At 69.7% G+C, this 218436-nt stretch carries 225 protein-coding genes, 2 tRNA genes and 1 riboswitch (1 of these 228 only partly in view); of the genes, 118 read left to right on the top strand and 109 right to left on the bottom strand.

All coding sequences use genetic code 11. The annotated features are described in order from the left end of the window. The 8 genes from AC1ROY_RS12990 to AC1ROY_RS12955 form a co-directional block, all read left to right on the top strand. On the top strand, positions 1-1372 hold the 3' portion of the coding sequence (locus AC1ROY_RS12990; RefSeq protein WP_493149247.1) for a trypsin-like serine protease. The gene continues 188 nt to the left of window position 1, outside the view; only the last 1372 of its 1560 coding nucleotides appear in the window; its start codon lies off the left edge, out of view; it ends in the stop codon at positions 1370-1372. After that, on the top strand, positions 1369-2280 hold the full coding sequence (locus AC1ROY_RS12985) for an OmpA family protein (protein ID WP_493149246.1): 912 nt from the start codon (positions 1369-1371) through the stop codon (positions 2278-2280). The genes AC1ROY_RS12990 and AC1ROY_RS12985 overlap by 4 nt, the downstream gene beginning before the upstream one ends. Next, entirely contained in the window at positions 2277-3860 is a 1584-nt protein-coding gene (locus AC1ROY_RS12980) for a caspase family protein (protein WP_493149245.1), read from the top strand. The genes AC1ROY_RS12985 and AC1ROY_RS12980 overlap by 4 nt, the downstream gene beginning before the upstream one ends. A gap of 106 nt (positions 3861-3966) precedes the next feature. Beyond that, a complete protein-coding gene (locus AC1ROY_RS12975) occupies positions 3967-4293 on the top strand; it encodes a hypothetical protein (RefSeq protein WP_493149244.1) in 327 nt (108 codons plus the stop codon). Between the two features lie 64 nt (positions 4294-4357). Continuing rightward, entirely contained in the window at positions 4358-4696 is a 339-nt protein-coding gene (locus AC1ROY_RS12970) for a hypothetical protein (protein WP_493149243.1), read from the top strand. Further along, positions 4693-6300: a CsgG/HfaB family protein gene (locus AC1ROY_RS12965; protein WP_493149242.1), complete on the top strand. Its 1608-nt coding sequence runs from the start codon at positions 4693-4695 to the stop codon at positions 6298-6300. Before AC1ROY_RS12970 ends, AC1ROY_RS12965 begins: the two co-directional genes overlap by 4 nt. 10 nt (positions 6301-6310) lie before the next feature. After that, positions 6311-6925 (top strand): OmpA family protein, encoded by a 615-nt coding sequence (locus AC1ROY_RS12960; RefSeq protein WP_493149241.1) that lies wholly within the window; start codon positions 6311-6313, stop codon positions 6923-6925. A gap of 866 nt (positions 6926-7791) precedes the next feature. After that, positions 7792-8088 (top strand): hypothetical protein, encoded by a 297-nt coding sequence (locus tag AC1ROY_RS12955; protein WP_493149240.1) that lies wholly within the window; start codon positions 7792-7794, stop codon positions 8086-8088. Between the two features lie 187 nt (positions 8089-8275). On the opposite strand, the gene AC1ROY_RS12950 is transcribed toward AC1ROY_RS12955, so the two are convergent. Further along, positions 8276-8467, bottom strand: coding sequence for a hypothetical protein (locus tag AC1ROY_RS12950; protein ID WP_493149239.1), 192 nt, complete (start codon positions 8465-8467; stop codon positions 8276-8278). A 628-nt stretch (positions 8468-9095) separates the two neighbouring features. On the opposite strand from AC1ROY_RS12950, the gene AC1ROY_RS12945 reads away from it, so the two are divergent. Then, complete coding sequence (locus tag AC1ROY_RS12945; protein ID WP_493149238.1) at positions 9096-10136, top strand: DNA cytosine methyltransferase; 1041 nt, start codon at positions 9096-9098, stop codon at positions 10134-10136. Here AC1ROY_RS12945 and AC1ROY_RS12940 read toward each other — a convergent pair. The 5 genes from AC1ROY_RS12940 to AC1ROY_RS12920 form a co-directional block, all read right to left on the bottom strand. Beyond that, positions 10133-10783, bottom strand: a complete 651-nt coding sequence (locus AC1ROY_RS12940; protein WP_493149237.1) for an MAE_28990/MAE_18760 family HEPN-like nuclease — start codon at positions 10781-10783, stop codon at positions 10133-10135. The two genes, AC1ROY_RS12945 and AC1ROY_RS12940, sit on opposite strands and share 4 nt — an antisense overlap. Then, positions 10780-11892, bottom strand: coding sequence for a GmrSD restriction endonuclease domain-containing protein (locus AC1ROY_RS12935; RefSeq protein WP_493149236.1), 1113 nt, complete (start codon positions 11890-11892; stop codon positions 10780-10782). The genes AC1ROY_RS12940 and AC1ROY_RS12935 overlap by 4 nt, the downstream gene beginning before the upstream one ends. A 123-nt stretch (positions 11893-12015) precedes the next feature. After that, positions 12016-12423: a very short patch repair endonuclease gene (locus AC1ROY_RS12930; protein WP_493149235.1), complete on the bottom strand. Its 408-nt coding sequence runs from the start codon at positions 12421-12423 to the stop codon at positions 12016-12018. 1413 nt (positions 12424-13836) lie between these two features. Then, positions 13837-14964 (bottom strand): HNH endonuclease, encoded by a 1128-nt coding sequence (locus AC1ROY_RS12925; protein WP_493149234.1) that lies wholly within the window; start codon positions 14962-14964, stop codon positions 13837-13839. Between the two features lie 75 nt (positions 14965-15039). Further along, positions 15040-15183: a thermonuclease family protein gene (locus tag AC1ROY_RS12920; RefSeq protein ID WP_493149463.1), complete on the bottom strand. Its 144-nt coding sequence runs from the start codon at positions 15181-15183 to the stop codon at positions 15040-15042. 224 nt (positions 15184-15407) lie between these two features. Between AC1ROY_RS12920 and AC1ROY_RS12915 the strand changes: the two genes are divergently transcribed. Then, positions 15408-16331, top strand: coding sequence for a hypothetical protein (locus tag AC1ROY_RS12915; protein ID WP_493149233.1), 924 nt, complete (start codon positions 15408-15410; stop codon positions 16329-16331). Between the two features lie 159 nt (positions 16332-16490). On the opposite strand, the gene AC1ROY_RS12910 is transcribed toward AC1ROY_RS12915, so the two are convergent. Continuing rightward, entirely contained in the window at positions 16491-17342 is an 852-nt protein-coding gene (locus AC1ROY_RS12910) for a hypothetical protein (RefSeq protein ID WP_493149232.1), read from the bottom strand. 1598 nt (positions 17343-18940) lie between these two features. On the opposite strand from AC1ROY_RS12910, the gene AC1ROY_RS12905 reads away from it, so the two are divergent. After that, complete coding sequence (locus AC1ROY_RS12905; protein ID WP_493149231.1) at positions 18941-19576, top strand: HD domain-containing protein; 636 nt, start codon at positions 18941-18943, stop codon at positions 19574-19576. Positions 19577-19737: 161 nt separating this feature from the next. After that, positions 19738-20304 (top strand): recombinase family protein, encoded by a 567-nt coding sequence (locus AC1ROY_RS12900; protein WP_493149230.1) that lies wholly within the window; start codon positions 19738-19740, stop codon positions 20302-20304. A gap of 1018 nt (positions 20305-21322) precedes the next feature. Here AC1ROY_RS12900 and AC1ROY_RS12895 read toward each other — a convergent pair. The 4 genes from AC1ROY_RS12895 to AC1ROY_RS12880 form a co-directional block, all read right to left on the bottom strand. Then, positions 21323-21973 (bottom strand): hypothetical protein, encoded by a 651-nt coding sequence (locus AC1ROY_RS12895; protein WP_493149229.1) that lies wholly within the window; start codon positions 21971-21973, stop codon positions 21323-21325. A gap of 68 nt (positions 21974-22041) precedes the next feature. Next, on the bottom strand, positions 22042-22620 hold the full coding sequence (locus tag AC1ROY_RS12890; protein ID WP_493149228.1) for a ribonuclease H family protein: 579 nt from the start codon (positions 22618-22620) through the stop codon (positions 22042-22044). Between the two features lie 280 nt (positions 22621-22900). Next, positions 22901-24658: a hypothetical protein gene (locus AC1ROY_RS12885; RefSeq protein WP_493149227.1), complete on the bottom strand. Its 1758-nt coding sequence runs from the start codon at positions 24656-24658 to the stop codon at positions 22901-22903. A gap of 165 nt (positions 24659-24823) precedes the next feature. Further along, positions 24824-25621 (bottom strand): virion core protein, T7 gp14 family, encoded by a 798-nt coding sequence (locus AC1ROY_RS12880; RefSeq protein ID WP_493149226.1) that lies wholly within the window; start codon positions 25619-25621, stop codon positions 24824-24826. Between the two features lie 1194 nt (positions 25622-26815). Between AC1ROY_RS12880 and AC1ROY_RS12875 the strand changes: the two genes are divergently transcribed. Continuing rightward, positions 26816-27082, top strand: coding sequence for a hypothetical protein (locus AC1ROY_RS12875; RefSeq protein ID WP_493149225.1), 267 nt, complete (start codon positions 26816-26818; stop codon positions 27080-27082). Between the two features lie 68 nt (positions 27083-27150). Here AC1ROY_RS12875 and AC1ROY_RS12870 read toward each other — a convergent pair whose 3' ends face one another. After that, entirely contained in the window at positions 27151-28656 is a 1506-nt protein-coding gene (locus AC1ROY_RS12870; RefSeq protein WP_493149224.1) for a DUF6538 domain-containing protein, read from the bottom strand. Positions 28657-28748: 92 nt separating this feature from the next. After that, a tRNA-Thr gene (locus tag AC1ROY_RS12865) sits at positions 28749-28823 on the bottom strand. Between the two features lie 120 nt (positions 28824-28943). Here AC1ROY_RS12865 and efp point away from each other — a divergent pair. The 8 genes from efp to AC1ROY_RS12825 all read left to right on the top strand — a co-directional run bounded on the left by efp (position 28944) and on the right by AC1ROY_RS12825 (position 34268). Continuing rightward, entirely contained in the window at positions 28944-29513 is a 570-nt protein-coding gene (efp, locus tag AC1ROY_RS12860; protein ID WP_493149223.1) for an elongation factor P, read from the top strand. Between the two features lie 4 nt (positions 29514-29517). Next, positions 29518-30369: an inositol monophosphatase family protein gene (locus tag AC1ROY_RS12855; protein ID WP_493149222.1), complete on the top strand. Its 852-nt coding sequence runs from the start codon at positions 29518-29520 to the stop codon at positions 30367-30369. Next, the gene (locus AC1ROY_RS12850; protein WP_493149221.1) at positions 30369-30830 is read left to right on the top strand and encodes an OmpA family protein; all 462 of its coding nucleotides are present in this window, start codon (positions 30369-30371) and stop codon (positions 30828-30830) included. Before AC1ROY_RS12855 ends, AC1ROY_RS12850 begins: the two co-directional genes overlap by 1 nt. A gap of 60 nt (positions 30831-30890) precedes the next feature. Further along, complete coding sequence (locus tag AC1ROY_RS12845) at positions 30891-31343, top strand: host attachment protein (protein WP_493149219.1); 453 nt, start codon at positions 30891-30893, stop codon at positions 31341-31343. A 56-nt stretch (positions 31344-31399) separates the two neighbouring features. After that, positions 31400-31750 carry a hypothetical protein gene (locus AC1ROY_RS12840; RefSeq protein WP_493149217.1) on the top strand — a complete coding sequence of 117 codons (351 nt, stop codon included), beginning with the start codon at positions 31400-31402 and terminating at the stop codon, positions 31748-31750. A gap of 67 nt (positions 31751-31817) precedes the next feature. Further along, a complete protein-coding gene (locus AC1ROY_RS12835; RefSeq protein ID WP_493149216.1) occupies positions 31818-32312 on the top strand; it encodes a GlcG/HbpS family heme-binding protein in 495 nt (164 codons plus the stop codon). Further along, positions 32309-33286, top strand: a complete 978-nt coding sequence (locus tag AC1ROY_RS12830) for a Bug family tripartite tricarboxylate transporter substrate binding protein (RefSeq protein WP_493149215.1) — start codon at positions 32309-32311, stop codon at positions 33284-33286. Before AC1ROY_RS12835 ends, AC1ROY_RS12830 begins: the two co-directional genes overlap by 4 nt. A gap of 16 nt (positions 33287-33302) precedes the next feature. Next, complete coding sequence (locus tag AC1ROY_RS12825) at positions 33303-34268, top strand: tripartite tricarboxylate transporter substrate binding protein (RefSeq protein WP_493149214.1); 966 nt, start codon at positions 33303-33305, stop codon at positions 34266-34268. Between the two features lie 14 nt (positions 34269-34282). On the opposite strand, the gene AC1ROY_RS12820 is transcribed toward AC1ROY_RS12825, so the two are convergent. The 3 genes from AC1ROY_RS12820 to AC1ROY_RS12810 form a co-directional block, all read right to left on the bottom strand. Continuing rightward, positions 34283-35125: a hypothetical protein gene (locus tag AC1ROY_RS12820; protein WP_493149213.1), complete on the bottom strand. Its 843-nt coding sequence runs from the start codon at positions 35123-35125 to the stop codon at positions 34283-34285. Between the two features lie 65 nt (positions 35126-35190). Then, positions 35191-35859 carry an alpha/beta fold hydrolase gene (locus AC1ROY_RS12815; RefSeq protein WP_493149212.1) on the bottom strand — a complete coding sequence of 223 codons (669 nt, stop codon included), beginning with the start codon at positions 35857-35859 and terminating at the stop codon, positions 35191-35193. Beyond that, positions 35769-35978, bottom strand: a complete 210-nt coding sequence (locus tag AC1ROY_RS12810) for a hypothetical protein (RefSeq protein WP_493149211.1) — start codon at positions 35976-35978, stop codon at positions 35769-35771. The genes AC1ROY_RS12815 and AC1ROY_RS12810 overlap by 91 nt, the downstream gene beginning before the upstream one ends. Positions 35979-36117: 139 nt before the next feature. Here AC1ROY_RS12810 and AC1ROY_RS12805 point away from each other — a divergent pair, with 139 nt between their 5' ends. From AC1ROY_RS12805 to AC1ROY_RS12795, 3 genes are all read left to right on the top strand, one after another. Next, positions 36118-37062 carry a LysR family transcriptional regulator gene (locus tag AC1ROY_RS12805; RefSeq protein ID WP_493149210.1) on the top strand — a complete coding sequence of 315 codons (945 nt, stop codon included), beginning with the start codon at positions 36118-36120 and terminating at the stop codon, positions 37060-37062. A 93-nt stretch (positions 37063-37155) separates the two neighbouring features. Next, positions 37156-38325 carry an acyl-CoA dehydrogenase family protein gene (locus AC1ROY_RS12800; protein WP_493149209.1) on the top strand — a complete coding sequence of 390 codons (1170 nt, stop codon included), beginning with the start codon at positions 37156-37158 and terminating at the stop codon, positions 38323-38325. Between the two features lie 104 nt (positions 38326-38429). Next, a complete protein-coding gene (locus tag AC1ROY_RS12795) occupies positions 38430-39302 on the top strand; it encodes a DUF305 domain-containing protein (RefSeq protein WP_493149208.1) in 873 nt (290 codons plus the stop codon). 6 nt (positions 39303-39308) lie between these two features. Here AC1ROY_RS12795 and AC1ROY_RS12790 read toward each other — a convergent pair whose 3' ends face one another. Further along, entirely contained in the window at positions 39309-39650 is a 342-nt protein-coding gene (locus tag AC1ROY_RS12790) for a Rid family hydrolase (protein WP_493149207.1), read from the bottom strand. A 95-nt stretch (positions 39651-39745) separates the two neighbouring features. Here AC1ROY_RS12790 and AC1ROY_RS12785 point away from each other — a divergent pair, with 95 nt between their 5' ends. The 5 genes from AC1ROY_RS12785 to AC1ROY_RS12765 all read left to right on the top strand — a co-directional run bounded on the left by AC1ROY_RS12785 (position 39746) and on the right by AC1ROY_RS12765 (position 44764). Then, a complete protein-coding gene (locus AC1ROY_RS12785) occupies positions 39746-40723 on the top strand; it encodes a Bug family tripartite tricarboxylate transporter substrate binding protein (protein ID WP_493149206.1) in 978 nt (325 codons plus the stop codon). Further along, positions 40723-41130: a hypothetical protein gene (locus AC1ROY_RS12780; RefSeq protein WP_493149205.1), complete on the top strand. Its 408-nt coding sequence runs from the start codon at positions 40723-40725 to the stop codon at positions 41128-41130. Before AC1ROY_RS12785 ends, AC1ROY_RS12780 begins: the two co-directional genes overlap by 1 nt. A 63-nt stretch (positions 41131-41193) precedes the next feature. Beyond that, the gene (locus AC1ROY_RS12775; RefSeq protein ID WP_493149204.1) at positions 41194-42333 is read left to right on the top strand and encodes a CaiB/BaiF CoA transferase family protein; all 1140 of its coding nucleotides are present in this window, start codon (positions 41194-41196) and stop codon (positions 42331-42333) included. A gap of 80 nt (positions 42334-42413) precedes the next feature. Next, entirely contained in the window at positions 42414-43394 is a 981-nt protein-coding gene (locus AC1ROY_RS12770) for a Bug family tripartite tricarboxylate transporter substrate binding protein (RefSeq protein ID WP_493149203.1), read from the top strand. Further along, on the top strand, positions 43391-44764 hold the full coding sequence (locus tag AC1ROY_RS12765; RefSeq protein ID WP_493149202.1) for an MmgE/PrpD family protein: 1374 nt from the start codon (positions 43391-43393) through the stop codon (positions 44762-44764). Before AC1ROY_RS12770 ends, AC1ROY_RS12765 begins: the two co-directional genes overlap by 4 nt. A 2-nt stretch (positions 44765-44766) precedes the next feature. Here AC1ROY_RS12765 and AC1ROY_RS12760 read toward each other — a convergent pair whose 3' ends face one another. Genes AC1ROY_RS12760 through AC1ROY_RS12750 form a run of 3 tightly spaced genes read right to left on the bottom strand, consistent with a single transcriptional unit; the run spans position 44767 to position 47246 of the window. Beyond that, complete coding sequence (locus AC1ROY_RS12760) at positions 44767-45432, bottom strand: extensin-like domain-containing protein (RefSeq protein WP_493149201.1); 666 nt, start codon at positions 45430-45432, stop codon at positions 44767-44769. 1 nt (position 45433) lies between these two features. Next, a complete protein-coding gene (locus AC1ROY_RS12755; RefSeq protein ID WP_493149200.1) occupies positions 45434-46279 on the bottom strand; it encodes a GGDEF domain-containing protein in 846 nt (281 codons plus the stop codon). 7 nt (positions 46280-46286) lie between these two features. After that, positions 46287-47246, bottom strand: a complete 960-nt coding sequence (locus AC1ROY_RS12750; RefSeq protein ID WP_493149199.1) for a Bug family tripartite tricarboxylate transporter substrate binding protein — start codon at positions 47244-47246, stop codon at positions 46287-46289. A 24-nt stretch (positions 47247-47270) separates the two neighbouring features. On the opposite strand from AC1ROY_RS12750, the gene pdxY reads away from it, so the two are divergent. From pdxY to AC1ROY_RS12725, 5 genes are all read left to right on the top strand, one after another. Next, positions 47271-48182, top strand: coding sequence for a pyridoxal kinase PdxY (gene pdxY / locus AC1ROY_RS12745; protein WP_493149198.1), 912 nt, complete (start codon positions 47271-47273; stop codon positions 48180-48182). Between the two features lie 175 nt (positions 48183-48357). Next, positions 48358-49626, top strand: coding sequence for a glucosaminidase domain-containing protein (locus AC1ROY_RS12740; protein ID WP_493149197.1), 1269 nt, complete (start codon positions 48358-48360; stop codon positions 49624-49626). 117 nt (positions 49627-49743) lie between these two features. After that, complete coding sequence (locus AC1ROY_RS12735; protein WP_493149196.1) at positions 49744-50154, top strand: MarR family winged helix-turn-helix transcriptional regulator; 411 nt, start codon at positions 49744-49746, stop codon at positions 50152-50154. After that, a complete protein-coding gene (locus tag AC1ROY_RS12730) occupies positions 50151-51329 on the top strand; it encodes a multidrug effflux MFS transporter (RefSeq protein WP_493149195.1) in 1179 nt (392 codons plus the stop codon). Before AC1ROY_RS12735 ends, AC1ROY_RS12730 begins: the two co-directional genes overlap by 4 nt. A gap of 48 nt (positions 51330-51377) precedes the next feature. Beyond that, positions 51378-52076, top strand: a complete 699-nt coding sequence (locus AC1ROY_RS12725) for a methyltransferase (protein ID WP_493149194.1) — start codon at positions 51378-51380, stop codon at positions 52074-52076. Between the two features lie 13 nt (positions 52077-52089). Here AC1ROY_RS12725 and AC1ROY_RS12720 read toward each other — a convergent pair whose 3' ends face one another. Further along, positions 52090-52962, bottom strand: a complete 873-nt coding sequence (locus tag AC1ROY_RS12720; protein WP_493149193.1) for an NAD-dependent epimerase/dehydratase family protein — start codon at positions 52960-52962, stop codon at positions 52090-52092. Positions 52963-53057: 95 nt separating this feature from the next. Here AC1ROY_RS12720 and AC1ROY_RS12715 point away from each other — a divergent pair, with 95 nt between their 5' ends. Beyond that, on the top strand, positions 53058-53969 hold the full coding sequence (locus AC1ROY_RS12715) for a LysR family transcriptional regulator (RefSeq protein ID WP_493149192.1): 912 nt from the start codon (positions 53058-53060) through the stop codon (positions 53967-53969). A 4-nt stretch (positions 53970-53973) separates the two neighbouring features. On the opposite strand, the gene AC1ROY_RS12710 is transcribed toward AC1ROY_RS12715, so the two are convergent. Genes AC1ROY_RS12710 through AC1ROY_RS12700 form a run of 3 tightly spaced genes read right to left on the bottom strand, consistent with a single transcriptional unit; the run spans position 53974 to position 56116 of the window. After that, complete coding sequence (locus AC1ROY_RS12710) at positions 53974-54666, bottom strand: sulfite exporter TauE/SafE family protein (protein ID WP_493149462.1); 693 nt, start codon at positions 54664-54666, stop codon at positions 53974-53976. Positions 54667-54692: 26 nt separating this feature from the next. Then, entirely contained in the window at positions 54693-55088 is a 396-nt protein-coding gene (locus AC1ROY_RS12705) for a DUF6855 family protein (protein ID WP_493149191.1), read from the bottom strand. Positions 55089-55090: 2 nt separating this feature from the next. Then, positions 55091-56116, bottom strand: coding sequence for a YeiH family protein (locus tag AC1ROY_RS12700; RefSeq protein ID WP_493149190.1), 1026 nt, complete (start codon positions 56114-56116; stop codon positions 55091-55093). 129 nt (positions 56117-56245) lie between these two features. Between AC1ROY_RS12700 and AC1ROY_RS12695 the strand changes: the two genes are divergently transcribed. Both AC1ROY_RS12695 and AC1ROY_RS12690 read left to right on the top strand, forming a co-directional pair. After that, positions 56246-57229, top strand: coding sequence for a TAXI family TRAP transporter solute-binding subunit (locus tag AC1ROY_RS12695; RefSeq protein ID WP_493149189.1), 984 nt, complete (start codon positions 56246-56248; stop codon positions 57227-57229). Continuing rightward, positions 57226-59139 (top strand): TRAP transporter permease, encoded by a 1914-nt coding sequence (locus tag AC1ROY_RS12690; protein WP_493149188.1) that lies wholly within the window; start codon positions 57226-57228, stop codon positions 59137-59139. Before AC1ROY_RS12695 ends, AC1ROY_RS12690 begins: the two co-directional genes overlap by 4 nt. Here the strand turns inward: AC1ROY_RS12690 and AC1ROY_RS12685 are convergent. From AC1ROY_RS12685 to AC1ROY_RS12635, 11 genes are all read right to left on the bottom strand, one after another. After that, positions 59136-60002, bottom strand: coding sequence for a hypothetical protein (locus tag AC1ROY_RS12685; RefSeq protein ID WP_493149187.1), 867 nt, complete (start codon positions 60000-60002; stop codon positions 59136-59138). The two genes, AC1ROY_RS12690 and AC1ROY_RS12685, sit on opposite strands and share 4 nt — an antisense overlap. Beyond that, positions 59993-61018: an LLM class flavin-dependent oxidoreductase gene (locus AC1ROY_RS12680; RefSeq protein WP_493149186.1), complete on the bottom strand. Its 1026-nt coding sequence runs from the start codon at positions 61016-61018 to the stop codon at positions 59993-59995. The genes AC1ROY_RS12685 and AC1ROY_RS12680 overlap by 10 nt, the downstream gene beginning before the upstream one ends. Positions 61019-61146: 128 nt before the next feature. Beyond that, a complete protein-coding gene (locus AC1ROY_RS12675; protein ID WP_493149185.1) occupies positions 61147-61878 on the bottom strand; it encodes a hypothetical protein in 732 nt (243 codons plus the stop codon). A 55-nt stretch (positions 61879-61933) separates the two neighbouring features. Beyond that, positions 61934-62443 carry a GNAT family N-acetyltransferase gene (locus tag AC1ROY_RS12670; RefSeq protein ID WP_493149184.1) on the bottom strand — a complete coding sequence of 170 codons (510 nt, stop codon included), beginning with the start codon at positions 62441-62443 and terminating at the stop codon, positions 61934-61936. Further along, entirely contained in the window at positions 62440-63072 is a 633-nt protein-coding gene (gene upp, locus AC1ROY_RS12665) for a uracil phosphoribosyltransferase (RefSeq protein ID WP_493149183.1), read from the bottom strand. Before upp ends, AC1ROY_RS12670 begins: the two co-directional genes overlap by 4 nt. Further along, on the bottom strand, positions 63069-65174 hold the full coding sequence (locus tag AC1ROY_RS12660) for a peptidoglycan -binding protein (RefSeq protein ID WP_493149182.1): 2106 nt from the start codon (positions 65172-65174) through the stop codon (positions 63069-63071). The genes upp and AC1ROY_RS12660 overlap by 4 nt, the downstream gene beginning before the upstream one ends. Then, positions 65167-66333 carry a flagellar motor protein MotA gene (locus AC1ROY_RS12655; RefSeq protein ID WP_493149181.1) on the bottom strand — a complete coding sequence of 389 codons (1167 nt, stop codon included), beginning with the start codon at positions 66331-66333 and terminating at the stop codon, positions 65167-65169. The genes AC1ROY_RS12660 and AC1ROY_RS12655 overlap by 8 nt, the downstream gene beginning before the upstream one ends. A 117-nt stretch (positions 66334-66450) precedes the next feature. After that, positions 66451-68040 carry an ABC transporter substrate-binding protein gene (locus tag AC1ROY_RS12650; protein WP_493149180.1) on the bottom strand — a complete coding sequence of 530 codons (1590 nt, stop codon included), beginning with the start codon at positions 68038-68040 and terminating at the stop codon, positions 66451-66453. 38 nt (positions 68041-68078) lie between these two features. Continuing rightward, complete coding sequence (locus tag AC1ROY_RS12645) at positions 68079-69659, bottom strand: ABC transporter substrate-binding protein (RefSeq protein WP_493149179.1); 1581 nt, start codon at positions 69657-69659, stop codon at positions 68079-68081. 108 nt (positions 69660-69767) lie between these two features. Next, positions 69768-70010, bottom strand: a complete 243-nt coding sequence (locus AC1ROY_RS12640; RefSeq protein WP_493149178.1) for a hypothetical protein — start codon at positions 70008-70010, stop codon at positions 69768-69770. A gap of 24 nt (positions 70011-70034) precedes the next feature. Further along, positions 70035-70499: an Hsp20 family protein gene (locus AC1ROY_RS12635; protein WP_493149177.1), complete on the bottom strand. Its 465-nt coding sequence runs from the start codon at positions 70497-70499 to the stop codon at positions 70035-70037. 126 nt (positions 70500-70625) lie between these two features. On the opposite strand from AC1ROY_RS12635, the gene def reads away from it, so the two are divergent. From def to truA, 3 genes are all read left to right on the top strand, one after another. Next, complete coding sequence (gene def / locus AC1ROY_RS12630) at positions 70626-71156, top strand: peptide deformylase (protein WP_493149176.1); 531 nt, start codon at positions 70626-70628, stop codon at positions 71154-71156. A 69-nt stretch (positions 71157-71225) separates the two neighbouring features. After that, positions 71226-72134, top strand: a complete 909-nt coding sequence (fmt, locus tag AC1ROY_RS12625; protein ID WP_493149461.1) for a methionyl-tRNA formyltransferase — start codon at positions 71226-71228, stop codon at positions 72132-72134. Then, positions 72134-72898 (top strand): tRNA pseudouridine(38-40) synthase TruA, encoded by a 765-nt coding sequence (truA, locus tag AC1ROY_RS12620; protein ID WP_493149175.1) that lies wholly within the window; start codon positions 72134-72136, stop codon positions 72896-72898. Before fmt ends, truA begins: the two co-directional genes overlap by 1 nt. 71 nt (positions 72899-72969) lie before the next feature. Here the strand turns inward: truA and AC1ROY_RS12615 are convergent, their stop codons facing one another. The 4 genes from AC1ROY_RS12615 to AC1ROY_RS12600 form a co-directional block, all read right to left on the bottom strand. After that, entirely contained in the window at positions 72970-73548 is a 579-nt protein-coding gene (locus AC1ROY_RS12615) for a hypothetical protein (RefSeq protein WP_493149174.1), read from the bottom strand. Continuing rightward, on the bottom strand, positions 73536-74684 hold the full coding sequence (dapE, locus tag AC1ROY_RS12610; protein ID WP_493149173.1) for a succinyl-diaminopimelate desuccinylase: 1149 nt from the start codon (positions 74682-74684) through the stop codon (positions 73536-73538). Before dapE ends, AC1ROY_RS12615 begins: the two co-directional genes overlap by 13 nt. Positions 74685-74686: 2 nt before the next feature. Then, a complete protein-coding gene (gene dapD, locus AC1ROY_RS12605) occupies positions 74687-75514 on the bottom strand; it encodes a 2,3,4,5-tetrahydropyridine-2,6-dicarboxylate N-succinyltransferase (RefSeq protein ID WP_493149172.1) in 828 nt (275 codons plus the stop codon). An 84-nt stretch (positions 75515-75598) separates the two neighbouring features. Then, positions 75599-76378: an SH3 domain-containing protein gene (locus tag AC1ROY_RS12600; protein WP_493149171.1), complete on the bottom strand. Its 780-nt coding sequence runs from the start codon at positions 76376-76378 to the stop codon at positions 75599-75601. A gap of 294 nt (positions 76379-76672) precedes the next feature. Between AC1ROY_RS12600 and AC1ROY_RS12595 the strand changes: the two genes are divergently transcribed. Then, positions 76673-77422 carry an FkbM family methyltransferase gene (locus AC1ROY_RS12595; protein WP_493149170.1) on the top strand — a complete coding sequence of 250 codons (750 nt, stop codon included), beginning with the start codon at positions 76673-76675 and terminating at the stop codon, positions 77420-77422. Between the two features lie 13 nt (positions 77423-77435). Here AC1ROY_RS12595 and AC1ROY_RS12590 read toward each other — a convergent pair whose 3' ends face one another. After that, positions 77436-79133, bottom strand: a complete 1698-nt coding sequence (locus AC1ROY_RS12590) for a thiamine pyrophosphate-dependent enzyme (RefSeq protein ID WP_493149169.1) — start codon at positions 79131-79133, stop codon at positions 77436-77438. 139 nt (positions 79134-79272) lie between these two features. Here AC1ROY_RS12590 and AC1ROY_RS12585 point away from each other — a divergent pair, with 139 nt between their 5' ends. The 5 genes from AC1ROY_RS12585 to AC1ROY_RS12565 all read left to right on the top strand — a co-directional run bounded on the left by AC1ROY_RS12585 (position 79273) and on the right by AC1ROY_RS12565 (position 83736). After that, the gene (locus tag AC1ROY_RS12585) at positions 79273-79923 is read left to right on the top strand and encodes a PepSY-associated TM helix domain-containing protein (RefSeq protein WP_493149168.1); all 651 of its coding nucleotides are present in this window, start codon (positions 79273-79275) and stop codon (positions 79921-79923) included. Between the two features lie 8 nt (positions 79924-79931). After that, the gene (locus AC1ROY_RS12580) at positions 79932-80447 is read left to right on the top strand and encodes a DUF2271 domain-containing protein (RefSeq protein ID WP_493149167.1); all 516 of its coding nucleotides are present in this window, start codon (positions 79932-79934) and stop codon (positions 80445-80447) included. An 11-nt stretch (positions 80448-80458) separates the two neighbouring features. Next, positions 80459-81271, top strand: coding sequence for a DUF4198 domain-containing protein (locus AC1ROY_RS12575; RefSeq protein WP_493149166.1), 813 nt, complete (start codon positions 80459-80461; stop codon positions 81269-81271). 80 nt (positions 81272-81351) lie between these two features. After that, complete coding sequence (locus AC1ROY_RS12570; RefSeq protein WP_493149165.1) at positions 81352-82254, top strand: FAD:protein FMN transferase; 903 nt, start codon at positions 81352-81354, stop codon at positions 82252-82254. 3 nt (positions 82255-82257) lie between these two features. Next, complete coding sequence (locus tag AC1ROY_RS12565; protein WP_493149164.1) at positions 82258-83736, top strand: sulfite reductase subunit alpha; 1479 nt, start codon at positions 82258-82260, stop codon at positions 83734-83736. Here the strand turns inward: AC1ROY_RS12565 and AC1ROY_RS12560 are convergent. Further along, the gene (locus AC1ROY_RS12560; protein ID WP_493149163.1) at positions 83715-84053 is read right to left on the bottom strand and encodes an MFS transporter; all 339 of its coding nucleotides are present in this window, start codon (positions 84051-84053) and stop codon (positions 83715-83717) included. The genes AC1ROY_RS12565 and AC1ROY_RS12560 overlap by 22 nt on opposite strands. 397 nt (positions 84054-84450) lie before the next feature. After that, on the bottom strand, positions 84451-84873 hold the full coding sequence (locus AC1ROY_RS12555) for a YciI family protein (RefSeq protein ID WP_493149162.1): 423 nt from the start codon (positions 84871-84873) through the stop codon (positions 84451-84453). A 252-nt stretch (positions 84874-85125) separates the two neighbouring features. Here AC1ROY_RS12555 and AC1ROY_RS12550 point away from each other — a divergent pair, with 252 nt between their 5' ends. Continuing rightward, the gene (locus AC1ROY_RS12550) at positions 85126-86172 is read left to right on the top strand and encodes a lipid A deacylase LpxR family protein (RefSeq protein ID WP_493149161.1); all 1047 of its coding nucleotides are present in this window, start codon (positions 85126-85128) and stop codon (positions 86170-86172) included. Positions 86173-86227: 55 nt separating this feature from the next. On the opposite strand, the gene AC1ROY_RS12545 is transcribed toward AC1ROY_RS12550, so the two are convergent. The 5 genes from AC1ROY_RS12545 to AC1ROY_RS12525 form a co-directional block, all read right to left on the bottom strand. Further along, positions 86228-87592, bottom strand: coding sequence for a P-loop ATPase, Sll1717 family (locus AC1ROY_RS12545; protein WP_493149460.1), 1365 nt, complete (start codon positions 87590-87592; stop codon positions 86228-86230). Positions 87593-87977: 385 nt separating this feature from the next. Then, positions 87978-88967 carry an ABC transporter ATP-binding protein gene (locus tag AC1ROY_RS12540; RefSeq protein ID WP_493149160.1) on the bottom strand — a complete coding sequence of 330 codons (990 nt, stop codon included), beginning with the start codon at positions 88965-88967 and terminating at the stop codon, positions 87978-87980. Then, a complete protein-coding gene (locus tag AC1ROY_RS12535; RefSeq protein WP_493149159.1) occupies positions 88964-90037 on the bottom strand; it encodes an ABC transporter ATP-binding protein in 1074 nt (357 codons plus the stop codon). Before AC1ROY_RS12535 ends, AC1ROY_RS12540 begins: the two co-directional genes overlap by 4 nt. Before the next feature lie 103 nt (positions 90038-90140). Beyond that, positions 90141-91814 (bottom strand): Na/Pi cotransporter family protein, encoded by a 1674-nt coding sequence (locus AC1ROY_RS12530; RefSeq protein ID WP_493149158.1) that lies wholly within the window; start codon positions 91812-91814, stop codon positions 90141-90143. 106 nt (positions 91815-91920) lie between these two features. Next, positions 91921-92121: a hypothetical protein gene (locus AC1ROY_RS12525; protein WP_493149157.1), complete on the bottom strand. Its 201-nt coding sequence runs from the start codon at positions 92119-92121 to the stop codon at positions 91921-91923. Positions 92122-92295: 174 nt separating this feature from the next. Here AC1ROY_RS12525 and AC1ROY_RS12520 point away from each other — a divergent pair, with 174 nt between their 5' ends. From AC1ROY_RS12520 to AC1ROY_RS12510, 3 genes are all read left to right on the top strand, one after another. Further along, entirely contained in the window at positions 92296-92550 is a 255-nt protein-coding gene (locus AC1ROY_RS12520; RefSeq protein ID WP_493149156.1) for an Lrp/AsnC ligand binding domain-containing protein, read from the top strand. A gap of 181 nt (positions 92551-92731) precedes the next feature. Continuing rightward, entirely contained in the window at positions 92732-92974 is a 243-nt protein-coding gene (locus AC1ROY_RS12515) for a hypothetical protein (protein WP_493149155.1), read from the top strand. 262 nt (positions 92975-93236) lie between these two features. After that, positions 93237-93515 carry a hypothetical protein gene (locus tag AC1ROY_RS12510; RefSeq protein WP_493149154.1) on the top strand — a complete coding sequence of 93 codons (279 nt, stop codon included), beginning with the start codon at positions 93237-93239 and terminating at the stop codon, positions 93513-93515. Here AC1ROY_RS12510 and AC1ROY_RS12505 read toward each other — a convergent pair whose 3' ends face one another. From AC1ROY_RS12505 to AC1ROY_RS12495, 3 genes are all read right to left on the bottom strand, one after another. Then, positions 93516-95033 (bottom strand): amidase, encoded by a 1518-nt coding sequence (locus AC1ROY_RS12505; protein ID WP_493149153.1) that lies wholly within the window; start codon positions 95031-95033, stop codon positions 93516-93518. It abuts the gene before it with no gap. A gap of 76 nt (positions 95034-95109) precedes the next feature. Then, positions 95110-95529, bottom strand: coding sequence for an EF-hand domain-containing protein (locus AC1ROY_RS12500; protein WP_493149152.1), 420 nt, complete (start codon positions 95527-95529; stop codon positions 95110-95112). Positions 95530-95702: 173 nt separating this feature from the next. Continuing rightward, a complete protein-coding gene (locus tag AC1ROY_RS12495; RefSeq protein ID WP_493149151.1) occupies positions 95703-97355 on the bottom strand; it encodes a gamma-glutamyltransferase family protein in 1653 nt (550 codons plus the stop codon). Positions 97356-97475: 120 nt separating this feature from the next. Here AC1ROY_RS12495 and AC1ROY_RS12490 point away from each other — a divergent pair, with 120 nt between their 5' ends. The 3 genes from AC1ROY_RS12490 (at position 97476) to AC1ROY_RS12480 (ending at position 98843) form a co-directional block, all read left to right on the top strand. After that, positions 97476-97817, top strand: coding sequence for a tRNA-binding protein (locus AC1ROY_RS12490; protein WP_493149150.1), 342 nt, complete (start codon positions 97476-97478; stop codon positions 97815-97817). Then, complete coding sequence (gene gpt, locus AC1ROY_RS12485; protein WP_493149149.1) at positions 97817-98323, top strand: xanthine phosphoribosyltransferase; 507 nt, start codon at positions 97817-97819, stop codon at positions 98321-98323. The genes AC1ROY_RS12490 and gpt overlap by 1 nt, the downstream gene beginning before the upstream one ends. Positions 98324-98411: 88 nt before the next feature. Beyond that, complete coding sequence (locus tag AC1ROY_RS12480) at positions 98412-98843, top strand: DoxX family protein (RefSeq protein WP_493149148.1); 432 nt, start codon at positions 98412-98414, stop codon at positions 98841-98843. 181 nt (positions 98844-99024) lie between these two features. Here the strand turns inward: AC1ROY_RS12480 and AC1ROY_RS12475 are convergent, their stop codons facing one another. Further along, positions 99025-100341: a hemolysin family protein gene (locus AC1ROY_RS12475; protein ID WP_493149147.1), complete on the bottom strand. Its 1317-nt coding sequence runs from the start codon at positions 100339-100341 to the stop codon at positions 99025-99027. A gap of 196 nt (positions 100342-100537) precedes the next feature. Here AC1ROY_RS12475 and AC1ROY_RS12470 point away from each other — a divergent pair, with 196 nt between their 5' ends. Together AC1ROY_RS12470 and AC1ROY_RS12465 are read left to right on the top strand one after the other, a co-directional pair. Next, positions 100538-100810 (top strand): hypothetical protein, encoded by a 273-nt coding sequence (locus AC1ROY_RS12470; RefSeq protein WP_493149146.1) that lies wholly within the window; start codon positions 100538-100540, stop codon positions 100808-100810. Positions 100811-100834: 24 nt separating this feature from the next. Next, the gene (locus AC1ROY_RS12465; RefSeq protein WP_493149145.1) at positions 100835-101572 is read left to right on the top strand and encodes an SOS response-associated peptidase; all 738 of its coding nucleotides are present in this window, start codon (positions 100835-100837) and stop codon (positions 101570-101572) included. A 3-nt stretch (positions 101573-101575) separates the two neighbouring features. On the opposite strand, the gene dksA is transcribed toward AC1ROY_RS12465, so the two are convergent. Then, the gene (gene dksA / locus AC1ROY_RS12460) at positions 101576-101992 is read right to left on the bottom strand and encodes an RNA polymerase-binding protein DksA (protein WP_493149144.1); all 417 of its coding nucleotides are present in this window, start codon (positions 101990-101992) and stop codon (positions 101576-101578) included. A gap of 209 nt (positions 101993-102201) precedes the next feature. Then, entirely contained in the window at positions 102202-102609 is a 408-nt protein-coding gene (locus AC1ROY_RS12455; protein WP_493149143.1) for a flagellar assembly protein FliX, read from the bottom strand. Between the two features lie 176 nt (positions 102610-102785). On the opposite strand from AC1ROY_RS12455, the gene AC1ROY_RS12450 reads away from it, so the two are divergent. The 3 genes from AC1ROY_RS12450 (at position 102786) to AC1ROY_RS12440 (ending at position 104755) form a co-directional block, all read left to right on the top strand. Beyond that, complete coding sequence (locus AC1ROY_RS12450; RefSeq protein WP_493149142.1) at positions 102786-103901, top strand: flagellar basal body P-ring protein FlgI; 1116 nt, start codon at positions 102786-102788, stop codon at positions 103899-103901. 159 nt (positions 103902-104060) lie between these two features. After that, on the top strand, positions 104061-104357 hold the full coding sequence (locus tag AC1ROY_RS12445) for a rod-binding protein (protein ID WP_493149141.1): 297 nt from the start codon (positions 104061-104063) through the stop codon (positions 104355-104357). After that, a complete protein-coding gene (locus AC1ROY_RS12440; protein ID WP_493149140.1) occupies positions 104354-104755 on the top strand; it encodes a hypothetical protein in 402 nt (133 codons plus the stop codon). Before AC1ROY_RS12445 ends, AC1ROY_RS12440 begins: the two co-directional genes overlap by 4 nt. A gap of 36 nt (positions 104756-104791) precedes the next feature. Here the strand turns inward: AC1ROY_RS12440 and AC1ROY_RS12435 are convergent, their stop codons facing one another. Continuing rightward, the gene (locus AC1ROY_RS12435; RefSeq protein WP_493149139.1) at positions 104792-105382 is read right to left on the bottom strand and encodes a hypothetical protein; all 591 of its coding nucleotides are present in this window, start codon (positions 105380-105382) and stop codon (positions 104792-104794) included. Between the two features lie 160 nt (positions 105383-105542). Between AC1ROY_RS12435 and AC1ROY_RS12430 the strand changes: the two genes are divergently transcribed. From AC1ROY_RS12430 to AC1ROY_RS12410, 5 genes are all read left to right on the top strand, one after another. Next, entirely contained in the window at positions 105543-106292 is a 750-nt protein-coding gene (locus AC1ROY_RS12430) for a RibD family protein (RefSeq protein WP_493149138.1), read from the top strand. Further along, complete coding sequence (locus AC1ROY_RS12425) at positions 106289-107284, top strand: zinc-dependent alcohol dehydrogenase (protein ID WP_493149137.1); 996 nt, start codon at positions 106289-106291, stop codon at positions 107282-107284. Before AC1ROY_RS12430 ends, AC1ROY_RS12425 begins: the two co-directional genes overlap by 4 nt. A gap of 75 nt (positions 107285-107359) precedes the next feature. Then, positions 107360-107761, top strand: a complete 402-nt coding sequence (locus AC1ROY_RS12420; protein WP_493149136.1) for a 6-pyruvoyl trahydropterin synthase family protein — start codon at positions 107360-107362, stop codon at positions 107759-107761. Then, positions 107758-108792 carry a glycosyltransferase family 4 protein gene (locus AC1ROY_RS12415; protein ID WP_493149135.1) on the top strand — a complete coding sequence of 345 codons (1035 nt, stop codon included), beginning with the start codon at positions 107758-107760 and terminating at the stop codon, positions 108790-108792. The genes AC1ROY_RS12420 and AC1ROY_RS12415 overlap by 4 nt, the downstream gene beginning before the upstream one ends. Further along, the gene (locus tag AC1ROY_RS12410; protein ID WP_493149134.1) at positions 108785-109663 is read left to right on the top strand and encodes a class I SAM-dependent methyltransferase; all 879 of its coding nucleotides are present in this window, start codon (positions 108785-108787) and stop codon (positions 109661-109663) included. The genes AC1ROY_RS12415 and AC1ROY_RS12410 overlap by 8 nt, the downstream gene beginning before the upstream one ends. A gap of 25 nt (positions 109664-109688) precedes the next feature. On the opposite strand, the gene AC1ROY_RS12405 is transcribed toward AC1ROY_RS12410, so the two are convergent. Beyond that, the gene (locus tag AC1ROY_RS12405; protein WP_493149133.1) at positions 109689-110681 is read right to left on the bottom strand and encodes an MBL fold metallo-hydrolase; all 993 of its coding nucleotides are present in this window, start codon (positions 110679-110681) and stop codon (positions 109689-109691) included. A 186-nt stretch (positions 110682-110867) separates the two neighbouring features. Between AC1ROY_RS12405 and AC1ROY_RS12400 the strand changes: the two genes are divergently transcribed. From AC1ROY_RS12400 to AC1ROY_RS12385, 4 genes are all read left to right on the top strand, one after another. Then, positions 110868-111842 (top strand): Bug family tripartite tricarboxylate transporter substrate binding protein, encoded by a 975-nt coding sequence (locus AC1ROY_RS12400; RefSeq protein WP_493149132.1) that lies wholly within the window; start codon positions 110868-110870, stop codon positions 111840-111842. 32 nt (positions 111843-111874) lie between these two features. Next, complete coding sequence (locus tag AC1ROY_RS12395) at positions 111875-112207, top strand: isoaspartyl peptidase/L-asparaginase (protein ID WP_493149131.1); 333 nt, start codon at positions 111875-111877, stop codon at positions 112205-112207. Further along, the gene (locus AC1ROY_RS12390; RefSeq protein ID WP_493149130.1) at positions 112134-112790 is read left to right on the top strand and encodes an isoaspartyl peptidase/L-asparaginase family protein; all 657 of its coding nucleotides are present in this window, start codon (positions 112134-112136) and stop codon (positions 112788-112790) included. Before AC1ROY_RS12395 ends, AC1ROY_RS12390 begins: the two co-directional genes overlap by 74 nt. Before the next feature lie 222 nt (positions 112791-113012). Then, a complete protein-coding gene (locus tag AC1ROY_RS12385; RefSeq protein WP_493149129.1) occupies positions 113013-113735 on the top strand; it encodes a hypothetical protein in 723 nt (240 codons plus the stop codon). Between the two features lie 159 nt (positions 113736-113894). Here AC1ROY_RS12385 and AC1ROY_RS12380 read toward each other — a convergent pair whose 3' ends face one another. From AC1ROY_RS12380 to AC1ROY_RS12365, 4 genes are all read right to left on the bottom strand, one after another. Next, complete coding sequence (locus AC1ROY_RS12380) at positions 113895-114089, bottom strand: hypothetical protein (protein ID WP_493149128.1); 195 nt, start codon at positions 114087-114089, stop codon at positions 113895-113897. 209 nt (positions 114090-114298) lie between these two features. Next, the gene (locus AC1ROY_RS12375) at positions 114299-114577 is read right to left on the bottom strand and encodes a hypothetical protein (protein ID WP_493149127.1); all 279 of its coding nucleotides are present in this window, start codon (positions 114575-114577) and stop codon (positions 114299-114301) included. Positions 114578-114806: 229 nt separating this feature from the next. Beyond that, positions 114807-115073, bottom strand: coding sequence for a hypothetical protein (locus tag AC1ROY_RS12370; RefSeq protein ID WP_493149126.1), 267 nt, complete (start codon positions 115071-115073; stop codon positions 114807-114809). A 479-nt stretch (positions 115074-115552) separates the two neighbouring features. Then, positions 115553-115993, bottom strand: coding sequence for a nucleoside deaminase (locus AC1ROY_RS12365; RefSeq protein WP_493149125.1), 441 nt, complete (start codon positions 115991-115993; stop codon positions 115553-115555). 79 nt (positions 115994-116072) lie between these two features. Here AC1ROY_RS12365 and AC1ROY_RS12360 point away from each other — a divergent pair, with 79 nt between their 5' ends. The 5 genes from AC1ROY_RS12360 to AC1ROY_RS12340 all read left to right on the top strand — a co-directional run bounded on the left by AC1ROY_RS12360 (position 116073) and on the right by AC1ROY_RS12340 (position 119946). Continuing rightward, positions 116073-116783: a gamma-glutamyl-gamma-aminobutyrate hydrolase family protein gene (locus tag AC1ROY_RS12360; protein ID WP_493149124.1), complete on the top strand. Its 711-nt coding sequence runs from the start codon at positions 116073-116075 to the stop codon at positions 116781-116783. Next, positions 116780-117598, top strand: a complete 819-nt coding sequence (locus AC1ROY_RS12355; protein WP_493149123.1) for a pseudouridine synthase — start codon at positions 116780-116782, stop codon at positions 117596-117598. Before AC1ROY_RS12360 ends, AC1ROY_RS12355 begins: the two co-directional genes overlap by 4 nt. A gap of 142 nt (positions 117599-117740) precedes the next feature. Then, positions 117741-118286, top strand: coding sequence for a 16S rRNA (guanine(966)-N(2))-methyltransferase RsmD (rsmD, locus tag AC1ROY_RS12350; protein ID WP_493149122.1), 546 nt, complete (start codon positions 117741-117743; stop codon positions 118284-118286). Next, positions 118283-119353, top strand: a complete 1071-nt coding sequence (locus AC1ROY_RS12345) for a glycosyltransferase (RefSeq protein WP_493149121.1) — start codon at positions 118283-118285, stop codon at positions 119351-119353. Before rsmD ends, AC1ROY_RS12345 begins: the two co-directional genes overlap by 4 nt. After that, positions 119350-119946: a hypothetical protein gene (locus AC1ROY_RS12340; RefSeq protein ID WP_493149120.1), complete on the top strand. Its 597-nt coding sequence runs from the start codon at positions 119350-119352 to the stop codon at positions 119944-119946. The genes AC1ROY_RS12345 and AC1ROY_RS12340 overlap by 4 nt, the downstream gene beginning before the upstream one ends. Here AC1ROY_RS12340 and mutL read toward each other — a convergent pair. Continuing rightward, complete coding sequence (mutL, locus tag AC1ROY_RS12335; protein ID WP_493149459.1) at positions 119910-121640, bottom strand: DNA mismatch repair endonuclease MutL; 1731 nt, start codon at positions 121638-121640, stop codon at positions 119910-119912. The two genes, AC1ROY_RS12340 and mutL, sit on opposite strands and share 37 nt — an antisense overlap. Before the next feature lie 114 nt (positions 121641-121754). Between mutL and AC1ROY_RS12330 the strand changes: the two genes are divergently transcribed. Then, positions 121755-122285 carry a DUF2239 family protein gene (locus AC1ROY_RS12330; RefSeq protein WP_493149119.1) on the top strand — a complete coding sequence of 177 codons (531 nt, stop codon included), beginning with the start codon at positions 121755-121757 and terminating at the stop codon, positions 122283-122285. Here AC1ROY_RS12330 and AC1ROY_RS12325 read toward each other — a convergent pair. The 8 genes from AC1ROY_RS12325 to ileS all read right to left on the bottom strand — a co-directional run bounded on the left by AC1ROY_RS12325 (position 122263) and on the right by ileS (position 132513). Then, entirely contained in the window at positions 122263-122802 is a 540-nt protein-coding gene (locus AC1ROY_RS12325; protein WP_493149458.1) for a sugar O-acetyltransferase, read from the bottom strand. The two genes, AC1ROY_RS12330 and AC1ROY_RS12325, sit on opposite strands and share 23 nt — an antisense overlap. A 14-nt stretch (positions 122803-122816) precedes the next feature. Continuing rightward, positions 122817-124445 carry a glucose-6-phosphate isomerase gene (pgi, locus tag AC1ROY_RS12320; RefSeq protein ID WP_493149118.1) on the bottom strand — a complete coding sequence of 543 codons (1629 nt, stop codon included), beginning with the start codon at positions 124443-124445 and terminating at the stop codon, positions 122817-122819. A gap of 129 nt (positions 124446-124574) precedes the next feature. Beyond that, positions 124575-125855 carry a M16 family metallopeptidase gene (locus tag AC1ROY_RS12315; protein WP_493149117.1) on the bottom strand — a complete coding sequence of 427 codons (1281 nt, stop codon included), beginning with the start codon at positions 125853-125855 and terminating at the stop codon, positions 124575-124577. Between the two features lie 135 nt (positions 125856-125990). After that, positions 125991-127370 carry a M16 family metallopeptidase gene (locus AC1ROY_RS12310; protein WP_493149116.1) on the bottom strand — a complete coding sequence of 460 codons (1380 nt, stop codon included), beginning with the start codon at positions 127368-127370 and terminating at the stop codon, positions 125991-125993. A 135-nt stretch (positions 127371-127505) separates the two neighbouring features. Beyond that, the gene (locus AC1ROY_RS12305; protein ID WP_493149115.1) at positions 127506-128474 is read right to left on the bottom strand and encodes a 2-hydroxyacid dehydrogenase; all 969 of its coding nucleotides are present in this window, start codon (positions 128472-128474) and stop codon (positions 127506-127508) included. A gap of 132 nt (positions 128475-128606) precedes the next feature. Beyond that, positions 128607-129158, bottom strand: a complete 552-nt coding sequence (locus AC1ROY_RS12300) for a DUF3035 domain-containing protein (RefSeq protein WP_493149114.1) — start codon at positions 129156-129158, stop codon at positions 128607-128609. Between the two features lie 32 nt (positions 129159-129190). Continuing rightward, positions 129191-129694: a signal peptidase II gene (lspA, locus tag AC1ROY_RS12295; protein ID WP_493149113.1), complete on the bottom strand. Its 504-nt coding sequence runs from the start codon at positions 129692-129694 to the stop codon at positions 129191-129193. After that, complete coding sequence (ileS, locus tag AC1ROY_RS12290) at positions 129691-132513, bottom strand: isoleucine--tRNA ligase (RefSeq protein WP_493149112.1); 2823 nt, start codon at positions 132511-132513, stop codon at positions 129691-129693. The genes lspA and ileS overlap by 4 nt, the downstream gene beginning before the upstream one ends. A 198-nt stretch (positions 132514-132711) precedes the next feature. Here ileS and AC1ROY_RS12285 point away from each other — a divergent pair, with 198 nt between their 5' ends. Beyond that, positions 132712-132915, top strand: coding sequence for a hypothetical protein (locus AC1ROY_RS12285; RefSeq protein WP_493149111.1), 204 nt, complete (start codon positions 132712-132714; stop codon positions 132913-132915). Between the two features lies 1 nt (position 132916). Here the strand turns inward: AC1ROY_RS12285 and AC1ROY_RS12280 are convergent, their stop codons facing one another. Then, complete coding sequence (locus AC1ROY_RS12280) at positions 132917-133165, bottom strand: hypothetical protein (protein ID WP_493149110.1); 249 nt, start codon at positions 133163-133165, stop codon at positions 132917-132919. A 140-nt stretch (positions 133166-133305) separates the two neighbouring features. On the opposite strand from AC1ROY_RS12280, the gene AC1ROY_RS12275 reads away from it, so the two are divergent. The 11 genes from AC1ROY_RS12275 to AC1ROY_RS12225 all read left to right on the top strand — a co-directional run bounded on the left by AC1ROY_RS12275 (position 133306) and on the right by AC1ROY_RS12225 (position 139882). Continuing rightward, positions 133306-133809, top strand: coding sequence for a YaiI/YqxD family protein (locus tag AC1ROY_RS12275; protein WP_493149109.1), 504 nt, complete (start codon positions 133306-133308; stop codon positions 133807-133809). A 200-nt stretch (positions 133810-134009) separates the two neighbouring features. Continuing rightward, positions 134010-134402, top strand: coding sequence for a hypothetical protein (locus AC1ROY_RS12270; protein WP_493149108.1), 393 nt, complete (start codon positions 134010-134012; stop codon positions 134400-134402). Positions 134403-134471: 69 nt separating this feature from the next. After that, positions 134472-134750 carry a hypothetical protein gene (locus AC1ROY_RS12265; RefSeq protein WP_493149107.1) on the top strand — a complete coding sequence of 93 codons (279 nt, stop codon included), beginning with the start codon at positions 134472-134474 and terminating at the stop codon, positions 134748-134750. Positions 134751-134837: 87 nt separating this feature from the next. Beyond that, positions 134838-135566 carry an NRDE family protein gene (locus AC1ROY_RS12260; protein ID WP_493149106.1) on the top strand — a complete coding sequence of 243 codons (729 nt, stop codon included), beginning with the start codon at positions 134838-134840 and terminating at the stop codon, positions 135564-135566. 63 nt (positions 135567-135629) lie between these two features. Then, the gene (purC, locus tag AC1ROY_RS12255) at positions 135630-136394 is read left to right on the top strand and encodes a phosphoribosylaminoimidazolesuccinocarboxamide synthase (RefSeq protein ID WP_493149105.1); all 765 of its coding nucleotides are present in this window, start codon (positions 135630-135632) and stop codon (positions 136392-136394) included. Positions 136395-136532: 138 nt separating this feature from the next. Beyond that, entirely contained in the window at positions 136533-136772 is a 240-nt protein-coding gene (purS, locus tag AC1ROY_RS12250) for a phosphoribosylformylglycinamidine synthase subunit PurS (protein WP_493149104.1), read from the top strand. Beyond that, a complete protein-coding gene (locus AC1ROY_RS12245) occupies positions 136769-137008 on the top strand; it encodes a hypothetical protein (protein WP_493149103.1) in 240 nt (79 codons plus the stop codon). The genes purS and AC1ROY_RS12245 overlap by 4 nt, the downstream gene beginning before the upstream one ends. Next, positions 137002-137229 carry a hypothetical protein gene (locus tag AC1ROY_RS12240; RefSeq protein WP_493149102.1) on the top strand — a complete coding sequence of 76 codons (228 nt, stop codon included), beginning with the start codon at positions 137002-137004 and terminating at the stop codon, positions 137227-137229. Before AC1ROY_RS12245 ends, AC1ROY_RS12240 begins: the two co-directional genes overlap by 7 nt. A gap of 6 nt (positions 137230-137235) precedes the next feature. Beyond that, a complete protein-coding gene (locus AC1ROY_RS12235; RefSeq protein WP_493149101.1) occupies positions 137236-137583 on the top strand; it encodes a hypothetical protein in 348 nt (115 codons plus the stop codon). Then, positions 137580-138254: a phosphoribosylformylglycinamidine synthase subunit PurQ gene (gene purQ / locus AC1ROY_RS12230; protein WP_493149100.1), complete on the top strand. Its 675-nt coding sequence runs from the start codon at positions 137580-137582 to the stop codon at positions 138252-138254. The genes AC1ROY_RS12235 and purQ overlap by 4 nt, the downstream gene beginning before the upstream one ends. Before the next feature lie 125 nt (positions 138255-138379). Next, the gene (locus AC1ROY_RS12225; protein WP_493149099.1) at positions 138380-139882 is read left to right on the top strand and encodes a pyruvate kinase; all 1503 of its coding nucleotides are present in this window, start codon (positions 138380-138382) and stop codon (positions 139880-139882) included. A gap of 76 nt (positions 139883-139958) precedes the next feature. Here AC1ROY_RS12225 and AC1ROY_RS12220 read toward each other — a convergent pair whose 3' ends face one another. The 9 genes from AC1ROY_RS12220 to ubiA form a co-directional block, all read right to left on the bottom strand. Then, the gene (locus tag AC1ROY_RS12220) at positions 139959-141974 is read right to left on the bottom strand and encodes an LCCL domain-containing protein (protein WP_493149098.1); all 2016 of its coding nucleotides are present in this window, start codon (positions 141972-141974) and stop codon (positions 139959-139961) included. A gap of 351 nt (positions 141975-142325) precedes the next feature. After that, positions 142326-143252 carry a riboflavin biosynthesis protein RibF gene (gene ribF / locus AC1ROY_RS12215; protein WP_493149097.1) on the bottom strand — a complete coding sequence of 309 codons (927 nt, stop codon included), beginning with the start codon at positions 143250-143252 and terminating at the stop codon, positions 142326-142328. Beyond that, positions 143249-143830: an LOG family protein gene (locus AC1ROY_RS12210; protein WP_493149096.1), complete on the bottom strand. Its 582-nt coding sequence runs from the start codon at positions 143828-143830 to the stop codon at positions 143249-143251. Before AC1ROY_RS12210 ends, ribF begins: the two co-directional genes overlap by 4 nt. Next, positions 143827-144249 (bottom strand): MaoC family dehydratase, encoded by a 423-nt coding sequence (locus AC1ROY_RS12205; RefSeq protein ID WP_493149095.1) that lies wholly within the window; start codon positions 144247-144249, stop codon positions 143827-143829. Before AC1ROY_RS12205 ends, AC1ROY_RS12210 begins: the two co-directional genes overlap by 4 nt. Positions 144250-144373: 124 nt before the next feature. Then, a complete protein-coding gene (locus AC1ROY_RS12200; protein ID WP_493149094.1) occupies positions 144374-145435 on the bottom strand; it encodes a hypothetical protein in 1062 nt (353 codons plus the stop codon). Between the two features lie 240 nt (positions 145436-145675). Next, on the bottom strand, positions 145676-145909 hold the full coding sequence (locus AC1ROY_RS12195; RefSeq protein ID WP_493149093.1) for an RHS repeat domain-containing protein: 234 nt from the start codon (positions 145907-145909) through the stop codon (positions 145676-145678). A 2-nt stretch (positions 145910-145911) separates the two neighbouring features. After that, entirely contained in the window at positions 145912-146127 is a 216-nt protein-coding gene (locus tag AC1ROY_RS12190; RefSeq protein WP_493149092.1) for a hypothetical protein, read from the bottom strand. Between the two features lie 8 nt (positions 146128-146135). Then, positions 146136-146789: a class I SAM-dependent methyltransferase gene (locus AC1ROY_RS12185; protein WP_493149091.1), complete on the bottom strand. Its 654-nt coding sequence runs from the start codon at positions 146787-146789 to the stop codon at positions 146136-146138. Between the two features lie 87 nt (positions 146790-146876). Further along, positions 146877-147824, bottom strand: a complete 948-nt coding sequence (gene ubiA, locus AC1ROY_RS12180) for a 4-hydroxybenzoate octaprenyltransferase (protein WP_493149457.1) — start codon at positions 147822-147824, stop codon at positions 146877-146879. Between ubiA and AC1ROY_RS12175 the strand changes: the two genes are divergently transcribed. Both AC1ROY_RS12175 and AC1ROY_RS12170 read left to right on the top strand, forming a co-directional pair. Beyond that, positions 147823-148542: an RsmE family RNA methyltransferase gene (locus tag AC1ROY_RS12175; protein WP_493149090.1), complete on the top strand. Its 720-nt coding sequence runs from the start codon at positions 147823-147825 to the stop codon at positions 148540-148542. The genes ubiA and AC1ROY_RS12175 overlap by 2 nt on opposite strands. A 25-nt stretch (positions 148543-148567) precedes the next feature. Further along, complete coding sequence (locus tag AC1ROY_RS12170; RefSeq protein WP_493149089.1) at positions 148568-149911, top strand: glutamate--cysteine ligase; 1344 nt, start codon at positions 148568-148570, stop codon at positions 149909-149911. Positions 149912-149917: 6 nt separating this feature from the next. Here the strand turns inward: AC1ROY_RS12170 and AC1ROY_RS12165 are convergent, their stop codons facing one another. Together AC1ROY_RS12165 and AC1ROY_RS12160 are read right to left on the bottom strand one after the other, a co-directional pair. Further along, positions 149918-152362 carry a PAS domain-containing protein gene (locus AC1ROY_RS12165; protein WP_493149088.1) on the bottom strand — a complete coding sequence of 815 codons (2445 nt, stop codon included), beginning with the start codon at positions 152360-152362 and terminating at the stop codon, positions 149918-149920. A gap of 217 nt (positions 152363-152579) precedes the next feature. Then, entirely contained in the window at positions 152580-154169 is a 1590-nt protein-coding gene (locus AC1ROY_RS12160) for an ABC transporter substrate-binding protein (RefSeq protein WP_493149087.1), read from the bottom strand. A 179-nt stretch (positions 154170-154348) separates the two neighbouring features. Between AC1ROY_RS12160 and AC1ROY_RS12155 the strand changes: the two genes are divergently transcribed. The 4 genes from AC1ROY_RS12155 to AC1ROY_RS12140 all read left to right on the top strand — a co-directional run bounded on the left by AC1ROY_RS12155 (position 154349) and on the right by AC1ROY_RS12140 (position 158733). Continuing rightward, positions 154349-154945 (top strand): TetR/AcrR family transcriptional regulator, encoded by a 597-nt coding sequence (locus tag AC1ROY_RS12155; protein WP_493149086.1) that lies wholly within the window; start codon positions 154349-154351, stop codon positions 154943-154945. 398 nt (positions 154946-155343) lie between these two features. Further along, a complete protein-coding gene (locus AC1ROY_RS12150; RefSeq protein WP_493149085.1) occupies positions 155344-156006 on the top strand; it encodes a DUF3313 domain-containing protein in 663 nt (220 codons plus the stop codon). Positions 156007-156100: 94 nt separating this feature from the next. Then, positions 156101-157657: a tannase/feruloyl esterase family alpha/beta hydrolase gene (locus AC1ROY_RS12145; protein WP_493149084.1), complete on the top strand. Its 1557-nt coding sequence runs from the start codon at positions 156101-156103 to the stop codon at positions 157655-157657. Positions 157658-157728: 71 nt separating this feature from the next. Beyond that, on the top strand, positions 157729-158733 hold the full coding sequence (locus AC1ROY_RS12140) for a TauD/TfdA dioxygenase family protein (RefSeq protein WP_493149083.1): 1005 nt from the start codon (positions 157729-157731) through the stop codon (positions 158731-158733). Between the two features lie 6 nt (positions 158734-158739). Here the strand turns inward: AC1ROY_RS12140 and crcB are convergent, their stop codons facing one another. From crcB to AC1ROY_RS12075, 13 genes are all read right to left on the bottom strand, one after another. Further along, positions 158740-159171, bottom strand: a complete 432-nt coding sequence (gene crcB / locus AC1ROY_RS12135; protein WP_493149082.1) for a fluoride efflux transporter CrcB — start codon at positions 159169-159171, stop codon at positions 158740-158742. 138 nt (positions 159172-159309) lie between these two features. Beyond that, positions 159310-159371: riboswitch (Fluoride riboswitch) on the bottom strand. Between the two features lie 38 nt (positions 159372-159409). Further along, the gene (locus AC1ROY_RS12130) at positions 159410-159922 is read right to left on the bottom strand and encodes a F0F1 ATP synthase subunit B (protein WP_493149081.1); all 513 of its coding nucleotides are present in this window, start codon (positions 159920-159922) and stop codon (positions 159410-159412) included. Further along, positions 159922-160419 (bottom strand): F0F1 ATP synthase subunit B, encoded by a 498-nt coding sequence (locus AC1ROY_RS12125; protein WP_493149080.1) that lies wholly within the window; start codon positions 160417-160419, stop codon positions 159922-159924. Before AC1ROY_RS12125 ends, AC1ROY_RS12130 begins: the two co-directional genes overlap by 1 nt. Positions 160420-160481: 62 nt before the next feature. Next, on the bottom strand, positions 160482-160706 hold the full coding sequence (locus tag AC1ROY_RS12120; protein WP_131546781.1) for an ATP synthase subunit C family protein: 225 nt from the start codon (positions 160704-160706) through the stop codon (positions 160482-160484). Positions 160707-160755: 49 nt separating this feature from the next. Beyond that, entirely contained in the window at positions 160756-161511 is a 756-nt protein-coding gene (locus AC1ROY_RS12115; RefSeq protein WP_493149079.1) for a F0F1 ATP synthase subunit A, read from the bottom strand. A 17-nt stretch (positions 161512-161528) separates the two neighbouring features. Then, positions 161529-161822, bottom strand: coding sequence for an AtpZ/AtpI family protein (locus AC1ROY_RS12110; protein WP_493149078.1), 294 nt, complete (start codon positions 161820-161822; stop codon positions 161529-161531). Positions 161823-162000: 178 nt separating this feature from the next. Further along, a complete protein-coding gene (locus AC1ROY_RS12105; RefSeq protein ID WP_493149077.1) occupies positions 162001-165990 on the bottom strand; it encodes a chromosome segregation SMC family protein in 3990 nt (1329 codons plus the stop codon). Positions 165991-166022: 32 nt separating this feature from the next. Then, entirely contained in the window at positions 166023-166625 is a 603-nt protein-coding gene (locus tag AC1ROY_RS12100; protein ID WP_493149076.1) for a thioredoxin domain-containing protein, read from the bottom strand. 191 nt (positions 166626-166816) lie between these two features. Further along, positions 166817-167851, bottom strand: a complete 1035-nt coding sequence (locus tag AC1ROY_RS12095; protein WP_493149075.1) for an AI-2E family transporter — start codon at positions 167849-167851, stop codon at positions 166817-166819. A 171-nt stretch (positions 167852-168022) separates the two neighbouring features. Next, positions 168023-169858 (bottom strand): adenylyl-sulfate kinase, encoded by a 1836-nt coding sequence (cysC, locus tag AC1ROY_RS12090; protein ID WP_493149074.1) that lies wholly within the window; start codon positions 169856-169858, stop codon positions 168023-168025. Beyond that, a complete protein-coding gene (gene cysD, locus AC1ROY_RS12085) occupies positions 169858-170781 on the bottom strand; it encodes a sulfate adenylyltransferase subunit CysD (RefSeq protein ID WP_493149073.1) in 924 nt (307 codons plus the stop codon). The genes cysC and cysD overlap by 1 nt, the downstream gene beginning before the upstream one ends. Positions 170782-170892: 111 nt before the next feature. Beyond that, positions 170893-172995 (bottom strand): multicopper oxidase domain-containing protein, encoded by a 2103-nt coding sequence (locus AC1ROY_RS12080; RefSeq protein WP_493149072.1) that lies wholly within the window; start codon positions 172993-172995, stop codon positions 170893-170895. After that, positions 172992-173459 (bottom strand): DUF721 domain-containing protein, encoded by a 468-nt coding sequence (locus AC1ROY_RS12075; RefSeq protein WP_493149071.1) that lies wholly within the window; start codon positions 173457-173459, stop codon positions 172992-172994. Before AC1ROY_RS12075 ends, AC1ROY_RS12080 begins: the two co-directional genes overlap by 4 nt. On the opposite strand from AC1ROY_RS12075, the gene AC1ROY_RS12070 reads away from it, so the two are divergent. From AC1ROY_RS12070 to AC1ROY_RS12050, 5 genes are all read left to right on the top strand, one after another. Further along, positions 173459-174481 carry an A/G-specific adenine glycosylase gene (locus AC1ROY_RS12070; RefSeq protein WP_493149070.1) on the top strand — a complete coding sequence of 341 codons (1023 nt, stop codon included), beginning with the start codon at positions 173459-173461 and terminating at the stop codon, positions 174479-174481. The two genes, AC1ROY_RS12075 and AC1ROY_RS12070, sit on opposite strands and share 1 nt — an antisense overlap. A gap of 24 nt (positions 174482-174505) precedes the next feature. Then, the gene (locus AC1ROY_RS12065; RefSeq protein ID WP_493149069.1) at positions 174506-175600 is read left to right on the top strand and encodes an NADH:flavin oxidoreductase; all 1095 of its coding nucleotides are present in this window, start codon (positions 174506-174508) and stop codon (positions 175598-175600) included. 28 nt (positions 175601-175628) lie between these two features. Next, the gene (locus AC1ROY_RS12060; protein WP_493149068.1) at positions 175629-175979 is read left to right on the top strand and encodes a DUF1330 domain-containing protein; all 351 of its coding nucleotides are present in this window, start codon (positions 175629-175631) and stop codon (positions 175977-175979) included. 117 nt (positions 175980-176096) lie between these two features. After that, a complete protein-coding gene (locus AC1ROY_RS12055) occupies positions 176097-177341 on the top strand; it encodes an MFS transporter (protein ID WP_493149067.1) in 1245 nt (414 codons plus the stop codon). A 174-nt stretch (positions 177342-177515) separates the two neighbouring features. Then, on the top strand, positions 177516-177860 hold the full coding sequence (locus tag AC1ROY_RS12050; protein ID WP_493149066.1) for a hypothetical protein: 345 nt from the start codon (positions 177516-177518) through the stop codon (positions 177858-177860). Positions 177861-177930: 70 nt separating this feature from the next. On the opposite strand, the gene AC1ROY_RS12045 is transcribed toward AC1ROY_RS12050, so the two are convergent. Together AC1ROY_RS12045 and AC1ROY_RS12040 are read right to left on the bottom strand one after the other, a co-directional pair. After that, positions 177931-178644 carry an LrgB family protein gene (locus AC1ROY_RS12045; protein WP_493149065.1) on the bottom strand — a complete coding sequence of 238 codons (714 nt, stop codon included), beginning with the start codon at positions 178642-178644 and terminating at the stop codon, positions 177931-177933. Further along, positions 178616-179026: a CidA/LrgA family protein gene (locus AC1ROY_RS12040; RefSeq protein WP_493149064.1), complete on the bottom strand. Its 411-nt coding sequence runs from the start codon at positions 179024-179026 to the stop codon at positions 178616-178618. Before AC1ROY_RS12040 ends, AC1ROY_RS12045 begins: the two co-directional genes overlap by 29 nt. 92 nt (positions 179027-179118) lie before the next feature. Here AC1ROY_RS12040 and AC1ROY_RS12035 point away from each other — a divergent pair, with 92 nt between their 5' ends. Then, complete coding sequence (locus AC1ROY_RS12035) at positions 179119-179994, top strand: LysR family transcriptional regulator (RefSeq protein WP_493149063.1); 876 nt, start codon at positions 179119-179121, stop codon at positions 179992-179994. A gap of 104 nt (positions 179995-180098) precedes the next feature. On the opposite strand, the gene AC1ROY_RS12030 is transcribed toward AC1ROY_RS12035, so the two are convergent. Then, positions 180099-181697: an ABC transporter substrate-binding protein gene (locus AC1ROY_RS12030; protein ID WP_493149062.1), complete on the bottom strand. Its 1599-nt coding sequence runs from the start codon at positions 181695-181697 to the stop codon at positions 180099-180101. 282 nt (positions 181698-181979) lie between these two features. On the opposite strand from AC1ROY_RS12030, the gene AC1ROY_RS12025 reads away from it, so the two are divergent. Next, positions 181980-183809, top strand: coding sequence for an ATP-binding protein (locus tag AC1ROY_RS12025; protein ID WP_493149061.1), 1830 nt, complete (start codon positions 181980-181982; stop codon positions 183807-183809). 9 nt (positions 183810-183818) lie between these two features. Here the strand turns inward: AC1ROY_RS12025 and uvrA are convergent, their stop codons facing one another. Further along, on the bottom strand, positions 183819-186716 hold the full coding sequence (gene uvrA, locus AC1ROY_RS12020; protein WP_493149060.1) for an excinuclease ABC subunit UvrA: 2898 nt from the start codon (positions 186714-186716) through the stop codon (positions 183819-183821). Positions 186717-186885: 169 nt separating this feature from the next. Here uvrA and ssb point away from each other — a divergent pair, with 169 nt between their 5' ends. The 6 genes from ssb to AC1ROY_RS11990 all read left to right on the top strand — a co-directional run bounded on the left by ssb (position 186886) and on the right by AC1ROY_RS11990 (position 192259). Next, positions 186886-187398 (top strand): single-stranded DNA-binding protein, encoded by a 513-nt coding sequence (gene ssb, locus AC1ROY_RS12015; protein WP_493149059.1) that lies wholly within the window; start codon positions 186886-186888, stop codon positions 187396-187398. Between the two features lie 157 nt (positions 187399-187555). Then, a complete protein-coding gene (gene gyrA / locus AC1ROY_RS12010; protein WP_493149058.1) occupies positions 187556-190354 on the top strand; it encodes a DNA gyrase subunit A in 2799 nt (932 codons plus the stop codon). Further along, positions 190347-190859, top strand: coding sequence for a pantetheine-phosphate adenylyltransferase (gene coaD / locus AC1ROY_RS12005; RefSeq protein ID WP_493149057.1), 513 nt, complete (start codon positions 190347-190349; stop codon positions 190857-190859). The genes gyrA and coaD overlap by 8 nt, the downstream gene beginning before the upstream one ends. Before the next feature lie 42 nt (positions 190860-190901). Beyond that, on the top strand, positions 190902-191477 hold the full coding sequence (locus AC1ROY_RS12000; protein ID WP_493149056.1) for a peptidylprolyl isomerase: 576 nt from the start codon (positions 190902-190904) through the stop codon (positions 191475-191477). A 130-nt stretch (positions 191478-191607) separates the two neighbouring features. Then, positions 191608-192129 (top strand): peptidylprolyl isomerase, encoded by a 522-nt coding sequence (locus AC1ROY_RS11995; protein ID WP_493149055.1) that lies wholly within the window; start codon positions 191608-191610, stop codon positions 192127-192129. A 54-nt stretch (positions 192130-192183) separates the two neighbouring features. Continuing rightward, positions 192184-192259, top strand: a tRNA-Lys gene (locus tag AC1ROY_RS11990). 229 nt (positions 192260-192488) lie between these two features. Here AC1ROY_RS11990 and AC1ROY_RS11985 read toward each other — a convergent pair. The 5 genes from AC1ROY_RS11985 to AC1ROY_RS11965 all read right to left on the bottom strand — a co-directional run bounded on the left by AC1ROY_RS11985 (position 192489) and on the right by AC1ROY_RS11965 (position 197716). Continuing rightward, positions 192489-193463 carry a Bug family tripartite tricarboxylate transporter substrate binding protein gene (locus tag AC1ROY_RS11985; RefSeq protein ID WP_493149054.1) on the bottom strand — a complete coding sequence of 325 codons (975 nt, stop codon included), beginning with the start codon at positions 193461-193463 and terminating at the stop codon, positions 192489-192491. A gap of 149 nt (positions 193464-193612) precedes the next feature. Further along, positions 193613-194965: an MFS transporter gene (locus AC1ROY_RS11980; protein ID WP_493149053.1), complete on the bottom strand. Its 1353-nt coding sequence runs from the start codon at positions 194963-194965 to the stop codon at positions 193613-193615. A gap of 224 nt (positions 194966-195189) precedes the next feature. Next, positions 195190-195366, bottom strand: coding sequence for a hypothetical protein (locus AC1ROY_RS11975; RefSeq protein ID WP_493149052.1), 177 nt, complete (start codon positions 195364-195366; stop codon positions 195190-195192). A gap of 86 nt (positions 195367-195452) precedes the next feature. Beyond that, complete coding sequence (locus tag AC1ROY_RS11970; RefSeq protein ID WP_493149051.1) at positions 195453-196427, bottom strand: tripartite tricarboxylate transporter substrate-binding protein; 975 nt, start codon at positions 196425-196427, stop codon at positions 195453-195455. 506 nt (positions 196428-196933) lie between these two features. After that, positions 196934-197716, bottom strand: a complete 783-nt coding sequence (locus tag AC1ROY_RS11965) for an EAL domain-containing protein (RefSeq protein ID WP_493149050.1) — start codon at positions 197714-197716, stop codon at positions 196934-196936. Positions 197717-198767: 1051 nt separating this feature from the next. On the opposite strand from AC1ROY_RS11965, the gene AC1ROY_RS11960 reads away from it, so the two are divergent. The 4 genes from AC1ROY_RS11960 to AC1ROY_RS11945 all read left to right on the top strand — a co-directional run bounded on the left by AC1ROY_RS11960 (position 198768) and on the right by AC1ROY_RS11945 (position 202398). Next, a complete protein-coding gene (locus tag AC1ROY_RS11960) occupies positions 198768-199754 on the top strand; it encodes a Bug family tripartite tricarboxylate transporter substrate binding protein (protein WP_493149049.1) in 987 nt (328 codons plus the stop codon). Continuing rightward, complete coding sequence (locus AC1ROY_RS11955) at positions 199754-200485, top strand: GntR family transcriptional regulator (protein ID WP_493149048.1); 732 nt, start codon at positions 199754-199756, stop codon at positions 200483-200485. The genes AC1ROY_RS11960 and AC1ROY_RS11955 overlap by 1 nt, the downstream gene beginning before the upstream one ends. Before the next feature lie 22 nt (positions 200486-200507). Beyond that, positions 200508-201332 (top strand): TauD/TfdA dioxygenase family protein, encoded by an 825-nt coding sequence (locus tag AC1ROY_RS11950; protein ID WP_493149047.1) that lies wholly within the window; start codon positions 200508-200510, stop codon positions 201330-201332. Positions 201333-201399: 67 nt separating this feature from the next. Beyond that, entirely contained in the window at positions 201400-202398 is a 999-nt protein-coding gene (locus tag AC1ROY_RS11945) for a Bug family tripartite tricarboxylate transporter substrate binding protein (protein ID WP_493149046.1), read from the top strand. A 138-nt stretch (positions 202399-202536) separates the two neighbouring features. Here the strand turns inward: AC1ROY_RS11945 and AC1ROY_RS11940 are convergent, their stop codons facing one another. Further along, positions 202537-203220, bottom strand: a complete 684-nt coding sequence (locus AC1ROY_RS11940) for a FadR/GntR family transcriptional regulator (protein WP_493149045.1) — start codon at positions 203218-203220, stop codon at positions 202537-202539. 115 nt (positions 203221-203335) lie between these two features. Here AC1ROY_RS11940 and AC1ROY_RS11935 point away from each other — a divergent pair, with 115 nt between their 5' ends. From AC1ROY_RS11935 to AC1ROY_RS11910, 6 genes are read left to right on the top strand one after another with little or no spacing between them, the layout of a single operon-like run. Next, entirely contained in the window at positions 203336-204307 is a 972-nt protein-coding gene (locus tag AC1ROY_RS11935) for a Bug family tripartite tricarboxylate transporter substrate binding protein (protein WP_493149044.1), read from the top strand. Between the two features lie 12 nt (positions 204308-204319). Next, entirely contained in the window at positions 204320-205522 is a 1203-nt protein-coding gene (locus tag AC1ROY_RS11930; RefSeq protein WP_493149043.1) for a mandelate racemase/muconate lactonizing enzyme family protein, read from the top strand. A gap of 7 nt (positions 205523-205529) precedes the next feature. Continuing rightward, entirely contained in the window at positions 205530-206483 is a 954-nt protein-coding gene (locus AC1ROY_RS11925; protein WP_493149042.1) for a 2-hydroxyacid dehydrogenase, read from the top strand. A gap of 26 nt (positions 206484-206509) precedes the next feature. After that, positions 206510-207469: a Bug family tripartite tricarboxylate transporter substrate binding protein gene (locus AC1ROY_RS11920; protein ID WP_493149041.1), complete on the top strand. Its 960-nt coding sequence runs from the start codon at positions 206510-206512 to the stop codon at positions 207467-207469. A 12-nt stretch (positions 207470-207481) separates the two neighbouring features. Further along, positions 207482-208405 carry a dihydrodipicolinate synthase family protein gene (locus tag AC1ROY_RS11915; protein ID WP_493149040.1) on the top strand — a complete coding sequence of 308 codons (924 nt, stop codon included), beginning with the start codon at positions 207482-207484 and terminating at the stop codon, positions 208403-208405. A gap of 35 nt (positions 208406-208440) precedes the next feature. After that, positions 208441-209412, top strand: coding sequence for a Bug family tripartite tricarboxylate transporter substrate binding protein (locus tag AC1ROY_RS11910; RefSeq protein ID WP_493149039.1), 972 nt, complete (start codon positions 208441-208443; stop codon positions 209410-209412). A gap of 18 nt (positions 209413-209430) precedes the next feature. Here the strand turns inward: AC1ROY_RS11910 and dinB are convergent, their stop codons facing one another. The 5 genes from dinB to AC1ROY_RS11885 form a co-directional block, all read right to left on the bottom strand. Next, positions 209431-210558 carry a DNA polymerase IV gene (gene dinB / locus AC1ROY_RS11905; protein WP_493149038.1) on the bottom strand — a complete coding sequence of 376 codons (1128 nt, stop codon included), beginning with the start codon at positions 210556-210558 and terminating at the stop codon, positions 209431-209433. Between the two features lie 95 nt (positions 210559-210653). Continuing rightward, complete coding sequence (locus AC1ROY_RS11900) at positions 210654-210797, bottom strand: hypothetical protein (protein WP_493149037.1); 144 nt, start codon at positions 210795-210797, stop codon at positions 210654-210656. Then, positions 210784-211587 (bottom strand): ABC transporter ATP-binding protein, encoded by an 804-nt coding sequence (locus AC1ROY_RS11895; RefSeq protein WP_493149036.1) that lies wholly within the window; start codon positions 211585-211587, stop codon positions 210784-210786. The genes AC1ROY_RS11900 and AC1ROY_RS11895 overlap by 14 nt, the downstream gene beginning before the upstream one ends. Next, on the bottom strand, positions 211581-212585 hold the full coding sequence (locus AC1ROY_RS11890) for an ABC transporter permease (protein ID WP_493149035.1): 1005 nt from the start codon (positions 212583-212585) through the stop codon (positions 211581-211583). The genes AC1ROY_RS11895 and AC1ROY_RS11890 overlap by 7 nt, the downstream gene beginning before the upstream one ends. A 2-nt stretch (positions 212586-212587) precedes the next feature. Then, entirely contained in the window at positions 212588-213640 is a 1053-nt protein-coding gene (locus AC1ROY_RS11885; RefSeq protein WP_493149034.1) for an ABC transporter substrate-binding protein, read from the bottom strand. A 791-nt stretch (positions 213641-214431) separates the two neighbouring features. Here AC1ROY_RS11885 and AC1ROY_RS11880 point away from each other — a divergent pair. From AC1ROY_RS11880 to AC1ROY_RS11865, 4 genes are read left to right on the top strand one after another with little or no spacing between them, the layout of a single operon-like run. Further along, complete coding sequence (locus AC1ROY_RS11880) at positions 214432-215262, top strand: TauD/TfdA dioxygenase family protein (protein WP_493149033.1); 831 nt, start codon at positions 214432-214434, stop codon at positions 215260-215262. Further along, positions 215259-216266 (top strand): ABC transporter substrate-binding protein, encoded by a 1008-nt coding sequence (locus AC1ROY_RS11875; RefSeq protein WP_493149032.1) that lies wholly within the window; start codon positions 215259-215261, stop codon positions 216264-216266. Before AC1ROY_RS11880 ends, AC1ROY_RS11875 begins: the two co-directional genes overlap by 4 nt. A 2-nt stretch (positions 216267-216268) precedes the next feature. Continuing rightward, the gene (locus AC1ROY_RS11870; RefSeq protein ID WP_493149031.1) at positions 216269-217021 is read left to right on the top strand and encodes an ABC transporter ATP-binding protein; all 753 of its coding nucleotides are present in this window, start codon (positions 216269-216271) and stop codon (positions 217019-217021) included. Next, positions 217014-217835, top strand: coding sequence for an ABC transporter permease (locus tag AC1ROY_RS11865; protein ID WP_493149030.1), 822 nt, complete (start codon positions 217014-217016; stop codon positions 217833-217835). Before AC1ROY_RS11870 ends, AC1ROY_RS11865 begins: the two co-directional genes overlap by 8 nt. 45 nt (positions 217836-217880) lie before the next feature. Here the strand turns inward: AC1ROY_RS11865 and AC1ROY_RS11860 are convergent, their stop codons facing one another. Continuing rightward, positions 217881-218216 (bottom strand): DUF6525 family protein, encoded by a 336-nt coding sequence (locus AC1ROY_RS11860; protein WP_493149029.1) that lies wholly within the window; start codon positions 218214-218216, stop codon positions 217881-217883. Positions 218217-218436 lie beyond the last annotated feature (220 nt).

Here is a 218436-nt window from a genome sequence, read left to right as displayed (position 1 = left end):
CGGCCCGCGGCTGGGCTCGCGCGAAGGCCATCATTGCGGCGGCACCGTCATCGCCGCCAGCTGGGTGCTGACGGCGGCCCATTGCGTGGTGCTCACCGAGGGCGGACGCAGCCTGCGCGTGCCGCCGGCCGCGCTGGTGGTGGCGGAGGGCCGCGAGGACCACCGCGTGCTGCGCCCGGACGCGCTGCGGCTCATCGACGTCGAGGCCATCTTCGTCCACGACGATTATCGGGAGATCCTGAAGCGGCTGCCGAACGGCCAGACCGCCCTCGTCGGGCTGCCGAACGATGTCGCGCTGCTGCGCCTGCGCGAGCCGAGCAACAGGCCGCCTCAGCTCCTGGCGGGCGGCCCGGACCGGGCCGCCCTGGAAATGCCGGGACGGGGCGCGACCGTGATCGGCTTCGGCCAGACGATCCACCAGGGACCGAGTTCGGAAAACCTGCTGCGCGGATCCTTCCCGATCGTCCAGATCGAGAACTGCTTCGCGCGCCTGCGTCCGCTCCCTGCCGAAGTGGAGCGCGCGATCGTCGCCTCGCATTTCTGCGCCGGCAACCGCGGCGGCAACACCGACGCCTGCCAGGGCGATTCCGGCGGACCGATCTTCGTGCTGGGTCGGGGGCAGCGCGTCGTGCAGATCGGAATCGTCAGCCTGGGTCCGCCCTGCCGCGTGCCGGTGGTCGGCTATGGCGGCTACGCATCGGTCGCGGCGGCCAATGGCTTCATCCGCCGGCATGTGCAGGACGTGGAGTTCACGTCGAACGAGGGCGCTGCCGGCGGCGGCGGCCCGGACGTGGAACGGGAACGGCCCGCCCCTGTCCCTGCCCCCACCCCTGGGCCGCGCCCCGTCGAGGAATTCAACGGCTCGGCGGACACGCCGCGGCCGGTCCCGCCGGGCGTCGTCGGCCAGGTGAGCATCGACATCCGGGAGGGGCTGCGGCTGCGGGTGGGCAGCCTGGCGAGCTTCCGGATCAGCAGCAGCGTGCCGGGCGTCCTGATGGTGCTCGCGCGCAATCCTCGAGGCGAGGTCGTGCAACTCTTCCCCAACAACCGGATGGCGGGCTTCCAGGACGGTCAGGCGCGACCGGTCATCGAGGCCGGGCAGACGATATTGCTGCCCGGACCCGCGGACGGCTTCCGCGCCATGGTCCAGCCACCGCTGGGCGATGCCGTGGCCATCGCCGTGGTGCTGCCCCAGAACGCGGCGAGCCGGGCCCTGGCGAACCGCCATACCGGGCTGCGGCCCATTTCGGACCCCCAGCTCTTCCTCGCGGAGATCGAGGCCCAGATCTCCGCGGCGCGCAGCATGACGCCGGAGGCGCTGCCGACGAATATGGCCGTGGGCTTCCGCCGCTTCACGGTCGTGGCGCCATGATCGCCCGGCTCGCCGCGGCCCTGCTGGCCCTCGCCCTCTCCGCCACCGCCGCGGCGGCCTGCCCCCTGGGTAGCATCCAGGCAGCGCGCGACCTGCCCACCGTCCGGACGGCCTTCGCCGAGGTGCTGGCGGCCGGGGCCGGCTGCACCGCGGCCCAGCGCGACTGGGCGGGCCGCATCGTCGCCCTGCATCACCATCTGGCCGCCGAGGCGGCGCTGCGCAGCGGCGACGCGCTGGGGGCCCTGCTCCTGCTGGACCAGGGGCTGGGCACGGCCGTCCTCTGGCAGTCCCTCGCCTTGCGCGGCGATCTGCGGCAGCGCCTGCCGGGCCCCTCCGGCGAGCCGGATTTCGCCCGGGCCAGCCTCGACTATCAGGCCGCGCTCAATGCCATCGAGGCCGGCGACCCCCGGAGCGACCCGGTCGACGAGGCCACGATCGCCAGCCTCTGGCGGCGCGCCGAGCAGACCCGGATGCTCGCCGGCCGTCCCGTGCCGTCGCCACCCACGCGCAGCGGCCAGGCCGGCGGGCTCGGCCTGCGCGGCGTGCGCAGCTTCGCCCCGGTCGCGGTGGCGATGCCCATCCAGTTCGTGTTCGCGCGCTGCGAGTTCACGGCGGGGGGGCAGATCGCCGCGGACGACCTGTGGTCGCTGCTGGACGGCGAGGGCCGCCCCGCCATCCGGCTCGTCGGGCATACCGACCCGGTGGGCGGCGACGAGTTCAATATGCGCCTGTCCCTGTGCCGCGCCGTGACGGTGCGGAATTTCCTGGTCCAGAGGGGCTATCCGGCGAGGATGATCGAGGTGGACGGGCGCGGCGAGCGGAGCCCGCTGCTCATCGAGCAGCGGGACGGCTATTCCGAGGCGCAGATCCACCAGATCCTGCGGCGCGTCGAGCTGGTGCGGCGATGATCGGGCGGCGCGCGGCGCTCGGCCTGATGGCGGCCGGGGCGGCTTCCCCAGCCCTGGCCCAGGAGGGGCGCGCGATCCATGCACTGGTCGTGGGGATCAACGCCTACCGCAGCGACCAGCTGAACGGCTGCGTGAACGATGCGCGGCTGGTGCTGGACGCGTTGCGCCCTTTCGCCGCCACGGTCACGCCGCTGATCGATGCCCAGGCCTCGCGCGCCGGCTTCGACGCGGCATGGGACACGGTGACCGGGCGCTGCCGGCGCGGCGATCTCCTGTGGCTCCATTTCTCCGGCCATGGCAGCCGGATGCCGGAGCGCACGCCCGGTTCGGAACGGGACGGGATGGACGACTTCCTGGTCTTCGCGCCGTTCCATCACCGCGAGGCTCCGCAGGAGATGCTGCTGGACAACGAGCTGGAGCAGCGCCTCGCCGCGCTCGGCCGCACGGGCGTGTCCGTCATGTTCGCCGCCGACTGCTGCCACGCCGGCACGCTCACCCGCAGCGTCCATCCGGCCGCGCGGCGGTTGCGCAACACCCGGACCATGACCGGCACCTATCCCGTGTCGGCGCTGCTCAGCGCGCTTTCCGCCGCGCCGCCCCCGCCACCGTCGCCGCCGCCTTCCGCACTGACCCATGTGCATCTCTTCGCCGCCGGGCAGGAGACGGAGGAGGTGCCCGAGATCCTGTTCCGCGGCCGCCCGCATGGCGCCATGAGCGTGGCCATCGCGACGGGGCTGGACGGCGCGGCGGATCTGGATGGCGACGGGGCCATCACGGTCCAGGAGCTGAGCACTCATGTGCTGCGCACCGTGCGCGCCCTGGCCGAGGCGCGGCAGACGCCCGAGGTCGAGATCGGACCGGCGGCGCCGGCGCTGATCCGCCAGTTGCGGCGAAGCGAGGCGCCGGCGGTGGCCGGCAACGAGTCGGTGGTGCGGCTGGCAGTGGATGGCGTGGCGCCGGCCGCTCCGGCGGGTGCCCTGCTCGTCCCGCTCGGCAGCACCGCCGAGCTCCTGTGGAGACCCGCCACGAAGGAGCTGCTGAACCCGCTGGGCGATGTCATCGCCACCGAGATCGGCCCCGACGACCTGCCCGCCGCCCTGGAACGGCAGCGCGCCCTGAGGCGCGTGCAGGAATGGGTGGCGCGCCACCCGCTGGAGCTGCGCGTGGAGCTGCGGGCCGCGGCGGGAACACGCTCCGTTCCACCGCGCGCACACAATGCCGCGCACCGCCGCGGAACGGAATTGCGGATCGTGGCGGAAGGCCTGCGATACCCCGGCTTCCTGCTGTTCAACCTGGCCGGCAACGCGACGGTGCAGCTCCTGCATCCCGATGGCGCCGACCGTGCGGTCTCGCCGCCCGGCGGCCGCATCGTGTTCGACGATATCGTGGTGAAGCCGCCCTTCGGCGCCGATCACGTCGTGGCGATGGCCTCGGCGCGGCCCCTCGATGCCGCCGCGGCCGCCCTGGCGCGGCTGGACGGCACCCGCTCACCCCTCGCGGCCGTGGACGCCATGATGCGCGACCAGGGGCCGGAGGGCTGGCAGGTCGGGCTGACGGGCCTCTTCACACGCGATGGGTGATCCGAAGCAGAAAAAGTCGCACCATGCGGCACCCCCTCCCCCCTGGCGTGGCGCATACCGGGGTTGCCGGTGCGCAGCCCGGACAACCCAGGACGGAGATACTGAAATGACCCACCTGTTTTCCCTCTTCGCCATCGTCGCCGCCGTCGCGATGAGCGCCGCTTCGCCCGCTGCCGCCCAGAGCAGCATCGGCAACAACAACCGCATCACCCAGACCGGCACCGTCTATGGCGGGCAGGTCGCGACGGCGACCGGCCTGCTGGCCACCGCGCAGAACAGCGTGGCCTCCATCACCAGCGGCCGCCAGTTCACCATCGGCAACAACAACGTGATCTCGCAGACCGGCACGCTCTATGGCGGGCAGGTCGCGACGGCGACGGGCCTGCTGGCGACGGCGCAGAACTCCATCGCCTCCATCACCACGGGGCGCTGACCAGTCGCGGGGTGCCGCCCGGAGGGCGGCACCCTTTCTTCGCCATCACCCAAAGGAGGGTCCCATGCTTCGCCTGAGCCTGCTCGTCCTTCTCGCCCTTCCGCTGGCCCTGCCGTCCTCGGCCTTCGCCTTCGGCCCGGCCGGCCCCTGGGATTCCGTCGCCTTCGACAGCGCGCTGCGCCCGACGGCCAGCATCGGCGCCGCGATCGCCGCCGCCTCCGCGCTGGCCAACAGCCGGGCCAGCCGGGAGCAGGACCGGCGCCCGGCCTCATCGGGCCCCACGGTGAGCAATTCCTGCTCGCTCGACATCGCTTCGCTCTCGTCCCAGGGGCGGGGACCGAACGCCAGCACTATCGTGCTGCAGGCCGATATCCGCGCGCCGATCATCCAGGTCTGCCGGTGACGCGCGCCCCGCGCAGCGTCCTCGGAACGGCGGCGGTGCTCCTTTGCGCCGCCGCGCTGGCCGGCTGCGGGCGGGTGGATGCCAGGACGGGGCTTGCCGCCTCGCAGCCGCAGGCCCCGCCGGTGCGCGCCAGCACCCCCTACACCGACGCGCTCACCTGCCTCGACCAGATGATGGCGCAGCAGCCGCGCGGGCCGAACGTGCAGCGGTTCATCGCGGCGGGCACCATCCCCGACGCGACCGGCCGGCTTTCCCCGGGGCTCCGCGACATGGTCACGTCAGCCTTCGTGCGCGCCAACCGGATGAGCCGCGCCTTCGTGCCCGTGGAGGCGCTCACGCTGTCCCAGGTGCCCATCCCTTCCTCGGGAGCGGCCACGACCACGTCGGGCACCGTCATTTCCCAGGGCGTCGCGCCGACCGGACAAGGCATGCTCCAGGTCCACGGCTCCCTGTCCCAGGCCGACCGCGCGGTCCAGGCCCAGACGGCCCAGGCGGGCATCGGCTCGAGCGAGAACCAGTTCGGCATCAGCGCGAATTCCGACATCGCCAATGTCGCGGTGGACCTGCACCTGACCCAGGCCGACACGCGGCAGATCCTGTTCTCGGTGTCCAACGCCATGACCGTGCGCAACCGCTCGCGCGGAGCGAATGCCGATTTCAGCATCCGCGGCGTCGGCATCAACTTCGAGATCGCCTTCGATGAAAGGGAGGGCCTCCACCAAGCCGTGCGCACGCTGGTCGAGCTCAGCGTGCTGGAACTGATCGGCCAGGCGGCACAGGTACCCTACTGGCATTGCCTGCAGACGAACCGGAACAATCCGGCCGTGCAGCGCCAGATCATCGCGTGGTTCCAGGGGATGAGCGCGGCGCAGGTGGACGATCACGTGCGCCGCAGGCTCCGCGCGCTCGGCTATTCCGTGCCCGAGCCGCCGGCCAGCGCCGCCGGGCCCATCGGCGAGTTCCAGCGCCAGGCGGGCCTCGTCGCGAATGGCCAGCCGGGCTTCGAGACCTTCGCCGCCCTGGCCGATGCGCAGCTGAGCACAGCGCCCGTGCGCCCTTCGGTGGTGGACGCGCAGCTGGACACCTCGGCCTCGCTCGTCACCGTGCCGACCAGCCGTCCGACCCCGATCCCCTCGGCCGATCCGACGGGCGCGCCCTCCATCCGGGTGGACGTGAACGAGATCACGCTGCCGCAGCCGGTGCTGCAGCTCCGCATCGAGCTGGACCGCGGCGCCCATCTGGTCTGCTTCTATCGCGACGAGACGGGCGGCGTGTGGCGCGTCTATCCGAACCGCCACAACACGGAGGCCCGGCCGAGGGGGAACCGGCCTTTCCTCGTGCCGGCCAATACCGGCCACCGACCGGTGATCCAGCCGAGCCGGATGACGCCCGACGTCGGCTTCCTCTGCGCGGCCTCGGCGCGGGATTGGGCCACCAGCCTGCCCTCGCGCTTCTGGGGCGCCGATCTGACGCGGCTGGGGGGCGTGGATTTCCCGGGCCTTTCGGCCGTGTTGCGCGAAGCCGGCGGCGCGGAGGTCGGCATCACGGAGACCACGAGTGGCCGGCCAAGCGGGCAGTGGATGAAGCTGGACCCGCAATTCTAGGAGGATCGCGATGCGCCGCGTCACATGTTTCATCCTGGCCCTGTCGATGGGCTGCGCGATCGGCGGGGCCCAGGCCCAGGTCGTGGAGTTCCTGGCCGTGCCCTCCACGGCCGAGATCTTCGAATTGCTGACCGGCCGGGATGCGCCGCCGGAGGTGGCCCAGCTTCGCCGGGCCAACACCCCCCGGGTGATCCGGGACGAGGTGGTGATGCCGCAGCCGTCGGGCGGCAACCCGCCGCAGGCGGCATCGGCGCCCCGCCCGCCTCAATCGCCGCCGGCCAGACGTCCCGCAGCGATCACCATGCCCGATGTCTTCGCCACCGGCTCGGCGGCGCTGCCTCCCCGCACCGCGTCGATGCTCGATAACCACGCCGAGGCCTTGCGGCTGGCGCCGGAGGTCATCGTGCTCATCAGCGGCCATACCGACGCCAGCGGGTCTGCCGGCGTGAACAATGCCCTCTCGATGCGGCGGGCCGAGACGGCCCGCCGCTACCTGGTCGAGACGCGAGGGATTGCCGCGACGCGGATCGCGATCATCGGCGCCGGCGGGGCGGAACCGATGCCGGGCCTGGCGCCCCATGCCGCGCAGAATCGCAGGATCCAGGTCCGGCGCATCGGGCCGTAATTCGGCGGCGAGGCGCGCAGCCACCCCCCAGCGGGCGGGCATTGGGCCACCTCCATGTCGCAGTCCCGGAACGCTCCGGGCATGGATGCCCTGCGCATCGGGCTCCTCGCGCACTCCGTTGACACGCACTTCAGGCGAAAACTTGTTCGTCGCCTGGCCGTGATCGCTCCATCTTCTCAAGAGTTGGAGCCTCCGACAAATCCGGAGCGGCTCACGTCTGGGCGACACGCTCGCCGGAAGGGGAAGTTAACTCCCCTTCGTCGAAAGCCTTCAGGGAAGGCCGCACCCAATTATGGAAAGAAGGAAGGGGCTCCCGCCGCCGGATTGCCTTTCCGTGCCTACTCCCCGGCGTAGCGGACGGCAAGGGGTGCTGTCAGGACGGCATCTGAAAATCCCCAAATTTCCTTGTTCAATGATATAAGAGTAACAGAAGATATATTTTTTCATTATTCAAGAAAATGTAAATATATGTCAAAATATAACTCTCCATACTGCCAGACATTGTATATTTCGACAGGATTTAGAAAATAAATCAACATACATACCTGATGCCAACAGTCCGCGCTCATGTGCGCCGCGTCGTGCCCACCAAGGGCCGCGATGTGTCGATGATCGCCGCCCTTTCGATCATCGGGGGTTGAGTCAGGCGAGGTGGGAGCGATACCGAGACTGCCCATCGTGATGTTTTATCCATGGCAAAACTTGAAAATATATCTACGTTTTCAATGTATTATTTGCAATAATTTTCCAGAAAAGATAAAGAAAATTATATTCGTTTCAATGAATAATTGATTGAAAATATAAATATAATCTCCATAATATTCGAGGCCGACACATCAATCTGTCCCGGCCGAGGGAATCATGACATGAATGAAATGAAAAACAGCTCCGTTGAAGGGCGCCGAATTGCGTCGGACGAGGGCATTCTTCATCGAACATTCCACACGATGAAGACCAACCCGATGATCTGGACGGCCGGTCTGGCGATTGCCGGGGCGGTGAGCTTCGCGGCGAAGAGCCATCATCTTGGGACCATCATTATCGCCTCGATCGGCGTTTTGTGGATGTGGCATGACATGATCGATGAAGCCGCGACGGCGGCCCATGACGTTGGTCTCACGCTGCCGCCGGACACTGCGCCGCTGCTCGCCCTGCACAGGTGACGCCGGGCCTCACAGAAGGCGCCTTAAGCTTCGACCCAGGCCCCGCCAGAGGCTTCCGGAGGGCTCCCCTACCATAGCCGGGACGGTCAAAAAGCCGCTGATGGGCCTCCTCAGACCGCACCGTGGGGTCTCGGGATAGCCAAGCCCCTTCAGCGGCCTCACCCCGACAGGCGCATTGCGAGCGCCTTCAGGGCCTCGCCACGGATGCCGTGAACGCGCCCTGTCGCGGCTCGAGGCAAGGTGCGAAGCTTTTGAGCATCACGCCTTCCCGGATGAGCTGCCGGGCCTGTTCGAGGTCGCGCGGTGAAAGCCGTAGCCGGCTCTCCAGGTCATGTTCATCGCCAGCGTGCTCAACCTGATCCGCCACGAGTTCCATCATCTCCCAGCCGGCGGGATCGCTCCCAAATCGCAAAGCCCCAATACCATTCGCCCACGACTTCCATGATTCCCGGAGCGCAAGGGCGCGTGGAGGTTGGGCGGCGGCGGCCCGGGCGACAGCATGCTTCGCTTCGATCTGCGCGAGGGCCCGCGCGGACTTCCTACACGCCTATCGAGGCTCATAAGCCACTCTCGCGAATGCCAGCAGTCTCCCGCAACGCAGCGGACACGCGCGACGGACTCGGGAGATGCCAGTCTTCGGTTGCTGGTCGGCCGGGTCGCGACAAGGGCCACATCGTATCACCCCTTTGTAGCACCGGGGCGACCTAAGACCTTGTTTTGCCAATTTATCCTGCCGGATCAAGCCGGTAGGATGGTGCTGTTGGAGAGGATTGAACTCCAGTCAGCGATGGCAAAAGTGAGGTAAAAGGCCGGTTTCCGGGCGGTTGCGGCGGAGACTTTGTATCACTCGGTTGTAGCTGCGGGCAAGCGATGTCGACATCTGGAGACGGGCGAGTTGTCGCGCGGGCAGTGCACCTTCCCCCATGGGGCGGATCACGAGAATCGATCGATAATGCTAATCGGGCGGGATGAGGTCGTTCACTGACGCGTCCAAGGCAGCCCTTCCCGTGATCAAGGTCGTAGACATGTTCTGCGGCGCTGGCGGTTTGGCCTATGGCTTGAAAACGGCTGGTCTTACCATCGCTGCTGGCGTTGATCTCGATCCCGCATGTCGATACCCGTTCGAAGCGAACTGCGGCGGGCGCTTCGAGGAATTAAGCGTAGTCGATTTAGCGCCGAAGCAGTTGGAAAGTTGGTTCAGCGGCGCTGAGATACGCGTCCTCGCGGGATGCGCGCCATGCCAACCCTTTTCAACATACACTCAAAATCGGAAAACCCCTGATGAGCGATGGGATCTTCTCAAGTATTTCCTGCAACTCGCCCTGACGATTAAGCCTGAAATCGTGACTATGGAAAATGTTCGCGGCCTATCTTCAAAGCCAATCTGGCACGATTTTGTCTCTCGTTTAAGGCGTGGTGGATATAATGTCGCTTGGGGCGAAGTTTTATGCTCAGACTTTGGCATACCCCAATCACGGCGGCGACTCGTGTTGATCGCCTCACGGCTGGGCCCAATAGGTTTGCCAGTACCACCGGCCATCAAACAGGTCCCGACAGTACGACGTGCTATCGCTGGACAGCCTCCGCTTTCGGCAGGAGAGGCTGATCAGAGAGACGCACTACACATAGCATGTCGATTAAGCGAGGTTAATCTCAAGCGCATTAGAGCTTCACAACCCGGCGGCACATGGAGGGACTGGCCCGATGAGCTGCGGGCAGCCTGCCATGCGAAGTTGACCGGAGAGACCTACCCGTCTGTCTACGGTAGAATGGAATGGGATGAACCCGCTCCCACAATGACAACGCAGTGTTTCGGCTACGGCAATGGCCGCTTCGGCCACCCAGATCAGGACCGAGCCATTACACTTCGGGAGGCGGCGATAATTCAATCATTCCCTGCCAAATATTCGTTTTTGCCGCCCGGACAGAGAGTCAATTTCGCGAAGATTGGAACGTTGATTGGAAATGCGGTGCCCCCAAAACTAGGGGAGGCAATTGGAAAAACCATTGTCGCGCATTCCATAAAATACAAAGCAAAAGAATATTAAAGATAAGCCTTTTTATCCAGATAATCGTTTATTTGAAGAAGAATAGCTTCCAGATAATTCATGACTCTTGACCCGATTCTAAAAAGGGATAGCGCGGTATAACTCCGACCTACCTCTCCAAAAGATTTTAACCCATGAGCTAAATCATTTCTACTGTCCTTGATGGACAAAAGGTCAGAACCATGAAAAGTTAAACGATATTCGCTGTCAACCGAGAAGCCATAGATAGCGGCTTTTTCTCGAATCATTCTAGCATCAACGTTACCGCTAAAAAGCTTTTCTACATTAAAGGCGGCCCGCACTAGATCAACTGCGATGTCGCTAAGCGTATCTGCCTTATCTTGCGCGAAATTTGCCTTGAAATCCCGAATAATTCGCTTCCGAATTGATGGTCTTAAATTATTAAATGTTGTGCCCGTAGACGCCATTTCGTCATAAATCGCCTCGATTCCAGCTCTAGCAGAAGCCTCAATCGCGTTATAAAGTACAAGCATTCCACTAGCTCGAAACATTCTAAGCTCACGTTCTCGGCCTGCCGGACTTGCGCCAGAATTGACTTGGCGCTCTGCTACAACCAGCGCGGCAAGGTAGCGGGAAACGTCAGCTCGCCTCTCCGCGAAATCTTCCAAGAATAAGCGCTTATTCATGGCAGTTCCAACAAGTGGTTTTTGACGAATTCAATCCTGGCTTTGACTCTCGGGCGCGAATTAGCCCCATCCGATGCCACTAGCTTTTGGAACTCAGGGCCGTACGCCCAGACGCTGATTTTGCCTGGATCGGGAACAAGCGCTGGATTCTGCCGAAGTGCCAATGCAGTCCCGACGGCAATGGCCTCGAAGCGAACCCGTGGGGTTTTCGTATTTGTGGTACTCTTCGCAAAACCATGAAGAAATCCCACCTCCACGAAACTCAATACCCGCTCCCACTCGTCACGCATAACTTGATAGTCAGGCTTAGCTTCAGGTTCCTGTAGAGAAATGATATAATCATCTATGAATTCAATAACACTACGATCAAAATCTGTGTATCCACTGACATATGCAAAGAATCTCGCAACTAGCTCATCGTAGTCATGGCGCTTAATAGCGGCCTCTCCAAGTGGCGCGAGTTCCCGCAATCTGGGATCTTCCGATAATGACCGAAAGAATTCTATGGCGGGGCCTCTAAGTACACCCCGTCGAGTTTCCATAGGGTTAAGACGCATTCCACCCGAATTGATTCGATCAAACATGTCGCGACGCGTCTCTTCGTCGGCGTGCTCAGTCAACTCAATCAACCTTATCGTGATTCTACGAAACCTACGCTGACGAGAAGGCAACAAATCACTAAGGATCAATCCATTAAGGGCAGGAAGCTTCTTTAAACCTAATAGTCTTAGCTCATCCTTCTCGAAGGCAGCAAGCGTACGCAATCTTTGGGTGCCGTCAACGACCTCCAAACGCCCGGATAATTCTTCATTTTCCGAGCCAATGTCTGCCACAAAAAGATATGGTATGGGTAAGCCGATTAGAACAGATTCTATAAATCTTGATTGATGCTTCTCCGGCCAAACAAATCCACGCTGATAATCTGGAATAAATATCTCATTGGTGTCTTCAGCCTCACCGGTCAGATATTTTTCCACCAGAACTTCGATTGGATACTCCCGTATTTTATAATCGACAATTTTTGCATTCTTGCGAATTTGCTCTTCAACAAGCTGCTGACGAGATTCACCCGACTCTTCGAGGCTAAATTCTGGTTGATCGTCGGACACGGTGCACTCCCTATTTTAGTACTGTTGACCACTCCGCACTAGAATCGAAGCTACGCAAAAATACGTAGTCCTTCTGCTCGATTGGGGCCGAATCCGCCACGGGCGCTTCAGGCAATCTTCGAATCACCGCGCCAAGAAACGGCGCAATCTTATCTCCAGTGCCTGGGGATCTCGGGTCTGACACTCCCAAATCGTCGCGACTGACCATCCCAATCGCCGGAGCGCCCTTGATTTGCGCTTATCACGCGCTTGATTAGCCGCAATTTTAGGCCCCCAGTACTCGATGCGGGTACTTGATGGGCGTCCCTGCCGGCAGTTAGAATGGCCGTGCCAAAAGCAACCATGTACAAATACGGCCTTTTGATATTTCGGGAGAATAATATCGGGTGTACCTGGAAGCCCTTTGCGGTGCAATCGAAATCTAAAGCCCATGGCATGAAGTAGGCGGCGAACTATTATTTCAGGCACAGTATTCTGTGACCGGACCGACGACATTAACTGACTTCTTGCCTGGGGACTTAGAGTATCCATCGTTTAATCACGGCGATAACTCGATGAGAAGCGACTGACGCAATTCCTCAAAGCATCTAAGTGCGGTATCCCAGGATACCTCAGGGCTACCGAGAGTCCTAACCAGGATAATCTCAGGCTTTCGCTCTCGAACATAGTAATCACCCCTCAAAATCGCGAGCCAGCCAGCCTTGCCTTCGGCTATTACTGCAGTTTCGACCTTAGATACCGCCTGGGGCGACGGATCGCGGCCGCGACCAATCGTGACATGTCTTCCATCAACGCCGAGGACAATCCATCGAGTTTCCAGGGCAGAGCGCTCCAACAGGTAAATCCCCGATCAGCGCCAGACCTAGCGCTCGTGGAACATGGACGCCTCTACCTCTCGCTTCAATCGGTTCCTCTGCGGCGCTGTCAGGAACCTGTTAACGGTCAATGGTCCTAAGAGCGCGGGTTGGCCGTGAAGTGCATATGCGGGGCTCGGGGCAGCATCGCGCCGAGCCCGTATGGGAGAAGTAAGGCGCCCATGATCGGCAGATGCGAGCCGCGCTGCCGTGCGGGGAATGCGGGTGCGGGGGAAGGCGAGTCTTTATCCGGTCGGGAGGTAGCGTCAGCCGCTAACGGACGCCACACACGAACCTTGTTACCTCGTCGGAAATTGAACCATCAACCAGCGCGGCCATCGGGCCAGGATTTCTACGAACCATGGCCGCCTCCCTGGTATCTCCCTCTCCGAGATAGCGAAACCGCCGAGGGGGTCCGCAATCCACCTCTCGCAACGCATAGCTTGTACCGCTCGGGCCTGTTCGGCGGGTGAGTGCATGCAGCATCCTATTGGCCTGTCTCGTAACCGAAAGCAGCTCATAAGAAGCTCGGGGATCAGAAGGGACCGGGATCGACTGCGCCTTTGCTTTCCCAACAGACGCCTCCAGGACTAGCAGCGCCAGCACTATCCCGATGTAGGGGCCGCTTTTCATGATCTTCCCATTCGGCACCGGATTGCAGCAGCCAGCTTGCCACAGACTTAGCCTGCCGAGTTGACCATTTTCTTGGTCGAGGCCGAAATCGGGACCAAGAATAACAAATGGAATTTCCCGAAGCCTGGGCGTGACAGAGATCTCGCATTGGATTGGGCATGCACGTGCGCTTGCTAGGCGGTTCCGGTGCATCCTGCTCGCCGGAGCCTGGGCCACGATACCGACGCTGGCCTTGGCGCAGAGCGATGCCCAAGTTCGAGAGATGATCGTCCGCGAAAGCGTGGCCTCCTACTTAGCCTCGGGACGGCCCTGCGCATGTCCATACAACGCGATGCGCAATGGCGCCTCATGCGGTGGCAGAAGTGCCTACAGCAGGCCGGGCGGGGCAACGCCGATCTGCTACCCCCCCGACGTTTCTGCGGAGATGATCGCCGCCTATCGACGCTCGCGGCGGTAGCTACCACGCGCAGATGGAACGGTGCTTCCGCAGAGCGAATGGGCTCGGCTTTGCTGCCTCCTCGGCCGCCGCCTTAAGAGGCTTGCCGTGCAGCGCCCGATAGTCGGCGTCCAGAATTGACGGGGAGACAAGAACCGTTTGGGTCGTGGGATCGACGGAAATCATCATCATATCGAACAACGTGTGGAGGTCAGCACGAAGCAGCAGGCCGTTCGTGACGTGGTTCGTTTGGGGACCGAGATACGGTGTGATGTGGGCAGCCTCCAGGACACCGACCACGGCGCATCCGGAAATCGCGCAGCATCGGCCGTAAGCCTTCAGCAAGGCGTCGCGGAATTGGGCCTGGCCACGACGAGCTTTGATCGCACGGACGATCTTCTTACGAGCGTCGGTGACATTCGCGGGATCGAACGGTTCATCGTCTGCCTCCCCCGCCCCAATCGGTGGCGGAGATGGCGCGGGAACGACCGGACCGGATAGGGCTTCGATCAGATATCCGTGCCCACGCCCTATTTGCCGAAGCGCCCCCTCGATAGCGTTGCTCTGTGCATTCGCCGCCGGCAGATATCCCTGAAGCCAGGGGAGGCCGCGCTTGGCGAGCACATCGCTTATGTTTCGCATCTTCCACTCGACGGAGCTTTTCGAGCGGCCGGTCTGTTGTTGAACTCTGCGGTTGAAGGCCGCTTTCACGTACACGCCGCCAAGGCTCTCCAAATCGAGCATGTCTATGTAGGCCGCGACGCAAGACGCCACCTGCTCGGGTGTCCAGTCATCCCCCCGCCCACCTTCGGACGCCTCGTCTCCCGCCCGATTGTGAGAGGGCTGGCCAATGGTCTCTGTCTCATCCTCAATGACATCGAAACCGAGGCTCTTCAGCTTGCGCTTGACCGTAGCGTCACCTCCGCCGAAGTCTGGGGATAGCAGCGGCGTTCCGACGCCTTCTTGATACTTCAGCGCCACACCTGCGATGGCCTTAGAATCATAGGATCGGCCTGCGTGAACGAGGCGGTAGGAACGTGCCTTTCGGTATCCGTAGCGGCGCAGAAATTCCTCTCGGCCCAGCTCATCAAATTCCGCAATGGCTTTGAGAACGGCATTCGGGTCGGTGAGTGAGCTTAGGGTGGTCATTCGCCGCGGTCCGGTATCATCCCCGCGGATAATGCCTGCCCGCATCGTAGCCCGCCAGCACGGCTAAACTGCGGGCTAACCGCACCACCCCTGCCGCCGCTCCCCACCATTGGGCCTAGCGAGCCCTTCACGGATCATCACGGCCGCCACGTCGCGCCCTCGACTGTCCTCCACGACCGCGAGAAGGCGCCTGTAGCGGTCCCGTCCATGGGGTCGCAGCGTGACACCGCCAGAGACCCATCGCGGCCATGCGATAGGGCGGGCGCGAGAGCTACAACCGCCCGCCGTCGGCTAATCCTTCATCGCATTCGCCACGGTCCGGTCCGTGGTTATATTAAAGCGAGTTCGAAATTGAGGGCCCTATGACCATCTGTCCCTTCTGCGATCAGTCGGTTAGCAGCGAAGCGACAGCCTGTCTGCATTGCTCGAAACCATTTCCATGGATGGACGAAATCGCGACCCTAAGAGATGAAATTAAATCTCGCGAGACAAGTCGTGCTCGCGCCTATTTGACATTGATAACGGACCTTTATGAAGCCGGCCGCAATGGAAAGCCCATTCCATGGGCATCGGTGAAAGGCGCGATTAATGCATACTTATATCCAAGAACCGTGATAATTTTTGGATCGTTATTAGCAGTGGGCGCCGCCATTCTCCAAATATGGATATTATTAAATCAAACTCAGATCATGAGAATACAAACCAGAGCAGCGCAGGTTGAACAGTCGATCACACTCCGATCTAGAATCGCGAATAATGCCCCCGTTTTTTCAACTATTCAATATATTAAATATCAGCTAAATCGAAATCTAAGCCAATGTTCAGAAGAGGAACAATGCCAACAGGGAACTGATGAACAGATTATCGACTCGATTGCAAGTAGCACGCCAATCGATGCACCTTCAAGTGTTATTATTTCTCTTCAGATAATTAAGAATATTTCCACAGGTATCCAGGCTTCCATTGGCTCTTCGTCGGAAGATTTTCGAGAAGTTGCGCGTATTGTATCGGTAGCTTCGCAGGAATGCGGCATGCCGATCCAAGATCGTCAATATCTCGATGTACTTCTTTTGCGGTGGATAACCCTGTTTACAAATGTATCGGATTTCGCTCAGTGGCTTGGCGCTCCGCAAGAGGGTCCCGCATTCGTTCATAGTCGTGCCGCGGCGCGGATGGGCGCCGCCTCGTTTTCTGGGCCCGCAAGTATTTTGGCCGCCGATCATGGAGGGATGAATTTTCGGACGCTACTTGTAGGCCTTGAGACATCCCGAGCCCAACTATCGGAGCTTTTTGAGCGCCTCTCTCGGCTATGTTCAGATCGGATGCGTCGCGATGAGGCGGATTTGCAAGCTATGGAGGCACGGTAGGGCATCGTGCCTTGGCCTAGCCTGCCCTCAACGGCCCCCTTACCGCCGCTGCCAGCTCGTTCACGCGCCTGAACAGCGAATTGACGCGCAAGTTGGTAGAATTGCGAGGGTCGGAAGGTGCAGCGGACTACACCTTCACGGGGTCCTTAGCGGGCGCGATCAGGCTGCCAGCGGAAGCGGCGCATCTGCCCCGATTTCTGCCCTGACAAGGACCGGATCTAGGCCGCGAAACCGTAGATACTCAGGCAACTCCATGCCAATCTGCTGGGCTCGAAGCTCCATGAAGCGCCGAGCCTGTTCTCTTTCGGAGACTGTCTCTCCATTTACCGCCGCGTCATGCGCCTCCCGCAGCCGCACCTTCCGCTGTGCTCTTTCATCCTCAGCCGCAATTGCAGCATATCGGCCGGCGTCAAGTTTGCGGTGCTCCAGAAGCTCGATAACGGACAGCCGGGAGCGCGTTGCCTGTTCATGGAGCGCATGGCGAGCTTCGTCCCGCGAAAACACAAAGCGGCTCTCCACGGCCGCCATGTAGACCGGGGCCACCTTCCGCCGAGAAGCTATCCCTCGGGGATGGCGGCTTCGCCGCATAAGGGCTGCATATCTTCTCAACCCCGCTTCGTAGGCGAGGCCCGCATCCCCTAGAGCCTCCTCGTAGCGCTGAGGATCAAGTCCCGCCCGCACCAAAAGTCCCCTAACAGACCGACCGGCAGTACAGGCAATGTTACGTAACAAGTGCAGGCAGGCATCTCGGAAGTCTCCATTGCCGTTCATCACTCCCCAGTACAGATGCTCCACTCGACCTATCCGGCGGCGACGGCATAAGTCTACCTCCTTTCTTCTACTATTTTCTGCCTCGGCAAAGACTTGCGGCCCCACGAACGCCTCAAGCGGCGCCGGGTCCAATCCGGCCCGCACCAGCACACCCCGGATGGAGCGGCGCTGGGTAATGGCGACTTCCCGCAGCGACGACATGCCGTAGGCGAGAGAACTCCATGAAGCCTCCATAGCCATGGAGTATAATTCCCGCACACCCGCTCTTGCTTTCTGAGCATTCTCTAATTGATTCATTTTTCAGCCCTCATATCTGGCGATAAGGCTCCGATATTTTCGACAAATAAGCAACTTACATTTAAGTTAATTACAATCTATATTCAAATATACTTCTGATAACTGGAGTAAATGAACGCTTGTTTGTTGAACCTTCGAAAGTGCAGTCCACTGCACCTTCTCAGCGGTAGCGAGGTAAATTCCAGGGCATGCGACAGTGGTGCCATCACCCGCCGCGCCGCGTGATTAGGCCGCGTCCGGATATCGCCTCGCGCGGATGATCTTCCCCACTTCGCCCATGAACCAATCCAGGAACGCGCCCGAGCACCGGAACTCCAATGCCTCTACCAGCCGGGCCACGTCACGGCGCTGGATCACGGGCAGCGACTTCGCCTCTTCATCACCCCATCGGGCCGTGAGAGCCCTCCCCACCCGCGATACCGGGAGGACCCGGCAGGGCACGGAGTAGGCACCACTCGGGAGCCGTGACAGGCACCCAACGGGGATGAAGGCGCGGTCACACGCCCTCGCCAGCTCGTTCGCAGAGGCCATAGGCCGGAGAAGCTCGGTCAGGGCGGCGAGGTCAAACCACACGGTCTGCCCATCGTCCCCGATCCAAAGCCGGACGGGCCGTGGCGGGCCTGGATAGGTGACTTCAAGGAGCCCCGGAATGATCCGGGAAGAAGTATGTGCCTGCATATCTTGCCTTTCCGCATGGTCCGAAGAAGCATTTGCAGATGAACAGGCGTAATGTGAACCCTGAAAATTGCCATCAGAAGAGCACGCTGGATTATACTTCCATCGTTATTCTAACTTAATGCTGGGGATGGCGCCCTCGCCAGCTTTCACGCGTCACAAGGCACTGTCACGAGAGCGCCTAATATCCAGATTGTCGTGGCAGATTTACAACACCGGCGGTGCGGCGGGGACGGCCTCCGGGAGTCTTTCAAACCACACGTGGAAGCGGCCCATGTTGACTTCCAGGTGATCCTCATCGTCCCGATACAGATACCAGGACTTCCCTATGAGCCACGGGTCGGGCTTCTTCCAAAAGATAAAGACCTCACGCCTTCCAAATCGGAAGACGTGCCCAGAGAGTTTGTTGTCATAGTAAAACACGCTGCCAATAGAAAACTTTACTTCCAATGAAATCATCTTGTCTTCCTTCTTCGCCTTAACGCACTAAGTCTACGACTTGAATTGGGGTGAATCTACAGGTATGGCAGTTTCGGGCCGCTAAAATTAGTCCCGATATCGGGACATTATTTTCCACCTTAAGTTATTGATCCGACTCCCAAGAGGGCCAATCACGTCCCGGTATCGGGACTATCTAGATTCCCTCGAATGATTAATTTTCGGAAATGGACAAGCGCGGGGTCTAAATCAGGAATGTGAGCATTATTAACATTGTAAGGGGCCCCGGAAGGTGCAGTGGAGCTACACTCAGGGAGCCGTTACGGGACCAGAAAAGGGATAAGCCCCATCGCTAATTAGTGGACTTATCGTATCGTAATTCCCTATGGCCCTGCCCGACCCCGCCCCCGCCTGCTCTAATCGGGCCCATGACGAGCACCGAACGCGAGGCTGACAAGGCCGCCTATCGAGACCTCCTAGCGTCCCTCCCGCCCAACGCCGGAACGGAGGTGGACCAAGCAATGCGAGAGCCGCACCGCCGCTATCACGCGCCCTGGCATCTGGGCCGCATGTGGCGCCTGCATCGCCTCCACAAGGGCGACGCTTGGACCCGAGAGATAAGCTGGGCTATCGCCTATCACGACATCGTTTACGAGGCCGTGAACGCGCCCCGCTGCAACGAGTACGAGTCCGCCGCTCGCTTCCTCAGGGCCGCATGCGCGGCTGGTGTTAGCCTGGAGGCGTCGGCGCGGATCACGAGCTGGATACTCGCGACGGCGGACCACCTCGGCGCGGGCGAGTTCTTCTTCCCTGCCCTCGATCCCGCCGGAGCTTGGTTCCTCGACCTGGACCTGGAGCCGCTGGCCTCAGAAGCCTTCAGCGAGAGTACGGCGATGATCCGGGAGGAGTACGGGCACGTTTCGGATGAAGCGTTCCGGCGGGGCCGCAGGGCCTTCCTCGAAGGCGTGTTCAAGGCCCCGGCGATCTACCGGACGGCTGATGCGGGGCGCCTTGGATGGGAGGCCGCAGCACGCAAGAACATCGCCCGCGAGCTGGAGCGGTAGGGCCCATTCGTCGCCTTTCGTCTCACTAGACCTTGCCCGTGTGAGTCGTCTCAGGGGCGCCCGAAAGAGTCCCATAAACATCCCCTTGACTTTGAGACATGGCCGGGAGTCTAAAGTCCAAGAGCCGTGCGAGACGGCAGGGCATTGGACGGGAGAACGGGATGATCGTCGGGTATGCGCGGACCTCCACCACGGAACAGGAGGCCGGGATTGAGGCGCAGGACCGTGACCTTGCCGCGCTGGGGTGCGAGCGCATCTTCCAAGAGCGCGTGTCCTCCGTCGCGAAGCGCGCGCAGCTAGAGGCCGCCCTGGAGTTCGTGCGGCAAGGCGACACGCTGGCGGTAACGAAGCTGGATCGCCTGGCCCGCTCCGTCGCAGACCTCCTCGCCATCGTCGCTCGCCTGGAGAGGAAGGGAGTTGCGCTCCGGGTCCTGTCCATGGGTGGGCAGTCGGTCGATACGGGCACCGCAACGGGCAAGCTCATGCTGACGATGCTGGGCGCCGTCGCGGAGTTTGAGCGGGCCTTGATGCTGGAACGGCAGCGCGAGGGAATCGCAAAGGCCAAGGCCGAGGGGAAATATCGTGGACGTGTCCCCACGGCGCAGCGGCAGGCGGAGGCCGTGCGGAAGCTGAAGGCCGATGGCGTGAAGCCTACCGCCATCGCCAAGCAACTCGGGATCGGCCGGGCCAGCGTCTATCGCATCCTCGGTGGGGAGGCCGCGCAATGAGCCGCGCCCGCTGCATGCCCCAGCCGGCCCGCAACGTCCCCGTCACCACCCCTTCCCGGCCCTTCATCCACCCCCGCTCCGGGCCCTTCACGTGGCCTATCGGGCTCGCGTTCTGGGCCTTTTGGGCATGGGCCGTTTGGGCGTTCTTTCAGCCGTCCTAACGAGGACGATGGAGGCCTACCCAGAGTGCAGCGGACTGCACCTTCACGCGCACGAGCTGGCGCCCTTGGCCCCCCGATCCGGGGCCCAAAACGGCCCTGTAGGGCAGCGCGAGGGGCCACGGGGGGAATACGGCTCGGCCGGTGCCCGGGGTAGGCATTCAGATTTTTGCGATGAAATTGCCGGGGGTCTGTTCCGGGTCCCGTAAAGGGCCTGCGGCAAGGTCGCGGAGAGCCGCTCGGGGCCACCAAAGTATCGCTGCACGTTATAGAGGGACCTGGGGTTCCTCGTTACGGGGGATGAGAAAGGGGGGCTGGGTGGTGGTGTCCGCCGAAAGGTCCCGTAACTCCCCCTTTCCGGGTCATGATCGGGCCCCGAACAAGGATCACGTCCACCCTCCGCCCATCCATCCCATCATTCATCCTGCATGGGGATGACCCAGGGATGGGGAGGCGGAAGGTGCAGTGGACTACACCTTCAGGGGACTGTCAGGGGAGCGGCTGAACGGGAGGATAAAGGGACATCGAAAGGGGCCCTATAAGGGTCCTGATCAATATACCTCGTTCATCCTCCTCTTTGACTCTCCTCGTTCATTCTTCTCGGTAACGACCCCCTATAGTCCCCCTATCCATGTCTCGGGGGATAGGAGCGGGCAAATCTCCGGGGGAAGGTGGTGAGCAAATTATGGAAAGAACGAAGGGGTTCCACCACCGGGTCCTCCCTCTTTGTGGCCCCAGGCGCGAAGCGCCCCTATCGTCCCCTGAACGAGGAACCCGGAGCCGTGTGGCCCCGAGGCGCAGCCGAGCTTAGGCCCCGGGAAGGGCTTCTATAACGTGCGACCGTACTTTCAGGGCGGTGGCTATCGCGTTCGAGCCTTCTCAACGCCGCTGAGTGAGCACCCCGCGAACTCCGCAATCGCCTTGTTCGGGAGATATCCGTGGTGGTCGAGAAGCCAGCGAAGCCGGGCCCGCTTCTTCGGGATCGCCGCCGCAGCATCGCGGATGCCGGGCAAGTCCAGCACCCAGAGAATGCGCTCTACGTGCTCCGGATAGAACACCGGAAAGGGCGTTGCGCGGGCGAAGCCTTCAAGGTGCGCGACATGCGTGTTGCCGCCGTGCGGGTTGTGCCCGAGGCCGGCTTCCTCCGCCGCCTCCGTCACCATGCGGCGCCTGTTCGGGCCGTCGAACGGGACCAGCTCCACGAAGCCATGATGCTCCAAAACGCACGCGACGGTCTCGCGGTCGAAGCCGGCGAGGCCCGCCATTTCCTTGATTGTCAGGCCCCGCTTCGGACGCGTTAAAAGGGGGCGCCGCAGTTCCCGCATGCGCTCGGCTAGGAGTCCGTGACGGCCGCCTTCGCTGCCCTCTTCAAAACGCTGAAGGGCGCGACGTTGGACCGTCGCCGCGTAGAGGGCGGATACCGTGTCCGGGTCCTCGCGCCAAAGGGCACTTACAGTCGCCGCCAGCGGCTTGCGGTCCACCACGCAATCGGCAATGGCGGCGCGGAGCATGATCGGTGGAAGGCGTAACTCCGCAGGTTGCGGCTGGGGGGCTGTTACACCCCCCGCTGCGGTGCTCACTACGGCGCGTTCTCGGGCGATGAAGGGGCCGGTAGCGGGGCCGAAGGGACGCAATGGACCCAAGCTCCCCCCGGCTCATCGCACTGCCGTTCCCGCGCCCGTGTCGCCAATACGTCCGCGCGGTTGTTCATCGTGTTCTGACCGTGCGAGCCGACCCAGCACCATTCCACGATATGCCGGCTCATGGCGGCGTCCAGCCTCTCCCACAATGCGCGGTTCATCACGGGCTGACGCTTCTTCGTTTTCCAGCCTGCCGCCTTCCACTCCGCGAGCCGGATGGTCGCGCCGAGCTGGAGGTATTCGCTGTCGGTGTTCATCAACACGCGGCGGGGGCCAGGGAGTTTTTCGAGCGCGACGATGGCACCCATGAGTTCGGCTTGGTTGTTCGTGGCGATGCCGAGCCAGCCGGTAATCTCCAGTTCCGCGCCAGCTTCATTTCGCAGGATGGCTGCGTACCCTCCGCCTCCAGGGTTCGGGCGGCAGCTCCCGTCCGTCCAAACCTCGACGGTCGGAAGTCGAATGGGAGTCGGATCGGCGGCGGCACGCGCCGTGGTGGAAGCGCTATCGAGAGTCATCATAAGATTTCCATAGGGGCGCGCGACGGCACACTTCCCGGGGACGGAAAGCGGCACCGAAGCGAACCTGAAGGGGTTGTTGGGGGATGGTAGCGGGCAACCGATTGGCAGCCCGGAGAGGTGTGGACCCGAGCCCGACAGCGGGCGTTCGTTAGGCACGTGCTGGGGCAGTCAGCGGAGAGGGCGAAAAGCCGCTGGCGGGGTGCGGTCCACAGACACGACTAGCCGGGGCAGCGGACGAGCGAAGGTGCAGTGAGACTGCACGCTCCGTCCCCGCGCGGAGCTACCGCGAGGGCTGCCGCTCAAGGCGCTGAAGAAGGTCGCGCTGGCGGCGGTAGAAGGTGGCCGGATCAACCTGCCCCTCCGCGATCCATCGGAAGATCGGATTGGCCGGATCGGGCATTCCCGCACCATTACTCTGCACGAAGGCGGAATACCCCTGCCACGCCTGCTCCAATGCGGTGCGTGATGGGAACGCGGGCTGGGTCCTCCAATCGGCTCCCCGAGCGGGCGCGATCACGGGCCGCCCACCGACACTCGGCGGGGCCGGAGGGTTCCGCGATCCGCGCTCTAGCAGGTTCTCCACACGGTTCCCCGTGAGGTTCGCTTGCGGGTTGAAGACGCCCACGATGCGGTCCCGCACGCCCATGAGGTGGTCCAGCGTGGCGACGACATCGTTCCGGGCGGCGGGGTTCGTCCGCCAAAAGCTAGCCGTCTGCTCGAAGATATACCGCTCGATATTCGCGGCGGCGGGGCTGTCGCGCAGCTCGCCCGATGCCTCCAGCCCGAGGGCGGCGGTCATCGTGTTCCGGACGAAGGATTGGAAGGCCGGGGCCGAGAGCACGGCGGAGTTCTCACGGGCACTTTCAGCGGCCCTGATCAGGCGTTGAAGCGTGCTCGGATTGGTCCACCCGTTCGGGCCCCGGCTACCGAGGAGCTGCTCCGGGGAAAGCTGGCCGCGCATCGCCTGGAGTTCCAGTAGGCCCACGCGCGAGGGGTCCTCGGCGTGGGTCACTTGGTTCTGAAGCGTCCCCTGAAGGGCGAGGAGGCCGGGCACGCTGTCCGGTGCGGCCGAGCCGATCTGCCGAATGAGGGCCGGCGTCAGGCTGGGGGTCTCCCCCGCCTCCATCTGCCGCGTGAACAGCTCGATCACCTGACTGCTGATCTGCCGCCCCTGCGCCGCCCTCGCCCGCTGCTCTTGCGTATAGGCCATGTTCTGGCGCGTCATGGCCCTGTTCAGGATCGTTTGGCGGGCCTGCTCGATCACGTTGCGGCCCTCCAGCGTGGTCCCGAAGCCGGGGGTGCCGTCTGGCCGCTGCCGGTTCCCCAGCTCCAGTAGGTCTTCCCGACCGTGCCGGATGGCCGCAGCGGCGATGGCGCGGGACATGATCGTGTTGAGCCTCGGCCCCGACACGCCCTGCGCGCGTGCCTCCGCTTCGACCTGCTGAAGGGACGTGCCGAGCCCGCCGGGGTCCTGACCGTTGCGGAAGGACACGGTGGCCCCTGCCCCTCCACGGGTCGCGAAGCCGTCCACCAGCGAGTTGACGCGGCTCTCGATGCTGTCCTCGTTCTGGGCCACGAGGTTCCCTGCCGCCCGCTGCTGGTGCATGCGGGTGAGCGTCTGGGCCTGCTGACGAAGCTCCTCGGCCGCGCCACCGGCCGCCGCAGGGCTGTTCCGGTATCGCTCCATGAGCCCGCCAAGGCGCTCGGAAAGGAAGCCCTGGATCGCGGTCGGATCGGCGCTGCCGGAGATATCGCTGCTGAAGTATTCCGCGAAGACGGCGTTGGCCTGCCGGGCGACGCTGGACCGCGCAAGGCGCTCCTCGAATATCTGCCGGTAGTAGGGCGAGCGGTCCGCGAGGGAGGGATCGGCGGCCACCGCCTGCGCCCAATCGCTCACGTCCTGGTTGCGCAGCGCGAGCGCCGTGGCGTCCGCTTCCGCGCTGCCTCGCTCGTTCTTCCGCTGCTCTTCCGCGTATCCCGCTGCGGCCGTGATCAGGTTCCTGTTGAGGCCCTGAAGGGACGTGACGAGCTGGTCCACGTTCGTCAGCCCGCGAGGGCGAAGTCCGGGGGCCGCCATCGGGGCAACGGGATCGGGGCGGCGGACGGGAGCCGCGCGGGATTGGAAGCGTTCCAGGGCCGCGACCTGACCATCGCCCGTGGCGCGGGGGCGGAACTCGGGAATTTCGATCTGTATCGGCATGGCCTAAATCCCGAAGGTGCTGCGAAGCCAGCCCGTCGCTTGGCCGAAGGTGACGGACGGCTTCTGATCCGAGAGCGAGTTGTAGGTGTTGAACGCCCCGAATGCGGCATTGCCGATGCCCGCTATGGCCGCGAGAGGGGACGGCTGGGCCACCGGAGCGGGGGTGTTGATGGACCCCATCGGGCCCATGGTGCGGAGCGGAGTGGAGGGCGCGTAGGTCTGCGCCGCCTGCCCCATCATCTGCTGCGTTCCGGAGGTCCGGGCCTCGATCACCTGCCGCGTCAGGGCCCGCGACGTGGCCGAACGGTTCATCTCCAGGACAGAGATGGCCTCGCCTTCCTGCCGCGTCACGTCCTGGATGATCGCGTCCACGGAGTTGCCCTCGACGCCGCGTGCGGAGGCCGTGACCTGCGCCTGACCGCGCCCTGCACCCGCCTGACGGCCGATGCCCAGCTCTTGCAGCGTGGACGCCATGTCCTCTTCAAGCTGCCGCATGAGGATGCCGCCGATGGACCAGTCGGTGTTCTTCTGGATGCTCTCGCGGTTGCGGTCGAGGACCCGCTCTTGGCGGCTGAACTCGCTGCGCTGATAGTCGAGGTTCTCGTAGGCGAACGAGAGGTCTTGCGCGAAGACTTCTACCGCGTAGTCAATCGCCCGGTTGCGGTCGATGATCTGGTTGCGGACGGCCCTGTCCTGGGCCTCTTGCTGCGCCCGCGCGTTGTCCGCTGCGGCCGAGCTTCCGAAGATGCTGGTTGCCGTGCCGAGCGCGAGACTGGCGCCAGCGAATAGCAGGTCGAACATGGCTATGCGGCCCCCTGAAGGTGCAGTTTGACTTCACCTTGGCGGGAGGCGCTGAAGGCGCCGCAAAGGTACGTGTCGGCGGCGCTGGGCGTCCGGGTGGTGAGAAATCCGAGTGTGTGCAAGTGGTCCTTCACGTGCAGCTTCACGCCCTCGCGACGGGCGCGGCTGGGAAGATTGAGGTTGTGGAACGAGAACCGCTACGGGGCGCGCAAGGCCGCGAAGCTTGTTCTTCAATAGTAGCGGGCAAGTTTGGCGAACTGCGTATCCCATAGGAAGCCCATGAGTTCGGGGTCGTCCGGGGATAGTGCAGGCATGCGCGGTAGCCGGCCGCCGAGTGTGGACCCGACGCGCCAGAACCTTCCTCACGGCCCCGCGTATGTCCCCAGCCTGGCGCCGCTTCAGCCGGAAAGCGAAGCTAACTCCACCTTCAGGAACGCTTTCCGAAATTCGTCATGGGGAAGGGGTAGACCAAGCGATGAAAAGCGCCCGGGGGAAGGTGGACACCAAGCCGGTGTCCCGGCCGAAAGGCGTGCGAGGGATAGGCGGGGCATCACGCAAAAGCCCTCAGGGGATAGGTGCCCCCAAAAGTTACTGTTTCGCCTGCGGATGGAAGATGCCGGCGCCACCTTCGGAACCCCTGAAAACTTGCTCAGGGGATACGGGCGGGCAAAATGTTACTGCTTCGCCTGCGGGTGGAAGATGCCGGCGAGCATCTCCACGCCCTTGTAGATGGACGCCAACACGGCACCGTCCCCCGGCCGATGCAGCTGCTCGGTGCCCGGTCATTCGGCAGTCCACGAAAACCGTAATGGGATAGGGAGGGGCAACGGACTAAACATCCAACGTCACCCCGCATGGCTCCCTGCTCATGCCGCCGGCCGCATCCCGCCGGCCCCGTAACGCGTATCCGAACGGGCCTGAGAAGCGTGGACCAGGGGCCGCCAGAGGCTTCCGGAGCGGCGCCCGCTACTACCCCAGCCGGGAAGCCTGAAGAGTCCTGTGCGGACCGCCAATCGGCCGCGCCACGGGGCTTCCGAATGATCAACCCCTCTGGCGGCTTCACCCGAGCGAGGCGCGTTGCGAGCGCCTTCAGGGCCTCGCCACGGATGCCGTAAACCCGCCCCTTTGTCGCCGCATCGTTCGTGGAAGAGAAGCGCCGTGCTTAAGTTGGCGTCCCCTGACGGAGTGCGGCCCATGCCTGATCGGTTCCAGGTCGTCTTCAACGCGGATGGCATCGTCGAGATGATGCTGAAGGAGGGGGAAGTTCGGACGCTGACGTTCGACTCTGCTGGTTCCCCTTTCAACACTCGGGCCTTGAACGATCCCGAGGTGAAAGCTGCGCTCCGGCAGTGGATGGTGGACTCCAATGTCGAAGGCTGGATTGGCTGGCAGGAGCTTGCGGCGACGCTCCAGGGCATGGGCATCGACATGGCGGCCGTCGCGGCGAAGTATCCCGGCTAGGGCGCCTCCATTCGCATCCCGAGCTAGAAGGCGGGCAATTCACCTTTTCGACACGAAGAGCAGATGCACTACAAGGGCGAAGGCACCTTCTCCAGGTCCTTCAGCACCTCTGCCGGCATGCCTCGGAAGCCTTTCCCGTAGCCCGCTCCGGCGTTCCTCGGGTTGTGCCGTCCGGTGATCGCGTCTTGCACCTCCGGCAACGCCCGCACCTTCCGCAGCTCGTCCTCCATGCGGTGTCGCCACGAATGCGCAGGAGCCTTGCGCGGGTCCGTGATCTTCACCGTCCCGCGCATCCATCGGGCCAGCATCGACGTGCCGCGGATCACGCGGGAGCCGTGCGGGTCAGGAGTGAGGTCCGGAAAAAGGGGCTTCGCGGGGTCTTTCGGGAGCCCCGCAAGGTAGTCCAGGAACCCTTCCGCGATGATGGCCGGATGCAGTGGGATCATGCGCTGGAAAGTCGCGTTCTTCCCCTCACGCTGCTCCGTGGGGATCATATCGAAAATCCACACGCCGCCATCCTGCCGGACGTGGCCTCGCCGCATCTCTGCGAACTCACTCACTCGGGCACCCGTGAACGCGAGAAGCCAAGGTGCCCAATAGAGCCATCCGGTCTCCTCCCGAGCGGCGGTCAGGATGCGCTTCGCTTCCTCGTCCGTATAAGGATCACGCGGAGCTAATCCGCGCCGTACTGTCTTCGGGGCGAGGCGCGCGAAGGGGTTTGTCGGCAACATGCGGTTGTCCACCGCCCATGTGCAAACGGCGCCACACGCCAGTACGTCATCCGCGACTGTCCCCTGCCCTATCCCGGCAGCAAGCCGCGCCTGCTTGAACGTCACAACGTCGTCAGCCGTGATGCGCCGCACGTCATCGAAGCCGAGGATGCGAGCAGCATGCGCGAACGCCCGGCGATACTTCGTCAGCGTGGCCGTCGAGGGGTTACGCTCCGCAGCCCACACCTTCAACAGGTCTTCGGCGGGCAGCGTCTTCGCGCCCTTCCGCTGCTTCGGCTCCGGCAACGTCGAGAGGTTCGGGTCCGGCGAATAATCCCCTTCGGCGCGGGATCGCAGAATGCGCGCCGCCCGCTGACTGAGGCTCCAGACGACCTCGGCCAACTTCCGGACGCTACCCTCGTCGGCCGCTATGCCACGCTCTCGCAGAAGCTGCCGGGCCTGATCAAGATCGCGAGGTGCGAGCCGCAACTGCACTTCAGGGTCCTGTTCATCGCCCGTGTGCTCCACCTGTTCGGCCGCCAGCTCGGCCATCATCTCCCATCCGCCGGGATCGCCGGGATCATCCTCCCATTCGCTGACAAAGCCCCTGTACCACTCGCCAGCGACCTCCATGATTTCCCGAAGCGTGAGCGTGCGCGCAGGCTGTGCAGCGGCCCGAGCGGCAGCGTGCTTAGCCTCAATCTCCGCGAGGGCCTGAGCGGCCTTCCTACGGGCTTCTAGCGGGTCCTTCGTGCCGAGGCTGACGATCCACTCGCGAGCGCCCGCAGCTTCCCGCAAAGGGTGCGGAACGGCCTTCCGGACTCGGTAGATGCCTGTCTTCGGGTGCTTGGTCGGTCGGGTCATGACAAGGGCCACTTTGTATCACCCCTTTGTAGCACCGGGGCGACCTAAGACCTTGTTTTGCCGATTTATCCTTCCGGATCAAGCCGGTAGGATGGTGCTGTTGGAGAGGATTGAACTCTCGACCTCTCCCTTACCAAGGGAGTGCTCTACCACTGAGCTACAACAGCGTGCGGGCCGTGCTCTAGCCACAACGCAGCCCGCTTACAACCCCCCGGTTGCCCACAACCGCCCCGGAGTGTAAGCCCCTCCGCCTCAGCTCAACCCACGGAAATACAGGGGCCACGCCCATGGCGAAGATGCAGGCCAACCAGATGCGCGCCGGCATGGTCATCGAATTCGAAGGCCAGCGCTACACGATCATCCGCCAGAACATCATGATTCCCGGCAAGGGCAATGCGATCATCCAGGTCGACATGCGCAACATCAAGACGGGCTCGAAGAAAGACCAGCGCTGGCGCACTGCCGATGTCGTCGAGCGCCTGACCACCGAGGACAAGGAGTTCACCTACTCCTACGCCGACGGCGACAACCTCGTCCTCATGGATCCCGAGACCTACGAGCAGACCCAGGTCCCCGCCGCCATTCTCGGCGACCGCCTGCCCTTCCTGCAGGAGAACATGACGGTGAACGTCCGCCTCATCGAGGGCGATCCCGTCGCGATGGACCTGCCCGAGCTCGTCACCCTCGAGATCGCCGAGGCCGACCCGGTCGTGAAGGGGCAGACCGCCTCCTCCTCCTACAAGCCGGCCGTGCTGGTGAACGGCATCAAGACCATGGTGCCGCCCTTCATCACCACCGGCGAGCGCATCGTGGTCCGCACCGAGGACGCCTCCTACGTGGAGCGCGCCAAGGGCTGACGCCATGTCCGGCTCCTCCCCCCGCCTCTCGCCCGCGCTGAACGTGGTGGTCTCCGCCGTCCGCAAGGTCGGCCGGCGCCTGCTGCGCGACTTCGCGGAGGTCGAGCAGCTCCAGGTCTCCATGAAGGGCCCCGGCGACTTCGTCAGCCAGGCTGACCTGCGCGCCGAGCAGACGCTGCGCGAGGACCTCGGCAAGGCGCGCCCCGGCTTCGCCTTCCTCATGGAGGAAAGCGGCTCCTCCGGCGAGGCGGACTGGGAATGGCGCTGGGTGGTGGACCCGCTCGACGGCACCACCAACTTCCTGCACGGCATCCCGCACTGGTGCATCAGCGTCGGCATCGAGAAGCGCATCTCGGACGAAAAGTCCGAGATCGTGGCCGGCGTCGTCTACAACCCCGCCTCGGACGAGCTCTTCTGGGCCGAGAAGGGCATGGGCGCCTTCCTCAACGACAAGCGCCTGCGCGTCTCCGGCCGCCGCGAGATGCGCGAATCGCTCTTCGCCACCGGCATCCCCTTCGCGGCCACGCCGAAGAAGCCGGAATTCGCCCATGCGCTGGTGCGGCTGATGCCGCAGGTCTCGGGGATCCGCCGCTTCGGCGCGGCCGCGCTCGACCTCGCCTGGGTCGCGGCCGGCCGCTACGACGGCTACTGGGAGCTGGTGCTGAACAAGTGGGACATCGCGGCCGGGATCATCCTGGTGCGCGAGGCCGGCGGCATCGTCACCTCGCCCGACGGCGGCGACCCCTATGCCGAGTGCAATGTCGTCGCCGGCAACCAGCACATGCAGGGCAAGCTCCGGGAGGTGGTGCAGGAAAGCATCGCCGCGGCCGCCAAGGGCCGCGCCGAGGCCGGCTGATGCACCGGCGCGCGCTGCTGGCGGCGTCCCTCCTGGCCCTCGCGCCAGGCCTTGCCCAGGCGCAGATGCCGGGAACCGGCGCGGCCCCTCCGCCGCCCCTGCCGCCGCTGCCGAACGTCCCGCTGACCCGCGGCATCGCGGCGCTGGAGCCGGGCGCCTGGCGGGTCGAGTTCCCGCCGGGCGGCGAGGTGCTCGAGGCGCCGCAGCGCATCGTGCTGGGCCGCATCGGCGCCGTTCTGAACACCGGCACGGTGGGCCGGATCACGCTGATCGCCGAGGTGGGCCAGGGCGACGACCTCTCCACCACGCGGCGCCTCTCGCTGGCGCGGGCGCGGGTGGTGAAGGCGGCGCTGATGGCCGGCGGCCTCGCCGAAACTCGGATCGACGTCCGCGCCATGGGCCGCACCGCCGCGGACCGCGACGCCGTGGACGTCCTGGCGCCGACGGTGGCCAGGCCCTGATCGCGGGCAACCCTCCGCCGCGCGGGGGATTAACCTCCGGAGAGTAACGGAGGAACGCCCATGAAGCCCCATCCCCTGCCCGGCCAGATCTGGGTGCTGGTCTGCGACGGCGCCAAGGCGCTGATGCTGCACAACGAGGGCGACGCGCTGCAGCCCCGGCTCGCTACGGTCGCCGTCTTCGACGAGCCGCAGCCGCCGAGCCGCGACCTCGGCACCGACCGGCCCGGCCGCACCCATTCCTCCAACGGCGTCTCGCGCAGCGCGACTGAGGAAACCGACCTGCACGAGCAGGCCGAGGCCGATTTCCTCACGCGCATCGCCGGCGCGCTGGACCAGGTGGTGCGCGAGCAAGAGGTGAAGAACCTGCTGCTGGTGGCGCCGCCCAAGGCGCTCGGGCTGCTGCGCGGCAAGCTGAGCGCGGCCGCGAAGGGCGTGGTCTCGGGCGAGGTCGGCAAGGATCTCACCGGCATGCCCGTGGACCAGATCGGGAGACACCTGATGGCAGCGGCATAGCGCATCCGTCCGGCGGAGCGGCGCGTAAGGCTTCCGTCAGCGAAACGGGACCCTGCATGATGCGAAGCCTGATTCTCCTCCTCGCGCTCGCGGCAGCGCCGGCTGCCGCGCAGATGAGCTACGAAAGCTGGGAACCGCTGCAGCGGCGCTTCGAGAGCACGGGCGGCGGCGGCGTCATGATCGACGAATACGACCCGATCGTGATCGACGACCGCTGCGTCACGCCCTTCACGGCGACGCTGCCGGACGGCACCGTGTACCGCAACATCGCGCTGTTCCGCGCCGTGCCGGTGCAGGGCGGCATCCTCTGCACGGAGGCGCGGTGGTCGGCGATGGACCGCAGCGGCCAGGGCACCTCGCCCCTCCAGGTCTTCATCAGGGACGGCGTCTCGCGCCGCTCTCCCTGAGATCGGGTCATGTTCGGTCAACCTGACATAGTCTAGCGTCGCCTCCGGGTCGGAGGCGGAAGCGAGAATGTCGGAAGGTTATTTCCTGGTGCCGGTGGCGTCGTCGCTGCGCATGGCCGAGGCAGAGGCGATCCTGAATGCCACGCTGCAGGCGGCGCGCGAGGCGGAGCTTCTGCCGCTCGCCGTCGCAGTGCTCGATTCCGGCGCGCAGCTCGTGGCCTTCCGGCGCGAGGACGGCTGCGGCGTGGTGCGCTTCGAGATCGCGCGCGGCAAGGCGCAGGGCGCGCTCGGCATGGGCATCGGCAGCCGCGAGATCCGCAACCGGCTCAAGGAGCGCCCGGCCTTCCAGTCGGCCATCGCCGCGGCCTCGGACGGACGCTTCATCCCAGTGCCGGGCGGCGTGCTGATCCTGAACGACCGGGGCGAGGCGATCGGCGCAGTGGGCGTCTCGGGCGACGCCTCGGACCGCGACGAATACGCGGGAATCGCCGGCATCCACGCGGCGGGCTTCGCCTCGCATCCGGCCGAGCCCGCGCCGGGCTGGCAGGAGGCCGGGCTGTGAAGCGCCGCGCCCTCCTCGCCGCGCCGCTGCTGGCGCCTGCGCTCGCTGCCGCGCAGGCCTGGCCGGACCGATCGCTGCGGATGATCGTCCCCTTCCCGCCCGCCGGCCCGACCGACGCCTTCGCGCGCCGCCTGGCGAGCCGCCTCTCCGCGCAGCTCGGGCAGACCGTGGTGATCGAGAACCGCGCCGGCGCCGGCGGCGCCATTGGCACGCTGGAGGCGGTGCGCGCCCGTCCCGACGGCTACAGCTTCCTCTTCGCCACGGCGTCCACGCTCGCCCTCTACCCGCTGCTCGCCGAGCGCCCGCAATTCGACCCGCTACGCGACCTGCTGCCCGTCGCCATCCCGGGGGCCGCCACCGTCGCCTTCGCCGCGCGGCCGGAGGTCGCGGAGACGCTGCCCGCGCTGGTGGCCGCGGCCCGCGCACGGCCGGGCGCGCTGCACTACGGCTCGCCGGGCACCGGCACCTACCTCCATCTGGCCTTCGAGCTCTTCAAGCGGGAGGCGGCGAAGGGCGGCGCGCCGGTGGACATCGTCCATGTCCCCTATCGCGGCGCCGGCCCCTCCATGGCCGACCTGCTGGGCGGGCACCTCCAGGGGGTGACGGATTCGCTGGCGACCTCGCTGGAGCACCACCGCTCCGGCCGGATCCGCATGCTGGCGGTCTGCTCCGCGCGGCGAAGCCCGCTGGTGCCGGAGGTGCCGACCGTCGCCGAGGCGCTGGGCCTGCCGAGCTTCGAGGCGGCGCTGTGGCTCGGCGTCGCCTTGCCCGTCGGCACGCCCGAGCCGATCCGCACGAGGCTCGGCGAGGCGGTGGGTGCCGCAATGGCCGACGCCGCCTTCCGCGCCGAGCTGGAGACCAGCGGATTCGAGGTCGGCGGCGCGCTCTCGCCGACGCAAAGTCACGACTACATGGAAGCGGAGGTGGCCAAATGGCGCCCGATCGTGGCAGCTACGGGGGCCAAGCTCGAATGAACTGAGGAAACCAAGAATGACCGTCTCACGCCGCGCGGTGCTGGCCGCGTCGTTGGCTGCACCTGCTGTTGCCAAGGCCCAGACCTGGCCCTCCGGGCCCATCCGCATCATCGTCCCCTTCGCCGCCGGCGGCAGCACCGACGCGGTGGCGCGCATCGCGACACCCGGCCTGACCCAGCGGTTCGGCGTGCCTGTCGTGGTGGAGAACCGCAGCGGCGCGGCGGGCTCGCTCGGCACGGGCGCGGTGGCCTCGGCCCGGCCGGACGGCAACACCTGGCTCCTCACCTTCGACAGCCACGCGACGCTGCCGGCGCTGCTGCCCAACCTGCCCTTCAACCTGACGGGCGACCTCGATCCCGTGCTGCTGATCGGCGGCGCGCCCTATGTGATCGCCGTGCGGCCGGACAAGCCCTACCGGACCCTGGCCGACATCGTCGACGCGGCGCGCGCACGGCCGGATGCGGTGAACTACGGCAGCACCGGCAACGGCACGCTCGGGCACCTGACGATGGTGCTGCTCACGGCCCGGACGAACACGCGCATGGCGCACCTGCCCTATCGCGGCGGCGGGCTCGCGGTGAACGACACGGTGGCCGGGCATGTCGAGATGATGATCGGCAGCGCGGCCCTGGTCGCGCCGCAGATCGCGGCGGGCAATCTGCGTCCCGTGGTGCAGTTCGGCCCGGAGCGGCTGCCCGCGTTGCGCGACGTGCCGACGGCGATCGAGAGCGGCTTTCCCGGCCTGGAGGCCGAGGCCTGGTGGGGCGTCTTCGCGCCGCACGGCACGCCAGCCGCCCTGCAGGAGCGCATGGGCCAGGCGCTAAAGGAGAGCTTTTCCGACGAGCGCGTGCACCGGACCATGACCGAGACGCAGCAGGCCCGCGTGGTGCTGGGCGGGCCGGAGGTGCTGCGCGCCTTCCTGGACCGCCAGATCGCCACCTGGGGCGCGGTGGTCACGGAGAACCGCGTCCAGGCCGATTGAACCGGCCGCCGGGCTCAATCCGCGCCCATCATCCGGCGGAACAGGCCAGCGGCGATGAAGCGGCCGCTCGGCGCCGACTTTGCATAGCTGACGGCGAACTTTCGTGGGGATGTCAGCGGAATCTTCGTTCTGAGGGCACTCGGCCGGGCTCCCATGAAGCGAATGGGGCAGTCGGGCTGGTCCAGCGCGGTCAGGAGCGAAGCCAGCGTCATGAAGGCGTCGCCGTAGCCTCGATGCGGCGTCCGCCGGGCCCGCAGGCAGTTTTCCCGGCTCAAGGCGTGATGGAGGATCCCGAGCCAGTATTTGGCGCCGGCCACTCCCGAATAGGACGCGGCAACCTCCCGCCAGGTGACGACGCGATATCCCTGGCCTTCCCCGATGCGCTCGAGCCGGGCCTTGTCCTCATCGGGGACCAGAGCGACCTGCAAATGGTCCATATCGGCGATGATGCGCTTGAGCGGCGATATGACGTATTTGAGCTGGCGCTTAAGTTGCCGATGAATGGCATCGGCCCCCTCCCCGCTGAACAATTTGGCCTCGATGGAAATCAACCGCGGCCTCTCCCCCTCGACGAGGATCACCAGATCAGGCGTATCTCCCGATAGATCTCCCGTCACGAATGTCTTGCGATGGGGCGACTCCCAGTCGCCCACGATTGCATCCCTCAGATCGTATTCCGTGAAGATCTGCGTGTTCGGGCTGTCCCCCTGGAGGTCGACCTCTAGATTGAGGTCAAGCCGCTTGAGAAAGCCCTTCATCCCGTCGGAGCATATGATCCCCGGCAGGACGGTGGCTGTGTAGAAGCGCTCCTTGCGATTGATGGGCAGGCGATCCGCACATAGCCGTCCGAAGGTCAAAGCTTCGTTCTCCTCTGATACGGCCGAGCGTAGCTGGGCGTATCGGAGAAGGAACAGCGCCTCATCTAAGCGATGGCTCCGAGCATCCGCGTCAGCTCCACCGGAGCCGTCGCCATCGCGTCGTGTCCCGTCGCGATCTCCCGCCAGTTCCACCCCTGCTGGCGCCGCACCCATTGCCGCGAGGCTTCCAGCGCGCCGTAGACCCGCGCCGTGCAGGCGATGCAGGTCCGCGGCCGGCCGTTGCCGACCGGATTGCGCAGGGTCAGCGGGCTTTCAGAGGTGCCTACCGGATGCGGCGTCAGCCGGCGCTGCACCCAGGCGGAGCCCGCATGGCCCTCGGGTATGCCGAAGGCGCTGGGCGGCGGGGCCGGGATGAAGATTCCCTCGCCCTGCTCGCGCACCAGGCGGCGGCGGGCCTCGACGACCTCAGGCGGCAGCATGCCGAAGGGGCTCTGGCCGCCCTCCAGCATGAGGCTGTCGAGGTAGACGAGGTGGCGGATGCGCTCCGGCGCGCGGTCGGCGGTGCCTGAGATGCCGCTGCCGCCGAAGCTGTGGCCGACGAGGATGACGTCCTGCAGCTCCTCCGCCTCCAGCACGTTCACGACGTCGGTCACGAAGGTGTCGAGCGTGATGTCGCGCGACATCAGGTGCTTCCGCTCGCCGAGGCCGGCTGGGTCGGGGTGAAGACGCGGTGGCCCTGGGCACGGAGGCCGGCGGCGACGTCGCGCCAGCACCAGCCTCCATGCCAGGCGCCGTGGAGGAGGACGTAAGTCTTGGCATTCGCCTGGGCCGCGGCCGGCAGGACCGCGAGCGCCGGGGCGGCGAGGGCGGCCATGATGGTTCGACGGTTCATCGGGATCTCCTCCTGTTGTCTTGTTGCGCGGAGCCTGCCCCTCCGCCGAGCCGGCCTGTCCAGCGACGCCGCCGTGTCGGACGACCCTTGCCGGAATCGGAATATTGATCGATTGCCCATGCCGGAATTATATCAATCCATGGATCTCCGGCAGCTCAACACCTTCCTCCAGGTCGCGGAGCTCGGCAGCCTCAGCAAGGCGTCGGACCGGCTGCGCATCGCCCAGCCGGCGCTGAGCCGGCAGATCCGCCTGCTGGAGGAGGAGCTGAAGCTGCCCCTCTTCGATCGGCACGGGCGCGGCATGGCGCTGACGGCGGCGGGCGAGCTGCTGCGCACTCGGGCGGGAAACATCCTGCGCCAGCTCGAGGAAACGCGGGCCGACCTGAGCCAGGAGGCCGCGGCGGTGCGCGGGCGCGTCGTCTTCGGCATGCCGCCCACGGTCGGCGACATCCTGGCGACCCGCCTCATCGAGCGCTTCCTGGCGCAATATCCCGAGGTCACGCTGCGCGCGGTCCCGGCCTTCAGCGGCTACCTGCTGGACTGGCTGCATTCGGGCGAGGTGGACATCGCCGTGGTCTATGGCACCGAGGCGCAGGCCAGCCTGCGCCTCTCGCCGCTGCTGGTGGAGAATCTCTGCTTCGTGACGCCGCCCGGCGCCTCGCCGGCGCCGAACCACGCCATCCCCTTCGCCGAGGTGGCACAGCAAAAGCTGGTCCTACCGGGACCGCAGCACGGGCTGCGCCGGCTCATCGAGCGGGAGGCCCGCGCGCATGGCATCGCGCTGCGGATCGCGGTGGAGGCCGATGCGCTGCAGGTGCTGAAGGGCCTCGTGCAGCGCGGGGTCGGCGCCACCATCCTGCCGCTTGCGCCGGTGCATGACGAGGTCACAGCCGGGTTGCTGGGCGCGGCACCGATCATCGAGCCGCATCTGTCGCGCAAGCTCGTCGTGGCGCAGCCGCTGGGCCGGCAGCCCTCCAATGCCGTGCGGCACTTCGAGCAGGCGCTGCGCCAGGAGGTCGCCGCCATGGTGCGCGAGGGCGTGTGGGACGGGCAATTGCTCGGCACTGATACAATTCTGGCATAGGTGTCTGGCCCGGATTGTATTTTGCGGGAAGGTTGGCCGGGAGCAGTGTCCCGCGCGACAATCGCCACGCCAGTGTCACGCAGAAGGTTCCCCATGGACGCCGTCACCAACCCGCTCCCGCATGCCGAGATCCGCGAGGAGGTGCGCAAGCTCTGCGCCCGCTTCCCCGGCGAGTACTGGCGCGAGCTCGATGCGCGGCGCGGCTATCCGACCGAGTTCGTGACGGCGCTGACCGAGGCGGGCTATCTTGGCGCGCTCATCCCCGAGGAGTTCGGCGGCGCGGGGCTCGGGCTCTCGGCGGCCTCGGCGATCCTGGAGACCATCCACGCGGAGGGCTGCAACGGCGCCGCCTGCCACGCGCAGATGTACATCATGGGCACGATCCTGAAGCACGGCTCGCCCGAGCAGAAGCAGCGCTACCTGCCGGGCATCGCCGAGGGCACGCTGCGCCTGCAGGCCTTCGGCGTGACGGAGCCCACCAGCGGCACGGACACCACCAGCCTGCGGACGACGGCGGTGAAGCAGGGCAACGACAAGTACATCGTGAACGGCCAGAAGATCTGGACCAGCCGCGCCGAGCACTCCGACCTCATGCTGCTGCTGGCCCGCACCACGCCGAAGGACCAGGTGGCGAAGAAGACCGAGGGCCTCTCGACCTTCATCGTGGACATGCGCACGGCGCTGGGGAACGGCCTCACCATCCGCCCGATCCGCACGATGATGAATCACAATTCCTGCGAGGTCTTCTTCGACAACATGGAGGTTCCCGCGGAGAACCTCGTGGGCGTCGAGGGCAAGGGCTTCCGCTACATCCTGGACGGCATGAACGCCGAGCGCCTGCTCATCGCCTCTGAGAGCATCGGCGACGCCAAGTGGTTCACCCACAAATCGGTGGCCTATGCGAAGGAGCGCGTGCTCTTCGGCCGGCCGATCGGCCAGAACCAGGGCGTGCAGTTCCCCATCGCCAAGGCCTATGCGCAGATGCGCGCCGCCGAGGCGCTGCTGCACAAGGGGCTCGAGAAGTTCGAGGCTGGTCTGCCCTGCGGCGAGGAGGCGAACACCTCCAAGATGCTCGCGGCCGACGCGGCCTGGGCGGCGGCCGAGGCCTGCGTGCAGACCCATGGCGGCTTCGGCTTCGCCGAGGAGTACGACGTGGAGCGCAAGTTCCGTGAGGCGCGGCTCTACCAGGTGGCGCCGATCAGCACGAACCTGATCCTCAGCTACCTCGGCGAGCACGTGCTGGGCATGCCGCGGAGCTACTGAAGAAGGTCCTTGACCTTCCCACAGGGTCAAGCCCCATCTCCATGAGCGGGAGCGCGACGGCGGCCAGCGCCGCGCGTTCCCGTCATGGGATGAGGATTGTCGCTATGCGCAGGAACAACCTTCTGGCGGTCACGCTGGCCGTCGCCATCGGCGCCACGCCCGCCTTCGCCGCCGTCGAGGAGGCCTACCAGCCCGGTGAGGCGGCCATCACCACCACCTGGTTCGCGCTCCGCTCCGATGCGGCACAGAAGGCGGACCGCGACTACGTCGCCGGCATGCTGCCGCACCATGTGGGCGCGCTCAGCATGAGCCGCGACTACCTCGCCGATCCCGGCCGCAGCAGCCCGCTGCTGCAGGCGCTGGCGCGCGCCATCGTCACCAACCAGAGCTTCGAGATCGGCGTGCTCGATGCGGTGGCGAAGAACCTCGACGCGGCGCCGATGCGGCTGCCCTTCGGCCTCACCCTGCAGCCCGTGGCAACGGAAGGACTCACGCAGTCGCAGCGGTTCTTCCGCGCGCCGGTCCCCTCGCCGGCCGGCTACGCACTCGGCCCCGTCAGCATCAGCGACGTGCTCTTCGCCAAGGCCATGGCGATCCACCACGAGGCGGCGGTGCAGATGGCGCAGGCCTATCACGCCAATCCCGAAGTGCGGAACGGCTTCCTCGGCCTGATGAACGTGGACATCGTGACGGACCAGACGCAGGAGATCGCGCTGATGAAGATGGTTGTCGACGCCTATCCGGGCGACGCCGGCGCCATCGTGCCGGATCCGTCGATGATCCACGGGATGGAGGGGATGAACCACGGCGCCCATGGCGGACGGGCCATGCCCGTCGCGGCACCTGCGGCCGAGCCGCCGCCCATCGCGCCGGCGCCCCTCCGTGCGCGGCCGCGCCGTCCGGCTCCGCCCGCCGCAAGCGCCCCGATGCCGATGCCGGCGGGCGACCCGGGCGGGCACGCCCACCACCATCACTGACGGAAGTCAGACGGAAGCGGTGCAGACGATCTCGATGAGGTCCTTGCCCTCGAGCGTCGCACCGATCACCGCGCGCATCGGGATGTTCGCCATGTCCACCCACTCGTCCCAGGCCTTGTTGAGCGCGGGCTTGGCGGACATGTCGGCGCAGTAGCAGATCGCCGTCAGGATCTTCGCCTTGGAGGTCCCGGCATCGACGAGGTTCCTGTCGATCGCGGCCAACGCGCCCTTGGCCTGGACGTACATGTCGCTCGCCTTGTCCGGCGAGGTCGCCACGGTGGTGACGATGCCGTTGTGGACGACGCCACGGCTGCGCGTGGCGATGGCGCCGGGGATGCGGGTGATCATGAAGAGCTTCCTCCTGGAAATGGCGGCGCAATCCTCCGCTTAACGTGGACGGCCAGCAATGCCATGATCACGAAAATCACCAAGAGGAACGCCCAATGTCCCGCATCGCAAGACGTGCCCTTCTCGCCACCGGAGCCGCGGGCCTCGCCGCGCCCGCAGTCGCGCAATCCTGGACGCCGAGCCGGAGCATCACGCTGCTCATCCCCTTCGCCGCCGGCGGCACGACCGACGCGATGGGCCGGCTCCTGGCGGGGCCGCTGGGCGCGCGGCTCGGGCAGTCCGTGGTGGTCGAGAACATGCCCGGCGGCTCCGGCCAGGTGGCCGCCGCCCGCGTCGCGCGCAGCGCGCCCGACGGGCATTTTCTCCTGGTCGGCCATATCGGCGTCTTCGCGCTGAACCCGAACCTCTTCAACCGGCTGACCTATGATCCCGTCGCGGATTTCCTGCCCGTCGGCCTCATCGGCACCAACCCGATGGTGCTGCTGGTCAGCCGGCAGTCGGGCATCACCAGCATCGCCGAGCTGCGTGACCGCGCCCGCAACGGCCGGCTCACCATCGGCAGCTCCGGCGTGGGCACCACGCTGCACATGGCGGGCGTGATGATGGTGCAGGCGCTGGGCGGCAAGGGCGACCTCATCCCCTATCGCGGCGGCGGTCCCGCCATCAACGACCTGCATGCCGGCGTGCTCGACGTGGTGGTGGACCAGGCGCTCACCTCCATCCCGGCCATGCAGGGCGGGGCCCGCGCGCTCGCCGTCACGGGCCCGCGCCGGCTGGCCGAGATCCCCAACGTGCCGACCACGGCCGAGGCGGGGATGCCGGGCCTCGACCTCTCGGTCTGGAACCTGCTGGCCGCGCCGAAGGGCACGCCGGCGCCGATCATCAACGCGCTCGCCGCAGCGCTGGACGGCGCGCTGGAGGACCCGCTGCTGCGCCAGCGCTTCGCCACCTATTCCGCCGTCGCGCCGCAGGGCGCCGAACGCGGTCCGGAAGCGGCGGCGAATCTCATCAGCACCGAGATCGAGCGCTGGGGGCTTCTCATCCGCGCGGCCGGCATCGAGCGCGAGGGCTGATGGCGGGGCTCCGCGCGAACCTCGCCGGCATCCACACGGTCCACGACTATCTCGCGCAGCACTGGCAGGGCGGCTTCACCCTTGGCTATGCCGTCTGGGTGAATGCCGGGCTGCTGGGCCTTCTCGCCGACCTGCTGTTCGCCGGTGTCGACCAGGGGGTGGAAGCGCTGAGCCTGTCCGGACATCGCGCGGCCGCCGCGGGCCTGCTCCTGCTGGGGCTGGCCGCCGATCTGCCGATCCTCGTCTGGCAGTTCGTCGGCGTGGCCCGGAGCGCCGCGGCGCATGAGGCGCGCGGCGGCAGGCGCATCTGGGCCTTCCTCACGCGCTGCCTGCTGGTGGTGCTCCTGATCGGCGTGCCCTTCCTGATCGCCGACGAGGTCTCGACGCTGCGCGGCCTGCTCCGTTGAAACCGCGCGCGGAACTGGTCCTGACATCTGGCCGCCGCCGCGGTTCCATCGGATAATCCCTGCATGAACAAGCCCCTCGCCAACAAGCCTTTGGCCGGCCTCCTCGTCGTCGCGATGGAGCAGGCCGTCGCCGCCCCCCTCTGCTCCATGAAGCTCGCCGATGCCGGCGCCCGCGTGATCAAGATCGAGCGCGCCGAGGGCGATTTCGCCCGCGGCTACGACGCCGCCTGCAAGGGCCTCTCGACCTATTTCGTCTGGCTGAACCGCGGCAAGGAAAGCCTTTGCCTCGACATCAAGTCCCCGGCGGACAAGGCGCTGCTGGCGAGCCTGCTGGCGAAGGCCGACGTCTTCATCCAGAACCTCGCGCCGGGCGCCATGGCGCGCGCCGGCTTCGGTGCGGCCGAGCTCCGGCAGAAGAATCCGCGCCTCATCACCGTCGACATCAGCGGCTATGGCGAGGACGGCGAATATGCCGGCATGAAGGCCTACGACCTGCTGGTCCAGGCCGAGAGCGGGCTGGCCTCGGTGACGGGCCGTCCGGAAGGCCCGGGCCGCGTCGGCGTCTCGGCCTGCGACATCGCCTGCGGCATGAACGCGCATGCCGCCGTGCTGGAGGCGCTGATCGAGCGCGGCATCACCGGCCGCGGTAAGGGCATCGGCGTCAGCCTCTTCGACGGCATGGCGGACTGGATGAACGTGCCGCTGCTCTACTTCGAGGGCACGGGCAAGGAGCCGCAGCGCATCGGCCTCGCGCATCCCTCGCTCTGCCCCTATGGCGCCTTCGAGACGAAGGACGGCGCGCTGATCCTCATCTCCATCCAGAACGAGCGCGAATGGGCGCTCTTCGCCGAGCATTTCCTGGACGACAAGGAGCTCATCACGCGCGAGGGATTCCGGCTCAACGTGCAGCGGGTCGCGAACCGGCCGATGGTGGACGCGCATATCGCCGGCGTCTTCGGCTCGCTCAGCCGCGAGGACTGCGTGGCGCGGCTCGGCCGGGCGAACACGGCCTACGGCTTCGTGAACGACGTGCACGGGCTGTCGAAGCACAAGGCGCTGCGGCGGATGGAGGTGCAGACGGAAAAGGGCCCGGTGTCCCTGGTCTGCCCGGCGCCGCGCTTCAGCGACGGTATCAGGGAATATGGGGCGGTGCCGGCGCTCGGTGCGCATACCGATGCGATCCGGGAGGAATTCGCGGCCTGAGGCCGCCGGCACGTCAACATTGTTGACAAGCTTCTCCTGCTAGCTTTCTCCTGTTGCCATCCATTGGCCGGAGACTGCGCTTGCAAGCTGCCCGCCTGCCCCGCCGCGCCGCCCTCCTCGCCGGGCTCGGCGCCCTGCCCGCCGCGGCGCAGACGTCCGGAGGCTGGCCGGACCGGCCCATCCGTCTCGTCGTTCCCTATACCGCGGGCGGGCAGACCGACGTCGCCGCGCGGATCGTGGCCGACGGGCTGGGCCAGCGGCTGCGCCAGCCCGTGGTGATCGAGAACCGGCCCGGCGCCAGCGGGCTCATCGCCTCCCAGGCGGTCGCGCGGGCGGTGCCGGACGGCTACACCTTCCTCGTCTGCACCGCCGGCACGCATGGCGGGCTCAATGCCGGCCTCTTCCCCGATCTCGGCTATGATCCGGAGCGCGACTTCACGCCCGTCGCCTATATCTGCGGCGCGCCGAGCATCTTCGTCATCCACGCCTCCGTCCCGGCGCGCACCCTGCCGGATTTCATCGCCTGGGCGCGCGCCCACCCGCAGGAGGCCGTCTTCGGGGCCGCCGGCACGGGCACCTCGGCCTATATGTCCATCATCCTGCTGCAGCAGCGCGCGGGCTTCGAAATGGAGTTCGTGCCCTACAACGGCAGCGGCCAGGTGACGACCGACCTCATCGCGGGCCGCATCGCGCTGCGCGCCGTGGGCCTGACCGAGGCGGCGCCGCTGCGCGACGTGCCGCAGCTGCGCCCCATCGCCATCACCGGCGCGCAGCGCAACGAGCGCTGGCCGGACCTGCCGGCCGTGGCCGAGACCCTGCCGGGCTTCGACGTCTCCAGCATGTCGGGCATCGTGGCGCCGGCGGGCGTGCCGGCGACGGTGATCGCGCGGTTCAACCGCGAGATCAACGCAGCCATCGCCACGCCCTCCGTTCAGCGCCCCTTCGCCGATCTCGGCGTGGAGCCCGCCCGGACCAGCCCCGAGGAGTTCCACACGCTCCTGCGGGCCGAACGAGCGAAATGGGCCGGCGTCTTCGCGGCCATGCGAAAGGACAGGCCATGAACGCGGCCGAGCTGATCGGAAGCTTCGTCCAGGAGTTTCCCACGGATGGGCTGGACGAGGCGGAGCACCGCCTCGTCGGCCGCACGCTCATCGACACGCTGGCGGGCGCCCTGGCCGCCGCGAAGGAGCCCGTCACGCGCCGCGCCGTCGAATACGCGGCGGGCCGCGCCGGCGGCCGCCTCGCCACCGTCTGGACCGGCACCGGGCTCCGCGTGCAGGAGGAGGACGCGGCCTGGGCCAACGGCGTGATCGGCCATGTGCTCGACTTCGACGACGTGACGCCGCCCATGCGCGGCCATCCCAGCGTCGCGATCTGGCCCGCGCTGCTCGCCTGCGCCGAGGCCGAGGGGCTGCCGCTCGCGCGGACCTACGCCGCCTATGCCGTCGGGCTGGAGGTCATCTGCCGCATCGGCCGCGCGGCGACGACCTCCATGTACGGCAAGGGCTGGCACACCACCTCGACGATGGGCGCCATCGGCGCCACCGCCGCCTGCTGCCACCTGCTCGGCCTCGATGCCTCGGCCACGGCGGGCGCGCTCGGGCTGGCCGTCGCGCAGCTCGGCGGCACACGGGAGAATTTCGGTACGCAGGCGAAGTCCTTCCAGGCCGGGCATGGGGCGCAGGTGGGGCTGCGCTCGGCGCGGCTTGCGGCGCTGGGCTTCACCGGCTCGTCGACGGCGCTCGACGGGCGCGAGGGCTGGACCGCGCAGCACGGCGCGGGCGAGGCGCTGGTGCCGCATCTGCAGGGCCTGGGCGAGCGGCCGCTGGAGCTGCTGCGCTCCGGCCTCGACGTGAAGAAGTACCCGATGTGCTATGCGGCCCATCGTTCGGTAGACCTCGTGCTCGGCCTGCGTGCAGCGCATGGGCTGACGCTGGCGGATGTGGACCGCGTCACCGTGCGCGTCAGCGGCGGCGGGCTGCAGCCCTTGATCCACCACGCGCCGAAGACCGGCCTGGATGGGAAATTCTCGCTGGAATACGCGATGGCGGCCGCGCTGCTCGACGGCGGCGCCGGCTTCGGCAGCTTCACCGACGCGGCGGTGATGCGGCCCGAGGCCCAGGCCTTCCTCTCGCGCGTGACGCCGGAGGAGGAAGGGCCGCTGCTCCCGCGCTGGTCCGAAGTGATCCTGCACCTGAAGGACGGGCGCGTGCTGCGCGACCGTACGGAGGTCCTGCGCGGCAGCGCCATGACGCCCCTCGCGGACGACGAGCTGCTCGGGAAATTCGCGGATTGCTGCGCCCAGGGCGGGCTGCGCGCGGAGGCTGCCGCGCTTCCGGCCCTCTTCCTGCAGCGCAACGCCCTCCCGGCGGCCGAGGCGCTGCGCCGTGCGATCGGCCTCTCCGCGGACGAGATGCGCCCCGCCGCCTGAATTCAGCGGCAGATCCGCGCGCGGCCCATGTCCAGATGGAAGTGGTCGCTGTGCGCCGCATTATACTCGGGCCCGAGCACCGCGCCGAACCAGCGGCAGGCGCCGTCGCGCCATCCGCGCAGCAGCGCGTTCTCGCTCTCCCAGTGCCGGGCCAGCCGCAGCTCCCGCCCGTCGCGCATCCGGAAGCCCGCGACGTCGAGCGCATTGGCCGTGGCGTGCTCGCTGAGGCGGCCGTGGCGCGCGCGGTTCACGTTGCGGCAGGACTGCGAGCCCAGATGCGTGACGCCCGCGACGCCCGCGGGCTGCAGCGTGTTCCGCTCGTACAGGACCCAGGCCGCGGCGAGCCGGCAGGTCACCACCGGCGTGGCGGGCGACATCCGCAATTCGCTCGGCAGCCGCATGGCGTTCTCGAGCCCGCAGCCGACCTCGGAGGGGCGGTCCGGCACGCGCGTCACGGCGATGGCAGAGGCCTCGAAGGCCGCGAAGCATGCCTCCGGACTCATCCGCACCCAGCGCAGCTTCAGCCCCGTCATGGCATTGGGCGCCGCCCTCAGGTCGAGCGGCGCGCGCGGATCCCATTCGGGCGGCAGCCAGCGCAGGCCGAGCCAGGCCAGGGCCGCGACCCCGAGCAGGATCCCGAGCCCCAGCACAGGCGCGGGCACGCGCATGTCAGGGCGCCGCGGCCAGGGATTCCGCGATGAGGGCGCGGTTCCGGCCGGCCGCCTTGGCCGCATAGAGCGCGCCGTCGGCCCGCTGCGTCGCGGCCTCGAGCGCGGCCATATCGCTTCCCTCGACCTGCGCGAGGCCGGCCGAGATGGTCAGGCTCCGCTCCGGCGCCCCCGGATGCGGGACGCCCCGGCGGATGGCCTCGCGCAGCCGCTCCACGAGCGGCAGCGCCGCCCCGGGGTCCACGCCCGGCAGGACCATGGCGAACTCCTCGCCGCCGACCCGCCCCAGCACGTCCTGCGACCGCATCGCCGGGCGGGTGGCCCGGGCCACGCCACGCAGCACCTCGTCGCCCGCCGCATGGCCCCAGCCGTCGTTGACCGACTTGAAATGGTCGATGTCGAGCAGCGCCACGACCGCTGGCCGGCCCGCGGCCCGGCTGGCCGCAAGCGAGGCCAGGGCCATCGCCCCGAAGCCCGCGCGGTTCGGCAGGCCGGTCAGCGGGTCGTGCTCGGCCGCGGCGGCGAGCTGGCGCTCCAGCTCGTCGCGCAGGCGGAAGATCCGGACCAGCATCAGGAAGAACACGGGGAGCAGGAGGTCCGCCCCCAGCCAGAACCAGTCGAGCGGGCGGACCGGCTGGCCCTGATGAAACACGGCCTCGACGAAGCCGGCGACGATCTCCATGACGCCGAGCCCCGCCATCAGCAGGGCGCCCAGGGCGGCGCGCCGCCGGCGCTCCGGCCTGTCGTGGTAGCTCCGCGACTGGAGCCAGGAGAGCCGCGCGGCATGGAGGCACAGCAACCCGATGACGAGACTGACCAGCAGGAAAACGTAGTCTTGGAGGAGCATGCAGGGATTATTCCACGCGGATGTTCCCGGCGCGAATCACCTGGCCCCAGCTCGCGATCTCCGCCTGCAGGAACTCGCGGAACTGCGCGGGGGCGAGGTCCATCGGCACGCCGCCCTGGTCGAGGATGCGCGCGCGCTCGCGGTTGCCGGTGGCGAAGCGGCGCCCCTCCGCGCTCAGCCGCGCGACGATGGCGGCCGGCGTGCCGGCCGGCGCCACGAGGCCCGACCAAGTCTGCGTCACGTAGCCGTTCACGCCCTGCTCCGCGATGGTCGGCACCTCGGGCCAGGAGGGCAGTCGCTCGCGCGTCGAGATGCCGAGCGCCTTCAGCCGCCCCTCGCGCACATGCGGGCCGGCGGAGGCGGCGTTGTCGAAGAGCAGGTCGCAATGGCCGGCGATGGTGTCGATCAGCGCGGGGCCCGAGCCGCGATGCGGGATATGCGTCATCTCGACGTTCATCGCGCGCGCGAACATCTCCGCCGAGAGATGCGAGGGCGAGGCGACGCCGATCGAGCAGTAGTTGAGCTGACCCGGCCGGGTCCGCGCCCAGGCCACGAATTCCGCGACATTGGAGGGCGGCCGGCTGGTCGGCATCACCATCAGCAGCGGCGTGATGAAGGGCAGCAGGATGTGCTCGAAGCTGCGGATCGGGTCGTAGGGCGCCTGCAGCATCTGCGGCAGGATGGTGAGCGGTCCGCTGCCCAGCATGCCCAGCGTGTAGCCGTCGGGCGGCGCGCGCGAGACGAGCTCGGTGCCCAGCATGCCGGAAGCGCCGGAGCGGCTCTCCACCACGAAGGCGCCGCCGAAGACCTCCTGGTAATGCGCCGAGAGCAGGCGGGCGATCACCTCGGTGCCGCCGCCCGGCGGGAAGGGCACGATCATGCGCACGGGACGGTCGGGCCAGGTCTGCGCGGCGGCAAGTCCGGGCGCGAGCAGCAGCAGGGCAGCCGCCAGCATTCTGCGGAACATCGTTATAACCTCCTGGACGTTCCGGTGAGCGTGACACCGCGCGGCGGGGTGGCGCAAGGCGCCATCGGCGCCCATTCTGGACCCGCGATGAACATCCTCTCGATTCAGTCCTGGGTCGCCTACGGGCATGTCGGCAACGCCTCGGCGATGTTTCCGCTCCAGCGGCTCGGCGCCGAGGTCTGGGCGATCAACACCGTGCAGTTCAGCAACCACACGGGCTACGGCGCCTGGCGCGGCCAGGTCTTCGGCGCGCAGCTCGTGCGCGACTGCGTCCAGGGCATCGCCGAGCGCGGCGTGCTGCCGCGCTGCGACGCGGTGCTCACGGGCTACATGGGCGACGCGGAGATCGGCGAGGCGATCCTCGACGCGGTGTCGCAGGTGAAGGCGGCGAACCCGAAGGCGCTCTGGTGCTGCGACCCGGTGCTGGGCGACGACGACCGCGGCATCTACGTGCGCCCCGGCATCCCGGAATTCTTCCGCGACCGCGCGCTGCCGCTCGCCGACATCGCGACGCCCAACCGCTTCGAGCTGGAGTTCCTGACGGGAATCAAGGTCGCGACGCTGGAGGATGCGAAGGCGGCGGTGACGGCGCTGCAGGCGCTCGGCCCCCGCTGCGTGCTGTTGACGAGCCTCGCCTTGCCCGACATGCCCGCCGGCAGCATCGGCATGCTGGCCGCCGAGGGCGGGAAGTTCTTCCGCGTGACGACGCCGGAGCTGCCCATCTCCATCAACGGCGCGGGCGACGCCATCGCGGCGCTGTTCCTCTTCCACCGGCTGCAATCCGGTGACGCGGCGACCGCCCTCTCGAAGGCCTGCTCCTCCATCTTCGGGCTGCTGCGGCGGACCGCCGAGGCGAAGTCGCGGGAGATCCTCACCGTCCAGGCGCAGGACGAGTTCGTGACGCCGTCAAGATTCTTCGAGGCCAAGAACTGCTGACCTCCAGGCGCCGCATTCCCCGTTCCTTCAAGAGCATAAGGGCGTTTCCGATTTTCACCCTTCCTGCCAAAGTGCCTCTTTTTGAATTAAAACTGAATTTATTCTGAATTCATTTGGAAGTGGATTTCCCATATCATTTGATCCATGAATATGGATGAAATGTAGGGAGGCCATAATGAGCAAGTGGGATGAACTCGTCAGGGCAGCCAAGAGCGCGATCATTCCCGCTCCCGGCTTGAGGGCAGTGACGCTGGCACAATGGACCCTGGAATCCGGCCGGGGCACTTCGCCGCTGTCCGCCATCCATAACAACTTCGCCGGCCTGCGATGGCGGGAGGAGATGAACGGCTTCGCCACCCGGATCATCTACGACGCCCATGACGGAACCGGGGAGTACTGCGCCTTCTCCTCGCCCGAGGCCTTCATCACCGGCTACTGGCACTTCATCGGCCGGTCCGTCTATTCGGGATGGCAGGCCTTCTCCAACGATCCGCCCGGCTACATCGCCTTCCTCAAGTCGCGCGGCTACGCCACAGATGAAGGCTATGTGGGCAAGGTCCTCAGGCTGCTTCCCGAGGCCGAGGCCGTGATCGGCGCGCCCGCGGCCCCTTCCGGGGAGCCCGACCGCCCGTCGCGCAACGAGCTGGGACCCACCATCGACGACCTGCTCGATCCGGCGGACCAGCCGGACTTCATCGTGCTCCCGCAAATCCGGCATGAGTGGGAGGGCCGCCGCCCCAATGGGCTGGAGGGCGCGATCGTCCATTACGATGCGGGACGCCGCCGCCCGGCGAAGGGGCCGGACGATCCGGAATGGGGGGCCAGGAACACCCTGCTGTCCGGCCAGGCGAACGGCTTCGCCTATGTGACGGTCAGCCGGACCGGGAAGATTTACATCCCCGGCAACATGGACTGGCTGTCCTGGGGCTCCCATGCCGGGTCGAGCAAATGCCCCGTGACGAAGCGGAGCGGCGTGAGCCAGTTCTATGTGGGCTTCGAGGTGAACTGCCCCGGCTTCGTCTTCCCGATCGAGGAGGACGACGACGTCTTCGCCCCGTGGTTCGAGACCGTGCGGGACGGCAACGGCAACACCATCCTGAGGAACGGTCGTGCCCGGCTGGTGAAGCCGGGCGGCGAGCTCTATCGCCGCGACGAGCTCCGGCACGTGCCGACGGTGACGGGCAATATCCGGCCCGGAACCTACGTGCCCTACACGAAGGCGCAATTCGAGGCGCTCCTGGCGGCGCTGCTGTGGCTCAAGCGCTCCCACAGGGCCAGCTTCCGGCTGGATCTCGTCTTCGGCCACGACGAGGTCTCGCCCCTGCGCAAGATCGACCCGGGCGGCTCGCTGGGCACGGGTGATGCCGGCAGCAGCGCCATGACGATGGGCGAGTTCCGCGCGGCCCTGACACGGAGATGGGCGGACCAGCAGGAGCTCGTGTAGAGCGCGCCGCCCCGCCGGGATCCGGGGACTTGCCCTCCGGACCCGGCGGCGCCTTGCATCTCCGGGCAAATTGATCGCATGCTAACTATACGCATGCCATTGACCGACCGGATCCGCGTGACAGCCTCCCTCCTGCAGGCCGGCCGCCAATGGCGGCGCCTCGCGCAGGAGGTGCTGGCTGCGCACGACATCTCCGACGCCCAGGCCAGCCCCCTCATCCATCTCGGCCGCCTCGGCAACGGCGTGCGCCAGGTGACGCTCGCCGCCCATGTCGGCATCGAGGGCCCCTCCCTCGTCCGCCTCCTCGACCAGCTCGAGGCCGCCGGCCTGCTGGAGCGCCGCGACGACCCCGACGACCGCCGCGCCAAGACGCTCTGGCTCACCCCCGAGGGCCGGCGCCTCGTCCAGCGCATCGAGCGCGTGCTGAAGCAGCTGCGCGACAAGGTCCTGCGCGAGGTGACCGACGACGAGATCGCGGCCGCGCTGCGCGTCTTCCAGGCCATCGAGTCCGCGGGCCGCGACGCTTGACGAAGGTCCCGCTCTGGCTCCTCGCGCTCTTCACCTTCAGCGGCACGCTGGCCATGCACATCTTCGTGCCGGCCCTGCCGCGCGCGGCCGAGGATCTCGGCGCCAGCATCGGCACGATGCAGATGACGATCAGCCTCTACATCTACGGCCTCGCCTTCGGGCAGCTGATCTACGGCCCTGCCTCCGACCGCTTCGGCCGCCGCCCCGTGCTGATGGTGGGCCTGGTGATCTACGCCGTCTCCGGCCTCGCGGCGGCCTTCGCGCCGGGGGCGGCCTCGCTGGTCGCCGCGCGGCTCTTCCAGGCGCTGGGCGGATGCGCGGGGCTGGTGCTCGGGCGGACCATCGTGCGCGACACCTCGCCGCCCGAGGGGACCGCGAAGCGGCTCGCCATGATGAACCTGATGATCACGGTCGGCCCTGCGGTCGCGCCGCTCATCGGCACGGCGATGACGGAGATGACGGGCTGGCGCTCGATCCTCCTGGCGATGAGCGCCTTCGGCCTCGTGAACCTCCTGCTGGCCTGGAGGCTGCTGCCCGAGACCCGCCCGCCCGATGCCGGCGACGGCAGTGCCTTCCTGCGCCACTGCCTCCATCTGGTCCGCTCGCCGGCCTTCCTCGGCTATGCGGTCGGCGGAGGCTGCGCCACCACTGCGGTCTTCGCCTTCATCGCCGCCGCGCCCTTCATCTTCACGCAGCAGTTGCATCGCCCGCCGCACGAGACCGGCATCTACCTGGCGCTGCTGGTCTTCGGCATGTGGCTCGGCAGCGCCTGGGTGAGCCGGATGCTGGGGCGCGTCTCCATGGTCAAGCTGATGGTCCGCGGCAACCTCGCCAGCGCGGTCTCGATGCTGATCCTGCTCGCCGCGACGCTGACGGGGAATCTCAGCGTGGCGCTGGTGATGACCTGCATGTTCGCCTTCGCCATCGGCCTGGGCTTCGCCTCGCCGACTGCGATGGCCCAGGCGCTGAGCGTGAACCCGCAGGTGATCGGCTCCGCCTCCGGGCTCTACGGCGCGATCCAGATGGGCGTGGGCGCAACCTGCGCGGCGCTGGCCGGGCTTGGCTCCGACCCGATGCTCTCGGCCGCGCTGGTGCTGGCCATGGCGGGCGTGGTCGCGCAGGCCTGCTTCTGGATGGCGCTGCGCTGGCAGCGACTGGCGCGGCACCAGCCATGAGCCCGGCGCGGGTCGTCGCAGGCCCGGCGCCGGCACAGGATGGCGGCCATGACCGAGACATCAGCCAAGTTCGACGCCCGCGCGCATGAGTACCAGGTGCAGAGCCGCATCGCCCTCGCGGGCTACGACGCCTGCCACGAGCTTTCGGCCTGCATGCTCGCGGCCGCGCTCGGCAGCGGCGCTTCGGCGCATGTGCTCGTCGCCGGCGCGGGAGGCGGGGCGCGCGAGGTCCTGACGGCCGGCGCGCTGGAGCCGGGCTGGCGCTTCACCGCCGTCGATCCCTCCGAGGCCATGATGCAGATCGCGGTCGCGGCGATCGGAGCGGCCGGGCTGCGCGAGCGCACCGCGATCCGGCTCGGCACCGTGGACGACCTGCCTGCGGAGCCCGCCTTCGACGCGGCGACGCTCATCGGCGTGCTGCACCACGTCCCCGGCGAGGCCGGAAAGCTCGCGCTGCTGCGGTCGCTGGCCGCGCGCATGAAGCCCGGCGCGCCGCTGATCCTCGCCGGCAATCGCATGGCCTATGCGAGCCAGCCGCTGCTGCTGAAGGCCTGGGGCGAACGCTGGCGGATGAACGGCGCCTCGCCTGACGAGGTCGAGGCAAAACTGGGAAAGATCCTGCAGGGCGCCGACCCGCCCGGCTCCGAGGCGGAGGTTGCGCGGCTGCTGGCCGAGGCGGGCTTCGGCGCCCCCGGCTGGTTCTTCTCCAGCCTCTTCTGGGGGGCCTGCCTGGCCCGCCGCGGCTGAGCTCAGGCCGAGCTCACATCTCTTCCTGGATCCATTGCGTGATCGAGTGCCGCTTCGGCTGCCAGCCCAGTTCCGCCGGGAGCCGGCCGCGCACGCGGCTGTTGGAGCCGAGCGCGAAGACCGCCATCTCGCGCCCCCATTCGGCGATGGCCTCCTCCGCCGACCAGGGCTGCGCCTCGCCCAAGCCGAGGCGGACGGCGATGGCGCGGGCGACGTTGCCCAGCTCCTCCTCGCCGCTTTCGACGAACATGAAGCTGCCGCGCGGCGCCCTCTCCAGCGCGATCGCGTAGAGATCCGCGACGTCGGCGATGTGCGTGTTGGACCAGCGGTTCAGCCCGCGCCCGATATAGCGCGCGACGCCCGACTTCCGGGCCTGCCGCGCGAGCCGCGGTACCTGCACGCTCTCCGCCGGCGCGCCCAGGGCATGGCCGTAGATCATGGTGTTGCACAGCACGACACCGCCCGCATCCTGGATCAGCCGGTCGATGGCAACGCGTGCGCGCTTGTCCGGCTCGGGCGTGATGGGCGTGTCCTCGTGGAAGATGCGGTCGGACGGCTCGCCCATGGCCTCGTCGCCGACGATGCTGCTGCCGCTGGTGTGCAGGAACGGCTTTCCCGAGCTCTCCAGCCCCGCGAGGATCGCCTCGACCGCGCCGCGATGGTCGCTGCTGGCGGCATTGATCACGGCCTCGGCCGCTGCGGCCTCGGCGCGCAGCAGGGCCGTGTCGTCGAGCGTGCCGAGGACCGGCTCGACGCCATGCGCCGCCACCGCCTCGCCCTTGGCCGCGTCGCGCACGAGGCCGCGCACCGAATGGCCCCCGGCGACGAGGCGGGACGCGATGGCGCCGCCGATGAAGCCGCTCGCGCCCGTGAGGAAGATCCGCATGTTCCGTCTCCTGGAATGATGGAGAGCAGGTAGGTGCTGCGGCGGCCCGTTGCCATTTCCCGGAAACTATCATCACTTGTGAAGCAGGATCATCAATGCCGCGCATCCTCATGGAACGCTCGGGCGAGATGGAGGTCTTCCTGCGCGTCGTGCGCGAGGGCGGCTTCTCCGCCGCGGCCCGCAGCCTCGACCTCACGCCCTCGGCGGTCAGCAAGCTGATCGCGCGGCTGGAGGCGCGGCTCGGCGCCCGCCTGCTGCTGCGCACGACCCGCGCCCTCACCCTCACCGACGAGGGCGAGGCCTATCACCGCGCCGCCCGGCGCATCCTCGAGGAGCTCGACGCGGCCGACCAGGAGGCCGCCGGCGGCGCCGTGCGCGGGCGGCTGCGGGTCAACGCCTCGGTGCCCTTCGGCCACATGTTCCTGGCTCCCCTGATCCCCGCCTTCCTCGAGTGCCATCCCGACGTGATTGTCGACCTCAGCCTCACCGACGACGTGGTGGACCTGCTGGCGCAGCGCGCCGACCTCGCCATCCGCATGGGCGATCTGCCGGACAGCGGGCTGGTCGCGCGCAAGCTCGGCCAGAGCCGGAGGGTGGTCTGCGCCTCGCCCGCCTATCTAGCGCGGCATGGCACGCCCGCCACGCCCGAGGATCTGGCCGGCCACAATGGCCTCGGCTTCAACTTCCGGCGCTGGCGCGACGGCTGGCCCTTCCGCCGCGACGGGCGGGAATTCGAGCAGCCGGTCTCCGGCAACCTGCTGGCCAACAACGGCGAGACGGTGCGGCAGATGGCGCTGGCCGGCGCCGGCATCGCGCGGCTGGGGCGGTTCCACGTCGCGGCCGACATCGAGGCCGGCGCGCTGGTGCCGGTGCTGGAGGCCTTCAATCCGGGCGACCTGGAGATGGTGCACGCCGTCCATGTCGGCGGCGGGCAGGTCCCGAGGCGCGTGCGGGCCTTCATCGACCATGTGGCGGAGAACCTGCCGAAGCGCCTCTCCGGCGGCTGACGGCTCAGCCGAGCGCGGCCCAGAGCAGCGCGAGGCCGGAGACCAGCAGCACCGCATCCAGCAGCAGCCGGAAGGTGCCGAGGCTCATGCGCTGCACAAGCCGCTTCCCCAGGAAGGCCCCCGCCATCACGGAGGCGCCGATGATCAGCCCCTGCAGGATGGCCGGCCCCGGCAGCGCGCCGAGTTGCCGGAAGGTTACGGCCTTGCTCACCATCAGCGCCAGGGAGCTCACCGCCTCGGTCGAGAGGAAGGCCCCCTTGGCCAGTCCGAAGGCGGAGAAGGCCGGCACGCTGAGCGGGCCGGTGGAGAGCACGATGCCGGTCAGGAAGCCGATCACCGCGCCGGCCAGCGCGAGCTCCCACAGCCCGATCGACCGCTCGCGCAGCCGCAGCCGGCGCTGCATGGGGATCATCGCCAGGAAGAAGGCGCCGAGCGCCAGATCCACCAGCCGGGGCGGCAGCACCAGCAGCGTGCGCGCGCCCAGCGCCGCGGCCGGCACGCCCGGGAGGGAATAGGCGGCGAAGGCGCGCCAGTTCACCTCCCGCCACCAGGACAGAACCTTGGCGAGATTGGCCATCACCGAAGCGATGGCCATGATCGGCACGGCCTGCTGCGGGCCGTATTCGAAGACGAGGATCGGCAGCAGCAGGATCGAGGCGCCGGTGCCGATGATGCCGCTCAGCATTCCCGCGGCCAGCCCGGCGACGAGGACGAAGAGGTGGCTCAGCGCGCCCGCATCCGGTTGTTGCGCGGCATGTGCTCCACCTCGGCGAGGCCGAGGACCTCCATCACCGGCGGGACGTAGTTGGCGAAGCGCCCGCGCAGGCCCTTCTTCAGCCCGTACCAGCCGCCGACGGGGTTGGAGGGCGAGCGCGCCCAGGCCTCGACCGTGCCCTCGGCGGCCGGCTTCTGCTCGTCGGCGCTGCCGAGGGGCATCCAGTCGCCCTGGGCCGTCAGCATGGCGTGCAGGTCGTCCAGGCAGCGGAGCGCGTAGCGCAGCTCCGTCTTGCCGACCGTCACCACCAGCGCGCCCGCCGCCTCGTCGCGCCAGGCCTGGTAGTCCGAGCCGCCGCTCGGCGTCGTCAGGGTCCAGGGGGCTTCGCGGGTCCCCTGGCCCATCGTCAGACCACCGCGACGCCGGCCAGCGCCAGCAGCGCGATGAAGAGCGTGCTCGCGACGCCCAGCAGCAGCGGCGCTGCGCCGCGCTTGTGCAGCGCCCGCAGGTCGGTCTGCAGGCCCAGCGCGGCCACCGAGGCCGCCAGCATCACCGGCACCAGGAAGCGCGAGGCGTCCACCGCCTCCTTTGGCACGAGGCCGGTGCTGCCGATCACCACCAACGCCAGGAAGCCGAAGGCGAACCAGGGCACCGGCGCCTTGGCATGGCCGGCCTCGCCATGGTGCCGCTTCGCCACCCACCAGCCCAGGGTCACCACCGCCGGCGCCAGCAGGAAGACGCGGGCGAGCTTCATCACCGTGCCGCTCTGCGAGGCATCGGGCCCGCCGGCCGCCGCCGCGCCTACCGCCTGCACCACCTCGTGGATCGAGGCGCCGGCCCAGAGCCCGTAGGTCCGCCCCGTCATGCCCATGAGGTCGCCGAGATAGGGGAAGAGGATCAGCGAGGCGGTGCCGCAGAGCGTGATGACGGCCAGCGAATAGGTCACGTCCTCGTCCTCGCCGCGCACCACCTGGTTGGCGGCGACGATGGCGGAGGCCCCGCAGATCGAGGTGCCGGTGCCGATCAGCACCGACAGCTTCTCGTCCACGCCCAGCAGCTTCCCGAGCCAGATGGTGAAGGGCAGCGTCAGCCCCACCACCAGCACCGCCAGGATCAGCGCGCCGATGCCGAGCTGCGCCAGCATGCCCAGCGTCACCTGGAGCCCGAGCAGCACGATCGCGAAGCGCAGCAGCGGCCGCACGGCGAAGGCGATGCCCGGCCTCACCACCGCCGGACGGCCGATCACGGCGCCGATCCCCACCCCCACCACCAGCGCCACCACCACCGGGTTGAGCGCGGCGAGGCCGGTCATGTTGCGGATGACGATCGCGATCGCCGCGATGGCCAGGCTGAGCGCAAGGCCGGGAGCCAGGCTGCGCGCGCGGTCGGGAAAGGATTGCGCCGCGGCGGAGGCGCTGCTGGGTGCTGCCATCGGAGTCGGAAACTGCCTCGTTTGTTGGCAGGACCGTCCTCCCGCAGGGCCGAAGCGTCAAGCCGCGGTGGTTGCATCCGTTGCACTCCCGGCGTCACACTTCCAGCGGAGATTCCCGGGAGAACCCCCATGTCGATCCTGTTGCCGCGCCGCGGGCTGCTTGCCGCCACGCTCGCTTTGCCTGCCATCCGCACCGCCTCCGCGCAGACCACCCTCGAATGGGTTGCCGGCTCGCTCGGCGGCGGCTGGTACACCATGGCCGCCGGCCTCGCCTCGCTGATCCGCGAGGAGAATCCGGAGCTCCAGGTCCGTGTGGTGCCGGGCGGCGGCCTCGCCAACCCGACGCGCATCCAGAACGGCCAGAGCCAGATGGGCTGGGGCATCGACGCCTTCACCGCCGCCGCCTTCAAGGGCGAGGAGCCCTACACCTTCGCGCATCCGAAGCTGCGCAGCCTCGGCACCGGCTACTCGCCGACCGACAACTACCTGCTCGGCCGCGCCGACGGGCCGACCGACATGCGCGAGATCCTGACCACGCGCGGCATCAAGCTCGGCACGCCGCAGCGCTCCTCGACGGACGAGATGACCGTCCAGCGCATCCTGCGCTTCCTCGGCAGCTCGCCCGACCAGATCCGCTCGGGCGGCGGGCGCTACCTGAACGGCAGCTACAACGACATCGCCGCCGCCTTCAACGACGGCCAGGTGGACTATGTCTACGCCGCCCTCGCCCGGCCGGCCGCGATGCTGACCGAGATCGCTCAGGGCCGCCGCTCGGCCAAGCTCATCGCCTTCCCGGACGATATCCGCGCGCACATGAAGAGCACCTACGCCTATACCGAGTTCGACGTGCCGCCGACCGCCTATCCCACGCTGATGACGGCGCCGATCAAGGTGACGGGCATGGACAGCGTGGTCCTTGTCGCCGACACGACGCCCGATGCGGTGGCCTATGCCATCACCAAGACCTTCATCAAGAACAAGGGCCAGCGGCTGTCCACGATCCACGCCTCCATGGACGCCTACGACCCCAGGACCTCCTGGCAGTACACGGGCTGCCCGCTGCACCCGGGCGCGGCCCGCGCCTACCGTGAAGCCGGCGCGATGCCCGCTTGAGGACGCTGCGCGGCTGGCTCGGCGTCGCCGTCACGGCCTGGATGGCCCTGGCGGCGGCGGCGCATCTCTACTGGGGCGGCTTCGGCTTCCCCGAGCCGATCTGGATGCGGGGCTTCCACCTCGCCGTCTTCGTGCCGCCGCTCTTCCTCCTCTACCCGGCGCGGAAATCCTCGCCGCCGGACCGGCCGACCTTCGTCGACTGGCTCTGGGCGCTGGCCGCCGCGGCGCCGCATGCCTGGGTGATGTGGCAGGCCGCCGCCGTCGCCGATCGCATGGAATATGTGGACCCCTTCACGCCCCTGCTCATGACGCTGGCCGTCGTCGCCATCGTCACGCTGCTCGAGGCCACGCGCCGCGCGGTCGAGCCCGGGCTCGCCTGGATGGTCATCATCTCGCTGGCCTACATGCAGCTCGGCCACCTGCTGCCGGGCGTGCTGAACACGCGCGTCTTCACGCCGGCGGAGATCCTGGAATCCGCCTGGCTCGTTCCCACTGCGGCCGGCGTCTACGGGCCGCTGACCGGGATCGTCGCGACCACCATCGCGGTCTTCATCATCTTCGGCAGCTTCATGCAGGCGAGCGGCACCGGGCGGCTCTTCTCCAACTTCGGCGCGGCCGTCGCGGGCCGCTTCTCGGGCGGGCCGGCGAAGGTCGCCGTCATCACCTCCGGCCTCTTCGGCACGATGAGCGGCAGCTCCGTCTCCAACGTCATCACCACGGGCGCCATGACCATCCCGCTGATGAAGCGCGTGGGCTACCGCGCGAGCGTGGCGGGCGGCATCGAGGCGGCGGCGAGCGTCGGCGGCGCGCTCATGCCGCCGGTGATGGGGGCCGCGGCCTTCGTCATGGCCGAGATGACCAATATTCCCTACGCCGAGATCATCAAGGCCGCGGCCCTGGGCGCGGTGCTCTACTATTTCGCCATCCTCGCCGCCGTGCATTTCGAGGCCAAGCGCGCGGGCATGCGGCCCATGGCCGTCATCGACATGCCCAGCTGGCGCGAGGTGGCGCGCGACGCGCATCTGGTCATCCCGATCTTCGTGCTCGTCTATCTCATGACCGAGCGCTGGAGCGGCAATTTCGCCGCCTTCATCGCCACCCTGGCCATGGTCGCCATCGCCTTCCTGCGGCGGAACACGCGCATGGGCTGGCGCGACATCGTGGAGGCCCTGGCCAATGCGGGCCACACCATGGCGCCGCTCGCCGTCTCAATCGCGGGCTCGGGCATCGTGGTGGCCGCGCTGACCTCGACGGGCATGGTCGTGGCCTTCGGCGGCATCATCAAGGAGCTGGCGGGCGGCTCGCTGCCCTGGCTGCTGGTGCTGCTCTGCATCACCGTGCTGATCCTGGGCATGGGGATCCCGACCACGCCCTCCTACATCATCGCCGCCGCCATCGGCGTGCCGCAGATCATCGAGGTCGGCACGCGCGTGCTGGGCTATTCGGCAGCCGACCTGCTGCTGCCGGCGCATCTCTTCCTCTTCTACTTCGCGGTGATCGCCGACGCGACGCCGCCCGTCGCCGCAGCCGCCTTCGCGGCGGCGGCCATCGCGGGGGCCGGCCCGACCATCACCTCGGTCCATGCCACGCGCTTCGGCATCGCGGGCTTCACCGTGGGCTTCGCCTTCATCTACGCCCCCGGGATCATGCTGCGCGGCTCGCTGGTCGAGATCGTGACGGTGACCGCGATCCAGGTCGCGGCGCTGGCGGCGGTGACCTCGGCCTATGCGGGCTACCTGGTGGCGCCGATGGGCCCGGCGGTGCGCGTGGCACTGGGCGTCGTCGGGCTGATCGGCGCCTTCGGCTACTTCCTCAGCGACGAGGCGCGGCTGGCCGTGGTGGTGATCGGGCTGGCCGTCCCGGCGGCCTGGCAGCTCATGGCCGCACGACGGGCAGCGCCAGTCGCCTAAGGCGCGCCCATCATTCGCTGGTTCCGGCGTTCCAGCGCATCGAGCCCACCGAGGTAGCGCGACTGCGCAGGGTCCCAGCGCAGCCTGGCGTAATGCACCAGCGAGTTCAGCGTCCGCGGACGGCCGCGCTGGGTGCAGATCCGTGCCTCGCGCACGGTCATCGAGAGCTCGGCATAGCCGTCGCGCCGCGCCTCCCGCAGCGTGATCGGCAGCATCCGCTGCTCCAGCCGGCGCGGCTCGCAGCCGCGCTCCCAGCTCTGGACGGAGTAGAGGACCGGGCTCTGGAACACCTGCTGCAGCCGCCCCTCGATCGGGGTCGCGATGAGGTACTGGGAAAAGCTCTCCTGGCTGTTGTGGTGGCTGTTGAGCACCACGGCGGCGGGACGCGCCTCGCCCAGCAGCAGCATCTGAGCGATCGAGGGCGCGCCGCCCGGATCGGTCTGCACCAGCAGCGCGTCGGTCGGGCGGAATTCCGGCGCGACCTCGGCCATCACGAGCACGCCGGCGACCAGCATGGCCACATGGTCACGCTCGCCCTCGGAGATCACGGAGAAGCTGGCGGTCTCGCCGCCCGCGAGGTCGATCTCGGCCGGTCCCGCCGGGCTGTCCTCGCCCGCGACCGCGTCGGGCACGGCGCGCGCGCCGGCGAAGCGGGCGGCACGGCCGGCGGCGTCGAGATCCGGATAGACGGAGCGAAGCACGTCACCGAACGTCACCGCCGAGCGCTCGGTCGGCTTGCCGTCGAGCGGCCGCGTCGAGCCGTCGCGCGAGGAGATGACGACCGGCACCGCCTGCGCCCCCGCCGGGCCCAGCCCCACGGTCAGCAGCAGCGCGGCCGCGGCGATCCGGCGAGTCAGGCGCATGGGGCAAGCGCTCCGGTGAGCCCGAAGGCCTCGGCGATGAGCGTCACGCTGCGCCGCCGCGCCGCCGGATCGTGGCAGGGGGTGAGAATCGCGACCTCCTGCACGCCGAGCTCCTCCGCCAGCGCGGAGATGCGCGCCCGCACCTGCTCCGGCGTGCCGATCATGGCGCGCGAGCGCATGCGCGCGATCTTCACCTGATCGGCCTCGGTGTAGGGGTAGGCAGCGGCCTCCTCGGCGCTGGGCAGCGGCGGGTAGATGCCGCGGTCGCGATGCAGGCGCCACAGCGCGCGGGAGGCGAAGAGGCGTTCCGCCTCGGCCTCGGTGTCGGCGGCGAGCGCGTAGATGCCGATGGCGGAATGCGCCTTCTGCCCGCGCATCTCACGGAAGGTTTCCCGATAGGTGTTCAGCGCCTCGGCGCAGCCCTGCCCGTCGGTGATGAAATGCGCGAAGCAGTAGGGCAGCCCAAAGAAGGCCGCGACCTGCGCGCCGTAGTCGCTGCTGCCGAGAATCCAGACCTCGGGGACGGTCGGCACCTCCGGACTCGCGCGGACCTCGCGGAAAGGGTGCTGCTCCGGCAGCCCGTCGCCGAGCCAGCCGAGCAGGTCGCGCACGGCCGTCGGAAAATTGTCGGCTGATGTGGCGGCGTTGGGGTTCAGCGCATAGGCGGTGCGGCCGTCGCTGCCGGGCGCGCGGCCGAGGCCGAGGTCGATGCGGCCGGGCGCCACCGCCTCCAGCGCCCGGAACTGCTCCGCGACCTTCAGCGCGGAGTAGTGCGGCAGCATGATCCCCGCACTGCCCACGCGGATGCGGCGCGTGGTGGCGCCGATGGCGGATATCACGATCTCGGGCGCCGAGCCTGCATGACTCGCGCTGTTGTGGTGCTCGGCGAGCCAGTAGCGGGCGTAGCCGAGGCGGTCGGCCAGCCGCGCGACCTCCATCGTTTCCTGGATGGCCTGGGCGGCATCGCGGCCCGAGACGATGGTGGACTGGTCCAGGATGGAGAGCGCGAGGGGCATGGGCGAAGCTTACGGCCCGATCCGCCGCATCGCCATGGGCCCGGAACCCATCCGGAAAGGCTGGCGGGTCGGTCCCGGCGGTCTTTTCCGGGCCCGGCCCTCAGCCGCCGGCCTTTCCGGATGGGTTCTCAGATCACCATGGCCTTGGTCACGACGCGCTGCGAGGTGTCATAGGCCTGCAGGTAGAAGCGCCAGGTGGCGTTGGTGCGGACGCCGACGATGGCCGCGTAGACGTCGTACTGGTTCAGCTTGGCGGCGGTGCTGGTCAGATTGGCGAAGCCGGCTCCGAGGTTGTTCGCGAGATCCGCCGCGCGGTTGGCCACGGGCAAAGCGAGGTTGGGCTGCACATGGCTCACGAGCACCGCGCCGCCGGGATTGGAGCCGACGCCGAAGGAGCAGCCGGAGAGCTGCGAGGTGATCATGACGTCCGGGCCGCCGGCCGTGGGGAGGCTGTAGTGGCTCGTGTTGGCGGCGACATCGGAGGTCTGCACCATCGGCACGTAGAAGGCATTGAACTCATCCGCCGCCGGAACCGCGACGGCCGGCCCGGGCAGCCGGGCGACCTGCGCGATCGGCCGGTCCTTCTGACGGCCCAGCAGCCCGCTGAGACCGGTGGTGAAGCCCTTCGCCGTCCGGGCGACGAAGGCGCCATTGCTCATGTAGCCCTTCATCTCAACGTTGAAGGTGGCGATGACCGCCTGGCCATTGGCCGGCGGCGCCGGCGCGTTCGGCAGGGTCGGCGACCGCGTGGCCCCGCCGGCGATGACCAGATTGACCCTCCGCATGAGCTTTTCGGGCGACTGCAGGAGCTGGATGACATCGGCGGGTGTCACGGCGGCGGCCTTCGCATGCTGGGGCACGAAAGTTGATCCAGGACGACCGGCAATGCAATCGGAGGTTGCAAGGATGGGAGGGTCAGGCGGGCGGGTAGCGCCAGAACTCGGCCTCCACGCCCAGCAGGTGGATCATGCCGTCCTGGGTCGCCCCAAGCCGCCGTGCCAGCCGGCGCGAAGCCTCGTTCGCGGGGTGGATGAAGCTCGCCACCGGCTCCGGCATGCTGTCCCGCGCCCAACCCAGCACGGCCGACGCCGCCTCGAAGGCGAGGCCCCTGCCCCATTCGGCCGGCGCGATGCCATAGGCCAGTTCCGGCATGGGCCAGCCCTCCGGGTTCAGGATGCCGGCGCGGCCGATGAAGCGGCCCTCGTGCTCGATCGCCCAGAAGCCGCAGCCGCGCAGCGCCCATTGGCCGAGCTGCGCGGCCATGCCCGTCCAGGTCTCGATGCGCGTGCGCGGCTTTCCCGCCCCCTCGCCGACACCGAGATGGCGCATGAACACCGGATCGGCCTGCAGCGCCGCGAAAGCGTCGAGGTCGGCCTCGGCGAAGGCGCGCAGGACCAGCCGCTGCGTGCGCAGGACGGGAATCATTCCGTCCCGAAGCAGCGGTCGCCGGCGTCACCCAGGCCCGGCACGATATAGCCCTTCTCGTTGAGCTTCTCGTCCAGCGCGGCGGCGGTGATGGGCACGTCCGGATGCGCGGCGCGGAAGGCGGCAACGCCCTCGGGCGCGGCCACGACGCAGGCGAAGCGCACCGAGGTCGCGCCGCTCTGCTTCACCCGATGGATCGCCTGGATGGCCGATCCGCCGGTCGCGAGCATGGGGTCCAGCACCAGCGCGCCACGATGGGCGAGGTCGCGCGGCAGCCGCACCACGTATTCCGTCGGCTGCAGCGTGTGCTCGTCCCTGACGAGGCCGAGATGGCCGACCGGCGCCTCCGGCAGCACCATCCGCGCGCCCTCCAGCAGCCCGAGGCCCGCGCGCAGGATCGCCACGAGGCAGGGCTCCGGCGTGGCCAGGACGGGCGCGCGCATGGGGCCGACGGGCGTCTCGATGCCCGCCTCCGCCTCGTCGAGGTCACGCAGGGCCTCGCTGGTCAGGATAGCGCCGATCTCCGCCAGGATACGGCGGAAGGTGGCGCTGTCGGTCTCCTTCCGGCGGATACGGGTGAGCTTGGCGCGCAGCAGCGCGTGGTCGGGGATGTGGAAGGGCGTGCTCATCGGTCGGTCAGCCTGAGCTCGATGCGTCGGTTGCGGGCATAGGCCTCGGGCGTGTCGGCCGGGTCGATCGGCTGGTGCTCGCCGAAGGCGGCGGCAGCGACGCGGTTGGCCGGCAGCCCCGCCTCCATCAGCAGGTTCGCGACGGCGATCGCGCGCGCGGCGGAGAGCTCCCAGTTGGTCGCATAGCGGCTGCTGCGGATGGGGTTGCGGTCGGCATGCCCATCCACGCGCAGCAGCCAGGGGATCTCGGGCGGGATGCGCGAGGCGATGTCCAGCAGCACGCGCGAGAGCTGGCGGATCTGCTGCTGCCCGGCCGGCGAGAGCTCGGCCGAGGCCGGCGGAAAGAGCACCTCGGACTGGAAGATGAAGCGGTCGCCCACGATGCGCAGCTCGGGCCGGTCGCCCAGCACCTCGCGCAGGCGGCCGAAGAACTCGCTGCGGTAGCGCTGCAGCTCCTCGACGCGGCTCGCCAGCGCGGCGTTCAGCTGCGAGCGCAGGTTCACCACCTGCGCCTCGTTCTCGCGGTCCTTGGCCTCCGACGCGTCGAGCGCATTGGCGAGGCGGTTGAGCTGGCCGCGCAGCTCCGCGAGCTGCTGCGTCAGCAGCGCGACCTGGGCGCGCGCGGCCTCGGAGAGGCGCTGGTTCTCGGCCGCCTGGCCCTCGGCGCCCTGGCGGCGCTGGGTCTCGGCGGCGGCCTGCGCCTGGGCGGCAGCCTGTGCCTGGGCGGCGGCCTGGGCGGCGCGCTCGGCCTGCTCGCGCAGCGCGTTGAGGCGGGCGATGTCCTGCTGCATCCGCGCGAGGTCCGCGAGCCGCGCCTCGATGGTCGCGCGGTCGGTCGTGACGGTGCGGTTCAGCTCTTCCGCCTGGGCCTGGAGCGCGGCGATGCGGCGCTCCAGATCGGCGACATGGGCGGCGGCCTCGGTGGCCTGCCGGCGCAGCGTGGCCAGCTCCTGCCGCGCCGTCTCCAGGGCGCCGGTCGTCTCGCGCATCTGCCGCTCAACATTGCCGCGGGCCGTCTGCTCGGTCGCGAGACGCTGCTCGGCCGCGGTGCGGGCCGTGCGCTCGGCGGTGAGGTTGCGCGTGGCCTCGGTCAGGTTGCGCGACGCCTCGGCCAGCCGCTGCTCGGCCCCGCCGCGCGCGGTGCGCTCGGTGGCAAGGTTGCGGTTCGCCTCGGCGCGCGCCGCCTGCTCGGCGGTGAGCGTGCGCTGCGCCTCGGCCAGGCTGCGCTCCGCCGTGGCGCGGGCGGCCTGCTCGGCGGCAAGGGCGCGCTGCACCTCGGCCAGCCGCTGCTCCACGCCCGCTCGCGTGGCGCGCTCGGCCGCGAGCGCCTGGTTCGCCTCGGCAAGGCTGCGCTCGCTCGCCGTGCGGGCCGCCTGGGTCGCGGCCAGGTTGCGGTTGGCCTCGGCCAGCCGCTGCTCGACACCCACTCGCGTGGCCCGCTCGGCCGTGAGCGCCTGGTTCGCCTCGGCAAGGCCGCGCTCGCCCGCCGCACGGGCGGCCTGGGTCGCGGCGAGGTTGCGATTGGCCTCGGCCAGGAGCTGCGCGTTCGCCGCGCGCTCCGTGCCCGCGGTGCGGGCCTGCTCATTCAGCCGCTGCACCGTGCGCGCCGCGTCGCCGGTCGCAGATTCGGCGCGGCCCAGGGCCTCGGCGAGCTGCGCCTCGGCGCGGGTGAGCTGCTGCACGGCGGCACCGCGCGCGGCCTCCAGATCGGCGATGCGGGCCGTCAGCCGGTCGCGCTCGCCGCGCAGGCTGGCGGCGTCGCCGGCCAGGGCGTCGCGCTCGGCCTGGAGCACGCGCAGCTGCTCGGTCAGGCTGTCGCGCGAGCCGGTGGCGCCGCGCAGGTCGTCCGCCGCGCGCGTGAGCAGCGTGCGGAGCTCGGCGGTCTGCCCGCGCTCCAGCGAGAGCAGCTCGGACAGCTCCGCCACCTGGGCGTTCAGCCGATCGAGTGCGCGGTCCCGGTTGGAGAGGGCGGTGGACAGGAATCCCTGCGCCAGCACGAAGACCAGCAGCACGAAGATGATGACCATGAGCAGCGTGGACAGCGCGTCCACATAGCCCGGCCAGGGATCGAACCCCGCGGGACGCGCGCGGCGCCTAGCCACCGGGGTTGCCGCCCGGGATCTGCTGCGGCCCGCCCGAGATGGCCATGATGGTGCGCGTCAGCACGCGGATCTCGCTGCGCAGCTCCTGGGTGGACTGCGCGCGGCCCGAGGCCACCTCCTCCAGCAGGCGCGCCAGCAGCAGCTCGGTGTTGCGCAGGTGGCCGCGGGCCGCGTCATCGATGGCGCTCTGGCCCTGATAGGCGGCGAGCTGCGTCAGCACCGGCGTGAGCTGCGCCTGCTGCTCGGCCATGCGGGCGATCATCTGCTGGGTCGCCCGCATCTGGTCGCCGAGGAGGGAGAGCTGCTCGGCGAGCTGGCCGACGGCGGTGGCGGTGGTGCCCCGCGCCTCCTCGCCGCGGGCCATGATGGCCTGGAGCTGCTCGAGGTTCTCCGCCGTCTGCTCCAGCAGGGCGTGGACGAAGACCGGCATGGAGCCGCCCTCGGATTCGCCGCCGAGCGCGCCGGAGGAGAGCCGCGTCTGCCCGGCCAGCCAGTCCTCCAGCTCGGTGTAGAAGCGGTTCTGGGCCTGGCCCGCCGTGAGGTCCAGGAAGCCCAGCACCAGCGCGCCGGCGAGGCCCAGCATCGAGGACGAGAAGGCCACGCCCATGCCGCGCAGCGGCTCCGCCAGCCCGGCCTTGAGCTGGTTGAACAGCGCGTTCACGTCGCCCGAGCCGACCGACATGCCGCCGATCACCTCGGCCACCGCGCCGATGGTCAGCAGCAGGCCCCAGAAGGTGCCGAGCAGGCCGAGGAAGATCAGCAGCCCCGTCATGTAGCGCGAAAGCTCGCGCGTCTCGTCGAGCCGCGAGGAGATGCCGTCCAGCAGCGAGCGCATGGCCGCGGTGGAGAGGGTGAAGCGGTCGGTGCGCCGCGCCGCCAGCATGCTCGCCATGGGCCCGAGCAGCTTGGGCGTGGGGCGTGCCGGATCGCCCTGGCGCGGGTTGCGGAAGGCCTCCAGCCAGTCGACCTCGGGGCGCAGCACCAGCACCTGGCGGATGTTCCAGAGGACGCCGATCGCCAGCACGAAGAGGATGAAGCCGTTGAGGACCGGATTGGCCTCGAAGGCGTGGTGCAGCGAGGGGTAGAGCAGCGCGACGACGACCCCGACCAAGGCGAGGAAGGCCAGCATGCGGGAGAGGAAGGCAGTCGGCTTCGTCATGCGCGGAGACTACCGAGGCGCGCGGGGCGGCGCCAGTTGCGCTCTGGAGAAGTCGCGGTTTTCACAACAATCTTCATGCGATCGGAGGCAGTCTCGCTCCCGCCCTGCCGCAGCGGCCTAACGCTCCGGCCGCACGCCCATGGCCACCGTCCGCTCGTCCATCCGCGGCTCGTGCCGCAGCCCGCGCCGCAGGGCCCAGGTATTGGTGAGCTGCACGAGCTGGATCAGCGGCATCTCCTCGGCATAGCGCGCCGTGATCCGCTGCCACAGCTCCTCGCGCGCCGTGTCGTCCATGGTGGCGGAGGCGCGCGCGGTCAGCTCGTCGAACTCGGCGCTGGAGAAGCGGGCGTTGTTGTTCGCGCCGGTCAGGCGCTGCCGGTCATGCGTCGAGATGGTGTTGACCAGGTAGTTCGAGGCCTCGCCGGTCGAGCTGCCCCAGGCGCCCATCTGCATGGCGTATTCCACCCGGGCCCGGCGCGGGACGAAGGCGGTCCAGGGCAGCGCCTCGACCTGCACGCGCACGCCGACCCGCGTCCACATCTGCGCCACGGCCTGGGTGAGGCGGGCGTCGTTGGGCCAGCGGTCGTTGGGCGTGTGGACGGTGAGGCGGAAGCCCTCGGGATAGCCGGCCTCGGCCAGCAGGCGGCGGGCGCCCTCGGGATCGAAGCCCTGCGGCCGGACATCCGGGTTGTAGCCGAAGGCGCCCTCGGGCAGCCATTGCGCGGTGGCGACCGAGGCGCCCTCCATCACCCGCTCCACCAACGCATCGCGGTTGATCGCCATGGAAAGCGCGCGCCGCACGCGCGCATCCTTGAAGGGATTCACCGGCAGCGGCGTTCCGGCATTGTCGGTGATAAGAGGCGTCCCGCCGTCGCGCGAATAGTCGGGCGCCATGTAGACCGTGCGCAGGCTGGCGATCTCGGTGACCAGCAGCCGCGGCTCGCGGCGCAGGCGCGCGAGATCGCTGGTCGGGATCTGCTCGATCAGGTCCACGTCGCCGGCCAGCAGCGCCGCGGTGCGGCCGGCGTCGTTCAGGATCATGCGGTAGTTCACCCGCGCCCAGGGCTCGCGCTCGCCCCAGAAGGCGTCGTTGCGCTGCAGCTCCACGCGGTCGCCGGAGCGGTAGGAGACGAGGCGGTAGGGGCCCGTTCCGATCGCGGCACGGCCGGTGTTGTAGTCCTCGGTGGCCATGCCTTCGCCGGCATGGCGGGAGATGATCGCGACCGAAGCGAGGTCGAGCGGCAGCAGCGGATGCGGCTGGCGGGTGTGGATGCGCAGCGTGAGCGGGTCCTTCACCTCGACGCGGGAGATGGCGCGGAGAAAGCCGCCGAAGCCGCCCGGGCTGTTCGGCACGTTGGGCACGCGGGAGAAGGTGAAGACCACGTCGTCGGCGGTGAAGGGCCGGCCGTCATGCCAGGTGACGCCCCCGCGCAGCTTGAACTCCCACTCGGTGTCCGAGACCGGGCGCCAGCTGGTGGCCAGGCTCGGATGGGGACGCGCATGGCCGTCGCGCTCCACCAGCCGGTCGAAGATGTGCATGACCAGCGCGTTGTTCGGGCCGACATTGTGGAAATGCGGATCGATGGTGGTGACCGGCGCGCCAGCGCCGATGGTCAGGGTGCGGTCCTGCCCGGCAGGCTGCCCCTGGGCCTTCGCGGCGACCGGCGGCACGAGCGCCGCCAGCGCGAGAGCGCGTCTCTTGATCATGTCCATCCCCGGCCTTGTTGCCGGGGAGGCTAGCAGAACTACGGCGCGGGCCGCACCCCCATCGCGACGGTCCGCTCGTCCATGCGCGGCTCGTGCGCGAGGCCGCGACGCAGCGCCCAGGCGTTGTTGAGCTGGAAGAGCTGGATGGTCGGCAAGTCGTCGGCGACCATCGCCACGGCCTCGCGCCACATCGCCTCGCGCGTGCTGTCGTCCATGACCACCGAGGCCCGCGCCGTCAGCGCGTCCATGTCCGGGTTGGAGTAGCGGCCGGCATTGTTGGAGCCGGTCAGCTTCTGCCGGTCATAGGTCGAGATGATGTTGAGCATGAAGTTCGAGGCCTCGCCGGTCGAGCTGCCCCAGGCGCCCAGCTGCATGGCGAATTCCTGCCGCGCCCGGCGCGGCACGAAGGCCGAGAAGGGCAGCGCCTCCACCTGCACGCGCAGGCCGATGCGCGTCCACATCTGCGCCACGGCCTGGGTGATCCGGGCGTCGTTGGGCCAGCGGTCGTTGGGCGTGTGGACCGTCATGCGGAAGCCGTCGGGGAAGCCGGCCTCAGCCAGCAGGCGCTTCGCGCCGTCGGGATCGAAGCGCTGCGGCCGGACGTCGGGGTTGTAGCCGAAGGAGCCCGGCGGCAGCCATTGCGCGGTCGCGACGGCGCCGCCCTCCATCACGCGCTCGACCAGCGCGTCCCGGTTGATTGCCATGGACAGGGCGCGGCGCACGCGGATGTCGCGGAAGGGGTTCTGCGGGAGCGGCACGCCGGCATTGTCGGTGACCAGCGGCGTCGGACCCTCGCGCGAATAGGTGGGCGACATGAAGACGGTGCGCAGGCTCGGCGCCTCCGTCACCTGCAGGCGCGGATCGCGGCGCAGGCGAGGGATGTCGCTGGAGGGGATCTGCTCGATGAGGTCCACGTCGCCGGCCAGCAGCGCCGCGGTCCGGGCGGCGTCGTTCAGGATCATGCGGTAGTTCACCCGCGCCCAGGGCTGCGGGCCGGCCCACCAGGCGTCGTTGCGCACCAGCTCGACCCGGTCGCCGGAGCGATAGGCGACGAGGCGATAGGGCCCCGTGCCGATGGCGGCGCGGCCGGAATTGTAGTCCTCGGTGCCCATGCCCTCGCCGGCATGGCGGGAGACGATGATCACCGAGGCGAGGTCGAGTGGCATCTGAGGGTTGGGCTGGCGGGTGTGGATGCGCAGCGTCCCCGGGTCCGGCACCTCCACGCGCTCGATGAGGCGGAGGAAGCCCCCGAAGCCGCCGGGGCTGTTGGGCACGTCGGGAATGCGGGCGAAGGAGAAGAGGACGTCCTCGGCCGTGAAGGGCCTTCCGTCATGCCAGGTGACGCCCTGGCGCAGCTTGAACTCCCACTCGGTGTCCGAGATCGCGCGCCAGCTCGTGGCCAGCGCCGGATGCATGCGGGACTGCCCGTCGCGCTCCACCAGCTTGTCGAAGAGATGCATGGCCAGGGCGTTGTTGGGGCCCATGTTGTGGAAATGCGGGTCGATGGTGGTGACCGGCGCGGCGGCGCCGATGGTCAGCGTCTGGCTTTGCGCCGTTTGGGCCTGCGTCGCGATGGGAAGGGCGAAGACCGCGAGGGCGGTCGCGAGCTTGCGGAGCATGGGAGATCCTTTTCGCAACTGCGAAAAGACTAACCGGAATGTCACGCCATGCGCCATGCCCCGAAAGATTTCGGCCGAAGCTTTTGCAGAATCCTGGCGGCGGCGGCCTCAGCCCCTGCCCTTCTGCCGCATCCACATCTTGGCCGCGACCATCAGCACGATCCCGAGGGCGACCAGCCCGATCGTGCTGGGCGAATCCTCGATCGCGTCGAGGATGGCGGCCGGCCCCCAGCTCAGCCAGTCCAGGACCGTCCGGGGGAACCAGAGCAGGGCGTCCCAGCCGAACCAATGCGCCCCGATGCCGAGGACCACGAGGCAGAGGCCGAGCGTCCAGAGACTCGAGGGCTTCACACCGACCTCACCGGCCTGGGCAAGCTAAACCTCCTCGTCGCGCACGCGCTGGCGCACGACGGGCCGCGCTCCGACCGCGCCCTGCCGGCCGATCGGGATGGAGCGCACCTTCACCTCGGGCATGGGCCGCTGGAGGTCGATGTGCAGCAGCCCGTTGTCGAGGAAAGCGCCCTCCACGTCGATGCCCTCGGCCAGCACGAAGGCGCGCTGGAACTGCCGGGCCGCGATGCCGCGGTGGATGAAGACGCGCCCCTCCGTGTCGTCGCGCTGGCGGCCGCGGATGACGAGCTGGTTGTCCTCCTGCGTGATCGCCAGGTCGTCCATGGAGAAGCCGGCCACGGCCAGGGTGATACGCAGCCGCGCCTCGCCGGTCTGCTCGATGTTGTAGGGCGGATAGCCGTCGGCGTTCTTCTGCACACGGTCGAGCATCTGCTCGAGATGGTCGAAGCCGAGAAACAGCGGTGAACCGAACACCGAGGAACGGGACATTGAGCCTCCTGCCAGGAGCGAGTGCGGCCCGCGCCCCTGGAATAGGCGGCATGCGGACCTGCAACAGTTGGCCCACCGGCCGCGCCGTTGCAAGCCTGGGGTCGCGGCGCTACCTCCGCAGGCATCATGAACGACGAGAAACTTCCCATCCTGCTGGTCCCGGACCCGCATCTGCGCCGGAAGGCGCGGCTGATCGTGCCCGGCGACGAGGATGCGGTCCGCGAGCTGGCGCCCCGCATGCTGGCGACGATGTATGCCGCGCCGGGAATCGGGCTGGCGGCGCCGCAGGTCGGCTCGGACCTCCGGCTGATCGTGGTGGACGTGGCCGGCAAGGAGGAGCCGCCGGCGCCGATGATCCTGGTGAACCCGGAGATCACGGCGGCGACCAAGGAGCTGGCGGTCCGCGAGGAGGGCTGCCTCTCGCTGCCCGGCCAGTACGCCGACGTGGAGCGGCCGGCGCGGGTGAAGATCCGCTGGCAGGAGCTGGACGGGTCGAAGCGCGAGATGGAGGCGGAGGGGCTGCTCGGCGTCTGCCTGCAGCACGAGATCGACCACCTGAACGGGGTGCTCTTCGTCGATCACCTCTCGGCGCTGAAGCGGAACATGCTGCTGCGGAAGCTGGCCAAGGAGCTCAAGGCCAAGGCGCGGGATGAGTAGGCCCGCCGCGGCCGCGGAGCCCCGCAGCCGCGGCGCGGCGAGGAGCGAAGCGTGAATCGCGGCGCCAGACTGCGCATCGCCTTCATGGGCAGCCCGGACTTCTCGGTCCCTGCCCTGCACGCGCTGCACGCGGCCGGGCACGATATCCGCGCCGTCTACACCCAGCCGCCCAAGCCCGCTGGTCGCGGCCAGCAGGAGACCCCCTGCCCCGTGCACCGCGCGGCCCTGGCGCTCGGACTGCCGGTGCGCACCCCCGCGCGGGTGCGGCGCGACACCGCGGAGCACGAGGCCTTCGCGGCGCTGGACCTCGATGTCGCTGTTGTCGCGGCCTATGGGCTGATCCTGCCGAAGCCCATGCTGGACGCGCCGCGGCGGGGGTGCCTGAACATCCACGCCTCGCTGCTGCCGCGCTGGCGCGGGGCGGCGCCGATCCATGCGGCCATCCTGCACGGCGATGCCGAGAGCGGCGTCACCATCATGCGGATGGAGGAAGGACTCGACACGGGCCCGATGCTGCTGAAGGGCGTGGTGCCGCTCGGCCCGCGCAGCACCACTCCGGAGCTGCACGACGCGCTTTCGGCGATGGGCGCGGAGCTGATCCTGCGCGCGCTGGACGAGGACCCGCCCGCCGTCCCGCAGCCCGAGGAGGGCGCGAGTTATGCACCCAAGCTCACCAAGGCGGACGGGCTGCTCGACTGGACGCAGCCGGCCACGGCGCTGGATGCGCGTGTCAGGGCGATGAACCCCTGGCCGGGCGCCTATTTCCCGCATCGCGGAGAGGTGCTGCGCGTGCTTGCGGCCGAGCCTATTGCGGGCTCCGGCGCTCCGGGCGAGGTGCTGGCGGGGCAAGCCCTGACCATTGCCTGCGGCGAGGGCGCGCTGCGCCTCACCCGTCTGCAGCGCCCGGGCCGCGGCGCGATGGACGCCGATGCCTTCCTGCGCGGCTATTCCCTGCCCGCCGGCATGATGCTCGGCTGATGCCGAGCTACGCCTTCCTCGTCGAATACGACGGCGCCGAATTCTTCGGCTGGCAGCGGCAGGCTTCGGGGCCATCCGTCCAGCAGGTCATCGAGGAAGCCGCCGCCAAGCTGAACGGCGGCGAGGTGCCGCTCGCCACCGCCTCCGGCCGCACGGATTCCGGCGTGCATGCGGAAGGCCAGGTCGTGCAGATCGGGCTCTCGGCCGACCTTCCGCCGGAGCGCATGCGCGCGGCGCTCGACTTCCACGTCCGGCCGCACCGCATCGCCATCCGCGCGGCGGCGTCAGCGCCGGAGGGCTGGTCGCCGCGCTTCTCCGCGGTGCAGCGGCACTACCGCTACCGGATCCTCGCCCGGCGCGCGAAGCCGGCGCTGGAGGAAGGGCGCGTCTGGCACATCCCGCTGCCGCTCGACCACGAGGCGATGCATGCGGCAGCGCAGGGGCTGCTGGGACGGCACGACTTCTCGGCCTATCGCGCGGCCTCCTGCCAGGCGGATTCGCCGCTGCGCACGCTGGAGCGGCTGGAGGTCATCCGCACCGGCGAGGAGATCCACATCCTCGCCAGCGCGCGGAGCTTTCTGCACCATCAGGTGCGGAACCTCGTGGGCACGCTCTACGAGGTGGGGCTGGGGCGGCGGCCGGTCACATGGCCACGCGAGGTACTGGACGGCAGGGACCGCCGCCTCGCCGGCCAGACCGCGCCGCCGCAGGGCCTGTGCTTCCTCAGCGTTGAGTTTCCGCAGGCGCTCGATTGGCGGGCGTAGCGGGGGGCTTCTGGTCCTGGACTCCAAAACCGACCGGAGATGCAAGAATGTGAGGGCAGCGTCCCTCGATCTCAGCCGCCCGAGATCCGCGCCGTCACCCCGCCGATGAACAGCCCCAGCGCCAGGTCCAGGATCACGAACATCGCCGCCGTCAGCCCGGGGATGTTCAGCGCCACCCTAGTCACGAACCACTCCAGCCAGATCGCATAGCCCACCGCGGCCAGGCCCAGCGCATTGCCGATCCAGCCCGGCAGGCCGAACAGGCTGGGCAGCAGCAGCACGACCAGCAGCGCGTATTGCACGAGGTTCGACCAGTTCCAGGCCGCGATGAAGCGCGGCCAGTCGCCGCCGCGGCCCGCCTGCTGCGCCAGCAGGCGCGAGGCCAGCGCGAAACCCACCCAGCCCAGCGTGTAGCCGACCAGCTCGGCCACCAGCGACACGACCACGCCGTTGGGCGGCGCGCCCTGCGTCGCCCAGCCGAGGATGCGGAGCGCCAGCAGCACCGGCAGGCAGATGGCAGCCGCGAGGAAGGAATGCCGCGCGCCCTCCATGCCCGGCGCGATGAGCGCCAGCCCCACAGCGCGGCCCCGCGCGAAGAGCAAGGCGGCGGCGATGCCGTTGGCGACGCTGGGCGGGTTCAGCGCAGGCACTCCTCAATCACGAGGCGATAGAGTCCCGCCAGCGCCCGCAGCTCCGCCACCGGCGCGGATTCGTCGCGCTGATGCAGCGTGGCGCCGACCGCGCCGAGCTCGGCCACCGGGCAGTAATGCGTGATGAAGCGCGCATCCGAGGTGCCGCCGCCGGTGTCGAGCTTCGCCTCCAGCCCCGTGCCGCGACGGATGGCGCGCTGCAGCGCCTCCACGAAGGGGCCGGGCTCGGTGAGGAAACTCTCGCCGGAGACGGCGACGCGCAGCTCGTGCTCCGGCGCGTGCTCGGCGAGCATGGTGCGGATGCGCTCGGTCAGGGCGCTGGAATGATGGTGGTCGTTGAAGCGGATGTTGAGGAAGGCCCTCGCTTCGGCCGGGATCACGTTGGTCGCGGTGTTGTCCACCTGGATGCCGGTGACCTGCAGCGTCGAGGCCTCGAAGAACTTCGAGCCGGAATCCAGCGGCTCGGAGGTCAGCGCGTTCAGCACGCGGATCAGCCGGTGCACGGGGTTGTCGGCGAGCTGCGGATAGGCGCTGTGGCCCTGCCGGCCCTTCACCGTGATCCAGGCGTTCATGCTGCCGCGCCGGCCGACCTTGATGGTGTCGCCGAGCTGCGCCTTGGAGGTGGGCTCGCCGACGACGCACATGTCGGGCGTGTGGCCGTTCTCGGCCATCCATTCGAGGACGCGGCGCGTGCCGTCCACGCTCGGCCCCTCCTCGTCGCCCGTGATGAGCAGCGAGATGGAGCCGGGATGGTCGGGATTGGCCACGAGGAAGTCGGACAGCCCCGCGACGAAGGCCGCGATGCCGCCCTTCATGTCGCAGGCGCCGCGGCCATAGAGCACGCCGCCCTTGATGACCGCCGCGAAGGGATTGTCGGCCCAGGCAGCCTCGTCGCCGGGCGGCACCACGTCGGTGTGGCCGGCGTAGCAGAGATGCGGACCTTCCGTGCCGCGGCGGGCGAAGAGGTTGTCCACCTCTCCGTACTTCAGCCGCGTGCAGGTGAACCCCAGCGGCACGAGCGCCGCCTCCATCGTCGCGAGCGCGCCGCCATCCGCCGGTGTCACGCTGCGGCAGCGAATCAGCGCCTGCGCCAGCGGGATCGGGTCGGTCGGCTCCTCGGGGAGATTTCCGCGCACGCTCAGTCGCGCAGCAGGTCGTTGATCGAGGTCTTGGCGCGGGTCTGCGCGTCCACGCGCTTCACGATCACGGCGCAGTAGAGGCTCGGGCCGGGCGTGCCGTCCGGCAGCGGCTTGCCCGGAAGATTGCCAGGGACCACCACCGAATAGGACGGCACGCGGCCGATGAAGATCTCGCCGGTGTTGCGGTCGATGATCTTGGTCGTCGCCGAGAGGAAGACGCCCATGGAGAGCACCGAGCCCTTCTCCACGATCACGCCCTCGACCACCTCGGAGCGCGCGCCGATGAAGCAGTCGTCCTCGATGATCACGGGGTTCGCCTGCAGCGGCTCCAGCACGCCGCCGATGCCCACGCCGCCGGACAGATGCACGTTCTTGCCGATCTGCGCGCAGGAACCCACGGTCGCCCAGGTGTCGACCATCGTGCTGCCGCCGACATAGGCGCCGAGGTTCACGAAGCTCGGCATCAGCACCACGTTCGGCGCGATATAGGCGGAGCGGCGGGCGATCGCGCCCGGCACGGCGCGGAAGCCGGCTTCCTTCCAGCGGTTCGGGCCCCAGCCCTCCCACTTCAGGGGAACCTTGTCATAGGCGCCGGCGGAGGTGTCCATCGGCGCGGAATCGCTGAGCCGGAAGGAGAGCAGCACGGCCTGCTTCAGCCATTGGTTGACGTGCCACTCGCCGTCCTTCGGCTCGGCGACGCGGGCCTTGCCGCTGTCCAGCATCTCCAGCGCCGCCTCGACGGCCTCGCGCGGCTCGCCCTGGGTCGTGGCGGAGAGGGTGTCGCGCTTCTCCCAGAGGGACTCGATGGTGGATTGCAGGCTGGACATGACGGCTCCTCGATTGGCGCCCAGAGGCTTCGCAGCGGGGGCCGGGGGAGTCAATCAGGCGCGGCCCGATCTCCGCATCCGGAGTCAGCGCGCGGGCGGCTCCAGCACCGTGGCATGCAGCCATCCGATGGCGGTGCCGCCGCGGCCCACCTGGTACCAGCCGCCCGGCGCCTCGGCGATGACGTCCAGCGTGCTCGAGGGCGGGACGACGCCGATCACTTCGCCGCCGACCGGGCCGCTGCGGAGATTGGCGCCGGTGCGGGCCCAGGTGACGACCGTCTGCCGGGTGGCGGGGAGGCTTCCGGGCTGCACGGGCGCCGAGGCCAGCGGGGCGGCCGGCGCAGGCCCAGGGGTAGATCCGGTGGTAGACCCGGGGGCCGCCGGCGGGCTGGCCGCCGGCGGCGTGGGGGTGGCGGGATCGCCCGCGCCCGTGATCGGCAGGGGCGGATAGCTGCGCGCCATGGGCCGATTGGTCAGCGGGCCGCCGCCATCGAAGCACCGGTCCACCATCTCCAGGAAGACGCGGGTGGCCTCGGGCCCGGTGGCGCCGAGCGTGAAGCCCGTCACGCGCGCCGCCTCCCCCTGGAAGGTGATAACCGCGACATAGGGGATGTAGGGATCGCCCGCCCCGGCGCTCGACCGGCCGCAGACGGCGACCGTGTCGGACAGCGCCTGGGAGAAGACCTGCACGCCCCGCAGCTGCGTCTCCTGCCCGCGCAGCCTCTCCCGCAGCGCGGCCGTGGCCGCGTCGCGCGCCGCCTGCTGGCGTGGGGCGGGGGCGGGCGCCGGGGCGGAGGCGTCCTTCTCCTCGCGGCAGGCCGCGAGGGCGAGGAGAGCGATCAGGAGGTGGAGATGGATCCGCACGGGGCGAGGATACCCCGCCCTGCCCGGCTACGCATATCCAGGAATGCACCAGCCTTGGCCGCGAGACTTCGCCGGTCAAACACCTTGCGTGAGAAATCAGACCTCCTGATTCGGCAGCGGCCGCCGATCAATTCCGGGCCGCTCCGATCGGCGGGAAGATTCCATGGCGCATCCGACCAAGGCCGTTCAGATCGGCGGCATCAGCCATCTGATCGCCGGGCTGGCCGTGGACGATCCCTACTTCCTCGCGATGCGGACGGCTACGGCAGCGGTTTCGACGCATTCTGTGCCGCCGTGCTCCGTCCCGACGATATCTGCCTCGATGTCGGGGCCAATATCGGCCTCACCAGCCTGATCATCGCCGCCCGCGCTCCTGAAGGCCGGGTCCTCTCCATCGAGGCAGGCCCCACCGTCTTCCGCCTGCTGCAGGACAACATCGCGCGCAGCGGGCTCGGCCATGTCACGCCCGTCCACGCCGCGGCGGGCGAGGTCGATGGCACGGCCCGCTTCACCGAGAATTCCGCCTCTGGCCACATCTCCCGGGACGGGGCGGAGGTGCCGCAGCGCACGCTGGCGTCCCTGGCCGGGGAGCATGCGCTGCCGCGCGTCGATTTCCTAAAGATCGACGTGGAGGGCCACGAGTTCCCGATCCTGCGCGCCGCGCTCGATCTTCTGCGGCGGGACGATCCCATGGTCTTCCTCGAATTCAACGCCTGGTGCCAGATCGCGCATGCGGAAGTGAACCCGCTGGAATTCGCCCAGTGGCTGCTCCGCTCCTTCTCCCATGTCTGGCAGGTCGACCGGAGCGCCGGGAGCCTGGCGCTTCGCTGCATCCCGCCCGATGGCGCGCTTCATCTCGTGCATGGGATCATGGTCCATGCGGGCGCGCTGAGCGATCTCGTGGCCATGAATGCGCCCGAACGCCTGGCCGCCCATCTCGCCGCGCCGCCGCGACCGCACTGGGCCGGTGCCATCTCGACCTCGGCGCAGCGCCTCCTGCGCCGCGCCGGCTTCGAGCTGCGCCGGATCCCGAAATCCGTCTGAGACGAAGGAAGGCCTACTTCTTCGGCCCCTTCCCCTGCGCGCGGAGATCCGAGATGGTCGCGCGGTTGGTGACCTGCTCGGGATTCGTGCGGATCTCGATGATCGCGGGCTTGCCGCTCGCCACCGCGCGCTTGTAGGCCGGCACCAGCTCCCCCGTGGTCTCGACGAGCTCGCCATGGCCGCCGAAGGCCTCGATGAAGCGGGAGAAGTCCGGGTTGGTCAGCATCGTGCCGCTGACGCGCTCGGGATAGACGCGCTCCTGGTACATGCGGATCGTGCCGTACATCGAATTGTTGAAGACCAGGATGATCGGCGCCACGCCGTGGTGGAAGGCGGTGGCGATCTCCTGGCCCGTCATCATGAAGCCGCCGTCGCCGACGAAGCAGATCACCTGCCGGTCCGGGAAGGTGATGGCCGCGCCGATCGCGGAGGGCACGCCGTAGCCCATGGCGCCGTTGGTCGGGCCGAGGAAATCCTGGCCCTCCTTCACATGCATGAAGCGCGTGGGCCAGGTGGCGAAGTTGCCGGCGTCGGTGGTGAAGATCGTGTCCTTCGGCAGCTCCTTCTCGAGCGCCTGGAGCGCGCGGGCAAGGTTGATCCGGCCCTCGTAGTCCGGCGCCTCCGCCTGCTCCTCGCGCGCCGCGCGGACCTGCTTGCGCCAAGCGCCCCAGCGCGGCTTCTTCACCTTCTCGCCCTCGAGCGCGAGGGCGAAGGCGTTGACATCGGAGGTGATGCCCAGCGCCACGCGATAGACGCGGCCGATCTCGGCCTGGTCCGGATAGACCTGCACGATCGGCGTGGCGCCGGCCATGTCGAGCAGCGTGTAGCCCTGGCTCACCGGCTCGCCCATGCGGGTGCCGAAGGCGAGGATGAGGTCGGCCTCCTTGGCGGCGGCCACCAGCTTCGCGTCGGCGCCCACGCCGAGATCGCCCACGAAGTGCTTCGAGGTGCCGTCGAACAGCCCCTGCCGGCGGAAGGAGACGCAGGTCGGGATGTCGTTGGCGACGAGGAAGTCGCGGATGGCGGCGCGGCCCTCCGGCGTCCAGCGGCTGCCGCCGAGGATGGCGAGGGGGCACTCGGCCTTGGCGAGCAGCGCCATCATCTTCGGGATCGCATCCGGCGCGGGATAGGCCGGCATGACCTCCGACGGCCCGATGTCGGGCACGGCCACCAGGTCCTTCTGCATCTCCTCGGAGATGGCGACGACGACCGGTCCGGGGCGGCCGCTGACCGCGACGTCGAAGGCATGCGCCATGATCTCGGGGATGCGGTCCGCGTCGTCGATCTGCGTCACCCACTTCGCGAGCGGCGAGAACATCCGGCGGTAGTCGACCTCCTGGAAGGTCTCGCGATCGGTCTCGACGATGGGGATCTGGCCGACGAGCAGGATCAGCGGCGTGCTGTCCTGCATGGCGACATGCACGCCGATGGCCGCGTGGCAGGCGCCCGGGCCGCGCGTCACGATGGCCACGCCGGGCTTGCCGGTCAGCTTGCCATGGGCCTCGGCCATGTGGACGGCGCCGGCCTCGAAGCGGCAGGTGATGAGCTCGATCCGGTTGCGGACGGAGTAGAGCCCGTCGAGCAGGTCGAGATAGCTCTCGCCGGGCACGGCGAAGACATGCGTGGCACCCTGCGCCACCAGGGCGTCCGCGAGCAGCTTGCCGCCGCTGCGCTCGGTGATGGACTTACCCTGCTTCGGCGACTTCGCCATGCGACACTTCCCCCTTCGGAAACGGCCGCGAAGCTAGACCGGGTTCCCCCGCGCGTCACCGGGCGGGCGACGGTTACGTTACGAGATTTGCACGCGGCCGACAGACCGGCTATTTGCGAACCATTCTCAACGAGGCGTCATGACCCCGAGCAAGTCCGGCACGGCCAGGCCACCGCTCGCGGCCGGCAACCGATCCTTCTGGCTGAAGCAGCTGCACCAGTGGCACTGGATCAGCTCGGCCATCTGCCTGATCGGCATGCTGCTCTTCGCGGTGACCGGAATCACGCTGAACCATGCCGGGCAGATCGAGGCCTCGCCGCGCACCACGGCCCGCACCGCGACGCTGCCGGCCGCCCTGCTGGAGGCCCTGCCGCCCACGCAGGGCGAGGTGAAGCGTGCCCTGCCCGCGCCCCTCCGCGACTGGATCAGCCGCGAGTTCGGCGTCACTGCCGGCGACCGCGAGGCCGAATGGTCGGCCGACGAGATCTACCTGCCCCTGCCCCGGCCCGGCGGCGACGCCTGGATCAACATCGACCGCACGACCGGCGAGGCCCGTCACGAGGTCACCACCCGCGGCTGGGTCTCCTACCTCAACGACCTGCACAAGGGCCGCAACACGGGTGCGGCCTGGAGCTGGTTCCTCGATGTCTTCGCCGTCGCCTGCTTCGTCTTCTGCGGCACCGGGCTCTTCCTGCTGCACATGCACGCCGGCGGCCGGCCGACGACCTGGCCCATGGTGGGGCTCGGGCTCGTGGTGCCGGTGATCCTCGCCATCCTGTTCATCCATTGAGAGGTTCCATGCGTCTTCTTCCCACGCTCGCCGCCAGCGCCGCCGTCCTGCCAGCCGCCGCGGGCGCCGCCGAGCTGAATGTCACCATCGAGATCCCGCAGCTCAACGTGGCCGAGTACCACCGCCCCTATGTCGCGCTCTGGGTGGAGCGCGCGGACCAGTCCACGGCCGCCAACCTCGCCGTCTGGTACGCGATCCGCATGCGCGACAACGAGGGCGAGAAGTGGCTGAAGGACATGCGCCAATGGTGGCGCCGCTCGGGCCGCGAGCTGCGCTTCCCGATCGACGGCGTGACCGGCGCGACCCGCGCGCCCGGCCGCCACACGCTGCGCTTCGATGCGGCCAGCGGCCCGCTCTCGAACCTGCCGGCCGGCCAGTACAACCTCGTGGTCGAGGCCGCGCGCGAGGTGGGCGGCCGCGAGCTGCTGCGCGTCCCCTTCCAGTGGCCACCCGCGGCCGCGCAATCCGGTTCCGCCCAGGGCTCGACCGAGCTCGGCGCCTTTTCCCTCTCCACCCAACCCTGAAAGGTCAGAAGATGTTGAAAAGCTTCCCTCTCCGGCGGCTCCTCCTGGCCGCGATGGTCGCGCTCCCGGTTGGCGCGGCACAGGCGCATCGTTCCTGGATGATGCCCTCGGCCACCGTGCTCTCGGGCAACGACCCCTGGGTGACGGTGGACGCCGCCGTCTCCAACGACCTCTTCTATTTCGAGCACTTCCCCATGCAGCTCGACGGGCTGACCATCATGGCGCCCGACGGTAGTCAGGTGACGGCGGAGAACCAGTCGCGCGGGCGCTACCGCAGCACCTTCGACTTCCCACTCCGCCAGGCCGGCACCTACCGCGCCTCCGTGGCCGGCGGCGGCCTCTTCGCGAGCTGGCGCGAGGGCGGGCAGCAGAAGCGCTGGCGCGGCACGCGCGAGGCCTTCGCGACAGAGGTCCCGCGGAACGCGGAGAACCTGCGCGTCACGCTGAGCCAGCGCCGCGTGGAGTTCTTCGTCACCCGCGGCGCGCCCAATGACCGCGTGCTGCAGCCGCTGAACGAGGGGCTGGAGATGGTTCCCGTCACGCACCCCAACGACCTCGTGGCCGGCGAGCCCGCGCGCTTCCGCCTGCTGCTCGACGGCCGCCCGGTCGGCGGCGTCGACGTCGAGGTGGTGCCCGGCGGCAACCGCTACCGCGACGCGGTGAACGACCAGAAGGTGAAGACCGGCGCCGACGGCGTGTTCGAGATCCGCTGGGGCGGGCCCGGCATGCACTGGATCGGCGCCTCGGTGCGCGACGACAACTCCGGCATGCCCGGCGTGCAGCGCAACGCCAGCTACGCCGCGACGCTCGAGGTCCTTCCCTGAACAGGGTCCTCGTTCCGGAGCTGACGGCGCCGCTGCTACCGCCCCGCCCGGGTGAGGTGCGGAGCCTGGGCGGATCGACGATGGGAACCACCTGGTCGGTCCGCTACGCGGGCGGCGCGGAGGGTTCCGCGCTGCGTCCCGGCATCGAGGCGGTGCTGGAGACGGTCGTCGAGCAGATGAGCGGCTGGCTGCCCACCTCGAACCTGTGCCGCTTCAACACCGCGATCGCGGGATCGCGGCGCCGGCCGCCGGCGGAATTCGCGGAAGTGCTGGCCTGCGCGCTGGAGATCGCGGAGGCGAGCGACGGCGCCTTCGATCCGACCATGGCGCCGTTGGTGGACCTCTGGGGCTTCGGGCCGCACCCCGCCGCCCAGGCGATGCCGGAGGCCTATGATGTCGCGCAGGCGCTGGCGCGCGTCGGCTGGCGGAAGCTGCAGTTCGAGCAGGGCAGCCTGTACCAGCCCGGTGGCCTGGGGCTGGACTTCTCCGGCATCGCCAAGGGCTATGCGGTGGATCTCGTGGCCGAGCATCTCGCCTTGCTGGGGCTCGCCTCCTTCCTGGTCGAGATCGGCGGCGAGCTGCGCGGCCAGGGGATGAAGCCGGACGGCTCGCCCTGGTGGGTGGCGCTGGAATCCGTGCCCGGCGCGGCCTCCGCCGAGGAGGATTTCGTGGTGGCCCTGCACGGGCTCTCCGTCGCGACCTCGGGCGACTACCGCCGCTTCTTCGAGCAGGACGGCCGCCGCTACGGCCATACGCTGGACCCGCGCACGGGATGGCCCGTCGCGAACAACCTGGCCTCCGTGACCGTGCTGCATCCGATCTGCATGCGCGCGGATGCCTGGGCCACCGCGCTGTCCGTGCTCGGCCTGCGCGAGGGGCTGGAATTCGCCGCGTGCCACGGCATCGCCGCGCTCTTCGTCACGCGCGAGGAGGCGCGCCTCGCCGAGCACATGTCCCCCGCCTTCGCCGCCATGCTGGACTGAGCCTTGTCCCCGGAACTTGAACGCTACCTGACCGCAGCGGCGGTGCTGCTGGCCTATGCTGCCTTCTGCGGCTTCATCGCCTGGCGTCGTCGCCGGCGGCGCGCCCCCGGACTCGCCATGCTCGCGACGTCGCAGGAGCCCGTGCTCGTCGCCTATGCCAGCCAGACCGGTTTCGCCGAGGAGATCGCGCGGCGCAGCGCGGAATCCCTGCAGGAGGGCGGCGTTCCCGCCCGTCTCGCGCCGCTGGAGACGCTGGATGCCGACACCCTGGCCGTGGCCGGCCGCGCCGTCTTCGTCGTCAGCACCACCGGCGAGGGCGACGCTCCCGACCACGCCGCCCGCTTCGTCCGCCGCGTGATGGGGCGTAAGGCCGTGCTGACGGGCCTCGACTACGGGCTGCTCGCGCTCGGCGACAGCTCCTATGCGCTCTACTGCGCCTTCGGCCGGCAGCTCGACGCCTGGCTGCAGACCCATGGCGCCACGCCGCTCTTCGACCGCGTCGAGGTGGACGACGCCGACGGCGGCGCGCTGCGCCACTGGCAGTACCATCTCGGCAAGATCGCGGGGACCAGCGAGACGCCGGACTGGGCGCCGGCGCGCTTCGCCGAATGGCGGCTGATCGAGCGGCGGCTGCTGAATCCCGGCAGCCCCGGCGGGCCGGCCTTCCACCTCGCGTTGGAGCCGATGGAGGGCGGCCCAAAGGACGGAATCGAATGGCAGGCCGGCGACATCGCCGAGATCGGCCCGCGCAACGCCCGCGCGGCGCTCGACCGCTTCCCGCCCTATTTCCTGGAGGCCCTGCGCGACCGGATGCTGCCCGACGACCCGGCGGAACTCGCCGGCCTCACGCCGGAGCAGGCGCGGGAGCGGCAAAAACCCCTGCCCCATCGCGAATACTCCATCGCCTCGCTGGCCAGCGAAGGCCGGCTGGAGCTGGTGGTGCGGCAGGCGCGGCATCCGGACGGGCGACTCGGCATCGGCTCGGGCTGGCTGACGGAGCACGCACCGATGGGCAGCCCCATCGCGCTGCGTGTCCGCAGCAACCGCAGCTTCCACCCGCCGGACGACGACCGGCCGATGATCCTCATCGGCAACGGCACGGGCATCGCGGGGCTGCGCGCGCATCTCAAGGCGCGGGCCGCGGCGGGGCGGCGCCGCAACTGGCTGGTCTTCGGCGAGCGCACCCGTATCAAGGACTTTCTGTACCGCGAGGAGATCGAGGGCTGGCTGGCCGAGGGCGTGCTGGCGCGGCTGGACCTCGCCTTCTCGCGCGACCAGGGGACGCGCCTCTACGTGCAGGACCGGCTGCGCGAGGCGGCCGACACCCTGCGCGAATGGGCGGCCGAGGGCGCCGCCATCTATGTCTGCGGCAGCCTGGAGGGCATGTCCGCCGGCGTGCATGCGGCGCTGGTCGAGGCGCTGGGCCATGAGGCGCTGGAGCGCATGGCCGAGGAAGGACTCTACCGCCGCGACGTGTACTGATCGCGGTCGTCGGTCCTGGGGATCAGGACCAGCGCCGTCACCGCGCCCAGCGCCGAGGCCAGCCCCGCGACCACGAAGGCCAGCGTTACCGACCAGGTGAGCATCGCGCCCGCCAGGGCCGTGCCGATCGGGAAGCCGGCCAGGTTCAGGCTCATCGAGACCGAGAGCACGCGGCCGAGCTCCGCCGGGTCCGTGCGCCGCTGGCGCAGCGTCAGCAGGCCCACGTCGATCGGCCCGGCCAGCGCCCCCGCGGCCATGAGGCCCAGCACCAGCCCGCCCAGGCCGAAGAGTGTCGCCACCGAGGCGGGGGGACTCACCCATGCTTTCAACCGACACACTCAGGCGTCGCTGCAAAAAGTTAGTGATATAGTTCTGCGCGAGGGGATGGCGATGCCGCCGAGGGTGGAGACGATAAGCGCCGTCTGTCCTCAGAGGGCCTGGGTAGACTGCTCCGTGATTCTCTCCACCGTGGGGATGCCACAGCGCGTGTTCGCTGGCCATTGGCTGAAATGATTTGGAGCGAATGCATTGGCCGTTGTGTTTTCCACCTCAATAAATTGATCCCAAGTGGACTGGCGGAATCGAATGGCCGCCCCGTCGGATCCTGATGGAAGAAGATCTCGATTTCATTTCCCAGTGTCTGATCCCAACGATTGCGGGCGTTGCACAACCGCCCTGAGAGGACCCTCGCCAGGAAGTCGAGGGATAGCTGCGTCAGCGGCCCGCCGCCTTGTCCCGGGTCCGCTGCTCCATCTCGACGATCTCCGGCGTCAGCGCCGCGCCGAAATCCTCGGCCTCGAAGATCCGGCGGATCTCGATCTCGCTCGGCCCGGACATCGGATTGGGGCAGCGCCTCACCCAGGCGACGGCCTCATCCATGTCCTTCACCTGCCAGATCCAGAAGCCGGCAACGAGCTCGCCCGTCGCGGCGAAGGGGCCGTCGAGGACGGTGCGGCCCGGCCCGTCGAAGGCCACGCGCTTGCCCCTTGAGGACGGATGCAGCCCCTCACCCGCCAGCAGGATGCCGGCCTCGGCCAGCGCCTCGTTGAACTGCCCCATGGCCCGCATCAGCTCGGTCGAGGGCATCGCGCCCGACTCGCTCTCGGCCGTCGCCTTCACCAGAACCATCACGCGCATCGCGCTCTCCTCCGATCCATCGAGGCCCTCATCGGCCTCTTCCTGAAGACGTCCGAGGCCGCCGGGTTCCGACAGGCGGGGTCGGATTTTTCCGATGGGCCCGCCCCGCGCCGCATGGCGGCCGCAAATCCGCCGCCTCGCCGGGGCGAATGGTCGCGGCCGGAGCGCAACCTCGGCCGCGCTGGCCGCTTAGATGTCAAACAAGGAACTGCTTTTCATGCCTGACCACCCCGTCTTCGAGACCGCCCCCGCATGATCCGGCCTTATCTGCGTCTTCCAGCCATCCTCGGCGCCATCCTCGCCCTGGCCGGCACTCCGGCCGGCGCCCAGACCACCCCGGGCCCCCACCTGGGCGAGCCCGTGCCCGAGACGCAGATCCCCGACCCGCGCGGCACCTTCTCCTTCCTGCTGGACAACGACCTCTTCGCAGGCACGGACAAGAACTACACGAGCGGCTTCCAGTTCGACTGGCGCTCACCCTCCTACAACCCGCCGCCCTGGCTCTCGGCCATCACGGGCCGGATGAGCCTGGTCTTCCCCGAGGGTGGGACGCAGCGCTGGGGCGTCTCCTTCGGCCAGAACATCTTCACGCCCGAGGACACCTCCCGCCGCAACCCGGACCCGTTGGACCGGCCCTATGCCGGCTGGCTCTTCGGCTCGGTCTCGCTCGCCTCCTACACGCCCACCTCCTACGGCAGCGTCGAGCTGCAGATGGGCATCGTCGGCCCCGGGGCGCTGGGCGAGCAGTTCCAGAACGGCGTGCACCGGCTGCGCAACTTCGACCGCGCCGAGGGCTGGGACCACCAGCTCAAGGACGAGTTCGGCATCAACCTGATCGTCGGCCGGCAATGGCGCTGGAACTACGAGACGGGGATCGAGGGGCTGGAATACGGCTTCGTGCCGAGCGTCACCGCGGCTCTGGGCAATGTCTACACCTATGCCAGCGGCGGCATGATGGTGCGCATCGGCAGCAACCTGAACGCGGATTTCGGGCCGCCGCGCACGCGCCCGGCGCAGTCGGGCTCGGCCTTCTTCCAGCCGGACGACAATTTCGGCTGGTACGCCTTCGCCGGCATCGAGGGGCGCGCTGTGGCGCGCAACATCTTCCTCGACGGCAACACCTGGCGCGACGGGCCGCGCGTGGATCGCGAGCCGCTGGTGGGCGATCTCAGCGTGGGCTTCGCGGTGATGTTCCGCCGGGCAAGGCTGACGGCGACTTATACGGCAAGGACCCAGGAGTTCACGACCCAGGGCGGCGGGTCGCAATACGGGTCGATCGCGGTGGCCTTCCGCTTCTGAAGGTCGCGCCGTTCCCGACAACCCGTATGATCGCAACCTCCGCGGCCAATCAAAATTAAGATCTCGCCTTTCTTCGACCAAACTGCAGAGCGAATTCCTTATACAAAGAGTCGTGAATTTGAAAATTATGATCAAAAATGGGATCCGGAAAATTCCGAAATGCCCATCTGTTAGTCCAGCGTCCGCTTCTTTTATCTTTAAAATTTTGCCCGATTGCACCTGACCTGTATAGTCGCGCAACAAGATCTGATATATTATTATCGCAAATATGCTGAATTAATGGATCATTAGTTCTCAGATTGATGCTTCTCAATCTGTCTCGGAAACTTTGCCAGCTAAAATCGTGTGTCCATCCGGTTAATGCTTGCTTAATAACGTTTATCGACCTTGGATTATACGCAACGGCCAAATCATCTCGAACCTCCTGCCAAACATCTCGAGAAAATTCGGAGTTACTCGCCTGAAATAAATTTTCTGAGAAAATATCCCTACTGGCCCCCTTTTGGGCTGCGCGAGAAAGTAGAGCTATAACATTCCTTGGCCTAAACATCGATATATCCAATAAATAATCTGAAAATTCTTTGCCGAAAATTGTTTCTGGAAAATATTCACTTATTATGTCACTGCTTTTGTTTCCTCGCTCAAATATTTCAGAAAGTTCGATACGCCTCTCAACCATCATCAACAAAGGATGGACGTCTTCGAAAACACCGACTCCCCAGAGTATTTGATTCCCAGAAGATGAAATTATTTTATTTAATTCTCCAACCTCTTTCTGCAAATCTGCCAATACTTCAGTCCGGAGTGAAGCATATAAAGTTATTGGGATTTTCCTTTCCCAAAAAAGATGGTTATATTTGTAAACAACGCTTATTAAGTCGCGGATTAAAGCTGCATCCCGTGTTCGTTGGTCCTCCTTTTCATTTACTAGCTCCAGTTCATCAAAAAATACACAGAATTTATAATTTTTTTTGAATACGACACTCGATAGCCAATCCTCAGTTTTATCTAGAATTTTATTAAGATCATCTTTGGTACTATCTTTGCCCTTTTCAAACTCAAATTGCATATCTGCCTGAAATTCAGCGGGTCCAGCAGGAATCTTTGCCTTGATTGACGCTACAATTTTCTTAATGGACCAATCCCTAAAGGAAAAGCGGGGCGCCGCGTGCCTTACGTCGTACAAATCCTTTAGTGATTCAACGACACTCCAACCTGACGCCACATCATTATTTGAAATGATCGAAAGAAAGCTTTTCATTATTATGAAACGCCATATATCTGAGAAATTATAAGCTATTTCTATTTTATCTTGATCCAAAATTGTTATAATATTTTGCTTTTGCAGTAATTTTAAGCGTGCATCTTCGTCAAAATTAGTCTTAAATAAAATAAATGCACTCTTATTTTTTTTCGGAATCCAATAACGATCTCAAATATCGCAGAAATGCTGTTTTACCTGAGCCTTTTTCCCCATAAATAATAAATCGAGACCCATTAATAAAATCTTCGAGCGCCACTGAATTTGGAACAATAAAGGAATTTAAGAATATATCCCTATCCGCTCTTTCGTCTTTCAAGATTTCATCTTTGGCATCTAACTCCCCGATCTGAATTTTTCCTATAGGAATACGCATTTCTGTTCACCCACTTCATTTGATTTGATATTGTCTTACATCAAATTTGTCATGCAACGGGACAGGCACTAGAGCGCGAAAACCGGAGGCGCCGGAGGCCTGAATTCCACGACAACTCAAAAGGCTAAGCGCGGTACGTGAACGAAGGCGAACGCGTCAAGCTCTAAGCTATATATCCGGCACCAGCACGCAGCGCGCCTGCCGCCCCGGCTCGGGCGATCGCAGCGCCGGCACGCGGGCCAGGCACTCGTCCTGCACGTACTGGCAGCGCGGCGAGAATGCGCAGGTGGTCGGCGCGACATCCAGCGTCGGCGGTGCCCCGGGGATCGTGGTCAGCCGCTGGCCGCGCATGCCGGCATGCACCGTCGCGCCCAGCAGCCCCTGCGCATAGGGGTGCAGCGGCCCGGCCATGAGGCCCGCGACGGGCCCCTCCTCCACCACGCGGCCGGCATACATCACGGCCACGCGGTCGGCGATCTCGCCCGCCACGCCGAGGTCGTGCGTGACGAAGATCACGCCCATGTCGAGCCGCTCCTGCAGCTCGCGCAGCAGCAGCAGCACCTGGATCTGCACGGTGGCGTCGAGCGCCGTCGTCGGCTCGTCGGCCAGCAGCAGCTTGGGGCGGCAGGCCAGCGCCACCGCGATCATCGCGCGCTGCCGCAGCCCGCCCGAGAGCTCATGCGGATAGGCATCGAGGCGCCGCTTCGCCGAGGGAATCTGCACCAGCTCCAGCAGCTCCAGCGCGCGGGCCGTGGCGGCGGCGCGCGAGACGCCCTCGTGCCGCTGCACCGTCTCGGCGATCTGCCGGCCGACGGTGAAGACAGGGTCCAGCGCCGTCATCGGCTCCTGGAAGATCATGGCGACGTCGGTGCCGCGGAAGTTGGCGAGCTGCCGCTCGCTCATCTTCGTGACGTCCTTGCCGGCGACCTCGATGGTGCCGGAGATGCGTGCGAATTTCGGCAGCAGCTTCATCAGCGCGCGCAGCGTCACCGACTTGCCCGAGCCGCTCTCGCCCAGAATGCACAGCACCTCGCCGGGCATGACGTCGAGGTCCACGCCGTTCACCGCATGCACCGTGCGGTCGCGCGTGACGAAGGTGACGTTCAGGTCGCGCAGCTTCACCAGCGGCGTGACGACAGGCTTCAGCACCGCGCTCACGCGACCATCTCCGCCTGCGGCGGAGGCACCTCGTAAAGCCGTCCGGCCTTGCTGTGCCCGCTGTCGGCCGAGGCCATGTGGCAGGAGACGATGTGCCCCTCGCCGAGATCGGCCATGACCGGTTTCCGTTCCGCGCAGACCGCCTCGGCATAGGGGCAGCGCGTGCGGAAGCGGCAGCCGGAAGGCGGGTTCACCGGGTTCGGCGGATCGCCCGTCAGCGGCGGCTTGGTGCGGCGGAAGGCCGGGTCCATCGAGGGCCGGCTGTCCAGCAGCGCGCGCGTGTAGGGATGGCCCGCGCGCTCGTAGATGGCCTCCACCGGCCCCATCTCGACGACCTCGCCGAGATACATCACCAGCACGCGGTCGCTGATGTACTGCACCACGTTCAGGTCGTGGCTGATGAAGACGTAGGTCAGCCCGAACTCGGCCTTGAGGTCCACCAGCAGGTTCAGCACCTGCGCCTCGACCGACTTGTCCAGCGCCGAGACCGGCTCGTCGAGAATGACCAGCTTCGGCCGCAGCGCCAGGGCGCGGGCGATGTTGATGCGCTGCCGCTGCCCGCCCGAGAGCTCGTGCGGGTAGCGCCGCGCGAAATTCGCCGGCGCGAGGCCGACGGCGGCCAGCAGCTCGCGCGCCCGCGTCACCGCCTCGTCGCCGGAGAGGCCGTGGATGCGGGGCGCGAAGGCGATGGTCTCCTCGATCGTCAGCCGCGGGTTCAGCGAGGCGTAGCTGTCCTGGAAGACCATCTGCACCTGGCGCCGGTAGTCCCGCAGCGTGAGACCGCCGGTCTGCACGTTCTCGCCGACCTGCTCGCCGTCGAAGATCATGGTGCCGGCATCGGGGTCCATGAGGCGCATGAGCAGCCGCGCCGTAGTGGACTTGCCGCAGCCGCTCTCGCCCACGATGCCCAGCGTCTCGCCCTTGAGGACGTCGAACTCCACGCCGTCCACGGCGCGGACCACCGCCTGCGTCCGTCCAAGCAGCCCGCCCTTCAGGGGGAAATGCTTCTGCAGACCCTTCACGGCGAGCAGGGGCTGCGCGGGGCCGCCGCGGTCTTCGATCGCTTCCATGTCCGTAGGATAGCCCGTCATGCCGCGAGGCCGCAGAGATTTGCGGTGCCCCGCTTCCGGGCGCGGCGCCGCTTTGCCCCAATCCTGGGCAAGGTGCGGCGACTCACGCCCTTGCCGGCGTCAGCCCCGTGTTCCGCTCGCGCAGCCGGCTCTCGGCCAGTTCGCCCGCCGCCTCCAGGATGGGATAGGCGACCGAGGTCAGATGCCCGTGGATGCGCTTGAGGTCGCGGATCATGTCGAGATGAATCGCCGAGGTCTCCAGCGATTCGGCGACGCCCTCGCGCAGGCGGGAAAAATGCAGTTGCGCCGCGTCGCGCTCGGCCGCGCGCAGGCCCGACTTGTCGGCGAAGAGGCGGCGCGCGAGGCCCATGTCGCGCGTGGTGAAGACGTTCAGCGAGAGGCGCATCGTCTCCATGATCCGCGCGTGGAAGGCGCGCAGCTCCGCCAGCCCCTCGGGCGAGAAGGACAGCCCGAGCTTCCCGCGCTTCTCCGCCAGCTCCATCAGGCTCTTGTCGAGGATGTCGCCGACATGCTCGAGGTTCATGATGAAGCCCAGGATCTCGACCGCGCGGGCGCTCTCCTCCTCGTCCATCTCGGCGCGCGAGGCCTGCACGATGTAGAGCTTGATCGCCTCGTGCAGCCGGTCCACCGCATCGTCCGCCTGCTCGACGGCCTTGATTCGCAGCGGGTCGCCGGTCTCGATGGCGTTCCAGGATTCGCCGAGCATGGCGCTCACCCGCTCGCCCAGCACGATCGCCTCGCGCGTCGCGCAGCCCAGCGCCTCGGCCGGGCTGTCGAGCACGGAAGGGTCGAGGTGGCGCGGCGCGCCGGCATCGGCGCTGAGCGCCGCATCGGGAATCCAGCGCTCCAACAGGCGGCCGATCACGTCGATCAGCGGCATGCCGACGATCGAACCGCAGAGGTTGAAGCCGGTATGCGCCATGGCGACGAGCGTCGCGGGGTTGGGGAAGACGGCATGCAGCGCCTCGCCCAGCGGGAAGGCGAAGGGGATCAGGAGCACCGCCGCGCCGCCGCGGATGAGGAGGTGGCCCCAGGCCACCCGCCTGGCCGCCGCGCCGGAATGGGCGAGCGAGAGCACCGGCGCCGCGGCCCCGCCCGCATTGGCGCCGAGCACCAGCGCCACCGCCAGCTCCGGCCCCACCAAGCCTGAGCCCGCGAGCGTCAGCGTCAACAGCACGAAGGCCAGGCTCGAATGCAGCATCCAGGTCACGACGGCGCCGAGCAGGAAGGCCAGCAGCTTCTCGGAGGCCAGCGTGTGCAGGATCATCGCCATGACCGGCGAATCCCGCAGCAGGGCGATGGCATGGTCCATTTGCGTCAGGGCCAGCAGGATCAGGCCGAGGCCGATCGCGAGCCGCGCCGTGCCCTTGCGCCGGTCCGTCTGGGCCGTGAGGAAGAGCGGCACGCCCGCCGCCAGCAGCACCGACCAGAGCCACTTCACGTCGAGCGCCAGCAGCTGGGCCGCGAAGCTGGTGCCGAGGTCGGCGCCCAGCATCACCGCGAGCGCCGCCGACGTGGAGACCAGCCCCTGCCCCGCGAAGGCGCCGATGATGACCGCCACCGCCGTCGAGGATTGCAGCGCGAAGGCGCCGGCGATCCCTCCCAGGAAGGCGTTCAGGCGCCGTCGCGCGGCCGAGCCAAGCGCACGGCGCAGCAACGTGCCATGGGCGCGCAGCATGCCGGTGCGCACCATCCGCACGCCCCAGAGGAGAAGAGCGACGCTGCCGAGAAGCAGCAGGAGGATCTCGGAGCCCATGGAGGCGGCCCTCGCTGAAACAAATATGTCATAATGTGGATCCGGCCGTCCCCCCTGCCAAGGCTTTCAGGCCCTGGACTGAACCCGGATGGGGAAGAGGAAGATTCTAGGGCGCGAAGCCCAGCCAGATGGCGATGCCGTGGAGCACGCCGAGCGGGAAGATCAGGCCCCCCAGGATCAGCAGCACCCAGCGTCCCGCGGCCGCCGTGGCGTGGATGTGCTGGAACCAGGCCGCCATGGGCAGCATGACGAAGATGGTCAGGAGCCAGAGGCTCCAGAGTCGGTCCCACCGCCTCGCCCAGATCATGCGTGCGTCCAGCACTTCCTCAGCCCCGAGTCCACTCGTTCAGCTTAGGTTAAGGATCGTATTCCGGCTTTCCACTCCGGGAAACCACGTAGGGTCTTCCTCGCACCCGCTTGCCGGGGCAGCGACGCAGCGCCTAGAAGGGGTCAGCGCGGGCGTTCGGAAAGGCGGCATTCCTTGCGAGCCATATTCGTCATGGTGAAATGCGAGATGGGTCAGGCCTATCGCGTCGCGCGCGAGATGGCGGACACGATCCCGGAGCTCTCCGAGATGCACTCCACCTCCGGCCAGTACGACCTGCTCGGGAAATTCTACCTCGAGCCGGACCAGGACATCGGCCTCTTCGTGGTGGAGAAGGTGCAGAGCGTCCCCGGCGTGAAGGACACCTACACGCTGCAGACCTTCAACGCCTTCTCCGGCGGGCGGAGCTAACCGGCCGCAATTCGGCCATCGCGCCGCCGCGGGCGCCGCAATCCCGCCAGCACGCGCCTTCAAGGCACCCTCTTCGCGCCATCGGCCGGGGTCAGATTGTGTCCTCAGAGGATGCAAGAAACCCCCTCCCAGGCCCGGCGCCGGAAACGCCGGACCGAAAGCTCCCGAAGGAGCCAGTCCGATGCGCAAGCTTCTCCCTGTCCTCGCCCTCTCCGGCCTGCTGGGCTTCACGGCCTGCACCGACCCCTACGGCAACGTCGATCCGGTCGCGACCGGGCTGCTCGGCGCCGGCGTGATCGCCGCGACGGGCCTCGCGATCGCCGCCTCGAACAGCGGCCCGCGCTACCACGGCCGGGGCTACGGCTATGGCGGCCCGCGCTACGCCTACTCCCGCCCGTCCTACGGCTACGGCCGGCGCTGGTAGGTCTTCCGATCGAAGGGCGAACAGGCCCGGGCGCGCGAGCGTCCGGGCCTTTTGCCGTGCGCGCCGGCTTTCATGCTGCGGTTGCGTGCCTCGCTTCCGCCGCAGCATCGCCGCGCCCGGCACAATTCCGCCGGCACGCGCCTTGAAGAGACCCAAGGGTTGCCACGAGCGGCGAGCAGATTGCTGCTCAGAGGATCAAGAAACCCCCTCCCGGTGCGGAAGCTGAAAGCCCCGCATCGCTGCTCCCGAAGGAGCCAGGATCATGCGCAAGCTTCTCTCCGTTCTCGCGCTCACCGGCCTGATCGGCGCCGGCCTCGCGGGCCTCGCCGCCCCGGCCGACGCCCATGGCTACGGTTACGGCTATGGCTACGCGCCACGGCCGGCCTATGGCTGGGGCCGCCCCGCCTACAGCTACGTGCCCCCGCCCCCGCCGCGGTTCTACGGCTACGGCTATGGCCGTCCGGCCTATGGCTGGGGCCGCCCGGGCTACGGCGGTGGCTGGGGTGGTGGCGGGCACCACCACCACCACCGCGGCTGGTGATCAGACCTGCTGGTAGGGGACCTGATCCCAGGTCTTGAAGCCGGGACGGGAGGACATGGGCGGCGCCTTCTCCAGCGCCACCAGGTCCGGCAGCGGGCGGCCGAACTCCGCGTCGCCCGCGAAGGCGGCCTCGATCGCCGCGGCCACCTGCAGCACCAGCACGTCGCCGCCGCGCGGGCCCACGATCTGCAGGCCGAAAGGAAAGCCCTTCTCGTCCCTGCCGACCGGGAAGCTCATCGCGGGATGGCCCGTGAGCGTCACGTAATAGGCCAGGCTCAGCCAGTGGAAGTAGGTGCGGACCGGCTTGTTGTCGATGACCGCCGGATAGAGCTCCAGCCAGGGCCGCGGGCTCGTGCAGATGGCCGGGCTGACCAGGATCGAGTGCTCGGCGAAGAAGGACTGGAAGCCGCGGTAGATCTGCGTCTGGCGGACCAGCGCATTGGCCTGGTCCTGCAGCGAGTAGCCCAGCGCCTCCTGCACATTGGCGTGCATGTTCGGGCCGCAGTCATCCGGCCGGGTGCGCACGCGCTCGGCGTTGCCGCTGAGGATGCCGGTGGAGCGCAGCACCTCGAAGGCCTCGTCGCCGCCGGACACGTCGGGATGGGCTTCCACCGCGCTGGCGAACATCGGCGCGAGGGCCGCCACCACCTTCTGGAACGCCCGGCGCACGATGGATTCGGTCGGCGCCTGCCCGAAATCCTCGGTGTAGGCGAGCTTCAGCGAGGCGAGATCCGCCGGCGCGACGGGATGATAGTAGTCCGGCACCTCGCGCATCTTCCGGCCCTGCCAGGTATAGGCGAGCGGATCCACCGCATCGTCGCTGGCCATGGCCGACATCATCAGCGCAAGGTCGGGCACGTTGCGCGCCATCGGCCCGAGCATGGGCAGCGGCGACCAGCCATGCGGCCGCCGCGAGCTCGGCACTAGGCCGGACGACGGCCGGAAGCCGATCACGCCGTTGAAGGCCGCGGGGTTGCGCAGCGAGCCGCCGGTGTCGCTGCCCGAGGCCAGCGGGACCATGTTCGTCGCCAGCGCCACGGCCGAGCCGCCCGAGGAGCCGGCCGCGTTGAACTCGGGGTTGAAGGCGTTGCCGGTCGCGCCCCAGACGAGGTTGCGGCTGTTCGCGCCCAGGCCGAATTCCGGCACGTTGGTCTTGCCCACCACGACGCCGCCCTGCGCGCGCAGGTTGGCCACCATGTGCTCGTCCTTGTCGGGGACGTGGTTGGCGAAGATCGGGCTGCCCCAGGTGGTGCGCAGGCCCTTGGTCTCCTCGAGGTCCTTGATGCCCAGCGGCAGCCCGTGCAGCAGCGGCAGCGGGCCGCCCTTCATGGTCTTCTCGTCGGCGGCCTTGGCCGTGGCGCGGGCGGCGCCCTCGTCCATCGCGGTCATGGCATTGACGGCGTGGTTCACCTTGCCGATGCGGCCGAGGCAGGATTCCAGCAGCTCGGTGGAGGACAGCTTCTTCGCGCCGATGAGGCGGCGGGCCTCCAGCGCGGTCAGGTCACAGGGCTCGGTCATGTCTCGGAATCTCCAGCGTTCCGAGGATCATCGCCGCTTCCGGAGCCCGCGCAAGACGCGCACCAGGGAGGGGGACTCAGTCTCCCTTCACATCCATGACCAGGAATTCGGCCGCGACGAAGGCGTAGAGCTCGTCCAGCGTCACGCGGCCGTCCCGGTTGGCGTCGAAGCTGCGGAACCGTCCCGGCGGAAGGCCGCCGACAAGGAGGATGCCGGAGGCCTGTTCGAGCAGGCCGAGCGCCTCGGCGACGTCGGCCGCGAGAAGCGATCCGAACTCCTCCGGCGTCAGGTTGCCGCTGCCGTCCTCGTCGACGGCATGGAAGTCGGCGAGCGCGAAGAGCCACGCCTCTTCCCAACTCACGCCGCCATCCTGGTCGAGATCCCGCAGGCCCAGGAGCAGCTCCGAGGATGGAAAGCCACCGGCCCAGGCCGGCTGCGCCTGGGCGCCGCGACCGAGAAGCAACGCCCCCAGGGCCATCGCCCGCATCAGCTTCATGCTCGCCTCCATCGGGAAGGGCGGAGTGCCGCTTCGATGCGAGCAGACTGACGGGTGCCGGTTACCGGAAGATCACCGGGCCGGTATCGCCCGTGAGGAACTGTGACGGCGCGGACAGCAGGACGCCCCGCACGTCACCATGCGGGGCGTTCCAGGAATACGCCCGGTTGGGCTCAGTAGCCCAGCGCGCAGCCGTCCTTGCGGGGATCGCTGCCGCCCATGAGCACGCCGCGCGCGTGGTCGATGTAGATCGCCTGCCCGCCGCCATGCGGCTTGGCAATGGTCGTGCAGGTGTGGCCAAGCGCCTCGAGCCCCACCACCACCGAATTCGGCACGCCCGTCTCCACCTGCACCTTCCCGTCCTCGGGGAAGACGCGCGGCTGGTCGAGCGCCTGCTGCGGATCCATGCCGTAGTCGAACATGTTGGTCAGCAGCGTGGACTGGCCCATCGGCTGATAGTGGCCGCCCATCACGCCGAAGGGCATGACCGCCTTGCCGTCCTTCATCGCCATGCCCGGGATGATGGTGTGCATGGGCCGCTTGCCCGGCGCGATGCAGTTGGGGTGGCCCTCCTGCAGGCGGAAGCCGAAGCCGCGGTTGTGCAGCATCACGCCCGAGCCCTCGGCCAGGATGCCCGAGCCGTAGCTCTTGAACAGCGAGTTGATGAAGGAGCAGGCGTTGCCGTCCTCGTCCACCACGCAGAGGTAGATGGTGTCCTTGTGCTTGGGGATCAGCGTGTCCGGCGGCGGCGGCACGACCATGGCGTGGTCGTCCTTGATGAGCTTCGCCATGCCGTGCAGGTACGCGTCCGACAGCAGCGTCTCCGTCGGCACGTCCTCGAAGGCGGGGTCGGCGATGAAGGCGTCGCGGTCGCGATAGGCCAGCCGCGCGGCCTCGATGTGGCGGTGGAAGCGCTCGGCCGAGATCGCCTCGCCCGGGGGCGTGAAGGTCTCGAGCATGCCGAGGATCATGAGGGTGATGATGCCCGAGCCGTTCGGCGGGCACTCGTAGATCTCCATATCCTTCCAGGCGCGCTTGATCGGCTCGACGAACTCGGCGCTCCGCAGCGCCTTGGCGAAATCCTCCTCGGTGTGCACGCCGCCGAGCGCGCGGAGGTGCTTCACCATGTCGGCCGCGACCTCGCCCTCGTAGAAGCCGCGCGCGCCCTGCGCCGCGATCTTGCGGAGCGTCGCCGCCAGCGCCGGGAAGCGCATGATGTCGCCGACCTGCGGCGCCTGGCCGCCCTTCAGGTAGTGGCGCGCGGCCGCCTCGTTGGCCGCAAGCTTGCCGCGCGCGTCGGCCCAGTCGAGCGCCACGCGCGGCGACACCGGGAAGCCTTCCTCGGCGAGCTTGATGGCGGGCTGCAGCAGCGCGTCGAGCCCCTTGCGGCCATGCGCGGCGTTCAGCGCCTCCCAGGCCGAGATCGCGCCGGGGATGGTCACCACATGCGGGCTGGTGTCCACGAGCTGGTTCACGCCCAGGCTGCGCAGTTTCTCGGGCGTGGAGGCCGCGGCGGCCCGGCCGGAGCCGTTCATCGCATACACTTTTCCCGTTCCCGCCGGGACGTACAGACAAAAGCAGTCGCCGCCGATGCCCGTGCTCTGCGGCTCGATCACGCTCAGCACCGCGACGGCGGCGATGGCCGCGTCCATCGCGTTGCCGCCGGAGCGCATCACGTCGAGCGCCGTCAGCGTCGCGGCCGGCATGGAGGTCGCGGCCATGCCGCGCATCGAGACCGAGGCGCTGCGGCCGGGCGAGTGGAAATCGCGGTAGCGATGGGTGTGGAGGAAGGCTGGGCGGCTCGCCAGGGGCGATACGACATTCATGCTACGGACTCCCGCTATAGCGCTGGCGAGCCGAGAGAATAGCCGAGAAAGCCGGCCCGTCCATCTACGGGGGATTCCCGGGGGTTGGCGCGGCCCGCCGGCTTCCGCTAAGCCCCTGGCATGTCCGGCACCATCACCTACGAGGATTTCGAGCGGGCGGAGATCCGAGTCGGCACCATCGTCGACGCGAAGCCCTTCCCCGAGGCCCGCAAGCCCGCCATCCAGCTCTGGGTGGATTTCGGCGCGCCGCTGGGCGTGCGGAAGAGCTCGGCCCAGCTCACCGTGCACTACGCGCCGGACAAGCTGATCGGTCGCCAGGTGATGGCCGTGACGAATTTTCCCCCGCGCCAGATCGGCCCCTTCCTGAGCGAGGTCCTGGTGCTCGGCGTGCCGGACGAGAACGGCGCGGTGGTCCTGCTCCGGCCCGACTTCTCCGTCCCCGAAGGCGGCCGGATGTTCTGATGGCGACCGTTCAGAAGACCGGGCCGCAGACTGGGCCGCACTACTTCACCGTCACCTGGGACCAGCTGCACCGCGACAGCAAGGCGCTCGCTTGGCGGCTGCTGGAGCGCGGGCCCTGGCAGGGGGTGGTCGCGATCACCCGCGGCGGGCTGATCCCGGCGGCGATCATCGCGCGCGAGTTGGAATGCCGCGTCATCGAGACGGTCAGCGTCGTCACCTATGACGAGGAGAACCGGGGCGAGCCGGTGATGGTGAAGCCGCCCTCCGCGGCCGGCGACGGCACCGGCTGGCTGCTGGTGGACGACCTCGTCGACACCGGGACCACCGCGCGGCTGGTGCGCCAGGTGCTGCCCGGCGCGCATTTCGCGACCATCTACGCCAAGCCCGCCGGCAAGCCGCTGGTCGACGCCTTCGTGACCGAGGTGAGCCAGGACACCTGGATCCTCTTCCCCTGGGACACCGAGGTGCAGTTCATCGCCCCCATCGCGAAGTCGGCGCCGCGCTGAGCGCGACGAACGCGACAAAACCTCCGGTTGTGGTCGGGCGGCACCGCCTTTATCGCGCGGCCTTCTCTTTCCTGCCGGAGACCTCGCCGTGAGCGCCACCACCTCCCTCCCTGCCGCGACCCCGGGGCTGATCGCCTCGCTGCTCGAATCCGCCGCCTTCCGCGTGGTCGCGCGCGTGCTGCTGACGCTGCCCTTCTGGATGAGCGGAATCGCCAAGCTCGCCGATTTCGGCTTCGCGACCGAGGAGATGGCGATGTTCGGCCTGAACCCGCCGGCGGGTTTCGCGGTCGCGACGATCGTCACCCAGATCACCGGCTCGGCGCTGGTGATCTCCGGCCGGCACGCCTGGCTCGGCGCCGGGGCGCTCGGGATCTTCACCGCGCTGACCATCCCCATCGCGCACAACTTCTGGGCGCTCGAGGGCGAGCGGGCGATGATGGAGATGTTCTTCGCGGTCGAGCACATCTCCGTCATCGGCGGGCTGATGCTGGCGGCGATCCTCTGCCACCGGCGGGGGTGACCCGCCAGCCGCGCGTATCCAGCATGGCCGCGTCAGGCGGCGGGCTCCACGCCCCGGCGGGCGAAGGCGGCCTTCACCTCGGCCTCGTTGGCGAAGTTGCCTGCATCCGCTTCGGCAATGGCCGCACGGATATGGTGACCCCACTAGGTCCGGGTGGCGGGTCGGCTTCCGGTCACGTCCTTCACGGCGCCGCGCCGGCCACCGCCGGCTCCTCGCGGCTCGCCAGAATCTTGTCCACCCGGCGCCCGTCCATGTCGACGATCTCGAAGCGCCAGCCGGAATGCACGATCCGGTCGCCCTCGCGCGGCACCCGCTCCAGCAGCGCCAGCATCAGCCCCGCCACCGTGTGGTAGGCGCTGGATTGCGGCGGCGCCTCGAAGCCCGCGAGCCGGTCGCGCAGCTCGTCCAGCGCCATCATGCCGTCCAGCAGCATGGAGCCGTCGAAGCGCTCGACCGCCGAGGGCTTCTCCGACTGCGGCGCGGGGCCGAGCTCGCCCACGATCGCCTCCAGCAGGTCGGAGGCCGTCACCACGCCCTCGAAGCTGCCGTATTCGTCCAGCACCAGCGCGAGCCCCAGCGGATCCGCCCGCAGCCGCTCCAGCGCGGCCAGCGCCGAAAGCCCGTCCGGCATGGCGACGGGCTGGCGCAGCACGCGCGAGAGATCGAGCGGCGCGCCCTCCAGCATCTGGTCCAGCAGGTCCTTGGCGGCGACCACGCCGAGCACATTGTCCACCCGCCCGTCCGAGACGACGAAGCGCGTGACCGATTCGGCGCGGAGCGCGGCGGCGATGTCCTGCGGCTCGGCGTTGCGGTCGAGCCAGGCGACCTCGGGCCGCGGCGTCATGAGCGCGCGGACCGGCCGGTCGGCGAGGCGCAGCACCCGCTCGATCATCTGCCGCTCGCTGTGGTCCAGGGCGCCGGCATGCACGCCCTCGGCGACGACGGCCTTCACCTCCTCCTCCGTCACGCTCTGGTCGGTCGGCACATGGGCGCCGAAGAGGGACAGGATCAGCGCGGAGGATTTCGACATGAACCAGATGAAGGGCGAGGTGAACCGCGCCAGCGCCGTCAGCGGCCGCGCCAGCATGGAGGCGACCTTCTCCGGATTGCGCAGCGCCAGCTGCTTGGGCACCAGCTCGCCCAGGATCAGGTTCACATAGGTGATGGCGAGCACGACCAGCGCGAAGGCGATCTCGTGGCCGAATCGGGCCAGGACGGTGAACTGGGACAGGAAATCCCCGAAGGGTCCCGCGATCGCCGCGCCGCCGAAAACGCCGGCGAGGATGCCGACCAGCGTGATGCCGACCTGGACGGTGGGCAGGAAGCGCTGAGGGTTCTCCTGCAGCTCCAGGGCGGCCGAGGCCCCCAGGTTCCCGGCCCGCTCCATGGCGAGCAGCCGCCCCTTCCGGGACGAGACCACCGCCAGCTCGCTCATGGCGAAGACGCCGTTCAGCAGCGTGAGAAGAAGGACGAAGATAATTTCCAGGCTGACACCCATCCTTGCTGCATAGCGCAAAGGCGGCCCTGAAAGAATTGCCTGTAGGGCCATGGCAGCCGGTCGGTTGCAGCGCGTCGGGTGCCCACGCAAGCGTCGGTTGAAGTTTATCAATTAATGAATCTTGTCTTAAAAAATGAGACGTGTTAGCCCTTTGGCAAGAGATGAACGCCCTCGTCTGAACGCCGGAGTCTGACCCATGGCCCAGATCCTCGCCTTCCCTCAGAAGCCGGAAGACCGGCTGCGCGCCGCGCTGCGCAGCCTGGAGGCCGCGCTGGCCGAGCAGAAGGATGCCTTCGGCGCGCTGCGCACCAACCTCGTCGCCCTCGGTGGCGCCGTCTCCGGCCTCGAGACCAGCATGCAGGGCTATCGCGGCGCCCTGGCCGGCACGGCGCGCGAGGTCGATATGGCTCATGCCTCGGCCCGCCGGCTGGAGGCGACCGCCGACGGCTGGCTGAAGGGCGCGCGCTGACACCATCCGTGCTTTGATGGAGCCATGTGCGGCCGCTACATCCTCCAGCGCGACCCGGCCGGGCTCGCGAGCTATTTCGAGACCGGCGCGCCCACGCCCAATTTCGCCGCTTCCTGGAACGTCGCGCCGACGCAGGAGGGGCTGGTGGTCCGGCGCCATCCGCAGACCGGCGCGCGGCACCTGGACATCCTGCGCTGGGGACTCGTGCCGCATTGGGCGAAGGACGCCACCGGCGCGGCGCGGCTGATCAACGCGCGCTCCGAGACCATCCTGGAGAAGCCCAGCTTCCGCGACGCCTTCGTGAAACGCCGCTGCCTCGTGCCCATGGACGGCTTCTATGAGTGGCATGCCGAGGGCAAGGCGAAGCAGCCCTTCGCGGTCGCGCTGCGCGACGGCGCGCCGATGGCGGTGGCCGGGATCTGGGAAGGCTGGAAGCAGCCCGACGGGAGCTGGCTGCGGACCTATTCGGTGATCACCACCGCCTCGGCCGGGCGCCAGGCGCTGATGCATCCGCGCATGCCGGTGATCCTGCGGCGCGAGGCCTGGGCGCGCTGGCTCGGCGACGCTCCTGCGGGAGAGGAGGAGCTGCTGGACCTGATGCGGCCGGCGGAGGATTCGCTCCTCGCCTTCTGGCCGGTCGAGGCCCGCGTGGGCCGTGTGTCGGAGAACGATGCGGGGCTGCTGGCGCCCGCGATGCCGGAACTGTCCGAGGCGCTGAAGGGCCTCAGGGATCCGCTGCCGGACTGGGCAGCGACGCCGTAGGCATCAGTCGTCGCGGTGGACCTTCTCCATCTTCTCGTGGCGCTCCTGCGCCTCGATGGAGAGGGTGGCGATCGGGCGGGCCTCCAGCCGGCGCAGGCCGATCGGCTCGAAGGTCTCCTCGCAGAAGCCGTAGGTGCCGTTGGCGATCCGGTCCAGCGCCTGGTCGATCTTGCTGATGAGCTTGCGGGCCCGGTCCCGGGTACGTAGCTCCAGGGCGCGGTCGGTCTCGACGCTGGCCCGGTCGGTGAGGTCCGGCTCGGAGATGCCGCCGGCGGAGAGGGAGTTGAGGGTGACGCCGGCCTCGCGGAGCAATTCACCGCGCCATCTCAAAAGCTTCTGACGGAAGTATTCCTGCTGTAAGGCATTCATGAACTCTTCGTCTTCCGAAGGACGGTAATCGGGCGGAAGAGTGACGACCATGAGCCTTTACCCTCCCCACGTGGTGCGCTCGGCCCGGCGCCGACCGCGATCCCGGGGCGGCCGGACCATATTCAAGTGTCTTCCGGCCGCCAAGAGGCCTTTTCACCCCAAGTGCATGGTCCGGAAGCGATTTCATGCATTTGTCCACAAGCATTCGGGCGCGTTTGCCGCAAGAGCAGGCAGTCTCGGTTCGGGGCGTCCTTTCTGCCTCAACGCGGCGCCGCGGGAAGCCGAGCGAGCTCGATCCGGGCGCGCAGCGAGATGGCGCGCAGGATGTCCCGCAGCGCCGGATCGGCACCGGCCTCCCCCTCCGCGAGCTGGGCCAGCCGCGACAACCGGCCGGCATCGATCCGGCCCGACAGCAGGGCGAGCTGCAGCCCCGCCAGCTCCTCCAGCACGGCCTGGCCGCGGCGCTGCGCAGCGGCGTCGCGCTCGGCGTCGGAGAATCCCTGCTGCAGCCCGATCAGGCCAAGGCTGCCGGTGACGGAACCGGCGGCGGCCGATTCCGACGCGCGCTCCGCCTCCGGCAGCGCGAAGCCGGTGCCGGCGCGCCGCGCGGCTTCGTCTCGCCCCTTGGCCCGCCCGACGGCCGTGTAGCTCCGGATCGGCGTCAGCATCCCAAAACCCTCCTCGGGACGGCGCTTTCTGCCGCCCGCTGCCCCCCGCGGCGGCAAGCCCGCCCCCTCTCCCGGCACGATCTGCCCATCCGGAGGGCCCCAGGGCTGGCACGGCGGTTGCCCTGTCCATCCCGAGGCCGTCGCGAGCGGCCAGTCATCGCGGAGTGTCGGCGAGAGTGCGAAAAAATCCTTTCCGGCTGGTGAAGACGCTCGCGGCGGCCCTCGTTCTGCTGGGGGCCAATACGGCCGCGTCCCAGCCGGTCCGCATCAAGGACATCGCCGATGTCGAGGGTATCAGGGACAACCAGCTCGTAGGATACGGGCTGGTCGTCGGCCTGCCCGGCACCGGCGACCGGCTGCGCACCGCGATCTTCACCCGGCAGTCGCTCGTCGGCATGCTGGAGCGGCTCGGCGTCAACACGCGCGACAACGAGACGCGGCTGGACACGCGCAACGTCGCCGCCGTGATGGTGACGGCCAACCTCCCCGCCTTCGCGCAGCCCGGCAGCCGGATCGACGTGGCGGTGTCCTCGCTCGGCGACGCCCAGAACCTCACCGGCGGCACGCTGCTGGTGACGCCGCTGCTGGGCGCCGACGGCGCGGTCTATGCGGTGGCCCAGGGCGCGGTCGCGACCGGGGCGATCGCCGCGCGCGGGGCCGCCTCCTCGGTGGCGCGAGGGGTGCCGACCTCGGCGCGGATCTCGGCCGGCGGCATCGTCGAGCGCGCCATTCCCTATACGATGGCAGGGCGCGACCATATCCGGCTCTCGCTGCGCAACCCGGACTTCACCACGGCCCAGCGCATCGCCGCCGCCATCAACCGGGCGAATGGCAGCGTGGCCCGCGCGACCGATCCGCGCACGGTGCTGCTCACGCTGGGCGGCCGCGATCCCATGGGTTTCATCACCGGCATCGAGCAGCTGCGCGTGGAGCCCGACCAGGTGGCCCGCGTGGTCATCGAGGAGGCCTCGGGCACCATCGTCATGGGGTCCAACGTGCGCGTCTCCACGGTGGCGATCGCGCAGGGCAACCTCACCATCCGCATCACCGAGACGCCGCAGGTGAGCCAGCCCAACCCGCTGGCCGGCGGCGAGACCGTGGTGGTGCCGCGCACCCAGATCGAGGTGGACGACCAGAGCGAGCGCCGCATGGGCGTGCTGCGCAGCAGCATCACGCTGGCCGAGCTGGTGCGCGGGCTGAACAGCCTCGGCGTCGGGCCACGCGACCTCATCACCATCCTGCAGAGCATCAAGGCCGCAGGAGCGCTGCAGGCCGAATTGGAGGTGCGCTGATGACACGCGACCGAGGCCTGCAGCGCCTGTCCTTTCCGCGGCTCCGCCGCGCAGGGCAGGCCGAGCTGGAGGTGCGCTGATGACACGCGACCGAGGCCTGCAGCGCCTGTCCTTTCCGCGGCTCCGCCGCGCGGGGCAGGCCGAGCCGGAGGTGCGCTGATGCTGGCCCCCACCCCACGCGCCGCCACCGCCCCAACGCCCGAGCGCATGCGCGAGGTCGCCCAGCGCTTCGAGGCGCAGGTCTTCGCGCAGCTGCTCCAGCCCGCCTTCGAGAGCGTGGGCCAGGGCACCTTCGGCGGCGGCGCGGCGGAATCGCAGTGGCGCCCCATGCTCGTCGAGGGTTTCGCGACCGGCGCCGCCCGCGCCGGTCGCGGCATCGGAATCCAGGACATGGTGCTGCGGCACATGATCCGGATGCAGGAAATTTCCCAACAGAATCAGGAAACCCGCCCATGATGGACGCCGTGATATCAGCCGGGGAGCGGCTGGCCGAGGCCTTGCGCGCCGAGAACGAGGCGCTCGCCGCCCTCGACATGACGCGCGCCGCGGCCATGGCCACACGCAAGATGCAGGCGACGGACGCCTTCGCCGCCGCCACCGCCGCGGCCACGAGCACCCGCTCGCGCGCCGAGGGCGAGACCCGCGTGGCGGCCGAGAAGATGGCGCTCGCGCTGGCCCATCTCGGCCGGGAGAACCGCGAGCTGTTGGAGACGGCGATCGCGCTGCAGTCGCGCGTGATCGAGACCATCGCCGGCGCCGCCAGGCCGCTTTCAGCCGCGCCGGGCTACGGGCGCGGTGGCCAGCGGCGCCCGCCGCACCAGGCGCCGGCGCTCGCCATGGCGACGCGGGCCTGAGGCCGGCGGGCAGGCTTTGCCGCCTCGCCGGTCACGTCAGCCGAGCGGCTCCACCACCCGCCGGCGCGGCACGGTGATCAACCCGGCCTCGCCCGCCTCCTCGATCCGGTAGCCCCGCCGCTCGGCCACCAGCCCCAGCCGCTCCGCAAGCCGGCGCGCCCGTTCCTCCGCGGCGTCGCGCCGCTTCGTCGCCTCCCCCTCGGCCGGAGCGCCGTCCGGCAGGCGCAGCCGGTTCCAGCATCCCCGCAGGGTGATCTCGAAGTGCATGAATTTCTGCTTCCTCGCGATGGTCCCGCCCGCGGGAGCGACCTTCGGAATGAAGATGTGCACGGTCACCGCCACGGTCCGGAACCGATCGAACGACAGGCACCGCGTATGGCTGAACCCGAGCAGCCGCCGCGTCACCAGGACCTCCCTGGCCGCCGGATCGAACCGCACCACCCGCGTCATCGCGCACAGCGCCGCGACCACCGCCAGGATCGGCCCCACCGCGAGCATCACCTCCGGCGATCCCGCGGCGGCCATCGCCGTCCCGATGACGACGAAAGCCGCCCCCGCGATCCCGATGCCGAGCCAGCCCCCCGCGATCCGGTGCTCTCCGAACACCAGCGGCAGCTCATGCGGCATCGCCTCCGCGTGCTGTCGTCGCCGTCGCCGCTGTCGTGCCATCGCCTCACTCCGGGAACCGGATCACCCGCCCTTACCGGCCGGACCCGCCGTCCCGCAACGCCGCATGGGAGAAGCCCGGGCCTGACATCGCCGCTCGCTTCCGGCATAACCCGGCCGAATGGATGGCGCGCAGGATCCGGAATGGCAGGCGCTCCTCGCGGGGCGCCCGGAAGGCGCGGGCGCGCTGGCCGCGCTGTTCTCACCCCTCTTCGCCCCGCCGACCGCGCCCGACGGCTGCCTCGTCGTGGGCCGGCTGGCGCAGACGCTGGACGGGCGGATCGCGACCAGGCTCGGCCATAGCCAATGGATCGGCGGGCCCGGCGACATCCGGCACACGCACCGGCTGCGGGCCCTCTGCGACGCGGTGGTGGTCGGTGCCGGCACCGTGCGCGCCGACGATCCGCGGCTGACGACACGGAATGTGCCGGGCCCCTCGCCCGTGCGCGTGGTGATCGACCCGGACCGGCGGTTGGACGCGGAGTACGGCCTCTTCCGCCAAGGTCCGCCTACCCTGCTCGTCACCTCCTGCGACGGCGCGACGCGGCACGGCACGGCGGACATCCTGCGCATCGGCCGCGACCCCACCGGCTGCCTGGACCTCCCCGCTCTGCTGCGTGCCCTTGCCGCACGGGGACTGCGAAAAATCTTCGTGGAGGGGGGCGGGCAGACGGTCTCGCGCTTCCTCGTCGCCGGCTGCCTGGACCGGCTGCACGTCACGGTCGCGCCCATGATTCTCGGCTCCGGCCGTCCGGCCTTCGACCTGCCGGAAGTGGCCCGCATCTCCGAGGGGATGCGCTTCTCCTGGACCTGCCACCCGATCGAGCCCGACATGCTCTTCGACATCGCGCTGGACCGCCGCGCCGCATGACGAACCGGCGCGAGAGCATGGCGACGGCCCTCTGGCACGTCGCCCCCGGCGCCTGCGAGCTGCGCGAGGAGCGTGTGCGCATCCCGCGCGAGGACGAGGTGCAGATCCGCACCATCGCCTCCGGCATCTCGCGCGGCACCGAGCGGCTGGTGCACCGCGGCCGTGTGCCGGAATCCCAGCACGGCGCCATGCGCTGCCCGATGCAGGAGGGCGAGCTCTCCTTCCCCGTGAAGTACGGCTATGCGGCAGTGGGCGTCGTCGAGCAGGGACCGGCAGAGTGGATCGGCCGCCGCGTCTTCGTGCTGCATCCCCACCAGACGCGCTTCGTGGCGCCGATCGCGATGTGCACGCACATCCCCGAGGCGATCCCGGACAAGCGCGCCGTGCTCGCCGCCAACATGGAGACGGCTGTCAACGTGATGTGGGACGCGGCGCCGCGCCTCGGCGAGCGGGACATGGTGATCGGCGCGGGTGTCGTCGGTCTGCTCTGTGCCTTCCTGCTCGCACGCATCCCCGGCGTGCAGGTCTGCGCTGTCGACCGCGATCCCGCCCGCGCGAAGCTCGCCGCCTCCTTCGGCGCGGAGTTCTTCGCGCCGGATGCCGCGCCCGGCGGCCAGGAGCTGATCGTCCATGCCAGCGCCAGCGAGGCCGGGCTGCGCCTGGCCCTCGACCGCGCCGGCTTCGAGGCCCGCATCCTCGAGGCCAGCTGGTTCGGCGATGCCGAGCCTTCCCTGCCCCTCGGCGCCGCCTTCCACCAGAAGCGGCTGCAGCTGATCTCCACCCAGGTCGGCAGCGTCTCGCCCGCCATGCGCGGCCGCCGCGCCTATGCCGACCGCATGGCCCTCGCCCTCTCGCTCCTCGACGATACCAGGCTCGACGCACTGGTCGGTCCCGCCGTGCCATTCGCGGAGCTGCCATCTTCCATGTCCGCGCTGCTGGACCCGCCGGCTGGCGCGCCGCAGCCGCTCTGCCCCATCATCCTCTACGACTAGCCTCGGCATCCGATGACCGAAGCGCCGCAGGCGTGTAGGTCTGAATCGGATGCCCAAGACCAAGGATTTTCCGACATGTTCAGCCTGACGGTCGTCGACCACATCATGGTCGCGCATTCCTTCCGCGGCGCCGAGTTCGGCCCGGCCCAGCGGCTCCACGGCGCGACCTTCGTCGTGGAGGCGGAATTCCGCGCGCCGAACATCGACGACCTGCACCTGCTGATCGACATCGGCCTGGCGAAGGACGAGTTGCGGAAAATCCTCTCGGCTCTGGACTACCGGAACCTCGACGAGGTCCCGGAATTCGCCGCCAAGAACACGACCACCGAATTCCTCTGCCTGCATATCCACGGGCTGCTGGCCGCCGCCTGCCGCGACGGGCGCATGGGCCCCGGCGGCCATGGCGTGACCGGCATCAAGGTGCTGCTGCGCGAGAGCCACGTGGCCTGGGCCGCTTTCGAGGGCCCGCTCGAATGAGAATCGCGCTCTTCGTCCCCGCCCCCTTCGACACCGTCTCGGGGGGGTATCTCTACGACCGCCGGCTGGTGGAGGGCCTGCGCGCCCTCGGCCACGAGGTCCGCGTGGTGGAGCTCGACGGCCGCTTCCCCATGCCGGACGAGGCGGCCGAGGTCTCGGCCCGCGCCGGCTTCCTCGGCCTCGCTGGCGACGAGATCCCCGTCATCGACGGGCTCGCCTTGCCCGCCTTCGCGGGAATCGTGCACGAGCTGGCCGCGCGCAGCGCCGTGGCCCTCATCCACCACCCGACCTCGCTGGAGCCGGGGCCCTACCAGGAAGCACTGGCCGAGCGCGAGCGCGCACTCTTCGCCGCCTGCGGGCGGCTGGTGGTGACCTCGCCCTATACGGCCAAGGGCCTGCCGCCGCTCGGCGCCGATCCCTCGCGGATCGGCGTCGTCGAGCCCGGCACCGATCCCGCCGCGCGCGCCATCGGCTCGGGCGGGCCGGGCGCGCGCATCCTCTCGGTGGGCTCGCTCATCCCGCGCAAGGGGCACGACGTGCTGCTGCGCGCGCTGGGTCGCCTGACGGACCTGGACTGGACCTTGCGCATCGCCGGCCCGCCGGCCGATCCCGTGCATGCCGACGGCCTCGCGGCGCTGGCCGAGGAACTGGGCCTGACCTCGCGCGTGGAATTCCTGGGCGCCATCACCAACGGGGCGCTGGAGCAGGAATACGCCGCGGCCGACCTCTTCGCGCTGGCGACGCATTTCGAGGGCTTCGGCATGGCGGCCGCCGAGGCGCAGGCGCGCGGGCTGCCGCTGGCGCTCTGCACCGGCGGCGCCATCGCCGACCTGGTGGGCCCGGGCGCGGCCATCCTGGCTGCGCCGGGCGACGCCAACAGCCTCTCGCGCGGCATGCGCCGGCCGCTCTTCGACACGGCCTTGCGCGCGCAGATGGCCGAGGCGAGCTGGGCGGCCGGGCAATCCCTGCCCCGCTGGGAGGACCGCGCGACGCGCTTCGTCGCCGAGCTGGAGGCCGCCGGCCATGGTTGAGCAATTCGACGGCGACTGGCTCGACCTGCGCGAGCCCTTCGACGCCGCCGCCCGCGACCCGGACCTCGTCGAGCTGCTGATGCAGCACGTCGACGAGAAGGCGCGCCCGCGCTTCCTCGACCTTGGCGCGGGCACCGGCAGCCTGACGCGCTGGCTCGGCCATTTCGTCGCGCGGCCGCACAGCTGGGTGCTGGCGGATGCCGATGCCGAGCTCATGTCGCGCGCCTTCGACACGATGATGGACGCGGCCGAGGACATGGGCTGGAAGGCCACCTGGCCGCAGAAGAAGGCCCTGCTGGTGCACTCGCCGCACGGCGCCTGGCGCATCGAGGGCATCCTGACCAACCTCGCCGAGGCCCCTTCCGGCCTCCCGCTGGATGCCGTGGACGTGGTCACCTGTTCCGCGCTCTGCGACCTCGTCTCCGAGCGCTGGCTGATCCGGCTGGCGGCGGCGCTGGCGCGGCGGAAGCTGCCCTTCTATGCGGCGCTGAACGTCTCGGGTCGCGACCGTTTCTCGCCGCCCCTGCCGGGTGATGCGCTGGTGGCGCGCGGATTCCTTCGCGACCAGCGGCGCGACAAGGGCTTTTCCGGCATCGCCCTGGGGCCGGAGGCGCCCGCCGTGATCAACAGGGTCTTCGCGGCGCACGGCTATCAGGTGCATCGCGCGCCGAGCCCCTGGATCGTGTCGCGCCAGGCGCGCGACATGGCCTATGAGCTGGCGCTCGGCCATGCCGAGGCCGCGCTGCGCCACGAGAGGCGCGGCGCGGCGCAGATCCGGGAATGGGCGGAGGCGCGGGGCGCGCAGGCCGATGACGGCCTGCTCGCGGTGCGCGTGGAGCACCAGGACCTGCTCTGCCTGCCGCCGGGCTGAGAGAAGAAGCCTCCCTCCGGGTTCCCTACCCCAGCGCCGTCACATCCATCGCGGTCGGCATCCAGGCATAGCCTTCCTGCTCCTTCGCCACATGGCCGAGCCCCGGCCAGGCGAAGTGGTAGGAGAGGATCTGCGTGCGATCCGTCGCGAAGCGCTCCAGCGCCCGCGCCCGCGTCTGCGCCGACATCTTCGGATCCGTGTCGTAGGCGAATTCCCAGAGCGGCCGGCGCAGCAGCAGCACCGAGTGATGCGCGAGGTCGCCGGTGTTCACCACCACCCGGTTGCCTGAGGTCACCGCATAGATCGTGTGGCCGAGCGTGTGGCCCGGCGCCGCGATCGCCTGGATGCCCGGGATCACCTCCGCCCCGTCGCGCACCATCACCAGGCGGTCGCGATAGGCGTTGAGGTTCTTCGTGGCGCCGTCGATGAAGGCGGTCATGAACTCAGGGCCGCGCTTGTTGGCGGGATCGGTCCAGAAGCGCAGGTCCGTCTCGGTGACGGCCACCTGCGCATTGGGGAAGTTGCGGTTGCCCTGGGCGTCCACCAGCGCCCAGCAATGGTCGCAATGGGCGTGGGTCAGGATCACCATGTCGATCTGCGAGGGCTCGATCCCGGCCGCGCGCATGTTGCGCAGCAGCCGGCCGGTGGTGGGGCCGAACATCTGGCTGGCCGGGCCCATGCTGTCGCCCATGCCCGTGTCGAAGAGCACGAGGTGCCGGCCCGTGTTCACGACGAGCGCGTTCTGCTCGAGGTTGGCGGCGTTCAGCGGCAGGAAGTTCGCCTGCATCAGCGCCGCGATCTCCTGCGGCGGCGAGGCGGGGAAGGCCGGGCCGGGCTCGCCGAGTGGCAGACGGCCGTCCGAGACCACGGTGGCCTCGAACTCGCCGATGCGGAAGCGGTGCCAGGCAGGCGGGAGCTCATTGCGGAAGGGCGCGGCGGCCTCGGCCGGCCGGGGCAGGAAGGGCGCGGACGCAAGCGCGGCGCCCGCACCCAGAAGGGTGCGGCGGGGGATATCCATGATCTGTCTCCTCCATGGGCGCGCCGCCATCTTTGGGCCGCGTCGCCGCCGGGACGATACACCTGCGCAACCGCCGGATGCCACGAACATGTGAAGACATCTTCAGGTTGTGCTCTCGCAGCTGCGAAGCGGCGGGTTGCGGAAGCGCCCGCGAAGTCACCAGACTTCCCCGCAACGGAGGAAGCCATGTCCGATCCCACCCGCCGCGCCGTGCTGGGCGCGGTCCTGGCCGCGCCGTCGCTCGCGCTCGCCCAGGGCCGCTTCCCGGAAAAGCCGCTGCGCGTCTTCGTCCCCTGGACGCCGGGCGGCGCCACCGACATCCAGATGCGCATGGTCTGCGAGATCGCCTCGCGGCATCTCGGCCAGCCGGTGGTGGTGGAGAACCGGCCCGGCGCCTCCGGCACGCTCGGCCCGCAGGCGCTGCGCGACTCCAGGCCCGACGGCTACACGCTGAGCCAGATGCCGCTCGCCACCTTCCGCATGCCGGCGCTCATGCGGGCGCAGGGCATGGTCCCGCCCTTCGATCCCCTGACCGATTTCTCCTGGGTCATCCGCATGGTCGGCTACATGGGCGGCGTGGTCGTGCGGCCCGACGCGCCCTGGCGGACCATGCAGGAGCTGATCGACCACGCCCGCGCCCATCCCGGAAAGATCTTCTTCGGCACGCCCGGCGCCAACACGACGGACATCGTGCCGCGGCGCGTGGCGCGGCAGGCGGGCATCGAATGGACCGCGGTGGCCTTCCGGGGCGCGGCGCCCAACCTGCAGGCCTTGCTCGGCCGTCAGATCGACTTCTCCGCCGAGACCTCCGCCTGGGCGGACATGGCCCTGGAGGGGCGCGTGCGGCCGCTCGCCATCTGGAACTCGACGCGGGCGGCGCGCTTCCCGGAGGTCCCGACCTTCCGCGAGATCGGCTACGACTACACCGGCGAGAGCAGCTACGGCATCGCCGCCCCGCGCGGCACGCCGCCGGAGATCGTCCTGGCCATCCACGATGCCTTCAAGCTGGCGGTGCACGACCCGCAGCATCTCGCCGTGCTGGCGCGCTTCGACATGCCGGTGCGCTACCTCGATCCCGAGGGCTACGCCGACGATTCGCAGGTCGTGAACGCGCAGGAGATCGAGACCGTGCGCGAGCTTGGGCTGCGGCTCGGCGGTTGACGCGAGGGCATGCCGCGCCTTGGCTTGATGGCATGAGCACCTGGACCCTGGCGATTCACGGCGGCGCCGGCACCGTCTCCCTGACGGAGCTGACCGCGGAAAAGGCGGCGAAGTACCGCGCCGGCCTGCGCGCGGCGCTGGAGGCAGGCGGCGCCATCCTCGCCGCCGGCGGCCATGCCGAGGACGCGGTGATCGCAGCCGTGACGAGCCTGGAGGATTTTCCTCTGTTCAAGCGCCGGCCGCGGCAGCACTTTCACGGCCGCGGGCACGATCGAGATGGATGCGGCGCTGATGCGCGGCGACTCGCTCGCCGGCGCGGTGACGGGCGTGACGCGAATCCGCAACCCGATCCTCGCCGCGCGTGAGGTGATGCATGCAACGCCGCATGTGCTGCTGGCCGGCGCGGCGGCCGACGCCTTCGCGGAATCGCAGGGGCTCGCGATGGAATCGCCGGCGTATTTCCAGACGGCGCATCGCCGCGCGCAGCTCGAGGCCGCGAGGGCCGCTGATACCGTGGCGCTGGACCACGACCTGCCGGCGCGCATGGGGACGGTGGGCGCCGTGGCGCGCGACATGTCCGGCGCGTTGGCGGCGGCGACCTCGACGGGCGGGATGACGAACAAGCGCGCCGGCCGCGTGGGCGATTCGCCCATCCTCGGCGCCGGGACCTGGGCGGATGGGGCGGTGGCCGTCTCCTGCACCGGCACGGGCGAGGCCTTCCTGCGGTGCGCCGCTGCGCACGAGATCTCGGCGCTGGTCCGGCTCGGCGGAAGGAAGCTGGCGGAGGCGGCGGAGGAAGTCGCCCTCAGGCGCGTGCCCGCGGCGGGTGGCAAGGGCGGGCTGATCGCGGTCGATGCGGCTGGAAACGCCGCCCTGCCCTTCGGGACGGAAGGAATGTACCGCGGCCTCTGGCGGGCGGGAGGGACGCCGGAGACCGCGATTCACTGAAGCGCGGTTCCCCTTCCCGTCTCGCCCGCCCGGCCGCGCCGCCGCCAGCGGGCCGCCTGCCGCACGCCGCGGATGGTGGCATGGCGCGAACGCATGGTCGCGCGGAAGCGGCACCCGATAAGGCTTGGCGTGTCCACAAAGGGCCGGGGCCCCACAGCTGGCGGCGGGCATCCGCGGCCTCGCCCTGCTTCGGCCCGACCAGCATTCCTTTGGTGACACGACATGAACGAAGCCGAAAAGATCCGGTGGCTCAGCCAGGCGACAAGGCTGAATACCTTTGGCCTCAGCTCCAGGCTGCTGGATAAGGAAAGGGCGGACCGTTTGGAAAAGGTCCGGACCCAACTGAAAGAGGACGAGCTCCTTCTTATCGCTTCCTCCCGTAAATTGCGCGATTACAGGGGAGACGACGGAGGTCGGGATGCGCTCAGGATGAGAGTTGAGACCGATCAGGAGGTTGTCGATTCACGAAGACTTGAAATTTCTGAAATAAATTCTTTCTTCGAAGGAATACCATCCGGATTCAAAACCTATCTCAACGCCATGGAAAAAGACAAAGATCGCCTGGAAAAAATACAAGAAAATCCGACTCTTTTAGAAAATTTAAGAACTTCATCAAAATATACAATGAGTCGGATGCCGCCGAAGATATCGAATCTCTATATACTTGGAGTGTCTACATTCAAATCGCTTCAAATTCTCGACAAGAAACGAGAGAAATTTGATAAACAATCAAGCATATATAAAACATATTCGGATTTTAGAATTATAATAGACCATATTCTCGGTCAGACTTGCATATTATTGAAGGATTTCGGCTACGAGGATGTCCTGGATTGGGAAAACTACAGAGAAGATATGAACAACAGGGATAACCCTCCCAAAGACAATAGCCCGGCAGGCGATTCTCCCCGCATGCCCGTTTTTACGACGACCCAGGCGGACTAGCCGCAATGCGTCGGCCCAGGCGGAGATTGCGGCTTCCCGCGTCGCATCCGGATCCGAAAGGCGCTCGCCGTCCTCAGTTGTCGGAGGCCCATTCGGCGCAGTGAGCGACACGCCGGTTCCGGCCAGGCAGCGGAAAGCTGCCTGGCCGGGATTGAATGGTCAGCCCTGGCTGCCGGTCCCGAGCTGCCAGTGGTTGTTCAGGCTGTCGTCCATCGGCGCGCTGCCGACGGTGACCAGGTCGCCATAGACGACGGTCGGGCTCGGAGTCTGGTCGAGGGGGCTCGACTGGGCGAAGGCGCTGGTGGTGGAGACCAGGGCGGCGAAGAGGCCGGCAAGGAGAAGAGAGCGGTTCATGACGATTGTTCCCAAGTTAACCGGGGCGGTCGGGATAGGCCGTCTCGTGCATATACAACAATAATCTGCGCCAGGTTTCCTGCCAGTTCCACGATGGCATATCCGTCATTCACTCAGGTGATGGCCGACGTCGACGTGGAATCCGTTTCGGAGCGCAAACGGCCGGCGGATCGCTCCGCCGGCCAACCGTGTCACTGGTCCCGAGGGGATCAGTTGCTGCTGTCGACCTCGAGCTGCCAGGGCTGGTTCACGCCGAAGTCGTAGCTGGCAGGCGGCGCCTGGGTACGGAAGACGCGCAGCGTCTCGTAGCTCGTGGTGCTGGGCGTGCCGCTCACGCGGGCATTGGCACTGCCGACGATGTTGGCCGAGGGCGCGTCATAGACGATGTGCGGGCTGTACGCCTCGTCGACCAGGACCGGGCCGGCGGCGAAGGCGGACGCAGAAAACAGGCCGGCCACGGCGGCGGCCAGGAGGGTGGTGCGGATCATGGCGAATGATTCCCTTTGATGAGTCGAGGCGGTCGGGATAGGCCGCTTCGTTGCATATACACCTACTGCAGATGGCGGTTTTGAGCCATGCGCCCTGTCACATGTCCGTCATACGCGGGACTGATGGCGACGGGGCTTGCCAAGGCAGAAGGCCAACAGGGTGAATTGGAATGGAAAAAGCCGGCGGATTCACCGCCGGCCCTTCCCGGCCATCGAGGTCCAGGCAGCGTCAGTTGCTGCTGTCGACCACGATCTGCGACGGGTTCCTCGCGATGGAGGGAGACTGCGTGCGGAAGACGCGCTGCGTCTCGTACTGGGTCTGGCCGGGTGCCCCGCTGACGGTCGCGTTGGCCGAACCCACGATGTTCGCCGAAGGCGCGTCATAGACGATGGTGGGGCTGTTGGCCTCGTCGACCAGCTGCGGGCCGGCGGCGAAGGCGTTGGCAGAGAACAAGCCGACAAGAGCGGCCGCGGCGAGAAGAGTGGTGCGAGTCATGGTGATATCCTTTCTGGTGCGTGTGTGTGGCGTGTCGGTGCTTCATGCGCCGGCCGCCCTTTTGTGCCGTTTCGCGCGGGCCAGGACTTGGAGATCGTCTTCCGGAATTCTGGAGATTTGCTGTTGATATGCGAGAATTCCGGCAGCCGATGCCGTCCAGGGCGGGAAGACGGCAGGATCGGGTGAAACCGCCTGCGGCTCAGCCCTGGCCGCCGAACTGGATCCGGAAGGGAGCCGGCGTCCGGTGGACGAGCCCGAAGGCGTGCGTGGAAAGGCCGATGAAAGCGGCGGCGAAAAGAAGGTCGTGGATCATGACGATGGGTCCCGTCGGGAAGCGGGGCGGTCGGGATAGGCCGTCTCGTGTAGATGCAACATGGGCCTCCCACGAAGATCGGCAAATTCCCCCATCGCATGCCGGATATTCACTTGGCCGATGACCGCGCACCTTGTGGAATGGCGCGGAGTACGGGCGGGGCCGATCAGCGCCGGCCGGCGAAGAACTCCCGCAGCAGCGCGCCCGCCTCGCTCTCGCGCACGCCGCCCACCACCTCGGGCACGTGGTTGCACTGCGGATGTCGGAACACCCGGGCCCCGTGCTCAGTGCCGCCGCCCTTAGGGTCGTAGGCGCCGAAGACCACGCGCTCCACGCGGAAGAGGCTGGCCGCCTGGGCGCACATGGCGCAGGGCTCCAGCGTGACCCAGAGCGTGGCCCCGGCCAGGTGCTTTTCCTGGCTCACCCGGGCCGCGGCGCGCAGCGCCAGCATCTCGGCATGGGCCGAGGGGTCGCGCCATTCCTCCACCCGGTTGCCCTCGCGTGCCAGCACGCGGCCCTCGCCGTCGGTGACGACGGCGCCGACCGGCACCTCCGCGCGACGGGCGGCGGTGCGCGCCTCCTCCAGCGCGATTTCCATGGGGCTCATGCGCGCCCTTCTGGCGAACAGGGGAGCTTCGCGCAAACTTCATCTGGACGCGCAGGCGCCACGCTGCTTCACAGCCCGCATGAAACGTCCCGTCATCGGATTGACCCTCGACGCCGAGCCCGCCGGGGGCTGGTCGAAGCTGCCCTGGTACGCGCTGCGCCAGAACTACTTTTCCGCTGTCATCGCGGCGGGCGGTCTGCCGGTCGCCCTGCCCCACGCGCCGGAGCTCGCCTCCGATTATCTCCACACGATCGATGGCCTGCTCGTCACTGGCGGGGCCTTCGACGTGGATCCCGCCCTCTGGGGCGACGAGGCGCCGCATCCCAAGGTCACGCTGAAGCCGGGACGCACAGATTTCGAGCTCGCCGTCACGCGCCGGGCGCTGGAGCGCGACGCGCCCGTCCTCGGCATCTGCGGTGGGCAGCAGCTCTTGGCGGTGGCGCTGGGCGCCACGCTGATCCAGCACATCCCCGACGAGCTGCCGAGCGACATCCCGCACGAGCAGCCCAATCCGCGCACCGAGCCGGGCCACGAGGTTGCAATCGCAGCAGGCACATTGCTCGCGCGCATCACCGGCCGCGCGCGGATGGCGGTGAACTCGGCGCACCATCAGGCGGTGAAGACGGTCGGCGCCGGGCTGGTGGTGAACGCCACGGCGCCGGACGGGCTGATCGAAGGCATCGAGGCGACGGGGCACCGCTTCGCCCTTGGCGTGCAATGGCACCCGGAATATGCGGTGGACCCGGCCGACCCGCTGATCCTGCGCGCCTTCGTGGAGGCCTGCGCATGAACGCCCCGTCCGATGGTCGGAGGGCGAAGCCCGGAGAGCTGAATCGGCCGGGCAGCGAAGCGAAAGAGGACGCTTCGGAGCGCGGCGAGCGCATCGCCAAATGGCTCGCCCGCGCCGGCGTGGCCAGCCGGCGCGATGCCGAAAAGATCATCGCCGAGGGGCGCGTGAAGCTCTCGGGCAAGCTCGTCACCCAGCCCGCCACCTTCGTGCAGCCCGACGACGTCGTCTCCGTCGACAACCAGCCCGTGAACGAGCCCGAGCGCACGCGGCTCTTCCGCTTCCACAAGCCGGCCGGCCTGGTCACGACGCATCGCGACCCCGAGGGCCGCCCCACCGTCTTCGAGAAGCTGCCCGAGGGGCTGCCGCGGCTCATCTCCGTCGGCCGGCTCGACCTCAACAGCGAGGGGCTGCTGCTCCTCACCAATGACGGCGCGCTGGCCCGGCGGCTGGAGCTGCCGAGCAACGCCTGGGTGCGGCGCTACCGCGTGCGCGTCTTCGGCCATGTGGAGCCCGCCGTGCTGGCGGGGCTGAAGAACGGCATCACCATCCAGGGCGTGCGCTACGGCTCCATCGAGGCCGGGCTCGACAGCCGCAAGGGCGACAATGCCTGGCTGACCATGGCGCTGCAGGAGGGCAAGAACCGCGAGATCCGGCGCGTGATGGCACATCTCGGCCTGGAGGTCTCGCGGCTGCTGCGCGTGGCCTATGGGCCCTTCCAGCTCGGCCAGCTCGAGCGCGGCGCGGTGGACGAGGTGAATCCGAAGGTGCTGCGCGAGCAGTTGGGCCTCGCGGCTCCCGCGCGGAAGCGCGGCTGATGAGAGCCAGGCACGCCGAAGGAGAACCCGGCCGCGACTGCGGCCGGCGCCGCCCAACCGACTTGCAGGCCGGGCACTCCAGTCGCGCGGCGAAGCCAAGGCCGCGGAGCGGCCGCCCAGCGTCTGAGGACGGTAAAAATCCATGAGAATCATCTCGGGAAAATGGAAGGGGAAGAAGCTCGTCGCCCCTTCGGGTGAAGGGACCCGCCCCACCTCCGACCGTGCGCGGCAGGCCCTCTTCGACATGCTCTGGCACGCCCCCTGGGCCGGGCGCGAATTCGTCGACGGAGCGACCGTCCTCGACGCCTTCGCCGGCACGGGCGCGCTCGGCCTGGAGGCGCTGTCGCGCGGCGCTGTCAGGGCCGTCTTCCTGGAGAAGGACCGCGCGGCCCTGACCGCGCTGCGCGCCAACATCGCCAATTGCGGCGCGGAAGCACAAGTGATCGCCGGCGACGCGACCAAGCCCCCCCGCCCGCTGCAGCCCGCGAGCCTCGTCTTCCTCGACCCGCCCTATGGCTCCGGCCTGCTGGCGCCCGCGCTGGAGGCGCTCGACGCCGCCGGCTGGCTCGCCCCCGGCGCGCTGATCTGCACCGAGCTCGGCGCGCGCGACCCCATCCCCGAGACGCGCTTCGAGACCCTGGCCGACCGCAGCCACGGCAAGGCCCGGCTGCTGATCCTGCGCGGATGACCGCGCCCGAGCGGATCCTCTTCGTGATCCCCTCGTCGGAAGTCGGCGGCGCCGAGGCGCAGACACTTCGCGTGGCTGATGGCTTCGCGGCGATGGGCGCGGAGGTGCTGGTCGCCGCCGATCCCTCGCTGATGGGGCGCCTGTCCGGCGAGCTGCCGCTGCGCCCCACCCCCGTCGCCTTCGATCCCGGCCTCGAATCCGGCGTGATGCGCGCGCGGCAGGCGGCGGCGCTGGCGCCGGTCCTCGCCGGCTTCCGCCCCGAGGCTGCGCTGATCGGCCTCGGCTCGCCGCAGGAGGGCCTCGGCGCCATGCAGGCGCTGGAGGCGGCCGATATCCCCATGCTGGGCGTGGCGCATCTGGTCCGGCGCGACTGGGAGCTCGGCGTCACGGACCGCGCCGTGGCCGCGGGGCTGCGGGCCGGCTGGGCCGCCGTCTCGGCCTCGGCGGCGCGGCGGCTGGAGGCGCTGTTCGGCCTGCCTCATGGCCGCGTGGCCGCCATCCCCAATGGCCTGCCCGCTTCCGTCTCCGTGCCGTCGTCGTCCCGCGGCGGTCTCGGCCTGCCGGAGGGCGTGCCGCTCCTGCTGGGCGTGGGCCGCCTCGATTCCCGCAAGGGCGCCGCGCTGGCCCCTGGCATCGCCGCGCGGATCGCACCCGCGGTCGTGGCGCTCGCCGGCACCGGACCGCTGGAGGAGGCGCTGCGCGGGGCGCCCGGCGTCCACCTGCTGGGCCATGTCGCCGATATTCCCGGCCTGCTGGCCCTGGCCGACGCCTTCCTCCTCGCCTCGGAGCATGAAGGCGCCCCGCTGGCCGTGCTGGAGGCCGCGCGTGCCGGCGTTCCGATCCTCGCGACATCAGCCGCGCTGGAGGCCTGGCCCGAGGCACAGCAGATGGCCCGCCTGGTGATGCGCGACCCGGGCCACATCGCCGCCGCCTTCGCCGAATGCCTCGCCGATCGCGACGGCACCACGCGCCGCGTCGCCGTGGCACGCGAGGTGGCCGCATCCTGGGACGAGACGGCGATGATCCGCCGCACCGCCTGGCTGCTCGCCGCCGAGGCCGCGCGATGAGGCTGCTGCATCAGCGCCGGCCCGGCGTCACCGTGCTCTGGCTCGACGGGCGGCCACGCGGCCTGGACCTGCCCATGACGGGGCTGGTGGCCGTGCACCTTCCGGCGGCGGCGCCCTCCTCCACCCTGATCCTCGGCGAGGCGCGGATCATGGCCCCGACGGCCGGCTGGGTGGTGCTGGGTCAGGCCGGCCCGGGCGGCACCCTGCGCGCCGAGGGCGTGCCGCTGCGCCTCTCGGGAACGCGTGGCGAGGGGCCGCTGCCGCCCGCCTGCCGCGTCTGGGACGCCGGTAGCGAACTCATCCCCGAGGCCCATTGGCGCGAGGCGCGCATCCTCGGGGAGGGCGCGCTGGTCGCCCTGGCCGGCGGGCCCGCGCGCCCGATGCTGCGGCTCGCCGCTGGGACCTCGGCCCGGGTCACGCTGCCACCGCTGGCCCTGCCCGCCCCCCTGGATCCCGTGCTGGCCGTGCTGCGCGGCGAATCGCCGCTCGCCGAGCTCGACGGCCTGACCCTGATACTGCGCGCCGCTACCGACTGCGAGGTGATCTGGGAGTCGGCTCAGCTCCGTCCGAAGAGCCGCGCGAACTCGGCCTGACCGAATTTCAGGAAGGTCGGCCGCCCATGGCTGCAGGTGGCGGCGCGCGGCGTGCGCTCCATGGCCCGCAGCAGCGCGTCCATCTCCGCCGGCGTCAGCCGCCGCCCGGCGCGGATGCTGCCATGGCAGGCCAGCCGCGCGATGGCGGCGTCGAGCCGCAGCGCCAGCGCCACGCCCTCGCCGCTCTCCTCCAGCTCCTCTGCGAGGTCGCGCAGCAGCGGCGCCGGATCGGGCGCGCCGAGCACCGCGGGCATGGCGCGCACCAGCACGGCGCCGGGCCCGAAGCCCTCCAGCTCCAGGCCGAGCCTCGCCAGTTCCGGCGCGGCCTCGGCGAGGCGGTGGGCCTGCGGCATCTCCACCACGGCCGGCAGCAGCAGCGGCTGCGCGCGGATGCCGCCCGCATGCATCTCCTCGGAGAGCCGCTCATGCGTCAGGCGCTCATGCGCCGCGTGCTGATCCACCAGGATGAGCGATCCGTCCGGCGCCTCGGCGAGGATGTAGGTCTCCAGCACCTGCGCCAGCGCCCGGCCGAGCGGATGCTCCGGCGGCACCGGAGCGGCTGGCGCCTCCATCGGCTTCGGCGCGGAGAAGGCCAGCGGCAGCGGCGCCTCGGCGAAGCCCTGCGGCCGATGGGGCGCCGGCGCCGGAAAGGAGAGCCGTGCGGGGCCGGCATAGCCCATGCTCCGGGTGGGAGAATTTCCGGTCCCCTGGCCGACCCCGAAGCCCAGCGCGCGCCGCAGCGCCGAGATCACCGCGCCACGCACCCGCTCGGCCTCGCGAAAGCGGAGCTCCGTCTTCATGGGATGGACGTTCACGTCCACCTCGCCGGGCGGCAGCTCCAGGAAGAGCGCGGCCGCGGGATGGCGGCCCGCCGCCATCACCTCGCGATAAGCGACACGCAGCGCCGTGCGCAGCAGCGGGTCGCGCACCGGGCGTCGGTTCACCACGAGGTGCTGCTCCAGCGCATTCGCCTTGGTGAAAGCTGGCCCGCCCGCCAGCCCCGCGATGGCGAGCCCGTCCCACTCCCCCACCACCGGCAGGGCGGCGGCGGCGAAGTCGGCGCCCAGCAGGTCGCGGATGCGGGCGTCGCGCGCGGCCGGCGCGAGGTTCAGCACGGTGCGGCCGTCGAGCGTCGCCTCGAAGCCCACCTCCGGCCAGGCCAGCGCCAGCCGCCGCAGCGCGTCGATCGCGGCGTCGCCCTCGGCGCGCGGCGTGCGCAGGAACTTCCGGCGCGCGGGCGTCGCGAAGAAGAGGTCCAGCACCTCCACCCGCGTGCCCGGCGCGCCCGAGGCCGGCTGCACCGCGGATTTCCGCCCGCCCTCGACCGTCACGCGATGCGCCTCGCCGCCCCTGATACGCGAGGTCAGCGAGAGCCGCGACACCGCGCCGATGGAGGGCAGCGCCTCGCCGCGGAAGCCCAGCGTGCCGATGGCGAAGAGCATCGCCTCCTCCGGCAGCTTGGAGGTGGCGTGGCGCTCGACCGCGAGCGCCAGCTCGTCCTCGGGAATGCCGTGGCCGTCATCCTCCACGAGGACGCGGCCGATGCCGCCCTCCTCCAGCGCCACGCGGATGTTCCGCGCGCCGGCGTCGAGCGCGTTCTCGACCAGCTCCTTCACCACCGCGGCCGGGCGCTCGACCACCTCGCCGGCGGCGATGCGGTTCGCAGTGGTGGTGGGAAGGAGTCGGATGGTCACGACGCGATTGTAGGGTCGCGGCAGGTTGAAAACCATGAAGGTATTTTACCCGGGTGAAATTGACGGGATTTTCGCCCTGGTATAAATGGAGCGCATCACAGCGAGCATCCCGACATGGACCATCCCGTCACCTGCGCCGCCTTCGCCGGCTCCCGCCTCCTGGCCGCCGGCCCCTTGGCCGAGGTCGCCCTCGCCGTGCAGGCGGCCGCCGAGCCGCAGGGCACGGTCCTTGTGCTCGACGACCGCACCGGCCGCGTCATGGACCTCGACCTGCGCGGGACGCCTGCCGAACTGGCCGCGCGACTCGGCGATCCCCCGCGCGAGCGGGGACGCCCGAAGCTCGGCGTCGTCGGCCGCGAGGTCACGCTGCTGCCGCGGCAGTGGGAATGGCTGGCCACACAGCCCGGCGGCGCTTCGGTGGTGCTGCGCCGGCTGGTCGAGGAGGCACGGCGGAAGGATGCGCAGGGCCGTCGCGGCGCACAGGACACGGCTTATCGTGCGATGACCGCGCTGGCCGGCGACCGGCCCGGCTTCGAGGAGGCCCTGCGCGCGCTCTACGCCGACGATCGCGCGCGCTTCGAGGCGCAGATCGAAGCCTGGCCCCGGGACATCCGCGCCTACGTCACGCGGCTGGCGTTCCCCTGACCCGCGCCGGATTGCCCATGGCCGTCGCGCCCGCCGGCACGTCGCGCGTCACCACCGCGCCCGCGCCGATCACCGCGCCGTCGCCGATGGTGACGCCCGGCAGGATCAGCGCGCCGCCGCCGATCCAGACATCCGTGCCGATGCGGATCGGCCGCCCGAACTCCAGCCCCGCGGCGCGCGTGGCGGCATCGCGCGGATGATCGGCCGCCAGGATCTGCACACCGGGACCGATCTGCGTGCGATCGCCGATCGCGACCGGCATCACGTCCAGGATCACGCAGTTGAAGTTGAGGAAGGCGCCGGCGCCCAGGCGGATGTTCCAGCCGAAATCGCAATGGAAGGGCGGGCGGATCACCGCCCCCTCGCCCACCTCGCCGAGCCGCTCGCGCAGCAGCGCGAGGCGCATGGCGGGGGTGTCGATGCAGGCGGCGTTGTAGTGCGCGAGCCAGGCGGCGGTGGCCGAGAGCTCCGCCTGCAGCTCGGGATCGGCGCTGCGGTAGAACTCGCCGGCCAGCATCTTCTCCCGCTCGGTCACGCCTGTCCCTGCAGCCGCAGCACCTCGGCCAGCAGCCCGGCCGTCGAGCCGTCGTGGCCGGCGCCGCGCGCCCCGGCCTCCAGCTCGCGCACCAGGGGATTGGCCAGCACCTTGCCGAGCTCCACGCCCCATTGATCGAAGGGGTTGATCCCCCAGACCGCGCCGAGCGTGAACACCTTGTGCTCGTAGAGCGCGATCAGCGCGCCCAGCGTGAAGGGATCGAGGCGCGGCAGCAGGATGGTCACCGAGGGCCGGTCGCCCGGGAAGATTTTGTGCGGCACCAGCCGTGCGATGGTGGCCTCGTCGGCGCCGGCCTTTCGCATGTCCTCCGCCACCTGCTCCGCGTTGCGGCCGGCGAGCAGCGCCTCCGCCTGGGCGAGGCCGTTGGCCAGCAGGATGCGGTGGTTCTCCGCATGGGTGTGGTCGGGCTTCGCGATGAGGATGAAATCCACCGGCACCGGCTTCGGCCCTTGGTGGACGAGCTGCATGAAGCTGTGCTGCGCCGAGGTGCCCGGCTCGCCGAAGACCACTGGCCCGGTGGAGCGCGTGATCGGCACGCCCTCCACGGTCACACGCTTGCCCAGGCTCTCCATCTCGAGCTGCTGGAGATGCGCCGGCAGCCGCCGCAGCCGCTCGTCATAGGGCAGCACCGCGCGCCGCCGCAGCCCCAGCCCGTTCACGTGCCAGATCTCCGTGAGCGCCAGCAGGACAGGGAGGTTCTCCGCCAGCGGCGCCTCGAGGAAGTGGCTGTCCATCGCCGCGGCGCCGTCGAGCAGCGCCCGGAAGCGCTCCCAGCCCAGCGAGAGCGCCAGCGACAGCCCGATCGCCGACCACAGGGAAAAGCGCCCGCCCACCCAGTCCTCGAAGGGGAAGACGCGGTCGGGTGCGATGCCGAAGGCGGCCGTGTCCTTCATGTTGGTCGAGAGCGCCGCGAAATGCGCGGAGGCCCCGGCCGGGCCGACGCTCGCCTCCATCCAGCGCTTCACCAGCCGGGCGTTGGCCATGGTCTCCTGCGTGGTGAAGGTCTTGGAGGCGACCAGCACCAGGGTCCGCCGCGCGTCGAGCAGCGGCAGCACCGTCTCCCAGCCATGGCCGTCGACATTGCCGAGATGGATCGGCCGCATCGGGTCGCCGGCGCGCCAGAGCGCACGCCCCACCATCACCGGGCCAAGGTCTGAGCCGCCGATGCCGATGTTCAGCACGGTGTCGAAGCGCTGGTTGGTGGCGCCGCGGATCTCGCCGTGGTGCACGGCTTCCGTGAATTCGCGCATCCGTGCCAGCGTGGCCCTGGCCTCCGCGCATTCCTCGGCCGCGTGCGGGAGCTGGCTGCGCAGCGCCATGTGCAGCGCCGCGCGGCCCTCGGTCGGGTTGGCGATGCCGCCCGAGGCCATGACCGCGCGCTTGCCCTCGACATCGGCCGCGACGGCAAGGTCCAGCAACGCGGCCTGCACCTCCGGCGAGATCGAGGTCTTGGAGCGGTCGAGGAGAAGGCCGGCGCCGCGCTGGGAGAATTTCGCGAAGCGGTCCGGGTCGGCGGCGAAGAGCGCGCGGATCGCTCCGCCCCCCGGCGCGGCGGCCAGACGCTCCAGTCGCGCCCATGCGCTCTCCAACCTCGAATCGTTCATGCCTGATCCATCCGGAGTGATGAAACAGGTTAACAGCGCCAAGCCGTTGGACGAAATCCGGCTTTGCGTCGCCCGGCTTTGCGTCGCGGTGTCGGGAGGTGGCGGAGCCGGGTTGGCGCCGCCGTCCCGTCACAGCCCGACCGGTTCCCCGGCCACCGCCAGCACGAGGCCGTCGGGCTTCAGCACCCGCGCGGCGACCTCGGCCACCTTCGTCCGGTCGATCGCCGCGAGCCGCGCCGGCCGGCCGGCCAGCCATTCCGGCGCGCGCCCCGTCTGCCGCAGGTTCAGCATCAGCGAGGCGGTGCGGCGGCTGTCGGTGAACTGCAGCGGCAGCGAGCCGCCGAGGAAGGCCAGCGCATCCGTCACCTCCGCCTCGGTCGGGCCGTTGGCCGCCATCTCCGTCCAGGCGCTGCGGATCAGGCTCCAGACCTCGCCCACGCTGGCATTGGCGGTCTGCACGTTGCCGATGATGACGGCGCGGCCGAAGAGCAGGTCGAGCCCCGCCCCGATGCCGTAGGTCAGCCCGCGCTCCTCGCGCACCGACTTCATCAGCCGGCTGGTGAAGCCGCCGCCGGCCAGGATGCGCAACGCAACCTGGAAGGCTTCCCAACCTGGATCGGTCGGCAGCAGCCCGTCCTGGCCGAAGACCAGCGTGGATTGCGGCGCGGCCTTGGGCCGCATCGTCACGCCATAGGCCGCGAGGTCGGGCAGCGGCGGCGTGTCGGGCAGCGGATGGTCGGGCAGCGCGCCGAAGAGCTCGGCGAGCAGGGCCTTCAGGCCCGCCGGGTCGATCGCGCCCGAGGCCGCGACCAGCAGCTTGCCGCGGGTGAGCTGCGCGCCCAGGCAGGCGCGGATGTCGTCCTGGCCGATCGCGTTGATGCTCTCCGGCGTCGCGAGCCGCCCGGCCGTGAAGGTCGGGAAGCCCGCCTCCCAGAAGGCGCGGCGGGCCAGGCCGGCCGGCGTCTCCAACGACTGGCGCGAGGCCAGCAGCGCCCGGGCGCGCACGCGGGCCAGCGCCTCGACGTCGAGGCGCGGCTGCGTCATCGCGAGCTTGGCGAGGCGCACCGCCTCGGGCAGCGCGTCGGTGAGCGCGCGGAAGCTGCCCTCGAAGCTGTCGCGCCCGCCGGTGAAGGAGAGGCCGATGCCGGCATCCATCAGCGCGTCGGCGAAGGCCAGGTTGGTGAGGTCGCCTGCGCCCTCGGTCAGCATGGCGGCCGAGATGTTGGCGAGGCCTTCCTTGCCGCGCGGGTCGGCGGCCGCGCCCTGCGGCCAGGCCCAGGCGAGCGAGACGACGGGGACGGAATGGTCCTCGACCAGCCAGGCGGAGATGCCGCCCTGCTCGACGATCTGGATGGGGACGGAGAAGCCGCGGCGGACCGGCAGCTCGACGCCGAACAGCGTATTAGACATTGTTTTGTGCCCTCAGACGCCGGGCGCGCGCTCCGCGCGCTTGGGTTCGCCGCGCCACGGACGCGCCGGGCCGGGAGGTGGGGTGGGCGGCGCCGGACGCGTTGCGGCCGGATCCCGGTGGGGAGATGATCTTCTTCATCCCGGCAGCAGCCAGCCGGCGGTGGCGATCTTCGGCTCGGCGAGCACCGCGCGGGCGGCCTTGTTCACCTGGTCGCGTGTGACCTCGGCCATGCGCTTGGGCCAATGCTCCACGAACTCGATGGGCAGGCCGATCGCCAGCGCGCCCCCCAGCATGCGCGGCGCGGCGCCGAGCCCGTCCAGGGCCAGCAGCGAGCCGGCCGTCTCCTGCCGTACGGCGCGGCGGACCTCGGCCTCGGAGGCGCCCTCCTGCACGAGGTCGGTCAGCACAGCCGATATCGCCGCCTCGATGCGCGCGTTGTCGACGCCGGCCCGCGGCGTCGCATAGACGCCGAAGGTGCCGACGCCCACCGTGTCGCCGTCGTAGCCGGCGCCGGCGCTCACCGCGAGGCCGGTCTCGACCAGCGCCTTGTGCAGCCGCGAGCCGGTGCCGCCGCCCAGCAGATGGGCGAAGATCTCCAGCGGATCGGCGAGGTCGGTCTCGCCCCAGGTGGCCGAGGGCGCGGCATAGGTCTTGAGGAAGCTCGACTCGCGCACGGCGGGGTCGCGGCGCTCCAGCCGGGCCTCGGGGGCCTCGGCGAGAAGCGGCGCGCGGTTGCGCGGCGGCGCGTCGCGCGCCGGGATCGGCGCGTAGAATTCGTCGGCCCAGCGGCGGAGATCGCCCTCGCGCACGTCGCCGGCCACGATCAGCACGCAGTTCGACGGCGTGTAGTGCAGCCGGTGGAAGTCCACGATGTCCTGCCGGGTGATGGCGCGGATCTCGTCCTCCCAGCCGATCAGCGGGCGGCCGCGCCAGTGCTGCGGGCCCCACATGGCGGCGTCGAAGGCCTCGCGGAAGCGGCCGCGCGGCACGGCGTCGGTGCGGGAGCGGCGCTCCTCCAGGACCACGCCGCGCTCGGATTCGAGCTCGTCCGGCGGGATCAGCGGCTCGCGCAGGCGGTCGGATTCCATCCGCATCATGAGCGGCAGACGGGAGGCCTCGACAATCTGGTAGTAGGCCGTGACGTCGCGGCTGGTGAAGGCGTTGTCCTGCCCGCCCTCGCGCGCGACGGTCTGACTGAAGGCGCCGGAGGGGATGTTCGGGCTGCCCTTGAACATCATGTGCTCGAGGAAATGCGCCACGCCCGACTTGCCCGCCGGGTCCTCGCCGGCACCGGCCGAGGCGTAGAGATAATGCGCGGCGACGGGCGCGCGGCGGTTCTCCGCCAGCACGACGCGGAGGCCGTTCCCCAGCGTCCAGGAGACCGCGCCGAAGAGCGGCTGGTCGACCCGCCGGGGCGGCGCGAGGGTGGCGGGCTGCGCGGCGGCGGGGATGGCCGGCGCGGCGAGGGTTGCGGCGGCGCCTTTCAGGGCGCGGCGGCGGGTGACGGGGTCCATGGCGTCAACATGCGACGGGACGCCGCCCGGCGCCAGCGTTCCCGGGGATTCTGATGAAGGCGTCATCATCGCGATGGACCCTCTGTCATCATCAGGTCCGCCGGAGGTCCCGCCGGCCGCGCGACGCGCGCCGCGCTACTGCAGCTCCGGAATCACCCAGAGCGGCTTCTCGCCCCGCGCCACGCGCTGGCAATTGTCGAAGGCGTTGCGGAAGCGCGCGGTCTGGTTGTCCCAGGTCGGGCCGGCATAATGCGGCGTCAGGATCACGTTCTGCAGCTTGAAAAGGGGGTTGTCGGCCGGCGGCGGCTCCTGGTCGAAGACGTCGAGGCCGGCGCCGGCGATCACCCCGCCTTCCAGCGCGGCGAAAAGCGCCTTCTCGTCGATGACCGGGCCGCGCGAGGTGTTCACGATATAGGCGCTGGGCTTCATGAGCTTCAGCTCGGCCTCGCCGATCATGTGCTTGGAGGCCGGCGTCAGCGGCAGGTGCAGCGAGACGATGTCGGAGCTGCGCAGGATCTCGTTCAGAAGCCCGAAACGGACATGCAGCGCATCCTCCTCGGCCTCGGAGACGCGGCGGATGTCGTAGTACTGCACGCGCATGCCGAAGGCATTGGCCAGCCGCGCCACCTTCTTGCCGATGGAGCCGAAGCCCACGATGCCCAGCACCTTGTCGCGCAGCTCGAAGAGCTTGGTCGAGCCCGGATTGTTGCCGCGCCAGCGGCCGCTCACCACGCTCTCATGCTGCCAGACCAGGCGGCGGCACACCGCCATCATGAGCATCATGGCGTGCTCGGAGACCGCGGTGGAATTGGCCCCGCCATTGTTGCAGACCGGAACTCCGGCGCCGCGCGCCGCCTCGATGTCCACGGTGTCGTAGCCGGCCGACAGCAGCTGCAGCAGCTTGAGTTTCGGCGCAGCGGCGTAGAAGCCCGCATCGATCGCCTTGTTGCCGAAGCCCACCAGGAAATCCGCATCGCCCATGGCCGCCTTGAAGGCGTCGCTGCCGAAGGGCGCGACGACCAGCTCCATCTCGGCGGGCGCGATCGTGCGCGCGGTGGCGATGTCGGACAGCGGGCTGTCCATCATGAGGATCTTCGGCGCCATTCGTTTCTTCCCTGGAATTGCCCGGGGCACGATACGCCCCACGGCAGTTCCGGCAAGCGGCCGGCCGGAAGAGTCTCGAACGATCGCGCCGAGACCGCAGGCTGGGGTTAACGAAGCGTCAGAAGCCCGGCGCTACCAGAGCCGCCAGCCCGTGAACCACCCCTGCCGCTGCGGCTGGATCACCGGCGTCTGCCCTTCCGACACCGGCCGCCCCAGCGCCGCGTTCTCGCGCAGGCGCTGCGCCTCGCGCGAGGCGTCCACCGGCGTGCCCGGCACCGGCTGCTCGCGCCAGAACAGCACGCGGTCCACCACCGTGCGGTCCGTGCGCTCGAGCCGCAGGCTCTCCTCGTCCACGCGGTTGCGGATGTTGTCCGGCACGTTCCGGCCGCCCTGGGCCAGCAGCGCCTGCTCTCCCGAGCTCGGCGCCGCCGAGCGCGGACCTGCCACGGCGGCCCCCGGCACCAGCGCCGATTCGGCCTGCTGCTGGGTCGTCATCTCCTGCGGGCGGGACGCGCCCGGGCGCGGCGTCGGCAGGTTGCCAAGGCTCGGCGGCATGGAGAGCGGCGCGCGGGTCGTCACCTGAAACTCGTCCGGCGCGTCGCGCGTGAGGCCGAAGCTGCGCATGGTGTCGCCGCCGCAGCCCGCCAGGAGGACGCCGAGGGCGAGCAGGGGAACGGCCTTCAAGGGAAAACCCTTGAACGGGGCTGGGGGCATCATCATGGCGCCTCTTTGCGCTGGGTTTCGGGCCGGATCAAGGCGTCTGCCACCAGGGCGAGGACGCCGCAGACGATGGCGGCGTCGGCGAGGTTGAAGACATACCAGTGCCAGCCCCCGGCGTGAACGTCGACGAAGTCCACCACCGCGCCGAACCTGACGCGGTCGATCACATTGGCGACCGCGCCGCCGATCACGGCGCCGAGCGCATAGGTCACGAGCCGGGTCTCGGCCCGGGCCAGCCAGCGGAGGAGAAAGCCGGCCACGACCAGGGCCAGCAGGGAGAGGATCAGGTGGTTCCAGCTCCCCTCCCCCGAGAAGAGCCCGAAGGTCACGCCGCGGTTCCACACCATGGTGAGGTCGAGCCCCACCGGCCCGATCAGGACCAGCGGGATGTTCCGGACCTCCGGCAGCCGCACGACCTCGAGGATCCACCACTTGCTGGCTTGGTCGAGGACCAGCAGCAGCAGCGCGAAGAGGACGCCGCGCCGGAGGGAAGGCGTCATGCGGGCAGGCTCTCCACGATGGATTCGCAGCGCAGGCAGAGCGTCGGATGGGCAGCGGATTTGCCCACCTCCTGCAGCACACGCCAGCAGCGCTCGCATTTCTGGCCAGCGGCCGCCGAGACGTCGAGACCGACCTCGGGGCCGGTTGCGATGCTGGCCTGCGAGACGATCAGGATCTCCGCCCAGTCCTCGGCGGAGAGCGTCGCGGCGGCGTCGCCCTCGGGCACGGTAAGCGCCACCGCGGCCTGCAGCGAGGAGCCGATGGTGCCGTCGCGCCGCTGGTCCTCGAGGCTCGCGGTCACGAGGCGGCGGGTGCGGCGGATGTCGTTCCACTTCGCCGCCAGCGCCTCGTCGCGCCACTCGGCGGGGAGATGCGGGAACTCCTGGAAGTGGATGCTCTCCGCCTCCTCGCCGAAGCGGGACAGCCAGGCCTCCTCGGCCGTGAAGCACAGCACGGGGGCGAGCCAGGCGCAGAGGCAGCGGTGCAGCATGTCGATCACCGTGCGCGCGGCACGGCGGCGCGGCGAGGAAGCCGCGTCGCAGTAGAGGCTGTCCTTGCGGATGTCGAAGTAGAAGGCGCTGAGGTCCATCGCGCAGAAGGCGTGGATCTCGGGCAGGACGCCGCTCCAGTCGTAGTCGGCGACGGCCTTGCGGATGCGGGAGTCGAGCTCCGTCAGGCGGTGCAGGACCCAGCGCTCCAGCTCCGGCATCTCGGACACCGGCACGCGCTCGGAATCCTCGAAGCCCGCGAGGTTGCCGAGCAGCCAGCGCAAGGTGTTGCGCATGCGGCGGTACAGCTCGGCCTGCTGCTCCAGGATGTTCTTGCCGATGCGCAGGTCTTCCGCCGTGTCGGAGTTCATCACCCAGAGGCGCAGGATGTCGGCGCCGTACTTGGCGATGACCTCCTGCGGGGCGGTCACGTTGCCGAGCGACTTCGACATCTTCCGGCCGCTCTCGTCGAGGACGAAGCCGTGGGTGAGGATGGCCTTGAAGGGCGCCACGCCGCGAGTGCCGACCGATTCCAGCAGCGAGGACTGGAACCAGCCGCGATGCTGGTCCGAGCCCTCGAGGTAGAGGTCCGCGGGGAAAGGTAGGCCGCGCGGCGGCAGGACGAAGGCGTGCGTGCTGCCGCTCTCGAACCACACGTCCACGATGTCCATCACCTGCTCGTAGTCATCGGGGTTCCGATGATTGCCGAGGAAGCGCTGCGCGGCGCCCGGCTGATACCAGGCGTCGGCGCCCTCGGTCCGGAAGGCTTCGACGATGCCGTCCATCACGGACTGGTCGCGCAGCACCTCGCCGGTCTTCCTGTCCACGAAGACGGCGATGGGCACGCCCCAGGCGCGCTGGCGGGAGATGCACCAGTCCGGCCGGCTCGCGACCATGCTGCCGATGCGGTTGCGGCCGACATCGGGCACGAAATGCGTGGCGGCGATCGCGTCCAGCGCCTTCCGGCGGATGTGGTTGCCGTCCTCCATGGCGATGAACCATTGCGGCGTCGCGCGGAAGATCACCGGCTTCTTCGAGCGCCAGGAATGCGGGTAGCTGTGCGTCAGCTTCGACTTGGCGACGAGGTTCCCGGCAGCCTCCACGGCGGCATAGACGGCGTCATGGGCCTTGAAGACATGCAGCCCCTCGAAGCCCGGCGCGTGGTGGGTGAAGGTGCCGTCGTCGTTCACCGTCTCGGGGATCACAAGGCCATAGGCGCGGCCGAGATTGAAGTCGTCCTCGCCGTGGCCGGGCGCGATATGGACGAAGCCCGTGCCGGCCTCGGTGGTGACGAAGTCGCCCGGCAGCACCGGCACGTCGAAATCGTAGCCGTGGCCCCGCAGCGGATGCGCGGCGATCGAGCCCTCCAGCGCCGTGCCCTTCACGATCTCCTTCACGACATGGGCGACGAGGCCCGCATCCTCGGAGAATTTCGGCAGCAACGGCAGCGCGACGATCACCGTCTCGCCCACCTTGAGATGGCTGCCCTCGCGGACGTCGGCCACATGCACGATCGCGTAGTCGATGTCGGGGCCGTAGGCGACGGCGCGGTTGCCCGGGATGGTCCAGGGCGTCGTCGTCCAGATGACGACGGAGGCGCCGGCGAAGGGGCCCGAGACCAGCGGGAAGCGGGCCCAGAGCGTCGGGCTCACATGGTCGTGGTACTCGATCTCGGCCTCGGCGAGCGCAGTCTTCTCCACCGGGCTCCACATCACCGGCCGCAGCCCGCGGTAGAGCGAGCCGTTCATCAGGAATTTTCCGATTTCCCCGGCAATCACGGCCTCGGACGGAAAGTCCATGGTGGCGTAGCGGTCGGGCCAGTCGCCGGCCACGCCCAGCCGCTCGAACTCCTCGCGCTGGACGCCGAGCCAATGCGCGGCATAGGCGCGGCATTCGGCGCGGAACTCCAGCACCGGCACGTCGTCCTTCTTCCGGCCGCCCTGGTACTTGCCCTTGGGGTTGCGGTACTCCTCCTCGACCTTCCATTCGATGGGCAGGCCGTGGCAGTCCCAGCCGGGGATGTAGTTGGCGTCCTTGCCGGCCATCTGGGCCGCGCGGTTGATGACGTCCTTCAGGATCTTGTTGAGGGCGTGGCCGATGTGCAGCGGGCCGTTCGCATAGGGCGGGCCGTCATGCAGGACGAAGGACGGCTTGCCCTTCGACTTCGCGCGCAGCCGGACCCAGCTGTCGGCATCGGCCCATTTCTTCAACAGCGCGGGCTCGCGCTTCGGCAGGTCGGCCTTCATGGGGAAAGCGGTGGCGGGGAGGAAGACCGTCTTGCGGTAGTCGCGCGAGGCGGTCTTGGTCTCGTCCACGGGAGCGTCGTTCATCGGGGTTCTCGTGCGCGACCGGTTCTCGGAGAATGGGCGCGGAATAGAGGGACGTGCGGGCCTGATCCCGGCCTTCAGGGGAAGGCCGGGCCGGGAATTCGGCCAGGAGCTCGTAACGTCCGGATCGCGCACATGCGGGGAGATATGCGGATGTCGGGGGGTGCCGGTCAAGCGCCGGAAGAGAGGGGCAGCTGCGTGATGCGGGTAAACCGCAGCTTCGGGGCGGATCTGGAGCCCTGTGCCGGACTGCGCCGGCTGCTGGCAACGCCGGCCGCCCGCATCGGCATCTTCGACGACCTGCGCCTGCGCCAGACGAGCCGGCTGCTGGTGCTGACCTCGCCAGCGGGCGAGGCGGTGATCGCGGAGACCTGCCCGGCATGCGGGGCCAGGCTCGTGCCGTGATTCAGTCCGCGCTCTCCCAGCCCGGCAGGAAGTCCGGGGTCTGGCCGATCGAGAGGAGCACGGCGCGTTCCATGCCGGCCCTCCCTTCCGGGGTCATGCAGGGCACGGTCTTCAGCTCGTAGACGAGACGCAGGGCCTGGCCGGTCCCGGCAAGATCGATGTCCACGGCGTATTCGTCGCACCGGTCGTCCGTCAGGCTGGCGCGCCCCACGAATTCGAGCCCGTCATCCACCCTCATATACACGTTCATGCTTTCCCCCTTCGCGCCGAGCAGGCACAGAACGCACGGCGGACCGCCATGGATGCGGCCCGGCGAAGATTTTCGCGCGGCTGATCCCATGTCCGGATCGGCCATTTCATGTTTATGACCCGGCCAAGGAGGCCATGCCCTTGACCGAGCTCTATATCGACGCCGACGCCTGCCCCGTGCGCGACGAGGCCTACAAGGTCGCGCTGCGGCTGGGCGTGGCGGTGCATGTCGTCTCCAACGGCGCGCGCGGCCTCCGCATCCCCGAGCATCCCCTGCTGCATCGCGTGATCGTGACCGAGGGCGCCGACGTCGCGGACGACTGGATCGCCGAGCGCATCACCGACCGCGACGTCTGCGTCACGCAGGACATCCCGCTGGCCGCACGCTGCATCGAGAAGGGCGCGGCGGCGCTGAATTCCAAAGGCCGTCCCTGGACCCCCGACAACATCGGCGGCGCGCTGGCCGGACGCGCTGTGGCCGAGCACCTGCGCTCGACCGGTGACCGCACGGGCGGGCCGGCGGCGATGACCCCGGCCGACCGCTCGCGCTTCCTCTCCACGCTGGACACGATGCTGCAGGCCGCCCGGAGGGGTCATGGCGGCGGGTCGGCGCCGAAGCTGCGGATCCCGCCCGGCGGGTTCTGAGAAAGCTGAACACAACCTGAATCGGGCGCATTCCCGCCATGGTTCGGCCATGTCGCGGGTGTTGGATCGCGACATTGGAGAGTTGCATCCGGTCCAGATCAGAAACGGCCGGCGCTTTCCCAAATTATCATCCTGCGGCTCCCCTGGGTCAGGCACCCCCGACCTGACAGGACAGAGGCCGCAGAGCGGAGGAAACTGCCATGAGCAGATTTCGCGCGCTCGCTGTCGTCGGCCTTTTCGTTTCGCTCGTCGGCTGCGCGCCGGGTTACTATGCCGATCCCGTCTATGCCGGAGGCTACGCGCCGGTCTACGGCGGCGGATACTATGGCGGCGGCTATTACGGCCGCCCGGCCTATGGCTATGCCGCGCCGCGCTATTATGCGCCTCCCGCCCGCTACGGATGGGGTGGTGGCGGCGGCTATCGCGGCGGCGGCTGGAACGTCCAGAACCACGGCGGCGGCGGTGGCTGGAACCGCGGCGGCGGCGGCTGGAGCCGGGGCGGCGGCGGTGGAGGCGGCGGCTGGAACGTCCAGACCCGCGGCGGCGGCGGTGGCGGCCGGGGCGGCGGCGGGCACCACCGCGGCCGAGGCTGACGCAACAATTTGCCATGCTTCCGCCACCAACGCGGTGCTACATGTGAGGGAATGGAGGAGGACAATCCGATGCGGATGTTCCGGAATGTGATGATGGCCAGCCTCGCCGCCCTTGGTATCGGCGCGGGCGCTGCCCAGGCCCAGTGGATCGAGAAGGCGCCGCCGCCGGTCTACTATGCCCCCCCACCCGTCTACGTGCCCCCGCCGCGGGTCTATGTGCCGCCGCCGGTGCCGATCTACGTGCCGCCGCCGGTGATCGTGGCGCCGCCGCGCTTCTACGGGCCGCGGCCCTACTGGGGCTATGGGCGGCCCTACTACCGCCCCTACGGGCATTACCGCCGCTGGTAGGCCGCGACGGCCTAGCCGGCTGATCCGGCTCGGCATTCCAGCGCCCCGGCGATATCGCCGGGGCGCTTTCTGCTCTATGGGTGGTGCATGTGCACCGTGATCCTGCTGCGCCGTCCCGGTGCCGCCTGGCCCCTTCTGCTGGCCGCCAATCGCGACGAGCGGCTCGACCGGCGCTGGGACCCGCCCGCGGAGTTCTGGCCCGGCATCCTCGGTGGCCGCGACGCCACCGCGGGCGGCACCTGGATGGCGCTCAACCGCGCCGGCGTGGTCGCGGCCGTGCTGAACCGGCCGGGCAGCCTGGGCCCCGCGCCCGGCAAGCGCTCCCGCGGCGAGCTGCCGCTGCTGGCCCTCGAATCCGCCACGGCCGCCGAGGCCGCCGAGGCGATGTCCCGGCTGGATGCGGGCCTCTACCGCACCTTCAACCTCGTCATCGCCGATGCGGAGACGGCCTGGTTCGTCGCGGGTCTCGGCGAGGGGGCGCCGCAGCCGGAGCCCCTGCCCGAGGGCGTCTCCATGGTCACGGCCCGCCCGCCCAACGACCTAGCGAGTCCGCGCACGGCCCGGCACCTGCCGCGCTTCCGCGCCGCGCTGCCACCGGAATCGCCGGAATCCGGGCCGCCGGACTGGGGCACCTGGCCCGCCTTGCTCGCCGATTCCGCCGGCGCGGCGGGCGAGGCGCTGAACGTCCCGCCGCTGGGCGGCTTCGGCACCGTCTGCTCCTCGCTGCTGGCGCTTGGCCGCGAAGGTCGCCGCGAGTGGCGCTTCGCCCCGGGCCCGCCCGACCGCACGCCCTTCGCGGCGCTCACGCTGCCCTGATCCGCGTGGCACGCATGGGCAAGCCTGCTATATGCCCGAATATCGACGTGAAGGACCACCACCATGGCTCGCCGCCGCCAGATCTACGAAGGCAAGGCCAAAATCCTGTTCGAAGGACCCGAGCCGGGCACCATCGTCCAATACTTCAAGGATGACGCGACGGCCTTCAACGCGCAGAAGAAGGGCATCATCACCGGCAAGGGTGTGCTCAACAACCGCATCAGCGAATACCTGATGACGCGGCTGGGCGAGATCGGCATCCCCACGCATTTCATCCGCCGGCTCAACATGCGCGAGCAGCTCGTGCGCGAGGTGGAGATCATCCCGCTCGAGGTCGTGGTGCGCAACGTGGCCGCTGGCTCGATGGCGACGCGGCTCGGCATCGCCGAGGGCACGCGGCTGCCGCGCTCGATCATCGAGTACTACTACAAGAACGACGCATTGCAGGACCCGATGGTGAGCGAGGAGCACATCACCGCCTTCGGCTGGGCCGCGACGCACGACCTCGACGACATGGTGCAGCTGGCGCTGCGGGTGAACGACTTCCTGACGGGGCTGCTGCTGGGCGTCGGCATCACGCTGGTGGACTTCAAGCTGGAGTTCGGCCGGCTCTACGAGAACGACGAGATGCGCATCGTGCTGGCCGACGAGATCAGCCCGGACAATTGCCGCCTCTGGGACAGCAAGACCGGCGAGAAGATGGACAAGGACCGCTTCCGCCGCGACCTCGGCAAGGTCGAGGAGGGCTACCAGGAGGTGGCGCGGCGGCTTGGCATCCTGCCGGAGGCAGGGATTCGGGACGTCAAAGGTCCCGAACAGATGCAGTGATTTTTTCGCCCTCGAACGCCGGGCGCCTGCTCCGCGGGCTTGGCTTCGCCGCGCGGCAGGAGCACTTGGCGTGCAGGGCGGTTTGGCGGCGCCGGCCGCGGTGCGGCCGGATTCTTTGAGCGAGGCGAGCGTTCCGAAATGAAACTCCGTGTGACCGTCTTCCCCAAGGCCGGCGTGCTCGACCCCCAGGGCAAGGCCATCGAGCGCGCGCTCGGCGGCCTCGGCTTCCAGGGCGTGGGCGAGGTCCGCACCGGCAAGGTCATGATCGTCGAGACCGCCGAGGCCGACGCCGCGAAGGCCAAGGCCCAGGGCGAGGAGATGGCGCGCCGGCTGCTCGCCAACACCGTCATCGAGAGCTTCACCGTGGAGATCGTGTGACCGCGCGCGAGACCTCGCTCCGCTACTTTCTCGCCGTCACGGCCGTCTTCACGGCCTGGCGCATGCTGACGACGGCCGCCTGGCTGGCATTCGGCCCCGAGCTGGAGCCTGAGCACCCGGTGACGCAGGTCTTCTTTTACCTGTCCAAAGCCTTCCTCGGCGGGCTGTTCTGGCCGATCAGCCTCTTCGTCGAAGGGCTGCGGAATCCCTTCGGCTGGATCTTCCCGCCATGGTGAAGGCCTCCGTCTTCCTCATGCTGGTGCTGACGGTCCTGGTCTTCATGGGGCTGCGCTGGCGCGAGCAGCGGATGTCGGCCGCGAAGCCCGCGCCGCGCCTCGGCTGGATCGCCCGGCAGCGCGCGCAGGCCGACCGCTGGGTGACCGCGGCCGCCATCGCCGCCATCGGCACCACGGTGCTGCTCGGCGGCCTGCACTGGCTCCGGGTCTGGCGAGGGTGATGGGCAATGGCGGTGCTGTGGGGCCTGGTCGTGCTGATCATCCTGCCCGCCGGCATCTTCTCGGCCGTCTATGGCGTGATGGCGATCGTCGCGCTGCCGATCGCGGTGGCGCTGGCGCTCCTGCTGCCGCGCCGCTGGATGCGCGGCCTGCCGGCGCTGACGCTGTTCTTCGGCTCCATGCTGCTGGCGCCCGTGCTGATGATGGCCGGCCTCGCCCTCACCGCCCTGGTGGAAAAGCCGCTCGCCTGGGACCACTTCGAATGGCGCCGCATCGAGCACGCCCGCCTGCCCGGCGCCGCCTGGCGCCACCTCTTCCCCGTCCGCCCCAGCAGCCGTGAGGACATAGATCCATGAAGGCCTCCATCGTCGTCTTCCCCGGGACCAACCGCGAGCGCGACATGGCGATCGCCCTCCAGCGCACGACCGGCCGCAAGCCGACCATGCTCTGGCACCGCGACACCGAGCTGCCCGCCGGCACCGACCTCGTGGTGCTGCCCGGCGGCTTCTCCTATGGCGACTACCTGCGCTGCGGGGCGATGGCCGCGCAGTCGCCGATCATGGCGGCGGTGCGCGCGCATGCGGAGCGCGGCGGCCATGTGCTCGGCGTGTGCAACGGCTTCCAGATGCTGACCGAGGCGGGGCTGCTGCCGGGCGCGCTGCTGCGCAACGCCTCCCTGCGCTTCCTGGCGATGAACTGCCGCATGCGCGTCGAGCGGGCGGACACGGCCTTCACGCATCACTTCCAGCGCGGGCAGGTCTTCCAGGCCACCCTCGCCCATGGCGACGGCAACTACTTCTGCGACGCCGAGACCCTGAAGCGGCTGGAAGGCGAAGGGCTGGTCGCGCTCCGGTACGAGGGCGACAACCCGAACGGCAGCCTCGACGCCATCGCCGGCATCCTCTCGCCCAACCTGCGCGTCCTCGGGCTGATGCCGCATCCCGAGAACTGCGTGGACCCGCTGGTCGGCGGAACGGACGGGCTGCCGATGTTCACCAGCCTCGCGGAGACCTTCGCCGAGGCTTGATGACAGGACGGAGAAACCGTCCGCCGCCCCTGATGCAGCACAGGGGCACCTTCGCCGCCCTCCCCACATCCTCCCGGCACGCCGGGCGTTCCGCTCGGCATCGGCCCAGAGCGGAGTGCCTGACCATGGCGGAAGCCCCCAACCAGACCCTCGAGGCGGCGCCCGACCCCGCGGCGCTGCTCCGCGAGATCGACGCGCTGCTCGAGACCCTGCCCCGCGAGGCCACCGTCGCCGCGACGCCCTGGGGCGAGCCCGGCCCGCGCGAGGCCTTCGCCGGGGGCGCCGCCAACCTGGCCCTCTACCTGGCCCTGCGCCGCCGCGATCTTCGCCCGCTCCAGCGCGCGCTGATGGTGCTGGGCCTCTCCTCCCTCGGCCGGCTGGAGGGCCGCGTGCTGCCGACGCTGCAGGCCGTCCGCGCCTCACTCGCGGCCATCGCCGGCGCCCCCGCCTCGCCCCGCCCGACGCCGGGGGAATTCTTCGCCGGCGAGCAGGCCCTCGCCCGCAACACCGCGGAGGTGCTGGGCGCCGCCTCGCCGCGCCGCCCCGTGCACCTTCTCGTCACCTGCCCCTCCGAGGCGGCGGACGAGCCGGGCTTCATGCTCGCCCTCGCCCGGCGCGGCGTCGAGGCCATCCGCATCAACTGCGCCCATGACGACGCGTCCGCCTGGGAGCGCATGGCGGCCCACGCCCGCGCCGCCGAGGCCGCCACCGGCCATCGCCTGCGCATCCTCATGGACCTCGCGGGCCCCAAGATCCGCACCGGCGAGGTCCGCCTGCCGCCCGGCGAGAAGCGCCTCCACCAGGACGACACGCTCGCCATCGTCCCGCCCGGCGGCCTCGACGCCGCACCCGGCGGCATGGACTTCCGGGCCGAATGCACGCTGGCCGAGGTGCTCGGCATGGTGGAGCCTGGCCACCGCCTCTTCGTGGACGACGGCAAGGTCGCCGCCCTCGTCGAGCGCGCCGAGCCTTGGGGCCTCGCCTGCCGCGTCACCCACGTCCCGGAGGACGGCGCGAAGCTGAAACCGGAAAAGGGCCTGAACTTCCCGGATTCGGTGCTCCGCTGCTCGCCACTCAGCGCCAAGGACCTGGCCGACCTCGACACCGTCGCCCGCCTCGCCGACGGCATCGAGTACTCCTTCGTGCAGTCGGCCGAGGACGTCCGCCTGCTCCAGCGCGAGCTGGCCGCGCGACGCCCGGAGGACTGGCGCGACCTCTCCCTCGTCCTGAAGATCGAGACCACCCGCGCCGTCCGCGCCCTGCCCGAGATCCTGGCCGCCGCGGCCGGCGAGCAGCCCACCGCCATCATGATCGCACGCGGCGACCTCGCGGTGGAGATCGGCTTCGGCCGCGTCGCCGAGATGCAGGAGGAGATGCTGTGGCTCGGCGAGGCCGCGCACGTCCCCGTCATCTGGGCGACCCAGGTGCTGGAGCACACCATCCGAAAGGGCACGCCCCTGCGCGGCGAGATGACCGACGCCGCCATGGGCGCGCGGGCGGAGTGCATCATGCTGAACAAGGGGCCCCATCTGCTGGAGGCCATCGACGAGCTGGACCGGCTGCTGCCCCGGATGGAGGAGCATCAGCACAAGAAGACGCCGCAGCTGCGGAGGCTCACGAGCTGGTGAGGTGGAACCGGGAGGCCCCGCCTCCCGGACCCTCCGCCGGGGAAACCCGTTTCCCCGGACCCCATCATTCCCGGGGCTAATCCACCCGCACCGCCTCCACGCGGCGGTTGAGCGAGCGGCCGGCCTCGCTGGCATTGTCCGCGATGGGCTCGTTCTGCCCGCGCCCGTCCGCGCTCAGCCGCGCCGCCGGCACGCCGTTCTGCACCAGCCAGGCCTGTACCGAGGCCGCCCGCCGCTGCGACAGGGGCACGTTGATGTTCGGCCCGCCCTGGTTGTCCGTATGGCCCACCAGGCGCAGCCGCATCGCGGGATCCGCCAGCATCGCCTCGCGCACCTGGGTCAGCACCGGCGCGGCGGAGATGTCGAGGTCGGCCGAGTTGGTGCGGAAGGTGATGTAGAGCGAGACGCGCCCCTGCTGCCGCAGCGCGGCCGCGACCGGCGCCTGCATCGGCGCGGCGGCCGCGAGGTTCTGCCCGCCCAGGAACCGGTAGCCCGCCGGATACTCGCCGTAGTTGGAGCTCGTGACGCCGTTGCGCGTGCTGCCGGGATAGCGCGGGTCGCCCGGCTGCATCTTCAGCTCCACGAGACCGCCGGTCAGCGGCACCACGCCCGCATGGCGCGCGGCGCGGCAGGTCGCGCTGTCCGCGGTATAGGCGTTGCTGCCCCAGACCGCGGCGCTGCGCAGCACAGCCTCCCCCGTGCAGACGCAGCGCAGCGATTCCGTGGTGCCCGCGAAGGCGCTCATGTTGTCCGGGCAGAGCTGCGGGCCGCTGGCCTCCATCCCCTCGAAGCGGAAGGTGGCGCGATAGTCGCCGTAGTTCTGGCTCTGCACGCCGTTGCGCGTGGTGCCGACATAGCGCGGCAGGCCCGGCATCATCCGGATCGCGACCGCGCCGCCCTGGCCGCGCACCGCGCCCGCATGCAGCGCCGCGCGGCAGGTGCCGCTGTCGGCCGTATAGGCGTCGGTGCCCCAGACCGCGCGGCTCACCGCCACGGCCGGCGGCGCGCAGGCGCAGCGCACCACCTCATCCGAGCCGGCATAGGCCGACATGTCGTCCGGGCAGGCCTCGCCGCCGGCGGCCGCCGCGGCGGCGCCCGCCACGCGCTCGCCCTCGAAGCGGAAGGTGGCGGCGTACTCGCCGAAGTTGGAGGTCGTGACGCCGTTGCGCGTGCTGCCGGGATAGCGCGGCTGGCCCGGGCCCATCCGCACCGCCACCGGCCCGCCCTGGCGGCCCACCATCCCCGCATGCAGCGCGGCGCGGCAGGTGGCGCTGTCGGCCGTGTAGGCGTCCGAGCCCCAGACGCTCGCATTGCGGCCCACCGCCTCGGCCGGGCAGGCACAGCGCAGCACCTCGTCGGAGCCGGCATAGGCGCTCATGTTGTCGGGGCAGGCCTCGCTACCCAGTGCGGCGGGAGCCTGGGCCCCGGCCACGCGGTCGCCCTCGAAGCGATAGCTCGCGCGATAGTCGCCGTAGTTGGAGGTGGTGATCCCGTTGCGCGTGCCGCCGGGGTAGCGCGGCTGGCCCGGCAGCATCTGGATCCGCACCGTGCCGCCGGAGCGCGAGACCGCGCCCGCATGCTGCGCCGCGCGGCAGACGTCGCTGTCGGCCGTGTAGGTGTCGCTGCCCCAGACGCTGCCCGCGCCCCCCGAGGGGCATGAGCAGCTCAGCACCTCCGAGGAGCCGGCATAGGCCGACATGTTGTTCGGGCACTGGCTGACCTGCGCCGCGGCGGCCTGGCCCTGCACGAAGGTGATGCTCTCGGGATAGCCGCCGAAGTCCCGCGTCTCGACGCCGTTGCGCGCGCTGCCGCGATAGCCCGGCAGGCCGGCAGTGATCCGCACGCGCACATCGCCGCCCTTGGCCGTGACCGCGCCCGCATGCCGCGCCGCGACGCAGATGGCGCTGTCGCTCGTATAGCTGTCGGTGCCCCAGACGGCGCCGCCCTGCTGGATCACCTCGGCCGGGCAGGTGCAGCTCACCTCGGCGCGGCCCATGGAGGCGCCGTCCACCGTGGCGGGACAGTTGGGGAGCGACTGCGCGGCGGCGGCGCCCGACCAGGCGAGCAGGAGCAAGGGCAGCAGAACGCGCATGGCGAGGTTCCTCCCCAGGAATTTTCCCGAGCATGGAATACGGGCGCGAAGCCGGGCAAGCTTGCGGAGGGCGCGGATTTGTCACGACTGTCGCGTCGGCAGGCCGCCGCCGCCATGGGCCGCGCGCCGCGGCGATCCGCGCCGCCTCGGCGTGCTGGTCCGGGCCGACCGGGACGACGACCCGGAGCTGCCCTGGCGCGGCTCCGCGCTCCTCACCGCGGAGGAGACCGACCGCCTGGCCGGATCCGGTACCGCGCGCACCGGAGCCGCTGGTGGACAATGACGGGGGCGGAACCTCGGCTTCGACGAGCAGGACCGGGAGGCGCCGCCTCCCGGCGTTGGGCCGCTGCCCTAGCCGAGGATGGCCCGGGCCTCTTCGGCGTCGGCCCTGATCTGCGCCACCAGCGCCGGGAAGTCGGGAAACTTCCGCTCCTCGCGGATGAAATGGGTCAGGGCCACGCCCAGCTCCTGGCCGTAGAGGTCCTCGGCGAAATCGAAGAGATGCGCCTCCAGCCGCGAGATCGGGTCGCCCCCGAGCGTCGGCCGCCGGCCGAGATTGGCCACGCCCTTCACCACCCGCCCGTCCGGCAGGGTCGCCCGCACGGCATAGACCCCGCGCGCCGGCTCCAGGTGGCGGCCGAGCGGGACGTTCGCCGTCGGGAAGCCGATGGTGCGGCCCCGCGCGTCGCCATGGGTCACCGGGCCGGTGATGGCGAAGTCGCGGCCGAGCATGGCGGCGGCGCGCTCGGGATAGCCGTCCTGCAGCAGGCGGCGGATGCGGGTGGAGCTGATCGCCCCCTGCGCATCCTTCACATGCGGCACGATGGAGAGGCCGATGCCATGCGCCTCGGCGAACTGCCCGAGGAGGGTCACGTCGCCGCCGCGGCGATGGCCGAAGGCGAAGTCCGGCCCACAGGCCAGGTGCCTCACGCCCAGCGCCTCGACCAGCACCGACCGGCAGAAATCCTCGGCCGACATGGCCGCGAGCTCGGCGCCGAAGGACAGCGCGATCACGTGCCGGGCGCCATGCGCGCCGAGGATCGCGGCCTTGGCCGGCAGGAGGGTCAGGCGGAAGGGCGGGTCGTCCGGCCGGAAATGCTCGCGCGGATGCGGCTCGAAGGTGAGCGCGCCCAGCGTGAGGTCCGGCCGCGCCTGGTGTGCGGCGGCGAGCACGGCGAGATGGCCGAGATGCACGCCGTCGAGATTGCCGAGCGCCAGCGTGGCGCCCCGCGCGGCCTCGGGCAGGCCGCGCCAATCCGTGTGAATCGCGACGCTCATGCCTCGGTCTGCGTCATCCAGCGCGTGACCTTGGGCGGCTCCCAGCTCGCCAGCATGTCCAGCGCCTTCTCCGGCTTGTGCGCCCGGAGCGCGAGGCCGGCATGCTGCGGCCGGACGAAGCCCTCGGTCTCCATGCGCTCTAGCAGCGCGAAATAGGGCGCCCAGTAGTCGTGGGTGTCGAGGAAGACGAGGCCCTTGCGATGGATGCCGAGCTGCGACCAGGACTGGATCTCGACCGCCTCCTCCAGCGTGCCGATGCCGCCGGGCAGCACCACGAAGCCGTCGGAGAGGTCGTTCATCATCGCCTTGCGGACGTGCATGGAGGGCACCACCCGCAGGTCGGTGACGCCGCCATGGCCGAGCTCGCGGTCCATCAGCGATTCGGGGATGACGCCGATGACCTCGGCACCGCCGCGCAGCGCCGCATCGGCGACGACGCCCATCAGCCCGACCTTGCCGCCGCCGTAGACGAGGCCGAGGCCGCGCCGGGCGATGGCCGAGCCCAGCGCGTCGGCGAGCCTGGCGTGGTCCGGATCATGCCCCGGCTGGGCGCCGCAGAAGACGCAGACGCGCTTCATACGGGGCGCGCCTGGACGAGCATCACCGCCTCGCCGTCGATGACCTTCTTGCCCGCGACGGTGCAGACCGTGGCCAGCGTCGCGCGCTTCTTCTCCGCGTCCAGCGCCGTGATGGTGACCGTCGCGGTGACGGTCGCGCCGATCCGCACCGGCGCCCGGAAGCGCAGGCTCTGGTCGAGATAGACGGAGCCAGGTCCCGGCAGCCGCGTGCCCAGCACCGTGGAGATCAGGCTCGCCGAGAGCATGCCATGCGCGATCCGCTCCTTGAACATCGAGGTGGCGGCGAATTCGGCGTTGATGTGGAGCGGGTTGGTGTCGCCCGAGACGGCCGAGAACAGCAGGATGTCGGCCTCGGTGATGGTCTTGGCGAAGCTGGCGGTCTGGCCGACCGACAGGTCCTCGAAATACTGCGCTTCCATAGATGGGTGGCCCCCTCTGCGTCGGGCCGTGTCTAGCGGAAAGCCGGCGAGGGGGAAACGAGTCGGGATCGCGGACGGGGCCCGCGGCACCGATCTCCCCGGATCGTCCCCTGTCGACTCCGCCCTAGGTCCCCGCCGGCTTGCCGATCTGCGCCTCGGCGGATTTCTTCTCGAGTTGCGCGAGCGCGTCGGGCACCAATCGCTCGGAAAAGCCGGCCAGGAACGACCAGGCGAGCAGTTTCGCGAACTCGACGGCGGGGGACAGGGTCGCCACAACCGTCGCCTCCGCCGGTGGCCGCGCCGCGGCCGTGGCCTCCGTGGCGATCCGGAGCATCAACACCGTTTGCTGGGTGATCATGCCCGGCGCGAATTTGGGGAAGATATTGCCCGCGATGAACTCCCCCCTCAGGAAGAAGTAGAAGATCACCGCACCGATGATCCCGTAGAGGATCCGCAGCCGCAGCATCCGCCCGATATAGGTCTCCATGACCGTCTGGAAGGAAAGCGAGGAAATATCGGCCTGGAAGCGCATCGCGCGGCTGAAGAAGGCCCCGAGGGCCGCGACCGACGCCACCGCGAGGAGGAGGAAGATCGTTTCGTTGATGTGCTGGGGCGCAGCGCCCGCCCTTGGGGTTGAAATGGTGGCCCAGATGAAGGTGGTCCAGATCAACGGCACCAGCATCGCAACGACCGCGACGATGAGGCCATAGTTCCACAGCGTGTCGGCGACCTCGTTGCGCAGGCGGCGCAGAAAGCGGCCCGCCATGAAGCCGGCCTGTAGCTCGTAGAGCAGCCCCCCATAGGTGTCGCGTCGCTCTTCCGGAGTCTTGCCCACGAAGGCCGGGAGGTCGGGGTAGGTGGACAGCGAAGCCAGCTTGCGATCACGGGCCAAGTTGTAAAGCGCGGAATATTGCGACTTGACCTGCGACTCCGTCAGGACAACCGACAGCAATCTTTCCGCAGCGTTGATTTTGATCCAGTCGACGTCCTGTATTCGTAGGTCTCCATTCTGGTCATAGAAGACTGCGTCAAGCCGCCTGGCGACATCCGCGTCGGGGGCTGGGCCGGCCTGCTTGCGCGCAAGCCAAAGCGCCTCCGCTTCCCGCCATTCCTGCTCCTGGGGTTCGTTCAGACGAGCCGCCGGCTCCTTCCGGGTGAGCCATGTGCTCGGGGGCCACAGTTTCATGCGACGCCATCCTCTCTGATCGAACAGAATTTCTATGCAGAAAAACAGCAGTTCTTCACCTTAAGTATATAGATTTGGCAGGTTATGTAAATTTATTTTGGAAGATATGACGCATTGATCGCGCGGAGGAACAGTTGCTCCCGTGATGCATCATAAGTTGCGGAAAATGAACAGATGGCGGCCCTTAGCGACAAGCCTCACAGGTTTGCTTTTCACCCGGCCGTCCCGATGGATCCGGCCCTATCGGGAACTCATCCCCACCAACCGCCCCTGCGCGTCATAGTGCCGGATGACGCTCCCCGAGACGTCGGACCGCCCGGTGATCCGCCCCTGGGCATCGTAGTCGCGCCGGGTGTCGCCATTCGTCTCGGAGCGGCCGATGGCGCGCCCCTGCCCGTCATATTCGCGCTTGGTCTGCGCCGCCGCTGGCAGCGTGAAGAGAAGGACCGCCAGGAGGAAGGCGGCCCGCATCATGCTCAGGCCTCGCCGTCCCGGTCGTCCTCGTCGTCCTCCTCCAGCAGGGCAGCCTTGGCCGCGCGACCGGCGTCCTGTGGCCCGTCCTCGCCGAGATGGGCGCGGTCGAGCGCGCTGCGTGGGCCGGCGTCACGCCCGCTTGCGGGCGCCACGGGGAGGGAGAGCAGCAGGGCTGCGAGGTATGCGGGCCACATGATGGAGCGGAGCTTTCCGGTCATCCGTGTCTTCAAAAAGGCAGCAATCGGGCGATTACAACCTTTCTTTCAGACCGATCCTCAAGTTCCAGCGTCGTCGGGATGGTGTGGCGGGAGTGCTCGGCGAGGCCATCGCGCGGCAGGTAGGCCCGGCCGGGATCGGCCAGCAGCACCGTGGCCTCGCGCGACATGGCGCGCAGCCAGGGGAGGATGTGGGCCGTCATCGGCGCCTCGTAGCAGACGTCGCCGGCCAGGATGACGTCCCAGCGGCAGGGGTGTCCCACCACGTCGCCGTCGAAGGGCTTGACCTCCACCCCATTCAGCGCCGCGTTCAGCCCGATCGCGGCGACGGCGAGCGGGTCGATCTCGGCGGCCTCGACCGCGGCGGCCCCCATCTGCGCCGCCACGATGGCCGCCAGCCCGCAGCCCGCGGCGAAGTCCAGCACGCGCCTGCCCGCCACCAGCGCGGGGTCGGCCCGCAGGGCCAGCGAGAGCGCCACGCTCCCCGGCCAGGCGAAGGCCCAGAAGGGCGGCTCCATGCCGTGCTGCTCGAGAAAGGCCTCGCTGGCCTGCCAGATGGGGGTGATCTCGGTGGCGAGGTGGAGGCGAAGGCCCGGGAGCAGCGGGGCCTCGGCGATCGTGGTCTGGGCGCGGATGAATCCGGCCAGGGCGGACGGCGTCCCCATGCCGCTACGGCATCCGTCCCGGCTTGTCGTTCGTGCGCATTTTCCGAGTCGTCGGGCGAAGCCGCCCGGCCGGAAGATGCCTGTCGGTCAAAGCCGGCCCAGCAGGATGGCGAAGGCCACCAGCAGCCCGACCTCGCGGTTGGACTGGAAGAGGGTCAGGCACAGCGCCGGGTCATGGATGTCCAGCGCGCGGATCTGCAGCGCCAGCGCGCCGGCCGGCAGAAGCAGGCCCAGGTAGAACCAGGGCGAGAGGCCCGCGAGGAAGCCTGCCAGCGCCAGCAGCAGGATCACCGAAGTGTAGCAGGCGGCCAGGAAGGGCCGCGTCCGCTCACCGAACTTCAGCGCGGTGGAGCGGATGCCGACCAGCGCGTCGTCCTCGCGGTCCTGATGGGCGTAGATCGTGTCGTAGCCGAGGATCCAGGCGATGGTCGCGCCGTAGAGGACCACCACCGGCAGGGCCAGCGGCGCGCCGGCGGCCACCGGCCCCATCAGGGCGCCCCAGCCGAAGGTGAAGCCCAGGATCAGCTGGGGAAAATCCGTCACGCGCTTGGCGAGCGGGTAGAGCAGGATCGGCAGCAGCGAGCAGACGCCGAGCCAGATGGAGGCCATGTTCAGCTGCAGCAGCACCGCCAGCCCGATGGCGCAGAGTAGCACGAGGAACGCCACCGCCTGCCGCGGCGAGACCGCGCCCGAGGCCAGCGGCCGGCCCCGCGTGCGCTCCACCTTGCGGTCGATGTCGCGGTCCCAGAGGTCGTTCACCACGCAGCCCGCGCCGCGCATCGCGAAGGCGCCCACGAAGAAGAGGAAGGCCAGCCACAGCCCCCTGCCCCAGTCCGGCGCCCAGAGCGCGATGCCCCAGAGCCCTGGCAGGAAGAGCAGCCAGCTCCCGATCGGGCGGTCCGCCCGCATGAGCAGCGCATAGGGCCGCCAGGACGCCGGCAAGCGGGCGATCCATCCGGTCGTGCGGATGTCGGTGTAGCCGCCCAGGATGGGGTTCTCTTGCACGGGCGCATGCAGCACGGCACATCGGGCCATGTCCATCCCTCGCATCCATGCCGAAGGGCCGCTCGCCGAGGGCGCCGAGATCGCGCTGACGCCGGCCCAGGCGCATCATATCGGCACCGTGATGCGCCGCGCCCCCGGCGCCGAGCTGCGCGCCTTCAACGCCGAGGACGGCGAATTCGCCGCCGAGCTCACCGCGCTGCGCAAGGACCGCGGGGCCATGCGGCTCGGCGCCCGGCTGCGCGCCCCCTCCCCCGAGCCGGAGCTGCGGGCGCTGATCGCCGCGCTCAAGCGCGAGGCCATGGACTGGGCGGTGGAAAAGGCCACCGAGCTCGGCGCCACCCTCATCCAGCCCGTGCTGACCCGCCGCTGCGTGGCCGATCGCAGCAACACCCAGCGCCTGCTGGGCATCGCCCGTGCTGCCGCCGAGCAGTGCGAGCGCCTCTCCGTCCCTTCCGTGGAGGAGTCGCGGCCGCTGCATGCCGTGCTTGATGCCTGGGACGGCGCGCCCCTCCTCGTCGCGGCCGAGCGGCGCGACGCCCCGCCGCTCCACGCGCTGCTGCGCGGATTGCATGCCCCGTGCGGTTACCTCGTGGGCCCCGAGGGGGGCTTCGACCGGGCCGAACTTGACGACCTCGCCCGACGTCCCTTTGTTACGCTGGCCACGCTAGGGCCGCGCATCCTTCGCGCGGAGACGGCGCTGGTCGCGGGACTCGGGGCCATCGCCCTGTCGCTCGACGTCCAAGGCTGACTCTCCAGGAATAGAAAGCGACCTTATGTCCAATCCCGGCCAGGCTGATCCCACGCCGATCACCTCCGCGCGCCAGCTCGCCGACTGGTTCGCCTCGGGTTCCAAGCCCCGGTCGGACTGGCGCATCGGCACCGAGCACGAGAAGATCGGCTTCCGGCGCACGGATTTCTCGCCCCCCGATTACGAACACCAGGGCATCGGCGCGCTGCTCGAAGGCATCATGGACAAGGGCTGGGAGCCCATCCACGACGGCGACAACGTCATCGGCCTGACGCGCGACGGCTGCTCCGTGAGCCTGGAGCCGGGCGGGCAGTTCGAGCTCTCGGGCGGCCCGGTCGAGGACCTGCACGCGACGCGGCTCGAGATCGCCTCCCACCTGCGCGACGTGCACGAGGTGGGCGGGCCGCTCGGCCTCGGCTTCGCCGGCATCGGCTTCAACCCGGTGGCGCGGCGCGAGGACATGCCCTGGATGCCCAAGAGCCGCTACGCGATCATGCGGCGCTACATGCCGCTCAAGGGGAATCTCGGCCTCGACATGATGCTGCGCACGGCGACGGTGCAGGTGAACCTCGACTTCGGCGACGAGGCCGACATGGTCGAGAAGCTGCGGGTGTCGCTGGCGCTGCAGCCGCTGGCGACGGCGCTCTTCGCCAGCTCGCCGCTGCGCGAGGGCAGGCCCTCGGGCTTCAAGTCGCTGCGCGGGCATGTGTGGTCCGACACCGACCCGGACCGCACGGGCATCCCCGGCCTCGTCTTCGAGGAGGGCTTCGGCTTCGAGCGCTTCGCCGAGCACGCGATCGACGTGCCGATGTACTTCGTCGCGCGCGAGGGCGGCCTGCACGACGTCGCCGGCCAGAGCTTCCGTCGCTTCATGACGCAGGGCCTCGACGCGCTGCCCGGCGTAGAGGCGACGATGGGCGACGTCGCCGACCACGTGACCACCCTCTTCACCGAGGTCCGCCTCAAGAAGTTCCTGGAGATGCGCGGCTCGGATTCCGGCAGCGCGGCGATGCTGCTCGCCGAGCCCGCCCTCTGGGTCGGGCTGATCTACGACGATGCGGCCCAGAAGGCCGCGCGGGCGCTGACGAAGGGCTGGAGCGTCGCGGACATGCACGCCCTGCGCGCCGAAGCGCCCAGGCTGGCGCTGGAGGCTGATATCGCCGGCCGGAAGCTCCGCGACGTGTCGCGCGACGTGCTGGCCATCGCGGAAGGCGGGCTGAAGGCACGCGGCCTCGGCGAGGAAGCGTACCTCGCGCCGCTGCACGAGATCGTGGCGAGCGGCATGACCCAGGCGGACCGGATCCTGCAGCTCTACGAGGGCGCGTGGGGCGGCGACGCGCGGAAGGCGTTCGAGTTCACGGAGCTTTAGGCTCCCCTATTCCTCCGCCCCGATCTCGAAGCTCACCTCGCAGACCAGCCCGCCCGGCTCCCAGCGCGGCCACATCTGCCCGCCGAGCCGGTTCTCGAAGGTCTGGCGGATGAGCTGCGCCCCAAAGCCCTGACGCCGTGGCGGCCCGGCCAGCCGGGGCCCGCCGCTCTCGCGCCAGAGCAGGTGGACCATCCCTCCCCCGGCGTCGCCCTCGGTCCACCAGCTCACCTCCAGCCGTCCGTCCGGCACCGAGAGCGCGCCGTATTTCGCGGCATTGGTGGTGAGCTCGTGCAGCGCCATGGAGAGCGGCTGCGCCACCTCCGCGCCCACCAGCAGGCTCGGCCCCGACAGCACGATGCGCGCCGCGCCGAAGGGCGCCAGCTCGTGCTCGATCAGCTCCTTCAGCTCCGCGCCCTTCCAGCGGCGGTGGCTGAGGAGCGTCATGGTCCGCGCCAGCGCCTGCACCCGGCCCTCCATCACCTGGATGAAGGCCTCGGGGCTGTCGGCGGTGGTGACGCGCAGCAGGCCGGAGACGACCGCCAGCGCGTTCTTCGCCCGGTGCTCCACCTCATGCGCCAGCAGCGCCGTCTGCTCCTCGGCGAGCTTGCGTTCCGTCACGTCGTAGGCGACGCCCATGAGCTGCGCCTCCGGCCCGCCGTCGAAGGGCAGCCGCCGCGCGCGGGCGGTGATCCAGATGGTCTCCGCTTCCCCAACGAGCCCCGGCCGGCGGATCCGGAACTCGCTGCGGAAGACGCCGCTGCGCTGCGCCACCACCATCTCGCGCCGGACGCGGCCGCGATCGGCCGGGTGCAGCCGCTCCACCGTCGCGGCGAGGTCGGGCTGGCCCGCCTCGGGATCGAAGCCCCAGAGCTCGATCATCTTGCGCGACCAGGTGATCTGCCGCGTCGCGGGGCTCCACTCCCAGGTGCCGATGCCGGCCGCCTCCTGCGCGAGGCGCAGCCGCGCGTCGCTCTCGGCCAGCGCCTGCTCGGTGCTGCGCAGCGGCGTCACATCCACATGGGCGCCGCGCATGACCAGCGAGCGGCCCTCTGCGTCGCGCTCGATCTCACCGCGCGCCGCGATCCAGCGGGTGTCCCCCGTGGGCGTCAGGATGCGGTAGCTCTGCGAGTATTCCGTAACGCCGCTGGTGTCCGCGATGGCATCGAGGAAGGTCTGCTCCGCGCGCTCGCGGTCGTCCGGATGCAGGCGGCGGACCCAGTCGGCATGCCGCTCCTCGGCGGGCGTCCGCTGGCCGCCCTGCAGCGCCATGTACTCGGCGGAGCGGCGGTTCACGCCCGTGCGCAGGTCGATCTCGAAGGTCGCGACGAGGCCGAAGCGGGCCGCGCGGTCCAGCCGGTCGGCGCTGCGCTCCACGTCGCTCTCGAGCATGGCGTTGATGGCATCCATCCGCAGCTGGTCGCGGCGCACGCGCAGGCTGAGCAGGAAGAGCATCAGCGTCGCCGGGAGGCCGAAGACCATGTGGGTGGCGATGATCCCCCGCCAGTGCGCGGCGATGGCCGCCTCCGGCCGCAGACTCACGGCATAGACGGGGAAGCCGTCGACGCGGCGCACCGCGTTCAGCGCGGCCGCGCCCTCCACCACGCTGGTGGAGCGGTAGTTCGCGGTGACGGCGCCATCGGCGACCGCCTGATGGAAGGGCCGGCCGGCCGGAATGGGCGGCAGCAGCCCATCCTGGCCGGTGGTGCGGCTGAGGATGTAGCCATCGTCCCGGATCAACGCGAGCATGTCGCTGCCCGGGCCGAGCAGCCGGCGCATGCCCTCGGCGAGCACGTCGGGGCGGATCGAGAGGATGATGAGCCCGTCGAAGCCGCCCGGGGCCACGTCCGAATTGCCGGTGTCGCGGCGCGCGCGGCCCACCGAGAAGAGGAGCTGGCGCTCGAACCGCCCAAGGAAGGGGCGGCTGACATAGATCTCCGGCGCGTCGGGCGCGCTGAGGGCGGCGAAGTAGTCGCGGTCGGTCAGGATGGTGTCGCGCCGCACGGGATAGACGTTGGTCGCCAGCAGCGGCTGGGCGTTGCGGTCGATCACATAGGCGAGCTCGGCCTGCGGCAGCTCGTCCACCAGCGCCTTCAGCTCGTCGTGCCAGCGCCGCTCGTCGGCCTGGATCGCGGCGTCCGACAGGCCGCGGAGCCGCTCGTTGATGCGGCCGACCGCGACGGCCTGCGCCTCCAGCACGCGGGCGGCGTATTCGGCGGCGGCATCGGCGGTGCGGCCGAGCTGCAGCGCCGCGTCTTCCCACACCGAGCGCCAGCTGAGCCAGGCGCCGACGGCGAGCATGGCCAGCGGCACCAGGACCGCGGCGACCGGCAGCAGCAGGGTGAAGCGCGTCCGGCGGGACCGGGGCCTGGGGATGGGCTGCGGGGCGTGGAGCGGCGGGGCCGGCTCCTGCATCCGGGGCGGCGAAGCGGGCGAGCCCTCGACTGTGCTCACCTTCGCCTCCGTCCGCCAGGTTCGCAAAGCCGGATTCGCGACCCGAACCCAATCAGAGGCATGGAATCCGTCATGTCAAGCGAGGCGGCACATGGAAGCGCGATCCGCAGCGGTGGCAGGTCGCCCTTCCCGGGAAGTCCTGGACCGCGCCCCGGCTCGGGGGATCGCGGTCCATGATTCCGGAAGCGCCCACGGGGAGGCGCCTCCGGGGGCCGGGTCAGTTCCCGACACGCACCAGCCGCAGCGGGAAGCCGTTATCCGCCTGCTGCCGAAGCTGGACCGTGCTCCGCGCGGCCCAGACCACCTGCTGCTGGTGCAGCGGGATATAGGCCACGTCGTCGCGGATGATGTTCGACGCCTGGGTGATCAGCTCCTGCCGCCGGGCCGGGACGGTCTCGACGCCGATCTGCTCGATCAGCGTGTCCAGCGCCGGGTTGGAGTAGCCCCCGTTGTTGAACACGCCGCGCGTGCCGTCACGGGTGCCGGCCAGGTTGAACAGCGCGTTGTGGGCGTCATAGGTGTTGGGCGTCCATCCCAGCAGGTAGAAGCTCGTGTTGAAGCGCGGCGCGTTCACCTCGGCGAAGAAGCGCACGCGGGTCTGGGCGGCCAGCGTCACGCGGACGCCGATGCGGGCCAGCATGGCGACGACGGCCGTGCAGATCCCCTCGTCGTTCACGTAGCGGTCGTTCGGGCAGTCCAGGGTGACGCCGAAGCCGTTCGGGTAGCCGGCCTCGGCCAGCAGGCGCTTGGCGCCGTCGACGTCGAGCGGCAGGCGGCGGTCGTTGGCCTCCAGGAAGCCGTTCACGCCCGGGCCGAAGATCTGGCCGGTCGGCCGTGCCTGGCCGCGCATGACGCGCGTGCGGATCGCCTCGATGTCGATGGCCTGGTACATCGCCCGTCGAACGCGCACGTCCTGGAACGGGTTTCGTCCGCGCACGTCGCTCTTCAGCAATTCCGCGCGGCTCTGGTCCAGGCCGAGGTAGATGGTGCGCAGCTCGGCGTTCTGGATGATCCGCAGCCCGTTGGTGCGGCCGATGCGGTCCATGTCCTGCGGCGGAACGGTGTAGATCATGTCTACCTCGTTCGAGAGCAGGGCCGCCACGCGCGTCGCGTCATTGGCGATGACGTTGAACTCGATCCGGTCGAGGTTGTGGGCCGGCGTGTCCCACCAGTTGGGATTCCGGGCCAGCACGGTGCGACGGTCGGGCTCGCGGGAGACAAGCACGAAGGGGCCGGTGCCCATGGCGTTGCGGGTGGCGAAGTTCTCCTCGCGCGAGGTGAGGTCGGCCACGCGCTGGGCGTTGTGCGATTCCAGCCAGGCCTTGCTCATGATGCCGAAGCTGGTGATCTCCTCGGGAAAGATCGGGTTCGGCGCGCGGGTCTTGACGACGACGGTGAAGTCGTCAGGCGCGGTCACCTCGGCGACGGTGGCGAAATAGGCCTGGATGTTGGAGCCGGGGCCGCGGGCGCGGGCGATCGAGTAGACCACGTCGGCCGCGGTGAAGGGCGTGCCGTCGGAGAACTTCACGCCGCGCCGCAGATGGAAGGTCCAGGTCAGCGGGTCCGTCTGCTCCCAGCGCTCGGCCAGCGCGGGCTCGAGGCGGAGCTCGGGATTACGCCGGATCAGCGGCTCGTAGATGTTGGCGTTGAAGGTGAGGAGGAAGGTCTCGGACCGCGTGTAGGGATCCATGGAATTGACGTCGCCGTCATTGGCCCAGCGGAAGGTGGCCGCCCCAGTCACTCCAAAGGGGGCAGGCAGCGCCAGGCTGGCCGCGAGCAATCCCGCGGCGAGGAAGTTTCGGATCATTGGGTGTCTCCCGAGCTTTCGTGCCCGCGGAGGCTAGACCTGCGTCTCAGGGGCGTCGAGGGAGCGGAAACAGCGGATTCCCGGCCTCGCGGCGGCCGAAACCGACCCGCCTGTCTTTTTTCGTGCCGAAGCCTATTCAGGCGGCAACGCCGCCCACGACTCCACCCCGGGGACCGAGCATGGACAACACCACCCGTTCCGAGCGGACCCGCGCCGCCGCCATCCAGGCGGCGCTCGCCATCATCGCCCGCGACGGCGCCGGCCGGCTGACGCTCGACGCCATCGCGCGCGAGAGCGGCATGAGCAAGGGTGCGCTGATGCACCAGTTCCACACGAAGGAGGCCGTGCTGAAGGCGCTGCTGGAGCACCAGGTCGCGCATTTCGAGGCCTTCTCCCGCCGCTACCTGGAGGAGCATGCGGGCACGTTGCCGCAGCCGCAGCTCGCCGTGCAGATCGCGACGCTGCGCGAGGCCGTGGCCAGCTCGCAGCCCGTCGCGCTGGCCATCCTCGGCGCGGTGGCGCAGGAGCCGAACCTTCTCTCCATCACCCGGGACGGCGACGCGGCGCGGCTGGAGGCGATCAAGGCGGAGGCCTCAGACCCGGACCTCGCGCTGCTGCGCTGGGCGGCCGCGCAGGGCCTGGCGCTCTCCTCGCTCTTCGGCCTCAGCCCGCTGCCCCCGGCGGAGCGGGAGCGGCTGTTCGACCGGCTGCTGGACGACGCGCAATGGACCCCGCGCCCCGGCAGCGAGGCGCCGAAGAAGAGGAAGGCGCGCTAGCGGCACTTTCTCTCGGCGAGGCGAAGGCCTGTCGCGGGGTTCTGCATTTTCCTATTTACAAACCGACTGGTCGGTTTTTATATGCCTCCACGCAGCCGACATGGGGCCGGATGCGGTGCAGGGATCCTCGCACCATGCCGAGGCTGGCTTCGTTTCCGGGCGGGTATCGCGGCATCGGCGGAACCGGCGCGTCATGCCCGCGGGCCCTCGGTACCCCACCGGGGACGGCCGGCCTCCCGTGGCCCGGCACCCTGGCGATCCGGCTCGTGACGGCCTTCGGCGGCGCCGCGGGATGGAGCCGGCGCCTTCCCCTCAACCTCAACGCGGCATGCGCCTCGGCCGGCGAAGTGGCCCGGCTGGTGGCAGCCCTTTCCACCTGACCCCGAACGGAGACCCATATGTGCAGCCCCCTCCTGGCGCGCCTCCCGGCGGCCGTGGCGCTCTGCGCCCTTCTCGCCGCCTGCGGCACGGCCGACCCGGTCGCCTATTCCGGCATCGCCTCCTCCGCGCAGCTCGCGCCCAACCCGCGCGACAGGACGGGGCGCATCCCCTTCCGCTACGCCACGCCGGTGGACTGGCAGAGCTACAGGCGGGTCATCGTCGAGCCCGTCGCGATCTACCGCGGCGCGGACCACCAGTTCGGCGAGATGACCGAAGGGGAGAAGACGGAGCTGGCCCGCTACATGCAGACCCGCTTCGCGCAGGCGCTGGGCCAGCGCTTCGGGCTGACCACCGATCCGCGGCCCGGCACGCTCCGCATCCGGCTCACGCTGACCGGCGCGGCCACCAACACGCCCCTGCTCAGCACCCTCACCCGCTTCGACCTCAGCGGCGGCATCTACAACGGGGTCCAGGCCCTGCGCGGCGGCGAGGGCATCTTCACGGGCTCGGTGAGCTACGCGGTCGAGATCCACGATGCCGCCGCCGATCGTCTGCTTGAGGCCTTCGTCGCCAAGCAGTATCCCAACGCCTACAACATCCCCGCCAGCATGGGCGCGCTGGCCGCGGCGCGGACGGGCATCGAGAAGGGCGCGGAGGAGCTGGTGGCGCAGCTGAGATAGCGCCGGAAGGACGCGAACCGCCGTCGAAAGCGCTTCCCTTCCCCGCTATGCTGCCCCAAGGGCGCCCGCGAAGGCGCCGTCGAGGGGAACGGACATGATCGACAGGCTCATCCTGGCTGCGGCCGCGTGCCTCCTCCTGGCCGGGGGCGCGCGGGCCCAGACGGCGCCCCTCAATACGGCGCCCACCGACGCGGAATGCCGCGCGCTTGCCGGCCTCGCCATCACCGACACGAACCTGCTCTCCGCGACGGCGGTGCCGGCGCGCGAGGACGGGCTGCCCGCCCATTGCCGCGTGCTCGGCTATATCAGGCCCGCGATCAACTTCGAGCTGCGGCTGCCGGTCTCCGGCTGGAACGGCAAGTTCTACATGGTGGGCTGCGGCGGCTTCTGCGGGCAGGTACTCTCCGAGCGGCCGAACTTCACCAATGCGATGAATTACGGGCTCCGGCGCGGCTACGCCGCGGCCACCACCGATGCCGGCCACTGGGGCTCCAGCGCCACCGACGCGCGCTTCGCCTGGAACAACCGCCTCGCCGAGATCGACTGGGGCACGCGCGCCATCCCCGAGGTCACGCGCGCCTCCCGCGCGCTGGTCGCGGCCTATTACGGGCGGCGGGCCGAGCGCTCCTACTTCGCGGGATGCTCCACCGGCGGGCGGCAGGGGCTGATGGAGGCGCAGCGCTTCCCGGACGATTTCGACGGCATCATCGCCGGCTCGCCGGCACTGGACGAGACGCAGCTGGCCGGGACCTTCCTCGCCTGGACCGGAAGGGCGAACATGGACGCCGAGGGGCGGCGCATCCTCGACCCCGCCAAGGTGCCGCTGATCAGCCGCGCGGTGAGTGAGGCCTGCGATCCCGCGGACGGGCTGCGCGACGGGCTGGTCTCCAACCCGCGCGCCTGCCGCTTCGATCCCGCCGTCCTGCAATGCCGCGAGGGATCGGATCCCGCGCAATGCCTGAGCGGCGCCGAGGTCGGGGTGCTGCGCGCCTGGTACCAGGGCCCGCGCGACAGCGCCGGGCGGCAGCTCTATCCGGGCGGCATCCCGCTGGGCTCGGAGCCCTACTGGCCGGTCTGGCTCGCCGGCACGGCGCAGAACCCGCCGCTGAACCCGCTCTTCGCGCGCGACTACCTCCGCTACATGGGCTTCCGGGAGGATCCGGGCGACAGCTACGAGCTCCACCAGTTCGACTTCGACCGCGACCCCGCGCGGCTCGCGCTCATGTCCCCCTTCTACGACGCCACGAGCACCGACCTCTCGCGCTTCCGCGCGCGCAATGGACGGCTGATCGTCTATCACGGCTGGGCGGACGCCATCGTGACGCCCGAGCGCACGGTGCAGTGGTTCGAGGCCGCGACGGAGGCCGCCGGCGGGCGCGAGGCGATGGCGCGGAACGCGCGGCTCTTCATGATCCCGGGCTTCGACCATTGCGGGCTCGGCAGCGCCGGCCCCGGCATCAACGAGACCGGCTTCGATCCGCTCTCGGCGCTGGAGGCCTGGGTGGAGCGCGGAGAGGCCCCGGCCTCGCTCCTCATGACGCGCAGTGCCGAGCCGCGCTTCAGCCGCCCCGCCTGCCCCTGGCCGCAGGTGGCACGGCACGGAGGCGGCGACCCGGGCGCGGCAGAGAGTTTCTCCTGCGCCGATCCGTAACGGGGCCGTCTCAAATTGACCGGCGGCGGCCCGCTTCCTAGCCTGTCCGCGCAAACAACGAGGCCTGCCCCATGAGCGACGCCTTCGGGATCGAACGGCATCTGACGAAGAACGGCTTCGGCGCGGCGCTCCGCTTCGCCGGCGGCGCCGTTGCGGCCGTGCGGGCCGCCGAGCAAGACCCGGACGCCCTGCCCGCCCTGCTGGCCGAGGCGCGCGGCCTGCTGCTGCTCCCGGGCCTGGGCGCGATGGCCGACGATCCGGCGCTGCTGCTGCGCCTCAGCCGGATCTTCGGGCCCGAGGTGGAGAACTACCGCGAGACCGGCATGGCCCTGAACCTCGTGCATCCGACGGTGCCCGAGATCTTCGTCGTCTCCAACACGCCGCCCGCCAGCAAGGCGCCGCCGCGGCTGCCCGATCCGCCGCTCACCGCCGACGGCAAGCTCCCCGTGCAGTTCCCGCACCGGCGCGGCTGGCACACCGACCAGAGCTACCGCCGCCCGCCACCGGACATCTCGCTCTTCCTCGCGGTGCTGCCGGTGCCTCAGGGCCAGGGGCAGACGCTCTTCGCCGACGGCACCGCGGCCTATGACGCGCTCCCGCCCGCGATGAAGGCCCGGATCGAGGGGCTGGAAGGGCTGCATGTCGGCTCGCGCGCCAACCGGACGCGGCAGGCGGTGCTCGCGGGCGAGCCGCCGCGCGAGCTGCAGCCGCACGAGCGGCCGCAGCGGCAGCCGGTGGTGCGGGTGCATCCCGTGACCGGGCGGCGCGCACTCTACCTCTGCGAGTTCGGGCAGATGGACTGGCTGGAGGGCCCCATCCTCGGGATGGAGCCCGGGCCGGACGGCGAAGGCGGCGGGCTGCTGATGGAGCTGATGGCCCACATGACGCAGCCGGACTTCGTCTACGCCCACGAATGGACGGCGGGCGACCTGGTGATCTGGGACAACCGCTGCCTCATCCATGCCGCGACCTGGTTCGACGCGGAGAAGGAGTGGCGGATCATGTGGCGCACGACCGTCAGCGGGAATCCCGGCCCGGCCTATGCCGGCGAGCGGAAGAGCTGGGTGGCGGCCTAGTCTAGCTCAGCCCTCTTCCTCGATTGCGATCTGCGCGACCTGGGCGGCGCCGCCGTTGAGCTGCGCCGCGACGGCATGGCCGATCGCGACCGCGCCCACGCAGAGCACAACCGAGGCCGCAACGTTGATCGCGGCCCGCAGCATCGCCCCGCTCCGCAGCAGGTCCAGCGTCTGGAGGCTGAAGGAGGAGAAGGTGGTGTAGCCGCCGCACAGGCCGATCATCACGAAGAGGCGCATGTTCTCGGACAGCGGATAGCGCCCATCGGCCAGGGTCAGCGTGCCGAAGAAGCCGATGACGAAGGAGCCGGTGACGTTGATCGCGATGGTGCCCCAGGGCAGCTCGCGGCTGATCGGCAGCGCCAGCACGGAGACGACGTAACGGGCCAGGGTGCCGAGGGCGCCGCCGATCATGACCAGCAGGCAGGTGGTGAACGACATGCTCGCTCCTTCTTCCTTTCGGTCGCGGAATCCGGACCTCCGGCACCCTCGCGCCTTTGGTCATCCGCTTGAGCGGCGGGCATGAAAAAACCCGCCTAGCGGCGGGTGGGTCTCGGGACGCACCCCTACCGCCTTCTGGCTGCGGTAGGAGTCATCAGCCCTGGCGGGCGGTTTCGGGGAACTCCATCCCCGTCTCGCGACGGAGATAGACCGCCCCGCCGCCCGGCGCAAGGATGGATCAGGCGGCCTTGAAGGCCGTCGGCAGGCTGGAGATGGCCGCGTCGATGAAGGGCGCGTCGGCCGAGGCATCGTGCTTCTGCGCGATGATCTCGCGCACCGCCGACGTCGCGATCTCGGCGGCGGCGTTGCGGACCTCGGTCACGGCGCTCGCCTCGGCGGCGGCGATGCGGTCCATGGCCATGCGCTCGCGGCGGCGGGCGGAAGCCTCGGCTTCCGCCTTGGCGGCGGTCGCGACGCGCACGGCCTCGGCCTTGGCGCGCTCCAGCATGGCGGCGGCATCCTTGATGGCCTGCTCGCGCTCCTTGCGGGCAGCGGCCATCATCGCCTCGGCCTCGGCGCGGAGGCGGCTGGCCTCCTCGAGCTCGGCCTTGATGCGGGCGCCGCGGGCGTCGAGCATCTGTGTCGCCTTGGTCCAGGCAAGCTTGCCGAACAGCGCGACGAAGATGACGAAGCTGATCGCGACCCAGAACTTCGGGTCGAGGTAGAAGTGCTCGTAATGATGGGCGTGCATCAGACCGCTCCCTGGCTGGCGGCACGGTCCACGGCGGCGGCCACGTCATTGGCGGGGGCGGCGACGTGGAGGCGCGCCAGCATGGCCGTCGCCGTCTCGCCGGCGACCTCGCGCAGCGCGCCCATCGCCTGGTCCCGCGCGGCGCGGACCTGCGCCTCGGCCTGGGCGACCTGGGCCGAAAGGCGCTCGTTGATCTCGGCCGCCTGCTTCGCGGCCGCGGCCTGGGCCTCGACCATGGCGGCGGAGATCGCGGCCTGGGCCTCGGCCCGCGCGGCGGCGGTGGAGGCACGCAGCTCGGCCAGGGCGGCCTCTCCGGCGGCCTGCGCGTCGCGCGCGGCGTTCAGGTCGGCCGCGATGCGCGCAGCGCGCTCATCGAGGACGGAAGCCACCTGCGGCAGCGCGTAGGTCTTCAGCACGTAGTAGAGGATGCCGAAGATGATGAGCAGCCAGACCAGCTTGCTCATCATCAGCGGATTGGCGAAATCGAGCTGCGGCATGGCGGTGTTCCTGAGGCTGAAAGGACGGCGAGGCCGGGGCGCGGGGCCCCGGCCCGGCGGCCTCAGGCGAACAGGATGAGGAAGGCGATCAGCAGCGCGAAGAGCGCCACGGCTTCCGTCAGGGCGAAGCCGAGAATGCCGATCGGGAAGACGGCGTCGCGGGCGGCGGGGTTACGCGCCACGCTGGTGATCAGCGAGGAGAAGATGTTCCCGATGCCGAGGCCGACGCCGAACAGCGCGATGACGGCAATGCCGGCTCCGAGAGCCTTGGCGGCAGCAACTTCCATGGTCTTAGTCCTTCCGTTGAGCTGAAAGCTGGTGTGTTCCGGCGAGCGCTCAGTGCAGGTGCACGGCGTCGTGGAGGTAGATGCAGGTGAGGATCGCGAACACATAGGCCTGCAGGAACGCGACCAGCACTTCGAAGCCGACCAGCACGACGTTGATCGCGAGCGGCATGATGGAGAGGAACGGTCCCACGGCGCCGAGGCCGGCCAGCATCACCACGAAGGTGGCGAAGACCTTCAGCATCACGTGACCCGCGACCATGTTCGCGAAGAGACGGATGCTGAGGCTGATCGGGCGCGAGAGGTAGGAGACGATCTCGACCGGGATGATGATGGGCGCCAGCCAGAGCGGCGCGCCCTCGGGGAAGAAGTAGCCGAAGAAATGTGTGCCGTGCAGCGCGATCGCCACCACCGTGATCAGCACGAAGACGATCGCCGCCATGGTGAAGGTCATGCTGATGTGGCTGGTATAGGTGAAGGCGTAGGGGAACAGCCCCAGCATGTTGCCGAAGAGGATGAACATGAAGAGCGTGAAGACGAAGGGGAAGAAGCGGCGGCCTTCGGGGCCGACCTGGCTGACCACCATGTCGTCGATGAAGCCGTAGGCGCTCTCGGCCAGGCTCTGGAAGCGGCCGGGGACGATGGCGCGCGGGCGCATGCCGAGGATCATCATCAGCACGATCAGCGCGCCGGCGATGAGCATGTGCAGGTTGGATTGCGTGAAGCCGACCGAGGCCCCGATCGCGCCGCCGACGGTGCCCAGCTCGAACTGGCTGAGCGCGTCGATCGAATTCCCTTCAACGGCCACCCGGCACCTCTTCGAACCTAGTCCTTGCGCGCACCGGATCGGGGAGTGAACAGCCGATAGACATTCAGCACCCCCGCGGCGGCCCCCAGGCAGAACATCACCAGGAAGAGCCAGGGCCAGGTGCCGAGCCATCTGTCGAGCATGAGGCCGAGCCCCACTCCGACAATCAGCGCGGAGACGACCTCCACGCCGGCCCGTAGACCGAACCCCCAGGTGGAAGGCAGCGCGGAATTCGAGGCCTCGGGCCTGTCGAGACCTTGTCGGTCCCGCGCGGCCTTGAGGCGCGTCTCGAAGGATTTGCGCTCGTCCACCATAGGCTCCTTCCCTGCTTTTGTTGCCGCCGGAAGGCGAGGCTGCCTCTATGGCGGCGGTGCATGACTGTCAAGCGCATGAACCCGCTGAAACGCTGACATGAACGCGGGAAACGGGCGAATGGGGCGATCGTTTCGACGGCGCGTCGCGGAGGGCGCAAGTTTGCGGCGCTAACCGCTATCCTTCGGCCATCGCCACGGCCTCGCCGAGGTCGACCGACAGCAGCCGCGACACCCCGCGCTCCTGCATCGTGACGCCGAAGAGGCGGTTCATCCGCGCCATGGTGAGCGCGTGGTGGGTGACGACCAGGAAGCGCGTGCCGGTGCCCGACATGGTGTCCAGAAGGTCACACAGCCGTTCCACATTCGCGTCGTCGAGCGGCGCGTCCACCTCGTCCAGCACGCAGACCGGCGCGGGGTGGCAGCGGAAGACGGCGAAGACCAGCGAGAGTGCGGTCAGCGCCTGCTCGCCGCCCGAGAGCAGCGACAGCGCCGAGAGTTTCTTGCCCGGCGGCTCGGCGTAGATCTCGAGGCCGGCTTCGAGCGGGTCCTCGCTGCCCACCAGCGCCAGATGCGCCCTGCCCCCGCCGAAGAGCTTGCCGAAGAGCTGCCGGAACTCGCGGTCCACCTGGTCGAAGGTGGCGCGCAGACGCTCGCGGGCCTCGCGGTTCAGGTGGCCGATCGAGCCGCGCAGCTTGGCGATGGCCGAGGTCACCTCCTCGCGATCGGCGGTGATCTGGGCAATGCGGGCCTCCAGCTCCTCCAGTTCGGTCTCGGCGCGGAGGTTCACGGGACCCATCTCCTCGCGCTCGCGGGCGAGGCGCTCGGCGCGGCGGCGGGCGCGCTCCTCGGCGGCGTCGGAGACGTCCTGCGGCGGCTCGGGGAGCTCGGGGGCCTCGCCGAAGCGCTCGGCGATGCGGGCCGCGAGCGCGGCGCCGGCCTGCGTCGCGGATTCGCTGGCGGCCTCGGCCCGCAGCGCGGATTCGCGGGCGGCGACGAAGGCGGCCTCGGCGGTACGGCGGGTCTCGTCGCGGGCGCGAGCGCGGGATTCGGCGAGGTCGAGGGCCGCGCGGGCAGCGGCATGCGCAGCCTCGGCCGCCTCCAGGCGGCGGATGGCCTCGGCCTGCGCCTCGGCGACACGCTCCGGCAGGCGCCGGGCCTCGTCGCGGCGGGAGGTCGCCTCGTCGCGGCGGGCTTCGAGGGCGGCAAGGCGCGTGGCGGCATCGGCGAGGCGCTGCGCCCAGGCGGCGCGCTCGGCGATGGCGGATTCGCGGCGGGCGGCGAGGCTGTCGCGCTCGCCCTGCAGCGCCAGCACCTTTCCCCGGGCCTCGGCGGCGCGGGTGCGGATGCCGGCCAGCGCGAGGCGGGCATTGTCCACCTCGGCCCGCGCGGCGGCGAGGTCCGGCAGCGCGGCACGGGCGGCGCGGGCGCGCTCCAGCGCCTCGCCGGATTCGGTGGCCTCGGCGCCGACGCGCTCCTGCTGGGGGGCGAGGGCCGCGATCTGCGCCACGGCGGCGGCGTTGCGGCTGCGGAGGGACGCCTGCTCGGCGCGGGCGGCGGCGAGCGCGGATTCGGCCTGGCGGCGGGCCTCGCGGGCGGCGGATTCGGCGGATTGCGCGCGGGTCGCCTCCTCCGCCTCGGTCTGGAAGCCGGTGATGGCGGGGGTGGCGGCGAGCAGCGCCTCGGCCTCGGCGAGCGCGGCCTCGGCCTCGGCGCGCTCCTCGGCAAGGCGGGTGGCCTGGGCGCGATGCTCGGCGAGACGGCGCTCGGCGGCCTCGTGGCGGGCCGTGAGCTCGGCGGCGCGGGCGGTGGCGCGCTGGGCGGCCGGCTCGGCGGCATCGCGGGCGCGGCGGGCTGTGACCTCGGCGGATTGCGCGGCGGTCTCGGCGGCGGCGGCCTCGGCGCGGGCGGCTTCGGCGGTGCGGGCGGCGGGCGCCGCCTCCGCCAGCCTCGCCTCGGCCTGCCGCAGCCGGGCGAGGTTCTGCAGCCGCGCCGCGCCGGCCTTGGCCGCGCCGGGCGCCTGCACATAGCCGTCCCATCGCCACAGCGAGCCCGCGCGGGATACCAGCGCCTGGCCAGGCAGCAGCGCGGCCTGGAGCGCGGCACCGTCCTCGACGAGGCCGATCTGCGAGAGGGCACGCCCCAGCTCCTCCGGCGCGCCGACCAGCCCGGCGAGGGGCTGCGCCCCTTCGGGCAGCGACGCGCCGCCGAGCGGCGGCAGGGTGCGCCAGAAGCGATTGGTGCCGGTCCCTCGCCCGCCCTCCAGCCCCTCGCCCAGCGCGGCGCCCAACGCGGCTTCAAGGCCCTCGGGGATGGTCAGGGTCCGGGCAATGGGGTCGGCCTCGGCCGAGTCGCCGGCGGCGGCGCGGAGGCCCTGGAGCTCGGCCTGGAGCCGGGATTCGGCAGCGCGGGCCTCGGCCTCGGCGGCGCGGGCGGCGGTGGCCCGCTCCTGCGCGGCTTCGCGGGCCTGCCGGGCGGCGGTCAGGGCCGTCTCGGCCTCGCGGAGCGCGGTCGCGGCAGCTTCGGCGGCGGCGCGCGCCTCGGGCAGGGCCGCGGCATCGGGCGCGGGGGGCGCGGCGCGCAGCGCGGCCTCTTCGCGCTGGCGGGCAGATTGCAGGCGCTGCGCGGCGGCCCCACGGGCGCGCTCGGCGGCGCCACGCTCGATCTCGGCGGCGCGAGCCGCGTCGCGCGCAGCGGTGGCGCGGCTGGCGGCTTCCGCGCGGCGGCGCTCGGCGGATTCGAATTCGGTGCGGGCCGTCTCCAGCGCCGTCTCGGCGTCGCGGAGCCTGGCGTCGGCCGCCTCCAGCGCGGATTCGGGCAGCGCCTGCGCCTCGGCGGCGGCGCGCTGGGCGGCGAGCTGCGCCAGCTGGTCCTGCACGCGGCGATGGCGCTGGTCGGCGAAGGCCAGCTCGGCGGCGATCTGGTTGGCGCGGGCGGCCAGCGCGGCGGCCGCCTCGGTCGCCGCCTCCGTGCGGGTCTCGGCGCCGGAGAGCTCGCCGTCCAGCCCGCGCGCCTCGGCCTCGGCGGCCTCGATGCGGGCGGGGATCTGCGCCTCGGCCGAGGCCAGGCCGGCCGCCTCGCGCTGGGCCCGGGTTTCAGCGGCCCGGGCATCGGCCTCGACGGAGCGGGCATCCTCCAGGTCGGCGAGGAGCTGGGTCAGCGCGGCCTCGGCCTCGGCGAGCACGGCCTGCGCGCGATCCGCCTCGGCGGCGAGGTTCTCCGCCTCCACGCGGCGGCGTTCCAGCAGCGTCCGGGCCACGCCCTCCTCGGCGCGCGGCGCCTCGATGGCGGCAAAGGCGGCCTCGGCGAGCCGGCGGGCCTCGTCGGCCGCGGATTCCGCCAGGGCCAGGGCCTGCGCCCTTCCCGCCAGCGCCTCGCGCGCCGCCTCGATCGCCGTCTCGGCGCGGGCAACGAGGATGGCGAACCAGTCGCCCTCCGCCTCGCGCACGAGGCCGGAAATGCTGCGATAGCGGATGGCCTGCCGCGCCTGCTTCTTCAGCCCCTCCTGCTGCACGCCGAGCTGGGCCAGCAGATCCTCGCTGCGGGACAGATTGGTCTCGGCCTGGCGCAGCTTCAGCTCCGCCTCGTGCCGGCGGGCGCGCAGGCCGGCGATGCCGGCGGCTTCCTCCAGCACGCCGCGGCGCTCCTCCGGCTTGGCGCCGATCAGCGCCGCCACCCTTCCCTGGCTCACCATGCCCGAGGCGCGCGGGCCGCTGGCGAGGTCGGCGAACATGGTCTGCACGTCGCGCGCGCGAACCTCGCGGCCGTTGATGCGGTAGGTGCTGCCCGAGCCGCGATCGATGCGCCGGATCACCTCCAGCTCGGCCGCCTGGTCCATGGGCGCGGGAGCGACGCCCTCGGCGTCCTCGAGGCTCAGCACCACCTCGGCGAGGTTGCGCGCTGGACGCGTGGCAGTGCCGGCGAAGATGATGTCGTCCATCTCGCCGCCGCGCAGCGAGCGGGCCGAGCTCTCGCCCATGGCCCAGCGCAGCGCCTCCACGACATTGGACTTGCCGCAGCCATTGGGCCCGACGATGCCGGTGAGGCCCGGCAGGACGGGGACCTGCACGGGCTCGGCGAAGGACTTGAAGCCCGCGACGCGCAGTCCCGTCAGCGTGGCCGTGAGGCGCCGCGCCTCGGGGAGCGGCGCGATCTCCTCACCGGCCATTGCTAGAGTAGAGGGGGCCGGTGTGGATTCCGTCAAGATTTGGGCGCTTGCTGCACCAGCTGGACGAACTGGTCGAAGGGCATGTTGCCCGACTGCATCCGGCCGTTGAAGGCGAAGCTCGGCGTGGCGCTGATGCGGAACTCGCGCTCGGCCTCCATGCGCTGCTCCAGGATGCCGCGGCGCAGGCCCTCGTCGGCGGCGACCGCGTCGAAGCCCTTGCGGTCCATGCCGGCCAGCGCGGCCAGGCGGGCCAGCTCCTCCATCTGGCGGCCCTGCTGGAAGGCCCAGCGGTCCTGCGTCTGGAAGAGCGTGCCGATGAAGGCGCCGTAGCGCTCCTCGGGCAGCGAGCGGGCGACGCAGGCGGCGGCCAGCGCGATGCCGTCCAGGGGAAAGTCGCGCCAGACGAAGCGGATGCGGCCGGTGTCCACCAGCTCGGCCTTCACGCGGGCCCAGTTGGTATTGTGGAAGGCGGCGCAATGGCCGCAGGTGAGCGAGAAGAACTCGATGACCGTCACCGGCGCGTCGGCGCGGCCAATGGAGCGCGGCCCGAGGCGCGGGTCGGCGTTCTGGGCGAACGCGAGACTGGGGGTGGCGGCGGCGAGGACGCCGAGGGACCGACGGGAAAGCTGCGGCATGAGGCCTGCTCCGGCTGGATGGTGGGACATCATCTGGCGTAGGGGGGCGGGGATGTCCAGTTTCGCCCGGTCGGGAAACCGCGGCCCAAACCCCCGAAGAGGTCGGGCGACGGCCGCAAGGCGGGCATCGCGGCGGCCAGCGGGGAGGCCAACGGGGGAGGTTGGTATTTCCGGCGGGCCCCGGGCAGGAATCATGATCGCGGCGGAGGATCCCCGATCCGCGGCCCACCGCCGGCCGGGTGCTGCCGCAGCCATTCGGCGAGCAGCGCGTAGCCGACTGCCAGCAGCACGGGGCCCAGGAACAGGCCGAGAAGGCCTTCGGCGACCATGCCGCCGATGACGCCGATCAGGATGACCGGCATCGGGACGTCCAGCCCGCGTCCGAGCATCAAGGGCTTGAGGACATTGTCGCTGAGCCCCGCGACGAGGGTCCAGACCATGAACACGATCGCCGGCGTCGTCGCCTCCGTCGCGAAGACATAGCCGATGACGGGCAGCGTCAGTAGGATCGCCGGCACCTGCACGATCGCCAGCAGCAGCGTCGCGAGCGTCCAGAGGCCGGCTGCCGGGAGGCCGATCGCGAAGAAGCCGATCCCGACGAGCAGCGACTGGATCGCCGCCACGCCGACAATGCCCAGCGCAACGCCGCGGATGGTGGCTGCGGTCAGCGCCACCAGCCGGATCCCGCGCGCCTCGCTGTGGGTGACGCGCTCCAGCAGGCGCCGGGCGAAGTCGGCGGCGCCCTCGCCATAGGCGATCAGCACGGCGGCGATCACGAAGGACAGGAGGAAGGACAGCTCGCCGGCGACCAGGCCGCCGGCGAAGGAGAGGAGCCATGCCGCAGGCGCGCTCAGCATCGGGCGGTACCTGGCCAGCGCCTCCGGCACGTTGGTGGCGACGAGCGTCCAGGCCTCCGTGATCTTCTGGCCGACCAGCGGGAACTCGGCCAGCCTTGCGGGCGGCGGCGGCACGGTCAGGCCGTGGGTCTGCAGGCTCGAGACCAGCGAGATGATGGAGTTTCCGAGCGACGTCACCACCACGAGCATCGGCACCAGCATCACCACGACGCCGACCAGCCCGATCAGCAGCGCCGACCAGCGATTGCCGAGCCAGAGGGTCAGCCGGAGATGAAGCGGATACAGCACCACCGCCAGGATCACCGACCACAGCAGCAGGCTCGTGAAGGGCAGTATGATCCGGCTGCTGGCGTAGACCAGCAAGGCCACCAGTCCGACCTGAAGCGCAGTATCGAGCACACTTGAAGGCGGAGGCACGCGATCGGGGCCTGGCGGGTCCGGGGTCATTGTCTCGTCTTCTTCTCCCTGGCTTCCCGGCAGCCTAGCATGCCGGCGGCGGGTTCGTCCGGGCCGAACTCGGGATGGGCGGGACGCGCCCCGTCAGCCCCCTTCCCGCGCGAGGCAGAGCGCCACGATCCGCTCCGCCGCCGCCTCCGCGGAAGTCGTCGTCGTGTCGATCCGGATCTCCGGGTCGAGCGGAGCCTCGTAGGGGGAGTCGATGCCGGTGAAGTTGCGGATCAGCCCCGCCTGCGCCTTGCGGTAGAGGCCCTTGGTGTCGCGCCGGGCGGCCTCCTCCAGCGGCGTGTCGACATGGATCTCGACGAAGGCGCCCTCGGGCAGCAGCCGGCGCACCGCGTCGCGCTCGGCGCGGAAGGGGGAGATGAAGGCGGCCAGGACGATGAGCCCGGCCTCGGTCATGAGCTTCGCCACCTCGCCCACGCGCCGGATGTTTTCGGCGCGGTCGGCATCGGTGAAGCCGAGGTCGCGGTTCAGCCCGTGCCGCAGGTTGTCGCCGTCCAGCAGGAAGCTGTGCCGGCCGAGGGCGAAGAGCCGCTTCTCCACCAGATTGGCGACGGTGGATTTTCCCGCGCCCGAGAGGCCGGTGAACCAGAGCAGCAGGGGCCGCTGCCCCTTCTGGGCCGCATGGGCGGCGGGCGTCACCTCCACGGCCTGCCAGTGCAGGTTGTGCGAGCGGCGCAGGGCGAAGCGGATCATGCCGGCGCCCAGCGTCTGCTCCGTCGCTCGGTCGATGAGCAGGAAGCCGCCGAGGTCGCGGCTCTCCGCATAGGGCGCGAAGGGCAGCGGGCGGTCGAGCGCGATGTTCACAACGCCGATCGCGTTCATCGCGAGGCTGCGGGCGGCCTTCTTCTCCAGCGTCGCCAGCCCGACCTCGTGCCGGAGCGTGGTGACGGTCGCGGAGACCGTGGAGCAGCCCAGCTTGAGCCAGTAGGAGCGGCCGGGGAGCATCGGCTCCTCGGCCATCCAGACCAGCGTGGCCTCGAACTGGTCGGAGACCTCCAGTGGGTCCTCGGCGGCACAGATGACCTCGCCACGGCCGCATTCCACCTCGTCGGCGAGGGTCAGGGTGACCGCCTGCCCCTGCCCGGCCGCATCGAGGTCGCCGTCCAGGGTGAGGATGCGGGAGATGGTGGTCGTGCTGCCGGAGGGCAGCAGGCGCACGCGATCGCCGGGGCGGGCGGCGCCGCGCGCCACAGTGCCGGCGAGGCCGCGGAAGCCGGGCCGGGCGCGGTTGACCCATTGCACCGGCATGGCGAAGGGCTGGGCATAGCCGGGATCGGCTTCCGGCTCGACCTGCTCCAGATGGCCGATCAGCGTCGGCCCGGCATACCAGGACATGCGATCGGAGGCCCGCGCCACATTGTCGCCGCGCCAACCGGAGAGAGGAATCGCCATGGCGGCCGGAAGTCCCAGCCCTTCGGCAATACCGGCGTAATCGGCGGCGATCGCGTCGAAGACCGCCTGGTCCTCGCCCACCAGGTCCATCTTGGTCACGGCGAGGACGAAATGCCGGACGCCGAGCAGCTTCGCGAGGTAGCCGTGCCGGCGGGTCTGCGGCAGCACGCCCTTGCGCGCGTCGACCACGATGAGCGCAAGGTCGGCTGTGGAGGCGCCGGTGACCATGTTGCGGGTATACTGCTCGTGCCCCGGCGCGTCGGCGACGATGAAGCTGCGCGCCGGCGTCGAGAAGAAGCGGTAGGCGACGTCGATGGTGATGCCTTGCTCGCGCTCGGCGGCAAGGCCGTCGGTCAGCAGGGAGAGGTCGAGCTCCGCATGGCCGGCGCGACGGGATTCGGCGCGGGCGGCGGCGAGCTGGTCCTCCGGGACCGAGCCGGTGTCGTGCAGCAGGCGGCCGATCAGCGTGGACTTGCCGTCGTCCACGCTGCCGCAGGCGATGAAGCGCAGCAGGGTCCGCATCAGAAGTAGCCCTCCTGCTTGCGGCTCTCGAGGCCGGCCGTGGCCTCGCGGTCAATGGCGCGGCCCTCGCGCTCCGAGGTGCGGGAGGCGCGTAGCTCGGCGAGGATCGCCGCGACCGAATCCGCCGTGCTCTCGATCGCGGCGGTGAGCGGGTAGCAGCCGAGGGTGCGGAAGCGGACCCTGCGCATCACCGGCGCCTCGCCGGGCGCGAGCGGAAAGCGGTCGTCGTCCACGGCGAGGATCATGCCGTCGCGGATCACCGTCGGCCGGGGGGCGGCGAAGTAGAGCGGAGCCACGGCGATGCCCTCGCGGGCGATGTATTGCCAGACGTCGAGCTCGGTCCAGTTCGAGAGCGGAAAGACGCGCAGGCTCTCGCCCGGCGCCGTGCGCGCGTTGTAGAGGCGCCAGAGCTCCGGGCGCTGGCGCTTGGGGTCCCAGCGGTGGCTGGCCGTGCGCAGCGAGAAGATGCGCTCCTTGGCGCGGCTGCGCTCCTCGTCGCGGCGCGCGCCGCCGAAGGCCGCGTCGAAGCCGTTGACGTCGAGCGCCTGGCGCAGCCCCTCGGTCTTCCACATGTCCGTGTGAACAGCGCCGTGCTCGAAGGGGTTGATGCCGCGGGCCAGCGCCTCGGGATTGCGGTGGACGAGGAGCGGCATGCCGGCCTCCGCGGCGGCGCGGTCACGCATCTCGTACATCGCGCGGAACTTCCAGGTCGTGTCCACGTGCAGCAGCGGAAAGGGCGGTGGTGCCGGGAAGAAGGCCTTGCGGGCGAGGTGCAGCATCACCGCCGAATCCTTGCCGGCGCTGAACAGCATGACCGGCCGCCGCGCCTCGGCGACGGTCTCGCGCAGGATGTGGATGGCCTCCGCCTCGAGCCTGTCCAGCCAGGCGGCCCCGGCCGCGCTCCCTGCCTCACCAGCCGTCACTTCGCTCGCTCCGGCAGTGCCTTGCCTCCCAGGTCCCGGGCGTTCCACTCATGCGCCGGAACGTATCACCCTTTCCGGGCATACACGCCCTGGGCAGAGCGGGCCAGGGCGTCAGGGCACGAGGCAGGTTGCCGGCAGCCGGCCCTGGGGGTCGAGCAGGGCGGCCAGGATCGCATCCGCGTCGAGAGCCGCGGCGGCGCGGCCGGCCGGCGCGGGCGGCAGCACCCTGACGGCGGCGATCATGCCTTTGTCCTCATGCTCGAGGATGTGGCAGTGCACGGGGTAGAGGCCCTCCTGCACCTCGGCGGCGAAGGGCAGGTAGATGAAGGTCCGCCCCGGAACGCCGCCGGCGCGCGGCGCGATGGGCAGGCTGTCGTGCCAGACCAGCGCGGAGGCGGCCTCGGGACGCTGGAGGTCGCCCAGCAATCCTGCGGGATCGGTCATGGCCGCCTGCGGCGTCAGGCCGGGCGGCGCGCCGGGATCGCCGGCGCGGGCGAGGCGGAAGCTGCCCTGATGGATGTGCAGGTTGTGCAGCTCCTGGCCGGGGCTCACCATCTCCCAGACCTCGCCGCGGCCGCGCACGGGGCAGATCAGGCGGTCCGGCGGCGCGTGCTGGCCGGCGGAGCTGCCGGACGGCGGATTCCAGGGCTCGGGCGGCCAGGAGCGGCCGATGGCGGGGTCGTCGCCCGGGGCCGGCGCATAGGGGCGGCCATCCTGGTCCACCACCTCCTGGCCAATGAGGAAGCGCTCACCCTCCTCGCCCCGCGTCCGGTCCACGATGACACGGCGGCGCCATTGATGCGCCCCGGTATCCGGCGGGAGGACGGAGCAGCCCTCGGCGATCACGGCGGGAAGCGGCACCGGCCCGATGACGGGCGCGGGTTCGGCAGGGCGCGAGGCGGCCGGCCAAGGGGGCGGCGGGGCCGCCTGGGCAGGAATGACGATCCGGGCCAGCGCCAGAGCGGGCCAGACATCGCCTTGCAGCTCGCCGTCCGCGTCGCGCTCGCGCGCCGTGGCGAGGCCGGCGGTCCTGAGCGTCAGACGCCGCGCCGGGCTGGCGCCGCCCATCAGGATCTCCGCGCGGGCGCCAGGCAGCATGAGGATGCGGTTCGCAACCACGCCGGGACCGGCGGGCGCGGGCTCGCCGCCCAGCGCGCCGTCCAGGGCGAGGACGCGCATCGGCTCGCCCGTCTCCAGCGTATGGGTCACGTTGGCGGAGAGGTTGGCGACGCGCAGCAGCGTGTAGCGGCCGGGGCGGAGCGTGATGTCGGGCATCCACTGGCCGTTCACGGTGAAGAGCCAGACGGAATGGCGCGACATCCCCTCCTGCGGGCGGGCGCAGAAGCCGTCGCCGAGGAGGCTGCCCTCGGGCGCCAGTCCGGGATGGCCGGGGTCGAAGTCGCCACAGAGGCCGGGGTCCCAGCGCGGGTCGTCGGCACCGGGGATGTCGAAGCTCGCGGGGATCGCCGCGCCGTCGCGCAGGGCGCCGGGCAGCAAGGCCCCGGGCTCGCAGCGGCGGCCGTCCTGGAGGAAGCCGGTGGCGGGACAGTCGGGGACGCTGAGCTGGATGTCGCGCAGGGCGAGGTGCCGCACGTCGGTGAGGGGACGCAGCGCGGGCGGGAGGATCGCGCGCGGATCGCCCACGGTGATCAGCCCGGCCATGCCGGAGGTCACCTGGTCCCGTGCGATGCCGTGCACATGGGCGTGGAACCAGGCGAGGCCGGGCGGATAAGGGATGGTCGGGCGGCCGCTGCCCTGGGCGGCGCCGGGCAGCGTCGCGGGCAGGCCGATCCGGTAGTCCACGCGCCCGAGCGCCGGGCCGGCGAAGAGGGAATAGTCGCCGAGGTCGCAGGGCGGCGCATTGCGCGGCGAGGTGAAGAGGCCGTGGGTGTGGAGGTTGGCGGCCTCTCCCGGCAGCGCGTTGCGCAGCGCGATCCGCGTGGTGGTGCCGGGATCGAGGCGCAGCAGATAGGGCGCGTAGCGGTCGGCGCTGGGATCGTTGCCCTGGCCGTAGCCGGCGAGCGTGACGGCATAGGGGCCGACATCCGGGCGGCGGCTTTCGCGCAGGACCAGCGCGGCGGCGCGGCCGCTGCCGCAGGCACTGGCGGGCTGCGGGGCGGCGAGCAGCAGCCGGGGCTCGCGCAGCTCGGTCGCCTGGGACGGCAGGCTGGCCAGCAAGGCGGCGACCAGAGCGGCGCGCGGAAAGCCGCTCATGGCTTGCGGGCGAAGACGCCCTTCGCCAGCCGCTCCAGCGCCGCCCGCAGCTCCTCCCCGGGCACGGCGTCCAGGCCGGTGGCGACGCGGGCCGGGATCGGGCCGGGGACCGGGCGGGACGGGCGCGGCGGTTCGGGACGCGGCGGGCGCTGGACGAAGGCCAGCTTGCGGACGGCGATGCGGCCGAGATGGGAGTTGATCCGCTCCAGGATGGCGGGCGCGGCCATGCCGAGCTCCATCGCGGCGGGGCCGGTGCAGGCCAGGGTCAGCGTGCCGGCGGAGAGGCGCACCGGCTCGGCCATGGCGCCCGTCGCCGGGCCCACGATGATGGGCCAGTCGGCCATGATCTGCGCGGAATCCGGGCTGCGCTTGCGGAAGGCCGGGCGGGTCTGGCGCGGGATGAGCGCGGCGAGATCGCGGAGCCCGCTGGACAGCGGCGGCAGGACCATCTCCTTCTTCGCCAATGCCGCACCCCTCCGCCGCCGAACTGCTCGCCTGGTACGACCGCTCCGCGAGGCGCCTCGGCTGGCGCGGTCAGGTCGACCCTTACCGCATCTGGGTGAGCGAGGTCATGCTGCAACAGACGACCGTCGCCGCCGTGGGGCCGCGCTATGCCCGCTTCCTGGCGCGATTCCCCGACGTGCAGGCGCTGGCGGCGGCGGATTGGGGCGAGCTGGCGGAGGAATGGGCCGGCCTCGGCTACTACGCCCGGGCGCGCAACCTGCATGCCGCGGCCAAGGCGATCGCGGCGGGCGGGTTTCCGGCCGACTCGGCGGGGTGGCGGGCGCTGCCGGGGGTGGGGCCCTACACCGCGGCGGCGGTCGGCGCGATCGCCCTGGGCGAGCCGGTGGTGCCGCTGGACGGCAATGTGGAGCGGGTGGTGTCGCGCCTCTTCGCGGTGGAGGCTCCCCTGCCCGGCGCAAAGCCGGAACTGGGGCGGCTGGCGCAGGGATTTGCCGAGCAGGAGGCGGTGCGCGCGCGGCCGGGCGATTTCGCGCAGGCCCTGTTCGATCTCGGCGCCACCATCTGCACGCCGCGCAGCCCGGCCTGCGTGCTCTGCCCCTGGCGGGCGGATTGCCGGGGCGCGGCCAAGGGCATCGCGGCGACGCTGCCGCGCAAGACGCCGAAGGCCGCGCGAACCGCCCTGCACGGGGTGCATTTCGCGGTGACGGATCCGGCCGGCCGGCTGCTGCTGGTCCGCCGCCCGGAGACCGGGCTGCTCGGCGGCATGCTCGGGCTGCCCGGGACGCCCTGGCGGGCGACGCCCTGGAAGGACGAGGAGGCGCTGGCCCATGCTCCCCTGCCTGGCCTCACCTGGAAACCGCGCCCCGGCATTGCGCAGCACGGCTTCACGCATCGCGACCTGACGATGCGCGTCATGGCCGCCGGGGTGCAGGTGTTGCCCAATTGGGGCGACCGCGCGACGCTCGCCGAGGCGGAACGCAGTCTGCCGACGGCCATGCGCAAGCTGCTGGCGCTTCTCTGAAACACTTCCGCCGAGGACATCGCCATGGACACCGCCCCGCTCTTCCGCCCGTTCCGGCTCGGGCAGCTCGACCTGCCGAACCGCATCGTCATGGCGCCCATGACACGCCGGAAAAGCCCCGGCGGCATGCCGAGCGAGGAGGTCGTCCGCTACTACCAGCGCCGGACGGAAGGCGGCGTCGGCCTCATCATCACGGAAGGGACGACCATCGACCGCAAGGCCGCCTCGAACGATGCGTCGATCCCGAACTTCCATGACCCCGCGAGCCTGGAAGCATGGGGCCGGGTCGTGTCCGCGGTCCATGCGGCCGGCGGCAGCATCGCGCCGCAGCTCTGGCACCAGGGCGTCGCCCGTGCGGCGGGGGTGGGTCCGCATCCGGATGCGCCCTCGGAGGGCCCCGCCCCTTCGCACGAGGCCTCGCGGGCCATGAGCGACGCCGACATCGCCGATACCATCGAGGCCTTCGCCAAGGCAGCGGCGGCGGCGCAACGGATCGGCTTCGATGCCGTGGAGCTGCATGGCGCGCACGGCTACCTGATCGACCAGTTCCTGTGGTCCGGCACCAATCCGCGCACGGATGCCTATGGCGGCGACGCCGTCGGGCGCACACGCTTCGCCACCGACATCATCCGCGCCGTCCGGGCGGCGGTCGGCCCGGACTTCCCGCTGATCTTCCGCTACTCGCAATGGAAGCTGCAGGACTACGGCACGCGCTTCGCCGCGACGCCGGCCGAGCTGGAGCGCGTGCTCGCCCCGCTGAGCGAGGCGGGGGTGGACATCTTCCACGCCTCCACGCGCCGCTTCTGGGTGCCGGAATTCGAGGGATCCGACCTCAACCTGGCGGGATGGACGAAGAAGATCACGGGCAAGCCGGCCATCTCCGTGGGCTCTGTCGGCCTCGCGGGCGGCGACTTCGTGGAGCAGCTGCGCGGCCCGTCGCTGGGAGCGCCGGTGGGAAGCCTCGATGACCTCGTGCGCCGGATGGCGGCGGACGAGTTCGACCTCATCGCCATCGGCCGCGCGCTCATCACCGACCCGATCTGGGCCCGGAAGGTGCGCGAGGGACGGCTGGACGAGCTGCTACCCTTCGAGAAGACGCAGCTCGCCGCGCTGGCGTGACGGTCCACGGCCCCAAGGAACATCCCTCATGAAGACCTATCTCATCAACCACCTGCGCATCCCCGGCGACGTGCCGAACGGCGAGGCGCTGAGCTATCTCGAGCAGGTGGAGGCGACGGTCGCGCCGCATGGCGGCAAGTGGCTCGCCCAGGGCCCGGCCGACGTCGTCGAGGGCGCCTGGCCGGGCGCCGTCGTGCTGATGGAATTTCCCGACCGGGCCGCAGCGACGGCCTGGTACAACTCGTCCGAATATCAGGCGATCCTGCCGCTCCGGGTCAGGAACGCGATCTCTGACCTCGTCTTCATCGACGCGCTTCCGCCCGGCTTCACGGTGAAGGCCTTCGCCGCCGGGATCCGCCGCGCCGTCCAGGGCGGCTGAGCTGGACGCCCGGGGGGCTCCCGCCCCTCCCCGCGCTCCGCCATAGTCGGCGGCGACGGCGCCCTCTCGATGGCGCCCGCGGAGAGGAAACGAGATGCCCGGCTGCCAGGCCCGCTCATGAGCGGCGCCGACGATCGAAGATCTGCGCGCCGCTCGCCCTTCACCCAGCGCAACTTCCGCTTCCAGTGGCCGGCGGACCTCGCGACCTCGCTGGGCTTCGAGATGGAGACGCTGATCCTCGGCTGGTACGTGCTGGTCTCCACCGAATCGGTGGTCTGGCTGACCGCCTTCGGCGCGCTGCAGTTCACCGGCACGCTGCTCGGCCCGCTGCTCGGCGTGGCGGGCGACCGGCTCGGCCAGCGGAACCTGCTGGCCGCGATGCGGCTGTTCTACCTCGTGGTCGCCGGCTGCGTCGCGGGCCTCGCCGTGACGGGGAATCTCAGCCCCGCGGCCGTGCTGATCGCGGCGGCCTTCCTCGGCCTGGTGAGGCCCTCCGACGTCGGCGTGCGCAACACGCTGGTCGCAGCGATCCTGCCGCCGGACATGCTCGCGGGCGCGCTGGGCATCAGCCGGGCCAGCATGGACGGGGCGCGCGTGGTGGGCGCGCTGGCCGGGGCGGGCATCATCGCGACGCTGGGCATCGGTGCGGCCTATGGTGTGGTGGTGGCGCTTTACCTGGCGGCCGTGCTGCTGACGCTCGCCGTCCGCGAGCCGCCGCGTGCGGGGCCCAAGGCCGCGCCGGCGACAGTGGCGGCTGTCTGGCGCGAGCTCGCCGAGGGGATCGCGCACACGCGCGGCTCGCCGGTGCTGCTGGCGGCGCTCTGGATGGCCTGGCTGGCGAATTTCGCGGCCTATCCGCTCTCGGGCGGGCTGCTGCCGCATGTGGCGCGCGAGGTCTACGGCATGGACCGGACGGGGCTCGGCCTGCTCGTCGCCTCCTTCGCGGGCGGGGCGCTGGCGGGCTCGATGATCGTGAGCCTGCGCGGCGTGGGCGAGCGGCCGGCGCAGGTCATGCTCGCGGCGGCGGGGCTGTGGTTCGGGCTGCTGCTGGTCTTCGCGCAGATCGGCACGGCGGCGGCGGGGATGGCGATGCTGTTCCTCGCCGGCTTCGTGCAGAGCTTCTGCATGATCCCGATGTCGGTGCTGCTGCTGCGCTCGACGGAGGCGGCCTTCCGCGGCCGCGTGATGGGGCTGCGGATGCTGTCCATCTACGGGCTGCCGCTGGGGCTGCTGGGGGCGGGATTCGGCGTGGCGCGGATCGGCTTCGCCTCGACGGCGACGCTCTATGCCGCCTTCGGGCTGGCGGCGACGGGGCTGATCGCCTGGCACTGGCGCGGGCCGCTGTGGCGGCACGAAGGATGATCCTCTCAACCCAGGATTGCAGAATTACTGTATTACTTGGCATATTTACTGAACAGATCCGAAAAATCGGGTCGATCGCCACGAAAATGCCATAGAATTCCGTGATTTCCATGACATATCCAGCGTGTGGGCGATCATCGCCCTCAAGTAAAATGGAAAATTCAGGAGGCATTCATGTTGCGCCGCATCACCTTCGCCGCCGCCGCCCTGCTGGCGGCCGGGGCTTCGCCCGTCCTCGCGCAATCCTGCGACACCCGCTTCACCGTGGTGAACCAGAGCCAGGTCGCCATCAACGAGTTCTATTTCAGCCCGGCCAGCTCCAACGCCTGGGGCCCCGACCGCTTCGGAAACGGCGTGCTTCCGGGCGGGCGGCAGCTCGGCATGGACACGGGCCGGCCCGGGCCGCACGACTTCAAGGCGGTCGCCGCGAACGGTGCCGCGCTCGAGCTGCGCAACGTGGACATCTGCCGGGTGTCGCGGCTGGTCATCAATCCGGTCGGCGTCTTCCTGGCCGAATAGCGCCAGCGCCGGATTTCTGAACGCAGGCTGAATACTTTCCGGTCCAGGGTGGCGGCTCCGCCCTGGCCTCCTACCGCAGCGCCCAGGCCAGGAGCGGCGCGGCCAGGACGTTCATGAGGCCGACCAGCACCATCACCAGCCCGGCCACCGCGCCCTCCGTCGCGCCGATCTGGTGCGCCCGCGCGGTGCCGGCGGCATGGGCGCCGGCACCGAAGAGGGCGCCGCGCGCCAGCGCCGAGACGAAGGGCAGCCGCGCCAGCAGGATGTCGCCCATGATCGCGCCGGCGAGGCCGGTGACAACGACGAAGACCGCCGTCAGTTCGGGGAGGCCGCCGATATCGGCGGAGACCTCCATCGCGAAGGGCGTGCTGATCGAGCGCGGCAGCAGGCTCAGGCGCAACGGCCCGTCGAGGCCCACGGCCGTCGCCAGCGCCCAGCTCGAAAGCATCGCCGTGGCGCTGCCGGCTGCCGTGCCCGCCAGCAGCACCGGCCATTGCTGCCGGATGAGCCCGCGCTGCTCGTAGATCGGGATCGCGAAGGCGACGGTGGCCGGGCCCATCAGCAGCACGAGCCACTTCGTCCCATGGATGTACTCGCCGTAGCTCGCATGCGCCGCGAGGAGGACGGCCGCGATGAGCGCCGGCGCCACCGCCAGCGGCATCAGCCACCAGCGCGGCCAGCGGCGGTGGAGGCGCCTCGCGGCCGCGTAGAGGCCGATCGTCACGACCGACCAGAACAGGGCCTGCACGACGGGCTCAGCGAAGAGCTGGCGCAATCCGGGCATGGGCGGCCCTCCAGCGGGTGCAGCGATCGACGGCGAAGGCGGTCACCGCCATCACGGCGGCCGTGCTCAGCAGGATGACGAACAGGATCTTCAGGCCGACCAGCCCCAGGAACTCGCGATGGTCCAGCACGGCGAGCACCGCCGGCACGAAGAAGAGCAGCATCTCCGCCAGCAGCCAGTCGGCGCCGCGCTTCATGCTGAGCAGGTTCAGGCGCTTCGTCGCCAGGAGCAGGACAACGAGGGCGAGGCCGACGATCCCGCCGGGGACCGGCAGCGCGAGCAGCCGCGAGAGCGCCTCGCCGGCCAGCCAGAAGGCGACGACGAGGGCGACCTGGAGCGGGGCGCTGCGGTGGAGGATTCGGACGGGGGAAGGAACGGGCATGGCGGGACCTGTTGCGCCGCCAAATCTATGGCGCGAGGCAGCATGATAAAAACGAATTGATCGAATGAAAATCATTCTGATATGGAATACTTATGGAGTTCCGCCCCCTTCGCGCCTTCGTCGAGGTCGTCCGTCAGGGCGGCTTCTCCCAGGCCGCCAGATCCGTCTTCGCGACCCAGTCCACGGTCAGCAAGGCGGTGAAGCAGCTCGAGGACGAGATCGGCGCGCCCCTGCTCGACCGGATCGGCCACCGCAGCGTGCTCACCGCGGCGGGCGAGGTGGTCTATCGCCGCGGCGTGAAGCTGCTGGCCGACCGCGACGACCTGCTCGCCGAGCTCGACGAGGTCCGCGGCCTGAAGCGCGGGATCTTGCGGCTCGGCCTGCCGCCGGTGGGCAGCAGCACGCTCTTCGCGCCGCTCTTCGCCATCTATCGCCAGCGCTACCCGGGCATCGAGGTCCGCCTGGTCGAGCACGGGGCCGACCGGCTCGCCGACATCCTGCGCGCCGGCGAAGTGGACTTCGCGGGCACCCTGCTCCCGGCGGCGCCGGAATTCGACTGGCAGCGCGTCCGCCGCGAGCCGCTGGTCGCGCTGCTGCCGGCAGGCCATTCCCTGGAAGCACGGGCCTCGGTCGCGATGGCGGACCTCGCGCAGACGCCCTTCATCCTCTTCGAGAGCGCCTTCTCGCTGCACCGGATCATCCTCGGCGCCTGCCGGCGCGCGGGCTTCGAGCCGCATGTCGTCGCCGTCAGCAGCCAGATCGACTTCATGGTGGAGCTCGTCGCGGCCGGACTTGGCGTGGCCTTCCTGCCGCGGATGATCGCCGCGCAGAGGGCGCATGCGGCGGTCCGGCACGTGCTGCTCGACGAGAAGGACACGGAGTGGGACATGGCCATGGCCTGGCGGCGCGGGGCCTATCTGTCGGGCGCGGCCCGGGCCTGGCTGGCGTTGCTGCGGGAGGCACCTTGAGGGGCCTTCGATCAATTTTTGATTTAGAATCAAAGTAAAAGGGTCCAGGGCCAAAAGCCCTGGCGGGGGTTGGCACCGAAGTCAGAGCCCCTCTCGCAAACCCGCTAGACACGGCGGATGTTGTAGAACAGCGCCACCCCCTTCAGCATCCCATCGAGATCCGCGCGCAGAGCCGTCGGCGAGAAGAACTGCCCGAGCGGGACGTAGGGCACCTCCTGGAAGGCCACGCGCTGCATCTGCCGGCCGATCTCCGCGCGAGCGGGGTCGTCGGGCGCGTCGAACCAGGCGTCGCGCAGCCGCTCCAGCTCCGGGACGGTCGGCCAGCCGAAGATGGCGTTGCGGCCATGCCCGCGGATCAGGTTGTTCGCTGCGGGGTTCACCTGGGCGCTGCCGGCGGTCCAGCTCACGGTCGCGTTCCAGCCGCCGCGGTCGGGCGGATCCTGATTCAGCACGCGGCGGACCACGCTGCCCCAGTCGGCCGCCACGTAGTCGAGATTCATGCCGATCCTGCGCAGCAGGTCGCCCGCCACCTCGCTCATCGCGTTGATGACGGGAAAGTCCGTCGCGGCGAGGAAGGTGACCTTTTCGCCCTTGTAGCCGGCCTGCTCCAGCTCGCGCTTCGCGGCGTCGGCGCTGATCGGGTTGCGCAGGATGTCCATGCCCTCGTCGCTCGCCATCACGCTGGGCGGCGCGAAGAAGCCGTAGGGCGCGCGCCAGTAGGTGCGGTCCTCGCCGGCGGCGGCGATCATGAAATCGGTCTGGCTGGTGGCGCGCAGCACAACGCGCCGGATGTCGGGGTTGTCGAAGGGCGGATGCAGGCTGTTCGGCCGGAAGAAGCCGATGGAGCCGTTGGGGTCCAGGATGTCGGTCTTCAGTCCGCGGGCGCGCCGGAGTTGCGGGACGAGGTCGATTGCCGGCAGCTCCCACCAGTCGACCTCGCCGCGCTGCAGAGCCGCGTTGGCCGTGGCCGCGTCGGGGATGGTGATCCATTCGACGCGGTCGAAATGCACCACCTTGCCGCCGGAGAGATAGGCGGCCGGCTCCTGCCGCGGCTGGTAGCGGTCGAACTTCGCGTAGACGTTGCGCGAGCCGGGCACCTGCTCCGCCGCGACATAGCGGAAGGGGCCGCTGCCGATCAGCTCCGGCACCGCCTGGGAGGACGGCGTCGCGGCCAGCCGCTCCGGCATGATGGCGCAGAGATGCGTGCCCACCTTGGCGAGCGCGTCGGGCAGCAGGGGAAAAGGCTTCTTCAGGCGGAAGCGGAGGCTGCGGTCGTCCGGCGCGGAGAGCTCGTCGGTCACGGCCCAGAGCGCCTGGCCGAAGGCGTCGCGCGTCGCCCAGCGGCGGATGGAGGCGACGCAGTCGCGGCCGCGGACGGGCTCGCCGTCGTGGAAGAAGAGGCCTTCGCGCAGGCGGATGGTGACCGTCTTCCCGTCGTCCTCGACGGTGTGGCCCTCGGCCATCTGCGGCCGCGCGCGCAGATCGGCATCCCAGCCGTAGAGCGTGTCGAAAACCATCAGCGCGTGGTTGCGCGTGACGAAGGCGACGGAGTGGATCGGGTCCAGCAGCGCCAGGTCGGCCTGCGGAACGAAGCGGAGAATCCGCCGGCCCGGCGCCCCCTGGGCCGCGGCGAGCCGGGGCGCGGTCAGCCCGGACGCCGTCAGAGCGGCGCCGGCGGCGAACAAGCTGCGACGACGGTACATCACGTGCCTCCGGCCAAGCTGCGCCGCGATGCTGCGGTGCGGCACCGCCGCGCGTCAATGCTCTTCCCCATCCCCGGGCGGAGCCGCCCGTGGCCGGGCTCCGGGCTGCAGGACGCCTTGGATCGTCGCGAAAGGGCATGCGGCGACAGGGGCGCTCGCCTGGCGCCGGCGCGGGCCGCCATGGCGCAGCTGAGGGTCGTCCCCAGGCCTGCGATTGCCGAAACCTCGCCTGATCCACCAGATTGCAGAGGCGATCCCACTTGCAACCAAAGGTGATCCTCGTTGTCCGCGCTGCACCTGCCGACGATTTCCATCTTCTCGGCGATCCTGAGCGGTTTCCTGGGCATGGCGATGCTGTGGCTCTGGACCCGCGACCGGGGCGAGCCGGCGCTGGCCAGCTGGGCGCTGACCCGGCTCCTCAGCGCGCTCGGCACCGTGATGCTCGGCCTTCGCGGCCTGGTGCCGGACGGGATCTCGATCGATCTCGGCAACGCGATGCTCTGCGTCAGCTTCGGGCTGGGCTGGACCGGCGCGCGCCAGTTCGAGGGCCGGCGCGCACTGCCCGGAGCCATGCTGATGGGGGCGGTGATCTGGCTCGCCGCCTGCCGGATTCCCGGCTTCTACGCCAGCCCGGACGCCCGCGTGGCACTGACCGCCACTCTCCTGATCACCTACAACATGCTGACACTGATGGAGTTCATCCGCGGGCAGCGGGCGCTGCCCCTGCCCTCGCGGCCGCTCTTCATCATGCTGCTCGCCGGCACGACCTTCGCCTATCTGGCCCTCACCGGCTTCACCCTGAACTTCTCGCCCCGGGTCGACGGCCAGCTGCCCCATGCCTACTGGCTCGGCGCCCTGCTGCTGCTCAACGTCGTCCTGCTGAGCGGGGGTACCCTGCTCCTCGTCGCCCTGGTCAAGGAGAAGGCCGAGGCGCGCTCGACCGCCGCGCTGGCCGCGGCCCGCGACGCAGCCGACCGCGCGAGCCTGCACAAGACCCAGTTCCTGTCGCGGATGAGCCATGAGCTGCGCACGCCGCTCAACGCCGTGCTGGGCCTGGCCCAGGTGCTGGCGGCGGATTCCAGCCTCGGGCCAGAGCAGCGGCGGAAGGCCGAGACGCTGGAGCAGGCCGGCCGGCACCTGCTCGCGATCCTCAACGACGTGCTGGACCTCTCGCGGATCGAGGCCGGCCGCTTCCTTTCGGAGCCCCGGCCGCTCCGGTTGGCGGATTTCCTGGACGCCACGCTCACCTTTGTCCGGGACGCGGCCTCCGCACGGGGCGTGGAGCTGTCCCTGCGGCTGGACCCGGCGCTGCCGCCGGCCGTCACCGCCGATGCCCTGCGGGTGCGGCAGATCCTCATGAACCTGCTGGCGAACGCGATCCGCTTCACGCCACCGGGCGGCACGGTCACGCTGGAAACCTCGACGCGGGACGGGAGGGTGGATTTCGCCGTGACGGACACCGGCAGCGGCGTGCCGGCGGCGCTGCGGGCGCATCTCTTCGAGGAGTTCGTCCAGGCCAGCGGGGACGAGGCCCAAAGCGGCAGCGGTCTGGGGCTGGCGATCAGCGCCTCGCTGGCCGGCGCCATGGGAGGCCACCTGAGGCATGAGGACGGTCCGGAGGGCTGCGGCAGCCGCTTCATCCTGTCGCTGCCTCTGCCCTCGGCGAAGCCCGACGATGCCGAGGGCGCCCCGGCTCTTCCCGCCGGCCCGCCGGCGGGGCTGAATATCATGGTGGTGGACGACATCGCGACCAACCGGCTCGTCGCCGCGGAACTGCTCAAATCGGCCGGCCACCAGGTCGTCCAGGCTCCGAGCGGCCTGAGCGCGCTGGCCCTGCTGGAGCAGCAGCCCCTGCCGGACCTGATCCTGATGGACGAGCGCATGCCCGGCCTGGACGGCAGCGCCACGGTGCGCCGCATCCGCGCCATGCCCGGGCCGGCGGCCGGACTGCCAATCGTGGCGTTGACCGCCAACGCGCTGCCCGGACAGGTCCACGCCATGATGGCGGCGGGCTTCGACGATCACCTGGCCAAGCCGGTGGAGCGGGGCAAGCTCCTGGCCGCGCTGTCCCGCTGGGGCGCCGGCCGAGGCGCCCGCCCGCCCGCATCGTGAGGCCCGAGGCTACTTCTTCTTCGCCTTCTTCACGCCGACCTTCGGGTGCCGCGCCAGGATCGGCTTGAGGAACCGGCCGGTATGGCTGGCCGGGCTCTCCGCGATCTCCTCCGGCGTGCCGCTGGCCACGATCCGCCCGCCGCCCTCGCCGCCCTCCGGCCCGAGGTCCAGCACCCAGTCGGCCGTCTTGATGACCTCCAGGTTGTGCTCGATCACCAGCACCGTGTTGCCCGTGTTCACGAGCTGGTGGAGCACCTCCAGCAGCTTGCGGACATCCTCGAAGTGCAGGCCGGTGGTGGGCTCGTCGAGGATGTAGAGCGTGCGGCCCGTGGCACGGCGGCTCAGCTCCTTGGCCAGCTTGATGCGCTGCGCCTCGCCGCCCGAGAGCGTCGTCGCCTGCTGTCCCAGATGGATGTAGCCGAGGCCCACCTCCTCCAGCATGCGCAGCTTCTCGTGGATGGTGGGGACAGCGGAGAAAAACTCGCGGCCCTCGGTCACCGTCATGTCCAGCACGTCGGCGATGGATTTCCCGCGGAACTTCACCTCGAGCGTCTCGCGGTTGTAGCGCTTGCCCTTGCAGGTGTCGCAGGTGACGTAGACGTCGGGCAGGAAGTGCATCTCGATCTTGATGACGCCGTCGCCCTGGCAGGCCTCGCAGCGGCCGCCCTTCACGTTGAAGCTGAAGCGGCCGGGCTTGTAGCCGCGCGAGCGGCTGTCCGGCAGCTCCGCGAACCAGTCGCGGATCGGCGCGAAGAGGCCGGTGTAGGTCGCGGGGTTGGAGCGCGGCGTGCGGCCGATGGGCGACTGGTCGATGTCGATGACCTTGTCGATCAGCTCCAGCCCCTCGATGCGCTGGTGCGGCGCCGGGACCACCGAAGCGCCCATCAGCTTACGGCTGAGTCCGTTGAACAGCGTCTCGATGACCAGCGTGGATTTTCCCCCGCCCGAGACGCCCGCCACCGCCGTGAAGGTGCCGAGCGGGAACTCCGCCGTGACGTCCTTCAGGTTGTTGCCCGTCGCGCCCACGACGCGGAGCATGCGCTTCCTGTCGAAGGGCCGGCGGACCTCCGGCATGGGGATCTCGCGGCGGCCCGAGAGATAGGCGCCGGTCAGGCTGTCGGGATCGTTCGCCACATCCTCGGGCGTGCCCTGCGACACCACCGTGCCGCCCGCCTTGCCGGCACCGGGGCCGATATCCACCAGCCAGTCGGCGCTGCGGATCGCATCCTCGTCATGCTCGACCACGATCACCGAATTGCCTAGGTCGCGCAGGCGCCGAAGCGTGACCAGCAGCCGCTCGTTGTCGCGCTGGTGCAGGCCGATGGAGGGCTCGTCCAGAACGTAGAGCACGCCGGTCAGCCCGCTGCCGATCTGCGACGCCAGCCGGATGCGCTGGCTCTCGCCGCCGGAGAGCGTGGCGGAGGAACGCGCGAGCGACAGGTAGTCCAGCCCCACATCGACCAGGAACTGCAGCCGGTCCTCGATCTCGCGCAGGATGCGCCGCGCGATCTCCTGCCGCTGCGGCGTGAGGGTGGGCATGACCGCGGAAAACCACTCGCGCGCGCGCCGGATGGAGAGCGCCGAGGCCTCGCCGATATGCGAGCCCGCCACCTTCACCGCCAGCGACTGCGGCTTGAGCCGATACCCGCTGCAGGCGTGGCAGGGCTTGTCTGCCCGGTAGCGAGCCATGTCCTCGCGGACCCAGGGATTGTCGCTTTCGCGGAAGCGGCGCTCGAGGTTGGAGATCACGCCCTCGAAGGGCTTCTGCACCTCATAGGCGCGCAGCCCGTCCTTGTACTTGAGCGTCACCGGCTCCTTGCCGGTGCCAAAGAGGATGGCGCTTTGGGCCTCCTCCGGGAGATTCTCCCACGGGGCCTTCAGGTCGATCTTCAGATGCGCGGCGAGCGAGGCCAGGGTCTGGTCGAAATAGGGCGTGCTGGCGTTGCCGGCCCAGGGCGCGATCGTGCCGGCCTTCAGGCTTGCCGAAGGGTTCGGGATCACCAGCGCCGGGTCGAAGAAGCTTTCCGTCCCCAGCCCGTCGCAGGTCGGGCAGGCACCCTGGGGCGAGTTGAACGAAAACAGCCGCGGCTCGATCTCCTCGATCGAGAAGCCGGACACGGGGCAGGCGAATTTCTGCGAGAACACCGTGCGCTCCGCGGTATCCGCGTTCTCCGCATAGGCGATGCCGTCGGCCAGGGCGAGCGCCGTCTCGAAGCTGTCCGCCAGCCGCTGGGCCAGCCCCTCGCGCACCACCACGCGGTCCACCACCACCTCGATGTCGTGCTTCAGCTTCTTGTCGAGCTTGGGCGCGTCGCCGATCTGCATCAGCGTGCCGTTGATCTTCACGCGCTCGAAGCCGCGGCGCTGGTATTCGGCGAGCTCCTTGCGGTACTCGCCCTTCTTGCCGCGGATGACGGGCGCCAGGATCAGCAGCCGCGTGCCCTCCGGCATGTCCATCACGCGGTCGACCATCTGGCTGACGGTCTGCGCCTCGATGGGCAGGCCGGTCGCCGGCGAATAGGGCACGCCCACCCGCGCCCAGAGCAGGCGCATGTAGTCGTGGATCTCCGTCACCGTGCCGACCGTCGAGCGCGGATTGTGCGAGGTGGTCTTCTGCTCGATCGAGATGGCCGGCGAGAGGCCCTCGATGCTGTCCACGTCAGGCTTCTGCATGAGCTGCAGGAACTGCCGCGCATAGGCGCTGAGGCTCTCGACATACCGCCGCTGCCCCTCGGCATAGATCGTGTCGAAAGCGAGCGACGACTTGCCCGAGCCCGACAACCCCGTCAGCACCACCAGCTTCCCGCGCGGCAGGTCCAGGTCCAGCGACTTCAGATTGTGCTGGCGGGCGCCCCGAATCCGGATGAGCTCCCCCTTCACGTTGGGATCGGCGGCATCACGCGGCATGGACAAGGGCTCCGGGGGGCTGGATGTTCATATTGTGTTCACGCTGTCTGCACCATATATGCTGCGGCGCAAAGCATGAAAACGGCCCAGGACCCCGGAAATTGCCGGGGCTGGCCCGCTTGCTGCGGAAAAGGTAGTTTCCGCGGCCGATCTGAAGGAGGCGCGGCCCATGGCCGGAGTGAACAAGGTGATCATCCTGGGGCGCCTCGGCAAGGACCCCGAGGTGCGGAACTTCCAGAATGGCGGGAAGGTCGTGAACCTGCGCCTGGCGACCAGCGAGCGCTTCAAGGACCGCGAGGGCAACCAGCAGGAGCGCACCGAGTGGCACTCGGTGGCCATCTTCAACGAGAAGCTGGGCGAGATCGCCGAGCGCTATCTGAAGAAGGGCAGCGAGGTCTACGTCGAAGGCCAGCTTGAGACCCGGAAGTGGCAGGACCAGTCGGGCGCCGACCGCTACTCGACCGAGATCGTGCTGCGGCAGTTCCGCGGCGAGCTCGCGCTGATCGGCGGCCGGGCCTCGGGCGGCGGTGACATGGGCGAGGAGCGCGAGTATGGCGGCGGCGGCGCCAAGAGCGGCGGCTACGGCGAGCGCAGCTCGGCGCCGGCGCGCAGCGGGCCGCCGAAGTCGGGCGGATGGGATTCGGGGAAGAAAGCGGATATGGACGACGATATTCCGTTCTGACGACCTTGCGAGGGGCCCTGCCCCTCGCGCTCCCCGCCAGGGCTTTTGGCCCTGGACCCTTTCACTGATGTAAGGTGCAGGAAACGGTGAACGTACACGTTCACCCTGCCAGGTTCCCGGGGCATAGCCCCTAGGTTCCACCAACCAGGACTTTCCCTTGGCCGAAGACGACACCAAACCGCAGGACGTCGCGCCCGTCGCCCTCGAAGAGGAGATGCGCCGCTCCTATCTCGATTACGCGATGAGCGTCATCGTGAGCCGTGCGCTCCCCGACGTGCGCGACGGCCTCAAGCCCGTGCACCGGCGCATCCTCTTCGCCATGCACGAGGCCGGCTACACCTTCGACAAGCCGCACCGGAAGTCCGCCCGCGTGGTCGGTGACGTCATGGGCAAGTATCACCCGCATGGCGACGCCTCGATCTACGACGCGACCGTCCGGATGGCGCAGTCCTTCTCCATGCGCATCCCGCTCATCGACGGCCAGGGCAACTTCGGCTCCATGGACGGCGATCCGCCGGCGCAGATGCGCTACACCGAGGTCCGGCTGGCCAAGGCGGCCGCCGCGCTGCTCGAGGGCATCGATGAGGACACCGTCGAGTTCCAGCCGAACTACGACGAATCCGAGAAGGAGCCGCGCGTCCTGCCGGCCTCCTTCCCGAACCTTCTGGTCAACGGCGCGGCCGGCATCGCCGTCGGCATGGCGACCAACATCCCCACCCACAACCCGACCGAGGTGATCGACGCCACCCTGGCGCTGGTGAAGGATCCGGACACCACGCTCGACCAGATCATGGAGATCATGCCCGGCCCGGACTTCCCGACGGGCGGCATCATCCTCGGCCGCGCGGGCATCCGCTCGGCCTTCGAGACGGGGCGCGGCTCCATCCCGCTGCGCGCCGACTGCCAGATCGAGGAGATGAAGGGCGGACGGCAGGCCATCGCCGTCAGCGAGATCCCCTACCAGGTCAACAAGTCGGTCCTGATGGAGAAGATCGCCGAGCTCGTCCGCTCGAAGCTCATCGAGGGCATCAGCGACCTGCGCGACGAGAGCGACCGCTCGGGCCTGCGCATCGTGATCGAGCTCAAGCGCGAGGCGGTGGCCGAGGTGGTACTGAACCAGCTCTACCGCATGACCTCGCTGCAGATCAGCTTCCCCGTGAACTTCCTCGCGCTGAACGGCGGCCGGCCGCAGCTCATGGGCGTGCGCGACGCGCTGCTGGCCTTCATCGCCTTCCGCGAGGAGGTGATCCTGCGCCGCTCGCGCCATCGCCTCGCGAAGGCGCGCGAGCGGGCGCATAACCTGATCGGCCTCGCCATCGCGGTGGCCAATATCGACGAGGTGATCCGCCTCATCCGGGCGAGCCCCGACGCCGCCGCCGCCCGCGTGGCCCTGATGGCGCGCGACTGGCCGGCCGTGGACGTGGCGCCGCTGGTGGCGCTCGTGCAGGACGAGGGCAACGAGCTCTCGGCCGAGGGCACGATGCGCTTCACCGAGGCCCAGGCGCGCGGCATCCTGGAGCTGCGGCTGCAGCGCCTGACCGGGCTCGAGCGCGAGAAGATCGACGCCGAGCTCAAGGAGGTCGGCGCGAAGATCATGGAGCTGCTGGAGATCCTCTCCAGCCGCCCGCGCCGCATGGAGGTGATGACCGAGGAGCTGCTGGCCGTCCGCGCCACGCTGCACTCGCCGCGCCTGACGCGCATCGCCGACTATGCCGCCGACATCGACGACGAGAGCCTGATCGCACCGGCCTCGATGATCGTGACGCTGACGCGCGACGGCTATGTGAAGCGCACCGCGCTCGACGTCTTCCGCGCGCAGCATCGCGGCGGGCGGGGGCGCAGCGCGGCCTCGACGCGCGCCGACGACGTGGTGGTGCGCAGCTTCGTAGGCCACACCCATCAGTGGGTGCTGTTCTTCACCAGCCGCGGCATCGTGTTCCGCGAGAAGGTCTGGCAGCTCCCCGAGGGCGGCACGGGCGGCAAGGGCCGCTCGCTGCGCCAGGTGCTGCAGCTGGCCGAGGGCGAGTCCGTCACGGCCGTGCTGCCGCTGCCGCAGGACGAGAGCCTGTGGGAGCACCTGCACCTCGTCTTCGCGACGGTGCAGGGCAATGTCCGCCGCAACCGGCTGAGCGACTTCCGCAACGTGCGGTCGTCGGGGCTGATCGCGATGAAGCTGGACGAGGGCGATTCGCTGATCGGCGTCGCCACCTGCCGCGAGGGCGACGACGTGCTGCTCGCCACGCGCCGCGGCCGTGCCATCCGCTTCGTGGCCGATGCCGACACGCTGCGCGTCTTCGCCGGCCGCGACTCGACGGGCGTGCGCGGCATCCGGCTCATCAAGGACGATTCGGTCATCGCGCTCGCCGTGCTCGGGCATGTCGAGGCCAGCCCGGAGGAGCGGACGGCCTATCTGAAGCTGGCGGCCCAGAAGCGCCGCGCCGCCGGCGAGGAGGTCGCCGAGGCCCCTGTCCCCGTGGAGGAGACCGAGGAGGTTCCGGTCGAGGAGGTCACGCTCAGCGCCGAGCGCGTCGCCGACCTGGAGGCGGCGGAGCAGTTCCTGCTCGCCGTCACCGACCGCGGCTTCGGCAAGCGCACCAGCGCCTATGAGTATCGCGTGTCCGGCCGCGGCGGCCAGGGCATCGGCAACATCACGCTAAGCCGGCGCACGGGGTCGGAGGTGGTCGCCACCTTCAACGTCACCTCGGGCGACCACATCATGCTGATGACCGATGGCGGCCAGGCCATCCGCTTCGAGGCGGACCAGGTGCGCCAGACGGGACGGACCTCGCAGGGCGTCATGCTGCAGAGGATGGACGAGGCGGAGCGCGTCATGAGCTGCTTCCCCGTCGTGGAGGATGCCGAGGAAGGCCCCGGGGAGAACAGCTCGGAGAATTCCTCGGAAAACACCTCGGACAATGCCGGGGAAAGTGCGGGGGAAGGTCCTGAATATGGTTGAGCGCATCGCCCTGTATCCGGGCACCTTCGACCCGGTCACGAACGGGCATCTCGACGTCATCGGCCGCGCCGCGCGGCTGGTGGACAAGCTCGTCGTGGGCGTCGCCATGAACATCGGCAAGGGCCCGCTCTTTCCGCTGGAGGAGCGCGCCGAGCTGGTCCGCGCCGAGACCGACCAGATCGCCGCGCGCACGGGCTGCACGATCGAGGTGCGGCCCTTCACCGGCCTGCTGATCGGCTTCGCGCGCGAGGTCGGCGCGCAGATGATCTTCCGCGGGCTGCGCGCCGTCACCGACTTCGACTACGAGTTCCAGATGGCCGGCATGAACGCGCGGCTGGACCAGCAGATCGAGACGGTCTTCCTCATGGCCAGCGAGCGCAACCACTTCATCTCCTCGCGCTTCGTGAAGGAGATCGCCCAGCTCGGCGGCGACATCACGAGCTTCGTGCCTCCGCTCACGCTGGAGCGGACGCTGGCGAAGACGCGCAAGAAAGCCGCCGAATAGGGCCGCGAGGCCCGACCATATCCCCACCACGGAGGATCGCTCATGAATCGCCGAGCCTTGCTGACCACGCCCCTGATCATCGCCGGGGCCACCGCTGCCGGGGCCGACCGGGCTATCGCCCAGGGCGCTCCCGACCGCGAGAACACGCTCATCATGGAGCTGAAGGACAATGGCCGGGTCACCATCCGCCTGCGCCCCGACCTTGCGCCGCTGCATGTCGAGCGCATCAAGCTCCTGACGCGGCGCGGCTTCTACAACGGCACGCCCTTCCATCGCGTGATCGAGGGCTTCATGGCCCAGGGCGGCGACCCGACCGGCACCGGCACCGGCGGCTCCGACCTGCCGAACCTGCGCGCCGAGTTCAGCCCGCCGTCCCGCGCACGCTTCCTGCGCGGCACCTGCGGCATGGCCCGCACGCAGGATCCGAACACCGCGAACAGCCAGTTCTTCATCATGTTCGCGCCCGGCTCGAGCCTCGATGGCCAGTACACCATCTGGGGCCAGGTCACCGAGGGCATGGAGCAGGTGGACAAGATCAAGCGCGGCGTGGGCGGCAGCGGCATGGTGCCGAATCCGCCGGACCGCCTGATCCGCATGCGCGTGCTCGCGGACGCCTGAAGGCCCTTGCGGCGGGCCCGCCTTGGAGCCCACGGCATTCCCAACTATTGATCCCGCGAACCGGGCCGGCGCCTCAACGCGCCGGCCGAGGATTTCGTGACCATCACCCCCTTTGCTGCAGGAGCGACCCATGTCCGAGACCAATGAAGCCGAAGCCCAGGGCGCTCCGGACGGCGAGAACACCCTCGTCCTCGAGCTGAAGGATGGCGGCCGCGTCGTCATCCAGCTGCGCCCCGATCTCGCGCCGCTGCATGTCGAGCAGATCAAGACGCTCGCCCGCAAGGGCTTCTACGATGGCACGCCCTTCCACCGCGTGATCGAGGGCTTCATGGCCCAGGGCGGCGACCCGACCGGCACCGGCACCGGCGGCTCCGACCTGCCGAACCTGAAGGCCGAGTTCAGCCCGCCGGCGAAGGCCCGCTTCGTGCGCGGCACCTGCGGCATGGCCCGCACGCAGGACCCGCATACGGCGAACAGCCAGTTCTTCATCATGTTCGCGCCCGCCTCGAGCCTCGATGGCCAGTACACGATCTGGGGTGAGGTGACGGAGGGCATGGAGGCCGTGGACAAGATCGCGCGCGGCGCCGGCAGCAGCGGGATGGTCCGCACGCCCGACAAGCTGATCAGCATGCGCGTGCTCGCCGACACTTGACCTGCTCGCCCGCGCGGTGCTTCTGCGCCGCGCGGGACCGCTTCCCGCCTTCGTGAGCCCGTAGCTCAGCCGGTAGAGCACGTGACTTTTAATCATGGGGTCGTGGGTTCGAGTCCCACCGGGCTCACCATGTTTTCCGTCATTTTCCGCGAATTCGTTCCCGCATCGTCGATTTTGGCACTACGCGATGCCCGACCCTCATCGCCTCTCCGCAGCAGCCGCCAACATGCGCTCGGCCAAGCCGGACACAACGACAAGAGGGCTATCCGCAGAATCGGATGGCGCCGCAGCCCCACCGGTTCTGGCGTGGCCGCTGGTCCCCCATCCGGCGGCCCCGACGGGCCGCCGCCGCCAACGTGTCAACCGCGCAGCCCGGCGGCCTCGGCGGCGCGGGCGGCATTGGCCCGCTCCACCTCCAGGAAGGCGGCGAAGCCGGCCGGCGTCGCCTCCTCCGGCTCGGCCATCTCGGAGCCCAGCTCCTCGAACCGCCGGCGGGTCGGGGGGTCGGTGACAACAGCCGTGAGCGCCGCGGTCAGCTTCTCCAGCACCTCGGAGGGCGCGCCGGCCGGGACCAGGAGGCCGAGATAGGCGGCGGCGCGATAGCCGGGCACGCCGGCCTCGTCGAAGGTCGGCAGCTCCGGGGCCAGCGGCGAGCGGTGCGCGCTGGAGACGCCGAGGATGCGGATCGTCCCCTCCCGGTGCAGCGGCAGGGCGGTGGTGATCTCGGTGATCGAGGAGTTGATGTTGCCCGCCAACAGGTCCGGCAGCGCCACGCCGCCGCTGGCATAGGGCACGTGCTGCAGCCGCGTGCCGGTGGCGAGGCAGAACAGTTCCATGGCGAAATGCGCCGTGCTGCCGTTGCCGGAGGAACTGCCCGTCACCTGCCCCGGACGCGCCTTGGCGTATTCGATGTATTCGGCAAGGTTCCGCACCGGCATGTCCTTCGTCACCGCCAGCACCTGGGCGGTGCGGCAGATCAGGCCGATCGGCGCGAAGTCCCGCACCGGGTCGTAGCCGAGGTTGCTCCGCATGGCCGGGTTGTTGACCACCGGGCCGTTGGAGCCCAGCAGCAGGGTGTAGCCATCCGGCCGGCTGCGGGCGACCTGCAGCGCGCCGATACTGCCGCCGCCGCCGCCGCGATTGTCCACCACCACGGGCTGGCCCAGCCGGTCGGCGAGGCCGGGCGCGGTGAGCCGGCCGACCTGGTCGGCATTGCCGCCGGTGGCGAAGGGCACGACGAAGCGGATGGCGCGGTCCGGATAGCCGGCGGCCAGCGCCGGGCGGGCCAGGGCAGCGCCAGCCAGCGCCAGCAGGGGGCGACGGGACAGGATCATGGGTTGCTTCCTCCGCCGCGCAGCATGCGCCCGGAAGGGGTAGGCCGAAAGGGCAAGGTCTGCCCGCCCAGGCCACCGGATCTCCCCGTCGAGCGAGGCCATGAGGCGCTTCGAACGGGTCGGCGCGCCTGCCGGCGGGAGGCGGCGTGTCAGCCGCGCTGGCGCAGCAGCAGGGGCAGCGCCAGCAGCGGCAAGACCCCCGCCAGCATGAAGGCCCGGCCGAAGGCGGTGAGGAAGGCCTCGGTGGGCGGATGGCCTTGCGCCAGCAGCCCCGCCTCGCTTGCGCCGAGCAGCAGCGTCAGCAGGGACGCCGCGCCGACCACACCGAAGGTGCGCGTCAGCATGGTCAGGCTGCCGGCAACACCGCGATCCTCCCGCCGCATCGTCGCCGTCACCCGGTCGGTATAGGCGAGGGTGAACAGGCCGAGGCCCATGCCCTGCGCCACAAGCGCCGTGACCAGCAGCGGCAGCGGAGTGCCTGCGCCCCAGGGTGCGATGCCCAGCAGCCCGGCGGCGTTGAGCATCGCGCCCACAACCAGCACGGCGCGCGACCCGAACCGCGTCACCGTCCTCCCGCCCAGCCAGGATCCGAGCATTCCTCCGGCCGGGCTGGTGGCGAGCACGAGGCCCAGCACCCCCGCCTCCAGCCCGGCGATGCGCGCCAGGTAGAACGGCACGAGCAGCATCACGGCGAAGCCCGCGAAGGTCATCATCGCGTTCGACAGGTTCAGCGCCGCGAAGCCCGGCCGGTGGATCAGGCTGAGATCGATGATGGGCCGCGCGGCACGGCGGCTATGCCAGACGAACCCGGCGGCGCAGGCGATCGCCGCGGCGGCCAGCACGAGAGAAACCGGCGCCGGCGCCCGGTTCACCGCCAGCAGGATGGTGGCGACCGCCGCCACGAGCAGCACCGCGCCCGGCGCGTCGAACGGCTCGCGCGGCCCGACGCGCGACGCTTTCGGCAGATGGACGGACAGCAGCAGCGCCGCCACCGCAAAGGGCGCGCGGAACCAATAGACCGCCTGCCAGCCGCAGGTCTCCACCAGCACGCCGCCGGCCATCGGACCGATGGTCGATCCCGCGGCGACCGTCGTGGCATAGGCAGCGAGCGCCCGAGCGCGCATCGTCTCAGGGAACAGCGCGGTCGCGAGCGCCGGCCCGCAGCCCAGCACCAGCGCCGCCCCCACCCCTTGCAGCACCCGGCAGATCAGTAACGCCTCGTAGCCCGGCACCAGCGTCAGAAGCAGGTAGGACACCGCGCTCCAGGCCAGGCCGAAGCGGAACACGCGGGCATGGCCGAAGATGTCACCCAACCGGCCGACCGCCAGCATCAGGCTGCCATAGGTCAGGACATAGCAGATCACGACCCACTGGATCTGGGGCACCGCCAGGCCGAAGGCCGCGACCATGGCGGGAAAGGCAACGTTTACCGCGCTGTCCAGCGGCACGATCAGCGTACCCAACGCGACCGGCGCTAGGCGCAGCAGGCCTGGCCCGGCCATCCCTTCCCCTCCGTTTCTCCGGCGGCAGCATCACCGAACGGGCGCGGCATTGCACTCCTCCGGCGGCGTATGGACGCGCGCCGCCTGGCGTGCCCTTCGCATTGCCGCCTCACGGGGCGATCGATGTCGAGGCGATGCGCTTCGGGCGGCCTCGTCGAAAGGCCGCGCAGCGATCAAGCCGCCCCGATCGCGGAGCGGTTCTGGTGGCTATAGGCCGGCGCGGTTCACCACCTGCTGCGTGCGATCTCTCCGAGATTCTTCAGAAGTTCGATGATCTCCATGTGGCCCTTCACGACCGACAGCACCGGCCACTCGCTGAGGGTCGTGCCGCCGGTGCTGATCACCACCTTGAAGGGAGTTTCTCCCCCCGGTGTTGGCACCACGTCTCCATTGAAATTCATAACCCCTCCCAACGCCGACCCGGCGGCGAAACATCGGATGGCCTTCTGAGCACTTCATCGTGTCGCTGACCGGTCCTGCGGACCGCCTAGTCGGCGAAGGCGCCAGCAGCCTCGATGATCGGCCGCCAGCGCGCGATCTCCTCGATATGGTAGCGGCGATGGAAGGCGATGCTCGCGCGCTCCGGGGTGGCCGGTTCGGTGACCAGGTCGGCGAAGCGCGAGCGCAGCCGCTCCTCACGGAGCGCCGCCTGCACCGCGGCGGATATCCGCTCCTGGACCGCCTCCGGCGTGCCCGCCGGCGCATAGAGGCCGTGCCACGTGCTCATGACGAAAGCGGGCGCTCCGGCCTCCGTCGTGGTGGGGATGTCCGGCAGCCCTGGCAGGCGCGCGGAACTGGTCACGGCAAAGGCGCGGATCCGGCCATCGCGGATGAAGGGCGCGGTGTTGGTCGCCTGGTCGCAGAGCAGGTCGAGGCGCCCGGCCATGAGTTCGGTGATCGCCGGGGCGGTGCCGCGAAAGGCCACGATGGTCGCGCGGTTGTCCGCGGCGCCCTGCAGCAGCAGGCCGCAGAGATTGGCGGCCGAGGCCAGGCCGGCGGTCCCGAGGTTCAGCTCATTGCCGCGCCGCCGGAGCTCTCCGAGCAGCCCGGCGAAGTTCTCGGCCGGGAAGCCGGGACGCGCGATCACCGTCATCGCGGCGTCAGAGACGAGGCCGAGCGGGGCGAAGTCCGCGGCGGTGTCGTAGGCCAGGCGGCGGAACAGCGTGGCGCCGGCCGCCAGGCCCACATTGCTCAGCAGCAGCGTGTAGCCGTCGGGCCGCGCCTGGGCGACGCGCTGCGCGCCGAGGTGGGCGGGGGCCGTATTCTCCACCAGGACGGGCTGCGGCATGTGGCGCGTCATGCTCTCCGCCACGATCCGGGCGATGACGTCCGTTGGGCCGCCGGCGGCAGCACCGGCGACGATGATGACGGGGCGGGCGGGATAGTCCTGCGCCGGCGCTGCGCCGGCATACCCGATGGTGATGGCTGCGACGGCCAGCAAGGCCTGGCGGATCAGCGTCATGCGTTTTCTCCCCCCGCGATCGCGTCAGCACGCCGCGGCTCCTCAAGTTTGGGGATCATCTTCGCGAGCTTGCAAGGCGCTGTCACCCGCCTTGCCTGCAATGAGGCGCATGCTGGCCGGAGATCGGCCTCGCGCGGCCGAGCCGCCTCACGGCCGAGCTGTCGCGGGCTGGATCCTGCGGCACCCACTGCGACTGGCACCGCCGCTGACGCTGAAGGATATCCCAGCCAGTTCGGCCAAGCGGGCTGACTAAGCCCGGGGTTTGGTGGTTATGGGGGTTTGGGGAGCAAGCCGACAGCGGGAATCAACCCCATTCAAGACTTGGCCCGCCGGCCGGGATTACAGCCTGACCCTGGATGCGGTGGAGATCGCGCACATCCGCATGGAGTCGACGACATGCGCCTGATGGACAGGCCGCGGATCGGCGAGCCGGGCAGTCCTGCCGCGTCATGTATCCTTGGCGGGCGCTTTCATCCCCGGGGCGCGCTGGCGGCGAGCGGTGTTCGCTATCCAGGCACCGGGACGTCCAATCGGGGTTCGGCCGGCCAGGCGATGTCGCCATCGCGCGCAATTCCCTCGAAGACCGGGCGCGCGAAGAGAAAACCCTGCGCGAAGCGCACGCCCAGCTCACGCAGCACCATCGCCTCCTCGGCGCGCTCCACACCCTCGGCGACCAGCCTGATGCCCACCGAGCTCGTGAACGTCACCATTCCCGCGAGGATGGCGCGGCGCATGGGGTCCTCGTCGCAGCCGCGCACCAACACGCCATCGAGCTTGATCGTATCCGGCCGGATGTCGAGCAACCGCTCGATGTTCGAATAGCCGGTGCCGTAATCGTCCAGCGCCACCGAGAAGCCATAGCGGCGGTAGGCATCGATGATGGAGCGGAGATGCGTGGCGTCCACGCGCTCGTGCTCGATGAACTCGAAGGTCAGTCGGTCCAGCGGGAAGCCGGTGCGCTCTGCCGCCTCCAGCGTGCGTCGGATGCAGGCGCGCGGCTCGTAAACGGCATTGGGCAGAAAGTTGATATTCAGACGCGTCTCCATGCCGAGCCGCGCGGCGGTCTCGATCGCGGTCACGCGGCAGGCCTGGTCGAAGGCATAGCGGTTGGAGTCGTTGATCTGCGCCAGGACCCATGCAGCCGTTTCGCCGGCAGCACCGCGCACCAGCGCCTCATGCGCGACGATCCGTTGTTCGACGAGATCCACGATCGGCTGGAAAGCCATGGCGATGGGGAAGAGCTGCTGGTCGTCCCGGCAGGCGGCGCATGCTTTGGGCGGGGCCTTCATCGCATCTCTCCCTGAGCCAGGTGAACGCGGAGAAATGTTCGTCGTCGCAGCCTCAAACAGGCACAGGGAAAAAAAGCCCGCTGCGGGTCACATGCCCCGGTCCAAGCTGAGGGCGCAGGCCTTTCCCACGGGCGTCAGCCGGTAGTAGTGTCTCTTGTCCAGCAGGCACCAGCGCACCTCGATCAGCCCGGGAGGCATGCCTGACGCAACCCGCCCCCACACACGGCCGGGCGGTGCACGGCGGCGAAGGCGGATGGCCCGACGTAGCCGCTCTTCAGTGCTGCGGCCTCCGCGCACAATTCGCCATCCGCAAGGGCCGCCAAGGCACGACGCTGGAGCTCGGTGAGCTTTTCCATGATCGGCGCCATCGGAGAACCCTTCCGAGGTGATGCTCCCGGCTCGACGGGGCCGGGGATATCCAGAAGCGAAAGCCCGGCCGAGGGGATGGACCCGGCCGGGCTCAGTGCAAGGCGATGTGGAGAGTGGCCGGATAACACGCCAGGGGTCGTTGGGTTGCAGCGCACAAATAAAGCCCGGCGCTGCGGAATCGGCCACGCAAGGAGCCTTGCCCAGGCCGTCGTCTCCATCAGGTTGTGGATGCCGCTGCTCGCCGCTGGTTACTCTCGGTGGCGCCGGGCGTTCGGTCAGAAAGGGGAAGTGCCATGAACATCCGCCAGCAGCGCGCCATTTTCTGTACGCTTGTCATTGCCGGCGTCGGGGTCGGGCTCTTCATTTACGCCGCATTCGCCACCTAGCCACGGCACGGCAGACCGCGGCCGGCGCCAGGCGCCGGTACGTCCGCCTGATGTACAAGACAATCTATTTGATTTGGCTGGCCAGCCCGAGGCTCAGGCTCATCGCGCGCGGCTTCCGCTGAACGAGCTCCGATGGCCTGCAGCCTCCCCTTATCGCGCTCGATATGGCCTGGAAATTCCCGCCACCGACACTGCTTCATTCTGCTGGGCATCCAAACATATATATGTTTAAATCAATCATCCGGGTGAAGAGGCTGGATAACCAGGCCCGAAACGGATCAGGGGAGGAGAAAACAATGCGACGGAAAGTCGTGGGGGTGGCGTTCGGCCTCCTGGCCGGCCTGCTCTGGCAGGCCTCGGCCCAGGCGCAGGATGCCGCATTCCCCAACCGCACCGTGTCGCTGGTCACGCCCTACGCGCCCGGCGGCGGCAGCGACATCATCACGCGCGTGCTGGCCGACGCCTTGCGGCACCGCCTGGATCAGACCGTCGCCGTCCGGAACGTCAGCGGGGGCGGCGGCAACATCGGCGCCCAGACCGTCGCCCGCGCCCTGCCCGACGGCTACACGCTGCTGTCGCACCATATCGGCATGGCCACGGCTCCCGCGCTGTTCCAGAACCCGGGCTTCGATCCGCTCACGAGCTTCGAGCCCATCGGCCTCTTCGCCGACATGCCGATGCTGCTGGTCGGCAACAACGACCTCGCCCCGAACACCATGGCCGAGCTGATCGCCCACGTGCGCGAGCGCGGGGATGCCGTAACCTTCGCCTCCTCCGGCCAGGGCAGCGCCACGCATCTCTGCGCCATCATGTTCCAGCAGCTCGCGGGCCGGAACGTGACCATGGTGCAGTACCGCGGCGCCTCGCCGGCCCTGGCCGACCTCCAGGTCGGCCGCGTGCAGCTGCTCTGCGACGTGACGGCAGGCATCGTCTCGTACATCCGGTCGGGATCGGTGAAGCCCTTCGTGCTGACCGGCAGCCGCCGGCTGGCCAGCCTGCCGGAGGTGCCCACCACCGAGGAGCTCGGCCTGCAGCGCATGGACGTCAGCGCCTGGTACGGGCTGTACGCGCCGGCGGGAACGCCGCAGCCGGTCATCCAGCGCCTCGCCGTCGCGCTGCAGCAGGCCGTGCGCGACCCGGAGATGGCCGCCCGCCTGGCCCAGCTGGACACGGTGGCCTTCGAGCCCGCCCAGGCCACGCCCGCAGCGCTGCGCGCCCAGCTCGAAGCGCAGGTGGCGCGCTGGCACGACGTGATCCGCAGCGCCGGCATCCCGGTGAACTGATGGCTGCCGCCCCGCCCCTGATCCGCACCGCCGCCCCACTCTATCGCGATGTCGCCGCCGCGCTGGAGCGGGCGATCCGCGAGGGCGTCTGGAAGGCGGGGGAGCAGATTCCGACGGAGCCGGAGCTGGAACGCCGCTTCGGCGCCAGCCGCGGCACGATCCGTCAGGCGATCGGCGAGCTGGTGCGGCAGGGATGGCTGCTCCGCCAGGCCGGGCGCGGCACCTTCGTGCTGGGCCCCCGCTTCGAGAGCCTGGAGCGCTTCTTCCGCTACGAGGCCCTGGCCGGCGCGCCGCCGCTGGTGCCGGTGAACCGCGTGCTGGCCCAGTCGATCGTATCCGCCGAGGCCGACGTCGCGGCGGCCTTCGGGATCGCGGAAGGCGCCGAGGTGGCCTGGGTCCGCCGCCTGCGCTGCAGCGGCGACGAGCCCTTCCTGCTCGTCGACAGCTTCTTCCCGATGCCGCTCTGGCAGGTGGTGCGCACGGCCGACTTCACGCACCATCCGCTCTACGACCTGTTCAAGAACGTCTACGGGCAGTTCGTCGTGAGCGCCGAGGAGTTCCTGCGCGCGGGCCTCGCGACGGCCGAGGAAGCGGCGCTGCTGCACATCGCCGGGAACGATCCGGTGATCCGCATCGAGCGCGACGCCCGAAGCTTCGGGAACAACCCGATCGAGTTCCGCCGGGCCACCGGCCGCGGCGACCGCTTTCGCTACCACGCGCGCCTGCGCTGACAACAGGAGGGAGGACAAGAAGATGAGGATCGAACAGGCCACGCCGAAGCTGGGCGCCGTCGTCACCGGGGTGGATCTGAACGTGGCCACGGAGGAGGAGTGGGGCCGCCTGTACCAGGCCTTCCTCGACCATCTGGTGCTGGTCGTGCGCGAGCAGGACTTCACCATCCCGCAGTTCCTGGCGGCGGCGGAGCGCTTCGGCCGGCTGGTGCCGCACCGCGTGCAGCGGACGCGCCATCCCGAATACCCGGCGCTGACGGAGATGGGCGTGAACACCAAGAAGCCCGACGGCAAGGTGGACCAGGCCGTCTTCGCGCGCGGCCAGGGCTGGCACACCGACGGCCCCTGGGAGGTGCGGGGCGTCGCCAAGGCGACGCAGCTCTACGGCCTCGAACTGCCGAGCGTCGGCGGCGACACCTGGTTCGCCAACATGTACGAGAGCTACGAGGCGCTGCCCGCCGAGATGAAGCACCGGCTCGAGGGCGTCGAGGCGGAGTATGTCTATGGCGGCCGCGACAAGCTCGGCGTGGACCTGCTCGCCCCCGACGACCGCGACGCGCCGCCGGTGCGCTGGCCGGTGATCCGCACGCATCCGGAGACCGGACGCAAATCGCTCTACTTCAACCCCTACCACTTCCTCCGCTTCGTCGGCATGGACGAGGCCGAGGGCAATGCGCTGCTCGATGAGCTGAAGGGCCACATGATCCGCCCGGACGCCGAGTACCATCACAAGTGGCAGACGCACGACTACGTCGTGTGGGACAACCGGAGCTCGATCCACGCCGCCGCCGGCGGCTACCCGGTTCACGAGCGCCGCGTCCACTGGCGTGCGACCATGCTGGAATAGCGCGCCGCCCCGCCCCGGCGCTTCGCCTCATCAAACGAATGCATAACAACAAAATGGGAGGAGAAGGATGTTGAGACGTCGCCAGACGATGATCGCCGCGGCCGCCTGGCTCGGCGCGCCTCCGTTGCTCGCCTTGTCCTCCAGGCCGGCCCGCGCGGCCTTCCCCGATCGCCCGATCCGGCTGATCGTGCCCTTCGCGGCCGGCGGCAACGTCGACGTGATGGCGCGAAGCGTGGCCGAGCCGATGAGCCAGCGCCTCGGGCGCCCCGTCACCGTCGACAATCGCGCGGGCGGCGGCGGCAACATCGGCGCCGAGATCGCCGCCCGGGCTCCGCCCGACGGCCATACGCTGTTCGCGGGGTCCGGCGGCACGCTGGTGGCAAATCCGGTGCTGCAGGCGAGGCTGCCCTACGACGCCGAACGGGATTTCCAGCCGATCGGACGGATCGGCGGCGTGCCCGTCGTCCTGGCCCTGTCGCCCCGGGAAGCGAGCCGGTCCTGGCCCGAATTCCTCGCCCGCGCCAAGGCCCAGCCCGGCAGCGCCCAGGTTGCGACGGGCGGCATCGGCAGCACCGCCCATCTGGCGCTCGAGCTGCTCAACCTCAGCACCGGCGCGCGGTTGAGCCATGTCCCGTACCGGGGCGGCGGATCCCTGGTGACCGACCTCCTGGCGGGCAATTTCGACGCGGCCCTGTTCGAGCTGACCACCGCCCTGCCGCTTCACCGCGAGGGCCGGACACGGATCGTCGCCGTCGCCGCGGAACGGCGCGCGGAGCAGCTCCCCGACGTGCCGACCTTCATCGAGCTGGGCGTGCCCGACTTCACCTCGACCGCCTTCGGCGGACTTCTCGCTCCGGCCCGCACGCCGGCGGATGTCGTCGCGGCATTGCGGGCCGCGCTGGTCGGGGCCCTGGCCGAGCCGGCCGTGCGGACCAGGCTCGAGTCGCTCGGCGCCACGGTCGCAACCGAGGGCGAGGCCTCGCCCGAGGGTTTCGCCGCCTTCCTGCGCGACGAACTGGCCCGCGCCCGACGCGCCGCCGAGCTGGCCGGGCTGAGGCCCGAATAGGCTCGGCCTCTGTACGTCATTCCGCGGTTGCGCCATTGAGGGGCTCTGCCCCTCAAACACCCCGGCAAGAACCTCAGGTTCTTGCATCTCCGATCAAAAGCCCCTGGCGAGGGGTAAAGCCCCTCGCATCCCAGCCTGCTAAAGCCCGAAGAGCCGCCGGATGCCGCCATGCAGATGATCGGCCATGGCGGCCCTTGCGGCCGCCTCGTCCCCGGATGCGATCGCGGCCTCGATGCGCCCGTGCTCGCCCGCGATCTCTGCGTGGCGTTCCAGGATCGGGCGACCCGAGAGCTCCCTCGTCAGGCGGATGCCGGCGATCATCTGCCCCCGGAAGGCCTCCAGCGTCGCCAGGAAGAAGCGGTTGCCCGTGGCGTCGGCGATGGCCTGGTGGAAGGCGACATCGGCCTCCAGCCCCGGGCAGCCGGACGCGACCTCCTCCTCCAGCCGGCGGCGGGCCTGGCGGATCGCCTCCAGCGCAGCAGGATCGGCGCGGCGCGCGGCATGCGCGGCCACCTCGCTCTCCAGGCTGCAGCGGAATTCGAGGAAGGCGCGCATGTCGGGGATGCTGTGCAACGGGCCGAAGACGGGCATGGCGGGCCGCGCCGGCTCGCGCACATAGCTGCCGGAGCCCTTGCGGGAGACCACATGCCCCTCCGCGCGCAGCCGCGCCAGCGCCTGCCGCAGCACGGGCCGAGAAACGGCGAAGCGCCGGGCCAGTTCCGCCTCGGCCGGCAGGCGAGCATCGCGCGGGAAGCTGCCGGAGCCCAGCAGGTCGCGCAGGCGGTCGTAAACCTCGTCACTCAGGGGGCGGTGGCCGCTCATGGGGGCACTGAGCCCCAATGCTGTCAAACCTGTCAATAAAATGTCGAATCCATTTGACAGATCTGGCAGGCCGGCGAAGTCTCCCGGCAACGCGAACCATCGAGGAAATGCCGCCATGGCCCGCCGGGGTCTCATGCTGGCCATACTGCTGCTCTGGGCTTCCGCCGCCTCGGCCCAGCTGCCCGACCGTCCCGTGCGGATCGTCGTGCCCTTCCCGCCCGGCGGCACCAGCGACATCGTCGCGCGCATCCTAGCCGCCGCGGCCGGGCCGCTGCTGCCCCAGGGCGCGCTGGTCGACAACAAGGCCGGCGCGGCCGGCAATATCGGCACGGCGGAGGTGGCGCGGGCGCAGCCTGACGGCACCACGCTGATCCAGTGCACCATCGGCACCTGCGCGTCCAACCCGTTCCTCTACGCCAATCCCGGCTACGACCTCGACCGCTCCTTCGCCCCGGTGATCCTGACGGGCGCGGTGCGCAACGTGATGTCCGTCCGCAACACGCTGCCGGCACACAACGTCCGCGAGTTGGTGGCGCTGGTGCGCGCGCGGCCCGGCACGATCACCTTCGGCTCCTCCGGCGTCGGCGCCTCCAACCAGCTAGCGCCGGAGCTGATGCGGGGGCTGCTGGGGATGGATTGGGTGCATGTGCCCTATCGCGGCAGCGGCCCGGCCATCACCGACCTCGTCGCCGGCCGCATCGACGTGTTCTTCGACAACCTGCCCTCCATCCTGCCGCAAATCCGCGCGGGCACGGTGCGCGCCCTGGCCGTCGCCTCGGCCACGCGTACGCCGGAACTGCCGGACCTGCCGACCTTCGCGGAATCCGGCCTGCCCGAGCTGGCGCATGGCCTCGTCATCGAGAGCTGGTTCGGCTTCCTCGCGCCCGCCGGGACGCCGCGCCCGGTGATCGAGGCGCTGAACGCCGCCTTCAACCGAGCCCTGGCCGATCCCGCGGTGCGGCAGCGCCTTCAGGAGGCGGCGGTGGTGCCGCTGGGCGGGCCGCCGGAGCGCATGGCGGAGCATCTCCGCAGCGAGGCCGTCCGCTGGGGCCAGGTCATCCGCGCCAACCGCATCAGCGCCGAATAGGAGCCCTTCCGCTTGTCCCGCATCACCCGCCTCCGCACCATCCGCATCGCCGAACGCCCCAACCTGATCTGGCTGGAGATCGAGACCGAGGAGGGGCTGACCGGCCTCGGCGAATCCTTCCGGGGCGCGCAGGCGGTCGAGGCCGTCATCCACGAACAGGTGGCGCCCTTCCTGCTCGGCCGCGACTCCCGCCGCATCGAGGCCGTCTCGCGCCACCTGATGACGCCCTATCTCGGCTTCCACAGCGCGGGCGCCGAGATCCGCGCGGCGAGCGCCGTGGACATCGCGCTCTGGGACCTCGCGGGGCAGCGCCACGGCATCCCCGTGCATGAGGCGCTGGGCGGCGCGGTGCGCACCGAGATCCGCGCCTACAACACCTGCGCCGGCTACGCCTACAACACCGCCGGCGGCCGCCGGGACATCTCCGGGCAGGACGAGGCCGTGGGCCCCTATGACGACCAGGTCGCCTTCATGCGCGACGCCGGGAAGCTGGCGGAAAGCCTGGTCTCCGAGGGCTACGCCGCCATGAAGATCTGGCCGCTCGACATCTACGCCGAGGCCTCGGGCGGCCACATGATCTCGCTGGAGGACCTCAAGGCCGGCCTCGAGCCCTTCAAGAAGATTCGCGCCGCGGTGGGCAACCGGATCGAGGTGATGGCCGAGCTGCACAGCCTCTGGAGCAGCCACGCCGCCATCCGCATCTGCCGCGCGCTGGAGGATGTCGGCGTCTTCTGGGCGGAGGATCCCATCGGCAAGATGGACGACGTCCGCACCCTGGCCGATCTGCGGCGCCAGACCCGCACGCCGATCTGCGGCAGCGAGACGCTGGGCGGCGTCGTGCCCTTCCGCGACCTGCTCGCCGGCGATGCGCTCGACATGGTGATGCTCGACCTCGCCTGGTGCGGCGGGCTGACGGAAGGGCGCAAGATCGCGGCCCTCGCCGAGGCCTATGCGAAGCCGCTGGCGCCGCACGACTGCACCGGACCGGTGACGCTGATGGCAGGCCTGCACCTCGCACTCCACGCGCCGACCGCGATCTTCCAGGAGGTGGTGCGCGCGACGCTCGCCACCTGGTACCGCGACCTCGTCACGGAGCTGCCCGTGCTGCGGAACGGCATGGTGCAGGCGCCCACGGCGCCGGGGCTCGGCATGAAGCTGCAGGATGCGGTGCGCACGCGACCGGATGCAGTGGTGCGCGAGAGCGCGAAGTCGTAGGCGCGCGATGCTGATCCATATCGTCGGCGCGCATGCCCCACAGGCACCGCGGCTGCGCGCGCTGCTCGGCGCAGGTCACGAGGTCGTGCCGATGCCGAAGCTGCCGGTGGAGGGGCCGATCCGCGCCGATGTCGTCGTCTCCACCCATGTGAATACAGAGGAGGCGGGGCGACTGGAATGCCGGCTGCTCCAGACGCCGAGCGCTGGCCTGGACGGCCTCGCGCTGTCAGTGCTGCCGAAAGGCTGCACCGCCTGCAACGTCTTCGAGCACGAGATTCCCGTCGCCGAATACGCGATCTTCGCCGTGCTGGAGCATGTGCTGGAACTGGCGAAGCTCCCGGCTCAGCTGGATGCCCGGAGCTGGCCCGCGGTCCACGCCGCCCGGCCCTTCCACGGCGAGGCGAGCGGCCGGACCATGACGTTGGTCGGCTTCGGCCATATCGGACGGATGATCGCGTCGCGCGCCCGGGCGCTGGGGATGCGTATCATCGCCCTCACGCGCCGCGGCCAGCCGGATGCGGCGGCGGACCGCAGCCTGCCCGTGGCGCGGCTGAGCGAGGTGCTGCCGGAGACCGACGTGCTGGTCCTTTGCTGCCCACTGGACGACGCCACGCGCGGGTTGATCGGCGCGGCGGAGCTGGCCGCAATGAAGCCCTCCGCTTTGCTGATCAACGTCGCGCGGGCGGAGGTGGCCGACGAGCAGGCGCTGTTCGAGGCCCTGCTCGACCGCCGCATCGCGCGCGCCGCCGTGGACGTCTGGTATCGCCATCCCAAGCCCGGCGAGATGGACTGCCCGCCCTCGCGCTTCCCCTTCCACACCCTGCCGAACCTGCGGGCGACGCCGCACATCGCCGGCTGGACGGAGGGGCTGATGGAACGGCGCTACGCCTTCATCGCCGAAAACATCCGGCGGCTGGAGGCGGGAGCGCCGCTGGAGAACGTGGTGCGACCGCCCGGATAGGGCGGCGCGGCTGGAGGGAAACGGACATGAACATCACCCGGCGCCGGACGGCGCTCTCGCTCGCGGCGCTTCCCATGGCGTCGCACGCCCACGCGCAGGCGCGCGGATGGCAGCCGGCGCGCCCCATCGAGATCGTGGTGGGCTTCCCGCCGGGCGCCAATTCCGACCTTCCGGCCCGCGCCATCGCCCAGGCCGCGGCGCCGCTCTTCCCCACGCCGCTGGTGGTTGTAAACCGCCCGGGCGCGAGCGGCGCGCTCGCCGCCCAGCATGTCGCGGGCCTGCCGCCGGACGGGCAGACGCTGCTCATCGCCGGCGGCAGCGAATCCCTCACCCTGCCGGCCTTCCGCGATGTCCCCTACGACCCCAGGACCTCCTTCCGCGCGATCATCCGGCTGACGCGTCAGCCGCTCATCTTCGTGGCGCGCGGCAACGAGACGGCCGCCGGCCTCCCGGAGATCCTGCAGGAGGCGCGACAGAGGCCTGGCGAGATCTCCTACGCGAGCTCCGGCATCGGCTCGATCTACCACGCGCTCTACGTCCTGCTGGAGCGCGCGAGCGGGACGGAGCTGCTGCACGCGCCCTATCAGGGCGGCGCGCCGGCGCTGCAGGCGCTGCTCGCCGGCACGGTGCGGCTGACCGGCGTGGCGCCGGAGGATATCGGCGGGCTGCTGGACACGCGGCAGATCCGCCTGCTCGCCGTCGCCTCCGCCGAGCGGCTCCCGCGCTTCCGGGACGTGCCGACGCTGCGCGAGCTGGGCTGGGACGTGCAGGTGGAGGGCATGAAGGGGCTGGTGGCGCCGGCCAGCCTGTCCGATGCTGCCGCTTCCAGCCTGCACGACCGCTTCCGCGAGGCCATGGCGAGCCCGGCCTGGAGCACCTTCATCGAGCGGACCGGCGCGACCGAGGGCTATCTGGACGGCCCGGCCTTCCAGGCCGAGATGAACCGAATCACCGACGGGCTGCGCAGAGCCCTGCGGCCCAGCTGAGGAAACGAACGAATGCTCGACCATACCAAGGGCGTCCACATCATCGCCCAGACGCCCTTCGCCGAGGACGGCGCGCTGGACCTCGCCAGCGTCGACACGCTGACCGACTTCTACTTCCGCCACGGCGCGGACGGGCTGGTGGTACTGGGCGTGAGCGGCGAGGCCGGCAAGCTCGGCGCGGAGGAGGCGCTGTCCGTCGCCGGCCGGTTCATCAAGCGGGCGGGCAGCCATCCCGTGGTCGTCGGCGTGAGCAACCCGAGCCTCGCCGCGCTGGCCGAGCTGACGGCGAAGGTGATGGACCTCGGCGCGGCGGGGGTGATGATCGCCCCGCCCAACGGCTTGCGCACCGAGGAGGAGCTGTTCGGCTACTTCAACGCGGTGTTCCGCCGCATCGGCGACGTGCCGACCGTCCTGCAGGATTTTCCCTTCACGACGGGCGTCTGGATGTCCGTGCCCTCGATGCTGCGGCTGATCGAGGCCTTCCCGCAGATCCAGGTGGTGAAGGAGGAGGATATCCCGAGCCCCGCCAAGATCACCCGCCTGCGCGCCGGCCAGGGTCGCCGCGTGGCGATCCTGACCGGCAACAACGCGCTCTATCTGCCGACGGAGCTGGACCACGGCGCCGACGGCCCGATGTCCGGCTTCTCGCATCCGGAGATGCTGTCCCAGGTCTACCGGCTGCACGCCGCCGGCCAGCGCGAGGCGGCGCGCGACGTCTTCGACCGCTATCTGCCGCTGCTGAACTACGAGGGCCAGGGCTTCTGGGGGGTCGCCGCGCGCAAGGAGGTGCTGCGCCGGCGCGGCGCCATCCGCAGCGCCGCCATGCGCCAGCCTGGGCCGCGGCTGACGCCGGAGGATATCCGCGACATCGATACGCTGCTGGAGCGGCTGGGCCGTTCTCTCGCCGAGGTTGGGAAAAGGGCGGACGCGGCCTGACGGCCGGGCTACAACCCATCCAGGAGGAACCAAGAATGAATCGTCGTTTCATGCTGGGCGCGGCGCTGGGCGCCGCGTCGTCACCGCTCGCGGCACCGGCCCTGCGGGCGCAGGGCTTCGACCACACGATCCGCTTCATCATCCCGAACGCGCCGGGCGGCACCAGCGACATCCTGGCGCGCCTCATGGCCCCGGAGCTGACGCGCACCCTCGGCCAGAACGTGGTGGTCGAGAACCGCCCCGGCGCCGGCGGCAACATCGGCGCCGATTTCGTGGCGAAGAGCCCGCCGGACGGCCACACCATCGTGCTGCTGGACGTGACGACGATCGCGACCAACCCGGCCCTCTTCCCGCGGCTGTCCTACAAGCCCTCGGATCTCGCGCCGGTCAGCATGGTGATCTACGCGCCCTATATCCTGGGCGTGGCCAACAACCTGCCGGTCCAGAACGCGGCGGAGCTCGTCGCCTATGCCAGGTCGCGTCCCGGCGGGCTGAACGCGGCGAATTCCGGCACGGGGACGGCCTCGCACCTCACCGCCGTCATGCTGGCGGACGCCTGGGGCAGCCCGATGGAGCACGTGCCCTATCGCGGTGGCGCGCCCGCGCTGCTCGCCGTCAGCACGGGCGAGGCCAGCCTGACCATGGCCGGTGCGACGCAGTCCCTGCCCTTCGCGACGAACGGCCAGATGCGGCCGGTGGCCGTGACCGGCCCGACCCGCTTCGCCCAGCTGCCGCAGGTGCCGACCTTCCGCGAGCTGGGCTGGCCGGGCACCGACGCCGGAACCTGGCAGGGCACGCTGGTCGCCGCCGGCACGCCGCCCGTGCTGATCAGCCGCCTGCACGTCGCGATGCGCGACGCGCTGGCGCAACCCGCGCTCGCGGCGCGGATCGTCGAGCTCGGCGCCACGCAGCGCACCGATGGGCCGGAGGCCTTCGCAAGCTGGCTGGCGGAGCAGACCGAGGCCTACACGCGGCTGATCCAGTCGCACAACATCCGGGCGGAGTGAGCCAACCGGGATTGCCCATCAGGATGCTTCCGACAGGACCGGCGCGGAGACCGCGCCGGCCGCCTCCCCGGCTCCGAACAACGGCAGGTCGCTGGCCTCGCCGAGGGCCGCGTCGAAGTTCGAGACCGTCACGCCGACCAGCCTGATGCCCTTCCGGGGCGGGTAGACCGAGCGGACCAGGTCCAGGCTCGCCTGGCGGAGCTGTCCATGCTCCGCCACCGGAGCCGCGTGGCTGCGGCTGCGGGTGACCTGCCGGAAGTCCGCGAACTTCACCTTCACCGTCACGGTCCGGCCGAAGGCCTGCGCCTTCTCGCACCAGTCCCACACGTCATCGGCCATCCGCAGCACGCCGGCCTCGATCTCGGACGGCTCCACCAGGTCGCGATCGAAGGTGGTCTCGGAGCCGGAGGACTTGCGCGTCCGGTCCGGATCGACGGGCCGGTCGTCCTCGCCGCGGGCGATCGCGTGGTACCAGGCGGCGGCGCTGCCGAAATGCGCCTGCAGGAATTCCATCGGCTTCGTCCGGAGGTCGGCGCCGGTCTCGATGCCCAGCGCCTGCATGCGCCGGGCCGTCACCGGGCCGACGCCGTGGAACCGCGCGACCGGCAGCGTCTCCACCCAGGCCGGCCCCATGTCGGGCGTGACGGCGAACTGGCCGTTCGGCTTGCGCTGCGCCGAGGCGAGCTTCGCGAGGAACTTGTTGTAGGAGATCCCGGCGGAGGCGGTCAGGCCGGTCTCCTCGAGGATGCGGGCGCGGATCTCCCTGGCGGTCGCCCAGGCTGTCGGCAGGCCTCGGCGGTTCCCGGTCACGTCGAGATAGGCCTCGTCCAGCGACAGCGGTTGAATGAGCGGCGTGTAGTCGGCGAAGATGCCGTGGATCCGGCGCGACACCGCCCGGTAGACCTCGAAACGGGGCCGGACGAAAATCAGCTCGGGGCATTTGCGGAGCGCCGTCACGGAGGGCATCGCGGACCGGACGCCGAACTCCCTCGCCTCGTAGCTCGCCGCGGCCACCACGCCGCGCGCCGCGCCGTGGCCGACCGCCACCGGCCGGCCGCGCAGGGCGGGATCGTCGCGCTGCTCCACCGACGCGTAGAAGGCGTCCATGTCGACGTGGATGATCTTGCGGGGCGCGTCGCGATCCATCCGTGACAGCCTAGCGCGTCGAGAACGGGACGTGAACATGGAAAAGGCCGATTCCGGCCGGGCGACCGACTGGCCGCCCGCGCGCCGTCACCGGCCTAAGGCTGTGCGGCGGCGACCGGGCCAAGCCGGCAGATCACGCCGTCCAGCCGGGCCCCTCCCCTCGCCTCCGCGAGCGCCACGGCGCTCGCCGCCAGGACCAGCGCGAGGACGAGGGCGCCGGCCGCGTCAGTCCGTCGCATCGCCCACGCCCAGCAGTGCCAGGACCTCGCGCCGCTTCTCCACCAGCCGCGGGTCGTCGCGGTGGCGCGGATAGTCGAGCTCCACCGGAAGCTCCGCACGGATTCGCGCCGGGCGCGGACTGAAGACCACCACCCGCGTGGCCAACAGCAGCGCCTCCTCCACGTCATGCGTGACGAGCAGCGTGGTGAAGCCCTGGCGCTGCCAGAGCCGCACCAGCTCGCCCTGCATGGCGATGCGGGTGAGGCTGTCCAGCTTGCCGAGCGGCTCGTCGAGGATGAGCAGCCGCGGCTCGTTCACCAGCGCCCGTGCCAGTGCCGCACGCTGCGCCATGCCGCCCGAGAGCTGGTGCGGATAGGCGTCGGCGAAGCCGTGCAGGCCCACCAGCTCCAGCGCGGCATCCACCCGGCCGCGGTGGGTCTTCAGCAGCCCGCGCGCCTCCAGCCCCAGCGCCGCGTTCTTCCAGACCGTGCGCCAGGGGTAGAGCGTCGGGTCCTGGAAGACCACGACGCGCGAAGGATCGGGACCGGTGACGGGTGCTCCGTCGACGGAGAGCTCACCCTGCGCCGGCGGCTCAAGCCCTGCCACCAGCCGCAGCAGCGTGGACTTGCCGCAGCCGGACGGGCCGAGCAGCGCCACGAACTCGCCGGGCGCGGCGGAGAGGGACACGTCGTCCAGCACCGGCAGCGGCTCGCCCTTCAGGCTGTAGGCATGGCTGACATGGCGCAGGTCCAGTGCAGCGCCCGGCGACAGCGAGGAAGCCGGGCGGTCGAGGAGGTCGAGGCTCACCATTTCACCACCCCCTTCTGCCAGGAGAGCAGCCGGTCGCGCAGCTTGAACAGCAGCGTGATGAGGCCGGAGCACATCAGGGCCATCACCAGCAGGGCCGCGTACATGTTGCCGTAGGCCGCCCAGCCCTGCGCCCAGCTGAGATACCAGCCGAGGCCGGCGCGCACGCCCAGCATCTCCGCCACCACCAGCACCGCGAAGCTCGCGCCGAGCCCCATGAAGAGCCCGACGAAGACATGCGGGAGCGCGGCGGGGATCGCCACCTTCAGGACGAGGAAGCGCTGGTTCGCGCCGAGCGTCCGTGCCACGTCGTAGAAGTCGGGATTGACGGAGGCGACGCCCGACCAGGTGAGCACCGCCACCGGAAAGCCCGTGGCCAGCGCAATGAGGAAGGTGCTGGCGCTTGCTGAGGAGGGGAAGAGGAAGAAGGCCAGCGGCAGCCAGGCCGTCGCCGGCAGTGGCCCCACCAAGCGCATGACGGGATGCGCCCAGTAGCCGAAGCGCGGCGACCAACCGAGCCCGACGCCCACGACGAAGCCCACGGCGGCTCCCAGCGCATAGCCGCGCGCCAGCAGCCAGAGCGAGGCGAGCACGCTCTGGCCGAGCCGCACCCAGTCGTCCTGGTACACCTCCACGAGCTGCTGCGGCGGCACGAAGAAGGGCATGGGCAGCAGCGAGAATTTTGCCGTCACTGCCTGCCAGATCGCGAAGAACAGGCCGAGCGCCACGAACCAGGGGCCGAGCCCCTGTACCCGGCGGAACAGCGGCGGGACGAGCCCTGCCGTGAAGGCCAGGACGAGAAGACCTATGGCGATCGCGGCCTGCGCGATCGCGAGGTTGCCCGTCTGCGTCCATTCCACGATCTCCGACTGGTCGGGAAAGTGGTGCGTGACATAGGCGGCCAGCGCCCAGGCGGCGGCGGCCAGCAGGCCCGACCACCACAAAGCGGGCCCGCGAAACGCCAGCGGCGCCTCGCGGGCGAAGGGAACCGAGGTGCTCATGCTCAGGCGAAGACCGTGCCGGTGATGCGCTCGGCCATGCGCGCGGGATCGGTGTTGGCGCGGATGACGTTGATGCGCTTCAGGTCGGTGATGTAGGCCTGCAGCTCGTCGCGCAGCTGCGTGCCCACGGGGCTGTGGCCGTGGGTGTGGGTCTGCAGGATCTCCGACATCTCCGCCACGCTCACGCCGCCGGGCGCATAGGCCGCGAAGGTACGGGCGGCGAGGTCGTGGTTGCCGTTCACCAGTTGCTGCGCATCGATGAGCGCCTGGGTGAGCGCCGCGGCCACCGGGCGGTTGCTGCGGATCAGGCTGCCGCGCACGCCGAGCACGCAGCAGGCGCGGTGGGCGTAGTCCTCGTGCAGGTTTGTCGAGACCTCGATGAGGTCGAGGCGCTTGCGGAACTGGAAGGCCAGCGGATCGCCGAGCGCGATGGCCTGCACCTCGCCGCGGCTCAGCGCCAGCTCGAAGACATTGGCGGGAAACACCTTCCACGTCACGTCACGCTCGGGATTCACGCCGTGCCGGGCGAGCAGAATGGAGAAAAAGTTCTTGTCGGGGGCGGCCATGTCGGTGACGCCGATGGTCTTGCCGCGCAGGCTCGCGAGATCCTCGGTGATGCCGGTGCCTTTGCCGCCCAGGAGTCGCATGCAGCCGCCATGGGTGCCGGCGGTGATGCGCACGTCGAAGCCCTGCTCCAGCGGCTTGAGCCAGCGCAGCGCCATGCCGACGCCGGCATCGGCATGGCCGGTGGCGATGGCCTCCAGCAGCGCCTCGGTGGAGGCGCCGAAGTTGATGAGCTCCACGTCGAGGTTGTAGCGGGCGAAGATGCCCTCGCGGTCCGCTACGGCGATGGGCGAGGTGCAGAGCGCCGTCGCGTTCCAGGTGAGCTTCAGCTTCACCCGCTCGGGCAGGCGCGCCGCGGCCGTGGGCTGCGGCGCGGGGTGGTGCCCGGCGTGGTCGTGCTGCTGGGCAAGGGCCGGCGCGAAGGGCGCGGCGGCGAGCGCGGCCGAGGCGGCGAGCAGGGCGCGGCGGCCCGGAATTCTGTGCTGGGTCATGGGGAAGCTCCGATGCACGGCGGAAGCGCCGGCGTGATGGTGGGATGTTCGGCGATGGGAGGCGGGGCTCGGGGGGCTGCCCCGCGAGCGGTCAACAGCTCCGGTCTGCGGTCCGGGCGCCTGGACAGGCCGAGGGGATGCGTGAGGAGGGCATTCGGTCTTTCCACCTTGCGGCCGACGCGGTGACGGCCATCCCGGAAAAGATTTCACGATGAAAAATGGGAGTCAACAATTTATAACGATTAATTTATGTGTTTACTATGCTGTTGATGTAGCTGAATTTTTCCTTACCGACCTCGACAACCCTGACCTGTGGCATCTCTCAGCGGATCACTCATCAGCCCATCTCCGAGAGAATTCCATTATATTTTTCAGTATCTTGACCTGACTTCCTGCTCGTATGCGATCTGCACGCACCTACCGCGTGAATTTGGCAGCGAATGGCTGGACAAATCACATGAACGTATTCACCGTTGAATAATGTGCTATATACGTTGGACGAAACATAATGGTGAATGGTGCCAGCCCGGCCGGTTCCTCGCGCGCCGCCCGAGCGCGGCTGGAGGAGGACGTCTGCGACATGGTTCTCAGCGAATTCGACGCACCCAGGCTCTGGCTCCCGGCCGGGGAGCTCACGCTGATCACGGCCGGCGTCTTCCTGCTCGTCGCCCTGCTCGCCTGGCTGTTCTGACCCTCGCCTCCCGCCCCTTCGCCCGATGTCGCCGCGAGGCCGCCCGCCGCTGAGCCGGCGCCTTCCGCAACACGGAATTCGTCCCCGAAGGAACATCCCCATGAGCTACGAGACCCTGACGCTGCACCGCGTCTCGCCGCATGTCGGCGCCGAGGTGCAGGACATCGACATCACCCGCCCGCTCACCAACCGCCAGGTCGAGGAGCTGCACCGCGCCCTCGGCGAGTTCGGCGTGCTGTTCTTCCGCGAGCAGCGCTTCGACTTCGACGGCCAGAAGCGCTTCGGCCGCTATTTCGGCGAGCTGGACATCCACCCCAACACGCCGGGGCCAGAGGGCCATCCCGAGATCCTGCCCATCCACGCCGATGCCGATTCCAAGGTCATCGCCGGCGAGAAGTGGCACAGCGACGTCTCCTGCTTCCAGGAGCCGCCGCTCGGCTCGATCCTGCACATCCACACCACCCCGCCGATCGGCGGCGACACGCTCTTCGCCAGCCTGGCCGCGGCCTATGACGCGCTCTCGCCGCGGCTGAAGACCTATCTGGAGGGGTTGACCGCCTTCCATTCCGGCGAGCGCAACTACCGCCGCCGCAACGCGCTGAACGGCATCGACGACCGCGGCCGGATCTTCCCGAGCGCCACACATCCGGTGGTGATCCGCCACCCCATATCGGGCCGCAAGGGCCTCTACGTGAACCGCCTTTTCACCTACCGCATCAACGAGGTGAGCGAGGAGGAGAGCGAGGCCATCCTGAACCATCTCTGGCAGCACGCGGAGAAGCCCGACTTCCAGATCCGCTTCCACTGGGAGCCGCATTCGGTCGCCTTCTGGGACAACCGCGCGGTGCAGCACCTCGCCATCTGGGACTATTTTCCCCACGTTCGCAGCGGCTCTCGCGTCACCGTCAAGGGCGGGAGGCTCGCGGCATGAGCGCGACCCGACGCGGCATCCTCGGCGGCGCGCTGGCGGCGTCCTTCTACGGCTCGGCCATGGCGCAGGAGGCCCGCGACCTGCGCATCGCCGTGCAGTTCGGCATCACCTACCTGCCACTCACCGTGATCCGCGAGCAGCAGCTCATCGAGCGCGAGGCCCGCGCCGCCGGCCTGCCCGAGCCCAATGTCAGCTGGGTCCAGGTGAGCGGCGGCGCGGCGATGAACGACGCGCTGCTCTCGGGCAATCTCGACATCGCTTCGGCCGGCATCCCGCCCGTGGTGCTGCTCTGGGCGCGCAGCCGGAGCAACCTCAAGGTGCACGCCATCTCCTCGCTGGTGGCCGCACCGCTCTGGCTGAACACGCGCAACCCGACCGTGCAGACGATCCGGGATTTCACCCCGCAGGATCGCATCGCCCTGCCGGCGGTGCGCGTCTCCTTCCAGGCGGTGACGCTGCAGATGGCGGCGGAGAAGGAGTTCGGCCCGGGGCAGCATGCAAGGCTCGACCCGATCACCGTCAGCCTGCCGCATCCGGATGCGACGGCCGCGCTGATCGGCGGCCGCAGCGAGATCACCGCGCATTTCGGCAATCCGCCCTTCCAGAACCAGCAGCTCCAGCACGAGGGAATCCGCCGCGTCCTCTCCTCCTACGACGTGGTCGGCGGCGCGCACAGCGTGACGCTGCTCTACGCGACGCAGCGCTGGCGCGACACGAATCCGCGCACGCTGCGCGCGCTGCTCGCGGCGCAGGAGGCGGCGAATGCTTGGATATCGGCCAACTCGCGCGAGGCGGCCGAGCTCTATGTCCGCGCGGAGCGCTCCTCGCTCTCCGTGGATTTCGTGGAGGCGCTGATCCGCCATCCGGACCACCACTTCACCGCGCGGCCCGAGGGCGTGCTGCACTTCGCGCAGTTCCAGCACCGCATCGGCCAGATCCCGACGCGCATCGAGCGCTGGCAGGAGGTCTTCTTCCCCGAGGCGCATGAGGGCGTGGGCTCCTGACGATGCCCGCGCCAGTTCTCGCCCTCGAGCAGGTCTCGGTCCATTTCCGGGCTATCAGCGGCGGCACGGTCACGGCTGTGGAGAACGTGTCCTTCTCCCTCACGGAGGGCGAGCGTCTGGTGCTGGTCGGCCCGTCCGGCTGCGGCAAGTCGACGCTGCTCGCGGCCGTGGGCGGCTTTTTGCAGCCGAGCGTGGGGCGCGTGCTGCTGGATGGCGTGCCGGTGCGGCGCCCGGGGCCGGACCGGATGATGGTCTTCCAGGAATTCGACCAGCTGCTGCCCTGGAAGAGTGTCGCGGCCAATATCGCCTATCCGCTGCGGCTCGCCGGCGTGTCCCGGGAAGAAGCTTCGGCGCGGGCCGCGGCGCTGATCCACCAGGTCGGCCTCACCGGCTTCGGCGAGGCCTTCCCGCACACGCTGTCGGGCGGGATGAAGATGCGCGTCGCCATCGCCCGCGCCCTGGCCGCGCGGCCGCGCCTGCTGCTGATGGACGAGCCCTTCGCCGCGCTCGACGCGCTGACGCGCCGCCGCATGCAGGAGGAACTGCTGCGGCTCTGGCGCGAGCATGTCTTCACCCTGCTCTTCGTGACGCATTCCATCGAGGAGGCGGTGCTGCTCGGCAGCCGCATCCTCGTGCTCTCGCCGCATCCCGGCCGCGTGCAGGCGATGCTCGACGTGCCGGAGGACGGCGCGGCGCGTGAGGCGCTCCAGGCCGATCTGCGCGGCCTCCTGCTGCCGGAGCCCGCGCATGTTTGACGGCACGCGCATCGGCCCGAGCGCGGGTCCGCTCGCCGCCGAGGCCGTCTGGCGTCCGGCCCTCCGCCGCGCCGGCGTGCTGCTCGTGCTGGGCCTGGCCTGGGAGGGCTACGGCCGCTGGATCGACAACGACCTCGTCTTCCCCACGCTGAGCGCCACGCTGGCCGCCTTCTGGCGCCTGACCGTCTCGGGCGAGCTGCCGGCGCGCGCGCTGGCCTCGCTGGAGGTGCTGGCGCTGGGCTATGGCGCCGGGCTCGCCCTGGCCACGCTGCTGGTGCTGTTCGCCGTGGCGAGCCGCTTCGGCAGCGAATTGCTCGCGACGCTGACCGCCATGTTCAACCCGCTGCCCGCCATCGCGCTGCTGCCGCTGGCGCTGCTCTGGTTCGGGCTGGGCACGCCGAGCCTCGTCTTCGTCATCACTCACTCCGTGCTCTGGGCCGTCGCGCTCAACGCCCATGCGGGCGTGCAGGCGATCCCGCCGACGCTGCGGCGGGTCGGCGAGAATCTGGGGCTGCGCGGTTGGCGGCTGACGATGCGAATCCTGCTGCCCGCCGCGCTGCCGGCCGTCATCGCGGGGCTGAAGATCGGCTGGGCCTTCGCCTGGCGCACGCTGATCGCGGCCGAGCTGGTCTTCGGCACCACCTCGCGCTCCGGCGGGCTCGGCTGGCTGATCTTCGAGCGCCGCAACAACCTCCAGATCGACGAGGTCTTCGCCGGGCTGCTCGCCGTCATCGCCATCGGGCTCGTGGTGGAGGGTGTGGTCTTCCGCAGCCTCGAGGCCCGCACCATCCGCCGCTGGGGCCTGCAGCGATGACCGGCCCGCGCTCCCCGTGGGCCGCCGCGGAGAGGACGCGATCCCTCAGGGAATGCCGGCCTTCCCGGCATAGCGCTGGATGGTCGCCTGGGCGGCCACGTGCGGATAGGCCTTCGCCCCCTTCGGCCATGTCCTGGCGAAGGCGGCCACCTCGGCCTGATCCATCTTGCGGATCGTCCGGACGAGCATGGCCGCCGCCTTGGCCGGACGGAGACGGTCCTTCCGGATGAGATGGAGGTGCCATTCCCGCGCCCGCAGCGGGCACCAGTCCACCAGCGATTCCTGCAGGGCGCGGCGCACCTCGGCCGGCAGCTCCTCGAAGGCGCGGTAGGGGTCGCCCTTCAGCGGGCTGCGGGGCTTGGTGGCCATGCTGTTGTCCATCCGCGCCTCCTAGCCGAGAGACGGCGTCCCGCGAAGCGCAAGCTTGGGCAAGGGTGCCTTGCGTCGCGACCTTGCCACGCTCCCGCGCCGCCAGGCGCGACAGATGCGACCGTAAACCGGATGCGATCTCCAATGCCCAGGCACTAGGCTCAGGACTCATTGATTAGATCCAGAAGATGACGGCTGCTGCGATGCAGATGGCTGAGAAGAAGGTATGCGC

The sequence above is a fragment of the Roseococcus sp. GW821-FHT12F05 genome (assembly GCF_058806835.1).
Note: the sequence above shows the minus strand (reverse complement) of the source record. Positions and strands in the feature narration are given on the sequence as shown.

What these genes read in the sequence shown, in the direction of transcription:
- AC1ROY_RS12555 (WP_493149162.1), bottom strand. Translation starts at nt 84,873, where the DNA reads ATGCGCGTGATGGTTCTGGTGAAGGCGACGGCCGAGAGCGAGTCGGGC.
- AC1ROY_RS12065 (WP_493149069.1), top strand. Translation starts at nt 174,506, where the DNA reads ATGGACACCGCCCCGCTCTTCCGCCCGTTCCGGCTCGGGCAGCTCGAC.
- AC1ROY_RS12550 (WP_493149161.1), top strand. Translation starts at nt 85,126, where the DNA reads ATGATCCGGCCTTATCTGCGTCTTCCAGCCATCCTCGGCGCCATCCTC.
- AC1ROY_RS12955 (WP_493149240.1), top strand. Translation starts at nt 7,792, where the DNA reads ATGAATGAAATGAAAAACAGCTCCGTTGAAGGGCGCCGAATTGCGTCG.
- AC1ROY_RS12120 (WP_131546781.1), bottom strand. Translation starts at nt 160,706, where the DNA reads ATGGAAGTTGCTGCCGCCAAGGCTCTCGGAGCCGGCATTGCCGTCATC.
- AC1ROY_RS12715 (WP_493149192.1), top strand. Translation starts at nt 53,058, where the DNA reads ATGCCGCGCATCCTCATGGAACGCTCGGGCGAGATGGAGGTCTTCCTG.
- upp (WP_493149183.1), bottom strand. Translation starts at nt 63,072, where the DNA reads ATGAGCACGCCCTTCCACATCCCCGACCACGCGCTGCTGCGCGCCAAG.
- AC1ROY_RS12420 (WP_493149136.1), top strand. Translation starts at nt 107,360, where the DNA reads ATGTTCAGCCTGACGGTCGTCGACCACATCATGGTCGCGCATTCCTTC.
- AC1ROY_RS11940 (WP_493149045.1), bottom strand. Translation starts at nt 203,220, where the DNA reads ATGAGCGGCCACCGCCCCCTGAGTGACGAGGTTTACGACCGCCTGCGC.
- AC1ROY_RS12850 (WP_493149221.1), top strand. Translation starts at nt 30,369, where the DNA reads ATGCACCGGCGCGCGCTGCTGGCGGCGTCCCTCCTGGCCCTCGCGCCA.
- efp (WP_493149223.1), top strand. Translation starts at nt 28,944, where the DNA reads ATGGCGAAGATGCAGGCCAACCAGATGCGCGCCGGCATGGTCATCGAA.
- AC1ROY_RS12635 (WP_493149177.1), bottom strand. Translation starts at nt 70,499, where the DNA reads ATGTCCCGTTCCTCGGTGTTCGGTTCACCGCTGTTTCTCGGCTTCGAC.
- AC1ROY_RS12580 (WP_493149167.1), top strand. Translation starts at nt 79,932, where the DNA reads ATGCGTCTTCTTCCCACGCTCGCCGCCAGCGCCGCCGTCCTGCCAGCC.
- AC1ROY_RS12105 (WP_493149077.1), bottom strand. Translation starts at nt 165,990, where the DNA reads ATGGCCGGTGAGGAGATCGCGCCGCTCCCCGAGGCGCGGCGCCTCACG.
- AC1ROY_RS12435 (WP_493149139.1), bottom strand. Translation starts at nt 105,382, where the DNA reads ATGCCGCATGAGCTGCCGCTGGTGTTCGGAGAGCACCGGATCGCGGGG.
- AC1ROY_RS12575 (WP_493149166.1), top strand. Translation starts at nt 80,459, where the DNA reads ATGTTGAAAAGCTTCCCTCTCCGGCGGCTCCTCCTGGCCGCGATGGTC.
- def (WP_493149176.1), top strand. Translation starts at nt 70,626, where the DNA reads ATGAACGACGAGAAACTTCCCATCCTGCTGGTCCCGGACCCGCATCTG.
- AC1ROY_RS12465 (WP_493149145.1), top strand. Translation starts at nt 100,835, where the DNA reads ATGTGCGGCCGCTACATCCTCCAGCGCGACCCGGCCGGGCTCGCGAGC.
- AC1ROY_RS12140 (WP_493149083.1), top strand. Translation starts at nt 157,729, where the DNA reads ATGAGCGACGCCTTCGGGATCGAACGGCATCTGACGAAGAACGGCTTC.
- AC1ROY_RS12395 (WP_493149131.1), top strand. Translation starts at nt 111,875, where the DNA reads ATGAGCACCTGGACCCTGGCGATTCACGGCGGCGCCGGCACCGTCTCC.
- ileS (WP_493149112.1), bottom strand. Translation starts at nt 132,513, where the DNA reads ATGAACGACGCTCCCGTGGACGAGACCAAGACCGCCTCGCGCGACTAC.
- AC1ROY_RS12870 (WP_493149224.1), bottom strand. Translation starts at nt 28,656, where the DNA reads ATGACCCGACCGACCAAGCACCCGAAGACAGGCATCTACCGAGTCCGG.
- AC1ROY_RS12950 (WP_493149239.1), bottom strand. Translation starts at nt 8,467, where the DNA reads ATGATGGAACTCGTGGCGGATCAGGTTGAGCACGCTGGCGATGAACAT.
- AC1ROY_RS12810 (WP_493149211.1), bottom strand. Translation starts at nt 35,978, where the DNA reads ATGAACCGTCGAACCATCATGGCCGCCCTCGCCGCCCCGGCGCTCGCG.
- dksA (WP_493149144.1), bottom strand. Translation starts at nt 101,992, where the DNA reads ATGGTCGTCACTCTTCCGCCCGATTACCGTCCTTCGGAAGACGAAGAG.
- AC1ROY_RS12415 (WP_493149135.1), top strand. Translation starts at nt 107,758, where the DNA reads ATGAGAATCGCGCTCTTCGTCCCCGCCCCCTTCGACACCGTCTCGGGG.
- AC1ROY_RS12510 (WP_493149154.1), top strand. Translation starts at nt 93,237, where the DNA reads ATGCGCAAGCTTCTCTCCGTTCTCGCGCTCACCGGCCTGATCGGCGCC.
- truA (WP_493149175.1), top strand. Translation starts at nt 72,134, where the DNA reads ATGCCGAGCTACGCCTTCCTCGTCGAATACGACGGCGCCGAATTCTTC.
- AC1ROY_RS12080 (WP_493149072.1), bottom strand. Translation starts at nt 172,995, where the DNA reads ATGAGCGGCTTTCCGCGCGCCGCTCTGGTCGCCGCCTTGCTGGCCAGC.
- AC1ROY_RS12505 (WP_493149153.1), bottom strand. Translation starts at nt 95,033, where the DNA reads ATGACCGAGCCCTGTGACCTGACCGCGCTGGAGGCCCGCCGCCTCATC.
- AC1ROY_RS12315 (WP_493149117.1), bottom strand. Translation starts at nt 125,855, where the DNA reads ATGTCTAATACGCTGTTCGGCGTCGAGCTGCCGGTCCGCCGCGGCTTC.
- AC1ROY_RS12210 (WP_493149096.1), bottom strand. Translation starts at nt 143,830, where the DNA reads ATGAAGCGCGTCTGCGTCTTCTGCGGCGCCCAGCCGGGGCATGATCCG.
- ssb (WP_493149059.1), top strand. Translation starts at nt 186,886, where the DNA reads ATGGCCGGAGTGAACAAGGTGATCATCCTGGGGCGCCTCGGCAAGGAC.
- AC1ROY_RS11875 (WP_493149032.1), top strand. Translation starts at nt 215,259, where the DNA reads ATGAGCGCGACCCGACGCGGCATCCTCGGCGGCGCGCTGGCGGCGTCC.
- AC1ROY_RS12280 (WP_493149110.1), bottom strand. Translation starts at nt 133,165, where the DNA reads ATGAACGTGTATATGAGGGTGGATGACGGGCTCGAATTCGTGGGGCGC.
- AC1ROY_RS12645 (WP_493149179.1), bottom strand. Translation starts at nt 69,659, where the DNA reads ATGCTCCGCAAGCTCGCGACCGCCCTCGCGGTCTTCGCCCTTCCCATC.
- AC1ROY_RS12345 (WP_493149121.1), top strand. Translation starts at nt 118,283, where the DNA reads ATGACCGCGCCCGAGCGGATCCTCTTCGTGATCCCCTCGTCGGAAGTC.
- AC1ROY_RS12390 (WP_493149130.1), top strand. Translation starts at nt 112,134, where the DNA reads ATGCGCGGCGACTCGCTCGCCGGCGCGGTGACGGGCGTGACGCGAATC.
- gpt (WP_493149149.1), top strand. Translation starts at nt 97,817, where the DNA reads ATGGCGACCGTTCAGAAGACCGGGCCGCAGACTGGGCCGCACTACTTC.
- AC1ROY_RS12200 (WP_493149094.1), bottom strand. Translation starts at nt 145,435, where the DNA reads ATGAAACTGTGGCCCCCGAGCACATGGCTCACCCGGAAGGAGCCGGCG.
- AC1ROY_RS12475 (WP_493149147.1), bottom strand. Translation starts at nt 100,341, where the DNA reads ATGGGTGTCAGCCTGGAAATTATCTTCGTCCTTCTTCTCACGCTGCTG.
- AC1ROY_RS11865 (WP_493149030.1), top strand. Translation starts at nt 217,014, where the DNA reads ATGTTTGACGGCACGCGCATCGGCCCGAGCGCGGGTCCGCTCGCCGCC.
- pgi (WP_493149118.1), bottom strand. Translation starts at nt 124,445, where the DNA reads ATGAACGATTCGAGGTTGGAGAGCGCATGGGCGCGACTGGAGCGTCTG.
- AC1ROY_RS12590 (WP_493149169.1), bottom strand. Translation starts at nt 79,133, where the DNA reads ATGGCGAAGTCGCCGAAGCAGGGTAAGTCCATCACCGAGCGCAGCGGC.
- AC1ROY_RS12855 (WP_493149222.1), top strand. Translation starts at nt 29,518, where the DNA reads ATGTCCGGCTCCTCCCCCCGCCTCTCGCCCGCGCTGAACGTGGTGGTC.
- AC1ROY_RS12940 (WP_493149237.1), bottom strand. Translation starts at nt 10,783, where the DNA reads ATGAATAAGCGCTTATTCTTGGAAGATTTCGCGGAGAGGCGAGCTGAC.
- AC1ROY_RS12755 (WP_493149200.1), bottom strand. Translation starts at nt 46,279, where the DNA reads ATGCTCCTCCAAGACTACGTTTTCCTGCTGGTCAGTCTCGTCATCGGG.
- AC1ROY_RS11955 (WP_493149048.1), top strand. Translation starts at nt 199,754, where the DNA reads ATGGCTGCCGCCCCGCCCCTGATCCGCACCGCCGCCCCACTCTATCGC.
- AC1ROY_RS12125 (WP_493149080.1), bottom strand. Translation starts at nt 160,419, where the DNA reads ATGCCGCAGCTCGATTTCGCCAATCCGCTGATGATGAGCAAGCTGGTC.
- AC1ROY_RS12705 (WP_493149191.1), bottom strand. Translation starts at nt 55,088, where the DNA reads ATGGGCCAGGGGACCCGCGAAGCCCCCTGGACCCTGACGACGCCGAGC.
- AC1ROY_RS12220 (WP_493149098.1), bottom strand. Translation starts at nt 141,974, where the DNA reads ATGCGCGTTCTGCTGCCCTTGCTCCTGCTCGCCTGGTCGGGCGCCGCC.
- AC1ROY_RS12340 (WP_493149120.1), top strand. Translation starts at nt 119,350, where the DNA reads ATGAGGCTGCTGCATCAGCGCCGGCCCGGCGTCACCGTGCTCTGGCTC.
- AC1ROY_RS12100 (WP_493149076.1), bottom strand. Translation starts at nt 166,625, where the DNA reads ATGCCGCAGCTTTCCCGTCGGTCCCTCGGCGTCCTCGCCGCCGCCACC.
- AC1ROY_RS12650 (WP_493149180.1), bottom strand. Translation starts at nt 68,040, where the DNA reads ATGATCAAGAGACGCGCTCTCGCGCTGGCGGCGCTCGTGCCGCCGGTC.
- AC1ROY_RS12775 (WP_493149204.1), top strand. Translation starts at nt 41,194, where the DNA reads ATGAACAAGCCCCTCGCCAACAAGCCTTTGGCCGGCCTCCTCGTCGTC.
- AC1ROY_RS12060 (WP_493149068.1), top strand. Translation starts at nt 175,629, where the DNA reads ATGAAGACCTATCTCATCAACCACCTGCGCATCCCCGGCGACGTGCCG.
- AC1ROY_RS12980 (WP_493149245.1), top strand. Translation starts at nt 2,277, where the DNA reads ATGATCGGGCGGCGCGCGGCGCTCGGCCTGATGGCGGCCGGGGCGGCT.
- AC1ROY_RS12685 (WP_493149187.1), bottom strand. Translation starts at nt 60,002, where the DNA reads ATGCGCCTGACTCGCCGGATCGCCGCGGCCGCGCTGCTGCTGACCGTG.
- AC1ROY_RS12270 (WP_493149108.1), top strand. Translation starts at nt 134,010, where the DNA reads ATGAGCAGATTTCGCGCGCTCGCTGTCGTCGGCCTTTTCGTTTCGCTC.
- AC1ROY_RS12765 (WP_493149202.1), top strand. Translation starts at nt 43,391, where the DNA reads ATGAACGCGGCCGAGCTGATCGGAAGCTTCGTCCAGGAGTTTCCCACG.
- AC1ROY_RS11965 (WP_493149050.1), bottom strand. Translation starts at nt 197,716, where the DNA reads ATGAAGGCCCCGCCCAAAGCATGCGCCGCCTGCCGGGACGACCAGCAG.
- AC1ROY_RS12305 (WP_493149115.1), bottom strand. Translation starts at nt 128,474, where the DNA reads ATGGCGCCGAAGATCCTCATGATGGACAGCCCGCTGTCCGACATCGCC.
- AC1ROY_RS12205 (WP_493149095.1), bottom strand. Translation starts at nt 144,249, where the DNA reads ATGGAAGCGCAGTATTTCGAGGACCTGTCGGTCGGCCAGACCGCCAGC.
- AC1ROY_RS12445 (WP_493149141.1), top strand. Translation starts at nt 104,061, where the DNA reads ATGCTGGCCCCCACCCCACGCGCCGCCACCGCCCCAACGCCCGAGCGC.
- AC1ROY_RS11870 (WP_493149031.1), top strand. Translation starts at nt 216,269, where the DNA reads ATGCCCGCGCCAGTTCTCGCCCTCGAGCAGGTCTCGGTCCATTTCCGG.
- AC1ROY_RS12695 (WP_493149189.1), top strand. Translation starts at nt 56,246, where the DNA reads ATGTCGATCCTGTTGCCGCGCCGCGGGCTGCTTGCCGCCACGCTCGCT.
- AC1ROY_RS12655 (WP_493149181.1), bottom strand. Translation starts at nt 66,333, where the DNA reads ATGACGAAGCCGACTGCCTTCCTCTCCCGCATGCTGGCCTTCCTCGCC.
- AC1ROY_RS12055 (WP_493149067.1), top strand. Translation starts at nt 176,097, where the DNA reads ATGAGCGGCGCCGACGATCGAAGATCTGCGCGCCGCTCGCCCTTCACC.
- crcB (WP_493149082.1), bottom strand. Translation starts at nt 159,171, where the DNA reads ATGTCGTTCACCACCTGCCTGCTGGTCATGATCGGCGGCGCCCTCGGC.
- AC1ROY_RS12185 (WP_493149091.1), bottom strand. Translation starts at nt 146,789, where the DNA reads ATGGGGACGCCGTCCGCCCTGGCCGGATTCATCCGCGCCCAGACCACG.
- ribF (WP_493149097.1), bottom strand. Translation starts at nt 143,252, where the DNA reads ATGAGCGTCGCGATTCACACGGATTGGCGCGGCCTGCCCGAGGCCGCG.
- rsmD (WP_493149122.1), top strand. Translation starts at nt 117,741, where the DNA reads ATGAGAATCATCTCGGGAAAATGGAAGGGGAAGAAGCTCGTCGCCCCT.
- AC1ROY_RS12835 (WP_493149216.1), top strand. Translation starts at nt 31,818, where the DNA reads ATGTCGGAAGGTTATTTCCTGGTGCCGGTGGCGTCGTCGCTGCGCATG.
- AC1ROY_RS12900 (WP_493149230.1), top strand. Translation starts at nt 19,738, where the DNA reads ATGATCGTCGGGTATGCGCGGACCTCCACCACGGAACAGGAGGCCGGG.
- AC1ROY_RS11860 (WP_493149029.1), bottom strand. Translation starts at nt 218,216, where the DNA reads ATGGACAACAGCATGGCCACCAAGCCCCGCAGCCCGCTGAAGGGCGAC.
- AC1ROY_RS12170 (WP_493149089.1), top strand. Translation starts at nt 148,568, where the DNA reads ATGTCCAATCCCGGCCAGGCTGATCCCACGCCGATCACCTCCGCGCGC.
- AC1ROY_RS12375 (WP_493149127.1), bottom strand. Translation starts at nt 114,577, where the DNA reads ATGATCCGCACCACCCTCCTGGCCGCCGCCGTGGCCGGCCTGTTTTCT.
- AC1ROY_RS12470 (WP_493149146.1), top strand. Translation starts at nt 100,538, where the DNA reads ATGGCCCAGATCCTCGCCTTCCCTCAGAAGCCGGAAGACCGGCTGCGC.
- AC1ROY_RS12785 (WP_493149206.1), top strand. Translation starts at nt 39,746, where the DNA reads ATGTCCCGCATCGCAAGACGTGCCCTTCTCGCCACCGGAGCCGCGGGC.
- AC1ROY_RS12495 (WP_493149151.1), bottom strand. Translation starts at nt 97,355, where the DNA reads ATGAATGTCGTATCGCCCCTGGCGAGCCGCCCAGCCTTCCTCCACACC.
- AC1ROY_RS11980 (WP_493149053.1), bottom strand. Translation starts at nt 194,965, where the DNA reads ATGGCCGGGCCAGGCCTGCTGCGCCTAGCGCCGGTCGCGTTGGGTACG.
- dinB (WP_493149038.1), bottom strand. Translation starts at nt 210,558, where the DNA reads ATGGATCGCGACGCGCCCCGCAAGATCATCCACGTCGACATGGACGCC.
- ubiA (WP_493149457.1), bottom strand. Translation starts at nt 147,824, where the DNA reads ATGGCCCGATGTGCCGTGCTGCATGCGCCCGTGCAAGAGAACCCCATC.
- AC1ROY_RS12895 (WP_493149229.1), bottom strand. Translation starts at nt 21,973, where the DNA reads ATGCTCCGCGCCGCCATTGCCGATTGCGTGGTGGACCGCAAGCCGCTG.
- AC1ROY_RS12440 (WP_493149140.1), top strand. Translation starts at nt 104,354, where the DNA reads ATGATGGACGCCGTGATATCAGCCGGGGAGCGGCTGGCCGAGGCCTTG.
- AC1ROY_RS12285 (WP_493149111.1), top strand. Translation starts at nt 132,712, where the DNA reads ATGCGGGTAAACCGCAGCTTCGGGGCGGATCTGGAGCCCTGTGCCGGA.
- AC1ROY_RS12410 (WP_493149134.1), top strand. Translation starts at nt 108,785, where the DNA reads ATGGTTGAGCAATTCGACGGCGACTGGCTCGACCTGCGCGAGCCCTTC.
- AC1ROY_RS12970 (WP_493149243.1), top strand. Translation starts at nt 4,358, where the DNA reads ATGCTTCGCCTGAGCCTGCTCGTCCTTCTCGCCCTTCCGCTGGCCCTG.
- coaD (WP_493149057.1), top strand. Translation starts at nt 190,347, where the DNA reads ATGGTTGAGCGCATCGCCCTGTATCCGGGCACCTTCGACCCGGTCACG.
- AC1ROY_RS11885 (WP_493149034.1), bottom strand. Translation starts at nt 213,640, where the DNA reads ATGACCCAGCACAGAATTCCGGGCCGCCGCGCCCTGCTCGCCGCCTCG.
- AC1ROY_RS12160 (WP_493149087.1), bottom strand. Translation starts at nt 154,169, where the DNA reads ATGATCCGAAACTTCCTCGCCGCGGGATTGCTCGCGGCCAGCCTGGCG.
- AC1ROY_RS12725 (WP_493149194.1), top strand. Translation starts at nt 51,378, where the DNA reads ATGACCGAGACATCAGCCAAGTTCGACGCCCGCGCGCATGAGTACCAG.
- AC1ROY_RS12700 (WP_493149190.1), bottom strand. Translation starts at nt 56,116, where the DNA reads ATGGCAGCACCCAGCAGCGCCTCCGCCGCGGCGCAATCCTTTCCCGAC.
- AC1ROY_RS12145 (WP_493149084.1), top strand. Translation starts at nt 156,101, where the DNA reads ATGATCGACAGGCTCATCCTGGCTGCGGCCGCGTGCCTCCTCCTGGCC.
- AC1ROY_RS12530 (WP_493149158.1), bottom strand. Translation starts at nt 91,814, where the DNA reads ATGGGCTCCGAGATCCTCCTGCTGCTTCTCGGCAGCGTCGCTCTTCTC.
- AC1ROY_RS12535 (WP_493149159.1), bottom strand. Translation starts at nt 90,037, where the DNA reads ATGGAAGCGATCGAAGACCGCGGCGGCCCCGCGCAGCCCCTGCTCGCC.
- AC1ROY_RS12000 (WP_493149056.1), top strand. Translation starts at nt 190,902, where the DNA reads ATGAATCGCCGAGCCTTGCTGACCACGCCCCTGATCATCGCCGGGGCC.
- AC1ROY_RS12355 (WP_493149123.1), top strand. Translation starts at nt 116,780, where the DNA reads ATGAACGCCCCGTCCGATGGTCGGAGGGCGAAGCCCGGAGAGCTGAAT.
- AC1ROY_RS12360 (WP_493149124.1), top strand. Translation starts at nt 116,073, where the DNA reads ATGAAACGTCCCGTCATCGGATTGACCCTCGACGCCGAGCCCGCCGGG.
- AC1ROY_RS12330 (WP_493149119.1), top strand. Translation starts at nt 121,755, where the DNA reads ATGGACCATCCCGTCACCTGCGCCGCCTTCGCCGGCTCCCGCCTCCTG.
- AC1ROY_RS12425 (WP_493149137.1), top strand. Translation starts at nt 106,289, where the DNA reads ATGACGAACCGGCGCGAGAGCATGGCGACGGCCCTCTGGCACGTCGCC.
- AC1ROY_RS12040 (WP_493149064.1), bottom strand. Translation starts at nt 179,026, where the DNA reads ATGCCCGTTCCTTCCCCCGTCCGAATCCTCCACCGCAGCGCCCCGCTC.
- AC1ROY_RS12845 (WP_493149219.1), top strand. Translation starts at nt 30,891, where the DNA reads ATGAAGCCCCATCCCCTGCCCGGCCAGATCTGGGTGCTGGTCTGCGAC.
- AC1ROY_RS11945 (WP_493149046.1), top strand. Translation starts at nt 201,400, where the DNA reads ATGTTGAGACGTCGCCAGACGATGATCGCCGCGGCCGCCTGGCTCGGC.
- AC1ROY_RS12805 (WP_493149210.1), top strand. Translation starts at nt 36,118, where the DNA reads ATGGATCTCCGGCAGCTCAACACCTTCCTCCAGGTCGCGGAGCTCGGC.
- AC1ROY_RS12670 (WP_493149184.1), bottom strand. Translation starts at nt 62,443, where the DNA reads ATGATTCCCGTCCTGCGCACGCAGCGGCTGGTCCTGCGCGCCTTCGCC.
- dapD (WP_493149172.1), bottom strand. Translation starts at nt 75,514, where the DNA reads ATGTCCAGCCTGCAATCCACCATCGAGTCCCTCTGGGAGAAGCGCGAC.
- AC1ROY_RS12960 (WP_493149241.1), top strand. Translation starts at nt 6,311, where the DNA reads ATGCGCCGCGTCACATGTTTCATCCTGGCCCTGTCGATGGGCTGCGCG.
- AC1ROY_RS11900 (WP_493149037.1), bottom strand. Translation starts at nt 210,797, where the DNA reads ATGCGACGGACTGACGCGGCCGGCGCCCTCGTCCTCGCGCTGGTCCTG.
- AC1ROY_RS11920 (WP_493149041.1), top strand. Translation starts at nt 206,510, where the DNA reads ATGAACATCACCCGGCGCCGGACGGCGCTCTCGCTCGCGGCGCTTCCC.
- AC1ROY_RS12380 (WP_493149128.1), bottom strand. Translation starts at nt 114,089, where the DNA reads ATGAACCGCTCTCTTCTCCTTGCCGGCCTCTTCGCCGCCCTGGTCTCC.
- AC1ROY_RS12880 (WP_493149226.1), bottom strand. Translation starts at nt 25,621, where the DNA reads ATGTTCGACCTGCTATTCGCTGGCGCCAGTCTCGCGCTCGGCACGGCA.
- purS (WP_493149104.1), top strand. Translation starts at nt 136,533, where the DNA reads ATGAAACTCCGTGTGACCGTCTTCCCCAAGGCCGGCGTGCTCGACCCC.
- AC1ROY_RS12195 (WP_493149093.1), bottom strand. Translation starts at nt 145,909, where the DNA reads ATGATGCGGGCCGCCTTCCTCCTGGCGGTCCTTCTCTTCACGCTGCCA.
- lspA (WP_493149113.1), bottom strand. Translation starts at nt 129,694, where the DNA reads ATGACGCCTTCCCTCCGGCGCGGCGTCCTCTTCGCGCTGCTGCTGCTG.
- AC1ROY_RS11890 (WP_493149035.1), bottom strand. Translation starts at nt 212,585, where the DNA reads ATGAGCACCTCGGTTCCCTTCGCCCGCGAGGCGCCGCTGGCGTTTCGC.
- AC1ROY_RS11915 (WP_493149040.1), top strand. Translation starts at nt 207,482, where the DNA reads ATGCTCGACCATACCAAGGGCGTCCACATCATCGCCCAGACGCCCTTC.
- AC1ROY_RS12370 (WP_493149126.1), bottom strand. Translation starts at nt 115,073, where the DNA reads ATGACTCGCACCACTCTTCTCGCCGCGGCCGCTCTTGTCGGCTTGTTC.
- AC1ROY_RS12930 (WP_493149235.1), bottom strand. Translation starts at nt 12,423, where the DNA reads ATGGATACTCTAAGTCCCCAGGCAAGAAGTCAGTTAATGTCGTCGGTC.
- AC1ROY_RS12570 (WP_493149165.1), top strand. Translation starts at nt 81,352, where the DNA reads ATGGGAACCACCTGGTCGGTCCGCTACGCGGGCGGCGCGGAGGGTTCC.
- AC1ROY_RS12030 (WP_493149062.1), bottom strand. Translation starts at nt 181,697, where the DNA reads ATGTACCGTCGTCGCAGCTTGTTCGCCGCCGGCGCCGCTCTGACGGCG.
- AC1ROY_RS11995 (WP_493149055.1), top strand. Translation starts at nt 191,608, where the DNA reads ATGTCCGAGACCAATGAAGCCGAAGCCCAGGGCGCTCCGGACGGCGAG.
- AC1ROY_RS12240 (WP_493149102.1), top strand. Translation starts at nt 137,002, where the DNA reads ATGGTGAAGGCCTCCGTCTTCCTCATGCTGGTGCTGACGGTCCTGGTC.
- AC1ROY_RS12045 (WP_493149065.1), bottom strand. Translation starts at nt 178,644, where the DNA reads ATGCCCGGATTGCGCCAGCTCTTCGCTGAGCCCGTCGTGCAGGCCCTG.
- AC1ROY_RS12905 (WP_493149231.1), top strand. Translation starts at nt 18,941, where the DNA reads ATGACGAGCACCGAACGCGAGGCTGACAAGGCCGCCTATCGAGACCTC.
- AC1ROY_RS12050 (WP_493149066.1), top strand. Translation starts at nt 177,516, where the DNA reads ATGTTGCGCCGCATCACCTTCGCCGCCGCCGCCCTGCTGGCGGCCGGG.
- AC1ROY_RS12365 (WP_493149125.1), bottom strand. Translation starts at nt 115,993, where the DNA reads ATGAGCCCCATGGAAATCGCGCTGGAGGAGGCGCGCACCGCCGCCCGT.
- AC1ROY_RS12490 (WP_493149150.1), top strand. Translation starts at nt 97,476, where the DNA reads ATGTCCGGCACCATCACCTACGAGGATTTCGAGCGGGCGGAGATCCGA.
- AC1ROY_RS12190 (WP_493149092.1), bottom strand. Translation starts at nt 146,127, where the DNA reads ATGACCGGAAAGCTCCGCTCCATCATGTGGCCCGCATACCTCGCAGCC.
- AC1ROY_RS12260 (WP_493149106.1), top strand. Translation starts at nt 134,838, where the DNA reads ATGTGCACCGTGATCCTGCTGCGCCGTCCCGGTGCCGCCTGGCCCCTT.
- AC1ROY_RS12925 (WP_493149234.1), bottom strand. Translation starts at nt 14,964, where the DNA reads ATGACCACCCTAAGCTCACTCACCGACCCGAATGCCGTTCTCAAAGCC.
- AC1ROY_RS12405 (WP_493149133.1), bottom strand. Translation starts at nt 110,681, where the DNA reads ATGGATATCCCCCGCCGCACCCTTCTGGGTGCGGGCGCCGCGCTTGCG.
- AC1ROY_RS12915 (WP_493149233.1), top strand. Translation starts at nt 15,408, where the DNA reads ATGGACGAAATCGCGACCCTAAGAGATGAAATTAAATCTCGCGAGACA.
- AC1ROY_RS12150 (WP_493149085.1), top strand. Translation starts at nt 155,344, where the DNA reads ATGTGCAGCCCCCTCCTGGCGCGCCTCCCGGCGGCCGTGGCGCTCTGC.
- AC1ROY_RS12265 (WP_493149107.1), top strand. Translation starts at nt 134,472, where the DNA reads ATGCGGATGTTCCGGAATGTGATGATGGCCAGCCTCGCCGCCCTTGGT.
- AC1ROY_RS12225 (WP_493149099.1), top strand. Translation starts at nt 138,380, where the DNA reads ATGGCGGAAGCCCCCAACCAGACCCTCGAGGCGGCGCCCGACCCCGCG.
- AC1ROY_RS12325 (WP_493149458.1), bottom strand. Translation starts at nt 122,802, where the DNA reads ATGCTGGCCGGCGAGTTCTACCGCAGCGCCGATCCCGAGCTGCAGGCG.
- purC (WP_493149105.1), top strand. Translation starts at nt 135,630, where the DNA reads ATGGCTCGCCGCCGCCAGATCTACGAAGGCAAGGCCAAAATCCTGTTC.
- AC1ROY_RS12790 (WP_493149207.1), bottom strand. Translation starts at nt 39,650, where the DNA reads ATGATCACCCGCATCCCCGGCGCCATCGCCACGCGCAGCCGTGGCGTC.
- purQ (WP_493149100.1), top strand. Translation starts at nt 137,580, where the DNA reads ATGAAGGCCTCCATCGTCGTCTTCCCCGGGACCAACCGCGAGCGCGAC.
- AC1ROY_RS12720 (WP_493149193.1), bottom strand. Translation starts at nt 52,962, where the DNA reads ATGCGGATCTTCCTCACGGGCGCGAGCGGCTTCATCGGCGGCGCCATC.
- AC1ROY_RS12985 (WP_493149246.1), top strand. Translation starts at nt 1,369, where the DNA reads ATGATCGCCCGGCTCGCCGCGGCCCTGCTGGCCCTCGCCCTCTCCGCC.
- AC1ROY_RS12875 (WP_493149225.1), top strand. Translation starts at nt 26,816, where the DNA reads ATGCCTGATCGGTTCCAGGTCGTCTTCAACGCGGATGGCATCGTCGAG.
- AC1ROY_RS12455 (WP_493149143.1), bottom strand. Translation starts at nt 102,609, where the DNA reads ATGCTGACGCCGATCCGGAGCTACACGGCCGTCGGGCGGGCCAAGGGG.
- AC1ROY_RS12840 (WP_493149217.1), top strand. Translation starts at nt 31,400, where the DNA reads ATGATGCGAAGCCTGATTCTCCTCCTCGCGCTCGCGGCAGCGCCGGCT.
- AC1ROY_RS11960 (WP_493149049.1), top strand. Translation starts at nt 198,768, where the DNA reads ATGCGACGGAAAGTCGTGGGGGTGGCGTTCGGCCTCCTGGCCGGCCTG.
- AC1ROY_RS11895 (WP_493149036.1), bottom strand. Translation starts at nt 211,587, where the DNA reads ATGGTGAGCCTCGACCTCCTCGACCGCCCGGCTTCCTCGCTGTCGCCG.
- AC1ROY_RS12780 (WP_493149205.1), top strand. Translation starts at nt 40,723, where the DNA reads ATGGCGGGGCTCCGCGCGAACCTCGCCGGCATCCACACGGTCCACGAC.
- AC1ROY_RS12235 (WP_493149101.1), top strand. Translation starts at nt 137,236, where the DNA reads ATGGCGGTGCTGTGGGGCCTGGTCGTGCTGATCATCCTGCCCGCCGGC.
- AC1ROY_RS12400 (WP_493149132.1), top strand. Translation starts at nt 110,868, where the DNA reads ATGTCCGATCCCACCCGCCGCGCCGTGCTGGGCGCGGTCCTGGCCGCG.
- AC1ROY_RS11935 (WP_493149044.1), top strand. Translation starts at nt 203,336, where the DNA reads ATGGCCCGCCGGGGTCTCATGCTGGCCATACTGCTGCTCTGGGCTTCC.
- cysC (WP_493149074.1), bottom strand. Translation starts at nt 169,858, where the DNA reads ATGCGGACCCTGCTGCGCTTCATCGCCTGCGGCAGCGTGGACGACGGC.
- AC1ROY_RS11975 (WP_493149052.1), bottom strand. Translation starts at nt 195,366, where the DNA reads ATGAATTTCAATGGAGACGTGGTGCCAACACCGGGGGGAGAAACTCCC.
- AC1ROY_RS12760 (WP_493149201.1), bottom strand. Translation starts at nt 45,432, where the DNA reads ATGCGCGTGCCCGCGCCTGTGCTGGGGCTCGGGATCCTGCTCGGGGTC.
- AC1ROY_RS12975 (WP_493149244.1), top strand. Translation starts at nt 3,967, where the DNA reads ATGACCCACCTGTTTTCCCTCTTCGCCATCGTCGCCGCCGTCGCGATG.
- AC1ROY_RS12525 (WP_493149157.1), bottom strand. Translation starts at nt 92,121, where the DNA reads ATGATCTGGGCGAGGCGGTGGGACCGACTCTGGAGCCTCTGGCTCCTG.
- AC1ROY_RS11950 (WP_493149047.1), top strand. Translation starts at nt 200,508, where the DNA reads ATGAGGATCGAACAGGCCACGCCGAAGCTGGGCGCCGTCGTCACCGGG.
- AC1ROY_RS12585 (WP_493149168.1), top strand. Translation starts at nt 79,273, where the DNA reads ATGACCCCGAGCAAGTCCGGCACGGCCAGGCCACCGCTCGCGGCCGGC.
- AC1ROY_RS11970 (WP_493149051.1), bottom strand. Translation starts at nt 196,427, where the DNA reads ATGACGCTGATCCGCCAGGCCTTGCTGGCCGTCGCAGCCATCACCATC.
- AC1ROY_RS12750 (WP_493149199.1), bottom strand. Translation starts at nt 47,246, where the DNA reads ATGTTCCGCAGAATGCTGGCGGCTGCCCTGCTGCTGCTCGCGCCCGGA.
- AC1ROY_RS12740 (WP_493149197.1), top strand. Translation starts at nt 48,358, where the DNA reads ATGAGCAAGTGGGATGAACTCGTCAGGGCAGCCAAGAGCGCGATCATT.
- AC1ROY_RS12430 (WP_493149138.1), top strand. Translation starts at nt 105,543, where the DNA reads ATGGATGGCGCGCAGGATCCGGAATGGCAGGCGCTCCTCGCGGGGCGC.
- AC1ROY_RS11880 (WP_493149033.1), top strand. Translation starts at nt 214,432, where the DNA reads ATGAGCTACGAGACCCTGACGCTGCACCGCGTCTCGCCGCATGTCGGC.
- AC1ROY_RS12825 (WP_493149214.1), top strand. Translation starts at nt 33,303, where the DNA reads ATGACCGTCTCACGCCGCGCGGTGCTGGCCGCGTCGTTGGCTGCACCT.
- AC1ROY_RS12515 (WP_493149155.1), top strand. Translation starts at nt 92,732, where the DNA reads ATGCGCAAGCTTCTCCCTGTCCTCGCCCTCTCCGGCCTGCTGGGCTTC.
- AC1ROY_RS12500 (WP_493149152.1), bottom strand. Translation starts at nt 95,529, where the DNA reads ATGAAGCTGATGCGGGCGATGGCCCTGGGGGCGTTGCTTCTCGGTCGC.
- AC1ROY_RS12680 (WP_493149186.1), bottom strand. Translation starts at nt 61,018, where the DNA reads ATGCCCCTCGCGCTCTCCATCCTGGACCAGTCCACCATCGTCTCGGGC.
- AC1ROY_RS12795 (WP_493149208.1), top strand. Translation starts at nt 38,430, where the DNA reads ATGCGCAGGAACAACCTTCTGGCGGTCACGCTGGCCGTCGCCATCGGC.
- AC1ROY_RS12385 (WP_493149129.1), top strand. Translation starts at nt 113,013, where the DNA reads ATGAACGAAGCCGAAAAGATCCGGTGGCTCAGCCAGGCGACAAGGCTG.
- AC1ROY_RS12800 (WP_493149209.1), top strand. Translation starts at nt 37,156, where the DNA reads ATGGACGCCGTCACCAACCCGCTCCCGCATGCCGAGATCCGCGAGGAG.
- AC1ROY_RS12910 (WP_493149232.1), bottom strand. Translation starts at nt 17,342, where the DNA reads ATGGCTATGGAGGCTTCATGGAGTTCTCTCGCCTACGGCATGTCGTCG.
- AC1ROY_RS11985 (WP_493149054.1), bottom strand. Translation starts at nt 193,463, where the DNA reads ATGATCCTGTCCCGTCGCCCCCTGCTGGCGCTGGCTGGCGCTGCCCTG.
- AC1ROY_RS12890 (WP_493149228.1), bottom strand. Translation starts at nt 22,620, where the DNA reads ATGATGACTCTCGATAGCGCTTCCACCACGGCGCGTGCCGCCGCCGAT.
- AC1ROY_RS12130 (WP_493149081.1), bottom strand. Translation starts at nt 159,922, where the DNA reads ATGCACGCCCATCATTACGAGCACTTCTACCTCGACCCGAAGTTCTGG.
- uvrA (WP_493149060.1), bottom strand. Translation starts at nt 186,716, where the DNA reads ATGCCGCGTGATGCCGCCGATCCCAACGTGAAGGGGGAGCTCATCCGG.
- AC1ROY_RS12155 (WP_493149086.1), top strand. Translation starts at nt 154,349, where the DNA reads ATGGACAACACCACCCGTTCCGAGCGGACCCGCGCCGCCGCCATCCAG.
- AC1ROY_RS12070 (WP_493149070.1), top strand. Translation starts at nt 173,459, where the DNA reads ATGCCGCACCCCTCCGCCGCCGAACTGCTCGCCTGGTACGACCGCTCC.
- AC1ROY_RS12310 (WP_493149116.1), bottom strand. Translation starts at nt 127,370, where the DNA reads ATGGACCCCGTCACCCGCCGCCGCGCCCTGAAAGGCGCCGCCGCAACC.
- AC1ROY_RS11925 (WP_493149042.1), top strand. Translation starts at nt 205,530, where the DNA reads ATGCTGATCCATATCGTCGGCGCGCATGCCCCACAGGCACCGCGGCTG.
- AC1ROY_RS11910 (WP_493149039.1), top strand. Translation starts at nt 208,441, where the DNA reads ATGAATCGTCGTTTCATGCTGGGCGCGGCGCTGGGCGCCGCGTCGTCA.
- AC1ROY_RS12175 (WP_493149090.1), top strand. Translation starts at nt 147,823, where the DNA reads ATGTCCATCCCTCGCATCCATGCCGAAGGGCCGCTCGCCGAGGGCGCC.
- AC1ROY_RS12035 (WP_493149063.1), top strand. Translation starts at nt 179,119, where the DNA reads ATGGAGTTCCGCCCCCTTCGCGCCTTCGTCGAGGTCGTCCGTCAGGGC.